This is a genomic window from Paenibacillus sp. CAU 1782, assembly GCF_054551715.1.
The window spans coordinates 1397145-1627830 of the sequence record NZ_JBTOLL010000001.1 but is presented as its reverse complement, the minus strand read 5'-3'; the positions used below and the strand labels follow the sequence as shown (position 1 = coordinate 1627830).

Genomic DNA, 230686 nt, shown 5'->3' with positions numbered 1-230686 from the left:
GATGCAGAAACTGGACGAGGCTTTCCGCGATGTGCGCAAGCATATCCTTTCGGAATGGAATAAAAACAACGAGCACAATCTCGGCATGACGCATGGCAGGATGCTGATTCTGTTGTCCGATAACGGAGCGATGAAGGCCAGCGCGCTGGCGGAAGCTCTTTCCATTACCGGGGGCGGCGTCACGGGTATTGCGGATCGGCTCATCGAGCTTGGTTATATTAAGCGTGAGAGAAGCCAGGAGGATCGCCGCGCCGTATTGTTGACGCTGTCGGATCAAGGGCGTGCCGTAATCGGCAGCATGATGGAAGTTCGGCGCAATATTATGATCAAGCTTTTTAACGGCTTAAGCGCAGAGGATATGCTCAAAGGCATCCACTTATTCCAGACCATGAGCCAAAATATGGAGAGCTCTAAATAAGAAAACGCTCTATTGTTACAGAATCGTGACGAATATCACACTTTAGTTGATTAAAACATAAAAAAATGTAGAATAAAGGGGGAATTTGTCGATTATTACGGATTGACAAATTCCAATAAAAATACTAGGATAAGTAGGAATTGAACAATTATTTATCCAGTACGATCGTGAAAAGGGGAACTCGACATGAAAAAACAACTGGTTCTGCTGCTTGCCTTGATTTTGGCGGTAGGGGTAATCGCGGCATGCGGTGCTAAATCGAACAACTCGGGCAACACAAACGGCGCAGGCAACACAGCCGGCCAAAACGAAAGCGGCGGCAAGGAAGAGCCTAAACAACGCATCGCGCTGGTCCTTCCTGAGGCTATCGGCGTCAACCCGTTTTTTGCTCTGATGGATGAAGGCTTCAAACGCGCCGGAGAAGAATTTGGCGTCGAGGTTAAAACAATCGAATCCACTGATCCGGCCGCATTCGAACAAAACTTGCGGACGACGGTTGCAGAAAACTATGATCTGATCATTACTGCAACTTTCCAGGCTGAAGACGCACTGAACAAAATCGCTCCTGAAAATCCGGACAAGTCGTTTGCCATCATCGACACGGTGATTGATCAGCCGAATGTTCGCAGCGTTGTATTCCGCGAACATGAAGCAGCGTACCTGCTGGGTGCAGCTGCGGGACTTTCCACAAAAACGAACAAGGTAGGCGCGGTCGTAGCTATGGACGTTCCGCTGCTTAGCAAATACACATCCGGCTTTGAGCAAGGCTTGAAGCATACGAATCCCGATGCTGAACTGCTTATCAATTATGTAGGCAGCTTCACGGATTCCGCAAAAGGTAAAGAGATGGCTCTTCTGCAATACGACAAAGGCGTTGACTTCATCGCCGGCATGGCGGCTGTAGGCGACCTTGGCGTATTCGAAGCAGCGAAGGAGCGCGGCCTGTACGCTTCCGGCCAGGACGTTGACCGCACGGAGCTTGATCCTGAGCATATCGTATTGTCCCAGCTGAAAGGAACGGATGCCGTTGCCTACGAAACGGTTAAGGCATTTGTTGAAGGCACATTCCAATTCGGCAGCGCGGATTACGGTTTGAAGGAGGACGGAGTTGGCTTGACCTTCGTCACTCGCGACAGCAAGTCCGAGCTTAGCCCGTTCATTGGTCAAGAAAACGTGGATAAGCTGAAGGCTATTGCCGAAGAAATCAAATCCGGAACCATTCAAGTGGTTAACCCGCTTGCTCAATAAAACCAAAACGCCGGCTGCTCATTTGCGCAGCCGGTTTCCTTGTTGAATTCCCCTCGAGAGGAGCTCCGTACCGTGTTGTTGGAAATGGATGCAATTACTAAAAGTTATGGCTCAGTCGCTGCCAACAAAGGGGTTAGCTTCAAGCTGCGCAAGGGCGAGGTTCATGCGCTTGTAGGAGAAAACGGAGCAGGAAAAACAACGCTGATGCGGATTCTGTATGGGATGGAGACGCCGGATAGCGGAGTTATAAAGCTCAATGGAAAGGCCGTAAGCATGAATAGTCCGATGGATGCGATCCGAAATGGAATCGGGATGGTCCATCAGCATTTTATGCTTTTTTCGTCGTTTACCGTTGCAGAAAATATCGTGATCGGGCGCGAGCCTGAAAAAGGGATAGCCTTCGACCGAAAAGCGGCAGCCGCGGAAACGGTGAGGCTTTCGGAGCAATACGGAATGCCGGTAGATCCTTGGCAAAAAGTCAGCGATTGTCCGCTTGGCGTTCAGCAGCGCATCGAAATATTGAAGGTGCTGTATCAGGGCGCGGAGGTTATTATTTTAGACGAGCCTACCGGCGTTTTGACGCCTCTGGAGGTGAAGGAGCTGCTGGTGGCGATCCGTCAATTGGCGGACCAAGGCAAAAGCTTTATTCTGATCAGCCATAAACTGAACGAGGTTCTTGAAGTTGCCGATGTCATTACAGTGCTGCGCGATGGCGAAGTAACGGGCACGGTGAAGTCATCGGAAAGCAACGAAGAGCAATTGTCCCGCATGATGGTGGGACGGAATCTGGTTCAGCAATCCCGTTCCAGAATCCAATTGGGCAAACCCGTGCTGGAGTTGGCCGGGATCGGCCTCAAGGGCGGAAAGGTCAAGCCGCTTCTGGACAACATCGGTTTTTCCGTACGCGAAGGCGAAATTGTCGGTATCGCCGGCATTTCCGGCAACGGACAATCGGAGCTGCTGCAAGTGATTTCCGGACTGTCTACTCCTGATTCCGGAAGCGTCAAGCTGCAGGGCAAAGAGGTTGCGGGAGCTCCCGTTCATGCCATCCGTTCTGCGGGAATGGCCCATATTCCGGAAGACCGCTATCAATGGGGCGTATCCAAAGACGCTACCGTTGCGGAAAACGGCTTGATGGGCCATACGGGACGCCATCAAAGCTTTGGCGTTCTGAAGCATAAGGGCATTCGCGCAATGGTAGGTGAATGGGTTAGCCGTTTTGGCATCAAAACGGGTTCGCTGGCAACCAAAGCGCAGCATCTGTCCGGAGGCAATCTGCAGAAGCTGATCGTAGCTCGGGAGCTGGCTCAGGAAACGCCTTTTCTGATTGCGGCGGAACCAACCAGAGGCGTCGATGTTGGCGCAATGGAGATGATCCACGGCGAACTGCTTCACAGGCGCCAGGAGGGCGGAGCTATTTTGTTGGTCTCCTCCGAGCTTAGCGAGGTTTTGAAGCTGTCGGATCGTATTCTGGTTATGCTGGAAGGCAAAATTGTAGGCGAACTAACGGCCGAAGCGGCCACAGAAGAGAGAATAAGCTTGTTGATGGCGGGAGGGAAAGCAGTTGTCTAGCTTGAAAAATATAGCCAAATCGATGCTGCAGCCGCTGCTTGCCATCATTGCGGGCCTTGCGGTCGGAGCCATTGCTATTTTGGTTGTTGGCGGCTCTGTAAGCGAGACATACGCGGAAATGTGGAAGGGAGCATTCGGCAACTTTTACTTCCTGACCAACACGCTGGCGCGGGCCACCCCGATTATTCTCATCGGCTTAGGCGTTGCTTTGGCTTTCCGTGCGGGCTTTTTTAACATGGGTTCGGAGGGGCAGCTTGTGCTTGGCGCTTTGGCGGCTGCCGTAACCGTTATTTATTTGCCTGGGCCGGGCTGGCTCAGAATGATTGCGGGTTTGCTTGCAGGCATTACGGCAGGCGGCGTCTGGTCGGCGTTTGCAGGCTGGCTGGACGCTCGCTTCCGGCTTAATTTGCTCATCGTTACGCTTCTTCTCAATTACATCGCAACCTTGTTTACGGGTTATATGGTTGCCTATCCGCTCAAAGACAGAACCGGCTCCGCCGCCATGGCGCAGACGGTTATGCTGGATAAGGCGGCATGGCTGCCCAAGCTGTTTCAAGGGATGACGCTCCATGCCGGATTTATTCTGGCGGTGGCGGGTACGCTGCTGCTCTATCTGTTTATGAAGCATACCGTCAAAGGGTATGAAATTACAATGCTGGGCGGGAATCCCCTGTTCGCCAGCTACGGCGGCGTGCGGCGCGGCAGATTGATGATCGCAAGCATGTTTGCCAGCGGCGGCTTTGCCGGTCTGGCGGGAGCAGTAGAGGTGATGGGTACGCAATACCGTTTCCTGGACGGGGCGTTGACGTCCCCGGGCTATGCATGGTCGGGCATTATGGCGACTCTCCTTGCCGGCTCCAACCCTATCGGCACGGCGCTGGCGGCTCTATTGCTTGCGGCGCTGCAGACCGGGGGAATGGGCATGGAACGGAATACCGACGTGCCTCTGGAAGTTTCCAGCATTATTCAAGCCGCTTTGATTCTGTTCGTATCTGCAAAGCTCACACTATCATTTGTTAAGCGCAAGAAAGCGAGGTCGAAAGATGGATCAGCTGTTTGACGTTTCGTTGTTCGCCTCCGCGCTTCGCATGCTTGCGCCAATCCTGCTTGCCGCCCTTGGCGGTGCGATATGCGCCAGAGTCGGTCTGTTCAATGTCGGGTTAGAGGGGCTGATGCTCATCGGCGCTTTTGCTGCCATTGCCGGCAATTACTGGACAGGCAGCGTAGCGGCAGGCGTAATATTCGCGATGGCGTGCTCCGTCCTGTTTTCGCTATTGTTCGGCTATATGAGCATTCATCTAAAAGCCAATGTTATCGTTGTGGGCATTGCGCTCAACTTCCTTGCGCTTGGTTTGACAACCTTTGCGCTGCGCGCTATTTTTGATGTAAAGGGCGCTTATTACGACAAAAATATGAAGGGTCTGCCCAAATGGGACATCCCCTTGATCAAGGATATTCCGTGGCTTGGCGATTTCTTGTCCGGACATTCGATATTGATCTACATCTCCGTAATCATCGTGATTGGGCTGCAGTTTTATTTGTTCAAAACGGTTTCCGGTTTTCGGCTGCTGGCTGCCGGTGAAAATCCGACGGCGGCCAGAAGTCTTGGCATCAAGGTGTCCCGCATTCAATACGGAGCCGTTTTGCTCAGCGGCCTGTTATGCGGACTTGCCGGCGCCCAGCTATCGCTTGGCAACGTAACGATGTTTACGGAAGGCATGACGGACGGCAGAGGTTTCATTGCGCTCGTCGCCACCATGCTGGGCCAATCCAACCCGTTAGGCGTTGCGGCGGCCAGCCTGCTGTTCGGATTTATGGAATCGCTCAGCATCCGGCTGCAAGGTTTTGCTCTGCCGACGCATTTCACCATGATGGTGCCTTATGTGGTAACTCTGATCGCCATGTTTTTCTTTAAAGACAAAGGTTATCTGCAGGAAGCCAGAAAATCCAATGAAAGCTCGCGGTAATCCGAGTTTTTGGATTTTCGGTTTTGCGCCTGTGCTTTCACTATTTTTTAGAAACGCGGAGGAATGACTACCATGCACAACAAGGCTGAACGTCTCAAAAAAGTCAATCCCAGAGTAACGGAAGCAAATCCCGAAATCGCCCACAGAGTGCCGCCTGGTCAGACGGTAACGGACCGGTTCCCGATTTTGCACGAAGGGGAAGTGCCCGAATACAGCATGGCGGACTGGACACTGAACATATTTGGCGAGGTCGAGAAGGAAGGCGCTTGGACCTTTGACCAGCTGCTGGCGCTGCCGCAAACCAAGGTGGTCTGCGATATTCATTGCGTAACGCGCTGGTCCAAGCTGGATACGGAATGGGAGGGCGTACGCTTTTCGGAGCTGCTGTCCCATCTAGGGGTATCCCCTGAGGCTCGCTATGTGATGGTGCATGCCGATCAGGATTACGAAACCAATTTGCCGATTGAGGATTTGCTGCGAGACGATGTCATTCTGGCGCATCGTTATGACGGAGCTCCGCTTTCCGACAAGCATGGCGGACCGCTGCGGCTGATCGTGCCTCATCTGTATTTTTGGAAAAGCGCAAAATGGATAACCGGCTTGGAATTTATGAAGGAAGACCGGCCCGGATTTTGGGAACGCAATGGCTTCCACAATTACGCGGACCCATTCAGAGAGCAGCGCTTCTCCGGCGAAAACCTGGACATTCCCGAAGATGAATGGCTGAAAAAGGAGTTTGATTAAATGTTTTTGCCTATTCTGCAAGTAAATAGCGAAGACCTGCCAGGTTTGGCTATCGTATGCGGCGATCCCAGACGGGCGGAAGCCATCTCCAGCAAGCTGGAAAATGTCCGCGAGTTGTCCTTTGCCCGTGAATATCGTACGTTTGTTGGGGAATTCGACGGCGCCCGGCTGGCGGTTGTCAGCCATGGCGTAGGTTCGCCGGGAGCTGCGGTATGTTTTGAGGAGCTGATTCGCGGCGGCGTCGGCACGTTGATTCGGGTTGGCACGGCGGGCTCCTATTCGGCGGAGCATCCCGCTGGCAGCCTTATTGTGAGCACGGCTGCGATTCGGGCGGAAGGCTTGACCCGGCAGCTCGTGCCCGACGGTTTTCCAGCCGTCGCGGACAGCGCCGTTACGGAGGCGCTTTATGAAGCCGCGCTGCAGGGCGGAGGCGTTGTGAAAAAAGGACTGACGGTAACACTGGACGTCTTTTTCTCCGGCGTCGTTGATATTCCCCACAAAACATACAAAGCGGCTGGGGCGCTGGCTGTCGAAATGGAGATTGCCGCGTTGTATGTCGTTGCATCTCTGCGAGGGGCGCGCGCCGGCGCGATTTTGGCGCTGGATGGTTATGCGGACGCCGATCTGGCTGCCGAATACGATCCTCATTCCGATGCAGTAGCGGAAGCCGTGGAGCGGGAAATCAACGCTGCGCTGCAAGCTGCGGTCAAGCTGGCTTCCCGCTGATTAAGCTCTACTTGCCATAAGCGAAGCTTTATCTGCTTTAGCTGTTTTTGCCTTAGCTGATCGAACATTGCTATTTTTAGCCTGGCTTCTTAAGGGAATCAAGCTGAAAAGTCCGCCGTTGCTGCGGCGTCGCATGGCCTTTAGAGCCGTCGGAGAGGAGCGCTTGCTGTGAGCGGTATATTCAAACCGGAGTGGCTGGAGGGGGACAAGCATCCACGCGTATTCGCCTATTATTTTAAACAATGGGCCGATTATACGATGAGCTTTCATACTCACGCTTCCGTCGAAATTATGTATGTCCTGTCCGGCAAATGCCGAATAGAGGTAGCTCGTGATTACCCCGGCCGCGATGGAGGCGAAGTGTTATCGGCGGACGTTGCGGCTAAGAGAGACCGGAAACGTTTGGTTCCAGAGGAGGAGCCCCAGGTTCAATGGACCGGGGCCTTTTCCCGTTATGAGCTAAAAAAAGGCCAGTTTATCGTTTTGGATGCCACGGTGCCGCATCGGCTGCTAGTTGAGGAGAAAGGTCCTTGCCGGATGCTCAATGTCGAATTTGATATGGCGGATGCCGCAACCGGGCTGCCTTCGCTGAGAATGTTATGCGAGGAGGACGAAGGTGTCAGGGAGCTTGTGGAGGAAATGTCCACTCACCTTGTTTTATCGGATTGCGACGAGCTTTATCCGGTGCTCAAAAGTCTGGTGCTGGAGCTAGGAGCAGGCGAAGACCTGCGCAAGGTGAAGGTTCAGCTCCTTTTTGCCCAGCTGCTGGTGACAATTGCGCATATCCGGAGGGAGACGTTGGCCAAGGGGGACAATCCTGCAGGCCGTTATGTGACGGAGGCAGTGCGTTACATGCAGCAAAACTACGACCGCGATATTGGAGTCAAGGACATCGCATCGGCGGTTAATCTGCATCCGGGCTACCTACATCGGGTATTCGGAGCCGCCACCGGCACGACGATTACGTCCTACCTGACAGACTTGCGAATGGAAAAAGCGATGATGCTGCTGCGACGGACCGACATTCCCATAGGCGATATTCCCGAATATGCCGGCATTGGAAGCCGGGCCTACTTTCATGCCTTATTCCGCAAGCATACGGGAGTTACGCCCGTCGAATACCGCAAATCCCAGCAGTTCCACCAGAGCTATTGGGAGCAGGAAGAACGTAATCCGGATTTTAAAAAGTGACGATTTCTGACAAGCCGGCGCTTAACTGGTCACCATTTTGATAACGCTTACGGAGGAGTGTTGCTACAATGGGATCATAGATAGATGATTCGGCTTTATGGCCGGCTTGGAGGAGATGCGATTATGTCCAATGTCAAAATTACGTTTATCGGCGCGGGGTCTATCGGCTTTACGAGAGGGCTTCTACGTGATTTATTGTCAGTCCCGGAGCTTCAGAAGATTTCGGTTTCGTTTACCGATATCAGCGAGTCCAATTTGAAGATGGTGACGGAGCTATGCCAACGGGATATTACTGAAAATGGCCTTGATATTAAAATCCATGCTACAACCAACCGCAAGGAAGCGTTGAAGGATGCCAACTACGTTATTTGTACGATTCGGGTCGGCGGCCTGGAGGCTTTCGCAAGCGATGTGGATATCCCGCTGAAATACGGGGTGGATCAGTGCGTCGGCGATACGTTATGCGCCGGGGGCATCATGTACGGGCAACGCGGTATCGCGGAGATGCTGAACATTTGCCGTGACATCCGGGAAAACGCCGCTTCCGATGTGCTTTTGCTCAACTACGCCAATCCGATGGCGATGTTGACCTGGGCATGCAACAAATACGGCGGCGTGCGCACTGTGGGGCTTTGCCATGGCGTACAAGGCGGGCATTGGCAGATTGCCGAGGCGTTTGGACTGAAGCAGGAGGAAGTAGATATTATCTGCGCGGGCATCAACCATCAAACCTGGTATATTTCCATTTCCCATCAGGGCAAGGATTTGACCGGCGATCTGCTGGAAGCGTTCGAGCGTCACGAGGACTTCAGCCGGACCGAGAAGGTACGCATTGACATGCTGCGCCGTTTTGGCTATTACAGCACGGAATCCAACGGGCATTTGAGCGAATATGTGCCATGGTATAGAAAAAGGCCGGAGGAAATCGGCGACTGGATCGATCTCGGCAACTGGATCAATGGAGAAACCGGCGGTTACCTGCGTGTATGCACGGAAGGCCGGAGCTGGTTCGAGACGGATTTCCCGAACTGGATGAAAGATGCGCCGCTGGAGTACAGGAGCGAGCTGAGAAGCCATGAGCATGGCTCCTATATTATCGAAGCGCTTGAAACGGGCCGAGTGTACCGTGGCCATTTCAACGTTATCAACAACGGCATCATCGCCAATTTGCCGCATGACGCGGTAATCGAAGCGCCGGGTTACGTTGACCGAAACGGCATTTCGATGCCAACGGTAGGCGATCTGCCGCTAGGACCGGCGGCTGTCTGCAATGTCAGCATTTCGGTTCAACGCCTGGCTGTTGAAGCGGCCGTGCACGGCGACGACAAGCTGCTGCGGCAAGCGTTTATGATGGACCCGCTTGTAGGCGCTGTCTGCAATCCAAAGGAAATTTGGCAGATGGTCGATGAAATGCTGGTTGCAGGAAGCCAGTGGCTGCCGCAATACGGAGAAGCCATCGCTGCTGCCAAGCAGCGTCTTGAGACCGGTCCGCTGCTTCCGACCAGGGATTATAAGGGAGCTGCGCGTCTTAAAGTGAAATCGGTAGAAGAAATGCAGCAGGACCGGGATGCCGCCAATCGCAACGCAGGCGAATCCGATAAAGGCAAGGACAGAGCCAAAGCAACAAACGAATAACCCTCGCCGTCACCCATGCTTGGCCCGTTAGTACGGACTGAGCATGGGTGATTTAGCTAGAGCTGTTGGTAAACTGGCTGGATTAGCTGCAGGAGCTAGAGTTTGTGGTTGAACTCGCTGGAGCGTTTGGTTTAAGCAGCTGGTATTTCCACTTAAACTCGCTGGAGAGCTTGGGTGAACAACCGTAATGGTTAGGTTTTTCATGTGTTCCAAAGCTTAAACCCAGGCGAACCTCGTTGCGGCACGAAACAGAAACAAGGCAGAAGCATAACAGAAACAAAGCCGAAGCATAGCAGAAACAAAGCAGAAACAAAGCAGAAGCATAACAGAAACAAAGCAGAAGCATAACAGAAACAAAGCAGAAGCATAACAGAAACAAAGCAGAAGCATAGCAGAAACAAAGCAGAAACAAAGCAGAAAGGCACGACGCAATTTAGGCTTGGCGCGGTGCGTATTTCAGCTCGATCGGCAGCAATTTGGCCGTAGGCGGGCTCCATTTTGGCGGGCCGTATTTTTTCAAATATCCTAAAGTATTCAAGCTGTCGCCTATGGGTAATTCCTTGTCCATTTCGCGCAGCAGTTCCCATGTGGCCGTTACGTCGTTTAATGCACGGTGGCCTCCAACAAGAGAAATTCCGTATTTCTCGCACATATCCCCAAGGGTATGAGGGTATACATGATTCAGTCTGCTGATCGTCAGCGTGTCGATATAATCGTTGCTGAAGGAACGCCCCGCGATTCGCAGCAGGGAATGATGGAGAAAGCCCAGGTCAAACAATGCGTTATGCGCAATTAATATATGATCGCCAAGCATCCGGTTCAAGATTCGGAAAGCCGTATCCTCATCCATGCCTGTAGAGGTCATTTCATCCGTTATTCCCGTAATTTCCGTTATTTTGGGCGAAAGCTTGCCGTCATATTTGACAAGCGTGCTGAATTCGCTGGCGACAACGCCGTTAACGACTCGGACCGCCGCCATTTCAATGACCCGGTCTTTGGCAGGATCAAGCCCGCTGGTTTCAAAATCAAACACCGTAAAGGAATTGCCCGAAATAAAGCTCATCTGAAAGTCACCGTCTTTGCAGTTGGTTTTGTTTTTCTCATCCTTTACTTATTCTGCAAAAAGTCCGAATTCCCTTCCTAAGCGATGTCATCGCGATATGTCTTTTGGGCCCTTTCTACTGGAAACGATATCGATTATAGATAGCCGGTATGGTAGACTGTCACTGAATGCCGTCTGAGAAGCACGTTTTCAAAAGAAAAAGTGGGCTTTTTGAACAACCTTTTAAAAGCCGGAAGCGACAGGGGGATGTCAACCATGAATTTGCCGCGAAGGCTGCTCAATGCTTGGAATTATGTAAAAGCTTCGCCGCTGCCGCCGGACCAGCGTCTGGGGCGTGATGCCGTAACCGCTCTCATTATACATAGCTGCTTTCAATTCGGAGCATCGATGTCCGGATTGTTTCTCAATTTGTATTTATGGCGGCTGACGCAGGACTTAACGATTAACGCCGTATACAATATCATTTCTTTTGCTATTACGCCTGCTGCATTTGCCTTGGGCGGGCTAATTGCCAAAAAACGCGACAGGATGTTGACCTATCGCATCGGTATCGTCATGATTGCTATATTTTACCTGATGGTCATTATTGCCCAGGAGCATGTGCCGGAATATTACATCTGGTTTGCGTTGTTCAACGGCATAGCCGGCGGTTTCTACTGGACCGGTTATCTGGTGCTGCAATACGATGTGTCCACCGACGCCAACCGTATCCGGTTTTTAGCCATGAATATGGTTATGTTCAACACGGCGGGACTTGCGGGTCCGGCGCTTGCCGGTTTTATCATTCAGCGTAATGACGGGCTGCAGGGGTATATCTTTATTTTTACCTTGGCTTTTATAATGTTTGTTATCGCCGCGGTGATCAGCTTCCGCATTCCGACGGTACATTCCCATCACAAGACGTATTATCTGAAAATGATGGGGCTTGTCATGCAGCGAAACCGCCGCTGGCTTAAAGCGCTGTACGGCTTTTTGGTCATGGGGCTGTTCCAGGGGATTATGCTGTTTTTGCCCAATATTATGTTGTTTCAAGCTGTCGGGCGAGAGGATTGGGTCGGTTATCTTGGCGTTTTCTTTTCCTCGCTTACCGTTGCGACGGGTTACGTCATTTCCCGAAAAGCTCAGAAGGAAAATGTACGGATCTATGTTTTTGCATCCACAACAGGCGTAGTTATTGGTGCAGGCCTTCTTCTGCTTGGGGTGGAACTGTGGTCGGTGGTCACCTTCATGATTCTGTTCTCGATTTGCAACCCGCTTGCCATCAATACGTTGACGTCTTATTACTACCGGCTTATGGGGACGCTGCCGCTAAAAGGGCAGCTGCGGATCGAATCCGTTGTGATGCGGGAGCTTTTCCTCAATATTGGACGCGTTTTGTCCATTTCATTGCTGGTGCTGTTTGTTGCGGATCTTCAATCTCTTTGGATGCCGGTCATACTGTTTGGCATGGCAGCGATGCAATATTTGCTGGTGCTGCTTATTCGGGAAAAACCTGCGTCTGAAGCGGAACGTTGCGAATAGCGGAGGGAGATCACCGTGTACCATTTGTAGTCCATCAAGAAGGTATGCATTGTGAAGTTCTTTATCAAAAAGCTAGACATCAAGAAGGTATGCATTGTGAAGTTCTTTATCAAAAAGCTAGACATCAAGAAGGTATGCATTGTGAAGTTCTTTATCAAAAAGCTAGACATCAAGAAGCGATGCATTAGAAGAAATCATCAAGAATCTATGCAACAAGAAGTTTTCTTCGAATCTCCGCATGGCTTTTCCGCTAGGGATGTAGACATTTTTTCTTTTGTTGCCCGCCCTGCAAGGTGCTTCTCGCCTGCAAGGCGGGTTTTTGGTTTTTGCAGCGGGTTTGTTACTGTAGCGGGTTTGTGTGAGCAGCAGGCTTGTTACTGTAGCGGGTTTGTGTGAGCAGTAGGCTTGTTACTGTAGCGGGTTTGTGTGAGCAGCGGGTTCGTTACTGTGGCGGGTTTGTGTCAGCAGTGGGCTTGTTACTGTAGCGGGTTTGTATCTGCAGCGGGTTCGTTACTGTAGCGGGTTTGTGTGAGCAGCGGGTTCGTTACTGTGGCGGGTTTGTGTCAGCAGTGGGCTTGTTACTGTAGTTGGTTTGGGTCTGAGCGGATTTTGTTTCTGTAGTGGATTTTGGCTTCGTCAGCAGTTTTAGGTTTTGGGGTATTGATGTGTTGAGGTGTTTATTTGGTTTGTTGTGAACCGCTGCGGTCTAATGGTCATTTGTGACCATTAGAACGATAAAAAGCGATATTGGTAAATTCTAACGGTCAAATCCGTCCGTTAGCAATCAAAAACAGCATATTTGATGTGAAAATAAGCTCTAATGGTCACATTTGACCATTAGAAATGAAATTTGTCTAAAAAACGCTTCTAACGGTCAGAAATGACCGTAAGAGAGCAAGCTAACGAGGGGAAACGAACGAAACTAGGTGGAGAAGTAGAGAATAAAGCAGCCTTTGCTCAACAAGTGACTAATCTTTCCAAGTGACTGGATCATTAGCCAACGAATGATCATTGCCAAGAGACTAATCACTGATTGGACAAAGGCTGCGTTGTGTTATTTATTTCTTCGGTACCAAACAACCACTAGGCAAGATAGCAGCAGGAGAATGAGGGCGATGCCTGCATATGTGGCCTCCTGGATAGGATCGTTTTGGCCGGCAGCTGCGCTGCCGTTTAAATTTCCGTTACCGGGAAAGCCGCCCATACCTCCCATGCCACCTTGGAACCCGCCGCCTTGGTCAAAATTTCCCCGGTCAGGTCGTCCCATGCCGCCCTGGAATCCACCACCGTTAGCGTTGGCGTCCATGTTGGGCATGCCGCCTTGGAATGCGCCGCCGTTAGCGTTGGCGTCCATGTTGGGCATGCCGCCTTGGAATCCTCCGCCGCCTTCAGCGTTGGCGTCCATGTTGGGCATGCCGCCCTGGAACCCGCCACCGTAGCCATTGGCGTCCATGTTGGGCATGCCGCCTTGGAACCCGCCCCCTTCAGCGTTGGCGTCCATGTTGGGCATGCCGCCTTGGAACCCGCCCCCTTCAGCGTTGGCGTCCATGTTGGGCATGCCGCCTTGGAATGCGCCGCCTTCAGCGTTGGCGTCCATGTTGGGAAAGCCGCCCATGCCGCCCTGAAATCCGCCACCGTCAGCGTTGCCGCGGGGACGTCCCATGCCGCCGCCCATACCGCCGCCCATGCCTGAGCCGTCGCCGGCGGATGGAGATGTTCCGTCGAGCTGGTCTGCTATTTTGGCGGTGTTGCTGGCATTATAGGAAATGAGCTGCTGCACGCCTTGCTGGAACTGCTCAAAGGTGACAAATGCCGTAGGATCGGCTTGTACCTTGTCGCTGATCAAGTCCTGAATATCCCCAACTCTTGCTGCAAAAGCTTCCTCCGACAAATAACCCTGTATCGTTTCCTTCAACATCTCGTGATACCGTTCCTTGTAGGCGTCTACCGCCAGCAGCTTGGCGATTAGCGGCCTATCCGCTAAAGCTCCCGTTGTGGGTTCATCGATAAGAACTTCCCCGCTTCCAAAACCGCCGAAGGCCATGTTGAAGTCCCAAGGCAATATAGAGTAGATTCCGCTGTTTCCAAAAAGATAATAGTTATGCTTTTTGTCGGAATGATAGCTGTCAAAATTCCCGCCGGCCACATTTAAAGCAAAATAGCCAAGCGCATGGTCTACGTTAAGTACGGATTCATAATCGGAGCCGTTGTTCAGCACGTCGAGCATGTGAAGCAAGCTGTCGTCATCGGCTTTGCCCTGCTTGGCGTCAAGCCCGGTATAGCTCTCAATCGTCTCCAGCCAGGTAAGCTCGCTGCCGTTTCCGCCGTTAGCTTTGTATAGAGCGCCGGCGCTGGTGCCAAAATGGCGCTCCAGATAAGCATCGCCGATTTGCTCGATTGCCAGATACAAGCCTTTTAGCTCGTCGTTGACATACAACTGGACAAAGGAATATTTTGGCGTTGGCAGACCTAACGTTTCCGCAAGCTCATAAGCAAGAAATTCCCGCATATAAGAGGCGTCGCTATATCCATTGTTCAGATTTACCTTTGAAATGCCGCCTAACGTCTGATTGACATATTCATCAAAGGATATTTTAAAGCTGTAGCGATCGGAATCATTATTTCGGGCAACGCTGGTCAGGCTTAAATTGCCTTTTGTCCGAATGGCTACATTGTCGAAAACTTCGCCGTTGTAATCCACGCTAGCTTCCATCAATTCCTCTGCAAGCGGATTATTCAGCATGCTTTGAAATTTGTCTGGATCTATCGTCACCTTGACGTCAATCACTTTGTCCTTGGGAAAATAGAGCTCGTCCAGGCTCTGCCCGAATCCCGTGACGGAAGTCCCGGCTTCTCCTCCTTTACTGCCGCTATCGGCCAGACTGCCGTAGATGGCGCAGCCCGCGAGAAATGCCAGCAGTGCGATGGAGCAGGGCCATAGAAGCTTTTTGCCCAGCTTGCCTGCCTTCATGAAAGTGCATGCCTCCTTTGAATGCCATAGTAAAAAGTCACCCCTTCTGCTAAAGGAAAGAGGGAGCGAGGAATGATTCCGGATAACGGAACCGATTAAGAAACATAATCTCCGTTATAGCTGATCAGAACGGCGCTGCTTACGCCGCCAAGCTCCGAAAGACTGTTGACAAAACGTCCCGAACCGTCGCGCAGCCGTACCTCGTACGTAATTTCGATGTTGCCGGGGGAAACGTTTTTTTGCTTGACGTTGTACTTTTTGGCGGATTTAGCGATTTCCTTGCCGACCGCTTCTTCGGCAGCATCATTGCTGCAATTGACGACCAGCAGGAATGGCGTTTCCACGGAACCGCCTTTGACAAAGAAAAACAACACCAGGCCAATGACGATGGAGCCAACTATGGCGAGATTGTAGAATCCGGCTCCTGTAACGATGCCCGCAACCGCTGCCCAGAACAGGAAGATCAGGTCGGTCGGGTCTTTAATCGGCGTGCGGAAACGGACGATGGACAATGCGCCTACCATGCCGAGCGACAATACAAGATTGGAGTTGATGGCGATGATCACTGTGGCGGTAATCATGGTCATGCCGATCAGGGATACATTAAAGCTTTTGGAATAAAGGACGCCGCTGAAAATCCGGCGATACAGTAAAAATATAAAGAGGCCGATTATAAAAGCGATGCCAAGAGTTAAAAGTATTTTTGTCAGCGAGATATCGGAGCTGAAATTTTCAAGTACGGATTTCCGTACAATATCGGAAAAATTGGTGGTGCCGGTTGCGTCGGTTGCAGCCGCCGCCTGAGTTGCCTGATTCATTTTAATAATCCTCCCATGAATTGGTTTTTAGAAATTTTCGGCAGATGACGTATTTGGATGCGGACTGCCGGTTAAGACCCTCGAGCTGCAGCGCAGTCTGAATGGCAGCCGGGATGTAGGCATCGTATTTGATCTCCAGAATGATGTGATTATTGTCGATGGCACGGACCGGCTCAAGCTCTTTGTCGAAAATATCCGTGGCATGCAAGCCGGTCCTCAAATCCTTGTCAAAGGTAATGCGGACATTGCCGTATTGGCCTACAAACGGCTCCCTGACATAATCAACGATGACTTTGGGCCGCAGCAGCGAAAATTTTATTTTGTCATGCAATTCCTCCAGCAGAGGTTTGCCGCTGTCCTTTAGAAACTCGTACCGTTCCGCCATCAGTTCCTCGTACATCTCTCTGGTGAGGGGCTCTTTCACTTTGGCGATACAGTCTCGAAATTTGATTTTTTTCTCAAAATGGATGACCTTGTCGCTTTTGTTGTAAATGCGGATGCGGTATTTCTCTCTGTCGCGGATGCCGCCCAGCTTTTCGTGGAGCGCCTTGTTGTTGATATCATCAAAATAGAGGCTTCGGATATGATATTCCCCGCTGGTTCCCGTATGGGCGTCATGCTTTAGCAGCCCTTGCAGCCTCTGGCGCATTATCCAGTATTGATGGCGGTTAATAAAAAACTTCAATTCGTTCCGATAGGTTAACGCCGGATTCATGTGTACACCCCATTTCTGCTTCTCTGTCTAAGCGCAATCCCGTTCCAAGGCAGAGCTTGCCGGTTGCGCTCGCCTGGTGTTTATTGTATTGGAATTTACTTATTCTTAACTTAAGGCCGGCTGAAAGATCGCTGAATGAATGTCAAGAGGGTCTTGTGTTAAGATTTTATTAAGAGAGAAAGGAGTGGAGCCAATATGAGATGGGGAAAAGGAGGCTTGCAGCTGTCGCTTTGCTGTCTGCTGCTGCTTGGCGCGGTGCTGGGAGCCGAATATTGGGGCAGCCTTGAAAAAAACAAACCCAAATCGCTGGTTACAACGTTTGCCGGAGATCCCGGGACAATGCGCGGTTTTGCATGGAGAAGCAATGGAAAGGGCGAAGAGGCGGCTATTCTTCAAATCGCGAAGGGAACAGAGGAGCCGGATTGGAGTGGCACGGAGGTGGCGACTTTTTCGGGCACATCCATTCCTGTTACGGACGGAAACGGCATATTGGAGCGCAGCAACAAGGTGATTGTGACCGGTCTGGAGCCGGGGACGGCCTATATCTATAGAGCGGGAAACGGTAACCCGGGAAATTGGAGCGAGCCCGCGGCTTTTGAAACGGAGGCAGAAGGGCTGGATGAATTTACGTTTATTCATGTCAGTGATTCGCAGGGGGAGACGGAAGCCGATTTTTCAATTTGGGGCGACACGGCCAAGGCGGCTTTTTCCATGTTTCCGGAGTCGGCTTTTGTGATTCATGGCGGCGATTTGACGGAGGACCCTTCAGACGGTAAGGCTTGGGATTACTTCTTTAAAGAAGCCTCCCCATGGGTGCAGCAAATACCGCTTATGCCAACCACGGGTAATCATGACGAGGTGGACGGAGATAGCGAAATGTACCGCTCCTATTTTCAATTGCCGGATAACGGCGAAAGTAATTCCGCCCGGGGAAGCTCCTATTATTTCCAATACGGCAATGTCCGTTTTATTATGCTGAACACGGAGTCGCGGGTGAAGAAACAGACCGAATGGCTGAGGGAGGTCCTGTCATCCGGCGAAGCGGGCTGGACAGTTGTGTCGCTGCATCGCGGGCCTTACGGCGGCAACGTAAATGAGGATATTGGCGACTGGGTGGAGCTGTTTGACGAATACAAGGTCGATCTTGTCCTGCAGGGGCATAACCACGAGTATTCACGCTCGTATCCTCTCCGGCATGGGGAAATCGTTGCAAGCGGCGACGAACCGGTACCGGCTGGAGCCGGTACCGTCTATGTCGTGAGCAATGCGGCGGGGCAAAAGCTGAACGACAAAAAGAAGGATCAATTTTATCACAAGGTGCACATGCAAAACGGAAAACCCGTTTATGCCGACATTACGGTGAAGGCTGATTCACTTCGGTATGCGGCGTATGATGTCGACGGGCAATTGCTGGATTCTTTTGAGATCGTTAAGTAGGGTACGAAAAGGGGGCTCATGCTCCGCCTTGCAGCATCATTTTTAGCGGTGCAACATGTAACAATAAGCCCTGCCGCGCTGATGCGGCAGGGCTGCGTTGATTGGGGGATTCTGGTCTAACCATCAGATTCCGTATAGAGCGGCAAAGCAATTCGGAAGGAGGTGCCTTGCCCCGGCTTGCTCCAAACGGTGATTTCTCCTTGATGGGCATCGATAATCGTTTTGGAAATGGCAAGTCCCAGGCCGGCGCCGCCTTTGCGGCGGGAACGGGAGGCCTCTCCGCGATAGAAGCGCTGAAACAGATGGGGCAAATGAGCCTCTTCAATGCCTGCGCCGTTGTCTGCTATTTTAAGGATAGCGAGCCCGTCCTTGGTCCCCAGCGATACGGTAATGGAGCCGTTGCCGCTGTCGGTATGCTGGACGGCGTTTTGCACAAGATTGAGAACGACCTGCTTTAGCTTGCCGCTATCGCCGGTTACCGCAACATTATCCTGAAGCTCCAGCTTCAGCTCCCGATTTCTGGCCAAAATAGCAAGCTGCTGCTCCATCCCCCAAAGCAGCTCATTCAATGATATCCTTGACCGGTCAATCTCAGGAGTCTGATCCAGCTTGGCGAGCTGAAGCAAATCCTCCACTAGCTGATGAAGCCGTGCGGCTTCCTGATTCATGCTATCCAGCGCTTTGTTTAGTTGAACGGGATTAGCGGCGGCGCCGCGCTGAAGCACCTCGATAAAACCTACGATAGAGGTTAAGGGCGTACGGAGCTCATGCGACGCATCCGCGATAAAACGGCGCATCTGCTCGGTCATGTCCTTCTCGGCGGCAAAGGCTTGGTCCAGCCGGGCCAGCATGCCGTTAAATGCCACTGACAGCCTGTCGATTTCTTCCTGACCTTGGCTCTCCGGCACTCTTTTGCTCAAATTGCCCGCATCGGTCACTTCCGCCGCGCTCACCACGTTGGATAAAGGCGTTAACGTTCTGCGCAGTAGAGGGAGGTTTAGCAGTAGTCCGGCTCCAAGCGCCAAAACCGCCAGCATGCCATAAATGCCGAGCTGCGTCATCAGCTGCTGGGTCAGCGGAGCCAGGTCTGCGCTAGCCTGGATCAGCGTTTTATCGCTGCCTCCCGGTCTTCCGGCAAGCCGAAATACAACTAGATTGCCCCTTCCTTCCCCGTTTTTGATGATGTAATGAGGCTGTTTTTCTCTTGCTTCCAGCCGGCTGAGAATTACGTTGTATTCTTCGGGCGTTAAAGTAACGGCCGCGCTTTCGCTTGTTCCACGAAGCGGCTGCGGTACTCCGTCCTCGCCAATATAATGAATCAAAACGCCGGGCGGCAGCAGAACAGGCAGCGTCTCCATTTCTTCCGGCTTTTTGTCATGGTAGCTCGCTCTGCCGGGCTCTTGCAGCCAAACCGGCGGCAGTGCGGAGATTTGGGCTTGAAGCGCCTCTGCCTTATTGCGGTAAAGAAAGTTTTTCATAAAAAGATACTGAAAAACGCCAACCAGCAGGAACAGGATGCTCATCAGCAGCAGCGACCGGACGAGCAGCTGCCTTCGCAGCGTGCCGCGCCTCAGCCAGCGGAAAAAAACGCGCTGATTTCCTTGCGGGCTGCTTGGGGTTATGCCTTTCCGCTCGGTCATGGCAAGTCCATCCGGTAACCGGAGCCGCGAAGGGTGCGAATGAGCCGGTGTTCTCGGTCGCCCAGCTTTTCTCTAAGCGAACGAATGTAAACTTCCACAATATTTTGCTCACCGCCAAAATCATATCCCCAAACCTTTTGCAGGATATAAGCTTTGCTCAGAACAACGCCGTTGTTCATCACGATAAATTTGAGCAGCTCAAACTCGGTAGGGGACAGCTCCAGAAGCTCGTCGCGGAAAAATAGCTCCTTGCGGGCATCGTCGATCCGAAATGGGCCGTATACGACCTCTCCCAGCAGGTTGGGAAATTGGTTGCGGAGCCTTGCGTGGATGCGCGCCAGCAGCTCGCCAAAGCTGAACGGCTTCGCCAAATAATCATCCGCGCCCAGCGTAAGCCCCTTTACCCGATCCTCAACCTCATCTCGCGCGGTCAGCATAATAACGGCAACCTGATTGCCGTCCACTTTGAGCATGCTGCACACTTCAAAGCCGTCCATTTGAGGCATCATGACATCCAGAACAACAACATGCGGCATAAATCTTCCCGCTACCTTTAACGCTTCAACGCCATCCGAAGCCACAGCGACCTCCGCGCCTTCATTAATCAATCCCAGCTCCAAAAACTGCAATATATTGGGTTCGTCATCGACGAGCAGCAGACGTATTCCGTTAAGTCCATTCATAAAACCTTCTCCTCCCAAGTCCAAACTTCCATTCCTTCTTATCATCGCCGAAAAGAGAGCAAAATGGGCCTTTTCAGATCATTATTAAGTAAACTTTCAGTTTGGACAATCTTTTTCCGTTACAGGCGTAATGATTATGGAAAAATGGGGATATTAAAGCCTGAAAATAAAACAAATATACGTTCTGAAAGGACAGTGTCTGACATGGAGAAACAACATGAGGCTGCCGGTAAAGGCAAAACGGCGATCTCCTTAGCGAAAAAAGCGGTTAAATACGGAAGCGTAGCCTTAGCGGGACTGGCATTGACCTTTAGCCTGCACCATACGTCTCACGGGATTGGCAAACATGCAAAAGGCCCTGACGTTTATGTCATTCAGGGCATGTTGAAATCGCTGGGCAGCTACAGCGGCCCAATCGACGGGTATTACGGACCTCAAACGGTCAAAGGAGTCAAATATTATCAAAAAACTCACGGCCTTGCCGTGACGGGAGCCGTTGATGGACAAACGCTGCAATCCATCGGCTACGCCTATTCCTCATTGAAGGCAGGCGGCAGCACGAACGCTCAAAGCAAAGGCAAAGCCGGCACAGGCGGCAGTAGCAATGGCGCTGGCGGCGGAGCAGGCGGCGGAGCTGGTGGCGGAGCAGGCGGCGGTACTGGCGGCGGCACTGGCGGAGGAACTGGTGGCGGAGCAGGCGGCGGCACTGGCGGAGGAACTGGTGGCGGAGCAGGCGGCGGCACTGGCGGAGGAACTGGCAGCGGAGCAGGCGGCGGTACTGGTGGCGGAGCAGGAGGCGGCGCTGGCGGCGGAGCAGGAGGCGGCACTGGCGGCGGAGCAGGCGGCGGCACGGGCGGCGGAGCAGGCGGCGGCACGGGCGGCGGAGCAGGAGGCGGCACGGGCGGCGGAGCAGGCGGCGGTACTGGTGGCGGAGCAGGCGGCGGCACTGGCGGCGGAGCAGAGGGCGGCACGGGCGGCGTAAAGCAGCAGCCGGCGCCTGAAAAATCACCGGTTCCGGGCAAAAGCATAAGCCCGACAGAAACTAGTCCGGCCCCGGTGAAGCCAGCTCCAATGCAGCCTTCACCGCAAAAACCGGCCCCGGTGCAGCCGGCTCCAGTACAACCTGCGCCGCAAAAACCGGCTCCGGTTAATCCGGCTCCCGTGAAGCCCGCGCCAGGAACCGGCGCCGGGGACAGCGGCAAATTGAGCAACCCCAACAAGGGGAGCACAATCCCGCCAAACGGAGCCAATAAAAACAAAGGCCAATAAAGTGTAAGGCAAACAGAAAATCGGCGCAATTCAATAAAGGAATAAAGCAAAGAACCCTCATGCCTGCTTCGATAGGCGAGGGTTCTTTTGCTGCGGTCATGGATCAGATTGATTTTTGCGATATCATATTTTTATAGCTGGTGCTGGACATGACTCTATGCTACCATTTGACACAGGACACATCCTCTTGGATATTGCGGCTTCGTGCCGCTTTGCAGGAGGTGAAGGATGTCCTGTTTCTTTTTTGACAGATATGAAAACAAAAGGGGTAAGCGGCATGTGGCTGACGTTATCGGTGCTCGCGGCGATCAGTTTTGGCTTGCGCGGCATTCTGTACCATTGGACAAGCAAAAAACCGATTAATCGGAATTTATTATTATGCGGCACGTTTTGTACAGGGGCAATTATTCATGGTATATGTGCGGTTGTATTTTCGTCCAATTGGACAATTGCTGCTTTAATAGGCATACAAATGGGGTTGTTTTCGTTTGGCGCCAATGCCAGCATGTTTAAAGGTTTTGCGGTGGGAAAAGCTTCGATTGTAGCTATTTTGACTGCGCTGCCGTCTGTTGTCGTTGTGCTTGTAGCGTTCGGCTTGTGGGATGAGCGGCTTCATTTGATGCAGATAGTGGCGTTTATGATCATCGTAGGCGGCGCGCTGCTAGTGCGGTTGTCCAACGATCTCTCGCTCAAAAATTTGCAGGGAGCCCAGTGGGGTTTGCTTGCTATGCTGCTGTTTGCGGGGAATGATCTATCCGGCAAATGGTCGACGCTGGAGGAAGCAGATTTGTTTGCGACTATGTTCTGCATGTTTGTGACCGGGGCGCTTTGCTTCGGCATCTGGTGGCTGCGCGACAGGGAGAAAGAGCGGCGAGTGCTGCTGCTCCATAAGCAGATGCAAGGAGAAGCCGCCTCCGCAGGAGCCGTAATTGCAGACCGCGATCATGCCCAAGACTCTGGGGGAGCCGGAATTACGGGCGGCGATCATGCCCAAGACTCTGGCGGTGCGGTGAGTCCTAATGCCGCTACGGGCTGGAGCGGCAAGCGAACGTTTGCGACTGGACTCGCAATCGGGATTACTAACGCGGTAGGCATGATGTTTATCGTTACGGCCTTTTCGATTGGGAAGGCGGGTCTTGTATCCGCAGTAACGGCGTTGAACGTGCTTATCGTTCTGCTTTATACCCGCTTTGTCATCAAAGAAAAATTCACACACATTGAAATAGCAGGCATTTCCTTGGCGTTCCTGGGGATTGTACTGATGAGACTTTTTGGAGCCTGAGCCGGTTTAGTCGCGCTTTTGAAATTCCGGATACGGTATTGAAGACCAACATAAATGATGGCCATCTCTGCCATACTGTGAGGGTTTATCAAAGCATGGAGGGCTTCACACAATCCAGCAGTTTCACTTTAATGGAGCCAGCGGCTGACCTTTGGGTAATCGGATGCGTGGAGATAGCGAAAACGGATAAAACGTTAGGCAGTTCGTTTCGCTACGACATGAGTTGCGGCAGGCCACTAAGGTACGACCGCCGAAACAATTTGCTGCACGAGAAAGCAATTAGCTTACAGGACAACGAGTATGGCCGGATTCAATACAACGGTCGCGTCGTAAGCTACAGTGCGCCATATTATGAATGGCATGTTATTAATATTGTTAACAGACTTAATCCGAATAAGCATTGCTTCACCAGAGCTATGCCGGATCACGAGTACAATCAAATTGCGCATTTATTGTAAGAGGCCGGGTTGGGGAATGAACAACCCGGAAATCCATTGAATGCGTTCACTGCAAAGTAATTCTGTCGCCTCTGCTGGCCGGCTGGGAGATGACCAGAAACTCGGTATCTTCCGCCGAATGGTTAAACATTTGATGCGGGACAGTCGGCGCGATTTCAATACCCTCATGCGCATTCAATAGAATCTTCGTGCCATTCACTTCAATGGTAGCCGTGCCGGACAAAATAAAGAAAAACTGGCGCGCCTTTTCGTGGTAATGGCGAACCTCGCTTGTGTTTGCCGGCATTTTTTCATGGATGATGCTTAATCCCGGTTGTTGGACTAAACGCCATCCGTCGCAATTTGCTCCCCATACATAATGCTCCGCGTTTTCTTTGCTCACTTTCATAGCTGCTGAACCTCCTCTTTAGGGATCATTATAAAATAATGGCGATGCGCGCACAAACCCCTCCTGTTTTCTTTAGACGGCGCCATGTCGGTTTTTGCTTCTTTATTTTACTGATTTGGATGGTTTGATAGTTCAATTGCGGTGCCGGCTTTGCTTAATTTCTCCAGCCATTATACAATTTTAGATAACTGTAGGTTGAACAACAGGGATTGGAGCAGATGGCGATATGGCGAAAAAAGATATACGAAAAACGGCAAACGGCATATTGGCATTGTCGGGGGTGGGCATTTTGGCTACATTTCCGTTTCAGCAGCATTTTGCCGGGGGGCTTCTGTTTGCGGGTTTTAGCGCAGCCACGATTGGCGGACTGGCTGATTCCTTTGCGATCAGCGCTTTATTCGGCAACCCGCTGCGAATCAAATGGCCTAGCTGGATGGGGACCCGGATCATTGCCCGCAGGCGGGAAAAACTGATCGGCGAGCTGGCGGATATGGTGGAAAAAGAACTGTTAACGGTTGATCATATAAAAGCAACGCTGCAGGACTACAATCTGGGCGATACGATCGTACGGTATTTGACCCGGCATGGCGGCGCCGAGGATGTAAAGGCCATTGCCAGCAAGCTTGCTGCGGAGCTTCTTGGCAAAGCGGACCCCCAAGAGCTGGCATCCGGCATGCGGCGTTTTCTGCTGGATCATGCCGATGCTCTGCAAGCATCGGACCTGCTGGCTGATATTGGGGAATGGAGCATAAAAAACGGATACGATGAAAAGGCCGTTCGGTTCGCCGCTGCGCAGCTGGCCGGTTTGGCAGGCAGCGAAAAGGTTCGTCTCCTGATTCAGCAGTTTGCGGAAGCGGCCGTCAAATCCTACGAAGGTGACAAATTTCGGCGCCGTCTGGTCGATTTTACAGCGGGGCTTAATGCATACGCCATTAGCGTCAAGGTGCAAAATTGGCTGGTTGCATTTTTGGAAGGCATGGCCTCCCCGGATCATCCCGCCAGCCTTGCCCTGAAGGAGCAGCTTGCTGGTTTTGTGGACCGTTTGCGAAATGACCAGGAGTTGCGGCAGGAGGTCGAGCGGATAAAAAGCAAGCTGCTGCAAGGCGCAGGAGAAAACCTGAAGCTGGATCAATTTATCGCCAAGAGGCTGGAGAAGGCGAGGGAGAAACTATTGGCGTCTGGAGCGGGCGAAGGTGCCTTATCCGATCGTATCAACGTTGAGAGCGGAGCGACCCTATCCGGCAGAGTTAGTGTGGAGAGCGAAGAGACCTTGTCCGTTAGTATCAGCGCCGAAATTGGAGAGTCCTTATCCAGCGGAGTTAGTGCGGAGGAAGCAGGAACCGCGACTGCCCCTGCGGCTGAATCGGGTCATGAAGCTGATGTCTCCATGCCGGATCAAGCTTCTTCGCAGGGGTGGATCGCCGAGCAGATCGGCAGAGGCATCGCCAAATTGTCGGAAAGCGCGGAGCTGCGGCAAACCGTGGATGCCGAAATCAAACATGTATTGCTTTCTTGGTTGGAGCGTCATCATACCGTCATTGGAAAATTAGTCCGTGAAAAGCTTGACGCTTTTAGCGAAGAGGAGCTTACGGCCTTTGTAAAAGACAAGGCAGGCAAAGACCTGCAATATATTCGTCTGAACGGCATGATTGTAGGCGCGTTTGTAGGCATGGCTCTATTTTTGCTGACGTTCTGGATTGGAGGGGCGCGGGCATGACGATGAAACAAAAAGCGAACGCCAGCCTGCTGCTTCTGGCCTTGCTGTTTACAGGCGCGGCAGTTTGCCTTTATTTGTACCCGGGGCAATGGTGGGCCAAGTTGCTGCTTTATACGGCGGAAGCGGGACTGGTTGGCGCGCTTGCGGATTTATTTGCCGTCACAGCCTTGTTTCGGAGCCCCATGGGCATGCGCTGGATTCCCCATACCGGCATCATTCCGCGCAACCGGGATAAGCTGGTGGACGGCGTTGTCCAGATGGTCGAGGAACAGCTTCTGAGCAAGCAGCTCCTTCGGGAGCGGTTGTCGCAGTTTAAACTGGTGGAGACGCTGATTAATTGGGTCGACAATAAAAAAGGGCTTGAAGCCGCAGCATCCCAGGTTTGGAAGCTGGCGCTATCTTTTCTGCGAAGAATGGATGCCAGAGAATGGTCGGAGCAGCTAGACGGACATGCCCGCAAGGCTCTGGCAGGCGTTAATCTGGCGCCTTATAGCGGGGCTGCGCTCAAGTGGGTGCTGAACAATAGCGATATCCAAAAGTGGATTGGCCATATTGTGGACTACGCAGCGGAAAAAACGGCAGGAGATGAAATCCGCAAGGCAATTGCCGACATGCTTGCCGCGGAAAAAAATAAATTCGTCAACGAAGGCGGCTCGTTTACCCGCTGGCTGAAGCAAAAGCTTGTCGATTTTGCGGAAGCCGCCGACGCCATCAATCTGGAGGAAGCGGCCGAAACGCTTCACCGCGATTTGCAAAGCTTTATGGAGAGCCTTAAAAATCCGGAACATGAGCTTCGGGTTATGCTGGTGGAGCGACTGCACGAGCTGGCTGATCATTTGGAGAACAGCGAAGATGCAGCCAAAGCCATTGATGACTGGAAACGAGACGTGCTTCTGCATTTGAGCTTTCAGCCGGGAATCCAATCGCTGCTTGAGGCGGTTGCGGGCATGCTGTCCCCAGGCTCCGACATGAAATATATCGTAGCCGACAACCGGACGCTGCAGCCGGAAGATATCCGGCAATGGATGACGGGACTGTTCTCTTCTTATTGGGAAACCTTTAAAGCGGACAAAGAAATCCAGGAGCAGCTGGAGGGATATGCCGGTCAGTTTTTGGCGCAAACCATCGAAAGCGAACATGCCGTAATTGGCGTGATTGTGCGCAGGACGCTGGATGATTTTACAGAGGAGCGGCTGGTCCATTTTATAGAAGACAAGGTGGATACCGATCTTCAGCGCATCCGGCTGAACGGGGCATTGATCGGATCGGCCGTGGGGGCGCTGCTTTTCCTGTTCCTGCATGGCGTATACCAGCCGCTGCTGGATCTTCTTTAGGCCGCTACCAGCATCCCGCCCACCGGAAAATCTTAAAAAACGGAACCTTTTTCTTTAAAAAGCCTCATACGCAAACGGAGCGTAGCATGCTACGGTTTATCCATGCAGAAAACCGGAACTCAGGAAGCCGGGAAAAAGGGAGCGATGCTGATGAAAGTATCCGTTGTGCTGGCCGATGATGAACCGCTGATTCTAAAAGGCTTAACCAAGCTGATACCCTGGGATTCGCTCCATATGGAAATTGCGGGATACGCCTATGACGGCAAGGAATTGCTGGACGCTATTCACACCTTGAAGCCCGACATCGTCATCAGCGACATCAGCATGCCCCATTACAGCGGCATCGATATCATCAAGGAAGTGAAACGGCTTCAGCTGCCGGTCAAAATTATATTTATAAGCGCTTATCAGGAGTTTTCCTATGCAAGGGACGCGGTTGCGTTCGGCGCCGTGGATTATTTGGTGAAGCCCGTCAAAAAAGCGGAGCTGGAGCAAGTGATCGCCAAGGCGGTCTCCCAGATTCGGGAGGAAAACGAAGAGGACAAGCGAAGAAGCAAGCTTCAGCAGCTGGAGCGCAAAAAAGAAGACGACGAGGTTGGCAATTGGCTGGAGCAGCTGACGGCCGGGAGCCTTTCACCGGCATCTGGCGCGTTTGCCAGTCTTGCGGAGCGCCTGCCCGGTCCCCGCTATAGCGTCGGGATGGTCAGAATCGATCCCGAAGGCAATGACAACGAGCGTTGGCCGATCCAAACGCGGAAGCTCGTTGATTTTGCCATTAACAATGTCGTGCAGGAAAGTTTGACGGCATACGGCAAGGGCTGCTTGTTTATGAAAAACGGGCACCATGTTTTTGTCATCAGCCAAAGCGACGAGGCTTCGCAATTGATGCTCGGCGAAGCGGTCAAAGTCAACATTGCCCGCTATTTGAAGCTGGTTGTATCGGTTGGCCTCGGAGGACCGGTGGAGACGCTGCAGGAGTTGAGACTTTCCTCGCAGCAGGCGGAGCGTGCGCTGGACATGTCCTACTTTGCCGGATTAAACCTTGTTATCCCATACCGCAAGCCAGAGCCGCAAAAGGATCTGGAAAATAAATGGTTTACTCTGCAATCAAACATTATTGAAGCATTGACGGCCGGCAACTGGGAAAAGGCGTTGTCTGGCATGAAGGCGTTGATGGAGGTGATCAAAACTGCAACTGTCGGCAATCGGCAGCTTGCGGTTTCCACCTGCTTCTCGTCCGTGCTGGCAATCGTGCAGGAGGTCAAAAAATCGGACGTTCCCATGTCCGCCTGGGGCTTCGACATTCAGCACCTGCAGAGCAGGCTGGAGCACTATCATACTTACGCGTCCATGGCGGAAGGGATTTACGATATGCTTCAGGAGCTGTACAACCGGATCGGCGACCAATCCGTGAGCAGGGAGCAAACGCTGATGGATCGGATCGCCGCTTACATCCGGGACAACTACCAAAGCGATATTTCCCTGGAATCCGCTGCGGCCGTTGCATTTATGAATCCGTATTATTTCAGCAGCTTTTTTAAAAAGCACATGAAACGCAACTTCAAGCAATACGTGACCGATTTGCGAATGGAGCAGGCGGTCTCCCTGCTGACGCATACCGACCTTATGGTCTATGAAATCGCGGACAAGGTCGGCTACAGGAATGCCCGCCATTTCAGCGACATGTTCAAAAAGCAGACCGGCATGCTGCCGCAGGAATTTAAACAGTCCATCAGGCAGTAAGCACAGGATGGAATGCTGTGTTTACACCCAATTGCGATGGATTTGCAGGAATTTAATCATTTAATGGAAATGATTTGCTTTCTTGATCGAAACCTCTTAAAAAACCGGATAAAATTATAAAAAAACTGACTTTCTTGCCGTATTTTGAAGTGCTATCGTTGGGGTATCATCTGAAAGGAGAATACCACATTGGGCATAATTCATAATCCGGTCTTGAGAGGCTTTAACCCGGACGCCTCGCTTCTGCGCGTTGGCGACGATTATTACATTGCCACCTCAACCTTCGAGTGGTTCCCCGGCGTTCAGATTCACCACTCCAGGGACCTTGTTCACTGGAGGGTTATTTCCCGTCCGCTGAATTCGGCAGCCAAGCTTGATTTGCGCGGCGTGCCAAGCTCCGGGGGCATCTGGGCGCCCGCGCTTACCTACAGCGGCGGCCGGTTTTATTTGATGATCACGATTGTCAACGGACGAAAGGGCGTTTTCAAAGATCTGCATAATTATTTGCTGATATCGTCTGATATCGAAGGCGAATGGTCCGAGCCTTTGTTTTTGAACAGCAGCGGTTTCGACCCGTTTCTGTTTCATGATGATGACGGCAGCAAGTGGCTGCTTAATATGCGATGGGATTTCCGCAAAGGCAAAAACCGCTTTAACGGGGTTGTCATGCAGCGCTTTTCCCCCGAGGAGGGCAAGCTGACAGGTCCTGTCATCCCCATTGCGCAAGGAACTTCGATCGGCGTCACGGAAGGACCGTTTATGTTCAAAAAGGACGGCTGGTATTATTTGCTGCTCGCAGAGGGCGGAACGGGTTGGAACCATGCCGCAACGCTGGCGCGTTCCCGTCATATCGAAGGACCTTATGAATACGATCCGCACTATCCGCTCATCACCACGGTCGACGATCCGGAACACCCGCTGCAGAAAGCGGGGCACGGCGCTGTGGTTCAAACCCAAAACGGCGAATGGTATTTGTCCTATATTTGCGCTCGCGCGCTGCCCGGACGCAGACTTTCACCGCTGGGACGGGAAACGGGGCTTTCCCGGGTCGTTTGGAGCGAAGACGGCTGGCTTCGCCTCCCCGAAGGAGGCAAAAAGCCGGGACTAACGACGCCGGCCCCGGACCTGCCGCCCCATCCCTTCCCGGAGCGGCCCGAGGTCGATCATTTTGATTCCGCCGAGCTGGGAGCGGATTATTTTTCTCTGCGCGTTCCCGCAACGGAGAACTGGTTGTCCTTAAGGGAACGTCCCGGCTATTTGCGCCTGCGGGGCAGGGAATCCCTGTTTTCGCTGTTCCACCAAAGTCTGGTTGCCAGACGGCTGGAGCATTTTTGGTGCGAGGTGGAGACCTGCGTGGAATTTGAGCCGCAGCACTACAACCAGATGGCGGGGCTTGTGTTTTATTATGATGAGTCCGATCATTTTTATTTGCGTGTAAGCCGGGACGAGGAGCGCGGCAAACATGTGGCGGTGACATTGGCAAAGCAAGGGGTCTACGACGAGCCGGAAGATGCGGTTGTTTCTGCGGAAGATTGGCCGCGTGTCTATCTCAAAGCGTCGGTTTCCGTCAGAGGGGTGCAGTTCAGCTGTTCGCCGGACGGCGAGAATTGGCAGGACATTGGCGGCGCTCTTGATTTGGGCCAGCTGTCCGACGAGTTCGAAGGCAAATTGGGTTTTACGGGAACGATGGTTGGCGTCTGCGCGCAGGATTTGTCGGGAACAATGCTGGCGGCGGATTTTGATTATTTCAAATATTCGGGAGGTTCTGAACAATGAAGGTAACAACGGAAAATGAGCAGTGGCTGGATGAGACATGGGAGAAAATTCAGGCCAAAATGTCCGCGGAATGCGACCGAATTGGCGACAGCATACCTTATATACCGGTTGATGGCGTATACCGGGAGGATAAAGCGGTCACCGATATTTATTGGTGGACCAACGGTTTTTGGCCGGGCATGCTGTGGCAGATGTACAATGCAACGGGCAACGGCAAATACAAGGAAGCGGCGGAAGGCGTGGAGCGCAAGCTGGATGCGGCTTTCGACGGCTACGACGGCTTGCATCACGATGTTGGGTTTATGTGGCTGCACAGTTCTGTCGCCAATTACCGCCTCACCGGGAATGAACGGGCGAAAACGCGCGGCATGCACGCAGCCAATTTGCTGGCGGGCCGCTACAATCCGCGCGGCAAGTTTATCCGGGCCTGGAACGACGATTGCACGGGCTGGATCATCGTAGATTGCATGATGAACATTCCGCTTCTGTATTGGGCCAGTCAGCAAACCGGCGATCCGCGCTTTTCGTATATTGCCAAAGACCATGCCGACACAACGCTTGCGCATACGCTTCGGGAAGACGGCTCCAGCCATCATATCGTCGTTCTTGATCCCGAAGACGGCAGCTTCCTGGAATCGCCAGGGGGACAGGGCTATGCTACCGGATCATCCTGGTCGCGCGGTCAAGCTTGGGCGCTGTACGGCTTTGCGCTCAGCCATCATTATACGGGCGAAGAGCGATATTTGGCTGCGGCCAAACGCGTTGCCCATTATTTCATCGCCAATGTGGCTTCGACCGATTTTGTGCCGCTGGTGGATTTCCGTTCTCCTGCCGAGCCGGTGGCTTGGGATACAACAGCCGGCGTATGCGCCGCATGCGGATTGCTCCAGATCGCGGAAGCAGTGGATGAGCTGGAGAAACCGCTTTATCGGAATGCCGCAATTCACATTCTGAAGGCAACGGACCGCCGCTTCTGCAATTGGGACAACGAAGTTGATTCCATTGTTGCAAACGGAACGGGCTCCTACCATGGACGCAATGGAGATTATGAGGAACCGATCATTTACGGCGATTATTTCTTCATCGAAGCGGTGCTGCGCCTGAAGGGAAAAGCTTTTCTAATCTGGTAGAAAACCCGGCGGACGGGTATGATTAACGAAAGGGGACTGCGGCAAGGAGGAGGAACATGTCTTTCGTTCGCAAATGGCGAAATAGCGTATTTGTCAAATTTTCCGCTGCGTTTCTGCTGGTCGGCATGATTCCGTTGGTCGCGTTAAGCGTTTTTTCCTTGCAAACGTTTACCGGCCATGTGAAGGGCTATACGCTTAACAATCTGAAGCAGATGACGCTTTACATGAGCTATAATCTCAACAATTTTTTTCAGGATTACGACGAGATTACAAGACTGATGTATACGGGCAGATACGAGGGTTATTCGCATACCATATCCGTAAACCAGACGGCGAATGTAAATGAATACGAGCAAATCAACGATGTGCCGATAGATGCTTTTCTCAAAATGGTCATGTACAGCGACAAACAAATCCGCAGCGCCTATTTTATCCGTTCTGCGGATAACAAGCTGTATTATCAAACCAGGCAAAGCAACACGCTCCTGACGGATAAGCTTCCGGTCGGCGATTGGCTGGAGACGATGCGGGAGCGGCCTAATCAGCTAGCGATTTTCCCGACGCACGACGAGCAATATTTTCTGGGCTCCAGCCATCAAGTTGTGACGTTTGGACGGAATCTGATCGACATTTCCGGAAATTTAACCAAAAACTATAAAGTGGTCGGAACCTTGCTGATTGATGTTGACGCAGGCGCGCTTGACGCGTTTTTCCGGGAGTTGAACCTTGGTGATCAGGATGAGTTGCATGTGATGGACGGCAAAGGAATGGTGTATTACAGCAACAGCGCCATAAGCGGTCAACAGGCCCCGCCAGCGGCTTCCGCGGACGGGACCTACCTGGAGCTGAGCCAGGAAGTGTCGTATCTGGACGGCCAGGTGTTGCTGCGCGTCTCTCCGGAAGGGCTGTTCCAGCAGCTTGGCGCCACTCGCTTCGCCGTTTACGTCGCGATTATTATCTGTATAGCGGTCATGATACTGATGGGAATATGGTTCTCGCGGAAGCTTGCGACGCCAATCCGCAACGTGCTGCAGCATATGAACAAGGTGGAGCTTGGTAATCTGGATACCCAGATCAAAACTTATGGCAATGATGAAATCGGGCGATTGGCATTTGGCTTTAACCGGATGCTGGACCGCCTCAAAATTTTCATCAATGATGCTTATGTAGCGGAAATCAAGCAGAAGCAAACCGAGCTGAGCGCGCTCAAAAGCCAGATTCGGCCGCATTATCTCTACAATACGCTGGAGGTCATCCGAATGAACGCCGTCTATAATGACGACGGCGAGGTGGCCGACATGATCTTGTCCTTGTCCAATCAGCTTAAATACGTTATCGATTATGGCGAGGAATGGGTGAGCATCCAGGATGAGCTGGACCATCTGCAGGACTACTTCTACATTATTTCCGTGAGGTTCGAAAACCGCATTGACCTGAAGCTTGACATTGCCGACAACGTGGACAAAAGGAATCTGATGCTCAAGCTATCCCTTCAGCCCATCGTGGAAAACGCGGTCCAGCACGGCATCCGACCCAAAGGCGGCAAAGGCACCGTTCTTGTATCAATGGAAATGACAGAGGGCAAGCTGGCGGTAACCGTATATGACGACGGCGTCGGAATGAATGAAGCCAAGTTATCGACATTAACGGAGCAGCTCAAGGAAAGTAAAGCGCCAAGCAAAAACGTAGGAGTAAAAAATGTGCATGACCGGATAAAAAGCATGTGCGGCGATGAATATGGCATGCAAATCAGCAGCATGATCTCCGTCGGCACGTCCGTGCGGCTGTGGTTTCCGGTCAAGCAAGGCGAAGAAGGAAAAAAAGAAGACGGGCAGGCATGAGTGCAGCCCGGAACCAATCGGCAAGCTGCGGTTGGTTCTTTTTTCATCCGATGTTCTTCATAAAGAACGTGATGTATGTTATAGTGGAAGTGGAATCTGCTTCCAGATTCACTTCGCTAATGGAGGACAAATGATGAAAAAGCTGATTGGCTGTCTGCTGGTCGGGCTGCAGTTGGTATTGCTGGCCCCGGCGGGTTATGGAACAGGAGCTGCCGCGCCCATAATACCCGACTTGCCGAAGGGCAATCCGCTGGCTGGCGATTTTTTGTCGGGGGGTTACGAAACAACGCCGGAAGGCGCTGACTTATTCCAATACCAAGAGGAGCCGCATGTGATTGATTTGAAGCGATGGGGCATATCAAGCAACGGCACAAGGGCGCTTCAAACGACGCAAGGTCTTAACAAAGCGCTGCAATGGGCGGCCAAAAGCGGAATTACCGCCGTTACGCTGCCGTCCGGCACTTATCTGATCGATAAAAACAGCCGGATCAATATGGTTGGCAATATGCTCTTCCAACTGACCGACGACACGATACTGAAGAAGCAGGAAAACGGCAAAGAGCACTACGAATTGATGTATATCGGCTACGGAGCGGATAACGTAACCTTGCGCGGCGGCGTCTACCTTGGCGATAAGGACAATCATGACTATAGCAAAAAAGATAATCCCCACACGCCGGGCACGCATGAAAGGGGATACGGCATTACCGTTCTGGGGGCAAACAACGTCACCATTGAAGGGGTAAAGGGCACTCATTTCACTGGGGACGGTTTAATTATCGGCGCTCACGAAACATTGGTGAGGGATCTGTACCAAAATGATTTTGTTTCCGGCGGCTTTGATTACAAGGGCAAGCCCGCAGCCGACAAAACCCGGATTCGCACCGTCAAGCCGCTGCGGTTCGACCATGCTATTTTTAAGAGGGAGAAACAATTTGAACTGACAAATCCCATTCATCTGGGCAAGGAGTTTGATCTCTTTTTCTTCGACGCCAAAAATAAGCTGGTCAAGGTGATGGCAACCGTTAAAGCGCGACAGCTTGTGACACTGCCGGAAGGGGCGGCTTATGCGCATGTCGTCTTCCGCCAATCGTCCGCCAAGGATGCCTACATTGAGTTCTGGAACCGGAAGGTGACGGAAAATATCGTGGTCCGGGATTCCGAATTTGCTTACAACCGGCGTCAGGGCATAACGGTAGGCGGAGCCGACCGGGTATTGATCGTAAACAACAAGCTGCATAACATCAAAGGCATTGCGCCGCAATCCGGCATTGATGCGGAAGGCGGTTTTGGCGAAAATGGCAACCGTAACAGCCGCCTCCATATTAAGGACAATATTTTTTACAATAACGCTTCTTATGATGTTATCTTGTACGACGGCAAGGAAGCGGTTGTAGAGGGTAATCATCTCGGTTCCAAGGGCGCAATCGGCCTGGCGATTTCCCAGCCTTTTACGGGTGCGCTCGTAATCAACAATCATTTTGACGGTACACGGATCGTTGCCGCTCATGACGCTATTTTCCTTAATAACAAGCTAAATGATTCTTCTACTACATTTGATGGCCCGCGCATCGCGATTGAAGGGATGACGGTTACGAACGGCACCTTTGCGATCAGCGCCAAAACGCCGTTTGGAGTAACGGCCAGAAATATTAGCATTTACAGCAACGATAAGCGCAAGGAAGCTGGCCTTTCCCTATGGGGCAAACCCATTGTTATTTCAGATGTCTATGTGGAAGGGGAATCCGCTCTCCGCACAGTAACGGGACGGCTGGAGCCTGGCAGCGTTATTAACCGGCTGAAGGTTGTCGGCTATAACTCCTTGACCGGTCTGGCATTGCCTCAGGCGACCTATAACGATTGTTATTTTGAAGGGGCAAAGGGGTCTGCGGATGGTGCTATAGCTCTTAATCTTGCGGGGAAATATACCTTCGACCGCTGCACGTTCCAGACTAGCGAAACGGCCAGAATGGGGCTGTACGGCAATCATTCCGGACTGGATTTGACAGTGAAAAACTCTCTGTTCAAAGTCGGCGGCAATACATCCGCTATATCGGTACAGTCTGCGGCAAAGGTAGAACTGCAGAATAATGTCATCGAGGCATCGGGCATTACGCGCGACGGCGTTGAATTGATCAAGCTGGGGGATTACTGGAAACGGAATGATGCTTACAATGTGAAGAAAGCCGTAATATCCGGCAATGAAATTACCGCCAATTCGGAAGCGATCGGCATCTCGACCCAATACGCAGGAAAGGGAGCGCCGCCGTACATCGTAGAAAACAACGAGCTGGAGGGCGCCGTGCTTGCGCTGAAAAGCAATGATCAAAGCAAAGGAAATGTGGAGGAGACAAATGCGGCGGAGGAGGAGCTCGTCTCCCAATAACGTTTGTCCGATAACCTGCCGAGAGATAACCCGCCTTACAATTCGGCGCTCCCTTATGCATAGCCAGACATTCTCTTGCGCAAATTAATCCGGTTGAAAGCTTGATGGAAAGCCGGAGGTAAACGAGATGGGATGGACTTGGATGCTGGCGGGAATTGTTGTTGTATTTCATTGCTTTTCAGGCTTGACGTTTCCTTCGCCGCAGCCGCCTGCGGTTGCGCTGACTCAGTCCGCGCAGCAAGAGTCGGGGCGGGTCGAGCTTCCGCCGCTTCAATTGTGGCATGAAGGCCGACCGATCACTTCGGCCCCGCGCCAGCAGCTTATGCTGCCGATGCCCGGGGCTGTGCCGCTTGTCAATCATGGAGCGGTCAAAAAGCTTGCCGGCCAATTGGAGCGCGAGGTCAGGCGCGAGCCGGTTAACGCGGTGTTAGACGGATACGGAGCCATCGTGCCGGAGAAACCCGGCGCAACGCTGGACCGGTTTGCTTTTGAAATCGCGCTGATGAGGTATCTCTATGAAGGCGGGCCAACCGTTCTGGAAATTCCGCTGCGGCCCATTTACCCTCGGGTGGATAGCGAAATTTTGTCCTCGATCAAAATGAATGCAATCGGACGTTATACAACCTACTATAATTCTCGCAACGCCAACCGCGCCGAAAATATTTATCTTGCGGCCAAAGCGCTCAATAATACGGTCTTGTTCCCGGGCGAGCGGTTCTCATTTAACGGGACAGTGGGCCAGCGAACAAAAGAAAAAGGATATCAGCGAGCGCCCGTCATTGTGCGGGGAGAGATGGACGAGGATATTGGCGGCGGCATTTGCCAGGTTTCTTCGACCTTGTATAATGCCGCAGACCGGGCGGGGTTGACGATAACGGAGCGTTATTCGCACAGCCGCAATGTTACCTATGTGCCGCCGGGACGCGATGCTACGGTTAGCTGGTATGGTCCCGATCTGGCCTTCCGCAATCCGTACAATCATCCTGTGCTGATCCGCGCTTACGCGGGCAACGGCCAAATGTCCGTTTCGATCTATTCCTCGGACATGCTGGAAACGCAAAATCGCCCCGTCCCTCAACCTGCCCCGGGATTGCCGGAGGAGGAGAAGCGCGAGGCGGACTAGAGCGTATCAAGAAGTATCTTAAAATCTGATCATTTCAGTGTGGTAGTCGCCACCTCGGTATGGAATAAGAGATGTCGTCGGTAAAGTCCAAACCAGCTAATGCTTGCCAACTCAAGTAGTTGGAGTGAAAGGTTTCATTTTCGCTCCAGCTTTTTTTGCGTGTTATAGAATTATGGCACCAAGCACCAGCTTCAATACTCTGATCTTAAAGACAACGCAGGTCCTTCTCCCTTCATAATAATTATTGCGGCGAAGGACGCGCCGATTTGGAATCCTCCGAGGGCAAGGAGGAATAAGCTCGCTTATACAGCCGCGTAAAATAGTCGGGCTCCATGCCAACATAAGCTGCAACCTGCTTTACTGTTAAATCGGGATATTCCAATAAGAGCATCTGAGCCGCATGCAGCCGCAACCGATGCAAATATTGCAGCGGCGTAGTGCCAAAGCTTTGGCGAAACAGCCGTGTGAGCTGTTTCTGGGAATATCCCACATGCTGGGCCAGCCGTTCGATCGTAAGCGGCCGGTTCAGGTGGTCATGCATAAATTGCACAGCAGCTTCCACGACGGTTTCGCGGAAGACGGTCGGAAGCAGTGGAGCGTGTTCGGGTGAGGTTGTTTTTTTAAGATTTTTTTGCAGATCGAGCAGCAGCGATAGCAGTTGCTCAGACGCTGACCACTCGTCCAGCTCTTCGCCAAAGGTTTCCCACAGGCCATAGATACGTTCCACCAAAGATTCGGTATTGGTAATTTGGAATAATCGGGGCATCTCGCGAAGGCCCCACTTGCCCATCATGCCGCCGAAGTTTTCCAGAAACGTGACATAGGCCACCTGCCATGGCTCATGGCCGGTCGGCGTATATTCATGCATGCAGCCCGCTGGAATGTACAGCAAGCTGCCTTCCTCAAGGATGTCCCATTTGTCCTTATCCTGAGCCAACTTCCGAAATTTTCCCGTGCCGGATACCGTCAAAAACAATTGATGGGCTGAAAAGCCTTTCATTCGCGTTAAGGGGGGCTGTATCTCAGTGCCGACGGTATAGACGGTAAAAGGGAAGATGTCCCTGAAGCTGCCGGACAAATTGCTTTTTAAACGCAAAAGTTTCATGAAGGATTGCTCCTTGTCCATTTTGTGCGGCTTAATGTCGCTTTTGTTTCTTCCTTCCGATCATAGCTCACCTCTATAATGAAATCAAATTCAGCTAAGGAGTGTTGGCAAAATGACGATCAGCCGTGAGTGGGAGCAGTTGGACTGTCTCCACATCAACCGCGAACCGGCGCGGGCATCCTTTATTCCCTATGACAGCAAAGCGGGAGCGAAGACCGGACGTCGCGGAAGCTCGCCCCATTATCAAACCTTGAATGGCGCATGGAAATTCCGTTATCACAAAAGCGTGCAGGAAGTGGACCCCGCTTTCCATAATGAAGATTCGGTTCGCCTCGGCGATTGGGACAGTCTTATTGTGCCTTCCTGTTGGCAAACCAACGGTTATGACGGGATGCAATATACCAATATCAATTATCCTATACCATACGATCCGCCGTTTGTGCCGGACCAAAACCCTGCCGGCGCATATGTGCGCGATTTTAACCTGTCTCCAAACTGGATGGGCAAAAAAACGTTTGTTGTATTCGAAGGCGTTAATGCCTGCTTCTATGTCTGGGTAAACGGCGCTTTTGTTGGTTATAGCCAAGGCAGCCGTATCCCGTCGGAATTTGATTTGTCGGCGCATGTCAAGGCCGGAAGCAACACTATCGCGGTGCTTGTGCTCAAGTGGTGCGACGGCACTTACCTGGAGGATCAGGATTTGTGGCGCTACTCCGGCATTTACCGCGATGTATATCTCGTATCGCGTGATTCGGCTCATATCCGTGATGTGTTCGCTAAACCGCTGCTTCAAGAGGACTTCTCCTCCGGCGAAGTGTCGGTAGAGCTGGAAACAACGGCAGCGCTGGACGTGGCCGCCGAGCTTCTGGACCCGCAAGGCGTGAAGGTAGGCGAAGCGTCAGGCAGCATCGACGGCAATGGCGTCCTTAGCTTGCAGGTTAACCGCCCGCAGCTGTGGAATGCAGAGCAGCCGCGCTTGTACGAGCTTTATTTGCAGGCGGGCGGCGAAGTGCTGAGATTCCGCATTGGTTTTAAATCCATTGTGATCAAGGACGGCGTTTTCCGTATTAACGGTCGCCCGGTTAAGCTGAAAGGCGTTAACCGCCACGATTCTCATCCCGTTTTGGGACAAAGTATTCCCGTAAATCACATGATCAAGGATTTAGATCTGATGAAGCAGCATAACGTCAACACGGTTCGCACCTCTCATTATCCTAACGATCCGCGCTTTCTGGATCTTTGCGACGAATACGGCTTCTATGTCATCGATGAAGCGGATCTGGAATGCCATGGCGTGAACAATACCGGCAAGCAAGGAGAAGTGGCTTTCCATAAGCTGGCTACCGATCCGGCATGGAAGGATTCCTTTGTTGATCGTGCCGTACGTATGGTGGAGCGGGATAAAAACCATGCCTCCGTCATCATCTGGTCGCTTGGCAACGAATCCGGCTATGGCGCCAACCATATGGCGATGGCGGAATGGACAAGAGCACGCGACAATTCAAGGCCGGTCCATTACGAGGGAGCTGCTCCGCATTATTTGGGCGATACCAATGTGGATTGTCTGGACCTTGAAAGCCGGATGTATGCCTCCACAAGCGACATAGCCCAATACGCTCAAAATGAAGAGAATACAAAACCGCTGTTCCTATGCGAATACAGCCACGCCATGGGCAATGGGCCAGGCGATCTTCAGGATTACTGGGACGTTATCTACGCTCATCCGAAGCTGATGGGGGGATGCGTCTGGGAGTGGAACGATCACGGCATCGCCGTCAAAACGCCATCCGGCGTTCCGTATTTTGCTTACGGCGGAGATTTTGGGGAAACGCCGCATGACGGCAACTTCTGCATCGACGGACTGGTGTCGCCGGACAGAAAGGCGCATATCGGCTTGCTGGAGCTGAAGCAGGTTATCGCTCCGGTATATGTGACGGCTGGAGATATCGGCGGCGGCATTTTTAAAGTAGAGAACCGGTATGACTTTATCGACCTGTCCCACCTGTCTCTGCGCTGGAAGCTGGAATCGGGCGGCGTGCTGGTGGACCAAGGAACGGCAGCGCCTCTAACAGCGGCGGCAGGGGAATCACAGCTAGTGCAAATTCCGTATACCGCTCAAGGCGTCGACAATGAAGTATTGACGGTATCGGTTTGGGAGCATGGAGAAACGCGCTGGGCTCCTGCGGGGCATGAAATTACGTTTGCGCAGTTCCAGGTTAATAAGGCTGCGTCCGCCAAAGGTTTGGCAGACAACGGACAAGCGGGTTCAGAGGCTGCCCTTCAACGCGCGGCATTTATAAGCGCCGGCGAAGCAGGCGGACTGCTTACGATTTCCGGCTTTGATTTCCGCCATGTCTTCGATTTGCGCAAGGGTACGCTGGCGGAGGCTAGCCGCCATGGCGTTCAAATGTTGAAGGAGCCGGCACGCTTTACCGTATGGCGCGCGCCTGCGGATAATGACAGGAATATCCGCCAGGATTGGGAGCGTGAAGGCTTTGACCGGGCGGTCATGAAGGTATACAGCTCGTCGTGGGAAACGTTGGAAAATGGTTCGATTGTTGCTTCTGCGGCGTTTTCGCTTGGCAGCCACACTCGAAGCCCGCTGCTGCGTGGTGAATCCAAATGGCACTTCCAGCCCGATGGTTCCATTACATTGGCGGTTAGCGCGGATGTCCGCGAAGATGTTCCATTCCTGCCGCGGTTTGGCGTAGAGCTGGTTATGCCGAAGGGGACGGAGGAAGTGGAATATTACGGCTACGGCCCTCATGAAAGCTATATCGATAAACGGGCAAGCGTGCGGAAAGGCAAATATCTGCTTAGCGTGGATGAAATGGCCCGCACTTACATCATGCCGCAGGAAACGGGCTCCAGATTCGGTACGGAGTGGGCAGCCGTAACGAGCGAGTTGGGCATGGGGCTGCGCTTTGATGCGCCGGCGCCGTTTTCCTTCCAGGCGCTGCATTATACGGCAGCCGATTTGACAGCGGCGACGCATACTCACAAGTTGGTTTCGCGCGAAGAAACCATCGTGACGGTGGATTACAAAATGAGCGGCGTAGGCTCCAATTCATGCGGCCCTCAACTGCTGGAGAAATACCGGCTGGACGAAAAGCAGTTTGCTTTTGAACTGACTCTGACGCCGATTTTCAAAGAAGACTAAACGGGACTACGTCCCAAGGAAAAAAGATGACTCCAAAACCACGATAAAAGTGGGGCTGGGGTCATCTTTTTGTTTGAGCGCCTGGGTAACCAGATTTTTAGTGCTGGGCTAACGGTCACTATGACCGTTAGAGCTACAAATGTTAGCGTTCGCATCGGCAAACGGTCGCATGACCGTCAGAGCTGCAAATGTTAGCATTTGCATTGGCTGACGGTCACTTATGACCGTCAGAGCTGCAAAGGTTAGCATTTGCAACGGCTAACGGTCACTTATGACCGTCAGAGCCGCAAATGTTAGCATTCGAATCGGCAAACGGTCGCATGACCGTCAGAGCTGCAAATGTCAGCATTCGCATTGGCTGACGGTCACTTATGACCGTCAGAGCTGCAAATGTTAGCATTCGCATTGGCTGACGGTCGCATGACCGTCCAAGCTGCAAATGTCAGCCTTGGCAACGGCTAACGGTCACTTATGACTAAGCTTGACCCACAATGCTTCCAGAGAAATGGAAATCCATATTAGCTCAATATGAGCACAGAAAAAGAGTGGAAAGTACGCTGATTTACCAATATATAGTAGATCCTAAGCTTATTTCGTAGAAGCTCAACTGTCTTTTTTGTGAAAGTGTAGCTTTCACGTTGGGGATGCGGAGGCAAGTCATGGTTTTTTTCAATAACCCAGTTTGTTTCCAACCCTTGAAAAAGGGTTTAGTTCCCATTTTAAGAATCTTATGGATAACGGTTGCCTCTAAAAAAGTCTATTAATTTCAAGAAAATCAGTTTCCAAAAAATTGGAACCGTTATGGGTCAAGCTTAGTCACTTATGACCGTCAGAGCTGCAAATGTCAGCCTTCGCATCGGCTAACGGTCACTTATGACCGTCAGAGCTCCATAAGTCAGCCTTCGCATCGGCTAACGGTCATCCATGTCTTTTAGACGCTCAAAAGTTATGTTTTTGGGGCGAAATCAAGCTTTTACGGTCATGAATGTCCATTAAAATGGTTTTTTTTGTGAAAAAAGGGCTCTAACGGTCATAGATGACCGTAGTTTTGCAGTCAGTTCTCGGCAGACCGCCCAAGCGTCACCGGCCAAGCGTCACCGGCCAAGCGTCACCGCCCAAGCGTCACCGCGAAGCGCCACCGCGAAGCGTCGCCGCGAAGCGTCGCCGCGAAGCGTCGCCGCGAAGCATCACCGCGAAGCGCCACCGCGAAGCGTCACCGCCCAAGCGTCACCGCCAAGCGCCACCGCGAAGCGTCACCGCGAAGCGCCACCGCGAAGCGTCACCGCGAAGCGCCACCGCGAAGCGTCACCGCGAAGCGTCGCCGCGAAGCGTCACCGCGAAGCGTCACCGCGAAGCGTCACCGCGAAGCGTCACCGCGAAGCGTCACCGCGAAGCGTCACCGCGAAGCATGACCGCGAAGCGTCATCGCGAAGCGCCACCGCGAAGCGTCACCGCGAAGCGCCACCGCGAAGCGTCACCGCGAAGCGCCACCGCGAAGCGCCACCGCGAAGCATCACCGCGAAGCGCCACCGCCCAAGCGTCACCGCGAAGCGTAACCGCCAAGCGTCGCCGCGAAGCGTCACCGCCCAAGCGCCGATCGTCTTTCGTACGGAGCAATTGCCCCGCCGACCGAAGCAGGCTGCTCTAGAAGCGTTTCTGCTCTATTGGAGCGCAGCCATCCTCTCTATTCAACCAGATGGAAGCTTTCGTTCGTGAGCTGGAATACGCCTTTTAGCCCGCTTGTCAGATAGACATCATGCTCCGTCGTCACAAAGATGGCTTCCGCATTTTCCTGTTCCTCAATAAATTTCATGCCGTTTTCGACACCGTAAGCAAAGGCGGCGGTAGACATGGCGTCCGCGTTCATGGACACATCGGTAACGACTGTAACGCTGAGCAGATCCTTGTCGACGGGATATCCTGTTGTTCCGTCCATAAGATGATGATACATTTTTCCGTTTTCCTCAAAATAGCGCTCATATACGCCGGAAGTAACAATCGTTTTGTCCTTGACGGGCAGCATGCCCAGATGGTTGCCGCGCGCTTCCTCCGGCGTCTGAATGCCAATTCGCCAATCCGATCCCCCGGGTTTGGCGCCCATGGCGAGCACATTGCCGCCAAGATCGATGATGGCGCTTTTGAACCCTTTTTCCTTCAAATAATCCGCCATGACGTCCGCGGCGTATCCCTTGGCAATAGCCCCCAAATCAATGATCATGCCCGGCTTTTCCAGCTTGATGGTGCTGTTCGCCTCGTCAAGAGTGATATCCCGGTAATTAACCAGAGCCTTGCGCTCCTGAATAGCCTCCTCCGAGGGGACCGCGGCGTGGTCGCTGCCTACGCCCCACAGATCGGTGATCGGGCCGATGGAAGGATCAAACATAGCGTCGCTGATGGAGGCGTAATAAAGCGCCCTTTTGACAACCGTCATCGTTTGCGGCGATACCTTTACGGCGGCGATGCCCGCATTTTTGTTCACTTGGCCGATTTCGCTGCTTTCTTGCTGCCGGTTCATCTGGCTGTCGATCTCCTGAAGCAGCTCCTTGACCTCTTGGAAATGCGACTCGGTCATCTTGTCATCATAAACACGCAATGTTACGATGGTATCAAAAATAAAGTACGTTTCAGCCTTAGGCGTTAATGTTTCCGTAGCAGATTGATTCTCCTTATTTCCTCCCGAGCAGCCGGCAACGGCGATCATAATCGCCATCATGACAATGAACAACGGCATTCCTTTCCTTTTGCCCATACCGAAATCCCTCTCTTGTCGTCCTGAAATGGTGTTGTCTTAACAGTATCAAATGACACAACATCCATATGTGACGAAAGTCATAGTACCTCCAAGGCGCTCAAATCATAATGAATTTATAGAGCAAAAATGTCCGCAGACGTACTTGCGAAATGAGATCAGAGGAGGCGGCGTAATGAAAAAGAAAAAGATTAGAGGCGGCGATTTGGTCATCTATACGGTGCTGCTTGCCGTTATGGCATGGTTTATCGTTCCCCTTCTATTTAATAGTAAGGAAGATACGGCTTCCGCCGCATCAACGGCTGAAATCACGGTCAATGGAGAGCACTACGAGACAGTAGAGTTGACGGAGGAAGCCCATGATATCGAAATCCGCACCAGCCGCGGCTACAATTTGCTGCGCGTGTCGGAACACGGAATCGAAATGCTGGAAGCGGATTGCCCCGACCAGCTTTGTCTCGGTTTTGGCCATATCGTTCATAGTGGGCAAAATATCGTTTGTTTGCCAAACCGTATTTTCGTTGAAATAACGGGTCCTGCGGGAAGCGGGGATGAAGTCGATGCTTTCGTATCCTAAGGAAGACGAGCTTCGCAGAACGGTCCTGATCGCGATTTTTGCATCCGTAGCGGTTGTGCTCGGCATTGTGGAATCGCTGATCCCGTTTGCCGTCGCCATACCGGGAGCCAAGCTGGGGCTGGGCAACATCATGGTGCTGACCTGTCTTTATGTGTTCAGCGCCAGGGACGCGCTCAGCCTTATTTTGCTCAAAACAGTGTTGACGTCGTTTATATTGGGCAGCTTTTCCACCTTTATGTTCAGTTTGCTGGGGGCATTGGGCAGCTTTGTCATCATGCTGATTATGCTAAGAGCGGGAAGAGGCGCGTTTAGTCTGATTGCCGTCAGCGTCGTAGGCGGCGTAGCCCATAATTTAGGACAGCTTGGCGCTGCCTCGTTGGTGCTAGGCACGACAAAAATTTTTTATTATTTGCCTTTCCTTCTGGTTTCCGGCGTTGTAACCGGCGTGTTTGTTGGCGTGGTCTGCGGCAAGCTCATTGATTCCTTAAGCCGGGTTCAATGGCTGCGGACGCTGAACGGAGGAAAAGGAGAGGCTCAGGCCGGAGCGGAGGGGAACGCGTCATGAACGAGCTGCAGGGGAAGCCGCCCGCCATTGCGTTAAGAAACGTTTCTTTTTGCCGGAGCGGTGAGGAAGCTCCCGTTCTGCAAGGAATCGACCTTACGATTCCTGCGGGTCAATGGGTTGCGATCGCCGGAACCAACGGCTGCGGCAAATCGACGCTGCTTCGTCTCGTAAACGGGTTACTGAAGCCAACGTCAGGCGAAATCGCCATCCACGGCCATGCGCTTGCGTCGGAACGGTCATGGAAAATCCGTATGGACATCGGAACGGTATTTGCAAACCCGGACAACCAGTTTGTTGGCGCAACCGTCCGCGACGATATCGCTTTTGGTCTTGAAAACCGCCAATTGGCCAGAGACGAGATGCAGCATCGGGTTGAGCATTACGCCGACATGCTGCACGTAACGCCGCTATTGGACCGACATCCCGCCATGTTATCGGGCGGGCAGAAGCAGCGCGTTGCGCTTGCATCCGTGCTGGCGATGGAGCCTAGCATCATATTGTTCGATGAAGCGGCTTCCATGCTGGATGAAGGCTCCAAAAACGAGCTGCTTGCGCTAATGAGAGATATGCACAAGAGCAAGCGTTATACGATGGTGTGCGTCAGCCACGATACCGACGAGCTGCTGGCTGCGGAGCGGCTGATTGCTCTCGGCGGCGGAGCTATTATCGGTGATGGCAGGCCGCATGAGCTTTTCCGCAATGCCGAGCTGTTGCAGTCCTGCCGCCTGGGAACGCCTTATCTCCTGCAGTTAACCCGGGAGCTCAAAGCGCTTGGCATTCCGATCGGGGAATGTCTGACAGAGAGGGAGGTGCTGGAACAATTATGGACATTAGGCTGGAAAACGTCTCCTACCGATATCCCGATGCCGGCAGCGAGCCGGCCGCAGGCCTTGAGCAATTAAATCTGACGGTGAAAAAAGGCAGCTTTACGGTTGTGCTGGGGGCGCCTGGTTCCGGCAAGTCTACGCTCCTGCAGCATTTGAACGGTCTGCTCCTGCCGATGGAGGGCAAGGTAACCAGCGGGGACATCACTTTAAGCGCGGAGGCCGGCGCTACATCGGGGGGAAACAAGCCTCGCAAGCGCACCCGGGCGGAAAAGAAGGAACTGGAGGTTTCACTGCTAAAGCTGCGCAGAAGCACCGGACTTGTATTTCAGTTTCCGGAGAAACAGCTATTTGAAGAGACGGTTCTTCAGGATATTACCTTTGGCCCGCTTAATTTCGGATATAGCCCGCAGGATGCGGAAGAAGCGGCCAGAAATGCAGCAGGGGAAGTTGAGCTGGATGCCGGGCTTCTGGACAAAAGCCCGTTTCAGCTTAGCGGAGGGCAAATGAGAAAAGCGGCAATTGCGTCTGTGCTGGCATCGGGCCCGCAAGTGATTGCATTGGATGAACCAACGGCATCGCTGGATCAGCAAAGCCGCGAAGAGCTGCTGGTTTTGCTCAAGGCGTTGTGCCGTGACGAAGGGAAAACGATCTTGATCGTGACGCATCGGCTGGAGGAAGTATTGCCATATGGCGATGATTTTGTCGTCATCAGCAAAGGCCGCCGTGTTTTTCAAGGCCCGGCGGGAGAATTGCTGGAACGCCGCGATATGCTGGAGGAAGCGGGGATAGCGGTGCCGCAATATCTTTCCCTGCTGGAGGAATTGTCGCAGGGCATGGGGGTGCCTCTTCCGAAGAATATGCTGACACCCAAGGGGGCGGCTCGCTGGATTGCGGATGCGCTCTCCGGCCAAAAGCAGGCCCCTTAGAGAGGATGATAGGTATGCGTTCCAAAATCGTGTTCGGCAAATATATAGAAGGCGACTCCTGGGTACACAGACTGGACCCGCGCGCCAAAACAGCATCCATGCTTTTGTTTATGGCTGCGGTATTCGTAACGGATTCCTATGCTTCCATAGCGGCGCTTCTGGCATTTGCCGCAGCCGTCATTTTGAGCACCCGCATACCGCTGGCCATGTTCGCAAAAGCGGTAAAGCCGTTAACGTTTATCATCCTGTTTATATTTCTGTTTCATGTCTTGTTCGAAACAAGCGGCCAAAGCTTTATTGATCTGGGGCCGTTTACCCTGTACGCGGGAGGATTGGAGAGAGGTATCGTATCCGCGTCCCGCATGATCCTGTTTATTGCGTTTGCGGCGATTTTGACCTTTACAACAAGGCCGGAATCACTGGTTCAAGGTCTTGGCAGCTTGCTGGGGCCGCTGCGGTTTATCGGGCTGTCTCCGGGCAAAATAGCGCTGATGATCGGCATTGCGCTGCGCTTTATCCCGACCGTATTTGAGGAAGCGGAGCGGATCTGGAAAGCCCAGCTGGCGCGAGGCCTCAACCTGGCGGAAAAACCGCTGATGAAGCGAGCGCTTCTGCTGCTGTCCCTGCTGGTGCCTGTATTGGCCGGTTCGTTTCGGCGGGCGGTCGACTTGGCCGATTCCATGGAGACTCGAGGTTATCGGCTGGGCGCGGCGCGAACCTCTTACCGGGCGCTGAATTGGTCCTCCAGGGACACGTTGTTTCTGATATCCTTTGCCCTTCCCGTCACGGCAGGCATTTTGTTATAGAGCGTCATGGTGAATTATCAATAAAAGCAAACTCCGAGAATGCTGATTATCAACATTCTTAGCGTTTGCTTTTTTTAGTTCACGGTCTGTATAGTTCCATATCAAGCTCAGTTAGCCGTTTAAATGAAATCGTCAAATCCTTTTGCAATTGTAGCCGAGTCAAAATTGCCTCGTTTGATAATGGCGAAAAATCTTCAGTAATGAATTTTTCATAAATCGCTGTGTTTAATTGAATGATCTCAAGTGCAAGTTTTAAACGTGTTTCTAAATCATTGGTTACGACTACTTCAGAATTAGTGTTGCTTTGCAAAAGCAATTCTTCAAACAAAGCAATACTGGAATTTAAGTAAACAAAACCAGGAACATAATTAAGTGTAATAGGTTCATCCGGTTTCAGAGAGATCGCTTTTATTCCTTCAGGAGAGTTATACGCTTGTACATAACTTGCATATTGAATTTGATTTTCGTTTAACTCCTTATAACTCATGTATAAATCCAACAGTTCTTCTCTGCCCATCTTCTTATTATCAATAGAGCTCTCTACTGCTAACAAAATTGATTTTGAAGTGGAAAGAATGGCATTTTCGTAATCCGAAAGCACCTGATTATATTGCTGCTGTGAAAAGCTTTCTAATTTTCCGTTACTTGAATTGTACAAATATAGGTTTGTAGCTACAGAGGCTGCGAGACCTATTGCTAACAAGAGGATAAGAGCTTTTTGGTGCTTTGGAGCCGTTTTTCCCATAAGATAAGCTTCTCCTTAGCGTGGTAATTGAAATTAGGCTATAAAGTCTTCCCATTATATAAAAAATTTTAAATAAAATCAAAAAAGCCCCTCCTGCCACGATGTAAATCGACGGTGCTTCAGAGATTGTCGATTCCATGTGGGGAGGAGCTTTTTGTATGGTCACCGTGCAAAATAGTTCATTAGCGGTATCAAATGAACGCCCGCAGGGTGGGATGCAAGACGATCGGCTGCTTCGCCGGCTTTGTTCGTATAGTCCTGCGCCAGCTTCAGAGAGCGCTGGATGGCACCGCTGGACGCAATGCGGGCAATCGTCTTGTCAAAATCCTCTTTGGGGCTTTCGTTGTTCAAAGCCACAATCTCCCGGCGCAATTCGCGGTCCTCCATTGCGTAGAGCACCGGCAGCGTAATGTTGCCGTTTCGCAGATCGGCGCCTGCCGGTTTGCCGATTGTTTCTTTTTTCTCCGCAAAGTCCAGAACGTCGTCCTTGATCTGAAACGCCATGCCAAGCGCTTCGCCAAATTGAAACAGCAGCTCGGAATGTGCGCTGTCGGCATTTGCGGCATCAGCGCCTGCTTTAAGACAATGGGCCATCAATAGAGCGGTTTTATTTCTGGTTTTGGCCAAATAGTCGTCAATCGAAAGGTCAAAATTAAAACGATCCCTGAGCTGGCTGTATTCGCCAAGGCAAAGCTCGGTAATGACGGAGGCGAGGGAGGAGATGCGTTCAAGCTCCTGCTCTGACGGCTCCTGATCGGATTCCGGCGTTTCGGTTGCCCATTCAACCGCGCGAGCCATCATGTAGTTGGCGATCAAAACGGCCCTTGGGACGCCTGTCAAGGTGTGGAGCGTAGGTTCGCCGCGGCGCAGTGGTGATTGATCGATAATGTCGTCGTGAATGAGCGACGCCGTATGAATGTATTCAAGCACGGCTGCGGCTTTCAGAACGTAGGGATAACGCTCCGGCTGGCCAAACCTGCCGCCAATAATCGCCATGACGGGCCGCAGCCTCTTGCCTCCGGCCCGTACGAGAGAAAGACCATGCTCCCGGACCGGAGACGCAGAAAAGGAGAGCGAGGTATCGCTCTCCAATACATTGCACAGCGTACGGTCAATCTCATCCAAGTCGATTCCAAGTTGATCGTACAGCTTCATATGACCGTCCTCCTTATGCACATTGCTTATTGAGATAGACACGAAGCATCTCGTTAAGCTCAGCCATCAGTTGACGGGGGTGCTGACCTTCCAGCAGCGCAAGCTGCAGCTTCTTGTAGAAGGGGGTCAGATGCTGCATGAGCATCAGTTCCTTACGGCCCGATGCCAAGCGATACAGCATGCCGTACAAATAGTCGCCTTCAAGTATGCTTCGTGTTAAAGCTTCGTTGTCAAGCAGCGTTAAATCCCGATGCTTTCTGACAGCGTGCCTGATCAGCATGTAGCAGCCAAGAACGGTCACTTTACGGGAAGCGGCAAGACGATACGATTCCACCAGGGCGACGGCTTCTTGCACCAGTTCGTCCATGGTGCCGTCTTCCAGTGCGATTGCCGTTCCTCTGTCGATGTGCTCGCGCAGCATGGCAATCGTATCATTCAGAAGCGTTATCTTGGCTGTCATCTTTACCACTCCCCATTATCTCGTAATCTCGGTTGAAAATCTACAAAAAGATGATTCAAAAAGTCCGCTACTGCATTTCTGCCTTCATCCCATTTTCTCGGCACTGAAAACCGAACTTTTTGAACATGGTTGCTAGTTAGTCCGTATACAGGTACCAGCGTTTGACTAGCGGAAGCTTCTTCCAAATCTTTTTGAGTCTTGGATATACATAGTAATCCAGTCCAAGCGTGCTGCCCGATCCGCCGATCAATGCTACACCGCCGGCCATGTACCAGATCATGTCGCTTGGCGCCATGCCGGATACCCAAACCATGATAGCCATTGCTACGGAAACGACCGCCGCAGGAGCCGTGAACAGGCCAAGGATGAGCAATACGCCTACAATCAGCTCGGCGCCAACCATGCCGCCTTGGAAAACGTACGCCAGCCAGGTATATCCGCCGTCGCTATTGTAGAACATGAGGTCCATGGACCAGTCAACCATCGATTTCATAAAGTCAGGCACAGGCAGGGCAGTTACTGCGCTTGCCGCATAGTCCGAAGCTGCCGTTACCGCATCCGCTGCTCCTTCTGTCGCTACCGATGCGCCGGATACGCCATCTGCCGCTTTTGCGGGAATCAGGAAAATATGGTCCGGGTTGTCGATGATTTTATGGATTTTGTCCCAGCCTTGCTTGAACCATAGCCAGCCTGCCATTACGCGAAGCGGGAACAGCCAGAAGTTTGGCGAACGTTTTGCAAAATGACCGCCGACAAGGCTGCGATTGTTTCTGACATGGAAGATCTCGTGAAGTAAATAATGATACACTTTGTTGAAGCCGCAAACCTGGAACAGGTAAACCATGTTGATCAGATGTTTGACCGCCATAGCGAAAATTCCGCTCATTTGGAACATCTTGCCTGGCATGCCGACGTTAGCTACGCCATAGCGGCTGCCGATACAAACCATGGTGCCATGGAAGGTAGGCTTATACGATTTTTTCTCTGTTTTACGGATGTCCGCCACAATGTTGTGAGCGATAACCGGCGCTGCCAGCTCCGCATTTTCAACCATTTGAGGCACGGGAGCGGTTGCGCCCTCCGGAATGAAGAAGATGTTGTCGCCAACGACATAAACTTCCTCGTGCGTCGGAACCTGCAGCTTGTCGTTAGTCAGGATGCGCTTGCGTCCCTTTTGCTCAACATCCACGTTGCCTGCAAGGTCGGAGCCTTCGACGCCTGCGGTCCAGATCACGGTTTTGGAGGCAATTTCTTTGCCGTTTAATACAACGCCGCTTTCTTTTACCTCCGTGATTTTGGAACCGGTAATAATGTTTACGTTCATCTTGCGAAGACGTTTCTCCGCCTTGCGAATTAGTTTCTCAGGAAGAATAGGGAGGATCTTGTCAACCATATCGGCTACGTGAAGGGAAACTTCGGAACGGTCGATATAGTGCTCCTTAGCCAATTCCTCGGTATATTCGGCCAGCTCGCCAATCATTTCGACGCCTGTAAAACCGCCGCCTACAACTACGAAAGTCAGCAACTCCTTGCGGATAGCGGCATCGCGCTCCTTGGCTGCCTTGCGGAACATTTCTTGCGTATGGTTTTTGAGACGGACGGCGTCATCGTAGGACCAGAGCGTAAAGGCATGCTCGTCAGCGCCCGGAATGCCGAAGAAGGTTGGTTTGCTGCCCGTTCCGATAACCAGGTAGTCGTATTCGTAAGCTTTGTCGCCTTGCAGTTTGCGAGCGTTAAAGTCAATGTTGGTGATGTCATCGATTACGACATCAACGTTTTTGAAGCCGGAGAAAACCTTTTTGAGATCGATCTTGATGGAATCTTCTTCTACGCGGTTGGCTGCCACTTCATGCAGCTCGGTCAATAGAGTATGATAGGGCTTGCGGTCGATCAGCGTAATTCTGTAATCGGTTTGTTTTTTAAGCTTGTTGCCCAGCTTTTTGGCCGTCAATACTCCGCCGTAGCCGCCCCCAAGTACGATGATGCGTTTCATGTTCATGTCCCCTTTAGGGTGTTATTCCCACTTATTTTTAGTATTGCATGCCTGGCGGAAAGGGCATCCTGTTACTTATTAAAAGTGTGCCGCTTCAGCGAGTCTGCCCGAAAGCGGGAAGACTCGCTGAAAGCATGATGGCACTCGCCCAATCCGTTATTATTTCGCGCCTTCAAGCGCTTGAGCAGCCAGTTGCGCAAAAGGAGCTACTTTGATGGTTACGCCGGAGATGGCGTCGGTTGTTTGTTTTTCTTGATCGTAAACGATTGCTGCCGGATCGTTTTTCTCAATCAGGAATTGCTCGGCGCGTGCGGATTGAACATGCCATTCGTCGATTGCTCCGCCTTTTTCCTTCATGCCGTATTCGCCGTTTTTGGAAACGGTAACCTTGTCGTCGCCGCCGTCTTTGTGCGTAGCATTCCATTGAGCCGCGATGATTTTGCCGTTTGTTACGGTGATGGTTACGTTGTATTTGTAACCGGTTTTGGCATCAAAGTCTGCTTCCTCTGCTTTATAAGTGCCGTCTTTGTAAGGGCCAGCTTCAACCGGACCTGCGTCAAGCGCTTTTTTGACCAGTTCCACGAAGCCTCCTACGCCGATGGACACGCTGCTTACCGCATCGGTTTTGCCTTCGTCGTTCAGGGTAACTTCATCGAGAGATTGCTTGTCGACCAGGTATTTCTCCATGTCGGCCGCTTGCACGTGCCATTCGGCCGTTGCGCCGCCATTTGCGACCATGCCGTATTTGCCTGCTTCAGACACGGCTTTTTTGTCCAGTCCGCCGTCTTTGTTCAAGCCGTTCCAGTTAACGTTTACGATTTTTCCGCCTTCAACCTTGAGGGAAACGATTTCTTTCCAGCCGGATTTTTCGTTCATTTCGCCTTCGGCATAATAAACGCCGTCTGCATAACCGTCTTGTGTTCCTTCAGAAACCTCCGGGGCTTGAGCAGCCGTTTCTGTTTGTGCCGGAGCCGATACGCTCGGAGAAGGAGTGGCGTTATTGCCGCCGCCGCAACCCGCAAGCAGACCCATAAGCAGGGTAAGAGTGGATAAAATCATGGCCGTTTTCTTCATTACAAATTCCTCCTGGGTTTACTAATTTGTGAATCCTATCACTTACTAATCCTGAGTTAATAATAACGTATTGGAAAACAGTTGTACGTGACATTTATCACACCTAAATGGCTCCACGAATTTCTTCCAGAGACTCAATACGTTCTTCCTTCATTAATTCCGCAACTTCCTCTGCCAACGACGCTCCAGCGTGCGGATTCATGAAATTGGCGGTGCCGATCTGAACAGCGGAAGCGCCCACCATTATAAATTCAAGCACGTCCCGAGCCGTTACGATGCCGCCCATGCCAATAACGGGGAGCGAGGTGCTTCGGCATACCTGATGAACCATCCGAAGCGCAATCGGTTTGATTGCAGGACCGGATAATCCGGCATACGTCTGTTGAAAGGAGCTTCGCCTCGACTTAAGATCGACGGACATCGCCAGAAAGGTATTCACCAATGATACGGCGTCCGCGCCTTCCTCTTCGCACATGGCCGCCATGCCGGTCAAATCGGATGCATTGGGCGAAAGCTTGATCATTAGGGGCAGGTCGGTGATCCGCCTGACGATACGTACGGCTTCCCGCGCTTTCTCCGTATGCAGTCCAAATTGCATGCCGCCTTGCTTCACATTGGGACAGGAAATATTGAGTTCTACCATATCGATGCCGCGTTTCCCTTCGGCGGCTCGCGTTACGGCGGAGTTTTGCAGCATGGATGCTCCTTTTTCGTATTCGTCCAGGGAACCTCCGCCAAGATTGACGATAATCGCTGTATCGTGTTGGCACATCTGATCCAGCTCGTGCTGAAGAAAATGGGAAAGTCCCGGATTTTCAAGGCCGATACTGTTCATAAGGCCAGATGCCGTCTCGATCAGGCGAGTGCCGCGGTTTCCGGAACGCGGTTCCACGGTCAAGCCTTTGGTGGAAATGCCGCCAAGCGAGCTGAGCGGATAAAGCTTGGCATAAGGCGCGCCAAACGCAAACGTGCCGGAAGCCATTACGATGGGATTTCTTAAACTCAGCTTTCCTACATTACAGCAAAGCGAGGTCATGAAAATTCACCTCCTCCGCCAGGAATACGGGACCGTCCACGCAAGCTTTTTTGATCCCGCTTGCGGTTTCTACCGCGCAGCCGTTGCATGCCCCGATGCCGCATGCCATTCTTTTTTCGACGGAAACATAGAGAGAGGCGCCGCTTCCGGCACAGCGTCGTGCAAGTTCCTCCATCATCGGCACGGGTCCGCAGGTCATGATCGTATCGTATTGGCGCGGATCCAGAGAGTCCAGTATGGTTCCTCGGTTGACGACGGTCAGCCCGCCTCTCCTGCGAAGGCTGCGAAAGGAGGACTCCGTGAAGGCTTCTCCGGAATAGCCAAGGTAAACGTCCGCTTCCGGCATTTGTTTGGCTGTCAGCAGGAGCGGCGCAATGCCCATGCCGCCGCCAACAAGAGCCGTTCGTCCTTGTGGCGGCGGAAATCCGTTGCCGTAGGGACCCTCCAGCGTCAGGCTATTCCCGGGCAGCAGCTTCGACAATAACTCTGTGCCTCCGCCATGAATCCGGTAAAGAAAGGTTATGCTGTCTTCATTTCGGTCATGAATGCTGATTGGCCGCGAGAGCAGAGGGAAGCTGTCCCAGCAGCGAAGCATGTAGAACTGTCCGGCTTCGCCGCCATGGCGGCCCTCCAGAGTCATTCTATAGATTCCTTCTATTATTTGCTCGTTACCCGTAACGACAGCCTGCATAGTTTCACTTCCCTTGATTGTAGATTCCCATGTACATTAGCATAGGGTTGCAAAAATGCCTGTGAGAATTATCATTTTTTCGGTCATTTATTAGCTGATACACTGTAAATGCGAGTTCAAAAAGTCTGGTTTTCAGCACCGAGAAGATGGGACGAAGCAAGAAACTGAGTAGCGGAGCTTAGTGTGAGCTAAGTGAGCAATTCAAATGTTTCTGAAGGAAACATACTTCGGAAGCATACGCTTAGTTTCGGCTGAGTCCCATATTCGATGCTGATCATGCCGCTAGGCATGCTTCGTGATCAAAAGCGGCCTTTTTGAACAACCTCTGTTGATTGAAGCGAAGACGAGGGGAAAGGTGACATCAAAAATGGGATTTTTAAAACCGGAGGAAACCGCTCAGGCCGCCCTCCAGGCCGGGTACAAGAAAGCCAATATGGGATTGTCTGAACAAATACCGCTTGGATTTGCGGCAGGCGCATTTGTTTCGCTGGGTTATTTGCTGGCGCTGCGTTCCACGGCGGCGCTGCCGGCAGGATGGGAAGGTCTGTCCTCGCTAATTTCGGGAGCTGTTTTTCCAATCGGGCTTATTCTGGTCATGATTGCGGGCGGCGAATTATTGACGGGCAATATGATGAGTTTGTCGATGGCCGTATTTCACAAAAAGGCGTCGGTTCTTCAACTGGCCAAAAACTGGACGATCATTACGCTGTGCAATTTTGCCGGAGCGATCTTCGTTGCCTACATGTTCTCTCACGTGCTTGGCATGCTGGAGAGCGGACCTTACCTGGATAAAATGATTGCAACAGCGGAACACAAAATGGAAGATACCTTTCTTCATGCCTTTATTTCCGGGATTGGCTGCAACTGGCTTGTATCTCTTGGGGTATGGCTGGCATATGGAGCAAAAGACGGAGCGGGCAAGGTGCTGGGCGTTTGGTTTCCGACCATGACGTTTGTGGCGCTGGGCTTTCAGCATATTGTGGCGAACATGTTTGTTATACCGGCCGCTATTTTTGCGGGATATGCAACATGGGCCGGCTACTTCACCAACTTTGTTCCCGTGTTTTTGGGCAATGCGGTTGGGGGCGGCATTTTTGTGGCGGGTCTCTATTATACGGCCTTCAGAAAGCGTCAGGAGAAAAGCGCCAAAGCTGAAGCCTCTGCGGGCATTCATTCCGGCGAATTGAAACGCGACGCCATTTTGTAAAAGGTTGTTCAATTTTCAGATGAAAATGTTCCAGAAAAAGTGAAATATCCACATTATTTCATGAAAATTTGTGAATATTATCACATAGTTTTATCTCGATTTTGCATATGATAGGTATGTAATCTTTATACGAAAAAAAGGGAGAGAGACAACATGAAAAAGATAGCTGTTCTGGCTATGACTTTTCTGCTGGCAGCAGGCCTGATGGCTGGTTGCAGCAGCAAAGAGGATGCAAACAAAGGCAAGGATAGCGCAGATGCGACAACAAGCGCATCCGTAGTTGACAACAATGAAGCGTTTCTGAAGGCGATTAGCAAGGACGGCACATGGATTGCAGCTACGCTGAACGACCTGACATTTGACCAAGAGCTTGTGGTAGAAGGCGAATTTACGAATAAGGACGCCATCGCTCGCAAAATCGCACTGTACACGCAAGACGCCGACCACAATATCACGGCATCGTTTAAGCTGACGGCTCCAAAACTCGTGATCAAAAGCGAAAATACACGTCTGCAAGGCGGTACGTTTGTAGGCGACGTATATGTAGAAGCTAATGGTTTTGTTGTTACAAAAGCAACGGTTGAAGGCAATGTCTATTTCGCTAACGACGAATACAAAGCATCGTTTGACTCATCCAACGAAGGCACGGTTACCGGTGTAACCGAAGTGAAGTCACAATAATCGAAGAGTTGCTCTAGAGGAAGCATTTTCCGCATCGTGAGAAGCGGAAAATGCTTCTTTTTTGTTGATTCAAAAATTGTACAGAGCTATTGGATACAATTTTGAATTCCGTAACTAAGTAAGCGCATGGTTTTTCCACTAAATAATGCCTCTAATGGTCACCGATGGCCGTAAGCACGCAGCAGCTAGTTTCGGACATCACTGACTATAGAGTAAACGGCTAGATTCTCAATGAGTAACGGTCATCAGTGACCAGTAGAGTCTCAGTGGCTGGAATCTGATTGGGTAACGGTCACCGATGGCTGTTAGCGCCACAAAATGCTGAATTTTGATTGGGTAACGGACATCGGTGGCCGTTAGCGCTCAAAAACGGTGCATATTGGGCGAAAATGAGCTTTAACGGTCACGAATGACCTTTAAAAATGGTTTTTCCACTAAATAATGCCTCTAACGGTCATCGATGACCATAAGCACGCAGCAGCCAGTTTCGAGCAACTTTTCAAGGAACGGCTTGATGTTTGCAAACTAACCGTGGCAAATGGAGGAAGCCGTTAGTCTGTTTCAGATCTTCGCATTGAATATTAATGTTGAGCCGTCAATACAGCATAAAGGTTAGGGGGTAGCAACATAGTTATTGATGAGAATGAATCAAGAAAGATGGATCGAAAGATGGATCGAAAGGTTGATCAGCTTTTCATTCCAATTTAGCGAATCTATAATAGACAGTAAGACAGTGGCACGGATAGCGCGCAGACGGGTGTTGAATGTGCTTAGGCTAACTTGCAGTTCAGGAGGTATAAGGATGAATAACGAAAGCGGCGCCGCCAAGCTGAAGGCGATGGTGGAGGAGAGCCGATACATTGTGTTTTTTGGCGGAGCGGGCGTATCGACGGAAAGCGGAATTCCGGATTTTCGATCAGCGGACGGTTTGTTTCGCAAGGTGGACAATCGTCGCGTGTCTCCGGAGGAGATTTTGAGCCGAGACTTTTTTAGAAGGCATCCGGAGGATTTCTACAGCTTTTATTCCTCCAGCCTGATTCATACTGACGCTCGTCCAAATGCGGCTCATCTTGCACTCGCCGAGCTGGAAAAGCAAGGCAAGCTAAAAGCCGTCATTACGCAAAATATCGACGGCCTGCATGGGCTGGCCGGGAGCCGCAATGTGTTGGAACTGCATGGTTCCGTACAGCGTAATTATTGCATGGAATGCCGGGAGCCTTATCCCTTGTCCATCATTGTGGAGAGTAAGGGAGCCGTACCGCGATGCACTCTGTGTGGAGGCGTTATTAAGCCGGACGTCGTGCTTTATCAGGAAAGTTTGGATATGGCGCTGTTAGAGAGCGCAGCCAATTATATTGCCAAAGCTGATATGCTCATCGTGGCCGGGACTTCACTGTCTGTTCAGCCGGCAGCCGGACTGGTCAGACTATACCGGGGCGACAGGCTTGTGCTGATTAACAAAACCCCAACGCCCATGGACCGTTACGCCGATTTGCTGCTGAATGAAAAAGTCGGACAAGCTTTGGGGCCTTTTTTACCTCAAAAGGATGTATAAGTTTTTGGCTACATAACTGTAGGACCATAAGCATGAATATGTGCAAGTGCGGGAGATGAGGAATCGCGTGAAAGATGAGGCATTAGAGAGGAAGCATGCGGGACAGGTGCGTAAAAAGGTTGGGGAACGGTTGGCTGTTTTTGGCTTTAAAATGACCAAGCCTCGCTTCTACACAAGACTCCAGCCGGATTGGGTGGAGTTTTTGCATGTGCATAAGCACAAGACGGATTCCTCCTTTCGTCTAAATTTGGGTATCAGGCTGATAATTGATACCATGATTTTGTCGCTCTAAATGGTTTAACTGCCAATGGCTTTAAAAACGAATTCTCCTACCATTACAACTTTCGTTTTCACAAAGAATTAGAAACCGTTGAGCGTTGTGTGGACCAGATTGTTTTGTTTATGGAAAACGAAGGACTGCCATGGTTTAGCTATTGGAAGGAACATGGCCGCCTAACCCAAGACGACAATTCTCCGTTTAATGCGGAGGAGAAGGAGCTATTCAGCCGATCTTGCAGAGGCGAAGCGTTGGAGGCATCCGTTTTGAAAGAGCGGATCCGGCTGGCTGAGGAATTGCTTGGCATTGAAGGCACGGCCTTGTTAAGAAACTGAACGATCCTGTAGCAAGCATTGAAATTCCGCGATTGGATTCCCCAGTGCCTGCCACCACAACAAATCAGGTTTGTGCTTCGCCTTTTCGTTACTGATACACCCAAATGCCGGCTACGGTCATGACGGCGGGCAAAGCCGATTCGTCCACCTCCACCTGATCGTACCAGCCTCCGACGGCGAGGTTGAGCACCAGGTAAAAGGGGACATCAAAAGGCGCGGAGCCATGTTCAAGCTTCCGTTCGGCAAAGCAATGTCCGTCGACCAGCCATCTGATGGAGTCCGGACTCCATTCCAGGGAGTAGTCGCGGAATTCGGCGATACTGCCGCTTGGCAGCTCATGGGAGAATTCGTCGGTTATTTTGCTTTCGAAATCCTTGCCGTGATGCAGCGTGCCGAATATGTGCCGGGGCAAACGGCCTTTTGCTTCGCATACGTCGATTTCTCCGGAAGCGGGCCAAGGCCCGTGTTCCCGCGTCTGCGGAAGCATCCAGATGGCGGGCCACAATCCATGCCCGACGGGCAGCTTTGCGCGAACCACCAGTTTGCCATAGCAAAAGGAGAAGTGATCCCTTGTATCCAAACGGGCGGAGGTATACAAAAAGCGCCTACCAATTAATTCATGTGATTGCGGCTGAGCATACGGGCTATTATCTACCTCGGTCGTTTGCAGATGAGCGTCGGAGTCACTATCAACCTCGGTCGTTTGCAGATGAGCGTCGGAGTCACTATCAACCTCGGTCGTTTGCAGATGAGCGTCGGAGTCACTATCAACCTCGGTCGTTTGAAGGCGAGCGCACAGGTTTAAGCCAGACTCGTCGATATACAGATTTTTATCATGCCCCGTGTAAAACTGCGCTTCTCCGTTTCCCCAGCCCGGAACGACGGCATTGCCGTTATCGTCGAGCAAATCATTGCCGAGCCGGATGTTCCATTCCTTTAAACCGGAAGTCCCCTTCCCAAAATTCTGCTCCCAAATCAGCGTGTTGTACACGTCGGCACCCCTTTCTTTTATATCCAGCATACTTCATTTCGAAAGCCAATTAACGGAATCCAAAAAAATGGGATAGGGTCAAAAATGGTGAGCCTTTTATTTTTGGCGACGTTTTCATACGATGAGATGGAAGGGGGCAAAGCATGTGTTCCAATCCAAAAATGGAATGATGAAAGCGTTTATCAAACAGTGGCAGCTGCAAAGCATGGTCATCCCCGGCATCGTCTGGATGTTTATCTTTTGCTACATTCCGATGTTGTGGCTGATTATCGCCTTTATGGACTACAGCATCGCCAAACCGATGTTGCAGTCGCCTTTTGTTGGTCTGAAGCATGTCGAGGATTTTGTGACGGACGACCGTTTCTGGCGTTCCATCCGAAATACGCTCGGCATGAGCAGCATCAAGCTGGTGCTGGGATTTCCGATTCCCATCTTGTTCGCGCTGATGCTGAACGAGGTCCGGAACATCCGCTTTAAGCGTACGGTCCAGACCATTTCGTACCTGCCGCATTTTATCGCTTGGACGATATTCGGTGGTATCATGCTCAATTGGCTGGGCGAAGGCGGCGTCATCAACCAATTGTTTATGGCGCTGGGGCTTCAGGAAAGGGAAATCCTGTACAACAGCGATCCCAAATATTTCTGGTGGATCACCTATTTTTCCGATACGCTCAAGGAAACGGGCTGGAGCGCCATCATCTATATTGCCGCGATTTCCGGCATCGATCCCGCGCTGTACGAAGCGGCGGAGCTGGACGGGGCAAACCGGTGGCAGCGCATGTGGTTCATTACGGTGCAAAGCATACGCCCAACCATCGCAATCCTGTTTATACTGGCGGTTAGCGGTATGCTGGGAAGCAACTTCGAACAAATCTTCATGCTCAAAAACAATATGAACATGAGGATGGCGGAAAGCCTGGATTTGTATATTTACAACATGGGTCTGGTTTCGGGTCGCCATTCGTTCTCCACGGCCGTTCTGTTTGCCCGCTCGATCGTAGCGCTTGGCCTGTTGTTCCTGGCCAATTATTCATCCAAAAAACTGACGGGCGACAGCATCTTTTAACCGGAGGAGGACGAAAACATGGAAAAACGGGGAAAACGCCACATTGGCTTATTTGAAATCAGCAATACCGTATTGATGCTGGCGGTATGTTTTGCAACGCTGTATCCGATGTGGTTTGTGCTCATTAATTCGCTTAACGCTCCGGAGCATGCCATATTGGGCACGGTCAACTGGTTTCCGCAGGCTCTGTCGCTGGACAGCTACCGCGTAGTATTTAACGACAAACACATGATGAACGGTTTTTACATTACCACTCTCCGAACTGTGTTGGGGACAGCGGCGCATGTGTTGTTTACGGCCATAATAGCTTATGGAATTAGCAGAACAACGTTGATCGGGCGCAAGCTTTATATGAAAATCGCTTTGGTCACAATGTTGTTTTCCGGCGGTTTGATTCCGACTTTTATTCTGATGACGAAGCTGGGCCTATACGATAATTTCTGGGTGTTCATCATTCCCGGCATGTATTCGTTTTTCAACATGGTCATCTTTATGAGCTTCTTCCGCACCATTCCCGTCAGTCTGGAGGAATCCGCCAAGGTGGACGGAGCTTCGGACTACGGCGTCCTGTTTCGAATCGTGCTGCCCAACAGCATGGCAGTCATCGCGACCATCTCGCTTTTTTCGGCCGTCTACCATTGGAACGACTATTATCAAGGCGTCATCTACATTCGCTCGCAGGAGCTGCTTCCTTTGCAAACGATGCTGTACAAAATCATCGCGGAAAACTCCATGTCGTTTATGCAGCAGCAGGCGATGGCGCAATTCGGAGCCAGGCTGCCTGGCAACTCCATCAAGTTTGCTTCCATGATGGTGGCGACTCTCCCGATTTTGGCGGTGTATCCATTTATCCAGAGGTATCTGGTGAAAGGCGTCATGATCGGCGCGATCAAAGGGTAAGGGCAATTAAATATAAATAGAAAAAGAAGGGATGATCTTGTCATGAAGCTTAAGTCATTCAAAAAAGGCCTGATGTTGGCCATGGCTGTTGTGCTGACATTTACGCTGGCTGCCTGCACCAATTCCGGGGGTAACAACAATCCGTCTCCAACAAACGGGAACAGCACGCAGCAACCCGAAGCTACGCCGGGTGAAACAGCGCTGAATCCCGATGAGCCGGCATGGAGGCTCGACACCAGCCCGATTGATTTGACCTGGTTCGTCGGCGCGTCCTGGTATGCGCATTCCTGGGGAGAAAGCTTGACCTCCAAATACGTGACGGAAAAAACGGGAGTTAACGTAAAGCTGGAAGTTCCGTCCGGCGAAGCCAACGAGCATATTACGCTGATGATGACCTCCGGCAAGCTTCCGGACATTATTAGCATGGGTTCTTGGGAAACCGCTGTCAAAAAGCTGTGGGAAGGCGATCACGTTTATGCCCTGAACGAGCTGGCCGATCAATACGATCCCTACTTTTTCAAGGTGGCGGGCGATGGCACTCTGAAGTGGTACCGGCAGGAAAACGGCAATACCTACGGCGTTCCAAACGACTCCTACAGTCCGAATCTGATGCATGAAACCGGCATGACGGCGGCGAACCAAACGTTTCTGGTGCGCAAAGACCTTTACGAGGAAATGGGCCGCCCGGACCTGTCGACGCCGGAAGGTTTCCTGAATGCTCTGCAGCTAATCAAGGACCAATATTCGCAATACAAGGGACAGCCGATCAGTCCGTTTTTTGCACAGGGCAACGTGCCGTACGGCATGACGGAATATTTGCACAACCTGCTGGCAGTGCCGCACGAAAAAGACGGCAAGGTATACGACCGCATTACCGACCCGAACTACCTTGCCTGGCTGAAAACGTTCCGCACCGCGTACGAACGCGGATTGATCAACGTGGACTTCCTGGTGGATTCCGATACGCAGGTTGAGGAAAAAACAAACAACGCCCGTTACTTTATGATGATTCGCGAGTGGACGGGGATGGTGGCCGTCAACCCGATGCTGGCCGCAAGCGCCAATCCGGATTCCTACTACATCGCAGTGGACGGACCGCAAAACAGCAACGGCGATTCCGCCAAGCTGTTCCCTGGCAATATGGACGGCTGGATGGTTACCATGATCAGCAAGTCCGTCAAACATCCGGACCGCGCGATTCGTTTTCTGACTTATCTCGCAAGCGAGGAAGGCCAAATGGACCTGTTCCTTGGCAAAGAAGGCGAAACCTGGGATTCGTCAAGCGGCAAGCCGCAGCTGAAGCCAGAAATGGTTCAACTGCTGGAAACGGACATCGAAAGAATGGAGAAGGAATACGGCATTATGGATACGTATTGGATGATGCGCAACCCGGTTATTATCAACCAGTGGAGACCGGAGAAAGCCGCCGTCATCAAACAAATGGAGGACTTCGCCAACGCGCAGGCTGATATCGACAGCGGCATTTATAAAGGGCTTGATCCGCTTGGCGATTCCGAAGCCGCGGTCGCATGGGCGCGCATCTCGCAAAACTGGGAGGAAGTGCTGCCCGAGCTGATTACCGCCAAGGACGAAGCCGCATTCGATAAAATATTCGAAAATTTCCTGGCCCGCCGCGACAGCTACGGCTTCCAGCAGGTCATGGATTTCAGGCAGACAGAGCTGGACGCTCGCAAAGCCAAAATGTCGGAGCAATAAGAAAGGAAGCCGGTCGCCTGAATGGCGTCCGGCAATCCCCTATATAGCGGGCCTGACCGGCTTGGAGAATAGATAAAGCCGCTGTCTGCCGAATTGTAATATATGGTATATTACAGGAGTAGGGGAGGGCGCCGACATGAACCATTTGCCGATGAAAATCCGAAAAATCTACCGCAATGCCAGCATATCCCAAAAGCTCTTTTTGGCATTCAGCCTGATGATTGCGATACCGGTTATCGTGGTTTCCTTTCTATTTATCCGCATTCAGGAGGAGCAGCTTTATAAAGAAGCGATGACAAGCGGCATGAGCCATGTCTCGCGGCTGCACGATCAGCTGCGGAGCCGCATGAGCATCCTTGAAAACGTTTCCTCGACCGCGCTGACGCAAAAAGCGTTTGTCGATTTTATTCACTCCGATATGACAGCGGACGGCCTGCGCCTAGTAAAATTCAAGCAAAATCAGTTTGAGCAAATGCATAACATTATTGAAAGCAATGACATGATCAGCGAGCTTAGCTTTTATATCGATAATCCCAAGTTGTATGAGATCTGGCCCGAAATTTACCACTACGACAAGTTTTGGCCGCAAGGCTACTGGGCGGAGCTTCGCGACGAAGGGGGTTCGGCCTATCGGCTGTTTGCTTTTAAGGATGGCGAAAATACGTTGTCCTTCTATCGGCTCGTGCGGCTGCAGGATCAACAGTTGAAGAGGCCCAGCATGATGGAGGTCCGGATGTCGCACGACGTATTTTTCAGCGATTTGCTGGAGGAATCGGGAGGCGATTTTTTCTCGGTTATCATGGACGGAAGCGATACATCCCGGTACATCTACAACCGGCAGCACGCATTTCTCCGGCACGCCGGCGAGGGGCTGGATGATATTCTGGGCAGCGTTCGCACTAATCTGGATGTGCTGCAGCAAAGCAATCCTGTCAAGGTTCGCGTTGGAGACGGGACGTATTATGCCATGTACCGCTATATCGCGCCGCTGGATGCTTATGTCGTGGATATCGCTTCCCATCAGGATTTGATGAAAGGCCCTCGTGATTTGTATGCGCTCGTCATTATCATTACGCTCTCTGTTTTATTGGTGATGCTGGTGTTGGTTTCGCATACGACAAGGCGGATTTTCCGCCGGCTTGACAGCGTGTTGATCTCCATGCGCAAAGTACGGAGGGGACAGCTTGATGCCAAAATAGACACAGGTCTGGACGAACGCGAAACCGGCGACGAAATCGACGAGGTAGCCATTAGCTACAACAATATGCTGGATGAACTGAAAAAGCTGATGACGCAAGTGATCGACAAGCAGCTTGTCGCCAAAAACGCCCAGCTCCATTCTCTTCATTCGCAAATCAATTCGCATTTCCTGTACAACGCGCTGGAATCCATCCGCATGCGGGCGGAGGTGCAGAATCAGTCTGCCATCGCGGAAGCGCTGGTTTCGCTCGGCTCACAGCTTCGCTACAGCATGAAATGGCGAAGCGACACCGTCTCGCTGGGAGAGGAGCTGGCGAATATTCGCAGCTATATTCATTTTGTCAATTTCATGGAAGGCGGAGGTATAGAACTGGAGGGAGACCTGCCCCATGAGGTGTTAGGGTACGCGATCCCCAAAATGTGCATCCAGCCCATCGTCGAAAATGCCGTGCATCATGCGGCGCCTTCAGGCGGAGGGGTGCGGATTAAGCTGACCGTCTGGGTGGAGCAGGAGCGCCTGCTGCGAATCGAAATACAGGACGACGGCGCGGGCGTGGAGCCCGGCATGCTGGCCGATTTGCAAGACGTGCTGCGCGGAGATTGGGATACGCCGATTGTGGCGGGCAAAAACGGACTGGGATTGGAAAATGTGCACAAGCGGCTTCAGCTTCATTACGGCGCAGGCTGCGGTCTTTGGATCGACAGCGAGCAGGGCGTTTATACACGCGTGACGATCCGTTTGCCGTGGGAAAATGCCAATCTTGGAGGATGGTAGGGCATGGTCAATATTCTGATCGTGGACGATCAAAAGAACATACGCGACGGGCTTCAGGCTATGCTGAGCCAGTTTCCCCTGGAGCTTGACGGCGTGTTCAGCGCGGCGAGCGGAGTCGAAGCGCTGGACATCCTGCGGCAAAACAGCATCCAACTGGTCATTACCGATATCCGGATGCCGGAGATGGATGGTCTGGGGTTGATGGCGCGCACGCGGGAGGAACGGATTAAGGTCGATTATCTGATTATTAGCGGCTACAGCGATTTCGCCTACGCGCAAAAAGCGATGGGTCTTGGCGCTAAAGGTTATCTTCTCAAGCCGGTCAAGCGAGAGGATTTGCAAAGCGCCGTGGAGCATGTATTGCAGGAGGTGCGGGCGCGACAGGCGCTATCGCGCAACATGAAGCATATTTCTCGGCGCGCGCGGGAAGCCGACCGCAAGGAGCTTGCGATGTACATGCAAGGCGCGGCTAACGACCCGGAGTGGGTGGCCGAAACCGAACGGCTTCATCCGGAGCTGTGGCGTCATTACCGGTTATGCCTGCTTCGGGAGGAAATATGGATTAACCGGCCGGGCGGCAGCAACGCGGGAACGATGGAGTCTATCGTTTACCGCTTGTTCGGTAGGCAAAGCTGTCTATGCTTGCAGAGGGGACCACATCTTATTTTTGCCGTGGACGCAGCCGCCGATCATCATGCGCTGCCTGCCGCGCTCCAAAACGAAGGAATCGGGGCCGTTGTTGCGATCACTGACCTCCGACGCGGACTTGCGGCATTGCCGGAAAGCTATTCGCAAGCGATGGAACTGTACCGGCATAGTTATCTTTTTCCGGAAAAGCGTTGTTTGCTGCCCTCGCATATCGAAGGATTGGAGCAGCACTGGCAGCTTCCCCACGAGGAGCTGTATTCGCTCTTTCAACTGATCGGGACAACGAACAGCGGGAAAATCGCCGACGGCATATCCAAAATGTTCAACAAAAGTCTGCTCCAGCGGTACAACGTGCGCTACACGGTGCAGTTATGCCGCGCCGTGGCGCAAATGCTGGAGGAATACGAACGCGTGATTGCTCCTTACATGGGCGAGGAAGCGCTGGATATCGACTGCCTGCGCAACATGTTCGACTATCCGGCAATCCGCGACTACATTGGGGCGCTTCAGGGGCAGCTTCTACGGCTGAATCAATTTTACGATGCATTCAAATGCAGCTACCGCAATTCGCAGGATTTAAACGAAGCGATCCGCTTTATTCATGAAAATTATCATAAACCGCTGGATTTGGCGATGGTATCCAACCACGTCTCGCTTAACTACGCCTATTTTTCTAACCTGTTCAAAAAAAATATCGGCAAAGGTTTTGCGGAATATTTGCGCGACGTGCGTCTCGACAAGGCCCGGCGTCTGCTGGCCGGGACCGAGCACAAAATCGTGGAGGTAACGGCGATGGTGGGTTACGAAAGCTACAAAAGCTTTACCCGCGCCTTTCGCGACGTGATGGGTATGCAGCCTACGGAGTACCGTCAGCAAATGCGGCGGAAGGTCGAAGGAGAGGAACAATGCCATGACACAGCGTTATGAATTGGGAGACGATTGTTTTATTTTGCGGGGCTACGGCACGCTTGCGCCGTTTACCAGCTTTTTGCCCGGACTGGCGGGAGTAAAAGGCATTCCGATCTGGTCCTTTTACGTCAATCGGGGCCAAGGCATCTGCAGCTTCGGCATCGATCACAAAAGCAATGCCATTCTGGAGTTCGATCCCGCTTATCTGGCATATGAAAAGGTCCCGATCAATGGATGCCAAAGCCTGGATCGGCCGCGATCGTTTATCCGGGGAGGGTTGGCTGGTGTTCTGTCATGGGAGCAGCGCTTCTGGGCTCTTCTGCTTCGTGAGGGCAAACTGAAGAAGCTTTCGATTGAATTGGTGTAGAGAAAGGAAAATCAGCCTGGTCTCGGCGAGATCGGGTTGATGCGCAAACCAAAAAATTGGGATGAAACAAAAATTATTGTCCCTTTTCTAGCCATCAGGCCATTCGATAAAATAGAAGCAAGACCAGAGCTTTACAGAGAAGTACGCTACGGTTTCTCTGTAAATGATGATGAAGGAATCCCTAACGGCGACAGAGCGACCGCATGATCTTGACAACCAACGGAGATTAATCGGTCTACGGGAGGTGTTGCAAGCGGATTACCGGGAATGTTGAAAATTGGAAAGCGCAGTATTTTCGTGAAAAACGGAAGTGAAAGGCGGGCAAGTAAAGCATCGACGATGTTTCGCACAAAATGTAAGCGTATACAAGTGCATCGCAGATAAGAACCTTCAAATTCGGAAGCGCAAGGAGCAGCTATTCCATTTGAGAGGGAGGACTTAAGATGTCATTCTATCGTGCAAGCTGGGGGAAAAGATGGTTGAGCTTGATTTTGGTGTATGCAATGGTGGTGGGTGGAGGATTGCTGCCTGCCGCAAGCGTACAGGCTAATGGAACAACTGTGACATCGATGGCGTATTTTTCAGCGGCGGATGGGCCTGTTATCTCGAAGTCGGGTTTAGGACAAGCCAGTTACGGGTTTGTCATGCCGATCTTCAACGGCGGTTCCGCCACCTGGAGCGATGTAGTCAATGACGTTGGCGTCAGAGTGAAGGTTGGCGGCAATTGGGTCGATATCGACAGCGTCAGCAGCTTCGTCTACAACCAAAACTGGGGACATTGGAGCGACGGCGGGGCAAACGGCTATTGGTTTATTGTGTCCGCCACGACGGAAGTGCAGCTATACTCCAAAGCGAACGGGGTTACGCTCAACTATACCTTGGTTTTTCAAAATATAAATACAACAACGATCACGTCCATGACGCCAACGCAGGGGCCGCAAATTACGGCAGGCTTCACGGGCGGCGCGGGCTTTACGTATCCTGTTTTCAACAATAACGCAGCCATTACCTACGAAGCGGTAGCCGACGATCTGAAGGTGTTCGTCAAACCAGTCAACAGCACGGCCTGGATCGACCTTGAAAATAATGCGGCCAGCGGCTGGATTTACGACAGCAACTTTGGACAATTCACCGAAGGAGGCGGCGGTTACTGGTTTACGGTCACGGAGTCTATCAACGTCAAGCTGGAATCGAAAACGTCGTCGGCCAGCCTCGTGTATACCATTACCTTTAACGAGCCGGTGCGTAACGGCTATGCGCTAACGCCTTACGACGGAACGACGTATTCCGCTGACGCAAGCGGCGCCATTGGCATCCCTCTGCCCAAAATCGACGGAGGAGCGCCAATCGGCACGGAGCTTGATCAATTCGTCTATCAGATTTTGAGGAACGGTCAGTGGGTGGAGCTTGGCAATTCCTTGCTAAGCAGCTTCGTCTATTCCGGCAGCGGCTACAACAATATGTCGGATGCCAATCAATGGGGCTATTGGGCCGACTATATTTACGGCTTGTGGTTCCAGCCTATTCAGGTGGACATGCAAATCCGAGTCGGTTATCCGCTCAATGGGCAAACCGGCGGCAATATCGGCAGCAATTTCGTCTACTATACGTTAATTGGCAATCCCAATGCGCCTCGCCCGGATGTAAGCGATCAGGAGGACATTGCAATCGGAACGCCAAGCAATCCGGCTATAGCCGGGATGTCGTTGATTTGGCAGGATGAATTTACCGGAACTCAGCTGGATACGAGCAAGTGGAACTATGAGCAAGGTTATTATCTCAACAACGACCCCAATACATGGGGATGGGGCAACAACGAGCTGGCGCATTACACGAATAGCTCCCAGAACGTTTTCGTACAAGACGGCAAGCTGAATATCCGGGCGTTAAATGATCCTAAGTCGTTCCCTCAAGACCCGAACCGCTATGCTCCTTATTCTTCAGGCAAAATCAACACGAAGAACAAGTTGTCCCTGCAATACGGACGCGTGGATATCAGCGCCAAGCTGCCGACGGGCAACGGGCTGTGGCCGGCGCTTTGGATGCTGCCGGAGGACTCCGTGTACGGCGCATGGGCCGCCTCCGGTGAAATCGATATCATGGAAGCAAAGGGCAGATTGCCCGGCACGACCAGCGGCGCGCTTCATTACGGAGGCCAGTGGCCGGTTAACCGGTATTTGGCGGGCGAATACCACTTCCCGCAAGGTCAAACGTTCGCCAACGATTTCCATGTGTACAGTATGGTTTGGGAAGAAGATAATTTCAAATGGTATGTGGACGGGAAGTTTTTCTTCAAGGTGACCAGGGAGCAATGGTATTCCGTGGCGGCGCCGAACAATCCGAACGCACCGTTCGATGAGCCGTTTTATCTGATCATGAACCTGGCGGTAGGGGGGCATTTTGACGGCGGGCTTTCGCCAAGTCCTTCGGATATCCCGGCCACGATGCAAGTGGAATATGTGCGCGTCTATAAAGAGGGAGGCGGCAATCCCGGAAATCCGGGCAATGTAGCCGTAACCGGCGTAACGCTGAATCAATCGGCGGCACAAGTGCAAGCTGGGCAAACGGTTCAGTTAAACGCTAGTGTCGCGCCTTCTAACGCGACCAACAAGCAAGTGGCATGGACCGTTTCCAACTCTGCCGTTGCTACCGTCAGCCAAGCGGGACTTGTGACGGGAGTTGCCCCCGGTACCGCCACGGTAACGGCTACCACGGCGGATGGCAACAAAACGGCTGCTGCAACCATTACGGTCGTGCAGGCTCCGCCTACGGTTATCGTAATTGGAGACTCGGTTCGCGGCATCAAAAAAACAGGAAATAACCTGCTGTTTTATGTCAATGGAGCGACTTTTGCAGACCTGCATTACAAGGTCAATAATGGAGTGCAATTAAATGTCGCCATGACCCATATCGGGAACGGTAACTACACCTATCCGGTTAACAACCTTCAGCAGGGAGATACGGTGGAATATTTCTTCACCTACAATCCCGGCCAAGGAGCTTTGGATACGCCATGGCAAACGTATATTCACGGAGTGACGCAAGGAACGCCGGAGTAGCAGGGGATGCTGGATACGATTTTTTTTAGGTGAAGTCGTCTTTTTGTATGATCTTAAATCTCAATAATTAACTGCGCACTGTGTGCTCGATCTGAGCCGCAGTGCTTTTTTTTCGGTACATAGGGAGCAACCTTTGATCAAGCGCAGCAGCAATTTTTTGGTATAATGGTAGGTGAAAGCCACCCCTTACATACAGGAGCTATTGATATGCATATAAAACAAATCATAGAGGAGTATTTAAGCTCAGTAAAACATACGACAGTTACGCTTTCGGACCTGCAATCGCTGTTTGAAGAGTCGGCTGCCGATCCGCAACAATTTAGTGCGGCAATCCTTGATTTGGAGCAAAAAAAGGTATTGGAAGCAATAAAGGCCGCCGGCCGTACAATGAAGCAGCCCTCGCTTGCTTATCGCTATCGCATTAACAAATCATTACTCAAAAAACACCATGCCCATCAATTGCAGAAGTACCATTTAACCCTTCATCCAGCCATTCAACTGGAGGGTTATTTTGCGCTTCCGGAAGAGCAGTTTGTACAGGACAAGCCATGGATACAGCGTATCGATTCCTTCCTGAAGTCAAACGGATTGCCAACAGGTGTGGTTCCTGCTCCCGAGCGGAGTTTTCAGATTGCGGGAAATGAGAAATGGATCACCGAGCTTGGCGGAGAAGCCTTGCTCAATCGGCTTGGCGTGTGGGATCTGTTGCAGATCCACCCGGTATCCGATCCGTTAATGCTTGCCGTCAATCCCTCTCCGCCAGGCGAATCCTCCCATTCACGATGTCTGCATTTGATTGTGGAGAATAAAACGACTTTTCAAGCTTTGCTTCCCGTTTTGCCATCCAGTGCTTTCAGCACACTAATCTATGGCTGCGGCAATAAAATAACAGGAAACCTGAACATGTTCTCCCTGCAATACCCAGTAACAGACAGAGAGCATATCTTCTATTATTTTGGAGACTTGGACTATGAAGGCATCCGCATCTGGCACGAAGTAAACAAGCAGCAGAATATGATTCCGGCGCGTCCCTTTTATGAGGCTTGTTTGGAGCAGCCTTACGTTTTGGGGAAGGGGAATCAGAGGAGAAGCGAGGAGGCTTTATCATCATTTCTTCCGTATTTCTCCGCGGAGCGCCGGGAGCAAATTGTAAGCTGTCTTCATTCAGGCGGGTATTATCCGCAAGAGGTTTTGTCAACTCAGCAACTGCAAGGAATATGGAGGGGCCTGACATGGAAGCAATGGACCGATTTGAACTAGAAGGCACGCTTAACGGCTTTCAGGAGCGCATGTCGAAGGTGGCGCTGTTTGATCCTTTGTTTGAGCTTCAGCGTAAAAAACAGACCGATGACAATGGACAGCCTATTGATATGATGGAGCTCGGCCTGCTTGCGCTGCTGTTCTTTTTTGAACAAAAGCTCATGAGAAATACAAAGGCGGGCGTGAAGGACCTGACTCACTATTTGCACCGCGTAATTGATGGAAAACTACACGTGGGTCTGCCCCAAAGCGAACAGCTGGCGCGTGACATTATCCAGGTTTTTCGACCGTCGTCAGGCAAAAAGCGCGAGTTCGCTTTTTACAATTGGGAAACGGACGAGAGACAAACCATTTATACTTCTATTCTGAGAGCAAACGCTTTTGATGCTAAGCATAACACGCAATTTTATGCGCTGGATGAGGATGGGCTGGAGCTTGTGTTTGCGACGAAAGAGTTTTATTCGGAGTTTCAGTTGTCGATTCATCAGCTTGTTTTGCGCAAGCAGCTTGAAAAAGGCGAGTTTCAGGGAGCATTGCGGCAAATAAATGAGATGCGGGTCGATGTCGAGTCCTTGAAGGAACGAATCCTCAAGCTTGGACATGAGATTAAGCGCAGTATTGTGTCGGAAGAAACGCTAAAGCGGTACAGCGGATTACTGGAGGATATCTACCTCCGACTGCAGCGTGAGAATGAAGAATTTGACGAGCTTCGTCAATTTGTCAAGGAAACGCTTATGCGGTTGTATGGTAATGATACGATGGAAAAGCAGGAACGAGCCTATTCCTATATTTTGCGGATTTCCGGCGAACTGGAGAAGGTGCACGCCGAGCATGACGGCTTGCTGCAGCAATGTATGGAGCTGAAAAATCAAGCGTTGTCATCTGCGAGGGAATCTCTGTATTATACGGGATTAAGCTCGTTTAATTTTGAGCAGGATGTTGCAAGCAAAATATTCGGGTTTCCGCTTCCGCTGGAATCCATGAAGGGGATTATGGCTCCATTTATTGGGCTTGAGCGGAGGAAAGTCTGGTCTCCACTGACACTTTTCGCGGAACAAAGCATTGCTGGAAGAGGAGAGCAGGAGCCGCGCGAGGAAGGCTTTTTGACAGCTGCCGATGAAGATAACGAATTGAAATTCACGATCAAGCGTGGAGCCTTCTTCAAGGATATTATGGAGCTGTTAATGAAGAAGCTGGATGAAGGGTCTGAGCCGGAGCTTGAGCTGCAACAATTTGTGGATGAGCTTGCCGAGCATGAGGTAAAGCATTGGCTTGACAAGCGCAGTTTTTATGATTTCTGGCTGATTTTGCATCAGCGAAGCCCCGTTCGGGCAACCATTACAGATCGTAGTGAAGATGATAAAGCAGGAATGGATGAAGTGTGGCGTTTACTTGGGGAACGGGTGCTGGTCGTCTCCGAACATGCCGGCATGGTGGAAACGGGTACACGCTACGGCATTCAAAATATGAAATTGAAGTGGGGTGAGTAGCGGCATGTCCTATTCCTATAGCAATGAAATCGTTATGAATGCTTTTCGACTTTATTCACACTTGGCTATGAATGGCTCGGTGGAGCGTGACCGCTTGCAGGAATATATAGCAGATGATGAGTTAAGAGGGCTTGTTGACCAGTTTGCCGCTGAGGTGGATTGTGCGGTTATTGCGGCGGGAGATGAGCTGTACCTAATTCCAATCGCCCGTTTGTCCCCGTTTCATGTGAGCAACGACTATTTGAAAAGGACCTATTTAAAGGGATCCGCGGTAAATGCGGACCTTTATCTGATGTATTTGACACTGATTGTGTTTATCGGGGCCTTTTACGACAGCTATCAAAGTCTGGAGCCAACCCGCAATTTTGTTCAACTTGATGATTGGGTCGTTCTTGTACAGGAGAGAATTGATTTGCTCAAAGAGCATGACGAGGAGCAATTGAAGGGGCTGGAGAGCGAATTCTCTTATAATTGGTCGGCGATTATTGAAAAATGGGATGCGATGGATGACATCAAAGAAACCGTAAAGCGTCAAACGGGAAATACGATTAGCCGAATGAGCTTTCTTGATTCGGTGAAAAGGTTTTTGCTGGATCAGGGGCTGGCTGAAGAGGTTGGGGAAAGCGAGCTGGCGTTAACCGAAAAAACCAAAGTCATTGTGCAGCGGTATTTTATGGAGCTGGAATATAATCGGGGAGTTTTGAATTTTTTGTACAGTCTGGACGATCGCAAGAAGCAAGGCAAGGAGGAGGATATGCAGCATGCCGTCGATTTCGAAAATTAGATTTACCCACGTCCTTTATGAAGGCGGAAATAAAAGGTATAACGACGAGGTTTTTCTGTTTGACGGTTTTAACGGCGCAATCATTCTGGAAAACGGGGGCGGTAAAACGGTATTTATTCAAACGGCGTTACAGGCTATGCTCCCGCATGCGGATTTGGCCGGACGAAAGCTCAAGGATACGCTTCTTCTGGAGAACGGACCTGCGCATGTTGCCATTGAATGGATTTTGAACGATAAGCCTCGTCGCAGATATGCTGTCACTTGCGTCAGTTTATATCTGACTTCTAGCGGGATCGACTCCTATCGATATGCCTACGAATACGGTGAGCATGATGCGCACGGATTGGAGAATATTCCGTTTGCGAAGTCTTACATGGGGAATAGCAGGCCTGCGGACAGAGGAGAGATCCAGGAATATTATGCCTCTATGACGCAGCGCTTTCCGTTAACGGCGCATACCTTTGGAACCATCAAGGAATACAAGGCCCATTTGGAGGAGCATTACCAGATCATTGCCTCGGAGTGGGAAGCCGTTGCCAAGATCAATAGCACGGAGGGCGGGATTGAGCATTTTTTTGATGAATGCAAAACAACGTCCCAATTGTTTGATCGTTTGCTTATCCCCGCGATTGAGGAAGCGATGGAGGGTTTTGAGCCAGACAGCTTTGTCGAGCTTTTCCATTCGCATCGCGAAGGCTTCAAGCGCTACAAAGAGCTGAAGGAGCAAATTACAGAAAATAAACTGATACTGCAAGAACTGGGCCATTATATGCGCATCCACGAAGGCTTGCATAAGGTGGAGGAAGCGTACAATGGTTCGCGGGCAAAGGCCAAGGCGCTTCATCGTCTTTCCTTGGTTCAGCATGAGGAGCAGAGGGCGGAGCAGCAGGGGCTTGAGAGTCGTTTACAGCTATGGATGAAGCAGAACGAAGCGCTTGAAGTAAAGCTCAAGTCCATTGAGCTCGCCGAGGCGGATGAGGAGCAATCTGCATTGCTCCATCGTCTGAGCCAGCTGCAGAATGAATTGGATGGTCTTCAGCAACGTCTTTCCGGGGCGGAGCGGTTTTTTTATTCACTCAAATATTCGGAACACCGGACAGCTCGGGAGGCTGCAGAGACTCGGCTTCGGCAGTTGTCGGAGCAGCTCGCAAGGCTGGAGCAAAGTCAGGATGAGCGGCAGCTTCAGGAGCAGTGGGAGCAAAGCTGCGGCGAATTGAGAACGGTTTTTGCCCGGGACGAGGAGCAGATGGGGAAGGCATTAAGGGAGCATGAGGCCGAGCTTGAGACCTTGAAGCGGGAGCAAGAAGGAACATTAAAGGAAGTGGAACGTCTGCGTGCAGACATTTGGTCCTGGGAGCTGAAGCTTCAGGAGAAGCAAACGCAGCTTCAGGACAAAAAGGAACAGCAGGAAAAAATCGCTCATGCGATTTTAGCCAATCCAACGCTGGAAAAGGTGGAGGATCAACTGCCGCTCTGGTCACAGCGTCAGCAATCGCTGGAGGAGAAGCGTATTGACTATCTGCGGCAGCTCAAGGGGATGAACGAGGAGCAAGGCGTAATTCGGGATCGCCAAAGAGCGGTTCAGGAGGCTTTTCGCCAGACGGAACGCGAGCAGGCCCGGCTTGAACGGCAGCAGGAGCAGTTTCATGAGGAGCAGGAGGCGTTGGTACGGGAATTGTCCAGCCTTCGCCCCAATTGGGAACGGCTTCATTCCGTGTTTGAAAAGGAAGCTTCAATCGGGGAGCAGCTTCAGGAGGGCGTTCGTAAACGGCAGGAGCAGAAGGCGGCATCCTTGCAGAAGGAGCGGCTTGCTTATCGTTATGTAGATGATTATTACGAGCAGGATGTATTTTTTGCGGATTCCGTCATTGAGCGGCTAGTCCAAACATGGGGCCGGCAATTCCATTTGCTGCAAATCGGCACGGAGTATGCCCGGAACTTCCAATCGGATGGCAAGACCCCGGAAGTCGTGAAGGACCCGCTGTGGTCCGTTACATTAATCACAACTGACGGCGAAAAAAAGCTCCTGCTCCAGAAGCTTGCCGCCAGTGAATTTGCCTATCCGATTCGTGTGCTCGGAACAGTCGAGGCGACGGCGATTTTACAAGGGAATAATGCTCGTCTCTTCGGTGAACAGTGGGCTGTTCCCGCGTTTTGGAAAGGAAATGAAGAAGAAAATGTCTTCCTGAAGTGGAAAACGGGGTTGCTTGAACGGGCTCAGGAGATTAAACAATTGCGGGAGAACAAGGAAGAGGAATTGGCGCAATGGCAGAAGGTTCAATATCAATTCTCTCAATTTCTGCAAAAATATTCTCTGTCCCATTATCAATCGCTGGAGCAGCAGCTTCATTCGTCCCGTGAAGCGCTGATTTCGTACGCGCAGGAGGTTCAGCAGCATGATCGGCGATCCCTGCAGTTGGAAGAGCAAATGGATAAATATCGTGATGAGCTGACAGAAATGCAGGATATGATTCATCAACTGAATGATTGGTTGAAGGACGGTCTGCGTTATACGGCACTGGGCATGGAGAGAAGCCAGCTTGAAAAGGAGCTAGCACCGATCAGGGAGCAGGTTGGCGGCCTGCAAAGACAAGTCCGAATGAAGCAGATCAGCTTAAAGTCAGTTGAAGGAGAGTTAGCGACTACGCAGCAATCCATTTATGATGCAAAAACGGGGTTGCATTTGCTTCGCAATGAGGACTTTTACCGGAAGGTACAGGATTTTGCTTATGTGGAATCGAGCCGTTCATTGACTGAGCTAAAGCAAGCCTGTCAAGCGTTGGAACGCGAGCGTGAAGGTCTGATGAAAGAACAGAGTCAACTGGAAATGGAGCAATCCTATGAGCGGGAAAAAGCGCAGGTGGCGGAAAAAGGCATGAATGAGCTGCTGCGCGAGCATTCGGACTTGAACAGGGAAATGGCATTGCCCATTGAGCTGGAAGAAGAGAAGCAGGCAGCATGGGTTAAAGTCGAGCATAATCGCAGCGAATTGATTCAGTTGACGGAACAACTGCAGGGCCTCAATGCCAAGCTGCAAAACCATGAAGGACGCATGGAAGCTTTGCTGAAACAATTTCACGAGTTATTTGAAAGTCAGCAGCCAATGCGGTTTGATGGTAATTTGGGGGAAATCAGGCTGCAATCTCAACAGGAAAGCGAGCAACTGAAGCGGGAGAAGAGGGAATGGCAACAGCGAAACGATGCGGTAGCACGGCAGCTTCAAGAGCTGGAGCGCGTGACGCAATTATGGGACAAGCATACGCTGATCCATCGGTTGAATGATCCGGGGTTGCTTCCTGCAACAATCCAAGAGCGGCTGCTGCTGGATTTCACTTACGCGCGTATGGATTCCAGCGAACACGCCATTGCAGAGCTGCAGGCTCATTTGCAGAAGATGGACAAAGAGCAACTCCTTGTCCGCAAAGGCAAGGACAGCTTCAAGCATTATTGCAATACACGGGTAAAGGATGTAAAGCTTCGCCAAATGGCTATTCAGGGAATCGAGCTGAAGGAAAATTATGAAGAGGTCGTGGAATTCAGACAAACGATGGAGACAAGGATCCAGAAGGCGCTTCATATTATGGAGGAAACGATTCAAAGCCATGACCGTGACTTGCAGGAGTTCATTGGACGCATTCATACGCATCTGAAGCATATTGTACAGGAGCTGCGAGAGCTTCCGAAAAAGACGCGTATAAAGACGGGGGACGGCTGGCGGGAAATCTATAGTTTCTCTATTCCAGAGTGGGAGGAGCAAGAGGGCAAGGAGCGTGTGCGTGGTCATATCGAATGGATTCTTTCTCAGCTGGAGCGGGAGCAATTTGTGGACGAGCAGGGAAAATTGCAACAAGCCGAGATGCGAAAAAGGTTGGAGAAATGGCTTGATTCGAGACAACTGCTTCAGGTTGTCCTGAAAAACGAGGCCATGAAGGTCACATGCCGAAAAGTTACCAATGATCACCAGGTTACCAAAGCGGCCTTCTCCTGGGAACAATCCAATCGCTGGTCCGGCGGAGAGAAATGGAGCAAAAACATGACGCTGTTCCTTGGCCTCCTGAACTATGTGGCTGAACGGCGTCAATATATTATAGCCAATCGAAAGCTGCATCGGGCGGTTATTCTCGATAACCCGTTTGGCAAGGCATCCAGCGAGCATGTGCTTAGCCCCGTGTTCTTTATTGCCGAGCAATTGGGTTTCCAGATTATTGCTTTGACCGCGCATGCGGAGGGCAAGTTTCTACAGGATTATTTTCCAATTGTGTATAGCTGCCGTCTTCGCAGCACCTCGGATGCTTCCAAGCAAATTATTGAACCGAGCAAGCGTGTTCAGCATGCTTTTTTCAGAGATCATTACCCCGAAACATTGGAGCGAATAGATGCACGGGTGGATCAGATGGAATTGTTTTGAGCAAGTGTTTTTAAGAATACATGTTGATCGGCGGGCCGACATCAGAAAGGGAAAGGACCCAAATCACTGATTAAGAATCGTGAAGTCAAGATGCCTGTGTTTTGAAAACGAAAGGTATAGGTTGGGGATTTCACGATAACTTGGCCTATATGTACAATCCAATTCGATGGATTTAGTAGGAAGCAAATTCATTTTTAATTAATTGTAGAATGAATCAAGATAATGCAAGCTTATCAATCTGTCGGAGTTGCAATTTTTGCACGATACAGGAACGTATAGGCCACCGCCCACATAGAATAGTAAACGGATGTTCTTCGCTGCGGGGACTGTACAGTGCTCCCGCCAATACAGCATGGGGGTGGCCGGTCGATGGGATTGATTGCAACGATAGCTTTGTTTATCAAGCAGTTGTCACTGCTCGTTTCGTATGTCAAAAATAATGCTTTTCCGCAGCCGTTGAAAGAAGATGAGGAAGCGAAGCATCTTGCCCTGATGGCGGAGGGCAACGCCAATTCGCGCAACTTGCTAATTGAGCATAATTTGCGTCTTGTGGCTCACATTGTTAAAAAATTCGATAACACCGGCGAAGACCTGGAGGATTTGATCTCCATCGGCACCATTGGCCTCATCAAGGCCATTGAAAGCTTCCAGACGGGCAAAGGGACAAAACTCGCTACCTTCGCCGCTCGTTGCATCGAAAACGAAATACTTATGCATTTGCGATCCCTGAAGAAAACGCGCAAGGACGTTTCGCTGCACGATCCGATCGGCACGGACAAAGAGGGGAATGAAATTACCTTGATCGATATCCTCGGAACGGAGTCCGACGACGTGGCGGATAAGGTGCAGCTCAAGATCGAAAAAAGCAAGATTTACAAGAACCTGGACATATTGGATGATCGTGAAAAGGAAGTTGTCATTGGCAGATTTGGTTTGGTGCACGGCGGGGATGAAAGGACGCAACGGGAGATCGCGAAGGAGTTGGGCATCTCGCGGAGTTATGTGTCGCGGATTGAGAAGAGGGCGCTTATGAAGCTTTATCATGAGTTTTATAAGGCGAAGAAATAGTAGCTTCACTTTGGATTTTTTGATTTTTTGCTCTTTTGCATTGCTTCATAGAGGAGTTTAAAATAAATGATTTTAAACCATGTTGTCAAGACCGAAATAGAATTCCCCAAAATAAACGCTTGAAAATTTCCCTAGGAGGAGGAACCGGTAAATTATCTAGGGTATGTCTTAAAACTACGCAGATGCCCTTGAGTGAGTTTTAAGACACGCCTTAGTCATTTTCTTCTGCTTGCTTTTTCAGACGGAATAAGTCGCATTCTTTTTTTCCTTAATTCGGTAGCTCTCACCTTTAATAGTTACCGTACTGCGAATTGATTGTTACTCCTTCCTTTTTGCTTCATTTCCAGCATCATGCTGTACTCTCCATTCTTAACCATAAAATTTTTCACCCTCCAGTAGCCGTGATCGCTTGCGCTAACAAGGTAATGCATCACGGCTACGTCATGTATAAAATAGGCAGCCATTCGCTTCCTAAATAGCTTTCATTCCATAAACCTCCATAAAGGAGGTTTATTTGTCATGTGCATATTTATGATGCCAAAACCGCTATCCGAAAAACAGTCTATTACAAAGTATTAGCGGGTTTCTTTTACGATTGCTACATAGCTTGCCTCATATTCCCTAATCAATTTAAGAAAAGAAACATAGGTTGCTATCTAGAGAATATTTAAAATGTTTATTCCTGGCATCACAAAAATGGACAGTTCGATAAAAAAAATGATCCGTAGATAGGGGGAGAAAAAGTGAGCTACAATACCGATATGAAGGAGGAGGCAGCAGATGGAAGCGGATACATTGCGTAAAGGGACTCAAGAGAGTGCAACCAATAATTTATTATGGAAGCGGTTTAAAAGGCAACGGTTGCCACAATCATTTGTCTTGCTTGGCATATTGTTTTTACTTATCTTTTCATACATTCCCATGTTCGGGATCTTAATGGCATTCAAGGATTATCGTATCACGGATGGCGTGCAGGGAATATTTACAAGCGAATGGGTAGGGCTCAAGTATTTGAGCGAATTTGTTAACGACTATAGATTCAATGATTTGGTAAGAAATACCTTGATCATGAGTATCTTAAAAATCGTATTTGCCTTTCCAATTCCCATTCTGTTTGCGTTAATGCTTAATGAACTCAAGGGAACCATATTTAAAAGGTTTGTGCAGACGGTTAGTTATTTCCCTCATTTCATTTCTTGGGTCGTTGTGGTCGGATTGTCTTTCGTGTTTTTTTCGTCAGAAGGCGGCATCGTGAATACGTTGCTCCTGCATCTAAACATTATTGATAAACCTCTTACGATACTGACAGACCCCAATTCATTCTGGGGGCTGGCTGTGGGAAGTGCGGTATGGAAGGAAGCGGGATGGTGGACGATTATCTTCCTGGCGGCTTTAGCGGGTATTAATCCTGCATTGTACGAGGCGGCAGAAATTGATGGAGCGGGCCGGCTTAAACGAATATGGCACATTACATTGCCGGGCATCCAAGGCGCTGTCGTAGTGGTGCTAATTCTGTCAATTGGAAGTCTGCTGGGTGGCGGGCTGGTCGGTTCGAACTTTGAGCAAGCTTTCTTGCTGGGGAATTCAGTCAATAGCGATACGTCGGAAATTGTACAGACATACGCTTTCAAGATGGGACTTGCGGAAGGACGATTTGCTTTTGCTACATCCATCGACTTGGTTCAATCCGTCATATCGGTATTCCTCATCTTTACGAGTAATTTCATTGCCAAACGAATTTCGGGACAGGGGTTATTTTAATGGTGAACATACGGAAAAAGAGGAAGCCGCGAACGCTGGAGGATTGGCTCATCGACACTGTCAACATGATTTTGATTTTGTTCGTCATTATCATGACGGTATATCCGTTCTACTACTTATTGATTATTTCCTTTAATCAAGGCATAGATGCTGCTAAGGGAGGCATTTACTTCTGGCCAAGACAGTTTACGCTGGAAAATTATGCAACATTTTTTCAAGATCCGAAGTGGCGTATGAGCTTTCTTGTTTCTAGCGCAAGAACGATTGTTGGAACATTGCTTGGTGTATTGTTTACAAGTTTGGTCGCATATGGGCTGGCTTATAAGCAACTTTTGTTCAAGAAGACGTATTTTGCGATCGTCATTGTCGCTATGTACTTCTCCGGGGGAATGATTCCTTATTATGTTGTCCTCCGAGAATTGCAGTTGCTTAATCATTTTGCGGTATACGTCATTCCCTCCATGTTGAACCTATTCTTCCTGCTTATTGCGATTTCGTTTTTCAAAGAAATTCCCGAGGAACTTCAAGAATCCGCACGCATCGACGGCGCTAATGATTTGATGATTTTCTACAAAATGATCTTGCCGATCTCGCGACCGCTATTGGCCACAATGTCTTTATTCCTCGGTGTTGGACAGTGGAACTCATGGTTGGACTCCGCTTATTTCGTACAAAGCGACAAATTGCGGACGCTAACGTATCGCATGATGGAGATCATTAATCAAAGCACGATGCCGACGGATGCAATGAGCGCGGATTTCGCATCAATGAATACAGTTACGACTTTCTCCATCCAGGTTACGGCTATGGTCGTCGCGATAATCCCGATCATGCTCGTGTATCCGTTTTTGCAAAAGCATTTTGTTAAAGGGGTTATGATTGGAGCAGTCAAAGGTTAGCGATTTCGATATTAAGACCTTAAGGTCCTGATATAAATTAAAATAGGGGGTACATCCATGATTCAGATCGGCAAAAACAAATGGGTCAAATTCACATTAGCAGCTGGTATGCTGCTTAGCACGCTTTCGGCCTGTTCGGGAAGTGAAGGAAATCCGGCGAACACGGGAACTAGTTCGTCCAGCGAGACGGGAGGGACTAGCTCTGAGCCTGTAGAATTGAGCATCTTCGTTAACCATCCTTGGTTTCCTGTTCGTGACTGGTCCGGCTCCGTCCCCGAATTAATTACAGAGAAAACAGGGGTCAAATTAAAGGTGACAATTGCCGCCGACGACAAGCAACTTCCTCTCATGATTGCTTCAGGAGATCTGCCCGATCTTGTCTTTACCGCAACAAATTTGGATCGTCTAGCTGATCCAAAAATTTCCTACTCTTGGACTGACTTGATTGAGCAATACGCTCCGGATTTCAACGTTGATGCAGAACGGATCGCAATTAACACGGCTAGCGACGGAAAGTTCTACACAGTTCGTAACAACTTCGCCACAGAAGAAGAATGGAATGCTTATCCGAATGCAATTATCAATTCAAGCGCGCTTGGCATTCGCAAAGATATGATGGAGGAACTAGGAAATCCGGCTTTAAATAATTTCGAGGATTTGGAAAAACTGCTTGGAACAGTGAAAGCTACGTATCCGGACGTCATACCCTTGATGCTCGACATTAACTGGGGCTTCCGTTATTTCAAAATGCAAAATGGCGTTCCTTCTGCCTATACGGATCTATTCGAACAAGATGGGAAGGTGCAGCATTATTTAAGACACCCGGGTATGCTGGAAGTTTATAAATACATGAATCGTTTGTATCGAAACGGATATATGACCGCAGAGAACTTCGCTTTCAAGGATACGATTAAGGATAATGATTATGCCCTGAAAGGCAAAGTGTTCGCATTAGTGGATAATACGAATGATTTTGACAATTTGAACAGTCAAATAACGAATCAGGGCACCGGCTATAATTATTCACAGCTGACGAAACCGCTCGGAAATGATCCAAAAGAGTATTTTGCGAGCATTGGCTGGTCAGGCGTTTATATCACGAAAAACAACAAGAATCCCGAAGCTTCAATTAAATTCATGCAGTATATGTTCTCCGAAGAGGGACAAAAACTTGGGTTCTGGGGCATTGAAGGCCAACACTGGAAATGGAATGAGGAAGGGCAGTATCCGGAGCTTCTCTATAAGCAAGGGGACGCAGACTTTATCAATAAAGAAGCCATTGGACTATGGGGTCTGATGTCTAATAGTGCAGCATTGGAGCAGGTCGCACCAGGAACGGAGTCATCGGAAGTCAAGAAGATGGCGAAAGAGCACGCCGAATTTGTTCCGGCGCTTGGGATGCTCGTTCCAAATTCCGATACGGAAATCGGCGTTATCCGGACGAAACTGGATGAAATGATCAAGAACGAGGAGATCAAGATTTATATGGCAGATTCCGAAGAAAACGCTGTTAAGTTCTATCAGGAGCTAATGGATAAAGCGGAAAAAATTGGTCTAAGCAAATATGAAGCTTGGGCGAATGAAAAGTACAATACAGTAAAAGATACGTTCAAGTAGGAGGGAATCGTTCCTCCTATCTAGGAGGAGTCAGGGCATTCGGCTTTGACTCCCCCCTTTTATGTTATGATAGGTCAAAAAGAAGAAGTGATATTGTGATTAAATGGCTGGGAAAGAAATTGTTTTTGCTTCTCCCAAAAACGAAAATAGTTAGAAAGCTGTTTATAGGTTACGTACTCATTATTTTGATCCCATTCCTTATTTTTGTTTATTTGTTATATAGCCAAGCACACATTCGCTTCTTAGAGGAATATATGCGTAACCGGCAGGATGTAATTGAACAGGCGAACAGTAATTTGAAGCTAGATTTAACACAAGCGGAATCCGTTTATCAATTGTTCCAGAACGATCAATACGCCATTGAATATTTGAGCGGCGCATACGAGACTGAATCTCAGCACGTTTACAGTCTAATCAAATACATTCGACCCAGATTCTCTTATGTCTACAACGGCAACCCGCAGATCGTGGCGCTCCGAATGTACAGTACCCATCCAGGCGTGTATGCATTAGGTCCGGAATTCAGGGAAATCAGCGAGCTTATGGATAGCGAACAAATATATGCTAAGGTTAAACAACTTACGCCGGGAAAAGGGATTTGGCTCTATCATCAATCCGAACGGAATAAAGTCCCGATATTGCGCTTCTATCAAAATCTTTACAATGAATCATATTCGAAACAAATTGGCATATTGGAGGTCCAAATTACGGATAAGGTATTCGGACGTCTGATCGATAAAGTTAAAACGAAGCCTAGTGATACAGTTATAGTCTTGTCTCGAGATAACGAGCTCATATATTCGGATATAGAGGATACGGACAAGCTGCATGAAATTAGAGAGGCTTCAGCGGATTTATTGTCTGACAGTAATCCTAAATATGCATATCTCCGCAATGTCGATCTGATGGGGAACAGCATTAATGTGGAGCCATTGTTTATGAAGATCGTTTCACTTGCAGATGGCAAGGAAGTTAATACGCAAAGAGAGTTAGAATGGTTTGCTTGGGGAGGAATTATAAGCCTTCTTGTGCTCTCTATGGTGTACTACTGGATCGCGACATCCCTTACGCGCAGAATTCTCAAGCTTGCTAAACATATGCGGAATGTAGATTCCGATAATTTCTCCAAATATGAAGATAATAGCCGTGACCAGGATGAAATCGCCTTCTTAGCCCTTTCGTATAATGCCATGCTTCAGCGGATCGACGATTTGGTTAACACGGTCCATCGCGCAGAACTTATGCGGAAGGAATCCGATTACAAGGTGCTTCAGGCGCAGATTAAACCGCATTTCCTATACAATACGCTAGAATCCATTAGAATGTTAGCCGAAGTGAAGGAGGCACCTGAGGTCGCTGATTTTACGCATACGTTTGGCAAGCTAATTCGGTACAGCTTATCTAATGATCAAACCGAAACGACGCTGCATGATGAAGTTGATCATGTTAGAAACTTTCTGGTTATTCACAAGAACCGTGTGGGCGAACGTTTGCAATTCGAGATAAGAATGGATGCGCAAATCAAAAAATTCATTTGCCCGCGCTTTATATTACAACCTCTGGTGGAGAATAGTATTGTTCATGGACTAAGCAAGCTGCGCAGACAATGGGTGCTACAAATTCAAGTGTTAGAGACTGAACAATATATTGAGGTTTACATCATAGATAATGGAATCGGTATTGAAGAAAAACGTCTGACGATGATTCAGGGGATGTTGAAAGAGAAAGAGGGGCTCAATCCATTTCATACGGCTTCGAGCGGCCTAGGGGTTTACAATGTCCACGAGCGAATCAAGCAATTCTATGGCCATGATTCCGGATTGACGCTTGCGAGCAGACACCAAGAAGGTACGACCTGCGTCGTTAGAATGTACAAAGGAGAGGAGAAGGATGTTGAATTTGTTAGTGGTCGATGATGAGCCGCTTATCCTCGCGGGGCTTAGCACGATTATTCGTAATGCCAATACGCCTTTTCAAAGAATCGAAACTTCAAATGACGCGATTGAAGCATTAGAGAAACTCCAATCCTTTCAGCCTCACCTCATCATTACAGATATTCATATGCCGGAAATGAACGGTCTCGCGTTCATCAAGCAAGTTAAGGAAAATAATCTCTGTCATAGGTTTATCGTTTTGACTGGATACGATGACTTTTCATACGCTCGACAGGCTCTGCGTTATCAGGTTCTCGATTACTTATTGAAACCCGTCGATAAAGAGGAGCTCCTCGCTATACTCGAGGATGTTGCGGAAGCGATAGAGCTGGAATTATCATCGACGGTCGGAGCAGAGCCAGCTGAAAACGTAGTGGCTTTTCATAGCATTCTGGATAAGGACACATATACAGAACAGATGAATAAGACTCTGGACTATATCCATAAGCACTATGATAAAGATCTTTCCTTGGAGCAGGTTGCCAAGCACATTGGTCTAAGTACAAGCTACGTGAGCGCTATGTTTAAGAAGGAATCGGGAATGAATTTTGTTCCGTATCTTCATAATTGTCGGGTGGTGATGGCGCAGCGGCTGATGAACGAATACCCCAAGCTGTCTTTGGACAAAATCGCTTCACAGGTAGGGTATGAAAATCCAAGACACTTCTTCAAAGTATTCAAGAAATATTCAGGCCTTACGCCAGGCAAGTATCGGAATTCTGATTTTGAATCGTAAAAATCTGACTAGGGCGAGTCTGATAACTTCACAGGGAGCAGAGATTGCCGAGTTTTGGTTTTTTGCAAGTCGCTTTTTCGAAGGCTTGCCGGGGGCAAGTCAAGGAAGGGCAACGCAGCAGTGGGCGAAAAGGCAGTGATAGATGTCCTTGATCGGGTTTTCAGACACCTTTAGTCTAAAGGAGCGACGCCAATGTTAGCTATTCATAACAGGGACGGAGCGGCGATTAGTCAACCCTTTGGATATATAATGGGATATTTTACCGAATCTCCAGAAGGGATGGCAAACGCCTTTTCTTTGCATCTGGCAGCAAGTCGCGACGGACGAAATTGGACGGCTTTAAATGGTGGTCGTCCAGTATTAGTTCCTGAAATCGGCGAATGCGGCATGAGAGATCCGTTCATTTTCAGAAAGCAGGACGGCCGATACGTTGTGGTCGCTACAAATATGTGGAACAGTGAATCCATCATGTGTTACGATTCGCCTGATTTAATCCGATTTGAAAATGGCAGATTGCTCCGTCTCAACAACTCAGGCATGCATGCTTGGGCGCCCGAGATCATTTATGATCCCGAGCGCTTGCAGTATGCCATTTTCTGGTCGGGAAATACAGATCGTAATCGGATCTACGTCAATTACACCGACGATTTCCTGAAAGTTACGGATCCGGAAATATTCTTTGATCCGGGATATGACGTTATTGATGCGTCGATTACCAAGCACGAACAGACGTATGTTTTAGCTTTTAAGGACGAACGTAATCCTGAAGAAGCTCCTCAAGAAGGCAAACGAATAAAAGGAGCGGCGGCGGCTTCGCTTTCTCCAGGAAGCTTCAATAAAGTTGTCTTTTCGAGGCCGTTTGGGTTACCGATGATCGAGGGACCTGTTATCATTCATGCTTTGGAGAAAGAGAAGTGGTATTTGTACGGGGATTGTTATCAGCCAATCAATGCCAAGTATTTTGCGTGGGAGACCTCCGATCTTCGAAATTGGGATTGGCGGCCAATGGATCGTCGGGACTATCAGCTACCTCCGAATGCAAAACATATCTCAATCGTTGACATCGGGGAGATAGAGTGGGAGCGGATGATGCATGTTTACAAAACGCAAGGATGGCAAAGACTTCGTTCATATGCACTTCCCGATTATTATGTAAAAGTTGAAGAGTCGTATGCAAAGCTGGCAGCGATACCTTTCGACCCTTATACTTCATCTTTATGGAAGGTAGTTGCCGGGTTGATTGGAGAAGGTATATCATTCGAATCCATACATCAACCTGATTGCTATTTGACGTGTACACAGTGCGTATTGCGAGTAAGCCAATGGGAGGATAGCGATGCATTCAGGAAATCGAGTACCTTTTTAATTTCCCAAGGGTTAAGCGAGCCTTCCTGGAGCTCCTTTAGTCCGTATCTAAATCCGGAATTATATATGATAGTAGATGGCGCTTATCTTCGAGTGTCTTCAGTCGAATATGAAGAAGAGAAATCTTTTGCGACCTTTCAACTGGCTTAATCAAGGTTCATTCTAAGTTATTACTAATCTAATGGAGGAAAATCATGTCACAAATTCAAGGCATTCAAGCAATATTAACTGGCGATTATCCGGATCCGTCTATTGTTCGTGTTGGAACGGACTACTATATGACCCATTCCTCCTTCAACTACACCCCGGGCTTGCTTATATGGCATTCCCAAGATTTACTCCATTGGAAGCCGATCAGTCATGCAATTTCCGAGCATGTAGGTGGATCTATAATGGCCCCAGATCTAATCTACTATGAGGGTCTTTATTATATCTATTTCCCGGCAGGGCAAACCAATTGGGTTGTAACTGCAGAGAATCCCTCAGGACCATGGAGCAAGCCGGTCGATTTGAAGGTTGGCTTTATTGATCCGGGGCATGCGGTCGATCAGGCAGGGAATCGGTTCCTATTTCTGTCAGAAGGGTATCGGATTGGATTGTCCAAGGATGGGTTGTCTACTGTAGGTGAGATTGAGCAGGTATATAAAGGCTGGAGGTATCCTAAGGATTGGCTTACGGAAGGTTTTTATCTAGAGTCACCGAAGTTAAATGTTAAGGATGGTTATTATTATATGACCAGCGCCCAAGGTGGGACAGCAGGACCTGCAACAAGCCATATGATCGTTTCTGCTCGTTCCCGATCACTAGAAGGTCCGTGGGAGAACTCACCGCACAACCCCATTGTTCGCACGAAGCATCGAAGTGAAAAGTGGTGGTCCAAGGGACACGGAACTTTGGTGGATACCCCTGAGGGAAATTGGTATGTTGTCTACCATGCCTATGAGAAGGATTATTATACTCTTGGCCGTCAAACGTTGATCGAGCCGATAGAATGGACGAGAGATGGTTGGTTTACAACGCGTGACGAGATTAGCGAAAAAGATAAATCGGCATGCGAGTCAATCCAAGCGGTGGAACCAAAGATTGAAGCCTTGCCGTTGATCGTTGCCAGTCGATTGGGTCTTAACTGGCATTTTTTCGGAGGGAACCGTCTAAGCGGCTTTACGATAAATGACAACCAGCTGGAATTGGATGCAGTGCCTGCGGATCGGATCGAACCATTGTTGTGTATTCCGTCAAATCATGCCTACACCGCTGAGGTCACTGTATCGATATGCGGCAATGCTATAGGTACGTTAGGGTTGTTTTATAAACCTGGCTTTCACTACGGGCTTGGATTTGACGGCAAGGATGTATTTGCCGTCCGTAATCAAAATCAGAGCGAGCGGACTCCATTGAGGGGGAAAAGCGTAACTTTGAGAATCATTAATGACCACCATGAGGTAAGTCTTTATTTCCGCGAACGGGAAGGTATGTGGAATAAACTGGATCATGGGTACGAAACATCCGGCTTCCATCACAACGTCTTAGGCGACTTCCTGAGTCTTCGAATTGCCTTGCATGCATGTGGAGAAGGAAAGATTACCTTTGGAGAGTTTGCCTATCATTCAGGAGTCCCATTAAATTAACCGTATCCATCAATGAGAGGATGATAATTATGAAGGCGCCTTTATTCCGAGATCCGATCTTTGACGGTGCGGCGGATCCCCTCGTCGTTTGGAACCGAGAAACGAAAGAATGGTGGATGATTTACACAAACCGTAGAGCAACGGCTGAGGGGGAAGAATTTGCGTGGGTGCACGGTACCGATCTTGGTGTAGCTTCTTCGAAGGATGGCGGTGCAAATTGGTTGTACCGCGGCACCCTGCAAGGACTTGATATGGAGTGGGGCCGAAATACGTTTTGGGCACCGGAGATTGTTTGGCATGAGGGTCTGTATCACATGTATGTAAGCTATATACAAGGCGTACCAACTACTTGGTCCGGCCACCGGAGAGACATGATCCATTATACAAGTCCAGATCTGATGAATTGGAGATTCTGCTCCAAGCTGGAGTTGAGTTCTGATCGGGTCATCGATGCCTGCATTCATGAGTTGCCAGGCGGAGGCTTCCGAATGTGGTACAAGGATGAAGATAATCAGTCGCATACGTATGCGGCTGACAGCCCCGATCTTTATCATTGGGAGGTTGTCGGCCCAGTTATTACGGAACGAAGCCACGAAGGGCCAAACGTTTTCCGATTTAAAGGAATTTACTGGATGATAGTAGACGAGTGGAGAGGCCAAGGCGTTTTCCGCTCCAATGATTTGGACACATGGGAGAGAACGGGACTAATCTTGGATCAACCAGGCACCCGCAAAGACGACGGAACGATCGGCTTGCATGCCGACGTTATTGTGCAAGGCGAGAATGCGTACATTTTCTATTTCACACATCCCGGAAAGACGAAGGAGCATAAGGTTCGAATCGAAAGTTATGACACGCGTCGCTCATCAATTCAAGTAGCTAGACTTGATGTTGTTAATGGATTGCTGGTGTGTAACCGCGATGAAGAGTTTCTGATCAACCTGATGCCGGAAGAGATGTAATGACCGTTTTGTTTTCCAGCTTGGAGTGCTGTATAGTTGTGAAATTAACCTTAAATAACGTTAGTTGATGAACGGACCCAGCGAGAAATTACGCAGGAGCTTGGTATTTAGCGATGTTATGTGTCGCGCATTGCAAAGCTGTATGTGTTGAACCGTTATCATGAGCTTTATAAAACGAAGCGATGAAAATGCATTTATTTGTGAAAAGCCGGCGATGCCGGCTTTTTAATCTGCGCGCTTGAATGGTAAAGAGTCTTTTTATAGCTATTTCTTGCATGGGGCGAAAAGGCAGTAAAAGATGCCCTAAAGCAGGGTTGCATACACACCCCAGACAATCCGGAATATCGTCTCTTATCAAAGAGATAGTTTTATTGTATATTATAAAAAAATAAAGTTGATTAAATTAAGTTAAGGGGGCTACTACATGCGCTATAATCAATTCAATCAGCCAATCGGAGATCCCATTGCGAATGTTGCAGAGCGCGGACGGTTTCCAGATATAGCACAGATCCCGGGGACTTATTGCACGCTGGAAAAGCTTTCTGCCGAGAAACATCTGGACGATCTATATAACGTTTATGGACCGGATAGTCCCCTGGAAAACTGGACCTACTTGTCGATGGAGCCTGTACAAAGTAAAGATGAGTTGAAGGATTTATTGCTTAATATGGAACAATCAAAAGACAAGTATTATTTTGCAATTATCAATAATCAAACCTATAAAGCTATAGGAAGCTTTGCGTTGATGAGAATTGACCAAGTCAATTACAGCATAGAAGTAGGGTGGGTCGTTTATTCGAATCAACTAAAACGAACGCGAATTGCTACTGAAGCCCAATTTCTCTTGGCACAATATGTGTTTGAAGATTTGAAATACCGTCGATATGAGTGGAAATGCGATTCGTTAAATCAACCATCCAGAAATGCTGCATTGCGCTTAGGATTTACCTATGAAGGAACCTTCAGAAATGCAGTCATTTACAAAGGGAGAAGCCGTGATACGGCCTGGTTCTCTTTACTGGACTCTGAATGGCAAGAAACGAAGGAGCGCTTTACCGCATGGTTAGCCGAAGATAACTTTGATGAATCCGGCAACCAACGGTCCTCTTTAGAAAATATCATTAAACGCTGATTTCATACATCTGCACAACGAGTTTTTGAGTTGTTGGGCATTGGCGCTTGAATGCCAATGCCCTTTTTTCGTTTTAAAATGATCCGTTCAACACGGCTGATTCAAATTTTTCCAGTCATCAGACGCAGGAAAAAGATTGAATCGACCGCAGGTCGATTCCGGTATACATCCAGGAGAAGCCGTTCCATCTAAATCCGGCAATCGAGTTTGGTCCGATAAAGACGGGGAAAAACCAGAACTGGCTGCCGTTATGCATCCAGATGTACGTAAACCGGAACATGCAACGCCTGATAGCGCCGGGGTCGACGGTCAGCAAGGAGGCGGATTGCTGCTGAGGCACGAATGCCGGCGGCGGAGATGTAGGCGCCATCGGTTGTCCGGGAGGCCCGGGAGCCGGACCTGGGCCTGGGCCGTGCCCCGAAGGAGGTCCGAATGGAGGACCAAAAGGCGGTCCAAAGGGTGGTAGGAACGACATGATTATTTCACTCCATTTTGGTCAAATTGGATGACTTAGAATACTTAAGCCAGCACTTGCGGAGCTGACTTTTTTGTATACTATGCGAAATTTTCGCTTCCGTTCATCAAGTGGCGCAGGGGCTACATAACGTCGTCTAATTAAATTGGAGGGGAAGCGTGAAAAAGTGGAGAGTAAACTATTTGCTGGTCAGTGTGCTTTTCGTCTCGTTTTTAATCTTTTAAATGTGGTTCCATATAAATTTGAATACAAACCCGAACTCCTTCTGAATTTAAAAGGGAGTTCGGGATTTTTTGATAGTTTCATATAATCTACCGCTACCAATCCGCGGTTAATGTCGTATTATACTATAGTATAGTTATCCGCCTATATGGGCGTTGTCATAATGAGTCGTTTTTTTATTGAATTTGTCATGCATCAATGCGATCACTTTATAAGAGGAGGGATAACGTTGCCTAAAGCGGCATTCCTTGTTTTGACCCTTTTATTTATGTCCTTTCTCTTTCTGATTTTTCCACATCAGGTTGCTGAAGCGGGCATGTGGAGCAACATTAAGGGGATTTTCTCCGCGCCAGCCAAAATCGATGCGCTGGAGCAGCAGTATATGGATGCCAAGCAGCAGCTTGAAGAGCAGAAAGAGCAGTTCGCTGAATCGTTACTGCAAGTAGAGCAAAACGCTGTGAAGCAGGCGGAGCAATATGCAGCGAGGCAAGAGGAGCAAGCAGAGCAATATGCAGCGAGACAAGAGGAGCTCATGCAGCAGAATGAACAATTCCGAATAGCGAATGAGCAGCTTATGGAGCAGAATCATTCGCTCATTCAAGAAATGGAGCAAATAAAGCAGAAGCAGGCAAGCTTCACGCAAAAGCTCATCCATACGGTACTTATTATTTTGATTCTATCGACGATCTACATTCTTTCTTTACGGGTATGGCGGTTCCTTGTTTGGCGCAAGCAGAGGCAAGTTGGCAGAGGAGTGTAGACCATGAAAGCAACCTTCCCTGCGGCTATTGGACATGTTAAGGTGACGCTTGATGAAACGGACAAGCTCCATGTGCTTCATCCGGGATCGATTATCGCTTATCAAGGCGCGCCGCAGCAGCGACAAGATTATTTTATGAATTTCGCAGGCGTCTATCGCAAAAAGAAATGGGTCCGCGCATTGCTGGGCGGACCCTCCGAATTTATTATCGGCTTGCCGCCGGGTTGTTCCCTGGCGACAATCGCTATTGGGCCTGAAAGCGACTTGCTGTTCGATTACCGCCATGTACTCTACTTCACGGACGGCATTCAGCTTAAAAGCGTCATTCAGAAAATGAAAAATGTGTGGATCACCCGTGAACTGGTGCGAATGCGCTTCACCGGACCCGGCGAGCTAGGCGTGATCACTAGCGGCGATATTGCGGTGATCCAGCTGGACAAGGATCAACCGCTTTTTGTTAATAGCAGCTCGCTCGTCGCTTATCCCGCAAATGCGAGCATCCAGCTTGCCGTATATGGCAATCAGTTAGCGAGTCAGAGTATGAACGTTCAGTGGAAAATAAGCGGGAGCGGCCCTGTCCTCATTCAGACGGGTTTGCATGGGAAGGACTTGGAGCATCCTCTGCAAAGCGACGGCTTCCTCAAGCGGTTGCTTCGAGAGGTGCTTCCATTCGGCAGTGTGTATATTAAATAGCAAGTTATTCACCGGGGCCATATTGGGCGAGATATTGAGGATACGCGCTTAGATGAACGGATTTGGACTTGCGCCGGGCCTCCTCCCGATGCTCCGGAACTTGCTCCGCCTCGATATAGTCGGCAAGTACGTCGATGACATCGTCGAGCAGCTTTGCCCGAAAGTATAGCTCCAATCGCTCGAAGGCAGCGGCACCTGCCAGCGCCAATGCTTTTTCTCGCCATATTGGCCATGAAGGATGCTGTATAAAGGGCCATAGCAATACGGAATAGTCCATAGCGGCATCTCCATGACCAGAGAGATCATCCCAGTCAATAATTCGGAAGCTGCCATCGTCCAGTGTCAATATATTATTGCCGTTCAGATCGTTATGAACGACATCGGCCGCAGGGAATTGAAAGGCAGTCGACTGCGAAACCGATTCGTCCAGTCTCCTAATTTCGTCCCCGAACCACGCAATGGTTTCGTTCGATACGAAATCGCTGATCATCTCGCGCGAGCTTTGGATGGTTTCGAGATCAGCCTCAAATCGGGCTATGTACTCGTCCTGGAATGCCTCCGCATAGGTGCGAGTCTCCGTATTCGGCAGCAGCTCGCGAAGACGTTCATCGCGATGGAGCTTTGCGGCAGTTTCCAAAATTCCATGTAGAGGAGTCTCGGGATTTCTTGATTGCGAGAGCGGGACTGCATGGTTGATATACTGGAAGGCAAGGCCGTATGGATAGCCCGGCACGACTTCGGACTCGATTAAGCAAACAAGCCCGGGGGCGGAATAGTGTTCGGCAAGATATCCGCTGACGCTTGCCCACTTCCGCAAACGCTCGGCATAGCCGGGCGGAGCCAATTTTATATGAAGCCAGGTGAGTCCATCCGTCAAGGTAAAGGATGCGTTGCCGAAACCTCCCGGGTTATAGATATATGACGCCTGAATCCGGCTTGGGTCAAGGCTGAGCCGGACAGAGTTCGCGGCTGCCCACTCCGCAACCTGGTGTTCTGCCAAAGATATCTCCATATTTTCGTTCTGCCTCCTCGCCTATTCTCTTTTTACGCTGCATCAGTCCTCTAGCTTTAACAGCAGCTGTTGGATGCGCATAGACATACCCGTTGGTTCTTCCTGCATGCCGCGTACAACCCAGTCCTCAATCACCCCGAATACGCCCGATGCAATAAACAAACTTTCCGTTTCTTCAAATATCGCTGGTTTATCAGGATATTTGTTTTCTTGAAGCAGCTCCTGATATATTTTTTCCTTGAAAAAAGCTTTGATCTTTTCAGGGGTCAACAAGGTATCTTCCGGGTTAGCCATCATTTGAAATAATGTTTTGTTGCAATAAATATAATCTGTTATTTTATTTATAAAAACGACAATGTCATGACGCTCTTTGATTGGAAATGATTCATCGTAGAACCGATTGAATTGATCAAACATTTCGGTTTCGACTTCTTGATATAAAGCGTAGATGTCTTGATAATGCAAATAAAATGTGCCTCTGCCGATATCGGCAAGCTCCGAAATTTCGGAAATCGTTATTTTGGAAATTGTCTTATTATCCAATAAGGTTAAAAAAGCTTGTTTAATCGCTGCTTTGGTTTTAACAGATCGTCTATCTCCCACGGAAACAACCTCTTAATTATACAAATACAAAGTCTTATTATCAGCAAAATTCCTGTTTTGTGGGCATATTGGATGGGAAAATCGTTTCTGCTGTTTTGCTGAAAAAGCGTGGCGCAAAGAGCCCGGGATTCTTTCAATATCTATTTAACGGAGGCTTGGCATTAGCGGCCCAGATCGGTCTAAAGAGGCTTACCCGTCTCTTGTCGACGCTGGATAAAATGAAAGAAGCCTGTGCTCCTTACGGGAGGGATAGCTGGTACATTGATTCCTTTGCCGTTGCAAAAGGTTTCCAGGGTAAAAGTTTGGGGAGCGCGTTGTTTCACGACTTTATTTTTCCTTATGCCAGCAAGCATGGGGGCGGTTTAATGACACTCGTTACCCATACGGAATTAAACAGGAAGTTTTATTGCAAAAATGGGTTTGAGGTATTTAGTGAATACCGTATCGGAGAAAATCATAATTTAATTCCGAATTATAGCTTCAGTCAGCGCATCAAAAGTTAACCAGTTAAGGCGGAATCAAATGAGAAAGCACCTCCTAATAGCCGAAAAGGGCTGAATTAAGAGGTGCTTTTCGTTTTGCCTGTCGCTGCTTTTAATTGTTAATTGGAAATGTATACTTCGTCCAAAATCGTATGAACGCGATAAGCATCCTTGGCTAATTGGCTTTCCGCAAACGCCTCGACCTGATGGCTTTGGATATCATACATTTCTTCGATTTCTTTTGAAAATAAAAGGGACTCCTCTTGAAGCAGGCATGACAAGCTTGGCACGGGTTTGGGTTCAAGGGCGGCAGATGAAATTTGCTGGAGCGCGCTAACGTATGTCTCCAGAGGCCTGGCTCCGCTGATTTTTACGCCTTTGTTTTCTTCGTTCACCATAACGAGGGTTGGGAAACCTCTTGCGCCAAGCGTTGACGCCAGTTCAAAATCGCCATCCAATAGCGCTTGAGCAGAATCCAGTCCCGATTCTTCAATTACCTTTGCGCCATCCAAACCGACTGCATCCACTAGATCAATCAACACGGCATCTTCGGCAATATTTCGGTTAAAGACAAAAACAGCTACTCTAGCCCGGCGCAAAAATTCAACTTCTTTTCCGGGATGCCTATGCGCAATTACCTTGAATACGCGAGAAGGCGGGTAGGAAGAAAGGATAGGGTCCGATATCCACAAAGATCCGTCAATCGGCATGCGGGAATGCAAACCAACTTCCTTCCAATGATGAGCAACGTCCGCCGGCTTCTGAATGCCGTTCGAACGATCCGCAAAGCCGTGCCAGCTCGGCAGCAGCCCGCCCATTACAACCTTCAGGTTAAAATAATGCCCATATTGGCGTATAAATCGATTGAGCACAGGCTCAAGCGCCCAGCAATGAGAACAAATCGGATCGGTAACGTAATACAGCGTGAATTTTTTGGCGGGTTGGTTTAAATCAATGGCTTGAACCTGCTCTTCGTCTGCAGAACCGCAAATGCCGGTTTCAAGATCACACATCATGTTATGGTTTGAATTACTCATTAGTTGCACCTCGACTTTCAATGTCTTGAGTATGGTACAATTATAGCAAGCAGTCTCAATTCAACAAGTATGATAAAAATTAATACTAAGTATATAAAAGTATACTAATGGAGGAATGCCCAGTGAAATACGAGTTTAAAATGGACCAATTATGTCCGGCAACGTATGCGTTCCAAGTGATTGGAGGAAAATGGAATTTGCCCATTCTGGCCATACTCAGCGAAAATGAGTGCATTCGCTACAATGAGTTAAAAAGAAGATTAACCGGTATCACAGGAACGGCTTTAACCAATTGTCTCAAGGAGCTCATCGATTACGGCATTGTCCATCGGGAGCAATACAATGAGGTGCCGCCCCGCGTCGAATATTCCCTGACGCAGTCTGGCAAGGAGCTTGTTCCGTTGATTGAATCCATGGTGGCATGGGGCCAAAAAAATATGGCAACGGTGAATTAAGTGTGCTTTTAAGAATATAGTCCATGAAAAGCCGAGTTTCCTCAATTGGATTTTTGGGCTCCTTGCGTTACATTGAGGGTAGTGCGACAAAACAATCCTTAAATACGTTACGCATAGGAGTGGATAAAGTGGAGCAACCCGGAAGAACAACGATTGTGCTGAGCAAACAGTGGGGATTTCAAATCGATCCAGAAGGCAGAGGAACAGCAGAGGGATGGCCGGCTTCCGGCTTGCCGTCTCCGAAACAAGTGACGGTTCCACATACGTGGAATGTAGGGGCGGAAACGGAAGATTATCGCGGATTAGGATGGTATGAATATGTCTTCCAGACTCCCGATCTTGCCCAGGGCGCAAGGGTATGGCTCCAATTTGAAGCCGCATATCGGGATTCTGTCATTTGGATTAATGGCCATAAGGCAGGAAGCCATTCCAATTCAGGGTATACAGCTTTTCGAATAGAGGCAACGCCGTTTGTAAAGGCCGGAGAAAAAAATCTGGTCGTGGTATCCGTCGACAATGGCAATAGCGAAACAGCCCTGCCAAAAGGGAGAAGCTTCGATTGGGCCGATGACGGCGGGATTACTCGCAATGTTTCCTTGATCTATACTGGCGAAGCGGCAATTGATATTGTCAGCATTCAGGCAGTTCCGTTATTCCCGCAGGCTGAAGAGCACGGGATTAACGGGAAATTGACAGGGGCAATCAAGCTTCACGAAGCATTGCCGGGGGACGCTAAAACCTTTGATCTGGAATTGGAGCTGAAAAGGGAAGGGCAAACCGTCTGGACGTCAACGCAAACAATCCACTATCCGTGCATTGATGTGCCGCTGCCAGAGGTTGTCCTTGAACATATACAATTATGGCATTTCGACCTTCCCCATTTGTATGAGTTAAGCATTGGAATAGCGGCAAAAGGCGTCCTATACGATCAAGTGACGACTGTATTCGGATTTCGCGAATTCCGTACGGAAGGCAGCCAATTCCTTCTAAATGGAGAGCCTGTTCGCCTCACGGGCGTAGAGTGGATGCCTGGTTCTCATCCCGACATCGGGATGGCGGAGTCCGAAGAAGATATCAAACGCATTTTAAAACAATTAAAGCATGCCAATGCTGTGTTGACCCGTTTCCATTGGCAGCAAAGTCAGCAGCTGCTTGAGTGGTGCGACCGGTATGGTATTTTGGTGCAGGAGGAAATTCCATTATGGCAGCAGCCGGCGGAGCCCGACGAAGAAACGATGGTGGTGACGCGGCAGCAGCTGTATGAGATGATTTCCCGGCATAATCATCATCCAAGCGTTATTGCATGGGGTGTCGGAAACGAATTGGACGGGCTGTCTTCCCAAACGACAGCATACGTGCATGAGATGAAGAAATACATCCGCGAACTGGATTCCACCAGATTGATTAATTATGTGAGCAATACCGTTCATCTTGGACCTTCAACCGACGCAACCGGTGCGGGCGATGTCCTCATGTGGAATGATTATATCGGAACGTGGCATGGCGAGCATGATATGGACGAGACCATTCAAGCGTTGATTGCTTCCCACCCCGACAAACCGATTGTTGTAGCGGAATTTGGTCTCTGCGAGCCGGCATTTTCCGGCGGAGATCCTTTCCGGCAAGAGCAAATGGTCGAAAAAATGGCGTATTACCGCAACTATTCCAATATCGCCGGGATGATCTATTTTAGCTTTAACGATTATCGTACTCAAATGGGCGAAGAAGGAGAAGGTCGGTTGCGTCAACGGGTACATGGGGTAACCGATCTGTTCGGAAACGAGAAAAAATCGTTCCGTCTGCTGCAAGAAGTTTCGGCGCCGATTCAGCTGGAAATGATAAACCCAAGCTCAGGCGATGGAGCTGTTATTTTCCGTCTTAGCTGCCGGAATGATCTTCCGAGCTATTCCGTTAGGGGATATAAACTTCACTTAAAAACTGAAGATGGCGATTGGGGGCAAATCGTCAACATCCCGGATCTGGCGCCTGGTGAACAAACCGATATTTCGATACCAACAACTGCTATTTCCCGCAAGCTTAAAGCAGTCATCCAGCGGCCTACGGGATTTGTTGTACTGGAGCAAGCTATATAGCTGTGACATTGAAAACAACCTCTTAAAGCAGGTTTGCTCCTTTTGTGAAACGGATCGTCCTATAAATGAACAGCATAAATTAATAAATAAAGGTGCGGGGGCAGACCCACACCTTTATTTACGTTTACTTTCAATTACTAGCTGGTTTCCCGCAATCGTAATTCACTTGCTCACAGACCGATTCAGAAGCTTAAATTTGATATAGGGTTGACAATATTAACTTTTATAAGTACCATCTACCTTAAAAAAGTCCCAATAATATACAAAATACTTTTATGAAAGGTTGGGATCTCCCTATCGAATTTTTGATTAGAAGAGAGAATAAAATTGAATTCCGACTGAAAAAGGAGGAAAAATGATTATTAATAATAATTTTGACGGGAAAGGATATGAAATAAAACAGTTTTATTGTGATTATTATCAGGTTATGTATAATACTGCATATTCAGTATTGATGGATCATTATGAAGCAGAAGATGTTGTTCACAATGCGATTATAAAACTGGCGGATCATATGGATACCGTTTGTGGGACAACGGGTAAACGTACAAAATCTTATATTATTGTTACTGTAAGAAATCTTTCAATAGATATTTACAACAAGAAAAAAAGATTTGACTTTCTCACCTCAGAAGATGAAAATAACTTGCCTTCATGTGAATTGGTCGATATTGATGAAATTTTACTTAAGGCAAATGAAAGTGTTATTTTGGAAAAAAAGATTTACCAACTCTATCCCCCTTACCACGATGTTCTTATCCTCAAATACTTTCATGATTGTTCACTAACTGAAATAGCCGCAGCTTTAGATACTACTAAAAATAACGCCAGTGTGCGAATACATAGAGCGCTAGCTTCTCTAAAAAATATATATAAAATTGAAGGGAATGATTAACTTAATTATTTATAAGTGTAATATATCTCATTACAGGCAGTTGTATATTGTAAGGAGGTGCAAAACAAAAGTATTTATAGATTTACAAATTAAAAGACTATAAACAAATGAAGGGATGTTTACTATGAAGAGTTTGTTTGGTAAGCAATTATCATTTATTTTAGTCATTGCTATTCTACTAGCAACTTCGAATTCTGTGTTCGCACAAAAACAATCGGGAACCGATATCGTTAATAACTTTGGAGACTTTAGCGAAAAAATTGAAACAATTAGCAATAACGACGGTAGTTTAACATACATTTATACAATTAGTAACCACTCTACAGGGGATGTAGTTGAAGCAGTAGTTAATGATGATAAGGATTCAAGAAAAGTTCTGGTTTCAACTAACGGCACATTAGAAAAGATCACTACCCTAGATAAAGCAATGAACAATATTGAAATTCAAGATAATCAGGGTGGCTCTTTTCACAATGGTGATGAATTTCTTTCCAGTAATGTAATTAATGCTGCTAGTGACACGCCGTCTTATCCCTACCTACAATCACTTTACCATTCAAGTCTAGGCCATTGGGGTTATCTATACGGTGAAAACAACATTACCTACGGATCCGAGTATAAGATACAAATTTCAACGGGTACTGCTTGGTCGACAGCAATATCTGTCGTCTTGGCCGTTATAATACCTGGTGCAACAGCTGTTGGAATTCTTTTGGCCCTTGGAGTGTCAACAATAGGAGTATCTATAGATACTGCGATAGATGGGAAGATTTATGCAAGATATAACAGATGGGATTATGAGGTTTTCTTCCAAAGTCAATTAGGACTAAAAACATATCAAATTGATATTGATCAAAGAGTGATTGATAACAATACCGGTAATATAACTTACGTTGATGTTGATGAACAGGGATTTGTTGGTACAAGAAGTGATATGATATACGCGGGTGTATATAATGTTTACATTTTTAATTTATAGTTAGTTATTTTAGCTTAAGAGGTGCAGGAATAAGCTGTACCTCTTTTGATTTAGATTTATCTGGTATCCGCCCAACATAGTTATCAAACATTCAGCATGTCAAACACAACAAGCGAGGTAAATGAGTTATGAAAAATAAAAAGCTTGTGAATGGCTCCATTATCTTTCTCTTTTCCGCTGTATTCATAATAAATTGTGTCATCGGCTATTACTCGAAGGCGATTAACTCAGAGTTGATTATTATCTCGTTTATTGCTATGTGTATGGTTGCCTATTTCAATATGATACTTTTGAAAAAGAGCATTGTTTATCAATTGATTTCTGTAATAGGAAGCGTGTTACTATTCGCATTGTTAATCATCCTGACATTAAATCAAATGCCGCGATACACATACAATGAGGCAACTAAGATTGTTTTAAAAGAATTGTCTGAAAGCGCAACTGTGGAATCCCTAAATTCCAAGTCCAAAACAATAAAGTCAACTCAAGAAATAAATTACTTTATTGATAGAGGATATGTAATAAATGTTCGAATTGACGATAGTAAAACATCCTTCTTCTTTAATCCGGTTACTGGCAAGTATATAGAAATAAGCGAGCTTATTCATTAAGTAAGTTGCTGCTGAAATGTCCGCCATCTGGATAACCATAAAAATTAATGAAAATCCCCGTCACTAGCAGGGAATTTTCATTTGTGCCTCCTTAACCCTTCAGCTTGTTGCGATAAGCGGTGGGGGACAGGCCGATAATTTTGCGGAACAGCCGTGAAAAATAGTAGGGATCTTTGAAGCCTATCATATGGCAAATTTCTTTAATCGTAAGCGTGGTCAAGTCAAGAAGCTGGCTTGCACGCCGCATTTTTAAGCGAAGGTAATAATCGATCGGGGCAAAACCTACGGATGTTTTAAACAGATGGTTTAAATGCTGCTTGGAAATTTGCGTGTACTGCGCGATTTCCTCCAGCGTCAGCGTTTCTTCCAGCTTCATATTCATCAGATGGATAGCCGTTTCGATATATTGCTTTTGCCGATCGTCGTCTTCCCGCGCCGGAATAACGCCAAGCGAGCTAATCGCATAAGCTGCCGTCTGCATAGCGAGAATTTGATGAGGAGCGGAATAGGCGGCGCTTGAAAGCAGGTCGAAGCATTGGTGGAACAACGTAATGAATTTTTCGGAATCATGGACATGGAGTGTCAGCGGGCCAGAGCCCCCCTTTAACAAATCGGAGTAATACCTGGCTTGCTTGCCCTTGAAGTGAAGCCAGTATATCGTCCATGGAGTATCGGTTTCTGTCCAATAAGAATGGGGCGTATCGGCTGGAATGACAATGAGCTGCCCCTCTGTCACGGCATGCTGTATGCCATTGATGGATACTCGTCCTTCGCCTTCCGCGCAATAGATCAGAATGCAGGTGTCGCAGCCGCTCGGCCGCTCTCTATGGTGATAGCGCGCTCGCGGAAAGAAACCGATATCCGTAATATATAACATCCGGTTTAGCGGGTGAGCGACGATTTGCTCCAGCAAATAATCGGGAATGACAATGATTTTTTCCGCTGCGAATCCATCTACTTTTTTCAAAGGCGATAACGCTCCCCTCAGCAGGTTTTGAAAGTAATTTCAAAATTATAAATGAAAATAAGAAAATAGTCCATTATGTTCCGAACTTCGTGAATTGTAGCAGCCTCTACGCTCATGTATTGTTGTCGTATAAGCTACTATCATCTATCACAGGAGTTGATCATGGTGAATGAAACAAATGCAAAAACAAAAGTATGGGAAGAAACCGTGCAAATTCCGACGTATGGAATAGGCAAACCTAATAAAAATCCGATGTTTCTGGAAAAGCGGGTGTACCAGGGAAGCAGCGGTAAAGTTTATCCTCATCCCGTTATTGAAAAGATAGAAGATGAAAAGAAACCCATGCCCTATCAGATGGTTATATTGGAAAATCAATATTTGCACATTGAAATTATGCCGGAATTAGGCGGCCGGATATACCGCGCGGTTGACCGGACAAATAACTACGATTTTGTATACTACAATCAAGTCATCAAGCCGGCGCTGGTTGGGCTTGCCGGTCCTTGGATTTCCGGAGGCATCGAATTTAACTGGCCGCAGCATCACAGGCCAAACACTTACGGCCCGGTCGAATACAAGCTGGAGGAACATGCCGATGGAAGCGCGACGGTATGGGTTAGCGAAATTGACCGGATGTATGGAACGAAAGTAACGGCAGGTTTTACGCTCCATCCGGACAAAGCCTATTTGGAAATATCCGCGCAATTATACAACCGTACCTCGGAGCCGCAAACGTTCCTGTGGTGGGCGAATCCGGCCGTTGCCGTCAATGACCATACCCAGTCGGTGTTTCCTCCCGATGTAACGGCGGTTTTCGATCATGGCAAACGGGACGTTTCGCGTTTCCCGATCGCAACCGGCACTTACTACAAGATGGATTATTCCTCGGGCGTTGATATTTCCCGTTACAGGAATATTCCCGTGCCGACTTCCTACATGGCCTACAAGTCCGATTACAATTTTGTCGGGGGCTACGACCATAACGTGCAAGCTGGACTTCTTCACGTAGCGAACCATCACATTTCTCCGGGCAAAAAGCAATGGACCTGGGGGAACGGCGAATTCGGCCAGGCTTGGGATCGGAATTTGACGGATGAAGACGGACCGTACATCGAGCTGATGACCGGCGTGTTTACGGACAATCAACCGGATTTCACTTGGCTTCAGCCCTACGAAGAAAAAACCTTTACCCAATATTTCATGCCGTACAAAAATATCGGCGTGGTCAAAAACGCGTCGACCGAAGCGGCGGTCAACCTTGAGGTAGAGGAAGAGCAAGGCATTGCCAGAGTGTATGCCTATGCAACCTCCCGCTACGAAAATGCGGTCATTGAACTTTCGGGACCGGAAGGCAAGTTGTTGTCGCAGCAGGTTACGTTGACACCGGCCGAAACGTTTGCGACGCGGGTGGAAATTCCTGCAGGCGTGCCGGAGCATCAGCTTGAATTGACGGTTAAAGACGCTTCGGGCAATCTGTTGATTTCCTATGCGCCGCAGCCAAAGGATATCGAGCAAGTGCCGGATGCCGCAAAACCGCTGCCCGAACCTTCGGAATTGGCAACGAACGAAGAGTTGTATTTGGCGGGACTGCACTTGGAGCAATATCGCCATGCGACTTTTGAACCGGAAGCGTATTACCTGGAAGGCCTCAAGCGCGATGAAAATGACAGCCGGATAAATGTTGCTTACGGTACGTTGCTGTTGCGCAGAGGATTGTTCGCCGAAAGCGAAAAGCATTTCCGCAGGGCCGTTAAACGCGTAACCTGGCGGAATCCGAATCCGTATGACGGCGAAGCTTATTACCAATTGGGTTTGAGCTTGAAGCTGCAAGGGCGTTCCGACGAGGCATTTACTGCATTTTACAAAGCGGTCTGGAGCGCGGCATGGCAGGATGGCGGTTATTTCTCCCTGGCGCAAATCGCCGCCGAAAAAGGAAATTACGCCGAAGCCCTGGAGTTGGCGGATCGGTCTTTGATTCGAAACTCGCGAAACTACAAATCCCGTAATATTAAAATCGCCATGCTTCGCAAGCTGGGCAAGCTGGACCAGGCAGAGGCATTTGCCGAAGAAACCATTAAGCTGGATGCCGCCGATTATGGTTCGCATTATGAGCTGGCTCTCATCCGGGAAGCATTGGGCAGAAAAAGCGACTCCGAAGAGATGCAAGGCCAGCTTAAAGTTCTATTGCGCGGTGCGTCGAGGAATTACCTTGAACTGGCCTCTGACTATAGTCAAGCTGGACTGTATGCGGAAGCAGCGAACGTATTGGGGCTTTTATCAGAATCTAACGATCCGCTTGTGAATTACACGCTGGGTTACCTGCACGAAAAGCTGGGGAACGAAGCATCTTCTCAACGGTATCTCCTTGCAGGCGAAAAGTCGCTGCCGGATTATTGCTTCCCGAATTCACTATTCGAGCTGCAGATTCTGGAATATGTCATATCGGTCAACGGCAATGATGCCAAAGCCAACTATTATCTGGGCAATCTGCTGTACGACAAGAAGCGTCATCAGGAAGCCATCCAGCATTGGGAGAAATCCCGTTCGATCGATGATAGCTACTCCGTCGTTCACCGCAATCTGGCCTTGGCTTACTACAATAAACAAGGCGATGCGGCAAGCGCCAGAGCTTCATTGGAAAAGGCGCTGCAATGCGATTCAAGCGATGCAAGGGTTCTGTTTGAACTGGACCAATTGTACAAAAAGATCGGATTGCCCGCGAGCGAGCGGCTTGATCATCTTGAAAAGCAGGAAGGAATGGTTGGCGACCGTGACGATTTGTACGTGGAATACGTGACGCTTCATAACCGTCTTGGCCAACACAACGATGCCATTCATCTGCTTGCAGCACGCCATTTTCATCCATGGGAAGGCGGCGAAGGCAAGGTTACGGGACAATATGTGCTGGCGCATGTGGAGCTCGCGAAGCGGCATATTGGGGAGGGAGCCTTTGAGAAGGCCTTAGAATTGCTTCATACAGCGCTTGTCTATCCGCAAAATCTTGCGGAAGGAAAGCTTGCCGGAGCGCAGGAAAATAATATTTATTATTATCTTGGCTGCGCATACGAGGGGCTGGATCAACAGGCGAAGGCGGAGGAAGCCTTCCGGATTGCTTCCCAAGGGCTGGAGGAGCCAACCAGCGCGATGTATTACAATGATCAGCCGCCGGAAATGATTTTCTACCAAGGACTGGCATGGTTGAAGCTGAATGATTCCCACGAAGCCAAACGCCGTTTTAACAAATTGGTGGATTATGCGGAGAAACATTTATTCGATGATGTGAAACTAGATTATTTTGCGGTTTCCCTCCCGGACTTTCTGGTGTTCGACGAAGACCTGAACAAGAAGAACGAAATTCATTGCCGGTTTATGAGGGGGTTGGGTCTGCTTGGGCTTGGCCATCACAAAGCGGCTGAAGCGGAATTCAATGAAGCTCTGACCTTGGATTGCAATCATATGGGTGCATATTTACATTTGCAATTAAGCAAATAAAGAATTGATCCGGGGCGTCTTGCCCCGGATTTCTTCTATGACTTGGGGGAATAGTCATGAGCGATGTGAAGTGGAAACCGTTTTCTCATCAAGGGTATACTTGTATCCAGGGAGAAAACGATGTTTTGTCCGTGACGATTGTGCCAGACCGGGGAAGCAAAATCATTTCGTTGGTCGACAAAAAGTCGGATAGAGAATGGATTTATCGGACGGATCGTCCATGGGAGCCTTTGAGAAACGGCATGGCGTGGGATGAAGGCGATCAAGGCGGTTGGGATGAAATGTTCCCGACAATTTTGCCATCATCTTGCCCGGATGAGAGTTGGGACCATATTTCCTTTCCCGATCATGGCGAAGTTTGGAATCGGCCTTGGCGTTATGCCATTGAAGGCGATAAGCTGGTGCTGGAAGTTGAAGGCGTACAGTTTCCATACACGTTGCGGAAAACGGTCACGCTTGCAGGGAGTCGGCTTCAGCTGTATTATGAGCTGGAGAATAAAGCGGAGGTTGTCTTTTCGTACCTTTGGGCCGCCCACCCGCTGCTTCAGGTAGAACCCGGGATGAAGCTGCAAACTTCACCGTCACAAGGGGAAGTCCAGCTTACGTATTCCCATCGGGAACGGCTTGGAGCGGCTCATGACATCGTTGAATTTCCATCTGCGTCAACGAAAAAGGGCGATGTTGTTGATCTTTCAACACTTGAGTCTGAAGCTGGCGGTCATGGAGAAAAATACTATTTTACCGAGCCTCTGCAGGAAGGGTACGCAGCAATTATCGACCCGGCGTCCGGCGCGGGAATTCAATTCCTTTTCGAACCCGAAGAGGTTCCTTATTTAGGGATATGGGCGCATTATGGCGCTTTTGGACATTACACGTTTGCCCTTGAGCCGGCGACGGGATATCTGGATCATTTAGGGGAGGCTTACGCTATGGGAAAAGTGAAGCAGGTGGCCGGCGGCGAGAAAGCAAGCTGGCGGTTGGAGGTTCGACTTGAGGGACATTTCCGCGCCGAAGGCGGGAGCTTATGAAACAACCTCTACGGTTTGGATTAATCGGGTTGGGTTGGCGGGCGGAAGCTTATTTACGGATTTCCCGCCATCTTGCGCAATGGTTTGAACCCGTTGGTATTGCCGTACGCGATATTGACAAATATCAGCATTTTGCAGCGAATCTGAAACTGCCCTTGTACTCAAAACCGCAAGAGCTGGCCCGGAAATGCGATTTCCTGGTGGCGGCGGTTTCTAAAGCAAGCATGCCTGCGGTGCTGGAGCAGCTTGCCGATATCGGCATTCCTGTTTTGGCGGAAACTCCCCCTGCTTATGATGAAGCCGGTTATCAAAAAATGGCGGAGGTCGCGGCGAAAAAGCCGAGCATACAGGTGGCTGAGCAATACCCGCTGCTGCCGCATCATGCTGCGCGTACCGCATTGATTACTTCCGGAACGCTGGGGGATGTTCGTCATGTTCAGGTTTCAGCGGCCCATGGCTATCATGGCATTTCGTTGATCCGCAAATGGCTGCAGGTTTCAAATGAGCGATGCCACATTACGGGGAAATGTTTTGAATACCCTGTCGTGGAGGTTCCTTATCGCGGAAAGGCAGCCGGTGACGGGCTGGAAACTGAACGCCATGAAGTAGCGTTGTTATCTTTTGAAAGCGGAAAAAGTGCCGTGTTTGACTTTACACGATCCCAATATTTTTCGCCACTGCGGCAAAATCGAGTTTTGATTCGGGGTTCGCATGGGGAAATCAGAGATAATGAAGTGACACGCAGTATCGGCAGCGGGGAGTGCGAAATCGATGTAATCCGCCGGGTTCAGGATGGCATGGAGGGCAGCCTTGGCCCGTTAGCTTTGCGGGGGCTGCGTCTTGGACAAACTTCGCTCTATCAAAATCCCTTTTATCCCGCGTCGTTATCTGACGAAGAGTTGGCAATGGCGGAAGCCATGTTGCGTATGGGCGAATACGCAAGTTCGGGCAAGGAATTTTATCCCTTATCCGAAGCTCTTGTTGATGTACGATTGTCGTTAGCGATTGATGCTTCAATCAGAGAGGGCGAAGCCATTACATCTTCTTCGTAACTACAGATTTCGGTCCAAAAGAACGCCAACCTTTTTAGCCATCTCCCTTGGGGGGCATGGCATTTTGTTTTTGATCCTGGTATCTGATGTCCGCTACCGATTTGTAATCGACATTAGTACGATGGACAAGGTATAATCAATAGTCGAGTTGATTGAGGGGCACGCCTTCACGGGTGCCTTTTCTTTCTTTTTTTTTCGATCACAACATCCAGAATAGAGCCGACAGGAGCATTTGACAGAATGACAAAACGAAAGAATAACGCGTTTGGACTAGTTTTGCTATTAGGGTTATTTTCAACGTTAGGACCGTTTACAATCGATATGTATTTGCCCGCGTTTCCGGAAATCGTGAAGCAATACGATACAACGGCTTCGCTAGTCCAGTTTAGTTTGACCGCTTGTTTGCTGGGACTTGGCTTGGGCCAACTCGTCATGGGCTCGCTAAGCGATGTGCATGGCAGACGGAATCCGCTGCTACTTTCCATGGCCTTTTTTACGGTATCGTCGCTCGCCTGCGCATTTGCGCCTACGATCGAAATGTTGATACTCTTTCGGTTTGTGCAAGGTTTTGCCGCTTCGGCGGGTATTGTAATTTCCCGCGCGATCGCGCGCGATTTGTATAGCGGCAGCGAGCTGACGAAGTTTTTTTCATTGCTCCTGCTAGTGGGCAATTTGGGGCCGCTGGTAGCGCCGGTTGCGGGCAGCGGAGTGCTTTCATTTTCACCATGGATCGGCGTCTTTATTTCGCTGGCGCTATTGGGCGTTTTTCTATTCCTAATGACAAAATGGAGCTTGCAGGAAACACTGCCTGCCGAGCGCCGCAGTCCGTCTAATTTTGCCCATCAGCTGCGAAGCTATGGCATGCTTCTGAGGGACCGCCAGTTTGTCGGCTATATGCTGGCCCAAGGGATTATGATGGCAGGCGTTTTTGCATATGTAGCGGGAACACCTTTTATCTATCAAAATATTTATGGCGCCACGCCAACTCAATTTGCTCTGCTGTTTGCGTCAAACGGCATTAGCTTGATCATTGGTTCCCAGCTTGTTGGTCGGTTGACGCATCGCGTGTCCGAACAGTTTTTTCTTGTGTTGGGCCTGTGGCTTGCCTTGCTGGCAAGTATCGCCGTCGTTGTCGTTGCCGTTATGGAGGGGCCGTTATTTGCCCTGGTCGTGCCGCTGTTCTTATTTGTTTGCTCCATTGGCATTTCCACGACGGCGGCGTTTCCGCTTGCGATGGAGAGTCAAGCTGACAATGCGGGCAGCGCTGCCGCGCTGCTGGGCGTTGTTCCGTTCGTGCTGGGAGCTATCGTTGCTCCGCTTGTTGGAATCGCGGGCGAAGATACCGCAATTCCGCTTGGCGTCATTATCCTCATATCCAGCGCAGTAGCTATGTTGGCCTATTTCTTGTTGGTTAAACCTGCGCCCAAGGTTAAAGGCGCCAAGCAATAACGTACAAGCCAGGACTTCAAACATTCTGCGATTCGGAATCGCTGCTAACCCAAAAAACGCTGTTTGCAATTTCCCTTTGCAGCAGCGTTTTTTTGATGGATATCACCATCGTGAAATCATGAACTCCATACCTGATACCTGCTTACTGGATGCCGCCCCTGAGCCGCTTTCGGTATTGGGAGGGGCTGACGCCGTAATAGCTGGCAAACTGCCGCGAGAAATAGTCCGGCGAGTTAAAGCCCACTCCCAGCGCAATCTCGGTAATGGGCCGCAGCGTGTATTGCAGCAGTTTTTCGGCTTGTTTCAGCTTGTATTTCATCAACGTTTCGATGATGGAATCCCCGACCTGCTCCTTGAACAAATGGGAGAGCCGGGAGGGTGACAAACAAACCCGATTGGCCAAATCCTGCACGTTGTGATCCTCGGTATAGTGTTGCGAAAGAATATCGAGCACTTCTTTTATTCGCGGGTCCAGTTCCTTAAGACGATGATTCCGGCTGGCGATTAATAATATGATTTCTTCAAGCGCGTTTAGTGTCAATTCATCCTGCAGCAAAGCATTGTCATCCAGCCTGTAGGACAATACTCTCCGGAAAGCCTTTTCCAAGACATTGCGCGTTTTGTCGTCTTCAATAGATAAATGAAAGATCGGTCCTTCCGTATTGCTGGAGGGGAGCCAATCCATCCAGGTCAAACGGGGGATGAAGTGCGCCCATAACAGCTCCCAATTATGCCCCTCTTCCGTAAAAAAGTCTTGCAGCGTGCCGGGAGATATGAGGGTTATTGTTCCTTCTGCGCAAGTCAGATAACCTTTGCATCCGTTATTTACGCTTCCTTTGCCCGATAACGTATACATGATCAGCCAATCCTTAGTTCCTTCCGGACGGTAACATGTGTAGCCATAAGGCTGATTGTAATAATCCGATATGAGAATTCCTGAAGGATGTGTATATTGGTCGTTTTTGAGATCAATAGCAGGATAAGTAGGTTTTTTAGCCATATCATCATTCCTTTCGGAGTTCACTCTATTCTACAATAGAGTGAGTAAAAGACTCAATATAATAACGCTTGCGACGGGATGGTAATATAAAACGGGAGATGATTGCATGCATCACACGCAGCAGAATCATGAGACTATAATAAAGCTTGAGGGGGACTGGCGGTATGCGCTTGACCCTCTGGATATAGGTGAGAGCGAGCAGTGGCATCAAACGCTGAAATCGGATTTGCAAGATGTAGTCAACCTCCCCGGAACGCTTACCCTTAATGGCGTAGGGCATGCGGAAGACTGGAGCGATGAGATGAACCGTGAATCGGTCCGTTCGCTTCGCCAGCGATATTCCTATAAAGGAGCAGCTTGGTATCAATACGAGACACAAGTGCCTGCCGAATGGGAGGGTAAACAGCTGAAGCTTTATCTGGAAAGGGTTATGTTTCAATCTTCGCTATGGGTAAACGGTCAATTTGCAGGAAGCCAGGACAGTTTGTCAGTTGCGCACTGCTATGATGTAACTGCTCTGATCAAGGCTGGAGAGAACAACAGATTAACGGTTCGTATCGACAACCGCGATGTACAGAATCTTGGCGTTTATCCCAGCGCTTATACGGAAGAAACGCAAACGATCTGGAATGGAATCGTTGGGCGCATAGAGCTTCAGGCTTCTGAGCCCGTATGGATTAGCGGACTTCAGATTTTTCCCGATCCGGTAGAGCGAACCGTTACAATAAAAGGCTCCTGTTACAATGCAACGGCATACGAAGCTCGGGCAGAAATCGTCATCACGGCTCATATCAAGCATGGGAAGAAGGGGGATCGTCCGTTGCCCGCACAGAAGGAGCTGGTTATTCCCGCTTCCTCAAGCGAGTTATTCCAATGGCAATACGAGCTTGGTCCGGACGCGCTTTTGTGGGATGAGTTCTCGCCTAATGTGTATGAATTGAATATGGAAGCAAAAGTCCATACGGAGCATGAACGCTACGAAATCGAAGCGGTTCAAACCTTTGGCCTTCGCAGCTTTAGAAGGGAAGGACGCCAGATTATGGTGAACGGAAAACCAACCTTTTTGCGGGGAACACTGGAGTGCTGCATATTTCCTCTGACGGGACATCCTCCAATGGAGCTGGGAGAGTGGCTCTCCTTGTTCCAAACAGCAAAAGATTATGGCTTGAACCATATTCGCTTCCACTCCTGGTGTCCGCCGGAAGCGGCGTTCCAAGCTGCTGACCAGTTAGGGATCTATGTTAAAGCGGAAAGTCCGATTTGGATGGATACATGGAATTTGCCGGTGGGCACGCACCCGGAGCATTATACCTATTTGCCGGAGGAAGCGCGCCGAATAATGGATACGTATGGGAATCATCCATCCTTCTGCATCTACAGCAACGGCAACGAGCTTAACGGAGATTTCGATTTGCTTCATAAGATGGTTGTCGATTTAAAAGAGGGCAATGACAGACAGTTATTCACCTTGACGACGAATTGGGACCGTTCCATGGATCCCGCAGATGACCTTTTCTGCGCTCAGACGGTTGATGGCGTAGGAGCGAGAGGTCAATATTTTCCGGACCTAATGTCTGAAGGCACCCTGCTCGATTTCCGCGAGGCCGTTGCAAAACGCGACGTACCGGTTGTTACGCATGAAGTTGGCCAATATACCGTTTATCCGGACGTTGAGGAAATTGATCTATATAGCGGAGCGCTGCGTCCGGTCAATCTGGAAGTCATTCGCGCCGATCTGGAACGGCGCGGCCTGTCAGGTGATATCCGGAAGTTTGTTCGCGGATCCGGCATGCTGGCTTTGCAACTGTATCGAGAGGAAATTGAAGCCGCCTTGCGGACGCCGGAGCTTGGAGGATTCCAACTGCTGGATCTGCACGATTTTCCTGGTCAAAGCACGGCAACGGTAGGCATTTTGAATGCTTTTTGGGAATCAAAGGGTTTGATTGAACCGGAAAAATTCCGTCAGTTCTGCGGTCCGGTCGTGCTCCTGCTTCGGATGCCAAAGCGAATTTATACAACGGCTGATCGTTTTGAGGCAGATGTCGTTGTTGCGAATTTTGGAGCTGGCGAGTTATCGGCTTCGGAGGTGACGTGGACCATTGCCGATGGATCGGGCCGTATACTGGACAGTGGCAAGCTGGCGACAGACAGCGTGCAGATCGGCGCAGGTATTCCAATTGGACAATTTGCGTCGGATGTCATCCAGGGGATACCCCATAGTGATTGCTTGAACGTAACGCTGGAGTGGGCATGCGCTGAGGGACCTGCCAACTCATGGCGAATTTGGGTCTATGCGGATACAGAGAATCAGCTTGCAGCCGAGTCTGACCTGTTTGTGACGAATCGTTGGGACGAAGAGACGGAGCGTAAACTGGAAGCGGGACAAAATGTTCTCTTCCTTGCTTCTGAAGGAGATTTGGAGCATGCCGCGCCAGGAAAATTTTATCCCGTATTCTGGAGTCCAGTTCATTTTGCGACCGAAAATCCGAACGGCATTGCCGTTCGATCCGAACACCCTGCGCTTGCGGGTTTCCCGACAAGCGATTATGCAGAGCATCAATGGAAGGATCTGCTGGATCGATCCGTTTCCCTGTTCATAGACGACGGTATTCCGTTTAATCCTATCGTTCAGGTCATTCCGAACTTTTACCATAACCGCAAGCTTGCCAATCTGGTGGAGTACAAAGCGGGGAAAGGCAAGCTTTTGATCTGCGGCATCGATATCCAGAACGATCTGGAAGCCCGTCCCGTTGCAGACCAGCTTCGGCGCAGCCTGGTCGCCTATATGACCAGCGAAGCATTTGCGCCGGAATCGTCAATCGAGGTGGATGCGGCGCGAGAGCTGCTGAAGAAGAAGGAGCCGGATGCGGCTTCCGGAGCTACGCAGCGGCTTGCGGGCAGCGAGCTTGCTATAGGCAAAGAGGCTTCAAGCGATAGCGCGGCAACTGGCGACCATGGGCCGTCCAAAGGAAATGACGGAATTGGACATACGACGTGGCTTGCGGCGGATGATGCCGCCGGGCATTGGTGGCAGGTCGATCTCGGGGAGGTACGTTCCATTACAGGAACCAAAGTGAAGTTCCATCAAGAGGGTAATTTCCTCTATGTGATCCAGGTGTCCAGCGATGGATCGACATGGAATGTAGTGGCGAACCAAACGGGACAAACGTCGACCGAGCAAGAGCGCAGCGACCGTTTTGATGCAATCGGCCGGTTTGTCAGAATCGTATACAACGGCGTGCCTGCGGGCATTCCGGCGGGGCATTGCGTATTTGAGGTTTATGGCCGTTAATAGGCAGGAGCATATGGGGGTTGTCCGAAGTGGCTTTTCGGACATCCCCTTCTCCGTCCTGAGAAGGGCAAGGCAGCTGCCAAAAACCACCTTCAAAAATCAAAGGTAATCGCATATTCTCGAAGTAGGCACGCCGGTTAATTTGAATTATAATGATACTCTATGGCGTATTTTAGAAGCGTCATCGTAATTTGCCCATGCTTCGGGAGGTGTCCTCATGAAATTGCTTATCGTAGAAGACGAAAGTCGTACAAGGGAATTATTGCGGACTTACATTCCATGGGAAGAGCTTGGCATCGGCGCGGTGGAGACTGCGCGAAACGGCATGCTTGCGCTGGAAAAGGCAGTGGAGTGGAGGCCCGACATCATCGTGTGCGACGTTCGTATGCCCAAGCTGAACGGAATCGATTTTGCCAGGCAATACCGGGAGGTCGATCCGCAATGCAAGCTGATTTTTTTGAGCGGATTTTCCGATAAGGAATACCTGAAATCGGCCATCAATTTGAAAGCGTTAACATATTTAGAGAAGCCTATCATATTGGGCGAGGTTCGCGCGGCGGTGGAGTCTGCCGTGCAGATGTGCGGCGAGGAGAATCGGAAGAAGGCGGAGAATGTTCAACTGCAGGCGGAAATCGACCGCAGCTTGCCGTTTCTGCGGCAAGAAATGGTAAGGAAGCTGATAACCTTGCCGGATTCCCCCCATGTGGAGCCTGCGCTTCGCAGTCAGGACACGTTTCTGCTGCCGGCTAACGGACCGTTTACGGTGATCGCCGCCAATTTATATTGGAATCCCGTCGATCATCCCGAAGATCCCGCTCCCGTTCACGGCTGGATTCTAGACAGCATCAATCAAGAAAAACAATTATTGTCGCTGCGTGCCATCGCCGGCTTTGATTCGTATAATCGGCTCGTCATGATCGTGCCGGGAGCATACCGAAGCTCCTATCGCGAGGGCCGCGATACCATAGAGGCCGTGGCTGGAATTCTGGATAACATAACCGGACAAAATATCGAGCTGCAGATTGGCGTCGGGGAGCCGGTCAAGACGTTGTTGGACATTCCCGCGGCTTACAGACTTGCCTCATTGGCAAGTTCGCTTCAATATTACAGCAATAACGAAACGCCGATGTTTTCGGATTCGCTGGGCGGTCATGATCCGCTTCATACCAATTGGGAAGAGGTCCGCCGTTTGCGGGATCAGCTTCGCCGGGGCGAAATACAGGAAGCTAAGGAAACATTGCGGCAGTGGACCGCATATGCGCGTTCCCGTATGGATCTGGATATTTTGCGGGTTAAAGATACGTATTTTCAATTTCTGCTCGTCATTATGGAGGTTTCCGTTCAACTGGGCCTTGCGGAGCTATCGGAGGATACGGAGAAGCGTTACATGTGGAAGGAAATTGATTCCATATCCAGTCTGGATGCCTCGGAGAGGTACGTGCTGACGTTTCTGGAGCTGCTGAATGAACGTCCGGGCGGAAGCGATCTCCCGGGTTCGGGGAAAATGCGCGATATTATCCACTACATCAACGGCCATTTTCACGAAAGAGGCTTTACTATTAAAGCTATCGCCGATCATGTTCAATTGAGCGAAACCTACCTATGCGCTTTCTTCAAAAAGCAAAAAGGCCAAACCATCAAGGAATTTATTACGGAGACCAAAATGAACAAGGCGAAGGAGCTGCTTCGGGACTCCAAGGTCAAGCTGTTCGAAATCGCAATGAATCTGGGCTTTACGGATGCCAATTATTTTACGACGTTTTTTAAACGTTGCGAAGGCATCACGCCTAGCGAATACCGGGAGCGTGTGTCCAAGTGAAGAGGAAGCTGTTTGGTTTCTCGAATCTCAGCATCCGGTACAAGCTTTTTATTTCTCTATTGCTTATCGTAACCATCCCGTTTTTATTGCTGCTCTATATCCATGTTGCGACGACCCAGAAGGAAAGCGCGGAAGCTGCCATCTATTCCTCGCAAAAGATCCTGGGCGAAACGAAGTCGTATCTGGAATATAAATCCCAGGCGATTACGGAAGTATTAAACTTTATTGCGTTTAATTCATTCGTGCAAACTCATGTGTCATCGGAATCCAGCCAATACGAGGACGTAAACGTTTGGCATATGGAGGCGTTGCAGCTTTCCCGGCTCATCAATCAATTTCGGTATAATGACGAAATTGATTCCATACAGGTGCTGATGAGGCACGGTCTGGCCGAAGCGACAGAAAACAACGACTTTCTTCGGATGGACCGGTATGAATCGGAGGCATGGTACAAAAGCTTTGAGGCCTCCAGCGCGGCATTCGCCTGGATGCCCTCATCGGTCATTGACGGAGAAGCAGCAGGCAAGGAACTGACCATCCTGCGCAAAGTGCCCAATGCCCATAATATTAAACAGTTTGACGGCATCATCCGCGCGAGATTGAATGCGTCGGCAATGGACTCCGTGCTGGATCACTCCATCGTCACGCCAAACGCCTCCGCCTTCTTGTACAACGAACAGGGGCAGCTGTTGGGCCAGGCGGATACGGAGCAGGAGGCAGTTCCGTCAATCCAGGATGTGGCGATCCTCCAAACGACCGCTTCAAGCGGCTCGGTTTTTTTTGACGACAACTATACGCTGGACGGCAAGCGCCATCTGCTTGGCGTTCAACCGGTGCCCAATACGCCGATGCTGCTGGCGCTGATCGTGCCGTATTCCGATATTCTGGAATCAAGCACAAAAGCGCGCAACCGCATTATTTCCATCTTTTTGCTCGTAGTGCCGTTGACGCTTCCTCTGTCGTTTTATGTGGCGGGCTCCGCTACAAAACGAATTCGCGGTTTGATCCTGCATGTGCGCAAAGTGAAAAACGGCAAGTTCCAGGTTGCGCCATTGTCGGCAAACGAAGATGAAATCGGAGAGCTCACGCACAATTTTAACGTCATGGTTCAAAACATGTCCAATCTCATGAATGAAACGTATACGCTGGGCCGGGAGCTTAAAAACAAGGAGCTTAAGGCGCTTCAGGCTCAAATTAATCCGCATTTCCTCTATAATACGCTGGATTTGATCAACGTAATGGCGATCGAGTCGGGCTCGAACGATATTAAGCGGGTGGTGGACGAACTTGCCGTTTTTTACAAGCTGAGCTTGTCCAATGGCAAGGAATACGTCACACTAAAGAATGAGCTGCAGCACATCGAGGCCTATGTACGGATTCAGAATATGCGGTTTGGCGATGGCATTCAGCTCATCACGGAAGTGCCCAGAGAGCTCCATGACCGCGAACTGCCCAAAATACTGCTCCAGCCCCTCGTTGAAAACGCCATCCTTCACGGAATTATGGAGAAGGACAGCGAGAAAGGTATCGTTGTCATCTCGGCTTGGGAAGACAGGGGCGATATGGTCATCGAGGTGAAGGATGACGGCGTAGGCATGGACGAAACAAGCCTTGCGGCCATCTTCACGGGATACAGCGGAAAAAGCAATGGCGGCGGTTACGGGGTGCGCAACATCGAAGAGAGGCTGAAGCTGTCATATGGACCCATGTACGGAATGGTGTTCGAAAGCAAGCTGGGGGAAGGAACTCGCGTCATGCTGCGCGTACCGGAGCAACTAACCGGCGTGGAACGGGCGCTGTCGTAGAGGAGGGTTGCCATGATGGGCAGGGGACGAGCCAGATGGATCGGTCTGATTATTTTGATAACGACAGTTGTTTTGAGCAGCTGCGCCAAAGAAAGCGGCGTGCAGGAGCCGGGTTCATCCCATGGAACCTCCGGCGAAGCGATACCGGGATTTGAACAGGAGGTCAAGCTTGTAGGGTATTTAATCGGTGAAGCGCCAAAGGGAATGCCCGAGATGCTGAAAGAGCTGAACAGCAAGCTGAAAGAGGACATTAACGCGACGTTAGAGATTAATTATATCGGCTGGGGCGACCTGGCTTCCCGTTACCCGCTTGTGTTGGAATCGGGGGAGCAGATCGACTTTATATTCGCCGCTGATTGGAATTTTTATGTGGCTGAAGCCGTGAGGGGAGCCTTTCTGCCGCTTAACAAGGAAATGTTGACTCGCTATATGCCCAGACATATGGCCAAAGTGCCGCAAGAAGCATGGAATGCATCCATGGTGAACGGACAGTTATACATGATTCCTACTTCCTCGCCGGACCGCAAGGTCAATGTCGCCTTGTTCCGCAAGGATGTTATGAAGGGAGCAGGTTTGCAGGGGATCGGAAAATTTTCCGAAATCGAGCCTTATCTGGCCGAGGTTAAGGAAAACTATCCCGGCATGATTCCGCTTAATCTGGATTCGCAATTCGACCTGTCAACGCCATACCAATATTTACTGAACGAAAAAATTGCCTGGCCAGGGGCCCCTCTGGATTCCGGTGAGCCGCTTGCGCAGGGCATTATAAGCGATCTTGCCGATCCCTCCGGGGAATTGTGGTCTATGGTGGAGGAGCCGATGCTTGGCGTCCAGAAGTATGCCGCCGGTGTAATGAAAGACTGGTACAACAAAGGGTACATCAATCGCAATCCGTTTGCCAATAAGGAACGTTCGAAGGATACGTTTTGCGAAGGCAAATCGGGGGTGGCGTTTGGCAATTCCAACGATATGTTGTCCACATTTGCGCTGTGTGAGGAAATGGGGGTTGATGTTTATCCATTTCCGATGTTGTTTCCTTCCGGTCTTACGGCGGAAGCCAGCTGGCTGAACAATGGAGTAGCCATCGGCGCGCATGCCAAACATCCGGAGCGGGCAATGGCGGCGCTTGATCTCATTATGCAGGAGCCTTCCTATGTTTATTTGACCTATTTTGGCGTAGAAGGCAAACATTACGTCTTGACGGAAGACGGCGAGATTGGATTGCCGGAAGGCGTGACGCCGGAGAATAATGCCTATCCGCCGGATGCGGCGGGATTCTGGTTCGTCAATAAAGACTTCTTCAGACCCATGACGACCTGGAGCGACGCGTACAAAACCGTGAGGGAAAAAATCGACGGGTATTTGATTCCGACCACGTATCAAGGGTTTTTGTTTAATTCCAGTAACGTCAAGACCGAAATCGCCAATATCAAAAACGTGTCTACGCAATATGCGCAGCCGATTTATTTTGGAGCGGTGGACGATGTGGACAAGGCATTTGAAGTTCTTGCAGCCAAGCTGAAAGCCGCCGGCATCGATCGGGTTAAAGCAGAGGTGGTGGAACAGGCGGAAATCTTCCTGACCAATAAGGAGCGGTGATTGAGGAACCGCAATGAGGAGCAGGGAGGGGTTACAAAAAGGCAGAACGGCATATGGAGCGGTGGAGCGGAAATGACTAATGATAATGCTGGACAGTAACAAGAAGCAGGAATAGAGAACAATAATGATAGACAGTAGCAAGAGGCAGGAATAGAGAACAATAATGATAGACAGTAGCAAGAAGCAGGAATAGAGAACAATAATGATGGACAGTAGCAAGAAGCAGGAAAGAGAACAATAATGATAGACAGTAGCAAGAGGCAGGAATAGAGAACAATAATGATAGACAGTAGCAAGAGGCAGGAATAGAGAACAATAATGATAGACAGTAGCAAGAAGCAGGAATAGAGAACAATAATGATAGACAGTAGCAAGAGGCAGGAATAGAGAACAATAATGATAGACAGTAGCAAGAGGCAACACTAGGAACAACAGATATGAAGTAACAGTAAGAAGTTCAACCGGTCTCAATAAATTCGGCTGGTGGAGCTTCTTTTTTTACTGTCTCCCTTCAAACCGCCTGAAGTCGTCAAACGCTAATGGTCAAAAGTGTCCGTTAGAAGCGAAAATTCGACTTTTTCGAATTTTAACGGACAAATTCGTCCGTTAGAACCCAAAAGTGGGATGAATATGCAATTATTATGGTTGTAATGGACGCGTATGACCGTTACAAATAAAAAAAGCTCCAAAATCAAATCTAATGGACACTTTTGACCATTAGATTTTTGCATCGCTGCTAATCTCTAACATGCAGAGACTGTTCATCGGATCTGTTACGTACCGGAGTAATTCTGACTGAACCTTGACCCCAAGATGACCTATCCGTTGGAGTAACTATAGTTACTGTAGGCAAAGCCGCTCTACACTCGTTGTCGCATTCCCCGCCGCCCAAACTGCCAAATTGGTCTTACGCTCGTAGTCGCATTCCCCGCCGCCCGTACTGCCAAATTGGTCTTACGCTCGTTGTCGCATTCCCCGCCGCCCGAACTGCCAAATTGGTCTTACGCTTGTAGTCGCACTCCCCGCCGCCCGTACCGCCAAATTGGTCTTACACTCGTTGTCGCATTCCCCGCCGCCCAAACTGCCAAATTGGTCTTACGCTTGTAGTCGCACTCCCCGCCGCCCGTACCGCCAAATTGGTCTTACGCTTGTAGTCGCATTCCCCGCCGCCCGTACTGCCAAATTGGTCTTACGCTCGTTGTCGCATTCCCCGCCGCCCGAACTGCCAAATTGGTCTTACGCTTGTAGTCGCATTCCCCGCCGCCCGTACCGCCAAATTGGTCTTACACTCGTTGTCGCATTCCCCGCCGCCCGAACTGCCAAATTGGTCTTACGCTCGTTGTCGCATTCCCCGCCGCCAGCGCCACCAACTCCCCGCTGCGCGTTGCGCACGCTCCGTTGCATCTCACAATCCGCGCGCCGATTTACTTCCGATCATAAGTTTTCAAAGGTAAACGTAGGTTTGCTCCGTACTCCGTCTATCGGCTCATCGCTACAATTAAAGAGGAGAGAGACAGAAGAGAAACGAGACGGAAGGTGATTACAATTAGCGCAAAAGCACAGGCGGTCATCGGAGCAAAAGCCGCAGCAAAGGAAAAACGTTTGAGAATCGGGAAAAGGGGCAATCTTTTCAGCGACATGAGGAGCAACTGGGTATTGTATCTGATGTTCGCCCCAATCGCTATTTATTTCATTATTTTTGCTTATATCCCCATGGCGGGAATTGTAATGGCGTTCCAATCCTATACGGTCAAGGGAGGCATATTCGCAAGCCCGTGGGTTGGATTTGATAATTTCAGCTACTTTTTTCAGTCAGGAAAAGCATGGCTCGTTACTCGCAATACGATCGTATACAACGTTATTTTCTTAACGTGTTATACCGTCTTTTCGATTGTAGCCGCTATAGTGATCTCGGAAATTCAGAAAAAGTGGTTCAAGAAGCTGTCCCAGACCTTAATGTTTCTGCCGTATTTCATTTCCTGGGTTACCGTATCGGCATTTGTCTACAACTTCCTTAATTATGAATACGGCATCATTAACCGGATCCTTGGATTTTTCCAGATGCAAGCGCTCGATATTTATTCGACGGCATGGTATTGGTATCTCATTCTACCCTTCCTGTACGTATGGAAGTGGGTCGGATACGGCAGCGTTCTCTACCTGGCCGCCATCGTTGGCATCGACCAGGAAATTTATGAGGCTGCAACCATTGACGGTGCCACCCGATTTCAGAAGATTACAAAAATAACATTGCCGCTGCTTAAACCAACCATGATTATTTTGCTGCTGCTGGGTCTTGGAAGAATCATGCGCGGGGAGTTCGACATGTTCTACCAGCTGATCGGCAACAACGGCTTGCTTATGGATGCAACGGATATTATCGATACGCTGGCGTTCCGATCCCTTATGGGAACGGCGGATTTCGGCATGGCATCTTCGGTTGGTTTCTACCAGTCCGTGCTGACGCTGATCATTATTTTGACGGCCAACTGGCTGGTTCGCCGCTACGACAGAGACCAAGCGTTGTTTTAGAAAAATCATAGGAGCAGGTGATTGTTTTGAGCGGCCAAACAGCCAATAAAAAGTTGAATTCTTCGCCGATGTATACGGCTATCTCATATCTGATCGTCATCGTTATTTCGCTAGTCTGCGTGCTGCCTTTTATCGTGCTGATCGCGGGGGCTTTTTCCTCGGAAAGCTCGGTGTTGAAGGATGGTTACTGGTTTTATCCCCGCGATATTTCGCTGGAAGCGTTTCTTTACATTTTCCGCTATCCGGAGGATGTATTGTCCGGCTACAAGGTTTCTATCATCGTTACGGTGGTAGGTACGATTATCTCGCTCTTCATCTCCACGATGGCCGCATACGTGCTGTGCCGCAAGGAGCTTAAATACCGCAACGCGTTATCGTTTTTCCTGTTCTTCACAACGCTGTTCAGCGGCGGCCTGGCGCCGTATTACATCTGGGTAAGCCGCAATCTGGGGTTGTCCAATACGTACCTTGTGCTCATATTGGCGCCGATGTTTAACGTGATGTACATCCTGATTCTGCGAAGCTTTATTCGGGGATCTGTCCCGGAGCCGCTTATTGAATCGGCCAAAATAGACGGGGCAGGCGATTTGCGGATTTTCCTGCAGATGGTGCTGCCGTTGACCAAACCAGCGCTGGCTTCCATCGGTGTTTTCACCGCGCTGGCTTACTGGAATGATTGGTGGACCGCGATGATGTTCACGAACAAGGACCATCTCATTCCGCTTCAATACCTGCTCTACAAAATGTTGTCGGCCATCAATTTGTCCGCGGCGATGGCGCAGCACGTTTCCAGCATGGATACGCCGAAGGAGACGTTTAAGCTGGCGATGACCGTCATTGCCACAGGTCCGATCGTTGCGATTTTCCCATTCGTGCAAAAATATTTCGTCAGCGGCATTACAATCGGCGCGGTTAAAGGTTAAGCCGGCTTCAATGCGATATAGGTTCCGGTTCATTCCGGGGTTTATATATAAAAAAATCGTCTACACAAAAAAAGGGAGGCAGTTGGATGAAAGGTTTGAAAAAGGGAAGTTATTCACTTTTATTGGTTTTGATATTCGCCATGGTGCTTGCCGCATGCAGCGGCAACGGCGGTTCGAACAATGGCAACAATCCGGCTACAAACGCTCCATCAAACGCGAACGGCGAAGGTGCGTCTGGTCCGGACAATTCCAAGGAAGTTAAGCTTGTTGGCTATTTGCTGGGCGAAGCGCCTAAGGGCATGCCCGATGTCATAACCGCTTTGAATGAAAAGCTCAAAAAGGACATTAACGCTACGCTGGAACTCAACTATATCGGATGGGGCGACGTAGCCTCCAAATATCCGTTGATTCTCGCTTCCGGCGAAGACGTAGACTTTGTGTTCACCGCAGATTGGAACTTCTATGTGTCGGAGTCCAACAAAGGTTCATTCCTGGAACTGAATGAAGACATGATCAAAACGAACATGCCGAAATATTACGAAAAGCAGGATCCTGCAGCATACGCTGCCGCTCAAGTTAACGGCAAGCAATTCATGATTCCAACAACAACGCCGGACCGCAAGGTCAATGTAATCGTATTGCGCAAAGATATTTTGGACAAAGCGGGATTGAGCAATCCTACCCAAATCTCTGAGCTTGACGCTTATTTCGCAACGGCCAAACAAGACTTCCCCGACATGATTCCGATGAACCTGGATTCGCAATATGATTTGCCGACGCCGTTTGGCGCGCTGGTATCCGAAAAATTTGCTTATCCGGGCGCTCCGATGGACTCGGGCGATCCTTCCTCCGTCGGCATTTTCACGGACAACGAAGATCCCGCAGGAGCGGTGCTGGGCTTGACGGACGAGCCGGTTCAAGGCGCTTTCAAATATGCGGCGGACACGATGAAGAAATGGTATGACGCCGGCTACATCAACAAGAATCCGTATTCCAACAAGGTTCGTTCCAAAGACAGCTTCTGCGAAAGCAAATCCGCTGTAGCGTTTGGCAACTCCATTGATATCCAGGCAACGCTGGCTTCTTGCCAGGACAAAGGTATCGAAACTTATGTGATGCCGGTATTGTCTCCAACGGGCAAAGCGCCTTCCAGCAGCTGGCTGAACAATGGCGTAGCCATCGCCACTAATTCGGATAATCCTGAAAGAGCGCTGCAGGCGCTTGATCTGATCATGCAGGACGAAGCTTATGTGTACTTGACGTATTATGGCATCGAAGGCAAAAACTACGCTATTACCGCAGACGACAAAATTACCCTGCCGGAAGGCGTAACAGCGGAAACAAACACGTATCCGCCGGATGCGGCAGGCTTCTGGTTCGTCAACAAGGATTTCTTCAAGCCAAACGCGGCATGGACGGATTCCTACATTGAATTAAACGGCAAAATCAAAGATTATTTGAGCCCGCCGACGTATCTGGGCTTCTCCTTTAACTCGGAGAATGTAAAGTCGGAAATTGCCAACCTGAAAAACGTCTCGTCCCAATATTTCCTGCCGATTGCAATCGGCGCGGTTAAGGATGTTGACGCAGCCTTTGTTACATTGAACGATAAGCTGAAAGCAGCAGGCATCGACAAAGTGAAAACGGAAGTCGAAGCGCAAGCTAAAGCCTTCCTCGACAGCAAAAGCTAAACCTGCCACATACGCCTGACAAATAAGCGCCAGTGGTACCCTGATTGCCGTCAGGTGTGCCGCAGGCGCTTTATCCTTTTTCGGTAGTTTATATGAATTTTGGAAGGAGAATTGCAATGGGACAACACAGGATTGATGCAAAAGACGATATAAAACGCATCGTACCAAAGCCGGGGTATTTGACGGGCGCCAATCCAAATGGAGACGTCATCAGCTTTACGAATTATTATATGGAGAGAAACGGCAGCCCTCATTTTGGAATTTGCGGCGAATTCCACTACTGCAGATATAATGAGGATCAATGGGAGGATGAGCTGACCAAAATAAAAATGGGCGGCATCACGATCGTGTGCACCTATATTTTTTGGAACGTTCATGAAGAGATACAAGGCATTTTTGACTGGGAGGGCAGACGGGATTTGCGCCGCTTTATTGAGCTGTGCGGTAAGCTGGGTCTTGAAGTCATTATCCGGATCGGGCCGTTTGGACATGGGGAAATGCGCAATGGCGGATTGCCGGATTGGTTGTACGGACGGCCGTTTGACGTCCGTTCCAACGACGAAGCTTACCTGGTTTATGTACGGGCGTTTTATGAGCAAATCAACAAGCAGGTGCAGGGACTCCTGTACAAGCAGGGCGGCCCGGTTATCGGCACTCAAATCGAGAACGAGCATGGCCATTCGGCGGCGCAGTGGGCTATGACGACAGGCATCAGCAACGAGTGGATGACGCAAGGGCTGGACGGCAACGCCCACATGCTAAAGCTCAAAGAGATGGCGATACAGGCCGGGCTTGATACACCTATTTATACATGCACGGGCTGGGGCGGAGCCAATACGCCGGAAGAGGAAATGCTCACTCTGTGGGGCGGGTATTCACATTGGCCATGGATTTATTATGAGGTTGATCGTTTTGCCGGAATTGGGGAACATCCCGCAACGCCGGAATACATTTTCAGGGACAAACATAATAACGACATTCCTTCCAGCTATAACTTTGAACCGCGTTATACACCTGAGGATTATCCTTACGCATGCTGCGAGATGGGGGGAGGCATGACGCCGTTCTACAAATACCGCTTCGATTTTCCTTATAACAGTGTTCCGGCAATGACTCTGATGAAGGTTGCGGAAGGCTGCAATCTGATTGGTTATTACATGTACCATGGCGGCTCAAACCCAAACGGCAAGCGGGATTTATTCCTGAACGACCTGGCGACGCCCAAAATCTCCTATGATTTTAACGCGTGCATCGGAGAATTCGGACAAACGCGGGAGTCCTATCACCGGACGCGGCTCCAGCATTATTTTTTCCGGACGTTTGAAGATTGGTTAAGCCGCACCAAAACGATTTTGCCGGGAGACACCTCTGCCATGGAACCGACAGATACAGAGACGCTGCGTTATGCCGTAAGAGCATCCCGGGGGGCGGGCCTGTTGTTCCTTAATAATTATCAGGATCATGCCGATACTCGCGAACTGGAGGTGGAGGGCGGAGTAACCGTTGAAACGAATGATGGAGACATTTCATTCCCGTTCGAAGGTCCGCTCCGATTGGGTAAGGATGGTTATTGCATGCTTCCGTATCGCTTTGACATGGATGGCGTTAAGCTTCAAAGCGCCATGGCGCAGCTCGTTACTCGGTTGGAGCATGGGGGAGAAAGCTATTATTTTTTCGCTGCGCCAAAAGGAATGCCGACGGAATACGTCTTCTGCAAGGGTACGTTTGAGGCCATAAAATCCGAGAAAGCGTTAACTGCCGATATTGAAAGCTTGACGGTTGTTACTCCGGCAGTTGGCGAAAGCTCAATGTTTACGGTACATTCTGCAACTGGAAAATCCGTGCATGTCGTTACGTTAACCGACGAAGAAAGCGTCCGCTTCTGGAAGGAATCGATTGGCGGAGCAGAGCGAGTTGTGCTGACCGACGGGAACTTGTTGATTAACGGCGAAAAGATTAAAGTGGAGATAACGGGCAAGGAAGAAGTGACGTTAAAGGTGTTCCCGGATTTTGACCGGCTGGAAACCATTGCAGGAGGAGAACTGATTGAACGCAAGCAGGAGGGGCTGTACACGGTTTACCGGTTCCGCTTGCCGAGCAAAAATATCCAATTAGGAATCGAAAGAATAAAAGACGATAAGGCGGTTTTGACCGTTCCGTCAGATGCCTTTCAAGGAGCCAAAGAGGTATTGCTGAATATTCAGTACAGCGGCGATGTCGGATACGCATTTATCGACGGGGAGCTGATCCACGATAATTTCAGCAACGGCAACATGTGGGAGATTGGATTAAGTTCTGTTCGCGATCAAGTAGCAGAGAAGGGAATGTATCTGTATATTTCGCCCATCCGCAAAGGGAGCAGCGTCAACAGTCATACAACGATGGCGGGCTGGAGCGAAAATGCAAAGGAACTAATCGCGGAATTGGGCAGCATTCATGCGGTTGCCGTGCAAGAGTTGGTTTTGAAGAGTAAGTAATAGGGATGAACCAAATGTCATAAACCAAAATTAATGAAACTACCTGTAATGAATCTACATGTCATGAGACTTAACGGAAAACGGTCCTTGTCTTCTGGAAATCAGACATGGACCGTTTTTTTAGTTTCTATAATTATATGAAAATAATTGGCTCCAATGTTCAAATCATTAGGAGCTATACATGGAGTCTATGAAACGGTAGATAGCCTTGTTAGCCCTTTTTTGCTGCCAGGTAACGCTCGTTCGCAACGTTCCAGTCCACAATGTTCCAGAAGGCGGCGATGTAGTCGGGGCGTTTGTTCTGGTAGTTCAAGTAATAAGCATGCTCCCAGACATCCAGTCCGAGGATCGGCGTTTTGCCTTCCATTAGCGGGCTATCCTGATTCGGCGTGCTCAATACGTTCAGCTTGCCTTGCAGGTCCAGCGCCAGCCATGCCCAACCGCTGCCGAAACGGGTCGCGGCCGCTTTTGCAAACTGTTCCTTGAAATTAGCGAAGCCATCCAGTTCTTTGGCGATTGCTTCCTTCAGGGCGCCAACCGGTTCGCCTCCGCCTTGAGGGCTAAGCTGTTTCCAGAAAAGCGCATGGTTGGCATGGCCGCCGCCGTTATTTCTGACTGCTGTTTGAATGTCCTCCGGCAGGCTTCCCAGATCGCTGATCAACTGCTCGACCGGCGTGTCGTAAAGATGGGGATATTTTTCAAGCGCGGCGTTCAGATTTGTGATGTAAGTATTATGATGTCTTCCATGGTGGATTGTCATTGTTTCCTTGTCGATATGCGGCTCCAAAGCATCATGGGAATAAGGCAGATCCGGCAATTTATGAGTCATATGATTACCTCCAAAGTTTGGTTATTGTTGTTTACACTTTGAATTCTAGACCAAATCGGCTACTTAGACAACATAAATGTATAATATATTTAATATCTATGCAAAGTCGGCAAACTATACTATACTACCTAGATCAGGACATCATAACTTGTATGATTGAACAATCCTTTGGAGTATGTTTCATACGGTGTCTTGACCGGAGGTGAGCTTATATTGAGAGATAGCTTTGATATGTCTACGCGCGAACGAATGATGCAAATGCTTAAAACAAATGGGGAAATGAGCGCAAAGGCCATAACCGATCATTTGGGCATTACGGGAATGGCTGTCCGCAGACATCTTTCTGTTCTTGAAAATGAAGAATTAATTCAATATACAACGGTAAGGCAGCCTATGGGACGACCTATGGCCGTTTATCGGCTGACCGAAAACGCGGAAGATTTTTTTCCGAAAAAGTACCATACGGTTGCTTTGGAGCTTTTGTCCGAGCTTGAAGGCGAATCGGGAGTTGAGGTAGTCAATCATTTGTTTGACCTGAGGCAAAAATCGCTGCATAAACGCCTTCAACAGCAAATGGAGGGCAAAGATTTGGAGCAAAAGGTCGCAGCATTGGCCGATGTTCAAACCAGCAATGGATATATGGCGACATGGGAAAAAGAAAGCGACGGCGTCTTCGAGCTGACGGAATACAACTGCCCGATTTACCAGGTTGCCAGCAACTACAAACATGCGTGCACCTGTGAACTGCGGTTATTTGAATCGGTGCTGGATGCACAAGTTGAGCGAACAGAGTGTTTGGCATCACAGGGTAAAAAATGCGTTTATCGGATACGCCCCAAAAAATAAATTTTGCAAAAGCCCTTCTCTATGAGAAGGGTTTTTTGTCTAACATATAGCCGATATTTTAATTTTCTACGCACTTATTGACTTCTGGAATGAGTTGAGTCTATATTAAAAGCATACATTATAAACTAATATGTATACTATATGACTTCATAAAATAGAGATGAGGTAGCGATATGATAGAGATCAGTGATTTTGCATCTGCCCAAATTAAAGAAATGCTTGAAGGCCATCAAAATGACGCCTTGTTTCTTCGCGTAGGCGTTGTTGATGGAGGCTGCAGCGGTTTATCCTACGACTTGAAGTTTGATGATGCTCAAAGTGAAGACGATTTGGTTTTTGAGAAGCAAGGGTTCAGGCTGATGGTGGATGCCAGAAGCATGGCGTTTCTTGAGGGGCTGGAAATACATTATAAGGCTCAAGGAATGACAGGGGGCTTCACGATGGAAAACCCCAACGTAAAGGCAAGCTGCGGCTGCGGCGCAAGCTTTCGGACAGCGACCTATCGTGGAAATGCGAAAAAGTGCTAAGGAGCATGGGAATGAATACATCACAGTCAAATGAAATCGTAGATATGATCATCATCGGGGGAGGACCGGCCGGTATGTTTGCCGGATTTTATGCCGGCATGCGCCAAGCTAGCTCCATGATCATTGACAGCATGCCCCAGTTAGGCGGGCAACTGGCGGCTTTATATCCAGAGAAGTACATTTATGACGTAGCCGGTTTCCCAAAAGTAACAGCTAAAGAGCTTGTCGAACGGCTGGAGCAACAAATGAAAGCATTCCCGATAGGCGTCCGATTGGAAGAAAAAGTGATTGAGGTCATCAAGGAGGAAGAACGGCTTTTCCGAATTATTACGGATAAAGGCGTTTATCTCGGACGAGCGGTCATCATTGCGGGCGGGGTTGGCGCGTTTGAACCAAGAAAGCTGGATTTGCCTGAAGCGGCCTCCTATGCGGGAAGAGGCATTCATTATTTTATCGGGGAATTAATGGGCTTTAAAGAAAAGGATGTTGTTGTGCTGGGGGGCGGCGATTCTGCAGTCGACTGGTCGCTTATGCTGGAGGGGATCGCAAAATCGGTGACCCTTATTCATCGTCGAGACAAATTCAGGGCTCACGAACATAGTGTGGACCAACTCATGAAGTCTACTGTGAATGTGGTAACGTCATGTGATGTTACGGCGATTAGCGGCGACAATGGTGTTGAAACGCTAACGATCCGGGGGAATAAAAGCGGTGAAGAACGGCAGATCCCGTGCGATGCCTTAATTGTCAACTATGGTTTTGTTTCTTCTTTAGGACCGGTCGCGGAATGGGGACTGGAAATACAGCAAGGTTCGATAGTTGTGGATACGACAATGTCGACCAATATCCCGGGTATTTTTGCCGCGGGCGATATAACCACTTATCCCGGTAAATTAAAACTGATAGCCGTCGGATTTGGCGAGGCGCCAACAGCGGTCAACAATGCCAAGGTTTATATTGATCCCAATGCCAAACTGTCTCCTGGTCATAGCAGCAATATGAAAATGGTTGGCGTATAGAAAAAACATCGTTTGATCGTAAGTATAAGGGAGAAGATCAAAATGACATTTCATGTATCCGATGAAGCAATCCGCAGTTTCCAGCAGGAATGGGGTTTAAAAGACGGCCAATATGTCCGGATTTATGCAAAATATTCGGGAGGCGGGGCCGATGCGTTTTCAGTCGGCATTAACGTTAGTGCGGAACCAATTGATCCCGCAGTCATTAAAACGATCGGCAGTTATCATTTTTTTGTTGAAAAAAGCGATGAATGGATTATAAGGGATAACAGGCTGAACATTGAGTGCGGTGCAGAAGGAATCTTTTTCAAAGTGTAAAATAGGAAGAAGGCTGCGGATCTATGACATTGAAGTTGAATGAAAATAAATTTGAGCTGACAGCGGAGACCAAGCGGTTAATCATCAGACCGTTAACCAATGCCGACTATATAAACTGGCTAACCGAATTTGAAAATCGCTTGCCATCCCAATATCGCCACGATAAAGGGAAATTAGATATGAGCGAATGTACGGAGGAGTGGTTTCGGCAGCTTGTCGAACGGCATCAGAAGCTGGCGCTACAGGACTCGGCTTACATCTTTGGCGTGTTCCGGAAAGAAGTGGGCACGCTTCTTGGAACGATTGATTTTTCAACCTTGGCGAGAGACGAGTTCCAATGGGGGCGAATCGGGTATACCATTCATAATCAGCATTGGAGAAACGGATACGGCAAAGAAGCCGTAGAAGGGGCTCTTCAGCTTGCATTTACGGGGTTGAATTATCACCGCATAGAGGCGCATATCAATCTGGATAATGCACCTTCAGAGAGTTTGGCTCAAAGCGCCGGCATGGAATTGGAATGTGTTCGCAAGGGCTTTATTTATGAAAATGACGAGTGGACGGATCATCTGGTTTATTGCAAAATGGCCTACTAGGTTAAGGATGGACGAATTTCAATTTGAAAGTAGACATGTGTTTCATTTTTGCAGAATGAGGTCGATGATAATCATGTGTAAGCTTGTTTTTTTCCTCGGAGCCGCAGGAGCGGGTAAAACGACACTTGCTAAGGCGCTTGCGAGACGTAGTCATGCCGCATTATTCGATATGGATACGTTTGCTAGGCCGGCAGCCGAAGTCATTATGACTTCTATGGGGCTAGATCCAAACGACCGCGACTCCTCCATGTACAAGTTGCATTGCCGTGATGTTGGTTACCGAATTACAATGGATGCCGCTTTGGAAAATATAGAGCTTGGAACAGATGTTTATGTAATTGGACCCTTTACAAGGGAGATCGAAGAGGCCCATTGGCTGGATAAGGAGCTTTTGTTAATCGGCGCTACCTTGGGGGAGGTAGACGTTAAGGCGATTTTCGTCAGCTTGTCGAATGAGCGTCTTTACCGGGAGCGTATCCAGCAAAGAGGTTCGGTGCTGGATGTGTGGAAGTTGGATAACTGGGAGCAATTTAGCCAAGGTCTTGTTCGGCGTGACGTGAAATGGAACATTCCAGACTCATCCATTCTTTATTTTGATAATGCGGGACAATTAGACGAGGACAAGTTGAAGGATGTTGAGGCGTTTATTTATACATAAAGGCATTGCGCCACTTAATCCGATATAAATCTGCTACCAGCATTGCGGGCATAACACTATCACATGAAACTCACCCGAACTGGGATGAAAAAAAATCTCGACCATTTCAGAATCTTGCGTTGCGTAGAAAACATATCCTTTTGTGATAAATGGATCAGCCTTGGGGTGAAACGGGAGAACTACTCTTTCGGACCGGACATTCTCGAAGGCGGACGATTCTTCAATTTTGCAGACCGCTTGGTTAACCGTATATGTCGGTAAGTTGGCCAACGTAATCGTGGTGCCGGTAAGCGGCAGGCTAAGGAGCACGATGAGAGCTATCACTCTGAATTTGGTAAACTCCTCGTCGTAATTAATGCGCCGAATAACCGCAAGCGCCAACATAAACGGAAGCATGCACAAATAAATCAACCAGCCTAAGTCCATAATGCCCAGGTAGAAAATACCGTTAATAACCAGCATCGCGTAATAAAGGCCTAGGGAAAGCGTAAAAAAGACAAGAGCCAAAAACCAGGGACGGCGAATGGCAGTTTTCATTGGCACTCCTTTTTCCTTAAAATCCATATTTTACTTCTATCTTCATAACCTTACCGACCATATATTTTCCCTGTGTAAATTCTGGACATTACTTTTGTAAACTGATATAGCTCACTATTTTAAAGAAACCAAACAGCGGCAGTTCGGGGCAAAAGGTTGTCCCAAACTGTCGCTGATTTAGTTTTAGGGTTAATGTGCCGGCGGTCATAAAGATATGATCCGGGTTAAGCTCCGGCAATATTTCCAATTGACGCAGAATTTCGTGCATAAAATGATAGAAAACGGTTTTGTTTTGAAGAGGGATAATTCGCTGCCATGCCTCCATGCATGATACATTTCTCCCGCGTGCTGGTGAAGCACCGCAGGAAATTCCGGCACGAAGCCTGGCATAGGAAAAACGGACATGTCCTCTTTGGAGGTTTTAACTTCCCGGGCACGTGGTAGAGAATCGGCATCGCTTTTTTACAGGATCAAATAAAATTCAAGGTCCGATACATGATCGATCCGGAGCCGAGGGCCTTTGCTTCCGTGCAACATATAGCTGCGCGACAGAGCAAAAACGTGCTTGTCCAGCGTGATTCTCACATCAATCCCGTTTTTAAAGGTGTATCGGTCGTCGTATTCATCTATTTTTAAGACTTTTGTACCAAAAATGTGAACAAGAATTTGTCGAATAATTATCGAACTGGTTAAAAAGACATACGCTTATACCGATATAGTACTGTGAAATAAATATTTTTTAATGAAGGGGATAGCTCATGGCTTTCAAAAATTACCGCATTGTTCGGGCTTTACTAACATTTACTTCCCTTCGTCAAACAGCGGGACGAATCGTGTTATCTACTCTGCTCAACATCATTGTCTGTGTTTCGGTTCTCTCGGTTACGTTTTACATTCCTACAGCTGATGATGTGAGAAGTCAATCGGAGATGCAAATGGAGCTGCATACGAGGCTGCTTGCAAAAGAAGTCGATATCAGAATGAAAGAAGAGCAGACCATTGTTAAAATGCTCGCGGAGCAGGGAGCAGAGCTTGGCGATGACAAACAAAAGCACATCGAACTTATCGAGAGGTCGCAAAGCCTTCATCCTGAATTTACAACCATTTTGTATTCGCCTGATATGACGGGCAAGCATGCAATAGATTCCAACGGCACGGTTTTTGATTTGTCTGAGCGTCCTTATATGAAAGAAATACAGGCAGGACGCGCTTACGTCTCGAGTCCGCTTATTTCTAAAGTGGATAATCAGCTTGGGGTTGCAGTCGGTGCTCCGATCATGAAGGACGGAAAGCCTGTTGGCTTTTACTCGGCAGGTTATCCCATTAGCGAGGTCGTCGAAAACATTGCCCGCTTTGAGCAAGGCGAGACGGGAAGAGCGCTTATGATGTCCGCGGATGGAACGTTTATTTATTATCCGGACGAGTCTTTTATTATGAACAAAAAAATGGCTGATTTAGGGAATGCTGCATTGGATGAGGCATTTGCTGAAGCATTGCAGAGGAATTACAAGGCCATTCAATTTCAAGAAGATGGCGTAGATCAGCTTTCCTACATGACCAAAACGGACCTGGATTGGATCGTTGCGACCTACGTGCATGAGAGCGAGTTTTTAAAACCGGTTAATGATTTGCTCAGGCTGATAATAAGCGTAGGGCTTATCATTGTTGTGGCAGCGTTGATACTGAGCATTGTGATTGCTGTCCGAATCGTACATCCTATCCGTCAGTTAACGCACGGGATTAATTTGCTGGCTCAAGGCGATTTGACTTATCGGATTTCGGCCAAAGGCAAAAATGATGTTAGCGAGGCTCTCCATTCTTTTAACGCGGCAGGCGATCAAATGCATCAGTTAATGAAGGGAGTTTCAGGCTTATCCCAGCAATTAACCGAATCTGCAAAGCAACTTGCGGCAGGCGCTGATCAAGGGGCGAACGCATCGCAGAGCATCTCGGAGGCCATTATGGTTGTTGCCGAAAGCTCGGAGCGGCAAACGTCCAGCGTACAAGACGGCAGCGGCGTGGCTGAGCATATTGCGGTGCAAATCAACGGAGTCGCAGCACATAGTTCAAATGTTTCTGTCATCGCCGCTGAAACCACTACCTTGGCTACTGAGGGCTCCGCCGCTATGAATAAACTTGGGGGCAAAATGGACGAAATGGAGCTAGGCATTCGCGACTTGTCCGGCACCATTCAAAACCTCAGCGGCTTATCAGCCCAAATTGACGAGGTTGTGGGCATTATTAGCAACATCGCCCGCCAGACCAATATTCTTTCCTTGAATGCGGCAATTGAAGCATCGCGCGCTGGCGAGTCTGGTCGTGGCTTCACTGTTGTGGCTGATGAAATACGGAAGCTCGCCGGACAGTCGATGGTATCTGCGGAGCAAATCGCCGGCTTTATTGGGAGCATACAGTTGGAGATCAAACGTACGCTTCACGCATCTGAACAGACAGTTGAGCAAGCAGCTCAGGGCAAACAAGCAGGCGAAGCGGCTAACGAGCTGTTTACGCATATCCGTTCATCCGTAGAACAGGTCGCGGACAGTATTAAAAGCGTTTCGGAGGCGGCAGAGGAAATTGTATCAGGCACTGGCAGCTTAGTTGACTCCATTCGCCTCATTGCCGATTCCGCCAGCGAAACGGCTGCCGAATCACAAAATGTTTCGGCAGCCGCACAGGAGCAAATGGCTTCGATGGAGGAGGTTGCATCTTCTTCTGCTGAGCTTGCCAACATGGCAGAAAAGCTTCGGATGCAAATTGAAAAATTTAAGCTTTAAAAAGTTCCGTTTTTAGTACCGAGAAGATGGGATGCAGCTAAGTCAATAAAGGAATGAAACGAGCGGCGCTCCCAATTGGAGCGCCGCTTGTTTTTTGAATGCTTCATGGCGTAGTCCGGTCGAAAATTCGGACACAAAGTCTGGCGGTTTGTTTGCTTTTATAGTATCGTTTGTGGTTGTGGGGTTGTAGAAAGATGCAGGAGATGAAAGAAATGTGGAATGGAAAAATAATCATGACCGGTTTTTTGTCTGCTTTGCTGGCTTGCACGGGCGGAGCAATCATGATTGTTCAAGCTGCTGGGACTGCCGGGTTATCCATGGCTGAACTTGTTACCTGGTTCACATCCGTTTATGTCATCGGGGGATTATTGAATCTGTTGTTGACCTTAATCTACAAAATACCGTTTGCCGGTGCGCACTCCATTACCGCAGCGGCGTTTCTGAGCACGGCTGCCGCCGGATTTTCCTTTTCGCAGCTTACCGGAGCTTTCATTATGTCAGGTGGAATCATATTGGTATGCGGATTGACGGGGATTTTTTCAAAAGCGCTGGTATTTCTGCCAAAATCGCTTATTGACGCTTTATTGGCTGGACTTCTTCTGTCTTATGTCTTTGGTATTTTACCTGCTTCTATTCAGCTGCCTTATGCCGGGATTTTTGCGGGAGCAGGCTATTTTGTTGTTGCCCGATTTCTGAAAAGGCTGCCGCCAGTTTTATGGGCTTTGCTGCTTGGGTTGGCTGGACTGAGCCTGGATTATGTATTTCCAGCCATTCCTCATGCGGCATTTATACCACCGATGATCGTAAGTCCGCAATTCACATGGGAAGGCTTCATCGGTATTGCATTCCCTATGTGTGTATTAATATTGAGCAACGACTTGGCCGTGGCATTGGCTTCACTCAAAGGCAACGGGTTCCGTCCGCCCGTCAACAAAACATTGGCGGCATCTGGCATCGCGAGCTTAGTTGCCGGCTTATTCGGCGGAAGCACGGCAAATGTAGGAGGTTTAATGAGCGCTTTGTGCAGCAGCGAGGAGGTTGGTCCTGAAGCTAAGAGATATAAGGCTGCTGTCGTATCCAGCTTGCTTGTGATTGCTTTTGGCATCGTGTCTTGGAGGGTTATCGATTATATTCAAGTTTTGCCGACCGATTTTGTAGCGATGATGACGGGTTATTCGTTGTTGGGGCTGTTTCTGGCCGGGCTAAGAACGATCGTTGCAGATCGCAATATGCGCATACCGGCAATTGCGACCTTTGCCGTAGCCGCGCTTCATATCCAATTGTTTGGAATTGCGACACCTGTCTGGGCGCTGCTTGTTGGTATCATAGTGGTGAGGGTTATGAAGAAAACAGAAACGCCGGCTCAACAGGCCGGCCAGTAATGCTGCAAAGCTTTATGCAAGGAGCATTTGCTAAGGAGAATTTGATAAAGTGCATTTATCAAGGAACATTTGCTAAGCGGAATTTGTAGAAGCATGTTCTGGGGCTTGACGCAGGAATGATAGTTTCAAATGTGAGGGGCTGTCCGAAAAGTCTGTTATGGACAATAATTATTCAGCAAAATCGGTCCCTTCCGGAAAAGGGTGTCTTGGAAGCTCAAACATTTTTGTCCGCTTTATTTCGATCCCATTTTTAGTGGATAAAAGCGGACAAAAAAACTCGCCCTCAAGACACCCTTTCTCCTCCGGTCCTCTCTGCTGAATAATGATTACTTCCGCTTGACTTTTCGGACAGCCCCTATTTGATTAATGATGATGATGTCCGCCAGTAGATTGATTAGAACCTTGGTTGTCCAGAGCTTCTTGATCCTCAATCGCTGCCAGCTCCAACACCGCTTTTTCTCCCACCGCAAAACGCTTGGCAGGAAATACTTCCAGCTCTCCAGCAGTGATCCGGCTTTTCAACCTATAAAGTCCATTTTCCAGAATCTCGTAATCCACCCCATAGATCCCATCGTCTATTTTGTTTCCCTTCAGCGAAATTAACTGATCGACTTGTTCTTCAGGCCATAGCTCGAAAATAACCTCATCCACTGCGGCAGGTTTCCCTCCTTGCAGGACTTCAACGCGAAATTGGCTCGTTTTATGCAGCTCCAGCTTTTCCGGAATTTGCAAATCTACGTTTAAATGGGGACGCAGCCCTTTTTCGTCAATTGTCCCCGTTTGGGCTGTACATGCGCCAAGCAGCAAAGCTGCAAATGATAGTGCGATAACCGCACATAACCCGCGCGATTTTAACATAAACATTCCTCCTTCATTCGTCAAATCGAGAACCAGTCTTTCAGTGGCTTGATATGGCGAATGGCAAGCCAATCGAGTAAAATGATGGCAATGATAGACAACCCTACAAGCGGCATAAAAGCTCCAAAAACAAGCATGATGACGAGCACGCTGATTGTTGTTTTTTTGTCTTTGGCCCGTGCAGGCGCTCCAAGCTTGCCGTCGGGTTTCCGTTTGCGCCACATAAAGCAGGAGCTGACAGCCATAAGAATAACCCCCAGCGCAGTTATCAAGCCGAGAATTTGATTGGGCAGTCCGAATAGCCGCCCTTCATGCAGCGCGATGCCCATTGTGATTCCCTTCGCCATTAAACCGTAATCGGCAAAGCGGACGTCTGTCAACACAGCTCCGCTGTATTGGTCCACATGAAGCGTGGCATTGTCTCCCGGTCGTGAATGGGAGGTTGCGATTGTATATACGCCTTGTTCTCCCAGGGGGAGCGAGATCGTATAGGGAGGGGCGATGGCTTGCTTGTCCGCTATCTCTTTAATCGCCTCAACCGTAAGCTGGATGTAGCCGCCAGCAGCAGATGCCGGAACAGGAAGATTTTCGGAAGCCCATGGGACATCCTGCGCAATATCCTTAGCAACGGTGACCGATTCAGGTTTTGCCATAAAACTTAACGCATACGGAGGATAATTGGAGTTTGTGGAATTCGCAAGCCGGTCAATCTGCTTGCCGACAACGCCTGACCATGGCAAGCCGGTTGCGATGAGGATGACAATAAACAACGAGAGCCAGAAGGCGGGAACGGCATGGAGATCTCGCCAAAACTGCCGACTGCCCGGCTTGCTCATTCGGGGTAATATCGTTCCCCAAATTTGGGAACGGTTGCGAGGCCGCCAGAGATAAAGCCCGGTTATGACCAGAATGATTCCCCAGCACGCAGCCAGCTCGACCAGACGATTGGCCCAAGTGCCTCCAATGACCAGCTCACTGTGCATTTTTTTGAAAAACGCAGAAAATGTTTTGTCGCTGTCGAGAATGCCCAATAAATTTCCGGAATACGGGTCAGCATACATCAAGACGTTTTTACCGTCGCGAGAAGCTGTAAGCTTAACGGTTTTTTCGGGATGATTGGAAAATTCGACGGCAATGATTGAAGTGCCGGGGTAGGCCTGCTCCGTTTTTGCAATGATGTCATCGGTGGTCATCATGTAGGCGCCAATTTTCTGGACGTTCAACATATCCTTGTACATGTAATCTTCGATTTGCGGTTTGAATAGATAGACGGAACCGCTGAATGCGAGAATGATGAGGAATGGGGCAAAGATAATGCCTGCATAAAAATGCCATCTCCAAATGGATTGATACAGTGAGGCTTTTCTTTTTCTGGAAGTGGGACTCATTGAAACCTCCTTGGAATATAACTGCCATCTACACGACGGTAATTATAAAACCAGGACGTTTTTAATTCTATAGCTCTTTGGGGTTACGACAGTTGGATTCAATCAATATCCTCTTTGTAATCCCATCGATTTTAGGTATGATAGTGGATAACAAAGCATCACTATGCGTTTGCCTTGATGAAGGCAATTGGCGGAGCTGATCAGGGGGTCATTTTGCAGCATGAGAAGAACCATTGTTATTTCAGATATTCATGGCTACTATCAGACTTTTATTACGCTGCTTGATCGGATTCACTATAATCCGATACAGGATCGGCTTGTTTTGCTTGGCGACTTTGTAGACAGCGGACCTTCGTCGCTTAAGGTTGTCCAGCATGTAAAGTCGCTGGTAAACTTAAGCGGCGTAAAGGCCATCGGCGGCAATCATGACGATATGTTTTTGAATTGGCTGGACGATAAGGATTATTTGCTTTCACCGTATACGACCATCCGTAATGGCGGCTTCCAAACCATTCGTTCCTTTTGTCCCTGGTATGAGGTGGAGTCGGATAATGCCAAGGCTCGGGCCTACATCAAGCAAAAACATGGGGCGGAAGTACAATTTCTGCGGAATTTAAAATATTTCCATGAGGACGATCATCATATATTCGTTCATGCCGGCATCAATCCGCGTTTTCCGCATTGGCGGCAAACGTCTACAAAGGATTTTCGCTGGATCAGGAACGAGTTTTATTCCTATGACGGAATATTGCCGCTTTCCAAAAAAATTGTGTTTGGTCATGAAGTGACCGCCAGGCTGCACCAAACCAAAGAGTTTCATCCCTGGTTCGGCAAACAGCTGATCGGCATTGACGGCGGCATCAAATACGGATACCAGCTTAACGCGCTTATGATAAGCGACGGGTTGGACTACACGTACGCAAGCATCGGGAGTATGGATGGTTAGCCTGCTGGATGCGCTGTGTTTTGAGGGACCGCCTCGGTCTTTCTATTTGGCTTTATTTTGCCGCTAAAGGACCAATAGGCGCCTATCCGAAGAATCGTTTCGAAAGGGCCGCCAAAAGGGAGTTTGCGCAACCATAAGTCTGAAGCAACTGCTAGCAGTGCATAAATGAACAGCCCAATAAAAATTCCGGGCAATACGCCAAGCTTGCCGAATAAACCAAAGCCGTAGCCATAAAACAAGGTTGTGCAAATAATGGTTTGCATCAAATAATTACTCATCGATAGCTTGCCTACGGACTGGAAAGCTCGTAATAGAATGGAAGCGGGCTGAAGGCTGGAAAGAATCAGTGCGGCCAAGAACAAATAGCCGATTGCCAGCAGCGGCCCGCCAATCAGAGAACCGCTTGCCAGTTCAATACCGAAGATATGGAAAACCGAAAAAAATTTCAGGGCGCCGCCTATGGAAACAAAAACAAGGGCACACAGAAGGTACTTGCGCCGCTCCCTTTGCGGGTGTCTAAATAGTTCAGTGCCGGCTGCGGCCATGCCAAACAGAAACATCGGAAGCAGCATGACAGGCGCGAGGATAGCTACGGCCGCCATTACGGTATCATCTAAGCCCAGAGGATCTTCCTTAGCACGGAATTGGACGATTTCGTTGTAGCTCCCTGTTTGGTACATCGGTATGGATCGCTTTACGTAATCCTCCTGCTTTTGATTATCCCCTAACATCTGGTCTTCGGAGCCTCCAAACAAGTCTCCTGACAGGCCAAGTCCGCCCAGAATCAGCATCATGCTTGCGGCCCAGATGACTAGCGTGCGTGGCTTGCAGCGAATAAACAGAAGCAAGGCAAAGCTGATTAAACCATAGAGAAACAGGATGTCTCCATCCCAAAGAAAATAGGAATGCAATCCGCCGATAATCAGCAGCAGGGTAAAGCGGCGAATCAGAGACCTCCATGGTTTGCGGCCTTTTGCCAACAAGCCGTGCCTTAGTTTTATTAGACTGTATCCGTATAAAAACATAAAGATCGGCATAAAACTGCCCGCGACCAGCACGTTCAGCCAGTCATATACCTTTTGATCCAATGCCGTGGTTTCAAATAAAGCCAGATACTCCGTTCCGGTTAAGCCATATTGAAAAATAAGCATATTGGCCTGCAAAATGCCAAACAGGCAGAAGCCTCGTATGGCATCAACAAGGCTTATCCGGCCGCGGGATTCTGGCGTGTTTCCCGCTAACGGCCGGTCGACAGCTATGGCGGTTCCTGCCGCCATTTTTTCATTTATCATGGTGCTTGACTCCTTCTGTTTTAACGTATATCCCCATATTAGCTGTCTGTGTTTAACTGCCGCTAAACGTAACATAAACAACTTGCCATGTTCCCGATTCCATAATTCGACAATTATTCAATAATCGTTTAGCTCCTGTTAAGGCAAATATGCTACCCTGTTGAGAGATACATATATGAAGGTAGCGGTGGTGGAAATCGTGCTTCATCGAAGGATATTAATTGTAGAAGACGAGCAAGCCATTGCGGAAATGGTGAAGCTTCTTCTTGTTCGAGATGGATTTCAAAATGTATTTTCGGCAGCGACTGCCGCGGGGGCAATTGAGTTGATCGAGGCGAACGGAGCCGATATCGTCCTGCTGGACGTCATGCTTCCCGATGGCAGCGGCTTTGAGCTATGCGATCGGCTGCGTCAATATGGGGAGCCTCATATTATTTTCATGACTGCGAGAGTTTCAGACCTTGATGTGTTGACTGGATTTGCAGTTGGGGGAGATGATTACATAACAAAGCCATTTAACCCGCTTGAGGTGATTGCCCGTATAAAAGCCAGGCTGCGCCGAATGGAAGAGGGCAGGAGCGAAGCTGGGGGCAGGCTGCAGTCCGGGATGCCGCTGCCATTGCATGAGCAACCGACGGAGACTGAAACCCGCGAGATCAAGAACAAGAAGTTTTATACTTATTCTCGTTTTACGCTTGATGAAGCAGCCGGCGAGCTGATAGTGGATGGGCGGACTGTTGCGTGCCCTGCGCAGGAGTTTTTTCTGCTGCTGCATTTATGTAAACATGCCGGCATTGTTTTTACCAAGTCGCAGCTCTATGAAGCCGTGTGGGGAATGAACGGTATGGGGGACGATAATACAGTAATGGTCCATATCCGAAGAATCCGCGAAAAAATAGAGCATGACCCCGGCAAGCCGTATTTTTTGCTGACGATACGAGGGCTTGGATACAAGCTGATAAAGGAGTGAAGACAGGTGAAGTCCCTGCGGAGAAGGCTGGCCTTTCACTTCATCTACCAGCTTGTGCTGACAACGATTTTTTTAGCGCTTTTGCTTATTGTGGCTTTGTTTCTGATATTGGATTATATTTCGGATAAAGAGCTGGAGCATAATTTTTCAAGGGGATCGATCGATAGTGTTCTTATGGAAGCTTATAGTAAAGGCGATGACATTTTTTTAAGCCCTTTTGTCGAAGAGTTATTAATGAAGCATGAAATGTGGGTGCAGGTCGTAGATCAAGACGGTTTTGTCAAGCATGTCTTTAACTCGCCCGGCGATATTCCGGATAGGTATTCAGCCCCCGAGTTGCTTGATATCCAACATGCGGGGCGTTTGGGGAAGTACGAAGTTAATGGTCAGCTGGATGAACTGACAATTGGGGAGCAATACCTGTTCCTCGTTGGTTATCAGCGTCCGAGCCGTGAATCCCTTCAGCAATTATACAATGCTTATGAGGAAGGCGGGCTGGTACCGGACAAGCATAAAACCGAACTGAAGGCGGCCCTTGCTGCTACCGGGGCTTCCTTATACATTGCAGGAGATGATGGGGAGATCCTCCAGTCTTTTGGCAAGGCTGCGGGCGGCGAAGAGATGCAGTCCGGGTTTAGCCCTCTGCAAATCTATGAAATGCAAACCCGATGGGCAAGTCCGGGAGGAGCAGAAATTATAGCAGCTGTAGACGCCCCTTATATTTGGATGCTACAGGACGATGAAGCCATTCCAAGTCCTAAAGATGCACTCAGCATGCTTCAGCTTATGATCCGTTATTTGCTTGCTGTTGCCTTGTTTATCCTGGTACTGTTAGCCGGACTGTCACTGTGGCACGGCTACCGGTATGCGCAGCCCATGCTGCTGCTTGGCCACTGGTTTGGTCAATTAAACAATGCCGAGAAAGGTCTTCAAGCCTTGCAAATCGAAAAAAAGAAGATATATCGGGCAAACGGAAAAATGAAAATCCGGTTTCGCTTGTTCCGGGAAACGATCGACGCTTTTATGAATATGGCCGAGCAAATGTCTAGGACGGAAAAACAGCGCCAGCAATTTGAGAGGAACCGAATTCAGTGGATGAGCGGCATTTCGCATGATTTGCGCACGCCTCTTTCGACGATTCAAGGGTATGGTTATATACTGGAACGGGAGCCGCATGGCTGGGACCAGGAGCAATTGCGGAACATGGGATCGATGATCAGAGAAAAAAGCGATTATATGCTGGAGCTGATTGAGGATTTTTCATTGCTGGAAAAGCTGAAGCGTGGACCGGTTATAATGGATACGGCTGCCATTGAGGTTAATGAGCTGGTTAGGCGCGTTGTGCTGCGTTATGTCAATGATGCGACGCTGAATGACGTGGAATTAGAGTGTGTAACGGCGGATGAGGAGCTTTACATCAACGGGGATGCCAAATTGCTTCAGCGTCTGCTGGATAATGTCATTGTTAACGCGATCAAGCATAACGAACCGGGCATTCTCATTTCGGTTGCCGTAGGGAAGCTGCCTGCCCCAACCGATGGTGCTGGCGATCAAGGAGAAATGGCATGCATCGCGATCAGCGACAACGGCCAAGGCATGGATGAAGAAACGCAGCAAAAATTGTTTGAAACCTATTACAGGGGAACAAGCACAGGGCAAACTAGCGCAGGTTCGGGCCTAGGGATGAGCATTGCCAATACAATCGTGCAGGCGCATCGCGGCAGCATCAGCGTTGAATCGACGTTAGGATTTGGCAGCTCCATTACGATTCAATTGCCTCTGCGCCAGCCTTAAATGGCTTTGCTTATTCTTAATTAAGAAAGAGTTGCCTTGCATGCTACAATAGCAATAACACAACTAATCGAGGTGGCGTATGGGACAAATCAAAATCATAAAAAACAATATGAATGAAAATGTATCGGCTGATATAGCAGGTTCGGGTGATGTAAAAGAGATCAGTGAAACGATCTTCAACATAGCAGTCTGGTTAAAAAGCCAGGGAATTCCGCAATGGGGAAAAATATTGCAGGGAGAGGACAGCCACAATGTACCGGGAGCCATTTCCCGCGGGGAAGTGATCGTTTTTAGATCCAAACAAGACGGCGGGGTAGCCGGTGCTTGTATTTTGCAGCAACAGCCCAGTGATTGGGATTTTGAGCTTTGGGGCAAAAACGATGACCATCACGATACCTCGGTGTATCTGCATCGGCTGGTTGTTGACCGCCGTTATTCGGGACAAGGGATCGGACCTGGCATATTGGCATGGATCGAAGACGGCGTTTCTTTCGAGGGGAAAGACCGGATCAGGCTGGATTGTATCGCATGGAACACCAAACTCAATGAATTTTATGCGAGCAACGGCTATGCGTTTGTTGGCGCAATAAACGGATTCAATAAATACCAAAAAATGCTTTAAAAGAGGGGCTGAACAGCCCCTTTTTCATGGAATTTTCATATGCCAGAGCCGCCGTTAATTGCGAGCAAGCAAAGAAAGCGCCGTTTCGATACATTGTTCCATCATAGCGGGATCGGGGTTCGCTTTTGTCATAACCGTCAAGCCGATCACGGACACAACCAGACTGTTGGCGATAGCTTCGGCATTTAATTCCTCATCGATTTCACCGCTTTGTTGTCCTCTTGTAATCTCCTCTCTAAAAATCGCCGCAAGATACATTTGGTGCTCGCGGGTGAGCACCGCAAATTTGTAGTCATGCGGCGCCATCTCCACCATCGTATTAATGCAAAAGCAACCTCGCTCGATATCCGACTCTTGATCCGTGCCTGATCCCATTTGTTGAAGCAAATGCCGGAACGAATCAATCACTGATAATCCTTGCTGAAGCAGGGCTCTTATTTTGGAGGCATGCCAGGCATTGTACCGGCGCAAAGCCGCCTCAAACAGCTCCTTTTTGTCTCCGAAGGCCGCATATAGACTTGGACGCTGGATTCCCATTCCCGTAGTCAAATCGCTAAGCGAAGCCGCCTCAAATCCTTTTTCCCAAAATACCTCCATCGCTGCTTCCAAAGCCTTCTCTACATTAAACTCGCGTTGCCGTGCCATGTCCTCCTCCTTTTCTGTATCAGTCAGTATTTTATTTAAGCTTAGCTCTATCTTCTTTTGGTGTCAAGAAAACTTGAATATATGAGCTTTTCATTTATTTTAATGGATCACCAATGTTGACAGAAGCTAATAAAGCCGCTTAGAATACAAAACATAACGTACCGATCGATACAAAAAAGATTTAGTAACAGAAAGGTGTTTGCCAACATGAAGCCCAATTCCTATCCGAGTTTTACCCTCGAACAGTCACAGAAGGGAATGTCATCCTTATTGGTGCTTCTATTAGCAATCAGCAGCGGGCTTTCCGTGGCCAATATTTATTTTGCCCAGCCTTTGCTGGACTCCATTGGCGACGAATTCAGCATTTCTTATTCTGAGGTTGGTTTCATTGTGACGGCGACCCAGCTCTTCTATGCAGCCGGCTTGCTTCTGCTAGTACCGATCGGAGACCTGGTGAATCGCCGGAAGCTTATTGCATTGCAAATGCTGTTCTCTGCCGGAGCATTGCTGGCAGTGGGCGCTGCTCCATCCCGGCTTGTTTTGTTTGCGGGAATCGGATTTGTCGGATTATTCGCCGTTGTTGCTCAAACAATGGTTGCCGCCGCTGCCTCTTTAAGCCGTCCGGCAGACCGGGGGAGAACGGTAGGGCTTGTCACCAGCGGTATCGTGATCGGCATATTGCTTGCGCGCACGATAGCCGGAACCTTCAATGATTGGCTGGGCTGGCGCTCCGTCTATCTATTTTCCTCCATGCTTAGTTGATTTGCGGCATTGCTCTTTACCTGCTGCTTCCAAAAGAGAATGCGGCGCGTTCCAAGCTGGGGTATGACGGGATGGTTGCATCGCTGTTTCGGCTGTATAAGGAATTGCCGGTCCTGCGTATACGCTCTCTGTTAGCCATGCTGATTTTTATGGCATTTAGTACACTGTGGACGGCAATGGTATTGCCGTTAAGCAGCCCGCCGTTGTCGCTGTCCTATTCGGCGATAGGCGCTTTTGGACTTGCCGGGGCGGCGGGTGCATTCGCCGCGGCCCATGCTGGCCGGTTATCCGACCTGGGCTGGAGCGGAAGGGTGACAGGGATTTCGCTAACGCTGCTGCTGCTTGCATGGCTGCCGATTGGGCTGCTGCACCATTCGATCGTTTTTTTGGTCATAGGCGTCGTTTTGCTGGATCTGGCCGTGCAGGCTGTACACGTTACGAATCAGAGCTTGATCTACAAAGCCCGGCCGGAGGCTCAAAGCCGATTGACAGCAGCCTATATGATTTTTTATTCCATCGGAAGCGCTGCCGGGTCTATTTTGTCCACTCAAATGTATGCCTGGTTTGGATGGGAGGGCCTGTGTTGGCTTGGAGGAACGGTCAGCGGGCTGGCCTTGCTGGTTTGGCTGTATGAAAGGCGGAGCATGCGCTTTGAGTCATGATTTGAACCGCGGAACCGCTTGGATATTGGTGTAGCCTTTACCCTCGTCTACAAATCGGAATCGTTGAATATATTCCGTATAGAGTAGAGGAGGAGGCATTGTGGCAATGGAGATTGGACAAATAGAGAATTTAGCTGCAAGAGATTTAAGGAATAACGGCAATTCGGCAAGCTCGAAAAAGATAGCCGTCTTACTGGACGCCATTCGCGAGACGAATGAGCTTCTCCAACGGGAAGAGGATTTGACGCCTGCCAATAAAGCGGTCGGGACAGCAATAAAGCGGCTGTCCCTGTTATTGCAAAGCGACTATTCACCCCATGAGGTTAACGCCGTTCTGAGGGATTCCTACATGGTTGACCATCAGGCATTGCTGCGAGAAAAATTGGCAAGGGCCGAATTTGAATTGGAGCTGGCGGATTCCCGCCATTTTTCCCGGTCGACGGATTTCCTTCAGCAGCAGTTTGAGAGACTGCCGTATTGGGGCATTTACAAGTCGTTAGTTGCTGCTGAACTGGCTGCGCTTTCACCTTATTTTGACCATGCGGGGCATAGGGCTGAATTGCCGATTGTTTTTGTGGGCAGCGGCCCCATGCCGTTAACTTCTATTATTCTCCATCAATGCTGCGGAGCGGAGATCATTTGCCTTGACAACGATTTGGCCGCGTATGAATCCTCCTGTTTTTTGCTGAACCAAGCGGGTTTAAGTCACAGCGTAAAAGTAGCGTTGGGAAAGGGAGAGGAGTTTCATTATAGTCCCTTCAGCATTATCGTTGTTGCAAGTATGGTTCGCAATAAATCGGCGGTGCTTGCGCGAATTCGCGAAACCTCCCGCAATCCTATTGTGGCGATTAGGACCGCCGAGGGCATGCGGCAAATCAGATATGAAGCGATTGACGAAGGGGCTTTAATGGAGCAAGGGTGGGAGATCGTGGCGCGCACCTCTCCCGATCCCAATCTGGTTATCAATTCGACCCTAATACTGAGGCGACAGAATACAGTGGCGTCAGTTCCCGCTAATGAGGGAAGACTACCTTGACCATTATAGAAGCCGGCGCAGCCGGCTTTTTTGATGCGTAATTATTTTTGTGCGCCATTATACAAGCTGTCAAACGGACAACAGCGGCAGAGCGTCAAGGCCAGTACGGTATATTCCGTGAACGTAGATACAAATACTATCCATAAGGGACTCGTTCGGGTCGCCATGCGAATTTCTTGAAATTTAAGATAATGAATATACAGCGGAGGGGATTGTATGGAATCGGATACCTCAGTGAACATCCCGCTAGACGTTTCAGCACAGACTCAGAGCGACTCCGAAGGGAGAGGAAGGTTGTCGGTGCTGGCCCTTGGAGGCGTATTTGAAATCGGGAAAAATATGTATGTCGTTCAATACGACGACGACCTTATCGTGATTGATTGCGGCTCCAAGTTTCCGGACGAAAGCTTGCTTGGCATTGATTTAATCATCCCGGATATCAGTTACCTGCTTCAAAATAAACATAAGGTGCGCGCGCTTGTCATTACCCATGGTCATGAGGATCATATCGGAGGTATTCCCTATTTTCTCAAGCAGCTGAATATTCCGATTTATGCGACAAGACTGACGTTAGGTTTAATTGAACTGAAGCTGAAGGAGCATCGCCTGAAAAAAACGGCGCTTCACGAAATAAAGCCAGCGTCAGAGATGGTCTTAGGCGAACTCCAGCTTAGCTTTTTCCGCACCAATCACAGTATTCCTGATTGCTTGGGCATTGTCATCGACACGCCCGTCGGACGCATTGTTCATACTGGCGATTTCAAATTCGATCTGTCGCCATCCAACGGCCAATATCCGGAAATCCATAAAATGGCCCGGATTGGCGAAAGCGGCGTACTGCTTCTCCTCTCTGAAAGCACAAACGCCGAACGCGCGGGATTTACACCTTCCGAAAGCATCGTGGGCGACAAAATTATGGAAGCCTTTCAAAAGGCGAAATACCGCATTTTTTTATCGACGTTTGCATCCAATGTGAGCAGGCTGCAGCAGGTCATTGACGCTGCCATGCAAACCAATCGCAAGCTGGCGCTTCTGGGACGGAGCATGATTAACGTTGTTAAGGTTGCGCTGGAGCATGGCTACTTGAATATGCCGGAAGGCATGCTGATTGAAGCGAAGGACGCCAGCGGGCTGCCAAGAGATTCGGTCGCCGTGCTTTGTACGGGAAGCCAAGGAGAAAGCATGGCAGCTTTGTCCCGTCTGGCAAGCGGCAGACATCCCCATATCGAGCTTCTTCCCAAAGATACGGTTATCCTTGCCTCTTCGCCGATTCCTGGCAATGAACGCAATGTAGCCTCCGTTCTGGATGGGCTGTATTTGCGCGGGGCCAACGTTATCCACGGTTCGGGCTCCGCTACCGGGATGCATGTCTCGGGCCATGGCAGCCAGGAAGAGCTGAAGCTGATGCTTACGCTGATGAAGCCGCGTTATTTTGTCCCCATCCATGGCGAATACCGGATGTTGTTCCAGCATAAGCAATTGGCAGAATCCGTTGGCGTAGATGGAGAAAACATATATATATTGAGAAACGGAGATATTCTGGACGTTGTTAGGGAAAATAATCAACATGACGTGACACAAACCAGAAAGGTGGTTGCCGGCAATACGCTGGTGGATGGTTTGGGCATCGGAGATGTGGGCACAGTCGTCTTGCGCGATCGCAGGCATCTGGCTGAAGACGGCATACTTATTGTTGTGGTTACGCTGAGCAGCAACGAACGTACTTTGTTGTCCGGTCCCGACATCATTACGCGGGGCTTTGTCCATGTCAAGGAATCAGAAGCGCTGTTATCCGAGCTGAACGAAAAAATAAAGGAAGACATCTATGGACTGCTGGATGTCGAAAATCGCAAATGGTCGGTTTTGAAGCATAAAATACGGGAAACCAGCGCCAAGCTCATATTCGCTCGTAACGGCCGGCGCCCCATGATTTTACCAGTCGTTATTGAGGTGTAGGTCAACGGAAAGACAAAATCCAACATGCAGAATTGAGGAATCATGGTAATGGAAAAGAAGAAACGGGATTTGGCGGCATTGGCGTCTATTCCGCTCATTATGACGCTTGCCAACTCCATGCTTATCCCTGTTCTGCCGCTCATGCAAAAAAAACTGGGGGTTTCTGCAGTGCAGACAAGCCTCATTATAACGGTCTACGCGGCGATTTCTATTCTGTGTATTCCTATCGCGGGTTATCTGTCCGACCGGTACGGCAGAAAAAAGATCATTTTGATCGGACTCAGTATTACGGCTGCGGGGGGAGTCGTCTCCGGGCTTGGCGCCTGGTTGCTTGACAGTGGGGCCTATTGGACCATATTGGCCGGGAGGTTCGTTCAAGGGATAGGAGCGGCGGGCGCTTTCCCAATTGTGCTTCCCCTTGTGGGCGATATGTTCAAGAGCGAGGATGAAGTCAGCAGCTCGCTTGGCATGATCGAAACCTCCAATACCTTCGGCAAAGTGATTAGCCCTGTGCTTGGATCGGCGCTTGCCATGGCGCTTTGGTTTCTTCCTCTAGCCGTTATTCCGGTTTTTTCGCTCATTTCGATCACCGCCGTTGCCGTTTTTGTAAAAGCGCCAAAGCAAAAGGAAGGTGAAGAGCTGGGAATCGCCGCTTTTCTACACAAGCTTAAAGACACTCTTAAACAAAATGGTTCCTGGCTTTACGCCATTTTTACAATCGGTTGCATTGCCATGTTCGTCATGTTTGGCTTTCTGTATTTTCTGTCCAATTCGCTGGAGGATGTATACCACATCAAAGATATCAAAAAAGGTCTGGTACTCGCCATTCCTTTATTCGCGATTTGTTCATCGTCCTTTGCAGCGGGGAAATTGATCGGCAAAAACAAAACCAGAATGAAATGGTTTACGATAATTGGACTTCTGGCATTAACGGCAACCATGATTGGATGCGGATGGAAAAAAAACGACTCGCTTGTGTTTCTGATCCTTCTGCTTTTTATTGGCGGCGTCGGCATCGGGGCAGCGCTTCCCAGCCTGGATGCATTGATTACAGAGGGAGTGCAAAAGGAAGAACGCGGAACCATAACTTCTCTATACAGCAGCGCCCGATTTATTGGCGTTGCTTCCGGCCCGCTGGTTGCGTCTACGCTAATGAAGCAGGAGGACTGGTTGTTTTATTTGTTTGCCGCGATTGCGTTTGGCTCTTGTTTGCTGTCGTTGTTTGCCATTCGCCCGAATAAGGAACCTAAGGAGGGTTAGTAAGCTTGGTGCAGATCATGAGCAAAGAAGTAAAGATCATTGGAGCAAGCGGGTACAGTCATGAAGATATAATCAAGGTAGTGTCCCACATTAATGAGTGGTTGTTGATCTTTCGTAGAGATTGGCTGAAGCCCTTATCGGCAAGTTTACTCTATCAAAGCCGTCTGAATTTGAACGGCCTTGATAGAGTTTTTTATCCAAAAACGAGGTTTACGATACGAATGTTTAGTTGAATGTACTTAGAGATCTTTGATTGTTACTTTTATATCCGGCAATTTGGTTTTCCATGATTTATAGGTAAACGACAGCTTCTGATAGTCAATGCTTAGCAAAGGTTTGTCAGTAAAGTAAAATTTCATCAGTGAAATCGTGTACGATTCATCTTCCTTTAGGCCCGATAAATAATATGTTCCGTCAGCTCCCGACTGAAAACGAAACGAGCTGATGTTCTTACCATCTTTGTCCTCGAGCCAAACATGGATATTTTCTAACGGTTTGTCGTTTTGATCCACTAGCTTGCCTGTTAATTGAACGGGTTCCAATACAATTGGCTCCAGTTTTCCGGAGTCTTTAAACGTAAAGCTGTCTTGCTGATTGCGCCAATATTGCATACCATTATGCGTAATAGGGGAGTTATACGCACCGGTTGTTGGCTGATAAGACACAATATAGTCCATATCTTTCTGCAGACCGGATATCGTAAAATATCCGTCTTTGTTGGTGACGCTTGCTGAGGCCAGAGGCGTCGTTTCGGAAACAGGACGTATGGATACATACAAGTCCGGCAATCCCTCACCGTTAGCGCCGATTATCCGTCCAACCGCTTGATCCCATTTTAACGGGAGACCGGAATTGGGAGAAAATAAGGGATGGGTATTGGCAAGGGTGTCTTGAGCAATCGGATCATGGGCAATCGTTTCCTCGTCCACGTTAATCATGACCGTCTTTGTGGCCGGGTCCCAGTCCACATGCCCGCCAAAGCTTTCGCTTATAAATCGGGCAGGCACCAGCGTCCGTCCGTTAACCGTTTCGGCAGGCGTCTCCAAAGGAACGGCCTGGCCGTTTACATGTCCGGACGAAGCGCCGATAACAAGCTTAACCGATGTTTGTCCCCTTGTTCCTGTGACGGTTTTTGCGGCTTCATCCCAGTTCACCTCTGCATTCAACGCTTCGAATATTTGGCGAAGCGGGACAAGGGTTCTCCCGTCTTTGACGATAGGCTGCTGATCAAAATCCACGGGAATCCCGTTTACTTCCACCGTAATGGGGGTCTCGACAAACGTATCATCAGCATTGCTTTTGATCCAGACGGGGCTTGTCCGCCACCATTTGCTCCCGTCGCCGACATAGCCGTTGCCCCATGAGAACAAGGCATGATCCTGCCGGATTGCCATGGCGCGGAATCCGATGCCGGACGAGGCGATTTGCTTGATTTTGGCAAGACCCGGAATTTTGCCTGGTCTCAGTCTGTTTTCATAGGAGCCGATGCCAAGCTGCCCGCCGAGGTTGCTGCCGTTGGACCAGACACTGCCGTCCTGCTTGAGATAGAAGGGACCGCCCGCTGATGAGGCGATTGCTTTTACATCTTGAACTCCAGTTATTTTGACGGGGTTAGGGCGATCGAAAGTAGTTCCGTCACCAATCTCGCCTTCTCCGTTGTAACCCCAGCCCCATACGCTGCCGTCGCTTCTTAATACATGCGTAGTGCCGCCCCCCGCAGCAATGGCAACAACATCGGAAATTCCCTTTATTTGCGTTAGCGTAGGAGTGCCTAATGATTGCGATACGCCATTCCGAACGGAGGGAAGATCGTAATCTCTTTGCCAAACGGTTCCATCCTTCTTCAGCGCAACGAGATGACCGTAACCAACGGAGATGGATTTAATGTCGTCAAATGCAGTCAGCTGAAGTGGTTTGGTTCCCAGGAGGCTGCCCCAGGCCCAGACCGTTCCGTCGCTTTTAATCGCATAGCTGTCGGCAAAACCGGATGCGATCGACACAACATCCCGAAGTCCTTCGACCTGCACTGGGACCGCTTTATTTTCGTTTGCGATATAGCTGCGGGTGGCTCCGTTGTAGACCGACTTTGTTCCATCCCCAAGCTCGCCTTCCGTATTGTCGCCCCAGGCCCAAACCGTGCCGTCATCCTTGAGCGCAAGCGAATGGCTGCCCCCCGCCGAAACGGCAATAATGCTGCTTAGTCCTTTGATTTGCAGGGGAATATCCTGTGTGGTTCTCGCCCCTGTATGGTCTCCGAAAAGCTCCGCAGGTCCTGCTCCCCAGCTCCACACGGTGCCATCCCATTTTACGCCGAGATTATGAGTGACGCCTGCCGCTATGCTTTTCCATCCGCCCGCATCATGGTCGGAGGCTGCTTTCAGCACGCCAGGCTGAAGAAACGGGAGTAAGAGAAGCAGTATGGCGATTGCGAAAACTAGCCTTTTTTGAAATGCCGAAATTGTCATGTACATCCCCCTTATTCCGGTTTGGCATGCCGGTTCATGAAATGAGGTTTCATTTACCAATAATGACAGTATAAATCATTCTAATGAACTTATATAATAGACATTCTCGGCAGGGATGGTATACTTCTTAACGAAGGCTATTAAATGATGGATTCCGATTAAAAAAATAGAATACGTACTACTGTAACGAGGAGACGCCATGAACAAATACGATTTTTTGCCCATCATTCTGGGCAGCGACGAAAATGCATACGGTAACGTCAGATTGTTTCACGAGGCTTACGGCATCAGGCCGCTGCTGCTGTGCAGCCGTCTGCTTATTCCGACTATGCATAGCAAGCTGTTTGACCTGGTTCAAATTGACAACTTTGACCGCGAAGACATATTTCCGAACGCGCTGTTGTCCATCCTGGAGAAATACTCCGCGCCTGATCGCAAATTGGTTGTTATTTCCTGTTCGGATTATTATGCGGGCCTTTTATCGCGGCACTACAGCCATTTCAAGGGATTGATCGCAAACCATTGCATTTCCGAAGCTCTCCTGAATACGCTGGATACAAAGGACAAGTTTTATCAGCTTTGCGAAAAACACGGTTTGGACTATCCCAAAACGTTTGTATGCGTTCCGGAGGAACGAGAAGCTGCCGTCCATCAGCTTCAATTTCAGTTTCCGATCATAGTCAAACCGGAAAACAGCAATGCCTACGAGTATTTGCATTGCGATTTTGAAGGTAAAAAGAAAGTATTCTTTTTCAAGGATAAAGAAGAGTATTTGACGATGGTTAGAAGCATGAATAATTCAGATTACCGTGGTAAATTGATCATTCAGGAGTTTATTCCCGGCGGCGACGACTCCATGCGGGTAATCAACAGCTATTCCGACGACAACGGCAACGTCAAAATGATGTGTCTCGGCCAGCCGGTGCTGGAGGAGTATTCACCCAAAACATTAGGCAATTACGCAGCCATCATTTCCCGCTCGGACAACGCGATTTACCAGAAAATCAAAGCTTTTCTGGAAGAGATCGGATATGTCGGTTTCTCCAATATCGATATGAAATACGACAGCCGTACCGGCAAATACATGCTGTTCGAAATTAATCCGCGACTTGGCAGAAGCAGCTTTTTTGTCAGAGCAGCGGGCCTCAACATGATGCAGGCATTAATCGACAACGCCGTTTACGGCAAGAAAATGGACTGCGTATACAGCACCCAAACCGCTTTATGGACAAACGTACCCAAAATCGTTTTGCAAAAATACGTGACAAATCCGCAGCTCTCCGCTGAAATTGCCTCCTTGTACAGGGAGAAAAAGGTGTTTAAAACGCTCTGGTACAGCAAAGACATCAATCTGAAGCGTATTGCGAGAGTATCGCGGTATTATTTTGGCCATATCAAAAACTACCAGCGTTATTTCTTTAAGAAGGTTTAAAAGAGGCATTTGATTGAGAATTGAAGCGGCGTTCAAACTGACAACGGTTTGAGCGCTATTTTTTATTGCTTGAAACCCGGCAGGAAAATAAAATAACAGCAAGTCAAATCAAGCTTTAACCGCTCTATTCCTTAATAATAGATGTAGGGTGGTTGAAACGAGGTGAATAGAAATGTACGAGTGGCAGAAACAGATTCAAATCATTGTTGATGAAATCGACAATTGCATGAAGGGCTGCAATGATGAAGCCTTGACACTACGTTTAATTTCCCGCAAATTGGGGTATTCCGAGTTTTATACAACGAGGAAATTCAAACAAATATGCGGTATGCCATTTAGGGATTATCTGCGGCATAGAAAATTAGCGTTTGCATTAAAAGAGGTTAGGGATAGCAATAAAAACCTTTTGGATATTGCTTTTGATTATGGATTTTCATCACATGAGGCATTTACGAGAGCTTTCAAGGCCGCTTACAGCGTAACGCCAAGTGAATATCGGAAAAATCCTAAGCCTGTCGTTCTTCGTACAAAAATAAGCCCTTTTGACCGCTACTTTTTAGGAATGGGAGAAATCGGTATGATTAAATCAACAGAGGATGTTAAGGTTTATTTTGTAACTATACCCTCACACAAATTTTTGTATATTAAAAACGATGAGAGTAACGGTTATTGGGATTTTTGGCAAAAGCAAAGTCTGATTCCGGGGCAAGACTACGAAACCATTTGCGGCTTGCTCGATAGCATCAAGGGGAAATTGGACGACGAAGGCGGGAACGAAGTTAACTGCGGAAGCGGTCAGCTTATGGCTTATATGAACGACCCGGACGGCAGGCTTTGCGATTGGGGGATTCCGCGAACAGAGTGCTGGGGCATACGACTTCCTTCTGACTATAAAGGGGAAGTACCGCGACAAATGCTTATGGCTGATATTCCGGCATCTCAGTATATTGTCTTTGAGCATGGACCCTTTGATTATGAACAGGAAAATTGCAGTGTAGAAGAAAAAATTGAAAAGGCAATGGCGGCTTTTGATTATGCTGAAACGGGTTTCAGTCTTGATTCTTCACCCGGTAGAATTATGTATTTTTATTATGACCCAGAACAGTATTTTAAGTATGTGAGGCCTGTGTGCAAAGCATAAACCAAAGGATAGATTAGAACGGAAAATCTGATTTAGACTTTCTTCGCAGCGGTCGCACTAGGCGACATTTCCGAATCGGCGAGAAAGTCGGAGATAAATATACCTGTATTGATGGGTGTTCTGTAAATGCAGACGGCCAATGAAAATTTTTATAGGATCAAAGCAGAAAGTAGTGCATGACTTCGATTGAGGTCAAACACTGCGGGGCAAGGGGCTTCCCATTGCCCCACTTGTCTTGTAAACGGTACGCGGCATCTTTGTGGAGTGCAAGGACCGGAGGCTAGCCCCATACTACAGAAATCCTGCATGTAACGGACATCCATGACCTTTAGTGTCTTGTTTTGATGCCATTTCCATTTTTAAAGGTCATCCATGACCGTAAAAGCTTACATTCACCCCCAAAACGCGACTTTTGAGCGTCTAAAGGACATGGATGACCGTTACCGAAAGCAAATGTATCCATTTGGGGTTCTAGCGGTCATCGTTGACCGCTAGACGAGCAAAAGGCAGCTGTCGCGGTGCCCATTTTGAGAAAAAGGTATCGTCTTCCGTGTTAACACTCTTGCTAAGTGAAATGAAGCGCTTATGATAAGGCTGAGCCTTTTATAAGGGGAAATTCATGGACTAATTTGCATCATTCTGATGCATGCTTCGAAACTGGAGCGGGGTCATCCCTTCCCGGCTCCGGAAGCAGGAGCTAAAATAGCTTGCTTGCGAAAAACCGGTATCGACGGCGATTTGTTTGACCGTCAGAGAGGTCGAAGCCAGCAGGCGTTTGGCCTGGATCAGGCGCGATTCCAGCAGAAAATCGGGGAAGGACATGCCGAAGGTCTGCCCGAATTTACGGCTGAAGTAGGTGCTGCTGTATCCCGCAAGCGCAGCCGCCTCCTGAATCGTAAACGGCTCACCGCTGTGAGCACGAATATAATTGGCTACGCTGCGTATTTTGTCTGCCGCCTGATTGACGGGTACGTTAAGCGAATCGGAGCTTGCTTGAAGCCGGATCAACATTTCATACAGCGTAGAGGCCAGACTGAATTCGTCCTCGATTCGGTATGTTCTTCCTACGGCAAGCAGTTTATCCATCAATGCATCAATGAGATGCATATCCGACAGGGAAAAAAGCCAAGGCTCGTCCAAACCTTTGCCGTCCAGCAATTCCTCCAGTCGTTCCCCGAAAAAATGAACCCACACAATACTCCAAGGATCTTGTTGATCCGACCGGTAGCTTTGTCTTAAACCGGGTCCAAAAAGAAATCCCTGTCCCGCGGTCAGCTCGTAACGTTTGCCCTCCGTCATCAGATAACCTTTGCCCTTTAACACGATATGCAAGTTATAGTTGCGGTCCAGGTTAAACTCCGTTGTCCGGTATTCCCGGTTTACGCTGTGTTCCGGATATCGACTGTAGCCGCCGATAAAATCCGGAAAGCATACATGCCGGGGAAATAGCGGTTTTGGCAGGAAAATATGCTCGCGCATGAGAATGAACTCCTAACGACATAATATTAATGGTAGTATGCTCTTTATTCCCTATTATACAGCAATCGCAAAGTCATATGAGGACAATATTTTGATAGACTTCGCATGTTTTTGTTATTTCATCCCGTCACGTCATCTTCTACAATAGAGTTTGAAACGATTAACCCCAAGGGAGAGATACGAATGAAGCAATTGCTATATGGAGTTGCCTATTACGATGAATACATGCCTTATGAGCGGCTTGATGAAGATATTGCAATGATGAAAGCGGCGGGCATTAATCTGGTGCGTATCGCGGAATCCACATGGAGCACCCACGAGCCTCAAAATGGCGTTTTTGATTTCTCCAGCGTAGATCGGGTGTTGGACGCGATGCACAAAGCGGGAATCAGCGTGATTGTGGGAACGCCAACATATGCGGTTCCTACCTGGATGGTCAAGGAACATCCCGATGTATTGGCCGAAACCCCGCATGGGCCAGGACGTTACGGCGCGCGCCAAATTATGGATATCGCTAACCCGACGTATCTTTTTTACTCCGAGCGCATTATTCGCAAGCTGATCAGCCGGGTAAGCAGACATCCTGCCGTAATTGGGTATCAGGTGGATAACGAAACCAAACATTACAATACAAGCGGTCCCAATATCCAGCTTCGATTCGTTAAATACATGAGAGATAAATTCGGAACCGTCGATGCGCTGAACCGGGAGTTTGGCCTTGATTATTGGAGCAACCGGATTAATAGCTGGGAAGACTTCCCGTCTGTCGTGGGTACAATCAACGGCAGCTTGGGTGCAGAGTTTTCGCGGTTCCAAAGAAAGCTCGTGACCGATTTCCTGGCTTGGCAAACAGCTATTGTCAATGAATATAAGCAGCCCGGGCAGTTCGTGACCCATAACTTCGATTTTGACTGGAGAAATCATTCCTTTGGCGTTCAGCCTGCCGTTGACCATTTCGAAGCGGCAAAAGCATTGGATATCGCCGGCGTCGATATTTACCACCCGTCTCAGGACCAGTTGACGGGAAAAGAAATTTCCTTTGGCGGAGACTCCACGCGTTCTCTGAAAGGCGACAACTATTTTGTGCTGGAGACTCAGGCTCAGGCATTTCCGAATTGGACGCCGTACCCGGGGCAATTGCGCCTTCAGGCGTTTAGCCACTTGGCCTCCGGAGCCAACATGGTTGAATATTGGCATTGGCATTCCATCCATAATTCCATCGAAACCTATTGGAAAGGCTTGTTGAGCCATGACTTGGGGAGCAATCCAACCTATGAAGAGGCCAAAACAATTGGGCGCGATTTTGCAAAGTTGTCCTCCAAGCTGATCAATCTGAAAAAGAAAAACAAAGCTGCGGTGCTGGTCAGCAATGAAGCGTTAACTTCGATGGAATGGTTCAGGCTGCCTGGCGGCGCAACCGCTTATAACGATGTGATGCGTTTGATGTACGACCGGTTGTATGAAATGAACATCGGCTGCGATATTTTGAATCCGGGCTCAACGGAGCTTGCGCAATACGATCTCATTATTGTTCCTCCGTTGTATGCAGCTTCGGACGAGCTGCTTGACCGCCTCAACGCTTATGTGGAGGGGGGAGGCATCGTTGTTTATTCCTTCAAAAGCGGATTTTCCAACGAACACATCAAGGTTCGCACCGAAGTTCAGCCTGGAAAAATCGGGGATGCTTGCGGCGTGCGATACAGCCAATTCGTAGAGCCTTCCGGCGTAACGCTGAAGGATGATCCGTTTGGCGTCGGCGCAGAACACAATACAATCGATGTTTGGATGGAGCTTCTGACGCCAACAACGGCAGAGGTATTGGCTTGGTACGAGCACCCGCAATGGGGACAATATGCGGCCATTACTGAAAATGGCTACGGCCAAGGCACCGCGTTTTACGTCGGCTGCTTGCCAAGCGCCGCAATTATGGGCAAGCTGCTGGAGCGGGCTGTCCGCAAAGCGGGACTATGGGGTAGCGATCAAGAGCTGAGCTTCCCGCTAATCGTCAAATCGGGCCAAAACGAAGCCGGAAAAACCGTCCGTTATTACTTCAACTATTCCGCGCAGCCGCAAACCTTTGTTTATCCTTACGGAGACGGAGCGGAGCTGCTGGCCGAACGTCATGTGGCGGCAGGCGAAACCATTGAACTAGAACGCTGGGGCTTCGTCATCATCGAAGAGAACTGATACGCTAGCAACTTCTCTGGACAAAAGATAAACGGTCCATGCACTACCGCTGAAGCGGTAAGGCATGGACCGTTTTTTTGAGAGGCTTTTGCGACGAATCGTCAATGTACTCCGGTGTTTGGCGATACGGAAGATGCCGTTTTTGCCGGGACCTTTTGCGATTTGAAGGACAACAGAAAACCTAGAGCCAAAATAAGAGCCGCCAGCATATACGGGAAATTCAAGTTTTGGTCAAACAAGAAACCGCCGATGATAGGCCCGATAATATTGCCAAGACTTGTGAAGGCGGAGTTCAAACCGGCGACATAACCTTGCTGCTGATTGGCGAACTTGGACATCTGCGTGCCGATGGCGGGCCGCAAAATATCAATCGCGAGAAACAAGGCAAACGTCACGGCAACAATCAGCCAGAAGGTATGCACCATGAGGCCTAACAGAACAAACAACGCTGCGGCAAAAAGGCTGACCGTAATGACATTTTTTTCGCCGAACCGATTGATGATCCAGCCAAAAATGGTCACCTGCACCACGGCGCCGGATATAGAGCCAAACGTAATGATAAACGCGATATCTTTAGGCGTAAAGCTGAATTTATGATCCACGAACAGACCAAATACCGTTTCGAAATTAGCCAATCCGAACGAAGCAATCAAAACAACGATCAAGCTGATAAAATAAGGCTCTCGGTACGAGCTGGCAAGTTGCCTCAACAAACCCGGCGCAGGCGACCCGGCTGTCTTGAGCGCGCCGTTGTCCTTCTGAAGGGCAGGTGTTTCGGGCAGCAGGAACGCTGTCACCAGCATGGCGATCAATCCCGCGACGGCCGCAGCGTAGAAGGGAACGCGAATGCCGAATTCGGCGATATAACCGCCGATGCCGGGGCCGATAATAAATCCCGTAGTAATGGCGGCATTGATCAGTCCCATTCCTTTGCCGCGTTCCTCGTCCGTCGTAATGTCGGCGGTATAGGCCATGACGGCCGGCATAACAAGCGCGGCGCTGATGCCGCCCAGCATCCTGGACAGAAAGAGCAGGGGAAGGGCGCTGACCGCGCCAAAAATCCATTCAGAGATGGCGAACAGCAGCATTCCGGCAACAATGACTTTTTTTCGGCCGATCGAGTCGGAAATACGTCCCGCAAGCGGGGAAAAAACAAGCTGCGCGATAGAAAAAGCAGCTACCAGAAAACCAAGCGTGCTGCCGCCGATATGAAGCATGTTCATATAGCTCGGCATTATGGGAATGATGAGGCCGATGCCGGTAAAAACAATAAAAATGTTCAACATGAGCAATGATACCGCTCCGCGATTTCTAAGAAGCAATGACATGATGAAATCTCCTTAACTTATTTTGTATACTGAACGTTCGGTTTGTATAATGACCAAAAAAAAGAAAACGCGGAACTCGTTTTCAGTTTTTTGAGTCCTTGGAACTTGACACTCCCGTCAGAAATACACCTACAGCATCCTTGTATAGCAGAGGCACTTGATCACTGTTGAAGCCCCGAGCCAATTGGCTGACGCCAAAAAATAGCGATTCCAGCACATAGGCGAGACGTTTGGCGTCATTGGGAGCAAGCTCGCCGCTATCCATACCTTCCTGCAGCAATCTTTCGTTAAAAGCAAGATGTTCGCCCATCAGCTCCGCCAGCCTGGTTTCGACCTCGGACGTTTTTTCCTCCTGCCTGAAAAACTCGTCGGCTGCTTTGGTCAGCGGGTGATTCAAATCGTCGGCTGCAAGCAGATCCGCCATACCGTACAGTTTTTCCGCCGTTGTCCGATAGTGATGGACATTGTTTTTCCAGTTTTGGGACCATTCATTGTCCCACTCCTCCACCAGGTAAAGGAACAGGCCTTCTTTGCTTTTAAAATGGTAATAAATATTGCCTTTGCTGCTGCCGGTGGCGCTGACGATATCTTCGATTGAGGTTGCTTTATAGCCCTTTTGTGTAAACAGCGCACGGGCGGCGTCGGCTATTTTTTTCCGGGTTTGCTCGCTTTGCAGCTGTTTTTGATTCATTGGCATCGCTCCAGTGATTCATACTGAACGTTCGTTCAGTATTGTAGCATGAAAACGAAGTTAAAGGCAATATCTAACGGACATCTATGGCCGCCACAAGCGGTTTTTAGCATTATTTTTATTGTTACGGTCATTTGTGTCCATTACACCTCATTTTCCCTCTATTTTTTGTTACTTTAGGTCCCTAATGGACAAAAATGTCCGGTAGACTCCTCCAAATGAGCCAATTTCCGTTCTAATGGCCATCGATGACCGTTACAGGAGATGGGTTCCGTAGGGAGACGGGTTTCAAACGGAGTTGAACACAAAGATGGAGAATTTGCTGTGAAATAATGCACATACCACAAAATAATATTCCCTTCAATGGCTAATACGAGCTGTTTGCCACTTTTTCACCGTGTTGTCAGAAAGATTTGAACCTTTTTTGAAGCTAGCATTCTCGTTGATATTTATAGGCCCCGCTTGGTTATACTGATTTCTAAAAGTCGGGAGAGTTTTGTCCGATTCTAGAATGTGTCATTGAGAGGAGATTGTCTGGCTTGGAAATCGATACGGTGTTATGGAGCCGCCTGGTAACGGGGCTTACGTTGACTTTTCATGTTATTTTCGCCACGGTTGGCGTTGGCGTGCCGCTTATGATCGCGATTGCCGAGTTCGTCGGAATACGCAAAAAGGATCACCATTACATTCTGATGGCCAAAAGATGGACGCGGGGGTTTATTATTTCTGTTGCCGTCGGCGTCGTGACCGGAACGGCGATTGCCCTTCAGCTGGCGCTTGTTTGGCCGAATTTTATGCAATTGGCCGGTAATGTAGTGGCGCTGCCTTTATTTATGGAGGTTTTTGCCTTTTTCTTTGAAGCTATTTTCCTCGGCATTTATTTGTACACCTGGGATCGTTTCCGCAGCCCGTACACGCATTGGCTGCTTACGATTCCAATCGTGCTGGGAGCCGGCATGTCCGCGTTTTTTATTACGTCGGTCAACGGGTTTATGAATCAGCCGGAGGGCTTCGTCATGGAAGCGGGCCATTTTGTAGCTGTTAATCCCATCACGGCCATGTTTAATGCGGCAACGCCCTCCAAGGTGTTTCATGTGTTGTCTTCCGCCTATATGACGGGGGCTGCTCTATTGGCTGGCATCGCTGCTTACGTCCTGTTGAAAAAAGGCCCCTCGGAGTATTACCGAAAGGCGTTAAAGCTGATGATGGGCGCGGTGCTTATATTCGGACTGTTGACTGCCGTTGCGGGAGATATGTCGGCAAAGTTTTTGGCGGCGCATCAGCCGGAAAAACTGGCGGCGGCGGAATGGCATTTTGAGACGGAAAGCGGCGCGGATTTGATTCTTCTGGGATGGATGAACGCGGAACGCGAAATTATGGGAGCCCTTCATATTCCCAAAGCGCTCAGTTTCCTTGCTTTTGGCGATTTCAACGCCGAGGTGACAGGATTAAATGAATTTCCGCTTGACGAACAGCCGCCGCTTATCGTGCATTACCTGTTCGACGCAATGGCAGGCATCGGCTTTGTCATTCCCGCCATCGCGGTGTTATATTTCCTGTTTTTGATCTGGAAAAGGCGCGACGAGCTGAACAAATGGCTGCTGCGCGGAATCCTTCTATGTGCGCCGCTGGCGTTTTTGGCCATCGAGCTGGGGTGGTTTTACGCGGAGATCGGGCGGCAGCCATGGATTCTTCGCGGTTACATGCGCGTTGAGGAAGCGGCGACATCTTCGCCAAGCATCCGGATTCTGTTTTTTGTTTTCCTGCTGCTTTATATCGTGTTAGGCACGTTATGCGTTATTGTGCTTCGCCGCTTGTTCCGCAACAATCCGGCGGAAGCCGAGTTAGAGAAGCTGCTGGAGGCGAAACGTGCTGGAGCTAACGGAAAGGGGGAACCGGCATGATCAATTACGAGCTGATTGGCATTACCGTATTATGGCTGTTTCTGTTTGGCTATTTAATTGTAGCCTCTATTGACTACGGCGCAGGTTTTTTTGCCTTCTATGCCCGCATGACCAAGCAGGATCATCTGCTTAATCGCCTGATTTCGCGATATTTATCGCCGGTATGGGAAATCACCAATGTGTTCCTGGTATTCTTTTATGTCGGGATTGTCGGTTTTTTCCCGGATACGGCTTATTATTACGGCTCGGCACTCTTGGTCCCGGGAAGCATCGCGGTTATTTTGCTAGCCATCCGCGGCTCCTTCTATGCTTTTGAGAATTACGGCTCCAAGGAAAATGTGGTTTATTTGTTTCTGTACGGGGCAAGCGGGCTGTTGATTCCGGCATCGTTATCCGTAGCGCTTACCCTTTCCGAAGGCGGCTTTATTGTCAAGGAAGGCGGCGCTGTATTTCTGGAATACAAGACGTTGTTTACCAGTCCGCTTTCATGGAGCATCGTTGCTCTTGCGCTTGTGTCCGTACTGTTCATCAGCGGAACCTTTCTCGCTTTTTACGCTTCGCGCGCGGGCGATCGCTCCGCTATGAATCTGATGCGCACCTATGCGTTATTTTGGAGCACGCCAACGATCATTGCCGCTTTGACCGCGTTTATTTACTTGAGTCAGCATAATGAGCGGCATTTTCAAAACATGATGGATTTATGGTGGCTGCTTGCGTTGTCCGTCGGCTTTTTTATGGTCACGATGTGGCTGCTGTACAACGGCCGGCGTTACGGATTGGCGTTTATATGCGTCATGCTCCAATTTTTCTGCGCCTTTTTTGCTTATGGCATCGGGCATTATCCGTACATACTGGATCCGTTTATTACGATTCAGGGCGGAGCTACGAGCGAAGCTATGGGCGTTGCGCTTGTTATCGCCTTTATCGGGGGGTTATGTCTATTGATCCCGTCGCTGATTCTGGTGTTCAAGCTATTCCTGTTTGATGCGGATTATGTAAAAGGAAACAGAAAGTAAGGGGAGGATTACCGTGAGCCGCAAAAAAAGTCTTTTGTCCAGGCTGCTGTCACGGCAGCGGAGAAGCCTGCTCCTTATGGCGGGCATATCGCTTGCCCTCGGAGTGACGATTGCCAGCCAAGCAGGGCTGCTTGCAGAAGCCGTTCAGCGCATATTTGTGGAAAACGCGCCATTCAAAGCGGTTGTCGGCATCATTGGCGCTTTATTGGCCGTCATGGGTGCAAGAGCTTTGCTGCTGTACGGAAACGGGACAATCGGTTTATGGATGGCTGCCGCTGCCAAGACGGTCATGCGCTCCGCGGTGCTGCGAAAGCTGTCCAGCGATCCCCTGGCGGCGGCGCTTACAGGACAAACGGGCGGCAAGGTGAGCGTGGCGCTGGATGCGGTGGACGAGGCGGACGGTTATTTCAGCCAGTATATGCCCCGTATGATGGAAGCCGCCGTTATTCCGGTAATTCTGCTCGCGGTCGTATTTTTCCAGCATAGCAATTCAGGATTCATTATGCTGGCGACTGCGCCGTTTATTCCGCTTTTTATGATTCTTGTGGGCCTGAAAACAAAAACAAAATCGGAGGAGAAGTTTGCGCAGCTTGCGGAGTTTTCCGGTACCTTTCTGGACTCGCTGCAAGGGCTTGTTTCATTAAAGCTGTTCGGCAAGGCCAAGCAACAGCGGCGGCAAATTGAAGAAAGCAGTCACGGTTACCGGGATGCGACAATGGGCATATTGCGGATCGCTTTTACCAATACCTTTATGCTGGAGCTCATCGTCATGCTCAGCATCGGCGTCGTTGCGCTTGAGCTTGCGCTTCAATTGCTTGTTTTTAAAGGGATGGATTTCCACACTGCTTTCCTCGTGCTACTGCTGGTGCCGGAGTTTTATAACCTTCTGAAAAATATGGGCATTGCCTTTCATGGCGGGCGCACCAGCATGGGGGCTGCCCGCAAGGTTGAGGAGCTGCTTGGCGAAGGCTGCGATGAGCTGCTGAGCGTGAGCGCGGTATCGGGAAAAGTAAGCGGCAGGGGCAGTTATGTGGAAGCAACAGAAGGAGCAAACGGCGGCGCGGAAGGCGCAAGCGGAGACAAATATGCTGGTGCAGAAAGCGACAATTTAATTCTCATGCCTCCAACCATCGAGCTGCAAAATGCCGGATTCCGTTATTCTCCGGAAGGATTTCATCTGAAGCCGCTATCCTTGAGTCTTGCTCCGGGACAGCAGCTGGCTATCGTGGGCAAAAGCGGGTCGGGCAAAACAACCCTGCTGCATCTGCTGTCCGGGTTGCTGAAACCGGAGGAAGGGGAGGTATTGATAAACGGAAATCCGTTACTCCAATCCGACGAGGCCTCATGGTTCAGGCACGTCAGCTACATTACCCAGCATCCTTATATTTTTGCCGGAACGTTTGCCGAAAATATCGCCATTGGAGCAGGCAGGGACGCATCAAGGGAAGAGATCGAAGGGGCGGCAAAAGCGGCAGGACTGGACCTCCTGGCGGCGGAGCTGGAGCAGGGCTTCGATACCGTTGTTGGGGAAGGCGGCAGGGGATTGTCGGGAGGAGAAAAGCAGCGGCTGGCGCTTGCTCGTGCTTTTTTGAAAAAGCCGGCTGTTATTTTATTCGACGAACCAACCGTAGGTCTGGATTTGGTGACAGAGCGCGTATTGCAGCGTTCCATTGCCGAATTGGCGAAAAAAGCGACCATGATCACCGTGGCCCATCGTCTATATACGATTACGGAAGCGGATGCTATAGCCGTTTTGGAAAACGGAGAGCTGCTGGGCATCGGCAGCCACAAGGAACTGCTGGCTGGGTTGCCCCACTATGCCGATATGGTGGAAATGCAGCGTAGAGGAGGACTGTTATGAGCGAACTTGCCATGTTGAGGAAAGCGATGTTTCGGGAGCGCAGGGATATCGGCTTAAGCATTGTGTGCGGTTTTGTTGCCGGCGTAGCGGGCATTGGCTTGTTTTCCGCCAGCGGGTATATGATTTCCCAGACGGTTTTTGCTCCGCCGCTTTATACGTTGATTGTATTGACCTCATTCGTTAAGCTATTGGGCTTTGTAAGGGCGGGGAGCCGCTATGGCGAACGTTTATTTTCCCATCGGGCGACGTTTTCCCTGCTCAGTACGGTGCGAAGCGGCTTTTTCGCCAAGCTTGTTCCGCTAATGCCCGGGCTGCTCAACAAAAAAAAGAGCGGGGAACTGCTTGCCCGTATTGTCGGCGATGTGGAAAGCTTGCAGTTTTATTTTTTGCGCGTTGCTTATCCGCCCATTATTGTAGTGATGGTGTTTCTGGCCACGATGCTGTTTACGGCCGCTTTTTCTCTCTGGATCGCCGCTTTGTTTGTGCTTGGCATGCTGATAACGGCTTATGGCGTTCCATGGCTCGTACTGCTGGGCCAAAGGGGGATTTACGGACAGGTACGCCGGAAGCGGGCCGAATTGTCCGCCGATGTAGCAGAGCTGCTGCACGGCTTCCGAGATTTGAAGGTTTACGGACGGCTGGAGGAGCGGGAGGAGCAGCTGCGCCGGGCTTCAGCCCATTTGTCTGACGAGCAGCGCAAGGCGGCGCAAAGACTGCTTGGCGGACAAGCGCTGCATGTGTTCGTCACCTTCCTCATTTCCTGGGGCGTCCTGGTTGTGGGCGCTTGGCTGGTTATGGAAGGGTTTCTTGGGGGCGTTTTTCTGGCCATGCTGGTCATGACGGCGCAAACCGGCTTTGAAGAAGCGGCGGCAATGGCTACTTTGCCCGCCTATAAGCTGGACAGTCAATATGCCGCCAAGCGGCTGGCCGAAACGGAACGGGAAGCCGATATGCTGCCGGCGCAGCCTGACGGGGAACTTGACCATGGGGGGGCTGTCTCCGTTGAACTGGACGAGGTTACGTTTCGTTACCAGGACGAATGGCGACCTGTATTGAGTGCCCTGTCGCTGAGCATTCCGGCAGGCTCAAAAGTTGCGATCGTAGGGCCAAGCGGCTCGGGAAAAACAACGGTGTTGGAATTGCTGCTGAAGCTGCGTACGGCAACAAAAGGCCGGGTATTGCTGAATGGCCGCTCTACCTCGGAGCTGAGAGAAGACAGCATTTGGCAAACGTCCAATGTCGTGCTGCAGCAAAGCCATTTTTTCAGAGGCACCATCCGCGAAAATTTGCTCCTGGAAGAGGGGCTTCATTCCGACGAAAACTTGAAAGCTGTCTTGAACAAAGCGCAGCTGGGGCAAATGTCGCTGGACGATGAGGTCTATGAAAAAGGGGAGAATTTGTCGCAAGGAGAGAAGCAGCGTTTGGCATTGGCCCGGGCAATGCTGCGTTCCGGCCGCTTATGGCTGTTGGACGAACCAACCTCTTCGCTGGATTATGCCACGGAGAGGCAGGTGCTGCGCGAACTGCTGAAACATGCCTCTCAGGATACACTTCTTATGGTCTGTCACCGGCTTGCAGGACTGGAAGTCATGGATTTCATAGTGGTGATGGAGCAGGGGAGAATTGTTGAGCAGGGCACCTATAGTGAGCTTTTGAAGCGGCAAGGCTACTTTTATGAATTGAAAAAAATAGAGCTGCAAATGTTCGGCGAAGCCGGTTAACGAAAAAAAGGGTTATCCGAAAAGTCTGATACGGTGAATCATTATTCAGCAAAACCGCTCCCGTCCGGTCCTTTCTGCTGAATCGTTATTCGTTCCGCGTGACTTTTCGGAAAGCCCCTTTTACCAATCGATATGAGACAAGCTCTTACTGTAACGAGGAAAGCCAGGTTGTTATGGTGATAATCTCATCTTCGGTCAGCTTATCCTTGAAGGATGGCATGACGCCCCGTCCGCCCGAAATGATTTTGTATAGCTGCTCCTTGGTCATACTGGCGCCAACATGGGCCAATGCCGGACCGACGCCTCCTTGCAGATCTGTTCCATGACAGGAGATGCACATGCTTTGGTAAATTTGAGTCGATGCGGCGGCATCCACCTCGCGTTCCGGAACCGTAAAGGCGGTTCCGCCGCCTTCGCCGGCCTCTTTTTCAGGCATGGCGGTCAGCAGCAAAATAACCGCGAGCAGGCCCGCTAGGCTCATCAATCCGGCCATTATCCATTTATGCATAAATACCCTCCCCCTTGTTCCTTGAAATCAGTTTATCAAGCCTGGGCTCCAAAGCGCTATAGCTAGATGGAGCTATTAAAACCTAGTATGCCCGACGGCAGCCCTTCCATAACCGGACAATTGTAGGGATTATTTGAAGGTTTGCCCCTGGCTACAAAACTTGTCATGGTTATGACGGAGGGATGTGCTGCTATAACTCTAAAGGGCTATATGAAATTAGGCGGTAACAAGTGAAAATAGAGGAAACGTCAAGTTTTGAAGCGTGCCAAAGAAGACTCATTGAAAAGAGGGAACAGTGTGTTGGAAAATAAGGGGACATGGCTGTTTTTTGCCTGGTTTGTTTCTGTAATTGCAACAAGCGGCAGTTTATTCCTGAGCGAGGTTATGGGGTACACGCCTTGCGAATTATGCTGGTTTCAGCGTATTTTTATGTATCCGCTTATGTTTGTGCTGGGTATAGCATCGTACCGCAAGCAAACCGTTATTATCCCTTATACGATTCCGTTGATTGCCGTAGGGGGAAGCATTTCGATTTACCACATCCTCATTCAAAAGCTGCCGAGTGATTCCGCCATCGCTGCTTGCGGTCCGACTTCATGCATCGACGATTATCTGAACTGGTTTGGCTGGCTGACGATACCGATGCTGGCATTGACCGCTTTTATTCTTATTGCCGTATCGCTGCTGCAAGCATGGAACATAGAGAAGAGGACCGCCTCCGCTGAATAAATCATGATGGCCCTGCCTAAACTACTCTTTGATCAATTGGCACCTGTGAGGTGCGGAAGGGAGAGGGGTATGGGTTCCAGAGTGATAACGTTCATTTGTTGTTGTTTGGCGATGGCGCTAACCACAGCATTCCAGGACGCGCCGAAAAGGCATGACCGGCAGTATTACGAGCTGCGCGGCGAAGCGGTATGGGAGGTTCCCACGGATGAAAAGCTTATTGCATTAACTTTTGACGATGGTCCAAACGCCCGTTCAACTCCGCAAATTCTTGATTTGCTTCATCAATATGATGCCAAAGCGACGTTTTTTGTTGTTGGCAATCGTATTGACAAATACAGCGATATTGTCATGCGCGAAGCGGCGGAGGGACATGAGGTCGCTAATCATACGTACAATCATGTGTTTTTTAATGGAAATGTGCCAACTTCCGTAATCCAAAAAGAGATCGCGCAAGCCAAGCAAAAAATTATGGATACAACGGGAACAGCCAGCCCGTGGTTCCGTCCGCCGGGCGGATTAATCAATGACCGTGTCATACAGGCGGCGAATGAAAACGGGTATACCGTTCTTTTATGGTCCTGGCATCAGGATACGAAAGATTGGCGTTCCCCTGGAGTGGACAGCATCGTCAGGCGTGTGTTAAATAACGCCAAAGGCGGGGATATTGTATTGATGCACGACAATGTAAAAGGCTCCAGCCAAACCTACCAGGCGCTCAAAAAAATAGTGCCGGAGCTTCAATCCAGGGGATTTCGCTTTGTAACGGTTTCCGAGCTGGTCAATAGCAAGCGGCGGGATGAGGTCAACCATTTGCAGGATCTTCAACTGGAGCTTGAATAAAAGGTTTATTTGTCTTGAACGTATACGCTTTTTAATACAGTTGAATATGTTCCGCGACCAGTTGTTCAGCCTTGCGGTGCAGCTCCCACACATTGCAGGTTTGATTGGCCAAAATCGAAATGGTGACATTGCTGGCGGGGTAATAGGCCATATTGGCCGCAACGCCGGCATTGCAGCCGTCTTTGAACATTCGGAGCAGCTTGCCATTGTGATTATAGCAGAAGTGGAAACCAAAGCCGTTGATCATTTTACCCCAGTCGTAGCTTCGCTCAAGTGTTGTTTGCGGCTTCATGATTTCATTGGTCATCGCTTCGGAGAGCAGCTTGCCGCGCGATAATGCCATCATGAAAGCATGTAGATCCCCGACCGTTGTAAATGCGCCGCCATCGGCTGTGCCGATTGGCGGATAGGCATAAATATTTTTACGCCAGATGGTTTCCCCGCCGCCCTCTTTAATAAGCTCATATCCTTCGGCAATTGGCGCATCGCCGTCATCCTTGGCGGCAAACGAGGTATGCTCCATCCCGCATCGCTCGAAAACATGTTTGGCTACATAATCGCGGTACGTTTCTCCGGCAGCTTGTTCAATCCCCAATCCCAGCAGCACAAATGCGCAATTATTGTAGCTGATTGCGGTACCCGCCTTGAATTTAGGCTGTTTATAGGCAAATTGCGGAAGAAAATCCTTGTTGTTTCGGATGGAGTAGTTCGGTTTATCCAGAAACAACGCTTCGTAGCTTTCGCCGAGCTCCTCATCGGCATCGTCGGCGATCCCAGAAGTGTGCGTCAGCAAGTGGGTCAAGGTGACGTCTTGGGGTATTGCGGTTCCGGACAAATCGATTATTTCCGTAATCCGGTCATCCAGACTCAGTTTTCCTTGATCCGCAAGCTGAAGCACAGCTACGGCGGTAAACAGCTTGGTGATTGACGCCGTATCAAACCTTGTATCCATCCTGTTGGGAACATCGAATCCCCGATGAGCCAAACCGCAAGCTCCGGCAAATAACGTCTGCTCGCCCTTTTTGATCAAGCCGGCCCCCGAAAAATGATGTTCCTTAAAAGCATGTTGAAACAAATCTGCAGCTTCCCGTTGCATGGCAGCAACCTCCTTTAATGCGCTGGCGTTACATGTAAATGTAGATTATGCTAACGAATGTAACACCTGCAGCATTAATATGCATAGATAAAGGTTGGCTATAACCGACTTTTCCCAAATCCGAACCGGTAAATCAGGTGCGCCAGCCAAACGGCGGAAGCGACGATCATCATATCGAAGCATACATTAAAAAGGAACAAATGCTTGCCCAAATCCGCCAGTCCGTCTCCCAGAATAGGCACCATAAAGCCGATTATTCCGACTAGGCCTACCGCCATCAACAATTGAATTCGAATGCGGAGCGCTTTTTGCTTGCTTCGCCAATATTCCGCGACGGCAACGGCATAATAAGCTAAATAGAATAACGTGATAAAAAGCAGGGAGTTTGGCATATGACGATTTTTAAATTGACTCCAGCCGCTGTATGCCATGGCGAGAGAGCCGGATGGTTTGCCGAATTCCTTCAGATAAGTGCCCAAATAATAGGGGCGAATGCTCATGGAATGGTTGGCGGCATACTCCATATTGTCAATCAAACGGCCGGGATGCTTCAAATAAAAAAACAATACATCGCCATGGGATACCCTGTCGTAAAAGTCGCCTCTTAACGAAGGATCGTCTTGCTTGATGGCCGTGCCGCCTTGAAAATAATTGGTATCCGCCAGCACCGACAAATGCTCCGGCAGCCCAAGCGCCTTCAAATCGCCGCTTACATCAGGCGAATCCTTGAGAATGCCGAAAAACACCGTTTGATACAGGTTGATGTCTTTAAAATCTTTTGGCGCGGCAATGTACATCACGACTGAAATGACAACCATAGCCCCCGAAAGCCAGAAGACGAGCCTTCTCCAGCTGTATTGCGCCTGCAGACCCGCAAACCTCAAGCCTATTAACGCAAACAGGATGCCGACCGGAGCATTCTGGATTTTGGAACAGGTCAGGAAAAAGACCGAAATATAATACAGCCAAAGCACCGCGCGCGAGGGATGCTCCTCGTTCACGAGACGCAAGCCAAATGCCAGAGTCAGCAGCAAAAACACAAGGCTGACGGGTTCTCCAAACAAGGAATTGAAATAAGCCGTATACCCGATATCGTAAAATACGAACAATAACGCCAATCCCAGCACAATGCCCGTCAACAAGGATTTGTAGCGGTTATGGCGCACGAGCAGGCAAGTCGCCGCAAGCAGCAGCAAGCTGTATAGGGCGCCCAAGATCCGAATGTCGAACAAGGACGTGTTGAACAAATAGCCGACCAACCGGGCAACGGCCACGATAATAATTTGAGTGGAGAAATAAAAGCCGCGAAAAAAGTGGTCATACGCCAAATATTGATGAGCAAACCCGAAGAAGCGATCATCGTATGTCTCATCAGGAACGCCGTAATCCAGCCCCCCGGTTAGCATCACGCGCAAAAAATCGCCGTTGTCGGCAACTCCCGCAAACGGAGCAATAAACAGCAAATACACCAACAGCCCCAATCCCGTTGCTGCGGCTAACCATTCAAGTCTAAAAAAACGTTTCAACCCAAACCGCTCCAATCAATGTCTGTCCGTTAATGAAACTATTATAGTTAATCCAACAATGATTAACAACTGAGAAAGAGTCTGGAACCCGATGAAACAACATCGGCTTATTCTCCCGCGACAACCCGCTTTCGGTATTCGGAAGGGGTGCATTTCATTCTTGCGCGGAACACTTTGACAAAATAACTGATATGGTCAAAACCAACGTCCATGGCGACATTGGCGATTTTGCTATGGGGCTTCTCCAGCAGTTCCGCCGCTATACGGATACGGTAGGCGTTTAAATACTCAATCGGCGTCTGGCGGGTCATGGCCTTGAAAAACCGGCAAAATTGCCCCTCGCTCATCGGTATCTGCTCCGCCAGCTCCGCAATCCGAATGGGCCGCTGATAGTTTTGCTGCATATGGCTGATGACGGATTTCAGCCGGTCCAGCTTAAACTGCATTTGGGACGTTTCCTCGCGCTCGCTCCGGTTGCATAGCTGGCCGTTTTCCGTCAAATCGTGAAGCATCATATAGAGCAGCCCTTTTGCGGCGATTTCATATCCCGGCTTTTCTCCGCAACAAACCTCCATAAATCGTTCAATCAAACCCAGCAGACTGATTTCCCAATCCTGTTCTCTAGTAATGGGGCGCGGGATGGTGCGCGTTCGTTCCTGCAACGGGGAGATGTATTTCTCTTGAACGGCATCAAAACCGGCGCTTGCAAGCAAATCCAGATCAAACACCACCGCGCAATAGGAGCAGGACAAATCCTCCAGCGGATATCCCGCATGGATCTCGCCGCCGTCGATAAAAACGGCTTCTCCCGCCCGAAGCGGGATATAATCAGCGCCGATTTGCATCAGCAAACCGCCTTCCGTTACATAGAACAGCTCCGCTTCGGAATGCCAGTGGCAATCCAATACGGGAACGCCGGGCCCGATAGGCCCCATCATATACGCCGCAAGGGGGAATTGATCGCTTCCGTGCATCCGGTCTTCCCTGAGCGCTTGCTTCTCCGCCACATCCATGACCATAAAAACAGCTCCTTACCCTCGATATAATCAAAATAGTGCTACAAATAGGCAATATCCTGTTAGTTAAAGCGGTTACTTATCAGTATACTGCAAGTAAGCAAGTAATAATATGACGATTTTAATTCCATAGAAGGGCTGGTGTGCACGTTGAAATTTACTGACGGTAACTGGATGATTCGCGAAGGCTATAACGTGCTTAGCGCCGTGCAGGCGCATGATTTTGAGCAAAGGGATGGACAACTGACGGCATATGCCGCTCCGCGTCCGATTTTGTCGCGGGCGAATATGCTGGATACGATGCTGCTTACGGTTCACTTCCACTCGCCGCTTCCCGGCGTCATCGGGGTTAAGCTGGTTCATCATGCCGGAGTGGTGGATCACGGTCCCGCATTTGAGTTGTCTGCGGCCGACGGAAGTCATGCCGTTATCGAAGAAACCGACGAAGCAGCCAGCCTGAAAAGCGGCAATCTGGAGGTTGTCATCCACAAAGGGCCGACATGGCGCGTTGATTTTCTGCGGGGCGGCGAACGTCTGACGGGCAGCAAGCAAAAGTCGATGGCGTATATTACATCCGCCAAAGACGGCAAAACCTACGTGCGCGAAGAGCTGGATCTTGGCGTAGGCGAGTGGGTGTACGGCCTCGGCGAACGTTTTACCTCTTTTGTCCGCAATGGCCAATCGGTTGATCTGTGGAACAAGGACGGCGGTACAAGCTCGGAGCAATCCTACAAAAACATCCCGTTTTATCTGACCAATAAAGGCTATGGCGTATTTATCAACCAGCCGGAGCTGGTATCGCTGGAGATCGCTTCTGAAAAAGTGAAAAAAGTGCAGTTCAGCGTAGAAGGCGAATCGCTGGAATACTTCATTATCGACGGTCCGGACATGAAAGGCGTGCTGAACAAATATACGGATTTGACCGGCAAGCCCGCGCTGCCTCCGGCATGGACGTTTGGACTGTGGCTGTCCACATCGTTTACGACCAATTATGATGAAGCAACCGTAAACAGCTTTGTTGAAGGCATGGCGGAAAGAGATTTGCCGCTGCGCGTATTCCATTTCGACTGTTTCTGGATGCGCGAATTCCACTGGACGGACTTCAAATGGGACGAGCGTATCTTCCCGGATCCCGCCGGCATGCTGAAAAGGCTGAAAGAGCGCGGCTTGAACATTTGCGTCTGGATCAATCCTTATATCGCGCAACGTTCCAGACTGTTTGAAGAAGGCAAAAACAACGGCTATCTCGTGAAAAAAGCAAACGGCGACGTTTGGCAATGGGATATGTGGCAACCTGGCATGGCGCTTGTTGATTTTACCAATCCGGAAGCTTGCGAATGGTATGCTTCGTACCTGCGCGAGCTGGTGGATATGGGCGTCGACAGCTTCAAAACGGACTTTGGCGAGCGCATCCCGGTTGATGTTGTATACCATGACGGCTCCAATCCGCAAAAAATGCACAACTATTATACGTATCTCTACAATAAAGTGGTATTTGGAGTACTGGAGGAAAAACTGGGACGCGACCAAGCGGCGGTATTTGCCCGTTCCGCTACGGCCGGCGGCCAGAAGTTCCCGGTTCACTGGGGCGGAGACTGCGATTCCGACTATGAATCCATGGCGGAAAGCTTAAGAGGCGGCTTGTCGCTGGGCTTGTCCGGTTTTGGCTTCTGGAGCCATGACATTGGCGGTTTCGAAAATAGATCGCCTGCCCATGTATTCAAACGCTGGCTTGCATTTGGCCTTCTGTCCAGCCATAGCCGCCTGCACGGCAGCCGTTCGTACCGGGTGCCTTGGGAATATGACAATGAAGCGGTTGACGTTACGCGCTTCTTCACAAAGTTGAAAGGTTCGCTCATGCCGTACCTGTTCCGCACCGCTATCCAGGCCAATCAACAAGGCGTGCCGGCCATGCGCGCGATGGTGCTGGAATTCCAGGATGACCCGACCTGCGAAACGGTCGACCGCCAATACATGCTGGGCGATAGCTTGCTTGTAGCGCCGGTGCTGTCGGAGGACGGCCAAGTGTCCTACTACTTGCCAAAAGGCAAATGGACCAGCCTGCTGGGCGGCGAAACCGTGGAAGGCGGTTCATGGCGCAAGGAAACCCATGATTTCTTCAGCCTGCCGCTGTTTGTCCGTCAAAATACGCTGCTTGCGATTGGCGCGGAGGACGGCAAGCCGGATTACGACTTTGCTGACGGCGTGCGTCTTGAGCTGTACGCGTTGGAGGATGGAGCAGAAGCGTCCACGGTGGTTTACAATACGGAGGGGGTTGCCGAGTTGACGGTAACTGCCAAACGTTCCGGCAACGAAATCTCCGTTTCGGCTGAAGGAGCGGGCAAACCGTTCTCCCTGGTTGTGAAGGGTCATGAAGGCAACCTGACGGTTTCGGGAACGCAAGCTTCCGCAGAAGGCAATTCGGTTTCGGTGCCGGGCGGCGCAGCAAGCTTGACGTTTTCGATCGGGCTATAAGAGGCAAGAGGTTGCAAAACCGGACTTGAACATGTGCTTATAAGGAATTAAGGAGCCGCAGCGGCTGCAGGACGGATGCGTCCCGCGGTTGTTGCGGCTGTTTTTCCAGGAAAGACAAAGACAAAGACAAAGACAAACAGAGGATAGAGCCGAATCTTATTTTTGGGGTTGCGGCAACTTGCAGGGAGGAGCTTGAAAATGAGCGAAACAACGGCATTTACATTTCAAAATACGGAGCTGGCCCCCGACGAGCGGGCTGCGGATCTGGTGTCCCGCTTGACGCTGGAGGAGAAAATTCAATCGATGGTTCAGTACCAGCCCGCCATTGAACGGCTGGGCATCAAAGCATACAAACACGGAACGGAGGCAGCTCACGGCATGGCCTGGCTGGGAGAGGCGACGGTATATCCACAGCCGATCGGACTTGGCTGTACCTGGAACCCCGAGCTGATGAAGGAAGTTGGTTCCGCCATCGGCGACGAAGCCCGCGTATTCTACCAGCGAAATTCCGCGGTGAACGGATTGACGTTGTGGGCTCCAACAGTTGATATGGAGCGTGATCCCCGCTGGGGCCGGACGGAGGAAGCCTATGGCGAAGATCCAAGGCTGACCGGAGAATTAACGGCGGCGCTGGTCCAGGGCATACAGGGCGATCATCCCCGTTATTTCAAGGCAATCGCAACACTGAAGCATTTTATCGGCAACAATAACGAAATCAATCGGGGAAGCTGCTCAGCCAGCATTGATCCCCGCAATATGAAGGAATATTATCAGGCGGCGTTTAAACCGGCGTTTGTACAAGGCGGCGCAAAATCCATGATGACGTCCTACAATGCCGTCAACGGCGTGCCAACCATTCTGCTCGACGACGTTAAAGCGGTAGTCAAGGAAGAGTGGGGCATGGACGGTTTTATCGTGAGCGATGCCGGAGATTTGCTGGGAATCGTAAACGATCATCACTACTACGATACATACAAGGAAGCCGTTGCCCATGCCATCAAGGCTGGCATCGACAGCATCACGGACGAAAAAGAAACAACTTGCCGGGCTATCGAGGAGGCTTTGGAGGAGGGGCTGCTGCAGGAAAGCGACCTGGACACAGCGCTTCGCAATACGTTCCGCGTCCGTTTTATGCTGGGCGAATTTGATCCCGCGGAGATGAATCCCTACAGCGACATTCCGGATGCAAAGGTTGGCGCTCCGGAGCATGCGGCCTTGTCGAAGCAAGCTGCTCTTGAAAGCTTTGTTTTGCTCAAGAACGAAGACGGTTTGCTGCCGCTTGCGGCAGGGGAGCCTTCGGCCACGGGCGAATCGCAGGATACTGCGTCACCGGCAAATAAAGGAGTTGCCGTCATTGGGCCGCTTGCCGATGTCGTCTACCGCGATTGGTATTCCGGCAGCCTTCCTTATGCCGTTACGCCGCTTGACGGTATTAAATCCCGATTGGCCGGAGGCGGATTCATTCATGCGATCGGCGACGATATCGTTGCTTTTCATACGGTTGACGGCAAGCCGCTTTTACTGGAGACGGGAGATAGCAAAAGGCTCATTGTCGGCGAAGACGGAGCGGAGCCGGAACACTTCCGCGTAACGAATTGGGGCTGGGGCAGCCTGACGCTGCGGAGTCTTTCCACGGGCAAGCTTCTATCCAGCGCGGACGATGCTTTCTTGGCCGCGGTTTCCGATGAAGCCTATGGCTGGTTCGTCAAGGAGGTCTTGCACTACGATGAAGCCAAAAGGGAATTTGCAGCATGGAACGGCGATGCTGTAATTGCTCCGGCAAACGGCGGAGCGGTGGCTGTTGCCAAGAAAGAAAAAGAAACCGATCAAGCCAATGCGGTGGAGCACGGAGTACATGCAGCCGCAATACAAAAAACCGTTGTACACGACGGTTTGGCGGAAGCGGTTGAGGCTGCCCGCACCGCCGAAACGGCCGTTGTTGTGGTTGGCAACAATCCATTGATTAACGGAAAGGAAGAAATCGACCGTCCCGGTCTGGAGCTTCCGGTTTCCCAGCAAGCGTTGATTAATGCCGTGCTGGATGTCAATCCGCGTACCGTGGTTGTCATTATCGGCAGTTATCCTTTTGTGCTGGGAGAACTGGCGGAACGTATTCCTGCTATTCTGTACTCCAGCCATGGCGGACAAGAGCTGGGGAGTGCCCTTGCTTCCGTATTGTTTGGCGATTACTCGCCTGCAGGACGTCTGAACATGACCTGGTATGCTTCAGAGGAGCAGCTCGGCGACCTGCTTGATTATGACATTATGAAAAGCAAGTTGACTTATCTGTACCATGAAGGCAAGGCGCTGTATCACTTTGGGCATGGTCTTTCCTATGGAGAATTCCGTTATGGCGAATTGGCGTTGACCAACGGCATTGCTTTGAACGCCGACGCTGCGGTTACGGATGAGGACAATGCAGCTTTGCCAAAAGGAGGCGTAACAGCCAGGCTGACGGTAACCAATCTGTCGGATATCCCGGCGGAAGAGGTTGTGCAGCTCTATGTGACAGTAGAAGGCTCCCGCGTCCAGCGGCCGCTCAAGAAGCTGACAGCCTTCAAGCGCGTGCTCATCCAGCCAGGGCAAAGTGTAGAAGTGGAATTGACGGCGCCGGTAGATGATTTGGCGATATGGGATGTGACCCGGAGCAAATTTTGTTTGGAGAAAGCCCGTTATACGTTTATGGCCGCTGCCTCCAGTGAAGATGTCCGTTCTGCCGCTTCCCTTGATATCGAGGGGGAGGTCATTCCTTCCCGCGATTTGAGCCTTCCTACAAGCGGAGATGCCTATGACGATTATGAAGGCGTTTATTTGGACGAAAACAAGGAAGGCGGTTTCTGCGTTGCCGTCACCGGAGGCGGTGAGGGATGGATCGCTTACCGCGACATAAAGCGGTCTCTTTTGAGCGTGGATTCATTCTGGAAAGGTCGTATCCATGCAGCGGGGAAAGGCAGTATTACATTGGGAGGATCGCCGAACTCCGCGGAGTATGGAAGTATTGCGTTGAACGGAAACGATCCAGGCTGGACCGATATCGAGATCCCACTGCAACATCCGGCAGATGTGGGCAATGATTTCTATATTAGGCTGTCCGGAGATGTCCGTTTGTCTTTGTTTGAAATAATAAACGGAACAAAATAAAGGGTTCTCAATATATGAAGTCGAAATATAAAACAGTAGAAGTTGAATCGAAGGGAGAGTTTACAGGGAATGATCAGCAGCAAATTGCCGAAGCTTTGGTATGGAGGGGACTATAACCCCGAGCAATGGGATGCCTCTGTCATGGAGGAAGACTTGCGCATGTTCCGCCTGGCGGATATTGATGTCGCAACCGTAAATGTTTTTTCCTGGGCCAAAATACAGCCAAACGAAGATACGTACGATTTCACGGAGCTGGACAGCATCATCGACCGTCTGCAAAAGGACGGCGTTGCAATTTGCCTGGCAACGGCTACCGGGGCGCACCCTGCGTGGATGGCAAAGCGTTATCCCGACGTAACCCGGGTGGATTACGAGGGACGCAAACGCAAGTTTGGCGGACGCCATAATTCTTGTCCAAGCAGCCCTGCTTACCGCAAATATTCCGCGGCGATCGCAGGAAAGCTGGCCGAGCGCTATCATGCTCTGCCTGGCCTTGTCATTTGGCATATTTCCAATGAATACGGCGGTTATTGTTATTGCGACAATTGCGCCGATGCATTCCGTGTTTGGCTGCAAAACCGCTATGGCACGCTGGAGGCTCTGAATAAAGCCTGGTACACCAGCTTCTGGGGACATACCTTCTATGATTGGGATGAAATTGTGCCGCCAAACGCCATCAGCGAAGAGTGGAACGGCAACCGTACCAACTTCCAGAGCATTTCGCTGGATTACCGCCGTTTTCAGTCCGACAGCCTGCTGGACTGCTACAAGCTGGAGTACGACGCGATTCGCCAATATTCCAAGGATACGCCGATTACAACCAATTTGATGGGCACGTATCCGGAGCTGGACTATTTTAAATGGGCTAAAGAAATGGATATTGTGTCCTGGGACAACTATCCGTCCATCGATACGCCGGCCAGCTTTACATCCATGACGCATTCCTTGATGCGCGGGTTAAAAAGCGGTCAGCCGTTTATGCTGATGGAGCAAACACCCAGCCAGCAAAACTGGCAGCCGTACAATTCCCTCAAGCGTCCCGGCGTTATGCGCCTCTGGAGCTGGCAGGCAGTGGCTCACGGCGCGGATACTGTGATGTTCTTCCAGCTTCGCCGTTCTATCGGCGCTTGCGAAAAATACCATGGCGCGGTAATCGAGCACGTCGGCCACGAGCATACCCGCGTATTCCGCGAATGCGCCGAGCTGGGACATGAGCTTAAAGCGCTTGGCGACACGGTTCTGGATGCCCGCAGCACGGCCAAAGCCGCCATTTTGTATGACTGGGAAAACCGCTGGGCGGTTGAGCTGTCAAGCGGACCAAGCGTAGCGCTGAAGTATGTGGACGAGGTGCATCGTTACTATCGTGCCTTGTACGAGCAAAATATTTCTTGCGATCTGGTTAGCGTAGAAGAGGATTTGGAGCGCTACGATCTCGTTATTGCGCCAGTCATGTATATGATCAAACCCGGCTTTGCGGAAAAAGTGGAGGCGTTTGTGGAGCGGGGCGGCACGTTTATTACGACTTATTTCAGCGGCATCGTCAACGAAACCGATATCGTGACGACCGGCGGTTACCCGGGCAAGCTTCGCAAGGTGCTGGGCATCTGGGCGGAGGAAATCGATGCGCTGCTTCCGGGACAAACCAATGAAATCGTCGTTACAGCTCCTGGCGGAGAGCTGGAAGGAACGTATTCCGGCAGCATCCTATGCGACCTGATCCATACGGAAGGCGCTGAGGTTGTGGCGGAATACGGCAGCGATTTCTACAAGGGCATGCCGGCGTTGACCGTTAACCGCTTTGGCAAAGGCAAAGCCTGGTATGTAGCGACCAGCCCGGACGAAGCCTTCGTGAAGGCATTCCTTGGCAATGTATGCAAGGAGGCCGGCATTGGGGCGCTTCTGCCGCCGACGGCTGGCGTCGAGGTGAAGGAGCGCTACAAAGACGGCGTGACCTATCTCTTTGTCATGAACCATAATGCCGAAGAAAGCATCGTGAATCTTGGCGATGAAACGTTGAAGGACGTATTGTCTGGGGCCGCATTCAGCGGAGAATGCCGCATTCCGGCCAAAGGCGTTTATATTTTGGAGAGAAAATAAAGGGGATAACGATTGAATGGATGGCACTGTCCAAAAAGTCAAGCGGAACGAATAACGATTCAGCGGATAGGACCGGACGGGAAAGGATGACTTGAAGGCGCGATTTTTTGTGCGTATTTTCCATTTTCCCACTAAAAATAGGGCTCAACCTTTTCATACACGCCTAATGTCACTCTCGACAGCAGCCTTTTGCCAGTGTAAAGGTCATCGATGACCGTTACAACCCCATATGGATGCATTGGCTTTGGCTAACGGTCACCCGTGTCCTTTAGACGCTCAAAAGCCGCGTTTTGGGCACGAAAATGCGTTTTTACGGTCATGGATGACCGTAAAAAATGGACTTTGCATCAAAACAGGGCTGTAACGGTCATGGATGTCCATAACGTATGTAATTAACGTAACGTGGAGCCAGCTTCCGAGACGATATAAGTTGAATCATAGAAACAAGCGGTAGGGCAGAGTGTGAATGGTTCTGGAGAAAAGCATAGGCTTACGAAGTCACGTTCTTCCAGAACGTTTCAAGCGCTCGCTTGTGTTCCCGGATTTCACGATTAACCCCTAACATTCAGAGAAATCTGGGAACAACTGCGATCGGAAGAACTTTTCACATGGCGGCCCTCTTCGCTGAAATTCTTTTGTTTAACTTATATCGTATAAAAATGACCGTAACGGAGGGCTAAACATGAATCGGAATCTAAAAATCGGGCATACGGCGATAACTTGGGATGGATCCGAGCTTGAGCAAGCGATTATCGAGATTGGTTCAAGCGGCTATTGGGGTACGGAAACATTTGGATGGGAATTGGAAAATTGGGAACGAAACGGCAGGGATCTATCTCAATTACTGGATAGCCATTGTTTAAATCTTACATCGATGTATGTGCACCTCGATATCGTTAAGCCCGATAAGCGGCAAGAAGGTATACATAAGGCGATGGAATGGGTGAGCTTGTACCAAAAAATCGGAGGCAATACAGTTGTTGTGGGAGGGGCCATGCAGTCGCGCAAAGGATTTCAATTCAGCGATCACTTGCCGCATATGATCGATACTCTGAATGAAATTGGCGCTCGTATCGCGGATAAAGGAATGTATTGCTGCTTTCACCCCCATACGGATACGGCTGTTGAAACCGAAGATGAAATACATGCAATTTTTAACAAAATCGACAGTAGAGTTGTCCAGTTTGGACCCGATCTGGGTCAGATTGCAAAGGGAGGAAGCGATCCGCTTCGCCTTGTTCAAGAGTATTATGAATTGATTCGTGTTGTTCATCTTAAAGATTATATAGGCGGTCCTGTAGAAAGAGACAGGGATGGACGCGAGATCGACAAAACGGGTTTTCTTAGTTATGTACCACTTGGCATGGGCACCGTTGATATCAAGGGAGTGCTTGATTATCTGGAAAATCGCGCGTACGCGCATTCGATTTTGGTAGAGCTGGACGGCAATCAATGGAGTCCTAACCGGAAGGGCAATCCCATTATGAACCAGACGGAAGCCGTCGAAAGCAGCAAGCGTTATTTGCGGCAGCTGGGATACGATAATTTTCGCATGTCCTGAACATAAGAAGTTGAGGCTATAGGTCCGTCGCCTCTCGCGTTTGAGAGAGTGAGTCAAAAAAAGGTGAAGATCCTGCTGCTGCCGTGCAACATGTAGCGGCAGGGTCTTCTTTGCCATGCCGCGAAAACAGGTTGAGCTATAACAATGAAAGCAGCATGGCCTTTTGAATGTGCATCCGGTTCTCCGCCTGTGTATAGATAATCGAATTTGGCGATTCGATCAGCTCTTCTTCATATTCTACAGGAACTGTCGCTCCGCTAGCCAATTGGAGGAGATTCCAATGACTAATCAGTCTTGCTGCACCTCATTGCTTCACCTCATCATCCAAATAATCAAACTGTATAAAATGAATAAACATTCAACTCATTGTGATGAATTCGTTAAAAAGTGATTTTAATCGCACATTCCAACGTGAATATACGTTATAATAAAAACAAACAATCAAAAACAAATATGAACGGAAATGAGAGGCGATCATTTTGAAGCCAGAATACATGCATCCGGGGGATCAGCTCCTGTTGTTTATGGAACGGATCTACAGCTATGGCATGACCACCACCTCCGGAGGGAATTTGTCGGTCAAGGATGATAACGGTGATATCTGGATTACACCTGCCGGTATTGATAAAGGCTCGTTGACGTCGCGTGATATGGTTTGCGTGAAAGCGGACGGGACCGTGCAAGGCGTGCATCGGCCCTCCAGCGAATTTCCGTTCCACAATCTGATCTACAAGTCGCGGCCCGATCTAAAAGCCATCATTCATGCCCATCCTCCCGCGCTCGTATCCTTTAGCATTGTCAGAAGGATTCCGGATACCCGGCTACTTCCCAATGAACGACGCATTTGCGGACCAATCGGCATGGCGGAATATGCGCTTCCCGGCAGTGAAGAGCTGGGGCGCAAAATTGCCGATGTTTTTATGCAGGGTTACGATACCGTGATGCTGGAAAACCACGGCGTTGTCGTTGGCGCGGATAACCTGTTCAAAGCTTTCCAAATGTTTGAGACGCTGGATTTCTGCGCGCGGCTGGAGATTGAAGCTCGCCGGATCGGAGAACCAAAGCTGCTCGGCGACGAGGATTACGAGGTCGTGCGAAATAAAGGCGGAGTCGTATTACAAAGCTACGTGCCACAAGGCAGAACGACTGTGGAAAATGCGGCGAGAAAGGAAATGTGCAATCTGATTACGCGCTCTTACAAGCAGCAGCTGTTCACGAGCACGCAAGGCACCTTTTCGCAAAGGACGGAGGGCAATGATTTTGTCATCACGCCTTATGGGCTGGACCGCAATTATTTGGAGCCGGCGGATCTCATTACGATCAAGGACGGCAAAACGGAAGAAGGCAAGGTGCCAAGCAAATCCGTTTTCCTGCACAAAGCAATATATGAAAGCCAGCCCCATGTCAACGCGGTGCTGATTGCACACCCGCCGCATATTATGGCGTTTGCGGTGACGGAATTGGCTTTCGATTCACGAACAATTCCAGAAAGTTATATTTTGCTGCGCGGCACGCCGAAGATTCCGTTTGATTCCGTCTTTAATCAGCCGGAACAAACTGCCCGATTGATGAACATCAGCACGCCTATTGCGATTGTTGAGAACAACTGCGTCATCGTGACGGGCAAAAGCCTGCTGGAGGCGTTTGACCGCCTGGAGGTTGCGGAGTACAGCGCAAAATCCGTGCTTGCTGCCCGCTCGCTGGGCGATATCGTTCATATCGATGATTCCTGTATCCGCGACCTGGAGATTGCGTTTAATCTCCAATAATATGACAAGGGGCTGTCCGAAAAGTCAAGTGGAACGAATAACTATTCAGCAGAGAGGACCGGACGGGAACGGTTTTGCTGGATAATTATTCACCGCATCAGACTTTTAGGACAACCCCTTGCGTGCTTGCGCTATTCGATAACTAGTTCTCGCGGCGACAAAAAGTCAAGGATGCGCGAGGATAGCCAGGAGCCTGCAAAAGCGGGCAAAATGCTGAGGCTGGCCGCTACGACGATGCCTGGCCATTGCAGCACCAGCGGCAGCTCGGCAAGGCCGTAATCCAGCAGCACCAATTCCAGCAATGAGGTAAGCAGCCAGATGCCGGTAATCGCTCCGATGATGGCTCCTGCGGCAGACAAAAGTGCAATTCCGGTAGAGATGGAGAGCCGGATACTGCGGGAAGTCAAGCCGATTGTTTTATAGATGCCGTAGGTTTTCAACATCGTGCGAATGCCGATTCGGCAAATGCTGTAAACGATGATTGCGGAAACGCCCAGGAATAGCAAACCTACAAAAAACATGGGCAAAAGCAGACTGTCAACCGCTTCTTTAAAGACGGAATCCAGCAGCGATTTTTGGGTTTCAACGGTTAATTCGGTTCTGTACTGGCCCTGCAGCTCCTGAGCAACATGATCGGCTGACACGCCGTCTTTAAGCTGGATAAAGGCGGCTGCATCCGTAATTCCTGTGCTGGTTTCATGCAGCGGCAAAACATCGGAGGTAATTCTCGCCGATTGGGACCTGTTGGAGATCGCTTGATAGATGCCGCTGACTAGAAGCGATACTTTTTTGCCGCCGATGTATAATTCCATCCTGTCCCCGATGTGCAACCCACGGCTTTCAGCCACTTTGATGCCAATCGCAATTTCATTGCGATTGCCTGGATTTCTGCCCTCCAGCGTTTCAAAACCAAGCCTGTCGTAGCTTCCTTCCAGAATACTGACACTGACGCTGCCCGGCTCGCCGGAAGAAAATACGCCCGTAGCGCCGCTCACCCACCCAAAGGAGGCAATACGGTCATCTGCCTGCAGCAGAGTGTTAAAGCTATCCCTGGAAAAGGAAGAATCGTTTACGATTGCCACGGAAATATCCGCGTTATCGTATCCCCACTTGCCAGCCGTTTGATGGATTGCAAGCAAGCTCGTCACCAGTACGAAGCCAAGCGTGATGGCGGCCGACGACGTGATGGCGATTATCGCAATCAAGGCGCTGCCTCTGCGATTTTGCTTCAGATGACGAAGGCCGATTGCCGCAAAAAACGGGTACCGATCAAACCGAGGCCATGTGCCTCCGGAGGCATTCGCGGATTTGCCCGAGCGCGAGCTATCCTTTTCCGACATCCCGTAACGGATTGCCTGAGCCGGCATAATAGCAGCCGTTTTGCGAGCATATGCATAGGAGCAGCATGCTGTGAGCAGCAAAATGAGGCTTCCGACCGCAACTAGCACAAATATATCTCCCGGACCAAAGCCGTTGGTTCCGGTTTTCAGATTTGAAAGCGTCAAGTCCACAATCATCTTAGAGGTAGCGCCGCTGAGCAGCACGCCCGGCACCACGCCCAGCAGGGCAAGAAACGTATATTGAAATACATAGGTTAGAGTGGTTCCGGACGATGTCATGCCTAGCGCTTTTAAAATGCCGATTTTCCGGTATTGCGCCAGGATGGCGTCCGAGATGGTAAATCCGATTGTGACTAAAGCGATCATCAGCATGATAATGCCTAACACCATCATAATAAAACCGATCAGCTTATTCATGACGAGGTAGAAGGAAATAATCTCATCATAACTAATTTTGGACTCCAAATAAGGTTTTCCCAAGTTTGAAGCCAGCTCATCCCATAAAGAAATGTTTTGGCTGTAATCCTGATAACGAATGCCGAACATATACCGTTCATCGCCGCCCAAAGCGACAGTGTGCACCTTATAATCCTGCGGATTCATCCAGATGCGGGCTGTGGTTGAAAAAGGGGCTCCAAACGGAATATCGATGACGATAGCGGAAATCTTCAACTGGAAGCGGTCATCGCCGCTGCCAAAAGACAACGTATCGCCGATTTTAATGCCGCTTCCGTAAGCCAGGGAAGAGGGAAGCCAAACCGTCCCGGGCTGGGGAAGCTCCCGCTGTTCGCCTTGCACAAATTGGAGCTTGTCTACCCTCTGCTCTCCGGCTGGCGTATTGATCATATAGACATAGAGGTTGGAGATTGTTTCGTCTCCAAGGCTGACATTGTTGAGTGTCCGATACGGCAGCAAGGAGGAGGGTTCAGCCTCGCTGCGGCTTTGCCACCAGGAATAGATTTCATCGGGATCATGACGGCCTGAGTCCAGAATGACCATTTCATGCGGCGCGTTGGAGATGTCGAACAGATATTGAAACCGACTTTGTGACTGATTCATCAAAATAATAGAGGTTGCCGATAACCAGGTTGATAGCAATAACAACAGGACCATCAACAGGCTTTGCGCTTTTTTTCGTCTGAGCTCGCCAAGAATCAAGGTTGCAAGAGCATTCACGGGCGCCCCTCCTTGGTTGCAAAAGCAAACACGAGGTTTTCCCGTTCCTTCAAATCGCCTCCGTCGTAACGTCCAAGCTGGATATCGCCGCTCACCTTGCCGTCGGAGATGACGATAATCCGGTCACCGCGACAAGCGGCTTTAATATCATGCGTGACCATAACAATGGATTGCCCCTTATGATTAAGCTCCGTCAGCAAGTTCAAAACGGATACGCCTTGATCATAGTTCAGGCTTCCCGTAGGTTCGTCCGCGAACAGGAGCGGGGGCTTGTTGATTAAAGCTCTTGCAATTGCCGCTCGTTGCTGCTGACCGCCCGAGGTTTGCATCGGCAGTCTCCCAGCTTCCTGGGAAAGCCCCATTTGCGCTAGCAGCGCTGCTGCTTCTCGCTTGACCTCGGCTTTGGGACGTCCAGCAACGTAGCCTGGCAAAGCGACATTTTCCAGCAGAGTCAGATCGGGAATGAGGTTGATGCTTTGATAGATATAGCCCATTTCCTTGGCGCGGAATTTCGCAAGCTCTCTCTGCGGCAAGGCGTGGATATCCTTATCCTTGAATCGGACATGCCCCGCTGTTGCCCCTTCAAGACCGCTTAGCAGATAAAGCAGACTGGATTTTCCCGAACCGGAATTGCCCATAATGACCGTAAATTCGCCTTCGATAATGTTTACATTTACGTTTCTTACAGCATGATGCTGCTGGCTGCCGGAGGAATAAGTTTTGCAAAGCCCGTCGGCAGTCAATATGGCCGATGGCGGGTTGGCGGATTTTGGAGTTAGCGTTAATTTTTGAACGAATGACATCTAAAAACCCTCCTTCATGGTCGATATAAATGAGTATAGAGAGCAGATGTATATAAAAGCTTATCAAATTATGAATAAATCCTTACAGAGGAGCGGGATACGCATGGAGATGATTCCAATAGAAGCGATACAGGCCGCAAGGCGAGTGATCGAACAAGATGAGAATGACAACTTTCTGTTAGTCATTAAGCCCCCCGCCAGCCAAGAAGCATTACCGGATCTTCAAAGTATTCGGGAGACGCTTCGGTCCTATATGGAATATATAAAAGTCGCGAACGGACTTTCACTTGGCGGCATTGTCCTGTTTCCGTTTCAGGAATTAAAGGAACTGCAGAGTTTATTAAACTTTTTGCCGAAATGGGAGGAGGACTGGTTTCTAATCGGAAAAATCATGTCAGAGCCCGTTGGCATTCAATTGAGCGATGGCGGGGTGTATTGGTTTTCGGAAATACCGTTTGACGACCAAGGCGTTTACTTAGGGTCTTTTGCCAGCTTTTTAAGTCAATACGTTTTTGGCGAAAAATATAAGAAGCTTGCCCCCTGGTATGAAGAGGAGGAGTGGCATGATGTCTTGATCAAAATCGGATTATCCACTTAACGGCAAGGTGAAGGTAAAGGCGGTGCCTTTGCCTTTTTCGCTGCGGAAACCGATCGTACCGCCATGCTCCTCGATGATATGCTTGCAAATGGACAGTCCTAATCCATTGCCTGCGCCGGAAGCCAAATCTTCGCCCCGGGCCGCGCTTCCCTGATAATATCTGTGGAAAAGGAAGGGCATATCTTCCGGTGAAATGCCTTGGCCCGTATCCGATACCGTAGTAACCAGCTTGCCTTCATCCACTTCGATATCGATCGCTATGGTGCCGCCGCGTTCGGTATGCTTGATGGCATTGGCGATTAAATTGCCCATCACCTGCTCCAAACGCACGGCATCGCCGTGTATCAACACATCGGGAACCGAAGACGGCGGGCGAAAAAGGATGCCATGCGCCATAACAAACCGGGCGGCCGACTCCGCCATATCCTGAAGCAGCTCTCGGCTGTATATTTCCTCAGGCTTAACCGATATTTGACCCAGCTCGCTCATGGCATGCAGCATCAGATCTTCGATCAAAGCGGACATTTTGCGCGTATGAACATCCATAACTTCGATGTATTCCACAACGGGGGCTGACAACGAGGCTGCATCCACGCGCATAAGCTCCGTATAGGCTCTGGCAACCGCTAACGGAGTTTTCAAGTCATGGGAGATGTTGGTCACCAGCTCCTTTTGCGCTTGCTCCTGCCTTAACCTTGATTCATGCAAATAACGGATTTCCGCCCTCATTTGATCAAAAACGCTATACAGCTCCCCAATTTCATCATCCCGGTCATGGATTGCATTTCCGTCGTAATTGCCGCGAAGGATGGTTTCGGAATGGTCGCGCAACGTCAAAACCGGCTTCAGAATATGAGTTTTCATCTTTTTTGCCGACAAAAATAACAGAGCAATCAATCCGATCATTCCACAGCCAATTAACCACAGCGGCATAGAGCTGGCGCTGGAATGATTCCATTCCTTCACTTTTTCGGATGGCACATAGAACAAGGCGTTGCCCGTCTGCATACCGGAATTGACGCTTACGACGGGAAAAGCGATTGTGTAGATGCCGCCTTCTGTATGCTGAAGCCGATAGTGTAAATCAGCGGTCATGTCAAGCCTGGACGGTTCTGCTCTGCGAGATGAACTACCTGTCGCCCACTGCGATGCATCATTAGAGTCAAAATAAACGATTCCGTCCAGGGATGCCGCTTTTAGCTGCACTCCCGTTTCATCCGCCATGGAACGAAGCCGGTCAGCTTGCGGGGCAAAAGAGGCGGGTTCATCGCCAAAATCCTCTAGCAACACCATCATTTCGCTGGTTTGCACCGTAATGCTGTTGACAATTGCCGCACTTTTTTCAAGGGCGTCTGCATTTTTTAAATGTGCATATAACGCAACGCTCCCCGCGGCGATCAAAAAAAGACAAAGCGATGCCAGCAGCAAAATTGACTTTATCCCTTGTTTCAACAGCATAAAACAATCCTCCTACCCTTCGCCCGTGCTGAATTTGTATCCGACACCCCAAACCGTAATGAGATAAACCGGATTGGAAGGATCGGACTCCAGCTTTTCCCGCAGTCTGCGAATGTACACCGTAACCGTATTTTCATCGCCAAGGCTTTCCAGGCCCCATACGGCATCCAGCAAACGGCTTTTGGAAAAAACCTGATTGCTGTGGGAAGCCAAATGATACAATAGCTCAAATTCCTTGGCGGACAGCGCTAATTCGCTCCCGCTTATAATGGCAGTATACTGCTTGCGGTTCATGACTAAAGGTCCGGCGTTAATGGCTTCTGCGTCCATTTTACGGGATGTGATCTGACCATCGTACCGACGGAAATAAGCCGCGATCCGCGCAGCCAATTCCGCCAGCTCAAACGGCTTGGTCATATAATCGTCCGCGCCAAACCCCAGACCTAATACCTTGTCGGTGCTGCTGCCGCGGGCGCTTAGAATCAGCACTGGCACATCACTGGTTTCACGGATGCGGCGGCAAACCTCAATACCGTCCAGATCGGGAAGGCCGATATCCAGAATGATATAGTGGGGCTGCCAGGAAGCCAGCTCAAGCAGTCCCTGTACGGCGGTATTCGCCGCTTTTGTTTCATAGCCTTGCTTATCCAGATAAAGGGATATAATTCGCGACATATCCCGTTCGTCTTCAATAATCAAAATCTTTTTTTGTGGTTTCATGATATGTTCTCCCGCTCCGAATTACGTAATTATGTCAAGTATAACAGAATGGAAGACTTTTTCTGAAGATTTTCTCATGGTTTGCGGAGTTTCATTACTGTTTACCGGGGTTAAGTAGTCATAGGCGGCCATACAACAAAAAACAAAACCTTAACTTTCAGGAGGAAACAAAAATGAAAAAGAAATTCAAGACGCAAGGAATGACAAAACTTCTGCTTACCGCTACATTGTGCGCCGCGCTGATTTTTGGCGCAGCAGCTTGCAACAATACAAACGGCAATGCCGGCGGAGCTACCAATACGGAAGGGTCCAGCAACGTTGAAGGTGACATGAATTCCGGCGGAAACAACGATGCTGGCGCAGGAGCAGACGTGGAAGGCGATGGAGCTCCGGCTGTAACGGACGAGATGACAGACCCGACCATGCCGGCTGAAGGCGAAGACGCTGTAAGCGAATAAATCCATGGTAAACAGACATTAAAATACGAATGTTTGGAAAAGGGCCAGTCGTTACTGCAGCATGCTGCGGAAACGGCTGGCTTTTTCGGCGTAATCAGTCAAACTGAATCTTTAACGTGTCTCCGCCAATGTTAACGCCTTCCGAGCGGGTGATCGCGAGTTTTTGCTCTTCGGAGAAACCAATCGTTTCGCCATGGCGCAGCTTAACATCGTATTCTACGACATAACCCGAGATATCGATCAGAAACTCACGCAGCTCGGACGGCGAAGCAGGGCTGTCCAATACCTCGATTTCATCCTTGCCAAACGATTTTAAACCAAGCGTATAGCCGCTGACGCCGTTCTCCGAACGAACAAGGCCGAAGTAGACCAGATTGAGCAGGGGGAATAAGTCCTCCTCTTTCATCGCTTCTGTAACATCCTGATAAAATTCCGGCTGGAACACGGTTCCGGAGGAATAAAGGCCGATTGCGTTCTGGAGCCGCAGACAGCTTGAAGCCAGCTTCACATAAGCGGAGCCGCTCTCTGTAGGAGAGCTTTCTCGCGGCAGGGCGGCAACAATAAGGTGGGCAACATGAGTTTTGGCAACCTCCTCCGCTTCCGGCCACAAATAGTTGCTGCCGGCGTTATGCACCGCCTCGTTATCAGGTACGGGAGCGGGAATATAGCTGATCGCCAGCATGCAGCCCTCTGCTTCAAATACAAGAGGCGAAGGACCGTCGCTTTCGTCACGTTCCTCGTCGCCATCCTGTTCCGTAACGGCAAAGCCCCAGTCCTGTTGAAGCCTTTCTTTTAATCCTTCCCGGTCAAATTCCAGAGTGTTCAGCAGCACAAAACCGTTAAAAATGCCGCCGGATTCATTTTCCCCGTCTTCGTCTCCAACAGCTTCATTCCCGGCCGCACTTTCGTATTCCGCAGCTCGCTGCATCCAATATTCCCGGATCATCTCAACCATTTTTGTTGCGTCCTCAACTGCCGTAGCGGGGTTGTACGGCAACATTTCACTAAAGATATGCCCGCAATGCTCCCTGTCTTCCGGAGATTCATAACCTCCGCATACGCCCAGGAGCCAAGCGCCAAGCATTTTTTTCTTATATTTAAATAGATAATATTTCATATCGTGGAGCATAAACTCGCCAGCATGCTCGATTTTGTGAGGTTTTCGCCCGAGCTCTTTCTCATGGGACAGCCAGTCTGTCATGGCCTCCAGCGCCGTTTGTTGTTGATTCGTCGTCATTTTGTACACTCCTTCAGGAATTTTAATTACTAAATTGTATTATTATACCAGCCAAATTTCGACAATGACAATAGTCCAAAAGACCACCCTTTACAACATTAAAATCATAGTGTACTATGTAACTATAACACCAATACAGAAGGAGGCGAAACTCATTGTGCCTATTCATTTTGACAACAATTTGCCGATCTATCTGCAAATCATGAACTATATTAAAAGACAAATCGTGGTTGGCAAGCTGGGCCCGGGAGACAAGGTGGAGTCCGTGCGGGATTTGGCATCGGAGCTTCAGATCAACCCCAATACGATTCAACGGACCTTTCAGGAGCTTGAACGCGAAGGAATCGTGGAAACCAGGCGCGGCATGGGCAGATACGTAACCAGTGAGGAGTCGAAAATAATGTCGATCAAAAAAGAAATGGCCGGAGAGCTGCTAGATCATTTTGTGACGGGCATGAAAGAGCTTGGCTTCGGCGAAGGGGATATCGTGGAGCTGGTCTCCGAAGCAATTAAACATCCGGTACAAAAAGGAGAGGAGAACTGAGATGCAGAGTGTGCTGGAACTTCAGAATGTATCCAAAAACTATGGCAGCAAGGCGGCTTTGAAAGAGGTGTCTTTCAAAGTCGAAACTGGCAAAATCGTTGGACTGCTGGGCAGCAACGGAAGCGGAAAAACGACGATCATGAAGCTTGCGGCAGGCCTGCTTCATCCCAAGCAGGGAGCTGTGAAGATTTGCGGCGAGGGGGTAGGCACGGTTTCCAAACGTCTGGTTTCCTTTATGCCGGATCGGCCTTTGACGGAACCATGGATGAAGGTGCGGGACGCGATTTGTTTCTTTCGGGATTTTTACCCCGACTTCGATGAGTCGAAAGCCAAGGAAATGCTTCAATTCATGAAGCTTGAAAACGCTCAGAAGGTGTCTTCCTTGTCGAAGGGAATGAATGAACGTCTGCAATTGACATTAACGCTTTCGCGAAACGCTTCCCTTTATTTGCTGGATGAACCTATTGGCGGAGTCGACCCCGTCGCGCGCGAGAAAATATTGGACGCCATCGTCAACTATTATACGGAAGACAGCTGCCTCATTATTTCCACTCATCTTGTTCGGGACATCGAGCGAATCTTCGACGAGGTGATTTTGATCAAGGACGGTTTGTTAGTTGCCCACCAGGGCGTGGATGACATCCGGGAGAAGCACGGGAAAAGCGTACATGAATGGTTCAAGGAGGTTTATGCGGAATGATTAATTTATTGAAATACGATTTAAAGCGTAATTCCACGCTGCTTGGTGCAGGAGCCGGCATTCTTATTGTAGCGTTGGCCGCAATCCTTGTGGTGGGTCAATGGAGAGATTGGGGCTTCCTGGCAATCTATTTGACCTCCATCATGCTCTTTATCATTGCCGGCGTACTCGGTTTTGTATTGACTTGCAATACCTACCGCAAAAATATAACCTCTTATAGCCGCAGATTGCTGCCCGTGCCATCGCTCCATACGGTTACAACGCCAATAATCGCTTTAATTGCGATGGTGCTTATCCTTGTTGGGATCTATGTGCTTTACGATGTCGTATTATCGACCTGGGGCGGCTTTGAAACGACATTGATCCAAGCGGCGAAAGAAAATATAACGGCATCGGGATGGATCAGCATCTTGTTTGGTCTGATTTGGATGACAGTTTGCGTGACGACCCTCGTATTTTTCAGCATGACGATTGGAGAGACCATCAAAGGAAAAGGGGGCGCCTGGATAGGCATAGCAGTCTTTTTCGGTCTTGCTTACGGCTTGTCGATGCTGCAATCCTTTCTGTTCCCGTCTGATTTTGGAAGTGGAGGCTCCGACTTCGTTGGTTTCCAAATGGAGGAGGACAGTGGTTCCGCAATGGTGTCGTTTGGCGGCATGGAATCCATCAACTGGGCATCAATAGCAGTGGATGCCGCATTGATTGGGCTGTTGCTTGCCGGTACTATTTATTTGCTGAATCGGAAGGTTAAAGTATAGTGCCATACGGTCAAAATAAAAAGGAGCCTGCTGATTCACTCTCTCGGAGTGATTCGGAAGGCTCCATTATTTTGCCTATCTTCAAGCGCATCGATGGAGGTTTTACAATCCCAGCTTCTTGAGCATAATGACCGCAGCTCCCGCCGCAACCGCCTGTTCCTTGAGTTTGCCTTGGGAGAAGCGTGGTCGATAGCCGGCATCGGAATAGATGTTGCTGGAGGCTGTAGCAATGGCGGTTTCGTAATACTGGCTGTCGGAATGCACCAGCGGACCGCCCAAAATAACTTTTTCCGGGTGCACCATGTTAATAATGTTGGCAAGGCCTATCCCCAAATAATTGGCGGATTGCAGAAAAAGCTTCCGAATGTCGGGATCATTATTTTGCAGCGCTTGAAGCAAAGCGGGGAAATCGACATGCGCAGGCTCCGGCCCTTTTGCGATTCGGGTGCTCCGTATTTCTTTCCCTAAACGCTGAATGCCCTTCTCCAATGCGTTAAGCGTAACAAAGTCTTTTAAAACCCCGTAATTGCCGGTTGAATCCGGAGCTGGGGCGCTGCTCTGAATAATCATCCCGCCTATGGATTCCTCCATGTCGGCAGCTCCGCGCACAATCCTTCCGTCCGACATCATCGCTGATCGAATGCCCGCGCCTACGTGCACGTACAACATATGGTCGAGCAGTTCCTCCTTCAGCGACCAATGCTCGCCGATTAACGCCGCGCTTGCTCCGCTCTCCAGAACAACCTTGATGCCAAGCGCATCTTCCATCATGGAACGAAACGGGATGTTTTTCCAGCCCTTAGCGTGAAAATGGTTGGTGTTCAACAGCATGCCGCTTTCGCGATCAAGCGGTCCTACCGAGCCGATGCCAAGACCGATCAGCTTTTCTCTCGGTATATCAAGTCTTGACAACGTCCGTCCGATCCAGCGTTTGACGGCAATGATCAGGCTGCGAGGGTCCATGTCTTCGTCCATGTTCCATTTAAAGCTTGCCAGCGGATTCAGCGCCATGTCGAAAAGTCCGATCGCGGAGTAGGTCCGCGACACCTCCAGCCCCAGCAAATATCCGTACGTCGGATTTAATTCGTATAAAATAGGTCTGCGGCCGCCAGTAGAAGGCCCGTAGCCATTTTCGCGAATAAGCTCGTGGGCTATAAGCTCATCCAGAATACGCGCCATGCTGCTGCCGGTCAGGCTGAATGAACGATGGAGATCCAGCTTGGATATCCTGACCGATCTGGCGATCGCTTCGAATACGGCTTGTTTTGCGGCCGATGGTGTAAGTGTTGTCATGAGTAAGCCTAAAGCCCCTTTCATTTGCTTGCTTCGGGATCTCTTTATTCCGCAATCGCCCCTATCGGCATACAATACAGCAGGGATGTCAATGAACACGGGAAGGAGCGTGCAGCAGTGGACAAACGCACGATGCGGATCATTTCGGTTGTTCTTTATATCATCTTTGTTCTTGTGTTTGTGGTCAACACTGTTTTTTACCGGTAGTGCGCCGGTATTCCTTGGGTGCCATTCCTTTGGCTGCGCGAAACACGCGGGAGAAGGTTCCGTATGATCCATACCCCGACTCCAGCGCCACTTCGGAAACGGTTAACTCCGTGGAGGCCAGGAGGCCGCATGCGTGTCGAATGCGAAGATCATGAAGAAAATGCAGGAAGGTCTGGCCTGTTGCTTCCTTGATGACTTCGCTGATGCGGGAAGCGCTCATTGCAAATCGCTGCGACAGACGGGACAACGTAAGCTCCTCCTGATATTGACTATGGATATATCGGATAATACACCAAGTGGAGGAGCGTTTGTTGCCCGGCCGTTCAATCGTATCGGATTGATCGGCGCTTGCGGATCTGCGGGCGCGGTCGAACAGGATCAAAATTTCTTTGAGCCGCAGCTGCAGAATGGCGTCCCGCCAAGGTTCATTGCCGTTGTATTCGCGGTACATGTCCTCGACCAGTCGCCTCATTCTGATTTTGTCATCGCCTTCGAGCCGTGCGTAAGGCTGGTAAGCCTCTTCCTCCAGCAGCCCGTGAAGGGACTGCTTTCCGCTGCCTTCCAACAATAAATCCATGCTGAACATGCAATTATATAATTGGAGCGTTTCACCGGGATCGGTAAACAGCTCATGAGTCTGAAAGGGCAGCACAAAGGTAAAGATGCCGGATTCCATCAAATGTTGGCTTCCGTTGACGGATTCCGATCCTTTGCCTTCTATTACATAGGAAAACTCCAAAAAATTATGACGATGCTGGCGAAAGCCGCTCGGCAGCGAGTTCAGGCTGATATGTAGCGGATTTGCCGTGTCCATATTGGGATAGGTTTTTAAGTAATCGGGATAATAGGTCATAGAAGGTAGGACCCTCCGAAAATTTGAGATGTTTATCGAAAAAAAAGCGCGATTTGATCTGTATTCTATTCTATCATAGAAACTGTAGAGTGATAGAGGTAGTTCGCATTTTCAGACGAGGAGGCAGTTTATATGCTGAGAGGATTGTCGGGGGCTGGTCTGGGAGCTTTGGAAAACCAGGAGCAGCTTATCGAGCTTGCAGGCCGGTATGGCTTCAAAACGGTTGATTTGGACGCGGCTGCGCTAGTTCGCGAACATGGCGCGGAAGGCGCTCGTTCGCTGCTGGCGAAACATGGCGTTGGTATAGGTTCCATTGGATTAAGCGTGGAATGGAGAACTACGGAGGAAGAGTTTCTGAAAGGGCTGGAGGGATTAGCCGCAGAGGCCGCATCCGCCAGAGAGCTTGGCTGTACGGTCTGCTGCACGTATATTCTGCCGTCCACTGACCATAAGGCGGCCCATTTTATGGCGCTGGCTACGCGGCGGCTTCGCTCTTGCGCACAAATTTTGGGAGCTTACGGCCTATCGCTTGCCCTTGAGTTTGTGGGCCCGCATCATCTTCGCACGCGTTGGAGCAATCCCTTTATTTGGACAGTGGAAGAAACGCTGGATTGGATCGGCAGCATCGGCGAGTCTAATGTCGGCCTGCTGTACGACTCGTACCATTGGTACACAAACGGCTTGACTCCGAAGGATATTTTGAAGCTTTCTCCGGAACAAATCGTGCATGTTCACTTAAACGATGCGCCGGACGTGCCTCTTGAGGAAGCATTGGACAACGGCCGCTTGTACCCTGGCGAAGGCGTCATTGATTTGGCCGGTTTTCTGAAAGCTTTGCACGACATAGGTTATCGAGGTCCAGTGGCACAGGAGATTTTGAGCGCGGAACCGCCGGGAGGGACGCCGGAAGAGCTTGCGCAGCGCTCTAAAGCGGGATATGATAAAGTTTTTGCCGCAGCGGGTTTGAGCGTTTGAAAACCACCGTTAATAGGTCCGCTATTTGATAAGGACCTTGACAGATGATCATCCTGTTACCATAGTCTTATTTTTGCTCTGGGCCGTTTTCAAATCCGAAAATCTGTTTAACAATGATATGGACTCATTTCCGCCGGCTCTGCCCGCGAACCATGGCACCCGCGGAATTTGTGCAAGTGTACAAGGAGGGACCATACTCAACGATGAATCAACATAAAAACAGCAATAAGGGACAAAATGACGGGCAAAAGCAGATGATGGGTTACGCGGAATATCCCGATAAGAAACGGCTTGCGCTGATGACGCTCGGCTCGCTTGCTTTTGTGGCCGTAGGCTTGTGGATGATCATTTCCGGCAATTGGGTCGAAGCCATTTTCGGCGTGGCAAGCGTCCTTTTGTTCGGAGCGGCGCTCCTTTTCTTTTTATCCAGACTTCTCGGGCGCAAGCCTTCTCTATTTATTAATGAAGAAGGAATAATCGACGACTCCTCCTATGTCTCGGCTGGCACGATCGCCTGGGATGAAATTGAAGATATCGGAATGACCGAATATTCCGGCCAGCGCTGGATCAGCATCAAGCTTCGGGACCCGCAGGCCTTTCTTCAAAAGCAGCCGGGCTTCAAGCGATGGCTGATGAATTTGAACAATGCGCTGGTTGACGCGCCGATCCACATCTCGCAGGAAATGCTCAGCGTTCCGCTTGGGCGGTTTTACGAAATGGTGTTGGAAAAGTGGAAGCGTTCGGCCGGTGCCGGAAGCCAGAGATAGAAACCAGGGATAAAAGACAGGGATAAAAGACAGGGATAAAAGCCAGGGAAAGAGGCCAACGATAGAGATAAAAGTTTGCATGATCCAGGTCAGCCAATGTATTGGCTGGCTTTTTTGCGATGTGCGTTGAATCCGGAATTGGCATAACGGAGGGGAAAGTAACAAATAATGAAGGGGAAGGCAGCTATGCGGCCGGGGTTATCGTCCGAAAGCCGCAGCGGGTAAGGAGGAAACAGAATTGGCAACTGCAAAAAACGGCGCGGGCCGCTTTGACAAAATGGCCATGTCGCCCAAGGAATATCAAGTGTTTGCAAAAGAAAAAGAGCCGCCTCGTTCCATTCTCGGCAATTGCCTAAAGGCATTTCTGGTTGGCGGAAGCATCTGCTTAGTGGGGCAAGTTGTTACTGAGCTGTTTATGCATCTGATGAAGATGACCCCGGAGCAAGCGGCCAACCCCACCGTGGCGGTTATGATTTTTCTGTCGGTCATTTTAACCAGCCTTGGCGTTTATGACAAGCTTGCCCAGTTCGCGGGAGCCGGCTCCGCCGTGCCGGTCACGGGATTTGCCAATTCAATGTGTTCCGCCGCTTTGGAGCATCGAAGCGAAGGGCTTGTGCTGGGCGTTGGCGGCAATATGTTCAAGCTTGCAGGCGCGGTTATCGTCTACGGCACAGTTGCCGCTTTTTTTGTCGGGATTGCGCATCTGATTATCGGCACGGGAGGGCAATAAGATGTTAAGGGGCAAGCAGTCCTGGTGGTTTGATAACCGTCCGGTCATTATCGGAGCGTCCGCCGTTGTAGGGCCGGAAGAGGGGAACGGTCCTCTGGCGGCGGCCTTCGATCTGGTCCATCCCGAATTGGACATGCAGCAAAAAAGCTGGGAAAAAGCAGAAAGGCTTCTGCTGGAGCAAGCCTCTGAATTTGCCGTACAGAAAGCCGGATTGTCGCGTCAGGATGTCCAGTTCTATATTGGCGGAGATCTGATGAATCAAATTATTAGCAGCAGCTTTGCCGCAAGAGCGATTGGGGCGCCATATCTGGGCGTTTTCGGAGCATGCTCCACTTCGATGGAATCGCTCGCTCTGGCTTGTCAGCTTGTGGATAGCGGCGCCGCGGAACGTGTGCTTGCGGGCACATCAAGCCATAACTGTACGGCGGAAAAACAGTTCAGATATCCAACGGAATACGGCTCCCAGAAGCCCCCGACGGCGCAATTTACGGTAACGGGAGCCGGCGCAGCTCTAGTGGCGGCTCAAGGCAACGGACCGGTCGTGGAATGCGCAACCATCGGCAAAGTTGTAGATCTGGGCATTAAAGACCCCTTTAACATGGGCGCGGCGATGGCTCCGGCGGCAGTGGACACGATTCAGGCTCATTTCAATGATACTGGCCGTTCCCCCGGCGATTACGATCTTATTGTGACCGGCGACCTGGCGGGCGTAGGCCATCCCATAGCCAAGGATCTGCTGCTTCAGAACGGCGTGCCGATGGACCATACCGATTTTAATGACTGCGGGCTTTTAGTTTACGATGTTGAACGGCAAAAGGTACAAGCCGGAGGAAGCGGCTGCGCCTGTTCGGCTGTCGTTACGTACGGCCATTTGCTGGAGCGTCTTGCGAGGGGCGAGTTAAAACGGATATTGGTCGTGGCTACGGGCGCGCTTCTCTCTCCGATTTCATTCCAGCAAGGCGAAAGCATTCCCGGCATTGCCCATGCGGTCGCCATTGCTGCCGGCAGTGGAAAGGGGGAAGGGGCATGATTTTTTTATGGGCGTTCCTGGTTGGCGGCGCCATCTGTGTATTGGGGCAGCTGATGTTCGACGTGCTGAAGCTGACGCCCGCCCATACGATGGCGACGCTTGTTGTCATCGGAGCGATTGTGGATGGTTTTGATCTGTACGAGCCATTGGTTAAATTTGCTGGAGCGGGCGCAACCGTACCCATTACCAGCTTTGGCAACGCGCTTGTTCACGGAGCTTTGACGGAGCTGCATACCCAGGGCTGGATCGGAATCATTTCCGGCATCTTTAAAGTGACGAGCGCTGGCATCTCGGCGGCGATTATTTTTTCATTCCTCGCGGCTCTTGTCATTAGGCCTAAAGGATGAGTATTTCGCAAGTTTTGGGGAATCCTGTGGGATTCTCCAATTTTTTTTGGAATGCCGAAAATTTGTGCAGGAGGAATGCCTTACGGTAGAATAAAGATACATAGGCTAGGGTGTGTTTTAAAATTCCGCTGAGTGGTTTTAAGATACGTCCGAACTCATATTTTTCCGGGAGGTTGATTTATGGATATCCGTACTGCTGACATGCAATCATGCGCATTAATTCTATCACATTTAGATTCTTGTATCCTGGGAAAGCATGAGGAGATAGAAAGACTTCTAATCGCCGTGCTGGCGGGGGGACATGTGCTGCTGGAGGATGTGCCGGGCACGGGCAAAACCCAGCTGGTCAAGGCGCTTGCCAAAACCGTTGGAGGACAATTCAGAAGAATTCAGTGCAATCCCGATTTGCTGCCTACCGATATTACCGGCGTTTCAATCTATCATCCCAAGCAGGAAGCATTCCTGTTTCGGCCGGGTCCCGTCATGACAAATATATTGCTAGCCGATGAGATTAACCGCGCAACGACAAAAACCCAATCAGCCTTATTGGAAGCGATGGAGGAAGGGCATGTTACGGTAGATGGCGAAACCTACGAATTGCCACGGCCTTTTACCCTTCTCGCTACGCAAAATCCGATTGAATTCGAAGGCACCTATACGCTGCCGGAAGCGCAGCTTGACCGGTTTATGATGAAGCTGTCGCTGGGCTATCCTACGGAATCCGACGAGCAGCGAATGATTTCATCCCCCGAAACCCATCATCCTTCGGATCGGGTGCAGCAAGTGCTTGATACGCAAGCCTTGATGGAAATACAGGAGCAAGCCATGGCGGTTCATATCGATGATGCGGTTGCCAAATATTTGGTCAGCCTGGTCCGCGGCACGCGTGAGCATGCCCAGGTGCTGCTTGGCGCCAGCCCGCGTGCGGCGATTTCCCTGTCGCGTGCGGCAAAGGCTAGCGCTTATCTTCGCCAGCGCAGCTATGTGACGCCCGATGATGTGAAATCGCTGGCTCCGTATGTGTTGTGCCACCGGATCGTGCTGAGAACGGAGGCCAGAATGAACGGTCTGAAAGCCGAGTCCATTCTTCAGCAAATTATTGAATCGGTTAAAGTGCCCGTTCGTTTGGAGAGATAGGTCATGATGAGACCAATCAGCAAAAAGGCCCGCTGGCTTTTGACCACTGCCGTTTATGTTGGCTGTGTCCTTTATTTTCTGTTTCAAGGCGGCAAAACAGCGCTGATGCTGCTTGTTATTCTGAGCCTTCTGCTCATCTATTTGCTGCTGGGGAGATGGAGCGGCATCGCCAGAGTGAGCGGGTCCAGAGTTATCAGCGGAGGAAACAACCCGCAGCAAGGGGCGTTAAGCGCCGGCACTGCGCTTGACGTCAAGCTGTATGTTCGCATTCCCGGTTTTTACCCTGTGCCTTATATTATTGTTCGCGACCAGCTTCAGCGGCATAACGGAAAGTTGCTCCAATTCGAAACGTCCTATGTACCGAACTGGAAACGTGCGGGCAAGGTATCTTATCAGACGCCTCCGCTTCAGCGTGGCGAATATAGTTTCCTGCGGACGGATTGTGTGTCTTATGATGTTTTTGGACTGTTCGAGCATGAAGGCAGTTTCGTGAAGGAGCAAACGTTCAGCATTCAGCCGCAGGTCGTTGCGCTGAAAGCATGGAACGGCTTTCGGCAAGGCGTAAGGGGACCGTATTCCCAGGCCTCGGCATCGCGTTCGGCCAAGGAAACGACGCAAATCAATGGCGTGCGGGAATATCATTACGGCGACCGGCTTTCGCGCATTCACTGGAACGCAACAGCCAAAACCGGTCAATGGAAATCAAAGGCCTTTGAGCGGGAGTCGCTGCCGCGCACGCTTGTTATTCTGGACCGCCGCTTGTCCTCCTACGGCGGAGATGCCAATGACCGTTTTGAACTGGCGGTTTCCGTGTCGGCTTCTTTCATGGAGCATGGACTCAGGGACGATACGGCGATGGGGCTTGTGTCGGTTGGAGAAAGCATGACGATACTTCCTCCAAAATCCGGCATGGAGCAGCGAAGCCTGAGCATGAAGCATCTGACCTCGGTAGACGCGGATTCGCCCGTTGCCCTGTACGCTTCATTAATGAGAGCCGATAGCGTGATCGAGCCGGGTTCCTTCGCGATTGTTGTATCGGGCGAAGGAGGCAGCGGCATCGTGCAGTCCATGGAGTGGCTTTCCCGCAAAGGAATTCACCCGTGCCTCATTCATATCGGCTCCGCGACTGACAAGGCAAGCGCCAACGCGGCGTGGCAGCATTTGCTGCGCACGCGCGGCTGGACCGTTTATACGGTTCGTCATTTGCAAGAGCTGCCTACTCTTCTGGAAGGGAGCGGCATCGCATGAAAAAAGGAATGCAGCGAATCGCGGCTTCATACGGAGGGACATGGTACGAACGAATATCGGCGTTGTTCGTCGGCACTATTTTATGCGCATGCCTGTCCGTATTCGAAGGTTATTGGTGGCCGGAAAGCTTTGCCATCAGTTATTATACAATCGCTGCCGTGGCCGTTATCCATTTTATTGTACCGTTATCCATGTGGCTGCTCCGTTCCTTTCTTCAGCTGTCTGCAACGATTGTTGTTGTGTTCAGGCTGGCCAAGAAGGACTGGGTGGTCCTGCCGCCTTCCTCGTCCGAACCCGGCGAATGGTTATGGTGGGCGCAGCAGCATTTGGCCCAATTGCATCCCTTCATCTGGTTTGGGCTTTCGCTTATGGCGCTCCAGATGCTGCTTGGCTCCTGGTCCGTAACCAGGCCCCGGCTTTTCGGAGTAGTAGGCGCCGGAATACTGCTGTTGACCGTGGCGGATTCCTTTACGCCAATCTGGTTATGGGACAATGTCGCCGTGGTGGTTTTTGCTGGACTGATCTGGCTGGTTGTGAATCATCTTGCCAGTTTGCAGCGCAGGCATCCTTCCAGCTGGAAGGAGCTGCTTGAATACCCCATCGGCCTGTTGTCGCCGGCGATTATTGTCCTGTCTTTGCTGATGCTCGTTGGCGTTAATATGCCATCGCTGCCTCCGCTGCTGCAGGATCCTTATACGCTGTGGAAAAATGCGCGCGGAGAGGAAGTTTCCGTCTTTTTGGGCGATAAAGCGATCATTCGCGATGCGGCTTCAGCCAACGGCAATGCAAGCTCCGGCTACAGTCGGGATGATGGGTCATTGGGCGGTGGATTTGACTATGACTATTCGCCCATGATGACGGTTACGACTACTCGCCGCAGCTACTGGCGGGGAGAATCCAAGGACAACTATACCGGAACGGGCTGGGTTGATAGCCAATCGTTGCCTCAAAGTCCGAACTATATCACCAACCCTGTACAGAAAAACAGAGAATTGATGGACGAATTCAGGCCTTTGGCGGAAACAGTGGAAGTTGATCAGACGGTAACGATGATCCGAGAGGACGCATATCCCGTTTTGTTCGGCGCAGCCGCCATTTCAAAAGTGAACTGGTTTAACGGGGAAAACGAACCGTTCCCGGATTCAATGGTTTGGCAGGCCAGTCAGTGGGAGCTTTTGGTGAGAGGGGTTGTTTATCCGCGCGCCTATTCCATTACATCGCAGGTGACAGTTCTGGATGAAGCGGCATTGAGGCAAAGCAACGCTGCGTTCGCAGAGCCTCCTTTGCAGGAGATGTACACTGAATTGCCGGACACTCTGCCAGATCGGGTCGCGCAGCTTGCAGCAGAAATTACGGCGGAAGGCGCTACGGCCTATGACAAAGCCAAGCTGCTGGAGAACTATTTGCGAAGCAACTACGCCTATAACAACAAACCAGATTTGACCAAACTGTCCGGTCAAAGCACGGACTTTGTTGACCAGTTCCTGTTTGAATTGTGGGAGGGGTATTGCGATTATTTCTCCACTGCCATGGCGGTAATGGCGCGCACGCTTGACATGCCTGCCCGCTGGGTAAAAGGATTTGCTCCCGGAGCGCTTCCGGCAGACCGTATGACGGTGCCGGGCGAATTTATGGAGGACATCAATCCTGATGGAGCCGGAACGTATACAGTTCGCAACTCCGATGCGCATTCCTGGGTGGAAATTTATTTCGAAGGCTACGGCTGGATTCCGTTCGAGCCGACTGCCGGATTTAGTTTTCCTTATTCCATGCCGGAAGGCGCGGAGCCGGTTATTCCTGATTATGATCCGGCTCAGCTCGAAGAGCCGGCGGCCCAGCCGTCCACAGAGAATAAATCGCAGGGCAGCTTCGCATGGATTTGGATTTCGGCGGCAAGCATCGGCCTGGCGGGGGTGGCCTGGATTGTCATCCGGCGTTTTGGCGGTTTGATTCTGCTTTACCGCAAACTCCTGGGACGCGATTATTCCGGCAATGAGCTGATCGTGGCGGAGACCGGAAAGCTTCTGCGCATTTGCAAGACGCGCGGGCTGCAGCGCGAGGAGCATGAAACGCTGCGGGAGGCCATTCTGCGCTGGTCGCAAAGCCGCAAACCTCTGAAGGAAGATTTCCGCTATGTGCTGGAGAGCTTCGAGCGGGCCAAATACGGAGCGGGTATCGCAAGCAAGGATGAAACCGATCGTTTTGTGCAAAAGGTTAATTATTTGATAGGCGAATTGAAGTCGTAAAGAAATGCCGCCGGACGCAGATTCGGCGGTATTTTTTTTGCAACAAAATGTCATTGTATGTTATAGTTTCGTAAGATAGCAGGCAGAAAGCTGAGGGATTGCGGGTATGTTTGAAAGATTGGTGCCGAAGAAACGTGTTCATTCGGTATACGATATTGATCTGGACGAGCTGTATTTGCACGGGGTGCGGGGAATTATAACGGACTTGGACAATACGCTGGTAGGGGCCAGGGAGCCGCTGGCCACGCCCGAGCTGATCGTTTGGCTTGATAAAGTCAAGGCGGCGGGATTCAGGGTTGTTATTGTGTCCAATAATAATAAAACAAGGGTCGGCAATTTTGCCGCCCCGCTTGATATTCCTTTCCTGCATGCTGCCAGGAAGCCGTCGCAGCAGGCTTTTCGCAAAGCGTTGGCCCTGCTGGAATTGGAGCCGAGCCAGACGGCGATGATCGGCGATCAGATGATGACGGATGTGCTAGGCGGCAACCGTCTGGGCCTGCACACGATTCTGGTTGCGCCGATATCTCCTGCAGATGAAGGAGTTATGACGAGAGTTAACCGCAAAATTGAGAAATACGCGCTCATAAGGCTTCGCCGGCGCGGGTTATGGTACGAGGAGGATTCGCAATCATGAGCAAGGAATACAAGGGAGAAGCAGCGGGCTGCGCAGGCTGCGGCGTTGCTCTGCAATCGGAGAGCAGCGAGAAGCCGGGTTATTTGCCTGAATCAGCCGCTTCGCGCGAGCCGGTTATTTGCCAGCGCTGCTTCCGCATCAAACATTATAATGAAGCTTCATCCGTAGCGATCGATCAGGATGACTTCCTGCGGCTGCTTGGCAGCATCGGGTCAACGGACAGTTTGGTTATCCATATTGTCGATCTGTACGATTTTGAGGGCAGCTTGATTTCCGGCCTTCAGCGTTTTGTCGGCAATAACCCCGTTTTGCTCGTCGTGAACAAAGTCGATTTGCTGCCAAAAGGGCTGAACATGAACCGGATTCGCAACTGGGTGCAGCGGACCGCCAAGGAGCAGGGCTTGCGCACGGTGGATGTTATCCTGTGCAGCGCCAAACGCAATATCGGCTTCGAGCATGTGATCGAAGCGCTGGAGAAACACCGCAGAGGACGGGACGTCTATGTCGTTGGCGCCACCAATGTCGGCAAATCCACCTTGATAAACCGCTTGATCCGGGATTACAGCGATATGGATAGAGAACTGACGACGTCCCGTTATCCGGGCACGACGCTTGACGCCATTCATATTCCGCTGGATGACGGCAAAGCCATCATTGATACGCCGGGTATCGTTTATACCAGCAGGATGACGGAGGTTGTGCCGCGCAGCTTTTTGGGTTCGCTGCTGCCTGACAAGCCGATCAAGCCGCTGGTGTATCAGCTGAACGAGAAGCAAACGCTGTTTCTGGGCAGCCTGGTTCGTTTTGATTTTGTGGAAGGGGAACGTCAATCCTTTACTCTCTACATTTCCAATGCGCTTAACGTGCACCGTACGAAGCTGGAGCGGGCGGACGAACTTTATGATGAGCACAAGGGAGAGCTGCTTGGCGCTCCAAGCCGTGAGGAATTGGCATCTATTCCGGAATGGACAAGGCATTCGCTGCGCGTGCGGAGCGGGGAGAAGCAGGATATTTTTGTCGCAGGCCTGGGGTGGATACAAGCAAGCGGCCAATGCGGCGCGCAGTTGGACATCTATGCGCCCAAAGGGGTCAAGGTGCTGCTGCGCCCTTCCATGATCTAGAGACATAAGGGGGAACGGATGTGACGGAACGACAGCTTGACCATATCATCGACAGCCATACGACACTCTACGGCGTTATTGGCGATCCCGTCGTGCAGTCCAAATCTCCGTTGATGATGAATGCGGCCTTCCGGCAAAGCGGCATTAACGGCGCATATGCCGCTTTCCATATTACGCCGGATAAGCTGGAAGGTTTTGTGACAGGCGTGCGCGCCATGGGAATGAGAGGGGTCAATGTCACGATTCCCCACAAGCTTGCGGTTATGGACCTGCTGGACGATATCCATCCAGACGCCAGAGCGATTGGCGCAGTCAATACGATTGTAAACGACAACGGCCGTCTGGTCGGCTATAATACGGATGGCATCGGTTACGTGCGTTCCTTAAAGGAAGAGGCGGAGTCCCGCTTGGAGGGCAAAAAAATAGTTGTGCTGGGAGCCGGCGGAGCTTCTCGCGGCATTATTTACGCCTTATTGCGCGAGCGGCCTGCCGAGGTGGTTATCGCCAACCGGACCGCGGACAAAGCATTGGCTTTGGCTGACGACCTCGGCGGGAAGGAAGCCGGCGTTGCCGGAATTCCGTACGATGCCCTGAAGGATGCATGCGGCGATGCCGATATTGTGATCAATACGACGTCAGTGGGCATGTATCCGCATCCTGGCGAAACTCCGATTCCGGGTGTTTGGCTGAAGCCAGGCGCCGTAGCCAGCGATTTGATCTACAATCCGCTCAAGACGGAATTTCTTCGCCAAGCGGAGGAACGCGGCTGCGCCATTCATGGCGGGCTTGGCATGTTTATTTATCAAGGCGCATACGCCTTTGAATATTGGACGGGCGTGCCGGCGCCGGTCGATGTAATGAAAGCAACGGTATTGTCAACGTTGGGCTCCTGACGGGGATATGCATGTTGTGGAACTATGATGAAAGAAGGAATCGAAACATGTTGACAGGAAAGCAAAAACGTTATTTGCGCTCGCAGGCGCATCATCTGGACCCCATTTTCCAAGTGGGCAAAGGCGGTACAAACGAACACCTGGTACGTCATATCCAGGAAGCTTTGGAAGTAAGAGAGCTGATCAAGGTATCCGTGCTCAACAATTGTCTTGATGACCCCCGTGAAATCGGAGCCGAGGTTTCGCAATCGGCAGGAGCGGAGCTGGTGCAGGTAATCGGCAAAACGATCGTTCTGTACAAGGAATCCCGCGACCACAAAAAAATCGAGCTGCCCCGGTCCAAGTAACATTCCGTACAAAATACAGTGGAATCACTGCCTCCCTGGAAAGGGAAGGCAAGCCGGCTCTTAATTCAGGAGAACAGGTGGGAAGTCAATTGGCGAAAATAGGCATCATGGGCGGCACCTTTGACCCCATTCACATGGGACATCTCATTGCCGCCGAGACGGCAAAGGATTGCGGCGGACTGGACGAGGTCTGGTTTATTCCGACCAGCGGCCCTCCGTTAAAGGATAACGGCCCTGCCGTTCCCGCGGAGTGGAGGCTTGAGATGGTGCGCGCCGCCACAGTCGACAATCCCGCTTTTTCCAGCTCCGACATCGAACTAAAAAGAGGCGGCGTCAGCTATTCCATCGATACGGTCAGGGAGCTAATAACTCTTTATCCGGAGCATTCGTTTTTTTATATTATTGGTTCGGACCGAATTAACGATTTGCCCCAATGGCATGCTGTAGAGGAGCTGTCCTCCCTGATATCCTTTATCGGGCTGGAGCGTCCGTCGGACAAGGCGGATGTGGCTGCTCTTCCTCACTTTTTGAGGGAACGGCTTAGACTTGCGGAGATGCCCGCTATAGGGATTTCGTCGACAGCGCTGCGGAAGCACCTTCGGGAAGGCCGCTCCGTTCGGTATCTGCTGCCGGAGGCGGTTCACCAGTTAATCAGGAGGCATGGTTGGTATGGAACGCGCAGAGATGATTGAGGCAGTCAAGGCGGAAATGCCGGAACGCCGGTGGATACATACGGAAGGCGTAATGGCAACGTCGATACTGCTGGCGAAGCGGTTCGGAGGAGATCCCGAGCGTGCCGAGCTTGCGGCATTATTGCATGACGTGGCCAAATTCTGGGCGATTGACCGCCAGGCTGCCGTTATTGCCGACAACGGTTTGGGCGTTGAATTGTTGGCTTATGAAAAAGAGCTCTGGCATGCTCCCGTTGGCGCTTGGGAAGCCGGGACGAGGTTTGGGGTGGACGACGAGGATGTGCTGAATGCTATCCGCTACCATACGTCCGGACGCAGAGGTATGTCGAAGCTGGAAAAAATCGTATGGCTTGCCGACTATATCGAGCCGGGCCGGGATTTTCCTGGCATAAACGAAATCCGCAGCTTGAGCGAAAAAAATCTTGATATCGCAATTCTGGCGGCACTGGATGCAACCATTGGAGTTCTGATTTCCAGAGGCAAGCTGATTTATCCCCTCACGGTGGAAGCGCGGAATGATATACTGAAAAGCATTAATAAAGAGCAACCTACCCAATAAATCATATACGGCTTGCGGAGCGCGAGCCAAACAGGAGGCTGAAGAATGGCAGTACAGTCCGATGAATTGCTGAAAATTGCGGTGGATGCCGCTGAAGATAAAAAAGCGATCAATGTTGTGGCGCTTAACCTGAAGGAAATTTCGCTCGTGGCAGATTATTTTGTCATCTGCAGCGGCAATTCCGATGTGCAGGTTCAATCTATTGCTACCGAGGTGCGCAAGCAAGCGGAAAAAAGCGGTGTTCGCGTTCGCGGCATGGAAGGTATGGATAGCGCCCGTTGGGTGCTGATCGATCTTGGCGACGTGATCGTTCACGTATTCCATCGCGAGGAGCGCGATTATTATAATATTGAGCGCCTGTGGTCCGATGCCAAGGTTGTGGAGTTTGCATGACTCTGACAGCGGGTACTACCCAACAGCTGAAGGTTTCGCGCGAAGTGTCGCCCTACGGCTTTTTTCTTATCGATGAAGATGGCAGCGAGGTGCTTCTCCACTACACGGAGCTGGTTGGCTCCAAGCCTTCCATCGGGGCGACAATTAATGCCTTTATTTTTTTTGATTCCGAGGACCGCATTGCGGCCACAATGAAAAAACCGCTTCTTCAATTGGGCGAGCTTGCCCGTTTGAAGGTAGCGGATGTACATCCCAAGCTGGGCTGCTTTCTGGAAATGGGACTAGGCAGGCAGCTTCTGCTGCCGCTGTCCGAGCTGCCGGAGAGCATTTCTTACCGCCCCCTGCCCGGCGATGAAGTTTTTGTCGTGATGAAGCATGACAAAATCGGCCGCCTGGTAGCCAAAATCGCATTCGAAGAAGAGCTGTCGCCGCTTGTGTTTGCCGCGCCGGAATCATGGCGCAACCAGTGGGTGGAGGGCTGGGTGACCAAAACGCTTCAAATGGGCAGCTTCGTCATCCTCGACGGCGGAGTGGTTGGTTTTGGCGTTTACGGAATGATTCCCGCGCCGGAGCGGACGAAAGCGCTTCGCCTGGGCGAACGGGTTCGCGCGCGCGTGACGTTTATTCGGGAGGACGGCAGGGTCAATCTGTCCATGTCGGAGAAAAAAGAGGTCGGGCGCGAATTGGACGCGGACCGTCTATTGACTTTTCTGAAGGAGCGGCCAAACGGGGGCATGCCTTATTCCGATGAAACCGATCCCGACATCATCAAGCAGCGTTTTGGCATCAGCAAATCGGCTTTTAAACGGGCGCTCGGCAAGCTGCTCCGCGAAGGGCTGATAACCCAGAAGGGAAGCTGGACGTATTTGACGGAGCCCCAGAACGAAGGGGAGCCAAACGGCGAAGGTTCCGCCAAAGGAGAAGCAGCGGAATGAGCGGCTCCTACGGTCAATTTGCGCTGGTCTACGATCAGCTGATGGAGGACATGCCTTACGCGGACTGGCTGGGCTTTGCCCGGGAATGCTGGTCGCATTACGGCATGCCGGCTTCTGTCGCGGATCTGGGCTGCGGAACGGGCAGTCTGGCAATTCCGCTGGCGCGCTCCGGCTTTCATGTATATGGCATCGACCTTTCATCCGAGATGCTTTCGGTTGCCCGCAGCAAATGGGATGAGACGCCTCAGCAGGCCGTTCGTCCGCGTGCGGGGACAATCAGGTGGCTGCAGCAGGATATGGCGTCCTGGGAGCTTGCAGAGCCCGTTGACGCGGTTATTTCTTTTTGTGACTGCATCAATTATTTGACAGAGAAAGCCGATGTGGAAGCGACTTTTCGTTCTACCTTCGCCGCGCTCAAAAGCGGCGGCTCTTTCTTGTTCGACGTTCACCCGCCCCAAACGCTGATCCGTTATAGCGAGGAGCAGCCTTTTGTGCTGGACGAACGGGATATCGCCTATATCTGGACCTGTGATTTCGAGCCGGAGCCTTGCCGCATTCAGCACAATCTCTCTATTTTTGCTCGCGAGAGCGACGGAAGATTCAGCCGGTTCGAGGAAACACATGTGCAGCGCGCCTACGATCCCGATTGGATCGTATCGGCTTTGCTTGGCGCTGGCTTCTCTAAAGTAGACCGGTATGCCGACTTCAAGCTGGAGCGGCCCGACGGGCAGTCCGAGCGGCTGTTTTTTGCCGCGATCAAATAATTCGTGCATTTCGGCTTCGCCACGGCAGGTTATGTCAGCGAATGCAGCGATTGCAATCAAGCGGGGTTGTGCGAGTTTTCGTACAACCCCGTTTGCCATGACGAAAAAGCGGTGCTGTTCCGGCGTGATTGCGCCAGGATTACACGACTGACCCTTTATTCACGCAAAGCGTCCTTCAGGCGGCTGTTCATGGATTCCGATCCTGTTGATCGGCGCACGGCGGCCAGCTTCAATTCCCGGACCGTCCGCTCCAGCTCCTGTATATAAAGTCCCAGTTCAGGTGCCTCGCGGCCTGCGTCCCGGCACAGCTCCTCAAGCAGGGATTTTGCCTCAGCAGGCGTTAATTTAGCCATTCAAAATCATCCTCCGAACGTTCAAAAAATGGTACTGTTCCATCATAGCTTTATCTGTTAAAATAGTCGAGCACCCTAAAAACTTGCCGGACATAGAATAGAACAGAATCCCATAATTTGCATTGACGAAGCCTATATGTTGATGTAGAATCAGATACATCATCTAGATGTTGATGTAAATCTAGTTTTCTGTTTGTAAGCTATGATGCATAACAACAAGCGCATCTGACTCCGATAGAGGCCGGAAGCGCTTTTTGATTGCTATAAGTGCGTGTTCAAAAAGCTCGGTTTCAAGCGCTTCGCAATCAAAGCGGACTTTTTGAACAACCTCTATATTTCCGCAGGGGAGCGGCGTGCCATGCTAGTTGTTTATGATTCCAAAACAGGCAATGTAAAACGGTTTATTAATAAGCTGAATATGCGTGCCGTACAGATTGACGAGCAGCAGGAAGTGAACGAGCCTTTTGTACTCGTCACGTATACGACCGGGTTCGGACAAGTCCCGGAACGAGTTAACCACTTTTTGGAGACCAACCATGTCATGCTGAGGGGCGTATCGGCCAGCGGCAATCGGAACTGGGGACCGGGCTTTGCCAAAAGCGCGGATACCATCTCTTCCAAATACCATGTGCCGGTCATTCTGAAGTTTGAATTGTCGGGAACCAATCAGGATCGGGAAAATTTTGTTGAAAGGGTGCGTGCCATTGAAGCTCTATGAGGAATTAAACATTGAAGCGGGGGCGGATGAGGCGAAGGTTGCTGCCGATAGCCGAAACGGTAAGAAGGATGAGGCGAAGCAAAGCGACGTGAAGCACATCGAACTGAACAACCAGCTGATGCAGCGCGGAACAGACGGTTTTTATCAATTGGAGAAGGACAAGGAAGCGGTCGCCGCTTTTATGGCCGAGGTTGAGCAAAAAAGCGTGAAGTTTGGTACGCTTAAGGAAAAGCTGGATTATTTAATTCAAAACGACTATTACGACGATGTCTTTAAAAAATATACATACGAGCAGGTTGAAGCGGTATTTAACCTGACGGAAGGGAGCGGCTTCCAGTTCCAGTCGTACATGGCGGCATCCAAGTTCTACAAGGACTACGCGATGAAGACAAACGACAAGTCCAAGTACCTGGAGCAGTACAGCGACCGCGTCTCCATCGTAGCGCTGCATCTTGGCGAAGGCGATGCCGACAGGGCGCTCCGGATTGCCGAAGCGATGATCGAGCAGCGGCTGCAGCCGGCTACGCCAACGTTCCTGAACGCAGGCAAGAGCCGCCGCGGCGAGATGGTGTCCTGCTTCCTGCTGGAAATGGACGATTCGCTCAATTCCATTAACTACGTGCTTGGCACCTGCATGCAGCTGTCCAAAATCGGCGGCGGCGTTGCGGTTAACCTGTCCAAGCTGCGCGGGCGCGGCGAACCGATCAAAGGCGTTGAGGGAGCTGCCAAAGGCATTATGCCTGTACTGAAGCTGATGGAGGATGCTTTCTCCTATGCGGATCAGATGGGGCAGCGCAAAGGCTCCGGCGCCGGGTACTACAATATTTTCGGCTGGGACATTATCGAGTTCCTGGATTGCAAAAAAATCAATGCCGACGAAAAATCCCGCATCAAAACGTTGTCCATCGGCTTGATCATCCCTAACAAGTTCTATGAGCTGGCTGCGGCCAACAAACCGCTTGTTGTGTTTGGACCACATTCCGTGCACAAGGCATACGGACAGCACCTGGACGACATGGATATGGATGTTATGTACGAGGAATTGCTTGCCAACGATAAAGTAACGAAAAAAACGGTGATGAACGCGCGCGACATGTTGACCAAAATCGCGTCCATTCAGCTGGAATCCGGCTACCCGTACATCATGAACAAATCCAATGCCAATAATGTGCATGCGCTCAAGGATATCGGTTCCGTCAAAATGTCCAACCTGTGCACAGAAATTTTCCAGCTGCAGGAGACTTCGGAAATTAACGATTACGGCTATGACGACGCTATCCGCCGCGATATCAGCTGCAACCTGGCTTCACTGAATATCGTTAACGTCATGGAACGCGGCAAGGTGAAGGATTCCGTCAAGGTCGGCATCGAGGCGTTGACAACCGTCAGCGATTTGTCCAAAATCGACAACGCTCCGGGCGTGCGCAAGGCCAATGAAGAGCTGCACTCCGTAGGACTTGGCGCCATGAACCTGAACGGTTATCTGGCCAAAAACAAAATTTCGTACGAGAGCGAAGAAGCCAAAGATTTTGCCAATACGTTCTTTATGATGATGAACTTCTACTCGCTGGAAAAAAGCATGGAAATCGCCAAGGAGCGCAATGCGACGTTTAAAGATTTCGATCGTTCGGAATATGCCAAAGGCACTTATTTTGCACGGTATATCGAAACGGATTTCCGTCCCAAAACGGATCGCGTGAAAGAGCTGTTCCAAGGCGTTGAGATTCCGTCGCCGCAAGACTGGGCGGAGCTGAAGGAGCAAGTTGCGAAACATGGGCTGTATCACGCATACCGTCTGGCGATCGCGCCGACGCAAAGCATTTCCTATATCCAAAACGCAACATCCAGCGTAATGCCGATTGTGGAGCATATCGAGACGCGTACTTACGCCAACTCCACAACCTATTACCCGATGCCTTACCTGGCACAGGATAATTATTTCTACTACAAATCGGCTTACAACATCGACCAGTTCAAGCTGATTGATCTGATTGCGGAAATTACTCAGCATATCGACCAAGGCATTTCGACTGTACTGCATGTTAACAGCAACGTGACGACTCGCGAGTTGGCCCGTTTCTACGTATATGCGGCTCAAAAAGGTTTGAAATCCCTCTATTATACCCGCACGAAACGCCTGTCGGTTGAGGAGTGCACAAGCTGCGCGGTATAACGATAGCGACCTGTAATCTATAAGTGCGAAGCAAAAAGGAGCATGGGAATCATGAAAGCCGTAAACTGGAACCGCCCGGACGATGATTTTACGCTTACGTTCTGGCAGCAAAATATTATGCAATTCTGGACGGACGATGAAATTCCGCTTTCCGATGATAAAATGGACTGGATGGCGATGACGGACGACGAGCGCACCCTGTACAAACATGTGCTGGGCGGCCTGACACTGTTGGATACCATCCAAGGCGGAGTGGGCATGCCGAAAATTTTGGAGCATGTCGAAGGTCTGCAACGCAAAGCGGTGCTGGCGTTTATGTCCATGATGGAGCAAATTCATGCCAAGTCGTACAGCAGCATCTTTACAACGCTGGCTTCCGGCGAGGAAATCGACGCGATTTTCAAATGGGTGGATGAAAATCCACAGCTTCAGAAAAAAGCGGAATTGATCTCCGCTTGGTATACCAATATAACCGATACAAAAGGGCTATATAAGGCGATGGCGGCTTCCGTATTTCTGGAAAGCTACCTGTTCTACAGCGGCTTTTTCTACCCGCTGTATTTGGCCGGCCAAGGCAAAATGACAAGCAGCGGCGAAATTATCGACCTCATTCTGCGCGACGAAAGCATTCACGGCCTGTATGTCGGCGTGCTGGCGCAGGAGCTGTTTGCCACCTTTACGACTGAAGAGCAGGAGTCGCTGAAAATCGAGCTTTATGCTCTGCTTATGGAGCTGTATAACAATGAAGTGGTTTATACCGATGATTTGTACAGCTCGATTGGCTTGGAAGAGGAAGTTAAGGTTTACGTCCGCTACAACGCCAACAAAGCATTGATGAACCTGGGCCTGGAGCCGCATTTCCCTGAGGAGCCGGTTAACCCGATCGTTTTCAACGGGATCAGCACTCATACAAAACAACATGACTTTTTCTCCAAAAAAGGCAATGGATATGTCAAGACGATTCATATCGAGCCTCTTACGGATGATGATTTTGTGTTTAATTTCTAAATTGGATAGAGCAGGAATCGCTCCCGACTATGCCGTAACCGGCAGGTTGGGGGCGATTTTGCATAATTTGGGAAGTGCGAGACTTCCGTGAAAATCTATATTCGTTCATGATTGAAAAATATCACTGCAGCGGATAAAGTAAAAATATATACTTTAGGGCATGTAACGCCCTAGGCACACAGAGAGGGGCATGACTCATGAAAAGCATAGAGGTAGGGGAATTGGCCCGCCGCTTTAACCTGGAGGTTTTGGCTGGAGAGGACAAGCTGGGCCGCACAATATCGAAAGCTCGGGCTTATCGGCCGGGTTTGGAGTTTGTTGGTTATTTTGATTATTTCCCTCAGGAGCATGTCCAGGTGCTTGGCAAAAAAGAAGTTACCTATCTGCTGGCATTGACTGAAGAGGAGCGCAATCATCACATTGGCAACATCGTCAAATACCATCCGCCTTGCTTTATCGTAACAAGCGGTCAGGAAGGTCTCAAATATTTGACCAAATATTGCGATGAAGAATGTATTCCTCTACTGCGTACCAATGAACCTACTGCTTCCTTCCTGGGAATGCTGGATGCTTATTTGCTTAAGGAATTAGCGCCGGAAATTGCAATTCACGGGGTATGTCTTAATGTCTCTGGCATCGGTATTTTGATGCGCGGCAAATCCGGCGTTGGAAAAAGCGAAACAGCGCATACGCTCATTCGCCGCGGCCACAGACTTGTTGCGGATGACATTATCGTATTGAAAAAGCTGAGCGGACAAACGCTCCTGGGCAGCCATAACGGTAAAACCAAAGAGTTTTTGGCGCTGCGCAGCGTTGGGCTAGTCAATGTCGTCAGACTGTATGGACGCCGGGCATTTCAGGATGAAACACGCATTACGCTGGATATCGAGCTGACCAAATGGCGCGACAACGACTTGAACAACGATCTTGAAGTGCCGCCAAAGTTTGTGGAGTATATGGGCGTGCAGGTTCCCCATATCGAAATCCAGCTTCAGCCGGGACGGGATGTGGCGGGATTGATTGAAGCCGCAGCCAACAACTGGTATTTGCGTCAGCAAGGCTATAGCGCCATGGAAGATTTTATGAAGAGACTGGAAGAGGAATGAGTAAGAGACGCACTATCCTTCTTGCATTAATAGTGGTACACTAGGGGCATGGAAGGTTTTTTCTGGCACCATTGTTCTTTTACCCGATCAAAAGGAGGAAGAATGTGTGGAAAACTGTTACATTGTAACAAAACCTGCCCTAAATCTGATTGGCCTCAATTATAGTGGACCTTATTCGCAGTTTCCGGACGAAACCATCCGATTGCAAAGCGAATTTCTGGCAAGAAAACACGAGTTTAACGGCGAGATCAAGTCAACGGTGGTTTATAGTCCGTATTATGGCAATGAAGCATTTGCATCCTATTGGGCTTGCTATGAAACGGACCATATGGAAGAGTTACCGGAAGGAATGGTGCAGTTTACGATTCCGGAGCATCGTTATGCTATGGTCGCAAGCTCCAACAAACGGATTGGCGAAGCCTATGAGCAGCTTAACGCCTGGATGCTGGAACAAGGATTGAAGCGGCATGAAAACGCCGTTTGTTTGGAGTTATTTTATGTGGATGAGCATCATTTGGAAGAGGAACCCGTGGAATTGCTCATACCGCTCAGGGACTAAGCCTACAAGAGCTTGCGCAAGCAGGTTCTTTTTTTCTTTGTGTGACGCGCCGTGATAGGCTCTTAACCAGAAACTGCATAAGAAAACCGCCTCAGGCTGAGCCTTTGGCGGTTGGAAGAGAAGCCTTATACGCGGTCACTTTGTTTTTGCCGGTTGTTTTGGAATAATACATGGCTTCATCTGCCTGCTTAACCATCATTTCTACGGAATCGGCAGTTTTAACGGTGCTGTATCCAACGCTGATCGTTACGATGGTTTCGGCTTCAACCCGCTTGCGGATGGATTCTGCAACCTGATCCGGCTTGCAGCCCTCAGTCCGGATGCAGGCAAGCAGCTCTTCGCCGCCGTAACGTCCGGCGTGGCCCAGACCTGAAGATTCTTCCTTCAATATATCCGCGACACGCTTTAATACCGTATCCGCTTTGGCATGGCCTTCCGTATCGTTAAGTCTCTTGAAATTGTCGATATCGCAAAAAATGATCGCAATGCCGCCTCGTTCCATCAACTGGCTTGCTTTTTTGTTAAAATGTCTGCGGATATAGAGGCCGGTTAAACCATCAGCAATAGCGGATTGATAAGTGGACAAAAGACGATCGATGACCCACTCGAACAAAAGCGTAAACAACAGGCAGTAATAAAGAAGCGGCAGCAGCTGAACCAGCAGAATTGCCCAGGCCTGCTCGCCCTTGAATACATAGCCGTCCGCTATTCGAATCAACTCCGCTACAAACACGGTGATCAGGCTTGCATAATATTTTGCATTCATATCCACGCTGCGCGTCGCAAGCAAAATAACGAGAACAACGACGATGCTGTATACGTCTAACATTGGGAAAAAAGCCTCGCCTGCTTGTCCCGGCGCAGTGTAGGATCCAAGGAACAGCTGAGCCGCTCCGATGGCTAAACCAACGGCGATCATCGTCATAAATGGAATGATTCTGACCTTGGCGGTTTTTAAAGTATATAACTTCATAAACACAAAGTTTATAATAATGAATGTAATGATCGTAAGGAGCATGGATGCAAGCTGAAGCCATTCGGCGGAGTGCCGGCCTGAGAGAGCAAGAAAAGCTTTGACGCCTTGATCGCCAATCATCGCGCCAAGAGTCCCGATCAGCAGCGTATAGATGCCTTTGCTGCGGTAGCTGGCATGAATCCTGACAGCCATAAAAATCATTAGCAAAAGAATGACGCTTACAGAAAAAGAAGCGAAAAGATGCCCGTTTGGACCGGAGAGCCATTGCATCATTGTCATAAGTCAACCACCGTTGCATTGGAATTGGGTTAAATCTGCGACTTTACAGAAACATATGTTCTAGTATATCATATTTTGAAAGATAAGGAAATCGTAACTTGTGTAAAGGAACATGTTCCAATAGTCCGGTGTACAATGCCGTGAAGATAAAGGTTATCGGGAGTGATTGAATGAATATATTGCAAGCTTTGTTTTTCCCGCCGGAGCAGCCGGGGGGCGTATCATCGATGGTTCCTTATATCCAGGAGCGTTTCCTGAAGCTGGGATGGGAGATGGATCTTTTCTCCATACCCAAAAGAGTTCGAAGCAAAGGCTCCGAGGAAGTGTCGTTCCAGACTTTTGATTACAAGCAATATGCCGGCAATCCGCTGGTTGATAAGTATATGCAGACGTACAAGGACTACATTTGGTGGACGCGTCTTCGCATGAGCAAGTCCTATGATGTTATCCATGCTCACCACCCAATCGCGGCGCTTGCCATGAAACACATTTTTCCCGACACGCCGCTGGTCATGACGATTCATTCCAGCTACGAGAGCGAGCTGACCCTGAACGGGCGGATTAGCGAAGGCGGCATTGAGCACCGGTTTTTGACCTCCATTTACCGCGAGCTGGAGTCCAAGGTCGACTTGATCATGACGGCGTCGGAATCGTTCCGCTCCTATTTGGCGCTCCATATGGATCATCCTGAAAAAATCAAGGTGATTCCCAATGGATTCGACGAAAAGCGGTTTAAGCCGATCGCCCACGAAAACGCGGTGCCTCAGCTGATCACGGTCTGCCGGCTTGTCCCTGCAAAAGGCCTTGATGTTCTGCTGCGGTCATGCGCCGAGCTGAAACGGCGGGGCTGCCCCTTCGTGCTTCATATTATCGGGGATGGTCCGGTGCGCCATGAGCTGGAGCAGCTGGCCCAAAGTCTGGATCTGTACGACGATATTATTTTTTACGGGTATATGCTTCACCCGGAAGAATTTATGCCGTTTTTTGATGTATTCGTGCTGCCGTCCCGCGCGGAGGCGTTTGGGTCGGTATTTGCCGAAGCCGCATTGTGCTGGCTGGCGCTAGTTGGAACCAACGTGGGCGGCATATCGGAGCAGATACAGGACGGGGTAAACGGATTGCTGGTTCCGGTCGAGGATCATGAAGCATTGGCGGATGCGCTTGAGAAGGTTGTGTCGGATCCCATTTTTCGCCACAATTTGGCGCGCGCAGCCTGGGACAAAGCCAAACAGGCCTATTCTCTCCAGCGCGTCATAGCGCAGCTCAAAAAAGTATACACCAACATTTTGCCGGCGGCGGAGTAACCCCTGCCGGTCGGAACGGGAGGAAGCAATGGGGGTTCCCTTCACCTTTATCCATGCGGCCGATCTGCATTTGGACAGCCCGTTTCGCGGGTTGTCCAAAACGCCGGATCCCGTGCGAGAGGCGCTGTCTGAAGCAACGTTTGCGGCGTTGCGCCGTTTGACGGAAACCGCGATTGCGGAAAAAGTGGATTTTGTCGTTATCGCGGGAGACCTGTTTGATGAAGCGGACCGTTCGCTCAGGGCGCAGCTTGCGCTTGTTAGGGAATGGGAGAAGCTGGCCGAACATGGCGTTGGCGTTTATGTCATACACGGCAATCACGATCATTTGGGAGGACGCAGGGCGGCAATGACCCTGCCACCCAATGTACATATATTCGGATCAGAAGAAGTGGAGTGCAGGCCGGCCTATCGGCGCGACGGGGAGCTTGCCGCTTATGTATATGGCATTTCCTACGGAGAGCGGGCCGTGACGCGCAATCTGGCGCTTGATTACGTCAGAAGAGCGGACGGGCCTTATCATATTGCCATGCTTCATGGCAACGTGGGCGGCGACTCGGGACATGACTCCTACGCGCCATGCCGTCTCGAAGAGCTGAAGCAAAGCCGCTTTGATTATTGGGCGCTTGGCCATATTCACAAACGCGAAGTGCTTAATGCAGCGCATCCTTGCATCGTATACCCCGGAAACGCTCAGGGCAGAAATCCCCGGGAGAAGGGAATCAAGGGATGTTATGTGGTGACGGTCAGCGATGGCGGCTCGACCGAACTTGCTTTTTCGCCGCTTGGACCGGTTTTGTGGGAGGAAGCGGAATTGTCCATTGCCGAAGCAAAGACGGAACAAGAGCTGCTCAGCCAGCTTATGAAGCTGGCTGACGATGCCGGAAGCCGGAGCGGCGGAAGGCCTGTCATGCTCAGGCTGACTCTGAACGGCAGAGGAACGCTGCATGGCGAGCTTGCCGAACAGACGGCATCAGCCGCATTGCTGGAGAACTTGCAGAGGGAGCTTGAACCCGTTGCGGGAGAGGCTTGGGTCTATGTCTATAGTCTGGAGATTGAAACAGGCGCAATGCTGGATTGGGAATCGCTGTCGGAAGAGGACAGCTTTGCAGGCGAGCTTTATAGGCTAGGATTGCAGTTGGAATCGGATGAGGAAGAGTGGCGCCGCTTTGCGTCCTCCGCGTTGGGAGAGCTGGCCTCGCACGGTAAGCTGGGCCGGCCTAGCCGGGAACTTCGGGAGGCGCTTCCTCTCCGATTGCTGGAGGATGCGCGTGAGCTGGCTGCCCAATTGACGTCGGGGCAGCGTAATGAGTAAGGGAGCATAGGAGGGGCTGAACATGCGTTTGCTGGAAGCGCATATTGATGGATTTGGCCAATTGAATAACCGGCGCATTGAACTAGATGCGCCGGTTATTATCGTTTTTGGACCTAATGAAGCCGGGAAAAGCACGGTTTTTGGCTTTCTGAGGAGTATGCTTTATGGTTTTGCGCGCCGGAATTTGCCCGCAGAGCGTTTGGAGCCGATTGCCGGAGGTCGGCATGGCGGACGATTGCTTTTTTCCGATGACGGAAATGCCACTTATTCAGTGGAGCGTTATGCCGATGGCGCAAGCGGTAAGCTGAGGCTCAAACGATTGGGCGACGGCAACGATCAAGCAAGCGTGTTGCCGGAGGATGGTTTGGTAGAGCAGGCCATCTGGGAAAAGCAGTTTCTTGGCGGCGTGAACGAGCGGCTTTTTCGTCATCTTTATGCCATTACATTAAGCGAGCTTCGAGAGGCCGGGGCTTTGTCGGGGGAAGAGCTAGGCCGCTATCTCTATCAGGCGGGATGGGAAGAAGGCCGCGCGGTCGCCTATGCGGAGAAAAAAATCGCAGCCGAGCTTGAAGGTCTGTTTAAACCAAAGGGCACCAGCCAAAAGCTTTATCTCGGAGCAAAAACCGTCGAATCGCTGGACAGCGAGCTTCGCAGTCTGGGCGATGGCATTGCCGAATACAACGAGCTGCTTGCGGAGGAAGAAGCGGCTGAGCTGGAGATGGCAAAGCTGGAGTCCTCGCTGGAGGAGACCGGAAGCAGCGTAAGGCTATTACGCAAAGCTACAGCGGTCCGAGCGCTGTGGCTGCGCCGGATAGAGCTGCTTGCTGAACGGGAAGGCATTGCCTACGCCGGATTATTGCCTGCGGGAATGGAGCAAACCTGGCAGAAGCTTCAGGAAGAGAGGGCGATAGCCGGGGAACAGGTGTCTCAATTAAGCCGGGATAAAGCACTCAGAGGTTCGGAACGTGAATTGCTTGTTTTTGATGAATCGCTGATTCTTCTTGAGAAGGAGACTTCGGCGTTATTGGAAAGCTCCGGGCGGATGCGGGAGTTGCGCCAGCAAAGAAATGAATGGGAGAACGAGCGGAGAAGCCTGGATGAAGTAATCGGATCCATGATGGCGTCTATCTCCCCGCATTGGACAGAGCGCCAGCTGAGACAGCTGGCTGTAACGGTGCCGGATCGCGACTATGTCAGGGCATACCGCGAGTCGTTGTCCGCCTCACAGCGCAAGGCGGAGAGGTTGACGGGCGAACTGGAAACATACCGTCTTCAGATTAGAGAACAGGCCGAATCCGTATCGTCCACAAAGGGGCGCCTGCAGGCCATTGCTTCCGGACGCCGCAGTGCCGGAGCCGGCTTTTCCTTGCTGCCGCTAAGCTCATCGCAGCTAACTGCCGCCTGGAATGCGCTGGATGAAGCGCTGCGCTTGGCTGATATGGAGACAGCCCGCAGACAAAGCGAGTTTCAGCCGGCTGCCGGTGCAGGGCATTCATCAGGACAGCGTATCCCGCTTGTCCTGCCTGTGCTGGGCCTGTCGTTAGGAGCCGTCGCGTTGGCAGCTGCCGCAACGGGAATTACCGGAGAGGGAAGCCTTGCGGCCTGGGTTGCGGCAGCGGCGCTGCTGGCTGCTTCCACTACTTTATTAAGCCTCAATCGTAGGAGAGATGCCGGATCAGCGCGTGACGGAGCCAAAACGAGGCGGGGCGCCAACACGCGCCGAGGCACGAACCGTACGGGATATGGCGATAGCACTGGACATGCCGTTAGGGAAGCTTTGGCTGAGCTGATAGAACAGTCCGTCTCCGCGGCGGATGAAATTATCGGGCGCATAAACGGCGATGAAGGAATGGCTGAAGCCTTGCAGCTCAGGTCAAAACTTAAAACACTGGTGCAGGAAACGGTTAACGGCCTGCAGGAAGAAAGCCGGATCGAGTTGGCTCTGGCGGAAGCGCAAAGAAAGCTGCATAGTCTGGAACAATATATGAACGAACGGCAGGAGACGCTCCAGAAGCTTGAAGAGGAGATGGCGGATAGTTCCCTCCAGTGGAGAAGCTGGCTTGGTCAGCGGGCTTTGCCGGATTCCATGTCTCCTTCCGCCGTATTGGAAACGTTTGAGCTGGCGGAGTCCGCCTTGCAGCATTTAAGACAATATGACCGTTTGGCTGAACGAATTGAATATGCGGATGGCGAGCTTAGGGCTTATACAATGGCAGTATCGTCTCTGTGTGAAAAATCACCGGGTTTTTCACTCCAAGGCGAACGTGAAGAAGCAACCATTCTCAGGCTGCTGCAGGCTGAGATTGAGCGCCATACCGCCGCGCAGGAAAAGGCTTTGGAGCTGGAAGCGGCAATGCGGGAGCTGGATCATGAGCTGGGAACCGCAATGGATCGGAGGACCGTACTGGAGGAGGAGCGCCATCGGCTGTTTCAAAACTGCGGTTTGTCCAGCGATGAAGCGATGGCGCAGGCAATAAGGGATGGCAGCAAGCTGAAAGAGCTTGATGATGAGAGCATGAAGCTTGGCATTGAATTTAATGCTGGCCTTCTCCCTGAGTTCCTTCACAAGTTGGAAGCCCTGCTGGAAAGCGCCGACGAGGAAACGCTTGGGCAAAAGCTGGTCTCGTCCCAAACCCATCTGGATTTCTTGAGGGATCGCCAACGTGAGCTTCTGGAGCGGCGGGGCAGCCGTCGGGCAGAGTTGGACCGTTTGCTTCAGAGCAGTAGGCGCCAGCGGCTGCTGGAGGAGCGCGAGATGGCTCAAGCTTCTCTGAAGGGCGATATGGAGAGATATGCCGTTTTATCTGTTTCCCAGGCCTTAATTACCGCAACGAGACGCAAATATGAGCAGGAGCGACAGCCGGCTGTTTTGAGAAACGCTTCAACATATATCGCTCAATTAACGGAAGGGCGTTACCATAGAGTGCTGGCGTCTCCCGAACGAGCGGCCATAGAATTGGAGAATAATCGGCATATGGTCATCGACAGCGCCATGTTAAGCCGTGGAACGGCGGAGCAGCTGTATCTATGCATGAGGCTTGCGCTTGCGAGGGAGGTTGCCGGGGGCAATAAATTGCCGCTGCTGCTGGACGACCTGTTTGTCAATTTCGACCGGCGCAGGCTGCGCGCTTCGGCTCAATTGGTTTCCGGTTTGTCCGCAGAGCGGCAGATTGTATTATTTACATGCCACGAACATATTCGCGATGAATTGCTTGCGGCCAATCCCTCGGCAAAGCTGCTGGATATCGGGGCCGTGCAAACGGCTTAATGCGGGTGAATTTTTTTGAGCAAACTCTTAAAAGCTGCCCAATTTCATACGTTTGGATATGATTAACAGAAGCCAGCCCAAGCTGATCAGCCCGAACAACGGATACAGGATGGAGAGCAAGGTGCCAAATCCAAGCTGGCTTGTAAAATAACAAACGGCCAATACAGCTAGCGTGAGCATCTCACGCGACCATTTGACGCGTTCCTGAAGCTGGAGCGTCAGTCCGTAAATATCGGCAATCAGCGTTGTGAATATTTCGGCGAAAATAAGGAAGATGTAAATCAACTGCACGTAATAGCCAAGCTGTCTGGCTATGCCGCCCATCGGGATAGCGAATTGCTGGATGCCGGGCATGTGGAGCGACAATGCGATATGTCCGGCCAGCAGCATAAAACCAATGCCGATGCCGCCAATCCAGGAGCCCGCTATAATGGTTTTTCGGTCCTTGATTTCCGCGCCGAGCGGAACCAGCACCGCTTGAGCAAGCGAAAGATTAAATGCAGTGTAGAGGAAAGGGGAGGCCCATGCGGCCCAAATGGAATAATCGGTGCTTAGCGTAATAAACTTGCCGGCGCCGGGTGTGTGAAAGGTATCGATCATAACAAATACAGTAAAAACAAGCATGATGGGCACAACCACGGCGTTAACGGTCAGGATTGCCTTCATTCCTTTCCGGAGCAGCAGGAAAGAAAACGCCATGGTTACCAGCAATCCGGCTTGATAGGATATATTCCAGTGTTCATAAAAGATGGCGCCTGCCCCCGCCAGCATAACGGCGGTGACGCCAAGCAGAATAACCAGCATAAAATAGCTGATGATGCGGCCGTATTTTTCACCGAATAACGCTTTATTCAAATCCTCGTACGATTTGGCGGATATGTCGCTGGCAATCAGCATCATTTTTGCGCCGAGCCAAATAAAAAGCACGGTCGCCAGCGCTATTGTTGCCGTTCCCCAATAACCGAACCGGGTAAAAAACTGCAATATTTCCTGTCCTGTCGCAAATCCGGCTCCAACAATGGTCCCCATATAGGTTGCGGCGATTTGCAGCGTTTTACCCATCGACTTCCACATGCCCGCGTTCCCCCCGATCCCTCGCGCTTATACTAAAAAAGGTATGTGCGGGCAAAGCGGGACATGCCTAAAACCTGAAATTGAAATGATTCGCTCAGCTGCTTGCGATGAGTTTAATGGATACAATTTCGTTGGTGGAGGGGTCGACATCGAGCCTCAAGGAAGACTCTTCATCGGAATACGTCAGCAGATAGCTGCTTTGCGAACCGGGTTGTCCCAACAGTTGAATCGCTGTTTCCCGGGGATCGCCAACCGCCAGGCCGTTAAGGCCGGAATCCACCGAACTGTCATAGATCTCAACCAGGGCAACCGTTCCATCGGGTCCGAAACCAACGGAAAAACCGCTATATTCGTAAACGGTCATTTGTTCATTGCCCGTTTCCAGCTTATAGTTATCAAGCGCTTGCCCGAACTGCTCTTCAAGTTTCTTTTTGTCGCTGCCGATAAGGACGCCGCCGAGCCGCGGGCCTCGATCATCCCACAGATTGGACTCATCAAGCCTGTTTTTGTTAATCGACGAGGTTTCCGCCGAGCTGTGACCTTCAATATCTTCGGCCTGGTTGCTCCATTCCGTTCCTTCGTCTTCCTCTTCTTCGGTGCTGCTTTCCAGATATGCCTGCTGAGGTCCTTTTGCAGCTTCGCCGGAATCAGGAACGCTGTCCGGAGTAATGGCGGAGTCTTGCGGTGCGCTTTGGCAGCCTGCCAAAAGGAGAAGGAGCGTCGATAACGCAGCCCATTGCAGTAGGTTATGATAATAAGTTTTTTTGATTTTCATCGGGTTTCCTCCTCGCCTGTTTCTCTCTTATTGTATTAAACGCATGGCAGGTGCCGGAGGTTGCTTTATTTTCCGGCATTTCGGCAAATGAATTGCCCCTTATTTTATTTATCGGATTTATGGCGTCCGGTTATGATGTCAGGTTGCGCATTTTGCTCATCCTATGGTACTTTATCGGAAAGGGATTATTGGCGGAGGTAATGAAAATGGAAAAGTTGAAGCAGCGTATTTTGGAAGAATCGTCGGTTTTGTCGAATGATGTATTGAGAATGGACGCGATTATCAATCATCAGGTCGATCCTGCATTGACGATGGAGATGGGACAGGAGTTCGCCAATCGATTCCGTGAGCAAAAGATAACAAAGGTTATTACGGTAGAGTCATCGGGTATTCCTGCTGCATTTGCGGCAGCTTATGTGCTTGGCGTCCCACTGGTGTTCGCCAGACGAAAAAAAACGCTTATTGCCGACCCGGATGCTTATTGCGAGCGCGTCCCTTCTTTTACAAAAGGCATGGTTACGGATATTATGGTTTCCAAGCAGTTTCTGACCGAAGATGACCATGTATTGTTCATTGACGATATTATTGCCAACGGCGATGCAGCCCGCGGACTGATCAAAATTATTGAACGTTCCGGAGCCAAGCTCGTGGGCATGGGCATCGTAGTCGAAAAATCGTTTCAAGCCGGCGGCCGAACACTACGGGAGCAGGGGATTAACGTAGAATCTCTGGTCAAAATCAAATCGCTGGAGAACGGCGAAATTCATTTTGAGTAAGATGTACCAGTGCGTTAGCTCTTTTCCCCGGTATGATTTTGGCTTATAATAGAGGTTAAGTGATCGAGGGGAGGCACAAGAGATGGGGGAATTGTCACCTGATTTTATTCAGTTGAAGCTGGCCGATGCCAAAACGCATTTTGAACGGGCATTGGATTGCAAGCATACGGAGTTTGACGACCTATATCCTTATATGATTGAACATCCGCAGTTTTTCTGGTATAAACGTTATGTTGCGTGGTCGGAGTTGCTGACGATTGTCAAGTTGTGCGAAGAGCTCTCCATGGAATGGCACGATCAGTTTTCCGAAAAACAAGTCGACTATATCGGCAAGCGAGTTATGTCGTCCCGAGTGTTGGATGAATGGTATGAAACCAATGATTCCAAAGAGCATGTGGGCTGAGAAAGTGCAAACTGCCGGTTAAAATGAATAATCAGTAATTATTGAAACGGACCTCAATGTCTTGCGTATGCAAACATTGGGGTTTTGTTGTCACACTGGGATGGAATCCCGTACTTGCGAAGTCAGTTTGCTCCGCAAACTTAAGCAGATGCTTACGAAGTAAAGTTTGTCCTGCAAACTAAAGCGGATGCTTACGAAGTCAGTTTGCCCTGCAAACTTAAGCAGATGCTTACGAAGTCAGTTTGTCCTGCAAACTAAAGCAGATGCTTACGAAGTAAAGTTTGTCCTGCAAACTAAAGCGGATGCTTACGAAGTCAGTTTGCCCTGCAAACTTAAGCAGATGCTTACGAAGTCAGTTTGCCCTGCAAACTTAAGCAGATGCTTACGAAGTAAAGTTTGTCCTGCAAACTAAAGCGGATGCTTACGAAGTCAGTTTGCCCTGCAAACTTAAGCAAATGCTTACGAAGTAAAGTTTGTCCTGCAAACTTTTTAGGAGGAATGTTATGGTATCCGAGGAGCAGTTGGATCAGTTTCGCCAGTCGGGCGAAAAGGTCAGAGTAGTGAGAGACGGGATGGAGAGCAATGATGTGCTGGGCATCGTGGTGGCCTGGGATGACTCTTCCGTCGTGATTCGCAAACCCAGCAGACGGGTAGTTAAACTTAGCCGTTCCTATCGGTACCTGTCGGAGTCCGAAGAGCGGCCGTCCGTATAATCGCTGTTAAAACCTTTTAAACTATGCCTATAGGTTAGAGGTCAATAGCCCGTTTTAACTATCGAGAGGAGTGTGGCGTTATGAAGTGTCCGGTTTGCAATGATGTGCGCATGAGGGAAGTCGTTAAGGATGACGTATTGATCGATGTTTGTCCGGACTGCAAAGGCGTCTGGCTTGACCGTGGCGAGTTGGAAAAGCTGATGCAAGGCGTTCGCGAAGTGCGCGATGATTACGAGCGGCTGGAACGCCAGGCGCATGAGCCGCCTCCGCAGAGCAATCCCGGAATAGGGGCGCCTTATAATACGCCCTCCCAACCGCCGCAAGGGAGCGGTTATCCTAACCAGCAGCCTGGCGGCTATGGACAAGCCCCGCCAAACAGCGGGTATCCGCAAGGCAATCCCGTCCAAGGCGGTTACGGTCAAGAGCATTACGGAAAAGGCCAATACCAGAACGACCACTATGGCGACAAGGGAAAATACGGCTACGACAAATATGGCAGACCGTATAAGAATAAAAAAAATATGCTGGATGTTTTGGGCGATTTGTTCGATTAAAGACAATCCGGTATAGACGGAGACGGCTACGTATACGCTGGCAGAAAGGTTTTGATAACAACCTTTCTACCGGCGTTTATTCCGCAGACATCATAATGGGATGTTGTGGGATGTTGACGCAGTCGTGAATATATGGTAAATTATTATTTGTTGTCACAAACATATGCGGTCGTGGCGGAATTGGCAGACGCGCTGGATTCAGGTTCCAGTGGTAGCAATACCGTGGAGGTTCGAGTCCTCTCGACCGCACCATCTTGTAAATAACAGGGCTTGCAGCTGCTCAGAGCGGTTGCGGCCTTTTTTGTTTTGAGAACACGTGGAATATTTGAAATTCGTGGAATTCATGAATTCGTGGAACCCATGAGTTCATGAATTTCGCCAATATGGAGCCGGTAATGGACACCAATGTCCGTTACTGGCCCAAAAAGGTGACATCATGGTGTGTAACGGTCAAAAATGTCCGTTGTATCCCCAAAAACCTCATAATTCGCGTTTTTTCTGCTGTAACGGTCACCAATGTCCCTTACCAATCAAAAATGGCCCGAAATAGCGTGCTAACGGCCATTTGTGACCGTTAGCCACATCAAAAATGTTGTCTCCAACAAGTAGTGTTGCACTCATGCCGCGTTGGAATCCCGCACCTCGTAGTGAGCGCAGCGTCGTCGTGCGCGGCAATCAGCGCGGCGTCGTGCGCGGCAATCATCGCAGCGTCGTGCGCAGCAATCAACGCAGCGTCGTGCGCAGCAATCAACGCAGCGTCGTGCGCGGCAATCAGCGCGGCGTCGTGCGCGGCAATCATCGCAGCGTCGTGCGCAGCAATCAACGCAGCGTCGTGCGCGGCAATCAACGCAGGCAGCGTCGTGCGCAGCAATCAACGCAGCGTCGTGCGCGGCAATCATCGCAGCGTCGTGCGCAGCAATCATCGCGGCGTCGTGCGCAGCAATCATCGCGTCGTCGTGCGCGGCAATCATCGCAGCGTCGTGCGCAGCAATCATCGCAGCGTCGTGCCAGCAATCAGCGCAGCATATGAACAGGCATTAGCCTTGAAAGATGCTGCGCACTTGGCGGCGGGATAGTAACTATCCAAGAATCTGCAGCTCTTTTGGGTAACTGGTAAGCACTTCGACTCCGTTAGCGGTGACCAATACGTCGTCCTCGATGCGGACGCCGCCTGCCCCGGCGATATAAATGCCTGGTTCGATCGTAAACACGCAGCCTTCTTGAAGAAGGTCGAAGTTTTGACCGTGCAAGGAAGGATATTCGTGGACATCGATGCCCAGTCCATGCCCAACCCGGTGCATGAAGCGTTCCCCATACCCGGCAGCTTCAATGACTTCGCGCGCGGCGCGATCAATATCGGCGCAAGGTCGGCCCGGCTTTACGGCCTGGATTGCGGCTAGATTTGCGGCCAATACGGTGTCGTAGATCTCTTTCAGTTCGGGAGAAATATCGCCGAAGGCAAAAGTACGGGTAATGTCCGATGCATATCCATCGGCATATACACCCATATCGAACATCAGCAAATCGCCGTGCTGAAGCTTGCGGTCGCCAGGCGTGCCGTGGGGCAAACCTGTTTTTGGCCCGGACAATACCATCGTATCAAAGGAAGGACCCTCAGCCCCCAGCTTTTTCATGCGGTATTCCATCTCGGCGACAAGCTCGATTTCAGTTACGCCTGCTCGTACATGAGACAATCCCTGAGTGAGAACCTCCTGGATTAAAGTGATGGCGCGGCGGATGCGGGACACCTCTTCCGGAGTTTTTTTCACGCGCAACGAGCGGAGCAGCGAACCGATGTCGGAGAAAGCAATGGAGCCAAGCGCAGCGGTCAGCTGTTCGTAGCGGGAGACAGTAACGTAGTCTTTCTCCAG

189 protein-coding genes, 1 tRNA gene and 1 pseudogene (2 of these 191 only partly in view) are annotated in these 230686 nt (G+C 50.0%); 139 read left to right on the top strand and 52 right to left on the bottom strand.

Annotation, left to right across the window (positions count from 1 at the left end; translation table 11 throughout):
• The 9 genes from ACX93W_RS07820 to melA all read left to right on the top strand — a co-directional run.
• On the top strand, positions 1-418 hold the 3' portion of the coding sequence (locus ACX93W_RS07820) for a MarR family winged helix-turn-helix transcriptional regulator (RefSeq protein ID WP_459391731.1). Its footprint begins 32 nt before the window's first position; 418 of the gene's 450 nt are visible here — the last part of the coding sequence; its start codon lies off the left edge, out of view; the stop codon is at positions 416-418.
• Between the two features lie 186 nt (positions 419-604).
• Positions 605-1666, top strand: a complete 1062-nt coding sequence (locus ACX93W_RS07815; RefSeq protein ID WP_459391730.1) for a BMP family lipoprotein — start codon at positions 605-607, stop codon at positions 1664-1666.
• 72 nt (positions 1667-1738) lie between these two features.
• Positions 1739-3238: an ABC transporter ATP-binding protein gene (locus tag ACX93W_RS07810; RefSeq protein WP_459391729.1), complete on the top strand. Its 1500-nt coding sequence runs from the start codon at positions 1739-1741 to the stop codon at positions 3236-3238.
• On the top strand, positions 3231-4298 hold the full coding sequence (locus tag ACX93W_RS07805; protein ID WP_459391728.1) for an ABC transporter permease: 1068 nt from the start codon (positions 3231-3233) through the stop codon (positions 4296-4298). The genes ACX93W_RS07810 and ACX93W_RS07805 overlap by 8 nt, the downstream gene beginning before the upstream one ends.
• A complete protein-coding gene (locus tag ACX93W_RS07800; protein WP_459391727.1) occupies positions 4282-5205 on the top strand; it encodes an ABC transporter permease in 924 nt (307 codons plus the stop codon). The genes ACX93W_RS07805 and ACX93W_RS07800 overlap by 17 nt, the downstream gene beginning before the upstream one ends.
• Before the next feature lie 72 nt (positions 5206-5277).
• Positions 5278-5949 (top strand): sulfite oxidase-like oxidoreductase, encoded by a 672-nt coding sequence (locus tag ACX93W_RS07795; RefSeq protein WP_459391726.1) that lies wholly within the window; start codon positions 5278-5280, stop codon positions 5947-5949.
• Positions 5950-6675, top strand: coding sequence for a nucleoside phosphorylase (locus tag ACX93W_RS07790; RefSeq protein ID WP_459391725.1), 726 nt, complete (start codon positions 5950-5952; stop codon positions 6673-6675). It abuts the gene before it with no gap.
• 168 nt (positions 6676-6843) lie between these two features.
• Complete coding sequence (locus tag ACX93W_RS07785; RefSeq protein ID WP_459391724.1) at positions 6844-7866, top strand: AraC family transcriptional regulator; 1023 nt, start codon at positions 6844-6846, stop codon at positions 7864-7866.
• A 123-nt stretch (positions 7867-7989) separates the two neighbouring features.
• On the top strand, positions 7990-9501 hold the full coding sequence (gene melA / locus ACX93W_RS07780; protein ID WP_459391723.1) for an alpha-galactosidase: 1512 nt from the start codon (positions 7990-7992) through the stop codon (positions 9499-9501).
• Positions 9502-9934: 433 nt separating this feature from the next.
• Here the strand turns inward: melA and ACX93W_RS07775 are convergent, their stop codons facing one another.
• Entirely contained in the window at positions 9935-10564 is a 630-nt protein-coding gene (locus tag ACX93W_RS07775; RefSeq protein WP_459391722.1) for a 3'-5' exonuclease, read from the bottom strand.
• Positions 10565-10819: 255 nt separating this feature from the next.
• On the opposite strand from ACX93W_RS07775, the gene ACX93W_RS07770 reads away from it, so the two are divergent.
• On the top strand, positions 10820-12085 hold the full coding sequence (locus ACX93W_RS07770; protein ID WP_459391721.1) for an MFS transporter: 1266 nt from the start codon (positions 10820-10822) through the stop codon (positions 12083-12085).
• A gap of 1054 nt (positions 12086-13139) precedes the next feature.
• On the opposite strand, the gene ACX93W_RS07765 is transcribed toward ACX93W_RS07770, so the two are convergent.
• The 3 genes from ACX93W_RS07765 to ACX93W_RS07755 form a co-directional block, all read right to left on the bottom strand.
• Complete coding sequence (locus tag ACX93W_RS07765; protein ID WP_459391720.1) at positions 13140-15056, bottom strand: CotH kinase family protein; 1917 nt, start codon at positions 15054-15056, stop codon at positions 13140-13142.
• A gap of 95 nt (positions 15057-15151) precedes the next feature.
• Entirely contained in the window at positions 15152-15874 is a 723-nt protein-coding gene (locus tag ACX93W_RS07760; protein ID WP_459391719.1) for a DUF4956 domain-containing protein, read from the bottom strand.
• Between the two features lies 1 nt (position 15875).
• A complete protein-coding gene (locus ACX93W_RS07755) occupies positions 15876-16589 on the bottom strand; it encodes a polyphosphate polymerase domain-containing protein (RefSeq protein ID WP_459391718.1) in 714 nt (237 codons plus the stop codon).
• 195 nt (positions 16590-16784) lie between these two features.
• Here ACX93W_RS07755 and ACX93W_RS07750 point away from each other — a divergent pair, with 195 nt between their 5' ends.
• Positions 16785-18026, top strand: coding sequence for a purple acid phosphatase family protein (locus tag ACX93W_RS07750; protein ID WP_459391717.1), 1242 nt, complete (start codon positions 16785-16787; stop codon positions 18024-18026).
• A 116-nt stretch (positions 18027-18142) separates the two neighbouring features.
• Here ACX93W_RS07750 and ACX93W_RS07745 read toward each other — a convergent pair whose 3' ends face one another.
• Both ACX93W_RS07745 and ACX93W_RS07740 read right to left on the bottom strand, forming a co-directional pair.
• A complete protein-coding gene (locus ACX93W_RS07745) occupies positions 18143-19666 on the bottom strand; it encodes a sensor histidine kinase (RefSeq protein ID WP_459391716.1) in 1524 nt (507 codons plus the stop codon).
• Positions 19663-20349 carry a response regulator transcription factor gene (locus tag ACX93W_RS07740; RefSeq protein ID WP_459391715.1) on the bottom strand — a complete coding sequence of 229 codons (687 nt, stop codon included), beginning with the start codon at positions 20347-20349 and terminating at the stop codon, positions 19663-19665. Before ACX93W_RS07740 ends, ACX93W_RS07745 begins: the two co-directional genes overlap by 4 nt.
• Before the next feature lie 204 nt (positions 20350-20553).
• Between ACX93W_RS07740 and ACX93W_RS07735 the strand changes: the two genes are divergently transcribed.
• Both ACX93W_RS07735 and ACX93W_RS07730 read left to right on the top strand, forming a co-directional pair.
• On the top strand, positions 20554-21618 hold the full coding sequence (locus ACX93W_RS07735; protein WP_459391714.1) for a peptidoglycan-binding domain-containing protein: 1065 nt from the start codon (positions 20554-20556) through the stop codon (positions 21616-21618).
• A gap of 253 nt (positions 21619-21871) precedes the next feature.
• Complete coding sequence (locus ACX93W_RS07730) at positions 21872-22900, top strand: EamA family transporter (protein ID WP_459392031.1); 1029 nt, start codon at positions 21872-21874, stop codon at positions 22898-22900.
• A gap of 504 nt (positions 22901-23404) precedes the next feature.
• On the opposite strand, the gene ACX93W_RS07725 is transcribed toward ACX93W_RS07730, so the two are convergent.
• Complete coding sequence (locus ACX93W_RS07725; protein ID WP_459391713.1) at positions 23405-23746, bottom strand: cupin domain-containing protein; 342 nt, start codon at positions 23744-23746, stop codon at positions 23405-23407.
• Positions 23747-23972: 226 nt separating this feature from the next.
• Between ACX93W_RS07725 and ACX93W_RS07720 the strand changes: the two genes are divergently transcribed.
• The 8 genes from ACX93W_RS07720 (at position 23973) to ACX93W_RS07685 (ending at position 36796) form a co-directional block, all read left to right on the top strand.
• On the top strand, positions 23973-25463 hold the full coding sequence (locus ACX93W_RS07720; RefSeq protein ID WP_459391712.1) for a DUF445 domain-containing protein: 1491 nt from the start codon (positions 23973-23975) through the stop codon (positions 25461-25463).
• Complete coding sequence (locus ACX93W_RS07715) at positions 25460-26797, top strand: DUF445 domain-containing protein (protein ID WP_459391711.1); 1338 nt, start codon at positions 25460-25462, stop codon at positions 26795-26797. Before ACX93W_RS07720 ends, ACX93W_RS07715 begins: the two co-directional genes overlap by 4 nt.
• Positions 26798-26947: 150 nt before the next feature.
• Positions 26948-28540, top strand: a complete 1593-nt coding sequence (locus tag ACX93W_RS07710) for a response regulator (RefSeq protein WP_459391710.1) — start codon at positions 26948-26950, stop codon at positions 28538-28540.
• A gap of 189 nt (positions 28541-28729) precedes the next feature.
• Positions 28730-30316 (top strand): glycoside hydrolase family 43 protein, encoded by a 1587-nt coding sequence (locus ACX93W_RS07705; protein ID WP_459391709.1) that lies wholly within the window; start codon positions 28730-28732, stop codon positions 30314-30316.
• Complete coding sequence (locus tag ACX93W_RS07700) at positions 30313-31446, top strand: glycoside hydrolase family 88 protein (protein ID WP_459391708.1); 1134 nt, start codon at positions 30313-30315, stop codon at positions 31444-31446. The genes ACX93W_RS07705 and ACX93W_RS07700 overlap by 4 nt, the downstream gene beginning before the upstream one ends.
• A 56-nt stretch (positions 31447-31502) precedes the next feature.
• On the top strand, positions 31503-33287 hold the full coding sequence (locus tag ACX93W_RS07695; RefSeq protein WP_459391707.1) for a sensor histidine kinase: 1785 nt from the start codon (positions 31503-31505) through the stop codon (positions 33285-33287).
• Positions 33288-33417: 130 nt separating this feature from the next.
• Entirely contained in the window at positions 33418-35673 is a 2256-nt protein-coding gene (locus tag ACX93W_RS07690; protein ID WP_459391706.1) for a right-handed parallel beta-helix repeat-containing protein, read from the top strand.
• Positions 35674-35800: 127 nt separating this feature from the next.
• Positions 35801-36796, top strand: coding sequence for a VanW family protein (locus ACX93W_RS07685; RefSeq protein ID WP_459391705.1), 996 nt, complete (start codon positions 35801-35803; stop codon positions 36794-36796).
• Positions 36797-37037: 241 nt separating this feature from the next.
• Here ACX93W_RS07685 and ACX93W_RS07680 read toward each other — a convergent pair whose 3' ends face one another.
• A complete protein-coding gene (locus ACX93W_RS07680) occupies positions 37038-37901 on the bottom strand; it encodes a helix-turn-helix domain-containing protein (protein WP_459391704.1) in 864 nt (287 codons plus the stop codon).
• A gap of 112 nt (positions 37902-38013) precedes the next feature.
• Here ACX93W_RS07680 and ACX93W_RS07675 point away from each other — a divergent pair, with 112 nt between their 5' ends.
• Entirely contained in the window at positions 38014-41061 is a 3048-nt protein-coding gene (locus ACX93W_RS07675; RefSeq protein WP_459391703.1) for a glycoside hydrolase family 2 TIM barrel-domain containing protein, read from the top strand.
• 1684 nt (positions 41062-42745) lie between these two features.
• Here ACX93W_RS07675 and ACX93W_RS07670 read toward each other — a convergent pair.
• Positions 42746-43810: an FAD:protein FMN transferase gene (locus ACX93W_RS07670; RefSeq protein ID WP_459391702.1), complete on the bottom strand. Its 1065-nt coding sequence runs from the start codon at positions 43808-43810 to the stop codon at positions 42746-42748.
• A 175-nt stretch (positions 43811-43985) separates the two neighbouring features.
• On the opposite strand from ACX93W_RS07670, the gene ACX93W_RS07665 reads away from it, so the two are divergent.
• Genes ACX93W_RS07665 through ACX93W_RS07645 form a run of 5 tightly spaced genes read left to right on the top strand, consistent with a single transcriptional unit; the run spans position 43986 to position 47511 of the window.
• Positions 43986-44387: a NusG domain II-containing protein gene (locus ACX93W_RS07665; RefSeq protein ID WP_459391701.1), complete on the top strand. Its 402-nt coding sequence runs from the start codon at positions 43986-43988 to the stop codon at positions 44385-44387.
• Positions 44362-44952 carry a Gx transporter family protein gene (locus ACX93W_RS07660; protein ID WP_459391700.1) on the top strand — a complete coding sequence of 197 codons (591 nt, stop codon included), beginning with the start codon at positions 44362-44364 and terminating at the stop codon, positions 44950-44952. The genes ACX93W_RS07665 and ACX93W_RS07660 overlap by 26 nt, the downstream gene beginning before the upstream one ends.
• The gene (locus ACX93W_RS07655; protein ID WP_459391699.1) at positions 44949-45854 is read left to right on the top strand and encodes an ATP-binding cassette domain-containing protein; all 906 of its coding nucleotides are present in this window, start codon (positions 44949-44951) and stop codon (positions 45852-45854) included. Before ACX93W_RS07660 ends, ACX93W_RS07655 begins: the two co-directional genes overlap by 4 nt.
• Positions 45776-46705: an ATP-binding cassette domain-containing protein gene (locus ACX93W_RS07650; RefSeq protein ID WP_459391698.1), complete on the top strand. Its 930-nt coding sequence runs from the start codon at positions 45776-45778 to the stop codon at positions 46703-46705. Before ACX93W_RS07655 ends, ACX93W_RS07650 begins: the two co-directional genes overlap by 79 nt.
• A 14-nt stretch (positions 46706-46719) precedes the next feature.
• A complete protein-coding gene (locus ACX93W_RS07645; RefSeq protein ID WP_459391697.1) occupies positions 46720-47511 on the top strand; it encodes an energy-coupling factor transporter transmembrane component T family protein in 792 nt (263 codons plus the stop codon).
• A 79-nt stretch (positions 47512-47590) separates the two neighbouring features.
• Here ACX93W_RS07645 and ACX93W_RS07640 read toward each other — a convergent pair whose 3' ends face one another.
• The 7 genes from ACX93W_RS07640 to ACX93W_RS07610 form a co-directional block, all read right to left on the bottom strand.
• Complete coding sequence (locus tag ACX93W_RS07640; RefSeq protein WP_459391696.1) at positions 47591-48256, bottom strand: hypothetical protein; 666 nt, start codon at positions 48254-48256, stop codon at positions 47591-47593.
• A 162-nt stretch (positions 48257-48418) separates the two neighbouring features.
• Complete coding sequence (locus ACX93W_RS07635; RefSeq protein ID WP_459391695.1) at positions 48419-49411, bottom strand: polyprenyl synthetase family protein; 993 nt, start codon at positions 49409-49411, stop codon at positions 48419-48421.
• A gap of 13 nt (positions 49412-49424) precedes the next feature.
• Positions 49425-49871: a hypothetical protein gene (locus ACX93W_RS07630; protein WP_459391694.1), complete on the bottom strand. Its 447-nt coding sequence runs from the start codon at positions 49869-49871 to the stop codon at positions 49425-49427.
• Between the two features lie 136 nt (positions 49872-50007).
• Positions 50008-51864, bottom strand: a complete 1857-nt coding sequence (locus ACX93W_RS07625) for an FAD-dependent oxidoreductase (RefSeq protein WP_459391693.1) — start codon at positions 51862-51864, stop codon at positions 50008-50010.
• 159 nt (positions 51865-52023) lie between these two features.
• The gene (locus ACX93W_RS07620) at positions 52024-52938 is read right to left on the bottom strand and encodes an FMN-binding protein (RefSeq protein ID WP_459391692.1); all 915 of its coding nucleotides are present in this window, start codon (positions 52936-52938) and stop codon (positions 52024-52026) included.
• A 103-nt stretch (positions 52939-53041) separates the two neighbouring features.
• Complete coding sequence (locus tag ACX93W_RS07615) at positions 53042-53974, bottom strand: dihydroorotate dehydrogenase (protein WP_459391691.1); 933 nt, start codon at positions 53972-53974, stop codon at positions 53042-53044.
• Complete coding sequence (locus ACX93W_RS07610) at positions 53955-54665, bottom strand: dihydroorotate dehydrogenase electron transfer subunit (protein ID WP_459391690.1); 711 nt, start codon at positions 54663-54665, stop codon at positions 53955-53957. The genes ACX93W_RS07615 and ACX93W_RS07610 overlap by 20 nt, the downstream gene beginning before the upstream one ends.
• 367 nt (positions 54666-55032) lie before the next feature.
• Here ACX93W_RS07610 and ACX93W_RS07605 point away from each other — a divergent pair, with 367 nt between their 5' ends.
• The 5 genes from ACX93W_RS07605 to ACX93W_RS07585 all read left to right on the top strand — a co-directional run bounded on the left by ACX93W_RS07605 (position 55033) and on the right by ACX93W_RS07585 (position 58720).
• Positions 55033-55872 (top strand): formate/nitrite transporter family protein, encoded by an 840-nt coding sequence (locus ACX93W_RS07605; protein ID WP_459391689.1) that lies wholly within the window; start codon positions 55033-55035, stop codon positions 55870-55872.
• A gap of 153 nt (positions 55873-56025) precedes the next feature.
• Positions 56026-56553 carry a hypothetical protein gene (locus ACX93W_RS07600; RefSeq protein WP_459391688.1) on the top strand — a complete coding sequence of 176 codons (528 nt, stop codon included), beginning with the start codon at positions 56026-56028 and terminating at the stop codon, positions 56551-56553.
• Between the two features lie 802 nt (positions 56554-57355).
• Positions 57356-58108: an NAD-dependent protein deacylase gene (locus tag ACX93W_RS07595; RefSeq protein ID WP_459391687.1), complete on the top strand. Its 753-nt coding sequence runs from the start codon at positions 57356-57358 to the stop codon at positions 58106-58108.
• 67 nt (positions 58109-58175) lie between these two features.
• Entirely contained in the window at positions 58176-58400 is a 225-nt protein-coding gene (locus tag ACX93W_RS07590; RefSeq protein ID WP_459391686.1) for a hypothetical protein, read from the top strand.
• A gap of 110 nt (positions 58401-58510) precedes the next feature.
• Positions 58511-58720 carry a hypothetical protein gene (locus ACX93W_RS07585; RefSeq protein ID WP_459391685.1) on the top strand — a complete coding sequence of 70 codons (210 nt, stop codon included), beginning with the start codon at positions 58511-58513 and terminating at the stop codon, positions 58718-58720.
• An 88-nt stretch (positions 58721-58808) separates the two neighbouring features.
• On the opposite strand, the gene ACX93W_RS07580 is transcribed toward ACX93W_RS07585, so the two are convergent.
• Entirely contained in the window at positions 58809-59711 is a 903-nt protein-coding gene (locus tag ACX93W_RS07580) for a glycoside hydrolase family 16 protein (protein ID WP_459391684.1), read from the bottom strand.
• Positions 59712-59856: 145 nt separating this feature from the next.
• On the opposite strand from ACX93W_RS07580, the gene ACX93W_RS07575 reads away from it, so the two are divergent.
• The 22 genes from ACX93W_RS07575 (at position 59857) to ACX93W_RS07470 (ending at position 91395) form a co-directional block, all read left to right on the top strand.
• Complete coding sequence (locus ACX93W_RS07575; protein WP_459391683.1) at positions 59857-60777, top strand: ABC transporter permease; 921 nt, start codon at positions 59857-59859, stop codon at positions 60775-60777.
• An 18-nt stretch (positions 60778-60795) separates the two neighbouring features.
• Positions 60796-61677 carry a carbohydrate ABC transporter permease gene (locus ACX93W_RS07570; RefSeq protein ID WP_459391682.1) on the top strand — a complete coding sequence of 294 codons (882 nt, stop codon included), beginning with the start codon at positions 60796-60798 and terminating at the stop codon, positions 61675-61677.
• 42 nt (positions 61678-61719) lie between these two features.
• Complete coding sequence (locus ACX93W_RS07565; protein WP_459391681.1) at positions 61720-63393, top strand: extracellular solute-binding protein; 1674 nt, start codon at positions 61720-61722, stop codon at positions 63391-63393.
• Positions 63394-63529: 136 nt separating this feature from the next.
• Positions 63530-65368: a sensor histidine kinase gene (locus tag ACX93W_RS07560; protein WP_459391680.1), complete on the top strand. Its 1839-nt coding sequence runs from the start codon at positions 63530-63532 to the stop codon at positions 65366-65368.
• 3 nt (positions 65369-65371) lie between these two features.
• Positions 65372-66943 carry a response regulator gene (locus ACX93W_RS07555; RefSeq protein WP_459391679.1) on the top strand — a complete coding sequence of 524 codons (1572 nt, stop codon included), beginning with the start codon at positions 65372-65374 and terminating at the stop codon, positions 66941-66943.
• The gene (locus tag ACX93W_RS07550; protein WP_459391678.1) at positions 66927-67292 is read left to right on the top strand and encodes a hypothetical protein; all 366 of its coding nucleotides are present in this window, start codon (positions 66927-66929) and stop codon (positions 67290-67292) included. The genes ACX93W_RS07555 and ACX93W_RS07550 overlap by 17 nt, the downstream gene beginning before the upstream one ends.
• A 39-nt stretch (positions 67293-67331) precedes the next feature.
• A complete protein-coding gene (locus tag ACX93W_RS07545; protein WP_459391677.1) occupies positions 67332-67499 on the top strand; it encodes a hypothetical protein in 168 nt (55 codons plus the stop codon).
• A 236-nt stretch (positions 67500-67735) separates the two neighbouring features.
• Positions 67736-70351, top strand: coding sequence for a family 16 glycosylhydrolase (locus ACX93W_RS07540; protein ID WP_459391676.1), 2616 nt, complete (start codon positions 67736-67738; stop codon positions 70349-70351).
• 207 nt (positions 70352-70558) lie between these two features.
• On the top strand, positions 70559-71611 hold the full coding sequence (locus tag ACX93W_RS07535; protein ID WP_459391675.1) for a Wadjet anti-phage system protein JetD domain-containing protein: 1053 nt from the start codon (positions 70559-70561) through the stop codon (positions 71609-71611).
• Positions 71584-73101, top strand: coding sequence for a replicative DNA helicase (locus ACX93W_RS07530; protein ID WP_459391674.1), 1518 nt, complete (start codon positions 71584-71586; stop codon positions 73099-73101). The genes ACX93W_RS07535 and ACX93W_RS07530 overlap by 28 nt, the downstream gene beginning before the upstream one ends.
• A gap of 4 nt (positions 73102-73105) precedes the next feature.
• Positions 73106-73885, top strand: coding sequence for a DUF6063 family protein (locus ACX93W_RS07525; RefSeq protein ID WP_459391673.1), 780 nt, complete (start codon positions 73106-73108; stop codon positions 73883-73885).
• The gene (locus ACX93W_RS07520) at positions 73863-78293 is read left to right on the top strand and encodes a coiled-coil domain-containing protein (protein WP_459391672.1); all 4431 of its coding nucleotides are present in this window, start codon (positions 73863-73865) and stop codon (positions 78291-78293) included. Before ACX93W_RS07525 ends, ACX93W_RS07520 begins: the two co-directional genes overlap by 23 nt.
• Positions 78294-78662: 369 nt before the next feature.
• Positions 78663-79361 (top strand): RNA polymerase sporulation sigma factor SigK, encoded by a 699-nt coding sequence (sigK, locus tag ACX93W_RS07515; protein WP_459391671.1) that lies wholly within the window; start codon positions 78663-78665, stop codon positions 79359-79361.
• Between the two features lie 780 nt (positions 79362-80141).
• A complete protein-coding gene (locus tag ACX93W_RS07510; protein ID WP_459391670.1) occupies positions 80142-81122 on the top strand; it encodes an ABC transporter permease in 981 nt (326 codons plus the stop codon).
• On the top strand, positions 81122-82021 hold the full coding sequence (locus ACX93W_RS07505; protein WP_459391669.1) for a carbohydrate ABC transporter permease: 900 nt from the start codon (positions 81122-81124) through the stop codon (positions 82019-82021). Before ACX93W_RS07510 ends, ACX93W_RS07505 begins: the two co-directional genes overlap by 1 nt.
• 57 nt (positions 82022-82078) lie before the next feature.
• A complete protein-coding gene (locus tag ACX93W_RS07500) occupies positions 82079-83638 on the top strand; it encodes an extracellular solute-binding protein (RefSeq protein ID WP_459391668.1) in 1560 nt (519 codons plus the stop codon).
• A 95-nt stretch (positions 83639-83733) separates the two neighbouring features.
• The gene (locus ACX93W_RS07495; protein ID WP_459391667.1) at positions 83734-85554 is read left to right on the top strand and encodes a sensor histidine kinase; all 1821 of its coding nucleotides are present in this window, start codon (positions 83734-83736) and stop codon (positions 85552-85554) included.
• Positions 85529-86308, top strand: a complete 780-nt coding sequence (locus ACX93W_RS07490) for a response regulator transcription factor (RefSeq protein WP_459391666.1) — start codon at positions 85529-85531, stop codon at positions 86306-86308. Before ACX93W_RS07495 ends, ACX93W_RS07490 begins: the two co-directional genes overlap by 26 nt.
• Before the next feature lie 192 nt (positions 86309-86500).
• Positions 86501-87823 (top strand): AbfB domain-containing protein, encoded by a 1323-nt coding sequence (locus tag ACX93W_RS07485; RefSeq protein ID WP_459391665.1) that lies wholly within the window; start codon positions 86501-86503, stop codon positions 87821-87823.
• Between the two features lie 44 nt (positions 87824-87867).
• Positions 87868-89301 carry a family 43 glycosylhydrolase gene (locus tag ACX93W_RS07480; protein WP_459391664.1) on the top strand — a complete coding sequence of 478 codons (1434 nt, stop codon included), beginning with the start codon at positions 87868-87870 and terminating at the stop codon, positions 89299-89301.
• Positions 89302-89330: 29 nt separating this feature from the next.
• Positions 89331-90263 (top strand): glycosyl hydrolase, encoded by a 933-nt coding sequence (locus tag ACX93W_RS07475; RefSeq protein ID WP_459391663.1) that lies wholly within the window; start codon positions 89331-89333, stop codon positions 90261-90263.
• A 424-nt stretch (positions 90264-90687) separates the two neighbouring features.
• Entirely contained in the window at positions 90688-91395 is a 708-nt protein-coding gene (locus ACX93W_RS07470) for a GNAT family N-acetyltransferase (protein WP_459391662.1), read from the top strand.
• A 118-nt stretch (positions 91396-91513) separates the two neighbouring features.
• Here ACX93W_RS07470 and ACX93W_RS07465 read toward each other — a convergent pair whose 3' ends face one another.
• On the bottom strand, positions 91514-91870 hold the full coding sequence (locus tag ACX93W_RS07465) for a collagen-like protein (protein WP_459391661.1): 357 nt from the start codon (positions 91868-91870) through the stop codon (positions 91514-91516).
• Positions 91871-92321: 451 nt separating this feature from the next.
• Between ACX93W_RS07465 and ACX93W_RS07460 the strand changes: the two genes are divergently transcribed.
• Together ACX93W_RS07460 and ACX93W_RS07455 are read left to right on the top strand one after the other, a co-directional pair.
• A complete protein-coding gene (locus ACX93W_RS07460; RefSeq protein ID WP_459391660.1) occupies positions 92322-92852 on the top strand; it encodes a hypothetical protein in 531 nt (176 codons plus the stop codon).
• Between the two features lie 3 nt (positions 92853-92855).
• The gene (locus ACX93W_RS07455; RefSeq protein WP_459391659.1) at positions 92856-93545 is read left to right on the top strand and encodes an AIM24 family protein; all 690 of its coding nucleotides are present in this window, start codon (positions 92856-92858) and stop codon (positions 93543-93545) included.
• A 4-nt stretch (positions 93546-93549) separates the two neighbouring features.
• On the opposite strand, the gene ACX93W_RS07450 is transcribed toward ACX93W_RS07455, so the two are convergent.
• Positions 93550-94557, bottom strand: coding sequence for a phosphotransferase (locus ACX93W_RS07450; RefSeq protein WP_459391658.1), 1008 nt, complete (start codon positions 94555-94557; stop codon positions 93550-93552).
• Positions 94558-94599: 42 nt separating this feature from the next.
• Positions 94600-95160 (bottom strand): TetR/AcrR family transcriptional regulator, encoded by a 561-nt coding sequence (locus ACX93W_RS07445; protein ID WP_459391657.1) that lies wholly within the window; start codon positions 95158-95160, stop codon positions 94600-94602.
• A gap of 59 nt (positions 95161-95219) precedes the next feature.
• On the opposite strand from ACX93W_RS07445, the gene ACX93W_RS07440 reads away from it, so the two are divergent.
• Positions 95220-95663 carry a GNAT family N-acetyltransferase gene (locus ACX93W_RS07440; RefSeq protein WP_459391656.1) on the top strand — a complete coding sequence of 148 codons (444 nt, stop codon included), beginning with the start codon at positions 95220-95222 and terminating at the stop codon, positions 95661-95663.
• A gap of 98 nt (positions 95664-95761) precedes the next feature.
• Here ACX93W_RS07440 and ACX93W_RS07435 read toward each other — a convergent pair whose 3' ends face one another.
• Positions 95762-96679, bottom strand: coding sequence for a DsbA family protein (locus ACX93W_RS07435; RefSeq protein WP_459391655.1), 918 nt, complete (start codon positions 96677-96679; stop codon positions 95762-95764).
• Positions 96680-96801: 122 nt separating this feature from the next.
• Between ACX93W_RS07435 and ACX93W_RS07430 the strand changes: the two genes are divergently transcribed.
• From ACX93W_RS07430 to ACX93W_RS07415, 4 genes are all read left to right on the top strand, one after another.
• On the top strand, positions 96802-97134 hold the full coding sequence (locus tag ACX93W_RS07430; protein ID WP_459391654.1) for a winged helix-turn-helix transcriptional regulator: 333 nt from the start codon (positions 96802-96804) through the stop codon (positions 97132-97134).
• 128 nt (positions 97135-97262) lie between these two features.
• Positions 97263-99227, top strand: a complete 1965-nt coding sequence (locus tag ACX93W_RS07425; RefSeq protein WP_459391653.1) for a glycoside hydrolase family 2 protein — start codon at positions 97263-97265, stop codon at positions 99225-99227.
• Positions 99228-99582: 355 nt separating this feature from the next.
• Complete coding sequence (locus tag ACX93W_RS07420) at positions 99583-100122, top strand: RNA polymerase sigma factor (protein WP_459391652.1); 540 nt, start codon at positions 99583-99585, stop codon at positions 100120-100122.
• 124 nt (positions 100123-100246) lie between these two features.
• Positions 100247-101101 (top strand): hypothetical protein, encoded by an 855-nt coding sequence (locus ACX93W_RS07415; RefSeq protein ID WP_459391651.1) that lies wholly within the window; start codon positions 100247-100249, stop codon positions 101099-101101.
• Positions 101102-101803: 702 nt separating this feature from the next.
• On the opposite strand, the gene ACX93W_RS07410 is transcribed toward ACX93W_RS07415, so the two are convergent.
• Complete coding sequence (locus tag ACX93W_RS07410) at positions 101804-102679, bottom strand: AraC family transcriptional regulator (RefSeq protein WP_459391650.1); 876 nt, start codon at positions 102677-102679, stop codon at positions 101804-101806.
• 162 nt (positions 102680-102841) lie between these two features.
• Here ACX93W_RS07410 and ACX93W_RS07405 point away from each other — a divergent pair, with 162 nt between their 5' ends.
• From ACX93W_RS07405 to ACX93W_RS07390, 4 genes are all read left to right on the top strand, one after another.
• The gene (locus tag ACX93W_RS07405) at positions 102842-106171 is read left to right on the top strand and encodes a DUF5107 domain-containing protein (protein WP_459391649.1); all 3330 of its coding nucleotides are present in this window, start codon (positions 102842-102844) and stop codon (positions 106169-106171) included.
• A gap of 56 nt (positions 106172-106227) precedes the next feature.
• Positions 106228-107199: a DUF4432 family protein gene (locus tag ACX93W_RS07400; protein ID WP_459391648.1), complete on the top strand. Its 972-nt coding sequence runs from the start codon at positions 106228-106230 to the stop codon at positions 107197-107199.
• Positions 107196-108251, top strand: coding sequence for a Gfo/Idh/MocA family protein (locus ACX93W_RS07395; RefSeq protein ID WP_459391647.1), 1056 nt, complete (start codon positions 107196-107198; stop codon positions 108249-108251). Before ACX93W_RS07400 ends, ACX93W_RS07395 begins: the two co-directional genes overlap by 4 nt.
• Positions 108252-108491: 240 nt before the next feature.
• Positions 108492-109700: a multidrug effflux MFS transporter gene (locus tag ACX93W_RS07390; protein WP_459391646.1), complete on the top strand. Its 1209-nt coding sequence runs from the start codon at positions 108492-108494 to the stop codon at positions 109698-109700.
• A 142-nt stretch (positions 109701-109842) separates the two neighbouring features.
• On the opposite strand, the gene ACX93W_RS07385 is transcribed toward ACX93W_RS07390, so the two are convergent.
• The gene (locus ACX93W_RS07385; protein ID WP_459391645.1) at positions 109843-110700 is read right to left on the bottom strand and encodes a helix-turn-helix domain-containing protein; all 858 of its coding nucleotides are present in this window, start codon (positions 110698-110700) and stop codon (positions 109843-109845) included.
• Positions 110701-110806: 106 nt separating this feature from the next.
• Here ACX93W_RS07385 and ACX93W_RS07380 point away from each other — a divergent pair, with 106 nt between their 5' ends.
• The 8 genes from ACX93W_RS07380 (at position 110807) to ACX93W_RS07345 (ending at position 126838) form a co-directional block, all read left to right on the top strand.
• On the top strand, positions 110807-113992 hold the full coding sequence (locus tag ACX93W_RS07380) for a sugar-binding domain-containing protein (RefSeq protein WP_459391644.1): 3186 nt from the start codon (positions 110807-110809) through the stop codon (positions 113990-113992).
• A 217-nt stretch (positions 113993-114209) separates the two neighbouring features.
• Complete coding sequence (locus ACX93W_RS07375) at positions 114210-115811, top strand: response regulator (protein ID WP_459391643.1); 1602 nt, start codon at positions 114210-114212, stop codon at positions 115809-115811.
• On the top strand, positions 115808-117616 hold the full coding sequence (locus ACX93W_RS07370; protein ID WP_459391642.1) for a cache domain-containing sensor histidine kinase: 1809 nt from the start codon (positions 115808-115810) through the stop codon (positions 117614-117616). The genes ACX93W_RS07375 and ACX93W_RS07370 overlap by 4 nt, the downstream gene beginning before the upstream one ends.
• Before the next feature lie 12 nt (positions 117617-117628).
• Positions 117629-119215 carry an ABC transporter substrate-binding protein gene (locus ACX93W_RS07365; protein ID WP_459391641.1) on the top strand — a complete coding sequence of 529 codons (1587 nt, stop codon included), beginning with the start codon at positions 117629-117631 and terminating at the stop codon, positions 119213-119215.
• 1638 nt (positions 119216-120853) lie between these two features.
• The gene (locus tag ACX93W_RS07360; protein WP_459392030.1) at positions 120854-121747 is read left to right on the top strand and encodes an ABC transporter permease; all 894 of its coding nucleotides are present in this window, start codon (positions 120854-120856) and stop codon (positions 121745-121747) included.
• Positions 121748-121773: 26 nt separating this feature from the next.
• Positions 121774-122670, top strand: a complete 897-nt coding sequence (locus tag ACX93W_RS07355) for a carbohydrate ABC transporter permease (protein ID WP_459391640.1) — start codon at positions 121774-121776, stop codon at positions 122668-122670.
• 86 nt (positions 122671-122756) lie between these two features.
• Positions 122757-124361 (top strand): extracellular solute-binding protein, encoded by a 1605-nt coding sequence (locus tag ACX93W_RS07350; RefSeq protein ID WP_459391639.1) that lies wholly within the window; start codon positions 122757-122759, stop codon positions 124359-124361.
• A gap of 116 nt (positions 124362-124477) precedes the next feature.
• Complete coding sequence (locus ACX93W_RS07345) at positions 124478-126838, top strand: beta-galactosidase (protein WP_459391638.1); 2361 nt, start codon at positions 124478-124480, stop codon at positions 126836-126838.
• Between the two features lie 211 nt (positions 126839-127049).
• Here ACX93W_RS07345 and ACX93W_RS07340 read toward each other — a convergent pair whose 3' ends face one another.
• Positions 127050-127667, bottom strand: a complete 618-nt coding sequence (locus ACX93W_RS07340; protein ID WP_459391637.1) for a superoxide dismutase — start codon at positions 127665-127667, stop codon at positions 127050-127052.
• A 213-nt stretch (positions 127668-127880) separates the two neighbouring features.
• Here ACX93W_RS07340 and ACX93W_RS07335 point away from each other — a divergent pair, with 213 nt between their 5' ends.
• From ACX93W_RS07335 to ACX93W_RS07310, 6 genes are all read left to right on the top strand, one after another.
• A complete protein-coding gene (locus ACX93W_RS07335; RefSeq protein ID WP_459391636.1) occupies positions 127881-128513 on the top strand; it encodes a helix-turn-helix transcriptional regulator in 633 nt (210 codons plus the stop codon).
• A gap of 173 nt (positions 128514-128686) precedes the next feature.
• Positions 128687-129040 carry a HesB/IscA family protein gene (locus ACX93W_RS07330; RefSeq protein WP_459391635.1) on the top strand — a complete coding sequence of 118 codons (354 nt, stop codon included), beginning with the start codon at positions 128687-128689 and terminating at the stop codon, positions 129038-129040.
• 5 nt (positions 129041-129045) lie between these two features.
• Positions 129046-130059, top strand: a complete 1014-nt coding sequence (locus ACX93W_RS07325; protein WP_459391634.1) for an NAD(P)/FAD-dependent oxidoreductase — start codon at positions 129046-129048, stop codon at positions 130057-130059.
• A gap of 42 nt (positions 130060-130101) precedes the next feature.
• Entirely contained in the window at positions 130102-130377 is a 276-nt protein-coding gene (locus tag ACX93W_RS07320; protein ID WP_459391633.1) for a hypothetical protein, read from the top strand.
• A gap of 23 nt (positions 130378-130400) precedes the next feature.
• Positions 130401-130973, top strand: coding sequence for a GNAT family N-acetyltransferase (locus ACX93W_RS07315; RefSeq protein ID WP_459391632.1), 573 nt, complete (start codon positions 130401-130403; stop codon positions 130971-130973).
• Between the two features lie 73 nt (positions 130974-131046).
• Positions 131047-131631 carry an AAA family ATPase gene (locus ACX93W_RS07310; protein WP_459391631.1) on the top strand — a complete coding sequence of 195 codons (585 nt, stop codon included), beginning with the start codon at positions 131047-131049 and terminating at the stop codon, positions 131629-131631.
• 33 nt (positions 131632-131664) lie between these two features.
• On the opposite strand, the gene ACX93W_RS07305 is transcribed toward ACX93W_RS07310, so the two are convergent.
• A complete protein-coding gene (locus ACX93W_RS07305) occupies positions 131665-132168 on the bottom strand; it encodes a hypothetical protein (RefSeq protein ID WP_459391630.1) in 504 nt (167 codons plus the stop codon).
• 88 nt (positions 132169-132256) lie between these two features.
• Positions 132257-132493: a hypothetical protein gene (locus ACX93W_RS07300; protein ID WP_459391629.1), complete on the bottom strand. Its 237-nt coding sequence runs from the start codon at positions 132491-132493 to the stop codon at positions 132257-132259.
• 610 nt (positions 132494-133103) lie between these two features.
• Between ACX93W_RS07300 and ACX93W_RS07295 the strand changes: the two genes are divergently transcribed.
• Positions 133104-134945, top strand: coding sequence for a methyl-accepting chemotaxis protein (locus ACX93W_RS07295; protein ID WP_459391628.1), 1842 nt, complete (start codon positions 133104-133106; stop codon positions 134943-134945).
• Positions 134946-135157: 212 nt separating this feature from the next.
• Positions 135158-136327 carry a benzoate/H(+) symporter BenE family transporter gene (locus ACX93W_RS07290; protein ID WP_459391627.1) on the top strand — a complete coding sequence of 390 codons (1170 nt, stop codon included), beginning with the start codon at positions 135158-135160 and terminating at the stop codon, positions 136325-136327.
• A gap of 363 nt (positions 136328-136690) precedes the next feature.
• Here the strand turns inward: ACX93W_RS07290 and ACX93W_RS07285 are convergent, their stop codons facing one another.
• Together ACX93W_RS07285 and ACX93W_RS07280 are read right to left on the bottom strand one after the other, a co-directional pair.
• Positions 136691-137185: a hypothetical protein gene (locus ACX93W_RS07285; protein WP_459391626.1), complete on the bottom strand. Its 495-nt coding sequence runs from the start codon at positions 137183-137185 to the stop codon at positions 136691-136693.
• A 20-nt stretch (positions 137186-137205) separates the two neighbouring features.
• Positions 137206-138573, bottom strand: a complete 1368-nt coding sequence (locus tag ACX93W_RS07280) for a PepSY-associated TM helix domain-containing protein (RefSeq protein ID WP_459391625.1) — start codon at positions 138571-138573, stop codon at positions 137206-137208.
• A gap of 220 nt (positions 138574-138793) precedes the next feature.
• Here ACX93W_RS07280 and ACX93W_RS07275 point away from each other — a divergent pair, with 220 nt between their 5' ends.
• Positions 138794-139519 carry a metallophosphoesterase gene (locus ACX93W_RS07275; protein ID WP_459391624.1) on the top strand — a complete coding sequence of 242 codons (726 nt, stop codon included), beginning with the start codon at positions 138794-138796 and terminating at the stop codon, positions 139517-139519.
• On the opposite strand, the gene ACX93W_RS07270 is transcribed toward ACX93W_RS07275, so the two are convergent.
• Positions 139516-140811: a DUF418 domain-containing protein gene (locus ACX93W_RS07270; protein WP_459391623.1), complete on the bottom strand. Its 1296-nt coding sequence runs from the start codon at positions 140809-140811 to the stop codon at positions 139516-139518. The genes ACX93W_RS07275 and ACX93W_RS07270 overlap by 4 nt on opposite strands.
• A gap of 175 nt (positions 140812-140986) precedes the next feature.
• Between ACX93W_RS07270 and ACX93W_RS07265 the strand changes: the two genes are divergently transcribed.
• The 3 genes from ACX93W_RS07265 to ACX93W_RS07255 all read left to right on the top strand — a co-directional run bounded on the left by ACX93W_RS07265 (position 140987) and on the right by ACX93W_RS07255 (position 144197).
• Positions 140987-141781: a response regulator transcription factor gene (locus tag ACX93W_RS07265; protein ID WP_459391622.1), complete on the top strand. Its 795-nt coding sequence runs from the start codon at positions 140987-140989 to the stop codon at positions 141779-141781.
• A gap of 6 nt (positions 141782-141787) precedes the next feature.
• Positions 141788-143575 carry a sensor histidine kinase gene (locus ACX93W_RS07260; protein WP_459391621.1) on the top strand — a complete coding sequence of 596 codons (1788 nt, stop codon included), beginning with the start codon at positions 141788-141790 and terminating at the stop codon, positions 143573-143575.
• Positions 143576-143654: 79 nt separating this feature from the next.
• Complete coding sequence (locus ACX93W_RS07255; protein WP_459391620.1) at positions 143655-144197, top strand: GNAT family N-acetyltransferase; 543 nt, start codon at positions 143655-143657, stop codon at positions 144195-144197.
• A 54-nt stretch (positions 144198-144251) separates the two neighbouring features.
• Here the strand turns inward: ACX93W_RS07255 and ACX93W_RS07250 are convergent, their stop codons facing one another.
• On the bottom strand, positions 144252-144842 hold the full coding sequence (locus ACX93W_RS07250; protein ID WP_459391619.1) for a TetR/AcrR family transcriptional regulator: 591 nt from the start codon (positions 144840-144842) through the stop codon (positions 144252-144254).
• A gap of 207 nt (positions 144843-145049) precedes the next feature.
• Here ACX93W_RS07250 and ACX93W_RS07245 point away from each other — a divergent pair.
• The 4 genes and pseudogenes from ACX93W_RS07245 (at position 145050) to ACX93W_RS07230 (ending at position 150518) form a co-directional block, all read left to right on the top strand.
• Positions 145050-146266, top strand: a pseudogene (locus tag ACX93W_RS07245) (MFS transporter).
• A 106-nt stretch (positions 146267-146372) separates the two neighbouring features.
• Positions 146373-147302: a nicotianamine synthase family protein gene (locus ACX93W_RS07240; protein WP_459391618.1), complete on the top strand. Its 930-nt coding sequence runs from the start codon at positions 146373-146375 to the stop codon at positions 147300-147302.
• 216 nt (positions 147303-147518) lie between these two features.
• Complete coding sequence (locus ACX93W_RS07235; RefSeq protein WP_459391617.1) at positions 147519-149258, top strand: ribonuclease J; 1740 nt, start codon at positions 147519-147521, stop codon at positions 149256-149258.
• A gap of 48 nt (positions 149259-149306) precedes the next feature.
• Complete coding sequence (locus ACX93W_RS07230; protein ID WP_459391616.1) at positions 149307-150518, top strand: MFS transporter; 1212 nt, start codon at positions 149307-149309, stop codon at positions 150516-150518.
• A 239-nt stretch (positions 150519-150757) separates the two neighbouring features.
• On the opposite strand, the gene ACX93W_RS07225 is transcribed toward ACX93W_RS07230, so the two are convergent.
• On the bottom strand, positions 150758-152983 hold the full coding sequence (locus tag ACX93W_RS07225) for a stalk domain-containing protein (RefSeq protein WP_459391615.1): 2226 nt from the start codon (positions 152981-152983) through the stop codon (positions 150758-150760).
• Positions 152984-153182: 199 nt separating this feature from the next.
• Here ACX93W_RS07225 and ACX93W_RS07220 point away from each other — a divergent pair, with 199 nt between their 5' ends.
• Positions 153183-154415: a carboxylate--amine ligase gene (locus ACX93W_RS07220; RefSeq protein ID WP_459391614.1), complete on the top strand. Its 1233-nt coding sequence runs from the start codon at positions 153183-153185 to the stop codon at positions 154413-154415.
• Between the two features lie 172 nt (positions 154416-154587).
• On the top strand, positions 154588-155556 hold the full coding sequence (locus tag ACX93W_RS07215) for a helix-turn-helix transcriptional regulator (protein ID WP_459391613.1): 969 nt from the start codon (positions 154588-154590) through the stop codon (positions 155554-155556).
• A 624-nt stretch (positions 155557-156180) separates the two neighbouring features.
• Here the strand turns inward: ACX93W_RS07215 and ACX93W_RS07210 are convergent.
• A complete protein-coding gene (locus ACX93W_RS07210) occupies positions 156181-157035 on the bottom strand; it encodes a helix-turn-helix domain-containing protein (RefSeq protein WP_459391612.1) in 855 nt (284 codons plus the stop codon).
• Between the two features lie 183 nt (positions 157036-157218).
• Between ACX93W_RS07210 and ACX93W_RS07205 the strand changes: the two genes are divergently transcribed.
• On the top strand, positions 157219-159222 hold the full coding sequence (locus ACX93W_RS07205) for a beta-galactosidase (protein WP_459391611.1): 2004 nt from the start codon (positions 157219-157221) through the stop codon (positions 159220-159222).
• 101 nt (positions 159223-159323) lie between these two features.
• Here the strand turns inward: ACX93W_RS07205 and ACX93W_RS07200 are convergent, their stop codons facing one another.
• Both ACX93W_RS07200 and ACX93W_RS07195 read right to left on the bottom strand, forming a co-directional pair.
• Positions 159324-160550 carry an MFS transporter gene (locus ACX93W_RS07200; RefSeq protein ID WP_459391610.1) on the bottom strand — a complete coding sequence of 409 codons (1227 nt, stop codon included), beginning with the start codon at positions 160548-160550 and terminating at the stop codon, positions 159324-159326.
• 82 nt (positions 160551-160632) lie between these two features.
• Positions 160633-161241, bottom strand: a complete 609-nt coding sequence (locus ACX93W_RS07195; protein WP_459391609.1) for a TetR/AcrR family transcriptional regulator — start codon at positions 161239-161241, stop codon at positions 160633-160635.
• 539 nt (positions 161242-161780) lie between these two features.
• Here ACX93W_RS07195 and ACX93W_RS07190 point away from each other — a divergent pair.
• The 4 genes from ACX93W_RS07190 to cydC are packed head-to-tail and all read left to right on the top strand — an operon-like array spanning position 161781 to position 167743.
• Positions 161781-163145: a cytochrome ubiquinol oxidase subunit I gene (locus tag ACX93W_RS07190; RefSeq protein ID WP_459391608.1), complete on the top strand. Its 1365-nt coding sequence runs from the start codon at positions 161781-161783 to the stop codon at positions 163143-163145.
• Entirely contained in the window at positions 163142-164161 is a 1020-nt protein-coding gene (locus tag ACX93W_RS07185) for a cytochrome d ubiquinol oxidase subunit II (RefSeq protein ID WP_459391607.1), read from the top strand. Before ACX93W_RS07190 ends, ACX93W_RS07185 begins: the two co-directional genes overlap by 4 nt.
• 13 nt (positions 164162-164174) lie before the next feature.
• Positions 164175-166022, top strand: a complete 1848-nt coding sequence (cydD, locus tag ACX93W_RS07180) for a thiol reductant ABC exporter subunit CydD (protein ID WP_459391606.1) — start codon at positions 164175-164177, stop codon at positions 166020-166022.
• On the top strand, positions 166019-167743 hold the full coding sequence (gene cydC, locus ACX93W_RS07175; protein WP_459391605.1) for a thiol reductant ABC exporter subunit CydC: 1725 nt from the start codon (positions 166019-166021) through the stop codon (positions 167741-167743). The genes cydD and cydC overlap by 4 nt, the downstream gene beginning before the upstream one ends.
• Before the next feature lie 145 nt (positions 167744-167888).
• On the opposite strand, the gene ACX93W_RS07170 is transcribed toward cydC, so the two are convergent.
• Positions 167889-168251: a c-type cytochrome gene (locus tag ACX93W_RS07170; protein WP_459391604.1), complete on the bottom strand. Its 363-nt coding sequence runs from the start codon at positions 168249-168251 to the stop codon at positions 167889-167891.
• A 297-nt stretch (positions 168252-168548) separates the two neighbouring features.
• Between ACX93W_RS07170 and ACX93W_RS07165 the strand changes: the two genes are divergently transcribed.
• Both ACX93W_RS07165 and ACX93W_RS07160 read left to right on the top strand, forming a co-directional pair.
• Positions 168549-168980, top strand: coding sequence for a disulfide oxidoreductase (locus ACX93W_RS07165; protein ID WP_459391603.1), 432 nt, complete (start codon positions 168549-168551; stop codon positions 168978-168980).
• A 69-nt stretch (positions 168981-169049) separates the two neighbouring features.
• Positions 169050-169820 carry a polysaccharide deacetylase family protein gene (locus tag ACX93W_RS07160; protein WP_459391602.1) on the top strand — a complete coding sequence of 257 codons (771 nt, stop codon included), beginning with the start codon at positions 169050-169052 and terminating at the stop codon, positions 169818-169820.
• A gap of 31 nt (positions 169821-169851) precedes the next feature.
• Here the strand turns inward: ACX93W_RS07160 and ACX93W_RS07155 are convergent, their stop codons facing one another.
• The 3 genes from ACX93W_RS07155 to ACX93W_RS07145 form a co-directional block, all read right to left on the bottom strand.
• The gene (locus ACX93W_RS07155) at positions 169852-170916 is read right to left on the bottom strand and encodes a serine hydrolase domain-containing protein (RefSeq protein WP_459391601.1); all 1065 of its coding nucleotides are present in this window, start codon (positions 170914-170916) and stop codon (positions 169852-169854) included.
• A gap of 98 nt (positions 170917-171014) precedes the next feature.
• Positions 171015-172442: a glycan biosynthesis hexose transferase WsfD gene (gene wsfD / locus ACX93W_RS07150; RefSeq protein WP_459391600.1), complete on the bottom strand. Its 1428-nt coding sequence runs from the start codon at positions 172440-172442 to the stop codon at positions 171015-171017.
• A 107-nt stretch (positions 172443-172549) separates the two neighbouring features.
• Complete coding sequence (locus ACX93W_RS07145; RefSeq protein ID WP_459391599.1) at positions 172550-173461, bottom strand: AraC family transcriptional regulator; 912 nt, start codon at positions 173459-173461, stop codon at positions 172550-172552.
• A 147-nt stretch (positions 173462-173608) separates the two neighbouring features.
• Here ACX93W_RS07145 and yicI point away from each other — a divergent pair, with 147 nt between their 5' ends.
• The 4 genes from yicI (at position 173609) to ACX93W_RS07125 (ending at position 182732) form a co-directional block, all read left to right on the top strand.
• The gene (gene yicI, locus ACX93W_RS07140; protein ID WP_459391598.1) at positions 173609-175933 is read left to right on the top strand and encodes an alpha-xylosidase; all 2325 of its coding nucleotides are present in this window, start codon (positions 173609-173611) and stop codon (positions 175931-175933) included.
• 198 nt (positions 175934-176131) lie between these two features.
• The gene (locus tag ACX93W_RS07135; protein ID WP_459391597.1) at positions 176132-179074 is read left to right on the top strand and encodes a glycoside hydrolase family 3 C-terminal domain-containing protein; all 2943 of its coding nucleotides are present in this window, start codon (positions 176132-176134) and stop codon (positions 179072-179074) included.
• A gap of 69 nt (positions 179075-179143) precedes the next feature.
• A complete protein-coding gene (locus ACX93W_RS07130; protein ID WP_459391596.1) occupies positions 179144-181171 on the top strand; it encodes a beta-galactosidase in 2028 nt (675 codons plus the stop codon).
• Between the two features lie 682 nt (positions 181172-181853).
• Positions 181854-182732, top strand: coding sequence for a sugar phosphate isomerase/epimerase family protein (locus ACX93W_RS07125; RefSeq protein WP_459391595.1), 879 nt, complete (start codon positions 181854-181856; stop codon positions 182730-182732).
• Between the two features lie 136 nt (positions 182733-182868).
• Here ACX93W_RS07125 and ACX93W_RS07120 read toward each other — a convergent pair whose 3' ends face one another.
• Complete coding sequence (locus ACX93W_RS07120; protein ID WP_459391594.1) at positions 182869-182997, bottom strand: hypothetical protein; 129 nt, start codon at positions 182995-182997, stop codon at positions 182869-182871.
• 214 nt (positions 182998-183211) lie between these two features.
• Here ACX93W_RS07120 and ACX93W_RS07115 point away from each other — a divergent pair, with 214 nt between their 5' ends.
• Positions 183212-184501, top strand: coding sequence for a class II aldolase/adducin family protein (locus tag ACX93W_RS07115; RefSeq protein WP_459391593.1), 1290 nt, complete (start codon positions 183212-183214; stop codon positions 184499-184501).
• 131 nt (positions 184502-184632) lie between these two features.
• Here ACX93W_RS07115 and ACX93W_RS07110 read toward each other — a convergent pair whose 3' ends face one another.
• Both ACX93W_RS07110 and ACX93W_RS07105 read right to left on the bottom strand, forming a co-directional pair.
• Positions 184633-187017, bottom strand: coding sequence for an ABC transporter permease (locus ACX93W_RS07110; RefSeq protein ID WP_459391592.1), 2385 nt, complete (start codon positions 187015-187017; stop codon positions 184633-184635).
• Entirely contained in the window at positions 187014-187820 is an 807-nt protein-coding gene (locus ACX93W_RS07105) for an ABC transporter ATP-binding protein (protein ID WP_459391591.1), read from the bottom strand. The genes ACX93W_RS07110 and ACX93W_RS07105 overlap by 4 nt, the downstream gene beginning before the upstream one ends.
• A gap of 103 nt (positions 187821-187923) precedes the next feature.
• Between ACX93W_RS07105 and ACX93W_RS07100 the strand changes: the two genes are divergently transcribed.
• A complete protein-coding gene (locus tag ACX93W_RS07100; protein WP_459391590.1) occupies positions 187924-188418 on the top strand; it encodes a hypothetical protein in 495 nt (164 codons plus the stop codon).
• On the opposite strand, the gene ACX93W_RS07095 is transcribed toward ACX93W_RS07100, so the two are convergent.
• Both ACX93W_RS07095 and ACX93W_RS07090 read right to left on the bottom strand, forming a co-directional pair.
• Positions 188407-189876, bottom strand: a complete 1470-nt coding sequence (locus tag ACX93W_RS07095) for a HAMP domain-containing sensor histidine kinase (RefSeq protein WP_459391589.1) — start codon at positions 189874-189876, stop codon at positions 188407-188409. The two genes, ACX93W_RS07100 and ACX93W_RS07095, sit on opposite strands and share 12 nt — an antisense overlap.
• A 12-nt stretch (positions 189877-189888) precedes the next feature.
• A complete protein-coding gene (locus ACX93W_RS07090; protein WP_459391588.1) occupies positions 189889-190596 on the bottom strand; it encodes a response regulator transcription factor in 708 nt (235 codons plus the stop codon).
• A 173-nt stretch (positions 190597-190769) separates the two neighbouring features.
• On the opposite strand from ACX93W_RS07090, the gene ACX93W_RS07085 reads away from it, so the two are divergent.
• Entirely contained in the window at positions 190770-191054 is a 285-nt protein-coding gene (locus ACX93W_RS07085) for a hypothetical protein (protein WP_459391587.1), read from the top strand.
• Between the two features lie 94 nt (positions 191055-191148).
• Here ACX93W_RS07085 and ACX93W_RS07080 read toward each other — a convergent pair whose 3' ends face one another.
• Positions 191149-192291 (bottom strand): DUF4261 domain-containing protein, encoded by a 1143-nt coding sequence (locus ACX93W_RS07080; RefSeq protein ID WP_459391586.1) that lies wholly within the window; start codon positions 192289-192291, stop codon positions 191149-191151.
• 157 nt (positions 192292-192448) lie between these two features.
• Here ACX93W_RS07080 and ACX93W_RS07075 point away from each other — a divergent pair, with 157 nt between their 5' ends.
• From ACX93W_RS07075 to ACX93W_RS07065, 3 genes are read left to right on the top strand one after another with little or no spacing between them, the layout of a single operon-like run.
• Positions 192449-192835, top strand: coding sequence for a GntR family transcriptional regulator (locus tag ACX93W_RS07075; protein ID WP_459391585.1), 387 nt, complete (start codon positions 192449-192451; stop codon positions 192833-192835).
• Position 192836: 1 nt separating this feature from the next.
• Positions 192837-193535: an ABC transporter ATP-binding protein gene (locus ACX93W_RS07070; RefSeq protein ID WP_459391584.1), complete on the top strand. Its 699-nt coding sequence runs from the start codon at positions 192837-192839 to the stop codon at positions 193533-193535.
• Positions 193532-194293, top strand: coding sequence for a hypothetical protein (locus ACX93W_RS07065; protein WP_459391583.1), 762 nt, complete (start codon positions 193532-193534; stop codon positions 194291-194293). The genes ACX93W_RS07070 and ACX93W_RS07065 overlap by 4 nt, the downstream gene beginning before the upstream one ends.
• Positions 194294-194395: 102 nt before the next feature.
• Here ACX93W_RS07065 and ACX93W_RS07060 read toward each other — a convergent pair whose 3' ends face one another.
• Together ACX93W_RS07060 and ACX93W_RS07055 are read right to left on the bottom strand one after the other, a co-directional pair.
• A complete protein-coding gene (locus ACX93W_RS07060) occupies positions 194396-195586 on the bottom strand; it encodes an ROK family protein (RefSeq protein WP_459391582.1) in 1191 nt (396 codons plus the stop codon).
• A 184-nt stretch (positions 195587-195770) separates the two neighbouring features.
• Positions 195771-196646: an AraC family transcriptional regulator gene (locus ACX93W_RS07055; RefSeq protein ID WP_459391581.1), complete on the bottom strand. Its 876-nt coding sequence runs from the start codon at positions 196644-196646 to the stop codon at positions 195771-195773.
• A 132-nt stretch (positions 196647-196778) separates the two neighbouring features.
• On the opposite strand from ACX93W_RS07055, the gene ACX93W_RS07050 reads away from it, so the two are divergent.
• The 17 genes from ACX93W_RS07050 to ACX93W_RS06970 all read left to right on the top strand — a co-directional run bounded on the left by ACX93W_RS07050 (position 196779) and on the right by ACX93W_RS06970 (position 211464).
• Positions 196779-197621 (top strand): sugar phosphate isomerase/epimerase family protein, encoded by an 843-nt coding sequence (locus ACX93W_RS07050; RefSeq protein ID WP_459391580.1) that lies wholly within the window; start codon positions 196779-196781, stop codon positions 197619-197621.
• Between the two features lie 203 nt (positions 197622-197824).
• Positions 197825-198388 carry an STM3941 family protein gene (locus ACX93W_RS07045; protein WP_459391579.1) on the top strand — a complete coding sequence of 188 codons (564 nt, stop codon included), beginning with the start codon at positions 197825-197827 and terminating at the stop codon, positions 198386-198388.
• Between the two features lie 238 nt (positions 198389-198626).
• A complete protein-coding gene (gene spoVAC, locus ACX93W_RS07040) occupies positions 198627-199118 on the top strand; it encodes a stage V sporulation protein AC (RefSeq protein WP_459391578.1) in 492 nt (163 codons plus the stop codon).
• 1 nt (position 199119) lies between these two features.
• Positions 199120-200148, top strand: a complete 1029-nt coding sequence (gene spoVAD, locus ACX93W_RS07035; protein ID WP_459391577.1) for a stage V sporulation protein AD — start codon at positions 199120-199122, stop codon at positions 200146-200148.
• On the top strand, positions 200145-200495 hold the full coding sequence (gene spoVAE, locus ACX93W_RS07030; RefSeq protein ID WP_459391576.1) for a stage V sporulation protein AE: 351 nt from the start codon (positions 200145-200147) through the stop codon (positions 200493-200495). Before spoVAD ends, spoVAE begins: the two co-directional genes overlap by 4 nt.
• Positions 200496-200675: 180 nt before the next feature.
• Positions 200676-201632: an AAA family ATPase gene (locus ACX93W_RS07025; RefSeq protein ID WP_459391575.1), complete on the top strand. Its 957-nt coding sequence runs from the start codon at positions 200676-200678 to the stop codon at positions 201630-201632.
• Positions 201633-201635: 3 nt separating this feature from the next.
• The gene (locus ACX93W_RS07020) at positions 201636-202880 is read left to right on the top strand and encodes a DUF58 domain-containing protein (protein WP_459391574.1); all 1245 of its coding nucleotides are present in this window, start codon (positions 201636-201638) and stop codon (positions 202878-202880) included.
• Positions 202877-205126, top strand: coding sequence for a transglutaminase TgpA family protein (locus ACX93W_RS07015; protein WP_459391573.1), 2250 nt, complete (start codon positions 202877-202879; stop codon positions 205124-205126). The genes ACX93W_RS07020 and ACX93W_RS07015 overlap by 4 nt, the downstream gene beginning before the upstream one ends.
• A gap of 106 nt (positions 205127-205232) precedes the next feature.
• Positions 205233-205760: a YqeG family HAD IIIA-type phosphatase gene (locus ACX93W_RS07010; RefSeq protein WP_459391572.1), complete on the top strand. Its 528-nt coding sequence runs from the start codon at positions 205233-205235 to the stop codon at positions 205758-205760.
• On the top strand, positions 205757-206881 hold the full coding sequence (gene yqeH, locus ACX93W_RS07005) for a ribosome biogenesis GTPase YqeH (RefSeq protein WP_459391571.1): 1125 nt from the start codon (positions 205757-205759) through the stop codon (positions 206879-206881). Before ACX93W_RS07010 ends, yqeH begins: the two co-directional genes overlap by 4 nt.
• Positions 206882-206901: 20 nt before the next feature.
• Positions 206902-207774 carry a shikimate dehydrogenase gene (locus ACX93W_RS07000; protein WP_459391570.1) on the top strand — a complete coding sequence of 291 codons (873 nt, stop codon included), beginning with the start codon at positions 206902-206904 and terminating at the stop codon, positions 207772-207774.
• Between the two features lie 47 nt (positions 207775-207821).
• Positions 207822-208121: a ribosome assembly RNA-binding protein YhbY gene (gene yhbY, locus ACX93W_RS06995; protein ID WP_459391569.1), complete on the top strand. Its 300-nt coding sequence runs from the start codon at positions 207822-207824 to the stop codon at positions 208119-208121.
• A 107-nt stretch (positions 208122-208228) separates the two neighbouring features.
• Positions 208229-208813: a nicotinate-nucleotide adenylyltransferase gene (gene nadD / locus ACX93W_RS06990; RefSeq protein WP_459392029.1), complete on the top strand. Its 585-nt coding sequence runs from the start codon at positions 208229-208231 to the stop codon at positions 208811-208813.
• Entirely contained in the window at positions 208791-209372 is a 582-nt protein-coding gene (gene yqeK, locus ACX93W_RS06985) for a bis(5'-nucleosyl)-tetraphosphatase (symmetrical) YqeK (protein ID WP_459391568.1), read from the top strand. Before nadD ends, yqeK begins: the two co-directional genes overlap by 23 nt.
• 45 nt (positions 209373-209417) lie before the next feature.
• Entirely contained in the window at positions 209418-209765 is a 348-nt protein-coding gene (rsfS, locus tag ACX93W_RS06980) for a ribosome silencing factor (protein WP_459391567.1), read from the top strand.
• Positions 209762-210700 (top strand): CvfB family protein, encoded by a 939-nt coding sequence (locus tag ACX93W_RS06975; RefSeq protein WP_459391566.1) that lies wholly within the window; start codon positions 209762-209764, stop codon positions 210698-210700. Before rsfS ends, ACX93W_RS06975 begins: the two co-directional genes overlap by 4 nt.
• Entirely contained in the window at positions 210697-211464 is a 768-nt protein-coding gene (locus ACX93W_RS06970; RefSeq protein ID WP_459391565.1) for a class I SAM-dependent DNA methyltransferase, read from the top strand. Before ACX93W_RS06975 ends, ACX93W_RS06970 begins: the two co-directional genes overlap by 4 nt.
• A 155-nt stretch (positions 211465-211619) precedes the next feature.
• On the opposite strand, the gene ACX93W_RS06965 is transcribed toward ACX93W_RS06970, so the two are convergent.
• The gene (locus ACX93W_RS06965; RefSeq protein WP_459391564.1) at positions 211620-211817 is read right to left on the bottom strand and encodes a hypothetical protein; all 198 of its coding nucleotides are present in this window, start codon (positions 211815-211817) and stop codon (positions 211620-211622) included.
• Between the two features lie 358 nt (positions 211818-212175).
• On the opposite strand from ACX93W_RS06965, the gene nrdI reads away from it, so the two are divergent.
• From nrdI to ACX93W_RS06940, 5 genes are all read left to right on the top strand, one after another.
• Positions 212176-212535: a class Ib ribonucleoside-diphosphate reductase assembly flavoprotein NrdI gene (gene nrdI / locus ACX93W_RS06960; RefSeq protein WP_459391563.1), complete on the top strand. Its 360-nt coding sequence runs from the start codon at positions 212176-212178 to the stop codon at positions 212533-212535.
• A gap of 88 nt (positions 212536-212623) precedes the next feature.
• Positions 212624-214708: a class 1b ribonucleoside-diphosphate reductase subunit alpha gene (nrdE, locus tag ACX93W_RS06955; protein WP_459392028.1), complete on the top strand. Its 2085-nt coding sequence runs from the start codon at positions 212624-212626 to the stop codon at positions 214706-214708.
• A gap of 51 nt (positions 214709-214759) precedes the next feature.
• The gene (nrdF, locus tag ACX93W_RS06950) at positions 214760-215716 is read left to right on the top strand and encodes a class 1b ribonucleoside-diphosphate reductase subunit beta (RefSeq protein ID WP_459391562.1); all 957 of its coding nucleotides are present in this window, start codon (positions 214760-214762) and stop codon (positions 215714-215716) included.
• A 197-nt stretch (positions 215717-215913) separates the two neighbouring features.
• Entirely contained in the window at positions 215914-216822 is a 909-nt protein-coding gene (hprK, locus tag ACX93W_RS06945) for an HPr(Ser) kinase/phosphatase (RefSeq protein WP_459391561.1), read from the top strand.
• Between the two features lie 106 nt (positions 216823-216928).
• A complete protein-coding gene (locus ACX93W_RS06940) occupies positions 216929-217381 on the top strand; it encodes a GyrI-like domain-containing protein (RefSeq protein WP_459391560.1) in 453 nt (150 codons plus the stop codon).
• Between the two features lie 91 nt (positions 217382-217472).
• On the opposite strand, the gene ACX93W_RS06935 is transcribed toward ACX93W_RS06940, so the two are convergent.
• Complete coding sequence (locus tag ACX93W_RS06935) at positions 217473-218636, bottom strand: GGDEF domain-containing protein (protein ID WP_459391559.1); 1164 nt, start codon at positions 218634-218636, stop codon at positions 217473-217475.
• Between the two features lie 170 nt (positions 218637-218806).
• Between ACX93W_RS06935 and ACX93W_RS06930 the strand changes: the two genes are divergently transcribed.
• Genes ACX93W_RS06930 through ACX93W_RS06920 form a run of 3 tightly spaced genes read left to right on the top strand, consistent with a single transcriptional unit; the run spans position 218807 to position 224520 of the window.
• Entirely contained in the window at positions 218807-219940 is a 1134-nt protein-coding gene (locus tag ACX93W_RS06930) for a glycosyltransferase family 4 protein (protein ID WP_459391558.1), read from the top strand.
• A gap of 28 nt (positions 219941-219968) precedes the next feature.
• Positions 219969-221252: a metallophosphoesterase family protein gene (locus ACX93W_RS06925; RefSeq protein WP_459391557.1), complete on the top strand. Its 1284-nt coding sequence runs from the start codon at positions 219969-219971 to the stop codon at positions 221250-221252.
• A 22-nt stretch (positions 221253-221274) separates the two neighbouring features.
• Positions 221275-224520 (top strand): AAA family ATPase, encoded by a 3246-nt coding sequence (locus ACX93W_RS06920; protein ID WP_459391556.1) that lies wholly within the window; start codon positions 221275-221277, stop codon positions 224518-224520.
• Positions 224521-224547: 27 nt separating this feature from the next.
• Here ACX93W_RS06920 and ACX93W_RS06915 read toward each other — a convergent pair whose 3' ends face one another.
• Both ACX93W_RS06915 and ACX93W_RS06910 read right to left on the bottom strand, forming a co-directional pair.
• Positions 224548-225594, bottom strand: a complete 1047-nt coding sequence (locus ACX93W_RS06915) for a YkvI family membrane protein (RefSeq protein WP_459391555.1) — start codon at positions 225592-225594, stop codon at positions 224548-224550.
• A 94-nt stretch (positions 225595-225688) separates the two neighbouring features.
• On the bottom strand, positions 225689-226369 hold the full coding sequence (locus tag ACX93W_RS06910) for a hypothetical protein (protein WP_459391554.1): 681 nt from the start codon (positions 226367-226369) through the stop codon (positions 225689-225691).
• Between the two features lie 206 nt (positions 226370-226575).
• Here ACX93W_RS06910 and ACX93W_RS06905 point away from each other — a divergent pair, with 206 nt between their 5' ends.
• From ACX93W_RS06905 to ACX93W_RS06885, 5 genes are all read left to right on the top strand, one after another.
• Positions 226576-227145, top strand: coding sequence for a xanthine phosphoribosyltransferase (locus ACX93W_RS06905; protein WP_459391553.1), 570 nt, complete (start codon positions 226576-226578; stop codon positions 227143-227145).
• 82 nt (positions 227146-227227) lie between these two features.
• Positions 227228-227548, top strand: coding sequence for a hypothetical protein (locus ACX93W_RS06900; protein WP_459391552.1), 321 nt, complete (start codon positions 227228-227230; stop codon positions 227546-227548).
• Positions 227549-228051: 503 nt separating this feature from the next.
• Positions 228052-228261, top strand: a complete 210-nt coding sequence (locus ACX93W_RS06895; protein ID WP_459391551.1) for a hypothetical protein — start codon at positions 228052-228054, stop codon at positions 228259-228261.
• An 80-nt stretch (positions 228262-228341) separates the two neighbouring features.
• Positions 228342-228815, top strand: a complete 474-nt coding sequence (locus ACX93W_RS06890) for a TFIIB-type zinc ribbon-containing protein (RefSeq protein WP_459391550.1) — start codon at positions 228342-228344, stop codon at positions 228813-228815.
• Positions 228816-228980: 165 nt separating this feature from the next.
• Positions 228981-229067, top strand: a tRNA-Leu gene (locus ACX93W_RS06885).
• 331 nt (positions 229068-229398) lie between these two features.
• Here the strand turns inward: ACX93W_RS06885 and ACX93W_RS06880 are convergent.
• Positions 229399-229686, bottom strand: a complete 288-nt coding sequence (locus ACX93W_RS06880; RefSeq protein ID WP_459391549.1) for a hypothetical protein — start codon at positions 229684-229686, stop codon at positions 229399-229401.
• Between ACX93W_RS06880 and ACX93W_RS06875 the strand changes: the two genes are divergently transcribed.
• Positions 229676-229891, top strand: a complete 216-nt coding sequence (locus ACX93W_RS06875) for a hypothetical protein (protein ID WP_459391548.1) — start codon at positions 229676-229678, stop codon at positions 229889-229891. The genes ACX93W_RS06880 and ACX93W_RS06875 overlap by 11 nt on opposite strands.
• Before the next feature lie 3 nt (positions 229892-229894).
• Here the strand turns inward: ACX93W_RS06875 and ACX93W_RS06870 are convergent, their stop codons facing one another.
• A protein-coding gene (locus ACX93W_RS06870; protein ID WP_459392027.1) for a M24 family metallopeptidase crosses the window boundary here: on the bottom strand, positions 229895-230686 show its 3' portion. It continues 294 nt past the right edge of the window; the window shows 792 of its 1086 coding nt (coding positions 295-1086); its start codon lies off the right edge, out of view — the gene reads right to left on this strand; it ends in the stop codon at positions 229895-229897.

Bases quoted from the DNA above. Each gene is read 5' to 3' on its own strand.
- ACX93W_RS07350 (WP_459391639.1), top strand. From the start codon at position 122,757: ATGAAAGGTTTGAAAAAGGGAAGTTATTCACTTTTATTGGTTTTGATA.
- nadD (WP_459392029.1), top strand. From the start codon at position 208,229: ATGGGCGGCACCTTTGACCCCATTCACATGGGACATCTCATTGCCGCC.
- ACX93W_RS07215 (WP_459391613.1), top strand. From the start codon at position 154,588: ATGTACGAGTGGCAGAAACAGATTCAAATCATTGTTGATGAAATCGAC.
- ACX93W_RS07160 (WP_459391602.1), top strand. From the start codon at position 169,050: ATGGGTTCCAGAGTGATAACGTTCATTTGTTGTTGTTTGGCGATGGCG.
- ACX93W_RS07605 (WP_459391689.1), top strand. From the start codon at position 55,033: ATGGGATTTTTAAAACCGGAGGAAACCGCTCAGGCCGCCCTCCAGGCC.
- ACX93W_RS07610 (WP_459391690.1), bottom strand. From the start codon at position 54,665: ATGCAGGCTGTCGTTACGGGTAACGAGCAAATAATAGAAGGAATCTAT.
- ACX93W_RS07680 (WP_459391704.1), bottom strand. From the start codon at position 37,901: ATGAAACTTTTGCGTTTAAAAAGCAATTTGTCCGGCAGCTTCAGGGAC.
- ACX93W_RS07560 (WP_459391680.1), top strand. From the start codon at position 63,530: ATGAACCATTTGCCGATGAAAATCCGAAAAATCTACCGCAATGCCAGC.
- ACX93W_RS07315 (WP_459391632.1), top strand. From the start codon at position 130,401: ATGACATTGAAGTTGAATGAAAATAAATTTGAGCTGACAGCGGAGACC.
- ACX93W_RS06935 (WP_459391559.1), bottom strand. From the start codon at position 218,636: ATGACAATGATGCAATGGCTCTCCGGTCCAAACGGGCATCTTTTCGCT.
- ACX93W_RS07080 (WP_459391586.1), bottom strand. From the start codon at position 192,291: ATGACGACGAATCAACAACAAACGGCGCTGGAGGCCATGACAGACTGG.
- ACX93W_RS07375 (WP_459391643.1), top strand. From the start codon at position 114,210: ATGAAATTGCTTATCGTAGAAGACGAAAGTCGTACAAGGGAATTATTG.
- ACX93W_RS07320 (WP_459391633.1), top strand. From the start codon at position 130,102: ATGACATTTCATGTATCCGATGAAGCAATCCGCAGTTTCCAGCAGGAA.
- ACX93W_RS07405 (WP_459391649.1), top strand. From the start codon at position 102,842: ATGGTGAATGAAACAAATGCAAAAACAAAAGTATGGGAAGAAACCGTG.
- ACX93W_RS07235 (WP_459391617.1), top strand. From the start codon at position 147,519: ATGGAATCGGATACCTCAGTGAACATCCCGCTAGACGTTTCAGCACAG.
- ACX93W_RS07540 (WP_459391676.1), top strand. From the start codon at position 67,736: ATGTCATTCTATCGTGCAAGCTGGGGGAAAAGATGGTTGAGCTTGATT.
- ACX93W_RS07505 (WP_459391669.1), top strand. From the start codon at position 81,122: ATGGTGAACATACGGAAAAAGAGGAAGCCGCGAACGCTGGAGGATTGG.
- ACX93W_RS07125 (WP_459391595.1), top strand. From the start codon at position 181,854: ATGAATCGGAATCTAAAAATCGGGCATACGGCGATAACTTGGGATGGA.
- ACX93W_RS07655 (WP_459391699.1), top strand. From the start codon at position 44,949: ATGAACGAGCTGCAGGGGAAGCCGCCCGCCATTGCGTTAAGAAACGTT.
- melA (WP_459391723.1), top strand. From the start codon at position 7,990: ATGTCCAATGTCAAAATTACGTTTATCGGCGCGGGGTCTATCGGCTTT.
- ACX93W_RS07660 (WP_459391700.1), top strand. From the start codon at position 44,362: ATGAAGTCGATGCTTTCGTATCCTAAGGAAGACGAGCTTCGCAGAACG.
- ACX93W_RS07230 (WP_459391616.1), top strand. From the start codon at position 149,307: ATGGAAAAGAAGAAACGGGATTTGGCGGCATTGGCGTCTATTCCGCTC.
- ACX93W_RS07400 (WP_459391648.1), top strand. From the start codon at position 106,228: ATGAGCGATGTGAAGTGGAAACCGTTTTCTCATCAAGGGTATACTTGT.
- ACX93W_RS06900 (WP_459391552.1), top strand. From the start codon at position 227,228: ATGGGGGAATTGTCACCTGATTTTATTCAGTTGAAGCTGGCCGATGCC.
- ACX93W_RS07675 (WP_459391703.1), top strand. From the start codon at position 38,014: ATGACGATCAGCCGTGAGTGGGAGCAGTTGGACTGTCTCCACATCAAC.
- ACX93W_RS07725 (WP_459391713.1), bottom strand. From the start codon at position 23,746: ATGAAAGTGAGCAAAGAAAACGCGGAGCATTATGTATGGGGAGCAAAT.
- ACX93W_RS07585 (WP_459391685.1), top strand. From the start codon at position 58,511: ATGGAAAACGAAGGACTGCCATGGTTTAGCTATTGGAAGGAACATGGC.
- ACX93W_RS07645 (WP_459391697.1), top strand. From the start codon at position 46,720: ATGCGTTCCAAAATCGTGTTCGGCAAATATATAGAAGGCGACTCCTGG.
- ACX93W_RS06965 (WP_459391564.1), bottom strand. From the start codon at position 211,817: ATGGCTAAATTAACGCCTGCTGAGGCAAAATCCCTGCTTGAGGAGCTG.
- spoVAE (WP_459391576.1), top strand. From the start codon at position 200,145: ATGATTTTTTTATGGGCGTTCCTGGTTGGCGGCGCCATCTGTGTATTG.
- ACX93W_RS07330 (WP_459391635.1), top strand. From the start codon at position 128,687: ATGATAGAGATCAGTGATTTTGCATCTGCCCAAATTAAAGAAATGCTT.
- ACX93W_RS07665 (WP_459391701.1), top strand. From the start codon at position 43,986: ATGAAAAAGAAAAAGATTAGAGGCGGCGATTTGGTCATCTATACGGTG.
- ACX93W_RS07565 (WP_459391681.1), top strand. From the start codon at position 61,720: ATGAAGCTTAAGTCATTCAAAAAAGGCCTGATGTTGGCCATGGCTGTT.
- ACX93W_RS06920 (WP_459391556.1), top strand. From the start codon at position 221,275: ATGCGTTTGCTGGAAGCGCATATTGATGGATTTGGCCAATTGAATAAC.
- ACX93W_RS07520 (WP_459391672.1), top strand. From the start codon at position 73,863: ATGCCGTCGATTTCGAAAATTAGATTTACCCACGTCCTTTATGAAGGC.
- ACX93W_RS07630 (WP_459391694.1), bottom strand. From the start codon at position 49,871: ATGACAGCCAAGATAACGCTTCTGAATGATACGATTGCCATGCTGCGC.
- ACX93W_RS07365 (WP_459391641.1), top strand. From the start codon at position 117,629: ATGATGGGCAGGGGACGAGCCAGATGGATCGGTCTGATTATTTTGATA.
- nrdF (WP_459391562.1), top strand. From the start codon at position 214,760: ATGAAAGCCGTAAACTGGAACCGCCCGGACGATGATTTTACGCTTACG.
- ACX93W_RS07420 (WP_459391652.1), top strand. From the start codon at position 99,583: ATGATTATTAATAATAATTTTGACGGGAAAGGATATGAAATAAAACAG.
- ACX93W_RS07815 (WP_459391730.1), top strand. From the start codon at position 605: ATGAAAAAACAACTGGTTCTGCTGCTTGCCTTGATTTTGGCGGTAGGG.
- ACX93W_RS07305 (WP_459391630.1), bottom strand. From the start codon at position 132,168: ATGAAAACTGCCATTCGCCGTCCCTGGTTTTTGGCTCTTGTCTTTTTT.
- ACX93W_RS07025 (WP_459391575.1), top strand. From the start codon at position 200,676: ATGGATATCCGTACTGCTGACATGCAATCATGCGCATTAATTCTATCA.
- ACX93W_RS07770 (WP_459391721.1), top strand. From the start codon at position 10,820: ATGAATTTGCCGCGAAGGCTGCTCAATGCTTGGAATTATGTAAAAGCT.
- ACX93W_RS07010 (WP_459391572.1), top strand. From the start codon at position 205,233: ATGTTTGAAAGATTGGTGCCGAAGAAACGTGTTCATTCGGTATACGAT.
- ACX93W_RS07795 (WP_459391726.1), top strand. From the start codon at position 5,278: ATGCACAACAAGGCTGAACGTCTCAAAAAAGTCAATCCCAGAGTAACG.
- ACX93W_RS07550 (WP_459391678.1), top strand. From the start codon at position 66,927: ATGACACAGCGTTATGAATTGGGAGACGATTGTTTTATTTTGCGGGGC.
- ACX93W_RS07640 (WP_459391696.1), bottom strand. From the start codon at position 48,256: ATGGGAAAAACGGCTCCAAAGCACCAAAAAGCTCTTATCCTCTTGTTA.
- nrdI (WP_459391563.1), top strand. From the start codon at position 212,176: ATGCTAGTTGTTTATGATTCCAAAACAGGCAATGTAAAACGGTTTATT.
- ACX93W_RS07535 (WP_459391675.1), top strand. From the start codon at position 70,559: ATGCATATAAAACAAATCATAGAGGAGTATTTAAGCTCAGTAAAACAT.
- ACX93W_RS07380 (WP_459391644.1), top strand. From the start codon at position 110,807: ATGCATCACACGCAGCAGAATCATGAGACTATAATAAAGCTTGAGGGG.
- ACX93W_RS07685 (WP_459391705.1), top strand. From the start codon at position 35,801: ATGGGATGGACTTGGATGCTGGCGGGAATTGTTGTTGTATTTCATTGC.
- ACX93W_RS07340 (WP_459391637.1), bottom strand. From the start codon at position 127,667: ATGACTCATAAATTGCCGGATCTGCCTTATTCCCATGATGCTTTGGAG.
- ACX93W_RS07090 (WP_459391588.1), bottom strand. From the start codon at position 190,596: ATGAAACCACAAAAAAAGATTTTGATTATTGAAGACGAACGGGATATG.
- ACX93W_RS07750 (WP_459391717.1), top strand. From the start codon at position 16,785: ATGAGATGGGGAAAAGGAGGCTTGCAGCTGTCGCTTTGCTGTCTGCTG.
- ACX93W_RS07720 (WP_459391712.1), top strand. From the start codon at position 23,973: ATGGCGAAAAAAGATATACGAAAAACGGCAAACGGCATATTGGCATTG.
- ACX93W_RS07485 (WP_459391665.1), top strand. From the start codon at position 86,501: ATGTTAGCTATTCATAACAGGGACGGAGCGGCGATTAGTCAACCCTTT.
- ACX93W_RS07310 (WP_459391631.1), top strand. From the start codon at position 131,047: ATGTGTAAGCTTGTTTTTTTCCTCGGAGCCGCAGGAGCGGGTAAAACG.
- ACX93W_RS07695 (WP_459391707.1), top strand. From the start codon at position 31,503: ATGTCTTTCGTTCGCAAATGGCGAAATAGCGTATTTGTCAAATTTTCC.
- ACX93W_RS06910 (WP_459391554.1), bottom strand. From the start codon at position 226,369: ATGAAAATCAAAAAAACTTATTATCATAACCTACTGCAATGGGCTGCG.
- ACX93W_RS07510 (WP_459391670.1), top strand. From the start codon at position 80,142: ATGGAAGCGGATACATTGCGTAAAGGGACTCAAGAGAGTGCAACCAAT.
- ACX93W_RS07300 (WP_459391629.1), bottom strand. From the start codon at position 132,493: ATGGAGGCATGGCAGCGAATTATCCCTCTTCAAAACAAAACCGTTTTC.
- sigK (WP_459391671.1), top strand. From the start codon at position 78,663: ATGGGATTGATTGCAACGATAGCTTTGTTTATCAAGCAGTTGTCACTG.
- ACX93W_RS07270 (WP_459391623.1), bottom strand. From the start codon at position 140,811: ATGATAAATGAAAAAATGGCGGCAGGAACCGCCATAGCTGTCGACCGG.
- ACX93W_RS07500 (WP_459391668.1), top strand. From the start codon at position 82,079: ATGATTCAGATCGGCAAAAACAAATGGGTCAAATTCACATTAGCAGCT.
- ACX93W_RS07800 (WP_459391727.1), top strand. From the start codon at position 4,282: ATGGATCAGCTGTTTGACGTTTCGTTGTTCGCCTCCGCGCTTCGCATG.
- ACX93W_RS07670 (WP_459391702.1), bottom strand. From the start codon at position 43,810: ATGGGCAAAAGGAAAGGAATGCCGTTGTTCATTGTCATGATGGCGATT.
- ACX93W_RS07525 (WP_459391673.1), top strand. From the start codon at position 73,106: ATGTCCTATTCCTATAGCAATGAAATCGTTATGAATGCTTTTCGACTT.
- ACX93W_RS07395 (WP_459391647.1), top strand. From the start codon at position 107,196: ATGAAACAACCTCTACGGTTTGGATTAATCGGGTTGGGTTGGCGGGCG.
- ACX93W_RS07285 (WP_459391626.1), bottom strand. From the start codon at position 137,185: ATGTTAAAATCGCGCGGGTTATGTGCGGTTATCGCACTATCATTTGCA.
- ACX93W_RS07185 (WP_459391607.1), top strand. From the start codon at position 163,142: ATGATCAATTACGAGCTGATTGGCATTACCGTATTATGGCTGTTTCTG.
- ACX93W_RS07755 (WP_459391718.1), bottom strand. From the start codon at position 16,589: ATGAATCCGGCGTTAACCTATCGGAACGAATTGAAGTTTTTTATTAAC.
- yhbY (WP_459391569.1), top strand. From the start codon at position 207,822: ATGTTGACAGGAAAGCAAAAACGTTATTTGCGCTCGCAGGCGCATCAT.
- ACX93W_RS07775 (WP_459391722.1), bottom strand. From the start codon at position 10,564: ATGAGCTTTATTTCGGGCAATTCCTTTACGGTGTTTGATTTTGAAACC.
- ACX93W_RS07790 (WP_459391725.1), top strand. From the start codon at position 5,950: ATGTTTTTGCCTATTCTGCAAGTAAATAGCGAAGACCTGCCAGGTTTG.
- ACX93W_RS06915 (WP_459391555.1), bottom strand. From the start codon at position 225,594: ATGTGGAAGTCGATGGGTAAAACGCTGCAAATCGCCGCAACCTATATG.
- ACX93W_RS07385 (WP_459391645.1), bottom strand. From the start codon at position 110,700: ATGGCTAAAAAACCTACTTATCCTGCTATTGATCTCAAAAACGACCAA.
- ACX93W_RS07045 (WP_459391579.1), top strand. From the start codon at position 197,825: ATGAATCAACATAAAAACAGCAATAAGGGACAAAATGACGGGCAAAAG.
- ACX93W_RS06970 (WP_459391565.1), top strand. From the start codon at position 210,697: ATGAGCGGCTCCTACGGTCAATTTGCGCTGGTCTACGATCAGCTGATG.
- ACX93W_RS07195 (WP_459391609.1), bottom strand. From the start codon at position 161,241: ATGAATCAAAAACAGCTGCAAAGCGAGCAAACCCGGAAAAAAATAGCC.
- ACX93W_RS07545 (WP_459391677.1), top strand. From the start codon at position 67,332: ATGCGCAAACCAAAAAATTGGGATGAAACAAAAATTATTGTCCCTTTT.
- ACX93W_RS07060 (WP_459391582.1), bottom strand. From the start codon at position 195,586: ATGACAACACTTACACCATCGGCCGCAAAACAAGCCGTATTCGAAGCG.
- ACX93W_RS07480 (WP_459391664.1), top strand. From the start codon at position 87,868: ATGTCACAAATTCAAGGCATTCAAGCAATATTAACTGGCGATTATCCG.
- ACX93W_RS07290 (WP_459391627.1), top strand. From the start codon at position 135,158: ATGTGGAATGGAAAAATAATCATGACCGGTTTTTTGTCTGCTTTGCTG.
- ACX93W_RS07055 (WP_459391581.1), bottom strand. From the start codon at position 196,646: ATGACCTATTATCCCGATTACTTAAAAACCTATCCCAATATGGACACG.
- ACX93W_RS07570 (WP_459391682.1), top strand. From the start codon at position 60,796: ATGGAAAAACGGGGAAAACGCCACATTGGCTTATTTGAAATCAGCAAT.
- ACX93W_RS07065 (WP_459391583.1), top strand. From the start codon at position 193,532: ATGATTAATTTATTGAAATACGATTTAAAGCGTAATTCCACGCTGCTT.
- ACX93W_RS07295 (WP_459391628.1), top strand. From the start codon at position 133,104: ATGGAGCTGCATACGAGGCTGCTTGCAAAAGAAGTCGATATCAGAATG.
- ACX93W_RS06930 (WP_459391558.1), top strand. From the start codon at position 218,807: ATGAATATATTGCAAGCTTTGTTTTTCCCGCCGGAGCAGCCGGGGGGC.
- ACX93W_RS07250 (WP_459391619.1), bottom strand. From the start codon at position 144,842: ATGGCACGGCAACGCGAGTTTAATGTAGAGAAGGCTTTGGAAGCAGCG.
- ACX93W_RS07145 (WP_459391599.1), bottom strand. From the start codon at position 173,461: ATGGTCATGGATGTGGCGGAGAAGCAAGCGCTCAGGGAAGACCGGATG.
- ACX93W_RS07635 (WP_459391695.1), bottom strand. From the start codon at position 49,411: ATGAAGCTGTACGATCAACTTGGAATCGACTTGGATGAGATTGACCGT.
- ACX93W_RS07020 (WP_459391574.1), top strand. From the start codon at position 201,636: ATGATGAGACCAATCAGCAAAAAGGCCCGCTGGCTTTTGACCACTGCC.
- ACX93W_RS07475 (WP_459391663.1), top strand. From the start codon at position 89,331: ATGAAGGCGCCTTTATTCCGAGATCCGATCTTTGACGGTGCGGCGGAT.
- ACX93W_RS07455 (WP_459391659.1), top strand. From the start codon at position 92,856: ATGAAAGCAACCTTCCCTGCGGCTATTGGACATGTTAAGGTGACGCTT.
- ACX93W_RS07345 (WP_459391638.1), top strand. From the start codon at position 124,478: ATGGGACAACACAGGATTGATGCAAAAGACGATATAAAACGCATCGTA.
- ACX93W_RS07070 (WP_459391584.1), top strand. From the start codon at position 192,837: ATGCAGAGTGTGCTGGAACTTCAGAATGTATCCAAAAACTATGGCAGC.
- ACX93W_RS07450 (WP_459391658.1), bottom strand. From the start codon at position 94,557: ATGGAGATATCTTTGGCAGAACACCAGGTTGCGGAGTGGGCAGCCGCG.
- ACX93W_RS07205 (WP_459391611.1), top strand. From the start codon at position 157,219: ATGAAGCAATTGCTATATGGAGTTGCCTATTACGATGAATACATGCCT.
- ACX93W_RS07015 (WP_459391573.1), top strand. From the start codon at position 202,877: ATGAAAAAAGGAATGCAGCGAATCGCGGCTTCATACGGAGGGACATGG.
- yqeK (WP_459391568.1), top strand. From the start codon at position 208,791: ATGGAACGCGCAGAGATGATTGAGGCAGTCAAGGCGGAAATGCCGGAA.
- ACX93W_RS07085 (WP_459391587.1), top strand. From the start codon at position 190,770: ATGAAAAAGAAATTCAAGACGCAAGGAATGACAAAACTTCTGCTTACC.
- ACX93W_RS07100 (WP_459391590.1), top strand. From the start codon at position 187,924: ATGGAGATGATTCCAATAGAAGCGATACAGGCCGCAAGGCGAGTGATC.
- ACX93W_RS07465 (WP_459391661.1), bottom strand. From the start codon at position 91,870: ATGTCGTTCCTACCACCCTTTGGACCGCCTTTTGGTCCTCCATTCGGA.
- ACX93W_RS07600 (WP_459391688.1), top strand. From the start codon at position 56,026: ATGAAAAAGATAGCTGTTCTGGCTATGACTTTTCTGCTGGCAGCAGGC.
- ACX93W_RS06890 (WP_459391550.1), top strand. From the start codon at position 228,342: ATGAAGTGTCCGGTTTGCAATGATGTGCGCATGAGGGAAGTCGTTAAG.
- ACX93W_RS07130 (WP_459391596.1), top strand. From the start codon at position 179,144: ATGATCAGCAGCAAATTGCCGAAGCTTTGGTATGGAGGGGACTATAAC.
- ACX93W_RS07275 (WP_459391624.1), top strand. From the start codon at position 138,794: ATGAGAAGAACCATTGTTATTTCAGATATTCATGGCTACTATCAGACT.
- ACX93W_RS07745 (WP_459391716.1), bottom strand. From the start codon at position 19,666: ATGACCGAGCGGAAAGGCATAACCCCAAGCAGCCCGCAAGGAAATCAG.
- ACX93W_RS07765 (WP_459391720.1), bottom strand. From the start codon at position 15,056: ATGAAGGCAGGCAAGCTGGGCAAAAAGCTTCTATGGCCCTGCTCCATC.
- ACX93W_RS07740 (WP_459391715.1), bottom strand. From the start codon at position 20,349: ATGAATGGACTTAACGGAATACGTCTGCTGCTCGTCGATGACGAACCC.
- ACX93W_RS07415 (WP_459391651.1), top strand. From the start codon at position 100,247: ATGAAGAGTTTGTTTGGTAAGCAATTATCATTTATTTTAGTCATTGCT.
- ACX93W_RS06905 (WP_459391553.1), top strand. From the start codon at position 226,576: ATGGAAAAGTTGAAGCAGCGTATTTTGGAAGAATCGTCGGTTTTGTCG.
- ACX93W_RS07595 (WP_459391687.1), top strand. From the start codon at position 57,356: ATGAATAACGAAAGCGGCGCCGCCAAGCTGAAGGCGATGGTGGAGGAG.
- ACX93W_RS07200 (WP_459391610.1), bottom strand. From the start codon at position 160,550: ATGTCATTGCTTCTTAGAAATCGCGGAGCGGTATCATTGCTCATGTTG.
- rsfS (WP_459391567.1), top strand. From the start codon at position 209,418: ATGGCAGTACAGTCCGATGAATTGCTGAAAATTGCGGTGGATGCCGCT.
- ACX93W_RS07690 (WP_459391706.1), top strand. From the start codon at position 33,418: ATGATGAAAAAGCTGATTGGCTGTCTGCTGGTCGGGCTGCAGTTGGTA.
- ACX93W_RS06895 (WP_459391551.1), top strand. From the start codon at position 228,052: ATGGTATCCGAGGAGCAGTTGGATCAGTTTCGCCAGTCGGGCGAAAAG.
- ACX93W_RS07155 (WP_459391601.1), bottom strand. From the start codon at position 170,916: ATGCAACGGGAAGCTGCAGATTTGTTTCAACATGCTTTTAAGGAACAT.
- ACX93W_RS07240 (WP_459391618.1), top strand. From the start codon at position 146,373: ATGGAGATTGGACAAATAGAGAATTTAGCTGCAAGAGATTTAAGGAAT.
- ACX93W_RS07210 (WP_459391612.1), bottom strand. From the start codon at position 157,035: ATGCGCGAGCATATTTTCCTGCCAAAACCGCTATTTCCCCGGCATGTA.
- ACX93W_RS07650 (WP_459391698.1), top strand. From the start codon at position 45,776: ATGGACATTAGGCTGGAAAACGTCTCCTACCGATATCCCGATGCCGGC.
- ACX93W_RS07700 (WP_459391708.1), top strand. From the start codon at position 30,313: ATGAAGGTAACAACGGAAAATGAGCAGTGGCTGGATGAGACATGGGAG.
- hprK (WP_459391561.1), top strand. From the start codon at position 215,914: ATGAAAAGCATAGAGGTAGGGGAATTGGCCCGCCGCTTTAACCTGGAG.
- ACX93W_RS07490 (WP_459391666.1), top strand. From the start codon at position 85,529: ATGTTGAATTTGTTAGTGGTCGATGATGAGCCGCTTATCCTCGCGGGG.
- ACX93W_RS07050 (WP_459391580.1), top strand. From the start codon at position 196,779: ATGCTGAGAGGATTGTCGGGGGCTGGTCTGGGAGCTTTGGAAAACCAG.
- ACX93W_RS07390 (WP_459391646.1), top strand. From the start codon at position 108,492: ATGACAAAACGAAAGAATAACGCGTTTGGACTAGTTTTGCTATTAGGG.
- ACX93W_RS07135 (WP_459391597.1), top strand. From the start codon at position 176,132: ATGAGCGAAACAACGGCATTTACATTTCAAAATACGGAGCTGGCCCCC.
- ACX93W_RS07620 (WP_459391692.1), bottom strand. From the start codon at position 52,938: ATGAAGAAAACGGCCATGATTTTATCCACTCTTACCCTGCTTATGGGT.
- ACX93W_RS07360 (WP_459392030.1), top strand. From the start codon at position 120,854: ATGAGGAGCAACTGGGTATTGTATCTGATGTTCGCCCCAATCGCTATT.
- ACX93W_RS07530 (WP_459391674.1), top strand. From the start codon at position 71,584: ATGGAAGCAATGGACCGATTTGAACTAGAAGGCACGCTTAACGGCTTT.
- ACX93W_RS07710 (WP_459391710.1), top strand. From the start codon at position 26,948: ATGAAAGTATCCGTTGTGCTGGCCGATGATGAACCGCTGATTCTAAAA.
- cydC (WP_459391605.1), top strand. From the start codon at position 166,019: ATGAGCGAACTTGCCATGTTGAGGAAAGCGATGTTTCGGGAGCGCAGG.
- ACX93W_RS07265 (WP_459391622.1), top strand. From the start codon at position 140,987: ATGAAGGTAGCGGTGGTGGAAATCGTGCTTCATCGAAGGATATTAATT.
- yqeH (WP_459391571.1), top strand. From the start codon at position 205,757: ATGAGCAAGGAATACAAGGGAGAAGCAGCGGGCTGCGCAGGCTGCGGC.
- ACX93W_RS07280 (WP_459391625.1), bottom strand. From the start codon at position 138,573: ATGAGTCCCACTTCCAGAAAAAGAAAAGCCTCACTGTATCAATCCATT.
- ACX93W_RS07105 (WP_459391591.1), bottom strand. From the start codon at position 187,820: ATGTCATTCGTTCAAAAATTAACGCTAACTCCAAAATCCGCCAACCCG.
- ACX93W_RS07220 (WP_459391614.1), top strand. From the start codon at position 153,183: ATGAACAAATACGATTTTTTGCCCATCATTCTGGGCAGCGACGAAAAT.
- ACX93W_RS07225 (WP_459391615.1), bottom strand. From the start codon at position 152,983: ATGACAATTTCGGCATTTCAAAAAAGGCTAGTTTTCGCAATCGCCATA.
- ACX93W_RS07470 (WP_459391662.1), top strand. From the start codon at position 90,688: ATGCGCTATAATCAATTCAATCAGCCAATCGGAGATCCCATTGCGAAT.
- ACX93W_RS07170 (WP_459391604.1), bottom strand. From the start codon at position 168,251: ATGCATAAATGGATAATGGCCGGATTGATGAGCCTAGCGGGCCTGCTC.
- ACX93W_RS07730 (WP_459392031.1), top strand. From the start codon at position 21,872: ATGAAAACAAAAGGGGTAAGCGGCATGTGGCTGACGTTATCGGTGCTC.
- ACX93W_RS06925 (WP_459391557.1), top strand. From the start codon at position 219,969: ATGGGGGTTCCCTTCACCTTTATCCATGCGGCCGATCTGCATTTGGAC.
- ACX93W_RS06975 (WP_459391566.1), top strand. From the start codon at position 209,762: ATGACTCTGACAGCGGGTACTACCCAACAGCTGAAGGTTTCGCGCGAA.
- ACX93W_RS07435 (WP_459391655.1), bottom strand. From the start codon at position 96,679: ATGAGTAATTCAAACCATAACATGATGTGTGATCTTGAAACCGGCATT.
- ACX93W_RS07625 (WP_459391693.1), bottom strand. From the start codon at position 51,864: ATGAAACGCATCATCGTACTTGGGGGCGGCTACGGCGGAGTATTGACG.
- spoVAD (WP_459391577.1), top strand. From the start codon at position 199,120: ATGTTAAGGGGCAAGCAGTCCTGGTGGTTTGATAACCGTCCGGTCATT.
- ACX93W_RS07325 (WP_459391634.1), top strand. From the start codon at position 129,046: ATGGGAATGAATACATCACAGTCAAATGAAATCGTAGATATGATCATC.
- ACX93W_RS07735 (WP_459391714.1), top strand. From the start codon at position 20,554: ATGGAGAAACAACATGAGGCTGCCGGTAAAGGCAAAACGGCGATCTCC.
- ACX93W_RS07760 (WP_459391719.1), bottom strand. From the start codon at position 15,874: ATGAATCAGGCAACTCAGGCGGCGGCTGCAACCGACGCAACCGGCACC.
- ACX93W_RS07715 (WP_459391711.1), top strand. From the start codon at position 25,460: ATGACGATGAAACAAAAAGCGAACGCCAGCCTGCTGCTTCTGGCCTTG.
- ACX93W_RS07555 (WP_459391679.1), top strand. From the start codon at position 65,372: ATGGTCAATATTCTGATCGTGGACGATCAAAAGAACATACGCGACGGG.
- ACX93W_RS07255 (WP_459391620.1), top strand. From the start codon at position 143,655: ATGGGACAAATCAAAATCATAAAAAACAATATGAATGAAAATGTATCG.
- ACX93W_RS07615 (WP_459391691.1), bottom strand. From the start codon at position 53,974: ATGACCTCGCTTTGCTGTAATGTAGGAAAGCTGAGTTTAAGAAATCCC.
- ACX93W_RS07095 (WP_459391589.1), bottom strand. From the start codon at position 189,876: ATGCTGTTGAAACAAGGGATAAAGTCAATTTTGCTGCTGGCATCGCTT.